This is a genomic window from Candidatus Symbiopectobacterium sp. 'North America' (assembly GCF_015762685.1).
Classification (GTDB): domain Bacteria; phylum Pseudomonadota; class Gammaproteobacteria; order Enterobacterales; family Enterobacteriaceae; genus Symbiopectobacterium.
Genome location: NZ_PEHF01000084.1, coordinates 1 through 216,812, shown reverse-complemented (window position 1 = coordinate 216,812; position 216,812 = coordinate 1). Strand labels below are relative to the sequence as shown.

The 216,812-nt window shown below is 53.7% G+C and carries 127 protein-coding genes, 4 tRNA genes and 68 pseudogenes; 128 read left to right on the top strand and 71 right to left on the bottom strand.

Annotated elements, in window-relative coordinates:
• Window positions 1–44: 44 nt before the first annotated feature.
• A pseudogene (locus tag CS369_RS18200) lies at window positions 45–206 on the bottom strand (hypothetical protein); the annotation flags it as partial.
• 110 nt (window positions 207–316) lie between these two features.
• A pseudogene (locus CS369_RS18195) lies at window positions 317–643 on the bottom strand (magnesium chelatase domain-containing protein); the annotation flags it as partial.
• Between the two features lie 588 nt (window positions 644–1,231).
• Here CS369_RS18195 and ilvG point away from each other — a divergent pair.
• The 6 genes from ilvG (at window position 1,232) to CS369_RS18160 (ending at window position 8,456) form a co-directional block, all read left to right on the top strand.
• The gene (gene ilvG, locus CS369_RS18185; RefSeq protein WP_196908166.1) at window positions 1,232–2,881 is read left to right on the top strand and encodes an acetolactate synthase 2 catalytic subunit; all 1,650 of its coding nucleotides are present in this window, start codon (window positions 1,232–1,234) and stop codon (window positions 2,879–2,881) included.
• 17 nt (window positions 2,882–2,898) lie between these two features.
• The gene (gene ilvM / locus CS369_RS18180) at window positions 2,899–3,156 is read left to right on the top strand and encodes an acetolactate synthase 2 small subunit (RefSeq protein WP_196908165.1); all 258 of its coding nucleotides are present in this window, start codon (window positions 2,899–2,901) and stop codon (window positions 3,154–3,156) included.
• A gap of 23 nt (window positions 3,157–3,179) precedes the next feature.
• Window positions 3,180–4,106 carry a branched-chain amino acid transaminase gene (locus CS369_RS18175; protein ID WP_196908164.1) on the top strand — a complete coding sequence of 309 codons (927 nt, stop codon included), beginning with the start codon at window positions 3,180–3,182 and terminating at the stop codon, window positions 4,104–4,106.
• Between the two features lie 113 nt (window positions 4,107–4,219).
• The gene (gene ilvD, locus CS369_RS18170) at window positions 4,220–6,070 is read left to right on the top strand and encodes a dihydroxy-acid dehydratase (protein WP_196908163.1); all 1,851 of its coding nucleotides are present in this window, start codon (window positions 4,220–4,222) and stop codon (window positions 6,068–6,070) included.
• A 5-nt stretch (window positions 6,071–6,075) separates the two neighbouring features.
• Window positions 6,076–7,629, top strand: coding sequence for a threonine ammonia-lyase, biosynthetic (gene ilvA / locus CS369_RS18165; RefSeq protein WP_196908162.1), 1,554 nt, complete (start codon window positions 6,076–6,078; stop codon window positions 7,627–7,629).
• A gap of 80 nt (window positions 7,630–7,709) precedes the next feature.
• On the top strand, window positions 7,710–8,456 hold the full coding sequence (locus CS369_RS18160) for a DUF2461 domain-containing protein (protein WP_196908175.1): 747 nt from the start codon (window positions 7,710–7,712) through the stop codon (window positions 8,454–8,456).
• Here CS369_RS18160 and CS369_RS18155 read toward each other — a convergent pair.
• Window positions 8,453–9,223, bottom strand: coding sequence for a lysozyme inhibitor LprI family protein (locus tag CS369_RS18155; RefSeq protein ID WP_196908161.1), 771 nt, complete (start codon window positions 9,221–9,223; stop codon window positions 8,453–8,455). The two genes, CS369_RS18160 and CS369_RS18155, sit on opposite strands and share 4 nt — an antisense overlap.
• Before the next feature lie 606 nt (window positions 9,224–9,829).
• Between CS369_RS18155 and CS369_RS18150 the strand changes: the two are divergent.
• A pseudogene (locus CS369_RS18150) lies at window positions 9,830–11,901 on the top strand (TonB-dependent siderophore receptor).
• A gap of 34 nt (window positions 11,902–11,935) precedes the next feature.
• On the opposite strand, the pseudogene ilvY reads toward CS369_RS18150, so the two are convergent.
• Window positions 11,936–12,821: pseudogene (ilvY, locus tag CS369_RS18145) on the bottom strand (HTH-type transcriptional activator IlvY).
• Between the two features lie 162 nt (window positions 12,822–12,983).
• Here ilvY and ilvC point away from each other — a divergent pair.
• Window positions 12,984–14,462 carry a ketol-acid reductoisomerase gene (gene ilvC / locus CS369_RS18140; RefSeq protein WP_196908160.1) on the top strand — a complete coding sequence of 493 codons (1,479 nt, stop codon included), beginning with the start codon at window positions 12,984–12,986 and terminating at the stop codon, window positions 14,460–14,462.
• A gap of 11 nt (window positions 14,463–14,473) precedes the next feature.
• Here ilvC and putP read toward each other — a convergent pair.
• A pseudogene (gene putP / locus CS369_RS18135) lies at window positions 14,474–15,981 on the bottom strand (sodium/proline symporter PutP).
• Window positions 15,982–16,337: 356 nt separating this feature from the next.
• Between putP and CS369_RS25320 the strand changes: the two are divergent.
• The 4 genes and pseudogenes from CS369_RS25320 to CS369_RS25305 form a co-directional block, all read left to right on the top strand.
• Window positions 16,338–16,418: pseudogene (locus CS369_RS25320) on the top strand (hypothetical protein); the annotation flags it as partial.
• Window positions 16,419–16,430: 12 nt separating this feature from the next.
• Entirely contained in the window at window positions 16,431–17,105 is a 675-nt protein-coding gene (locus tag CS369_RS25315) for a hypothetical protein (protein WP_374191081.1), read from the top strand.
• Window positions 17,084–18,218, top strand: a pseudogene (locus CS369_RS25310) (proline dehydrogenase family protein). Before CS369_RS25315 ends, CS369_RS25310 begins: the two are co-directional and overlap by 22 nt.
• Window positions 18,219–18,231: 13 nt before the next feature.
• Window positions 18,232–20,298, top strand: a pseudogene (locus CS369_RS25305) (L-glutamate gamma-semialdehyde dehydrogenase).
• 64 nt (window positions 20,299–20,362) lie between these two features.
• Here CS369_RS25305 and ppiC read toward each other — a convergent pair.
• A complete protein-coding gene (gene ppiC / locus CS369_RS18125) occupies window positions 20,363–20,644 on the bottom strand; it encodes a peptidylprolyl isomerase PpiC (RefSeq protein WP_196908159.1) in 282 nt (93 codons plus the stop codon).
• A 178-nt stretch (window positions 20,645–20,822) separates the two neighbouring features.
• Here ppiC and rep point away from each other — a divergent pair, with 178 nt between their 5' ends.
• A complete protein-coding gene (gene rep / locus CS369_RS18120; protein WP_196908158.1) occupies window positions 20,823–22,847 on the top strand; it encodes a DNA helicase Rep in 2,025 nt (674 codons plus the stop codon).
• Between the two features lie 8 nt (window positions 22,848–22,855).
• Here rep and gppA read toward each other — a convergent pair whose 3' ends face one another.
• Together gppA and rhlB are read right to left on the bottom strand one after the other, a co-directional pair.
• Window positions 22,856–24,352 (bottom strand): guanosine-5'-triphosphate,3'-diphosphate diphosphatase, encoded by a 1,497-nt coding sequence (gppA, locus tag CS369_RS18115; RefSeq protein WP_196908157.1) that lies wholly within the window; start codon window positions 24,350–24,352, stop codon window positions 22,856–22,858.
• A gap of 6 nt (window positions 24,353–24,358) precedes the next feature.
• Window positions 24,359–25,630 (bottom strand): ATP-dependent RNA helicase RhlB, encoded by a 1,272-nt coding sequence (gene rhlB, locus CS369_RS18110; protein WP_196908156.1) that lies wholly within the window; start codon window positions 25,628–25,630, stop codon window positions 24,359–24,361.
• 117 nt (window positions 25,631–25,747) lie between these two features.
• On the opposite strand from rhlB, the gene trxA reads away from it, so the two are divergent.
• The 17 genes and pseudogenes from trxA (at window position 25,748) to CS369_RS18020 (ending at window position 41,111) form a co-directional block, all read left to right on the top strand.
• Window positions 25,748–26,074: a thioredoxin TrxA gene (trxA, locus tag CS369_RS18105; protein WP_196908155.1), complete on the top strand. Its 327-nt coding sequence runs from the start codon at window positions 25,748–25,750 to the stop codon at window positions 26,072–26,074.
• A 471-nt stretch (window positions 26,075–26,545) separates the two neighbouring features.
• Window positions 26,546–27,805, top strand: coding sequence for a transcription termination factor Rho (gene rho, locus CS369_RS18100; protein WP_196908154.1), 1,260 nt, complete (start codon window positions 26,546–26,548; stop codon window positions 27,803–27,805).
• 308 nt (window positions 27,806–28,113) lie between these two features.
• On the top strand, window positions 28,114–29,196 hold the full coding sequence (wecA, locus tag CS369_RS18095; RefSeq protein WP_196908153.1) for a UDP-N-acetylglucosamine--undecaprenyl-phosphate N-acetylglucosaminephosphotransferase: 1,083 nt from the start codon (window positions 28,114–28,116) through the stop codon (window positions 29,194–29,196).
• 122 nt (window positions 29,197–29,318) lie between these two features.
• Window positions 29,319–30,234 (top strand): annotated as a pseudogene (gene wzzE, locus CS369_RS18090) (ECA polysaccharide chain length modulation protein).
• Between the two features lie 52 nt (window positions 30,235–30,286).
• Window positions 30,287–31,629, top strand: a pseudogene (gene wecC / locus CS369_RS24010) (UDP-N-acetyl-D-mannosamine dehydrogenase).
• A complete protein-coding gene (gene rffG / locus CS369_RS18075) occupies window positions 31,620–32,699 on the top strand; it encodes a dTDP-glucose 4,6-dehydratase (RefSeq protein WP_196908152.1) in 1,080 nt (359 codons plus the stop codon). Before wecC ends, rffG begins: the two are co-directional and overlap by 10 nt.
• 63 nt (window positions 32,700–32,762) lie before the next feature.
• Entirely contained in the window at window positions 32,763–33,482 is a 720-nt protein-coding gene (gene rffC / locus CS369_RS18070; RefSeq protein WP_196908151.1) for a dTDP-4-amino-4,6-dideoxy-D-galactose acyltransferase, read from the top strand.
• Window positions 33,469–34,589, top strand: a pseudogene (gene rffA, locus CS369_RS18065) (dTDP-4-amino-4,6-dideoxygalactose transaminase). Before rffC ends, rffA begins: the two are co-directional and overlap by 14 nt.
• A 1-nt stretch (window position 34,590) precedes the next feature.
• Window positions 34,591–35,745 (top strand): annotated as a pseudogene (gene wzxE, locus CS369_RS18060) (lipid III flippase WzxE).
• Window positions 35,742–36,821 carry a TDP-N-acetylfucosamine:lipid II N-acetylfucosaminyltransferase gene (locus CS369_RS18055; protein ID WP_196908150.1) on the top strand — a complete coding sequence of 360 codons (1,080 nt, stop codon included), beginning with the start codon at window positions 35,742–35,744 and terminating at the stop codon, window positions 36,819–36,821. Before wzxE ends, CS369_RS18055 begins: the two are co-directional and overlap by 4 nt.
• Window positions 36,779–38,130 (top strand): annotated as a pseudogene (gene wzyE / locus CS369_RS18050) (ECA oligosaccharide polymerase). Before CS369_RS18055 ends, wzyE begins: the two are co-directional and overlap by 43 nt.
• A gap of 9 nt (window positions 38,131–38,139) precedes the next feature.
• A pseudogene (gene wecG / locus CS369_RS18045) lies at window positions 38,140–38,869 on the top strand (lipopolysaccharide N-acetylmannosaminouronosyltransferase).
• 221 nt (window positions 38,870–39,090) lie between these two features.
• Window positions 39,091–40,482 (top strand): amino acid permease, encoded by a 1,392-nt coding sequence (locus CS369_RS18040; RefSeq protein WP_196908149.1) that lies wholly within the window; start codon window positions 39,091–39,093, stop codon window positions 40,480–40,482.
• Window positions 40,483–40,620: 138 nt separating this feature from the next.
• Window positions 40,621–40,697, top strand: a tRNA-Arg gene (locus CS369_RS18035).
• Window positions 40,698–40,794: 97 nt separating this feature from the next.
• A tRNA-His gene (locus CS369_RS18030) sits at window positions 40,795–40,870 on the top strand.
• A gap of 23 nt (window positions 40,871–40,893) precedes the next feature.
• Window positions 40,894–40,979: transfer RNA gene (locus CS369_RS18025), tRNA-Leu, on the top strand.
• Between the two features lie 55 nt (window positions 40,980–41,034).
• Window positions 41,035–41,111, top strand: a tRNA-Pro gene (locus CS369_RS18020).
• 220 nt (window positions 41,112–41,331) lie between these two features.
• Here the strand turns inward: CS369_RS18020 and CS369_RS25300 are convergent.
• Window positions 41,332–41,772: pseudogene (locus CS369_RS25300) on the bottom strand (transporter substrate-binding domain-containing protein); the annotation flags it as partial.
• 33 nt (window positions 41,773–41,805) lie between these two features.
• Window positions 41,806–42,033: a hypothetical protein gene (locus CS369_RS25295; protein WP_374191080.1), complete on the bottom strand. Its 228-nt coding sequence runs from the start codon at window positions 42,031–42,033 to the stop codon at window positions 41,806–41,808.
• A gap of 288 nt (window positions 42,034–42,321) precedes the next feature.
• Here CS369_RS25295 and CS369_RS18010 point away from each other — a divergent pair.
• The 10 genes and pseudogenes from CS369_RS18010 (at window position 42,322) to CS369_RS17965 (ending at window position 51,370) form a co-directional block, all read left to right on the top strand.
• Window positions 42,322–43,401: pseudogene (locus CS369_RS18010) on the top strand (iron-containing alcohol dehydrogenase family protein).
• Window positions 43,402–43,594: 193 nt separating this feature from the next.
• On the top strand, window positions 43,595–44,956 hold the full coding sequence (purB, locus tag CS369_RS18005) for an adenylosuccinate lyase (RefSeq protein WP_196908148.1): 1,362 nt from the start codon (window positions 43,595–43,597) through the stop codon (window positions 44,954–44,956).
• 13 nt (window positions 44,957–44,969) lie between these two features.
• Window positions 44,970–45,491 carry a GNAT family N-acetyltransferase gene (locus CS369_RS18000; RefSeq protein WP_196908147.1) on the top strand — a complete coding sequence of 174 codons (522 nt, stop codon included), beginning with the start codon at window positions 44,970–44,972 and terminating at the stop codon, window positions 45,489–45,491.
• Between the two features lie 29 nt (window positions 45,492–45,520).
• Window positions 45,521–46,330: an amino acid ABC transporter substrate-binding protein gene (locus CS369_RS17995; protein ID WP_196908174.1), complete on the top strand. Its 810-nt coding sequence runs from the start codon at window positions 45,521–45,523 to the stop codon at window positions 46,328–46,330.
• A gap of 68 nt (window positions 46,331–46,398) precedes the next feature.
• Window positions 46,399–47,069: pseudogene (locus tag CS369_RS17990) on the top strand (amino acid ABC transporter permease).
• Window positions 47,070–47,081: 12 nt separating this feature from the next.
• Window positions 47,082–47,812 (top strand): annotated as a pseudogene (locus CS369_RS24695) (amino acid ABC transporter ATP-binding protein).
• A gap of 90 nt (window positions 47,813–47,902) precedes the next feature.
• A pseudogene (locus tag CS369_RS17980) lies at window positions 47,903–49,063 on the top strand (amidohydrolase).
• A gap of 370 nt (window positions 49,064–49,433) precedes the next feature.
• A complete protein-coding gene (locus CS369_RS17975; RefSeq protein ID WP_244665084.1) occupies window positions 49,434–49,724 on the top strand; it encodes a hypothetical protein in 291 nt (96 codons plus the stop codon).
• Window positions 49,725–49,865: 141 nt separating this feature from the next.
• A complete protein-coding gene (locus CS369_RS17970; RefSeq protein WP_196908145.1) occupies window positions 49,866–50,909 on the top strand; it encodes a hypothetical protein in 1,044 nt (347 codons plus the stop codon).
• Window positions 50,876–51,370: a hypothetical protein gene (locus CS369_RS17965; protein WP_210769502.1), complete on the top strand. Its 495-nt coding sequence runs from the start codon at window positions 50,876–50,878 to the stop codon at window positions 51,368–51,370. The genes CS369_RS17970 and CS369_RS17965 overlap by 34 nt, the downstream gene beginning before the upstream one ends.
• A gap of 445 nt (window positions 51,371–51,815) precedes the next feature.
• Here CS369_RS17965 and CS369_RS17960 read toward each other — a convergent pair.
• The 5 genes and pseudogenes from CS369_RS17960 to hemC all read right to left on the bottom strand — a co-directional run bounded on the left by CS369_RS17960 (window position 51,816) and on the right by hemC (window position 57,707).
• A pseudogene (locus CS369_RS17960) lies at window positions 51,816–53,254 on the bottom strand (glycoside hydrolase family 1 protein).
• Between the two features lie 398 nt (window positions 53,255–53,652).
• The gene (hemY, locus tag CS369_RS17955) at window positions 53,653–54,834 is read right to left on the bottom strand and encodes a protoheme IX biogenesis protein HemY (RefSeq protein WP_196908143.1); all 1,182 of its coding nucleotides are present in this window, start codon (window positions 54,832–54,834) and stop codon (window positions 53,653–53,655) included.
• Window positions 54,835–54,836: 2 nt separating this feature from the next.
• Complete coding sequence (gene hemX, locus CS369_RS17950) at window positions 54,837–55,982, bottom strand: uroporphyrinogen-III C-methyltransferase (RefSeq protein ID WP_196908142.1); 1,146 nt, start codon at window positions 55,980–55,982, stop codon at window positions 54,837–54,839.
• A gap of 46 nt (window positions 55,983–56,028) precedes the next feature.
• Window positions 56,029–56,769: a uroporphyrinogen-III synthase gene (gene hemD / locus CS369_RS17945; RefSeq protein WP_196908141.1), complete on the bottom strand. Its 741-nt coding sequence runs from the start codon at window positions 56,767–56,769 to the stop codon at window positions 56,029–56,031.
• Complete coding sequence (hemC, locus tag CS369_RS17940; RefSeq protein ID WP_196908140.1) at window positions 56,766–57,707, bottom strand: hydroxymethylbilane synthase; 942 nt, start codon at window positions 57,705–57,707, stop codon at window positions 56,766–56,768. The genes hemD and hemC overlap by 4 nt, the downstream gene beginning before the upstream one ends.
• A 335-nt stretch (window positions 57,708–58,042) precedes the next feature.
• Here hemC and CS369_RS17935 point away from each other — a divergent pair, with 335 nt between their 5' ends.
• Window positions 58,043–60,598, top strand: coding sequence for a class I adenylate cyclase (locus tag CS369_RS17935; RefSeq protein ID WP_196908139.1), 2,556 nt, complete (start codon window positions 58,043–58,045; stop codon window positions 60,596–60,598).
• A 41-nt stretch (window positions 60,599–60,639) separates the two neighbouring features.
• On the opposite strand, the gene cyaY is transcribed toward CS369_RS17935, so the two are convergent.
• Window positions 60,640–60,975, bottom strand: coding sequence for an iron donor protein CyaY (gene cyaY / locus CS369_RS17930; RefSeq protein ID WP_196908138.1), 336 nt, complete (start codon window positions 60,973–60,975; stop codon window positions 60,640–60,642).
• Between the two features lie 77 nt (window positions 60,976–61,052).
• Between cyaY and CS369_RS17925 the strand changes: the two genes are divergently transcribed.
• The 9 genes and pseudogenes from CS369_RS17925 (at window position 61,053) to CS369_RS17880 (ending at window position 69,798) form a co-directional block, all read left to right on the top strand.
• Window positions 61,053–61,208, top strand: a complete 156-nt coding sequence (locus CS369_RS17925) for a lipoprotein (protein WP_307833722.1) — start codon at window positions 61,053–61,055, stop codon at window positions 61,206–61,208.
• An 81-nt stretch (window positions 61,209–61,289) separates the two neighbouring features.
• Window positions 61,290–62,114, top strand: coding sequence for a diaminopimelate epimerase (dapF, locus tag CS369_RS17920; RefSeq protein WP_196908136.1), 825 nt, complete (start codon window positions 61,290–61,292; stop codon window positions 62,112–62,114).
• A complete protein-coding gene (locus tag CS369_RS17915) occupies window positions 62,111–62,815 on the top strand; it encodes a DUF484 domain-containing protein (RefSeq protein ID WP_196908135.1) in 705 nt (234 codons plus the stop codon). The genes dapF and CS369_RS17915 overlap by 4 nt, the downstream gene beginning before the upstream one ends.
• On the top strand, window positions 62,812–63,729 hold the full coding sequence (xerC, locus tag CS369_RS17910; RefSeq protein WP_196908134.1) for a tyrosine recombinase XerC: 918 nt from the start codon (window positions 62,812–62,814) through the stop codon (window positions 63,727–63,729). The genes CS369_RS17915 and xerC overlap by 4 nt, the downstream gene beginning before the upstream one ends.
• Window positions 63,729–64,238, top strand: a pseudogene (locus tag CS369_RS17905) (HAD family hydrolase). Before xerC ends, CS369_RS17905 begins: the two are co-directional and overlap by 1 nt.
• 83 nt (window positions 64,239–64,321) lie before the next feature.
• The gene (uvrD, locus tag CS369_RS17900) at window positions 64,322–66,484 is read left to right on the top strand and encodes a DNA helicase II (protein WP_196908133.1); all 2,163 of its coding nucleotides are present in this window, start codon (window positions 64,322–64,324) and stop codon (window positions 66,482–66,484) included.
• A 48-nt stretch (window positions 66,485–66,532) separates the two neighbouring features.
• The gene (locus CS369_RS17895) at window positions 66,533–67,279 is read left to right on the top strand and encodes a cyclase family protein (RefSeq protein WP_196908132.1); all 747 of its coding nucleotides are present in this window, start codon (window positions 66,533–66,535) and stop codon (window positions 67,277–67,279) included.
• A 393-nt stretch (window positions 67,280–67,672) separates the two neighbouring features.
• Window positions 67,673–68,614, top strand: a pseudogene (gene corA / locus CS369_RS17890) (magnesium/cobalt transporter CorA).
• Between the two features lie 135 nt (window positions 68,615–68,749).
• A pseudogene (locus tag CS369_RS17880) lies at window positions 68,750–69,798 on the top strand (AbrB family transcriptional regulator).
• Here the strand turns inward: CS369_RS17880 and rarD are convergent.
• Both rarD and CS369_RS17870 read right to left on the bottom strand, forming a co-directional pair.
• Window positions 69,769–70,678, bottom strand: a pseudogene (gene rarD / locus CS369_RS17875) (EamA family transporter RarD). The pseudogenes CS369_RS17880 and rarD sit on opposite strands and share 30 nt — an antisense overlap.
• 146 nt (window positions 70,679–70,824) lie before the next feature.
• A complete protein-coding gene (locus tag CS369_RS17870; protein WP_196908131.1) occupies window positions 70,825–71,307 on the bottom strand; it encodes a thioesterase family protein in 483 nt (160 codons plus the stop codon).
• Window positions 71,308–71,513: 206 nt separating this feature from the next.
• Here CS369_RS17870 and pldA point away from each other — a divergent pair, with 206 nt between their 5' ends.
• From pldA to rhtC, 3 genes and pseudogenes are all read left to right on the top strand, one after another.
• Window positions 71,514–72,383: a phospholipase A gene (pldA, locus tag CS369_RS17865; RefSeq protein WP_196908130.1), complete on the top strand. Its 870-nt coding sequence runs from the start codon at window positions 71,514–71,516 to the stop codon at window positions 72,381–72,383.
• Window positions 72,384–72,511: 128 nt separating this feature from the next.
• Window positions 72,512–74,344: an ATP-dependent DNA helicase RecQ gene (recQ, locus tag CS369_RS17860; protein WP_196908129.1), complete on the top strand. Its 1,833-nt coding sequence runs from the start codon at window positions 72,512–72,514 to the stop codon at window positions 74,342–74,344.
• Window positions 74,345–74,385: 41 nt separating this feature from the next.
• Window positions 74,386–75,004, top strand: a pseudogene (gene rhtC, locus CS369_RS17855) (threonine export protein RhtC).
• A 62-nt stretch (window positions 75,005–75,066) separates the two neighbouring features.
• Here rhtC and CS369_RS17850 read toward each other — a convergent pair.
• A pseudogene (locus tag CS369_RS17850) lies at window positions 75,067–75,369 on the bottom strand (LysE family transporter); the annotation flags it as partial.
• Window positions 75,370–75,409: 40 nt separating this feature from the next.
• On the opposite strand from CS369_RS17850, the pseudogene pldB reads away from it, so the two are divergent.
• Window positions 75,410–76,421: pseudogene (gene pldB, locus CS369_RS17845) on the top strand (lysophospholipase L2).
• 51 nt (window positions 76,422–76,472) lie between these two features.
• Window positions 76,473–77,279 (top strand): sugar/pyridoxal phosphate phosphatase YigL, encoded by an 807-nt coding sequence (gene yigL / locus CS369_RS17840; RefSeq protein WP_196908128.1) that lies wholly within the window; start codon window positions 76,473–76,475, stop codon window positions 77,277–77,279.
• 48 nt (window positions 77,280–77,327) lie between these two features.
• Here yigL and glpT read toward each other — a convergent pair.
• Window positions 77,328–78,662, bottom strand: a pseudogene (gene glpT / locus CS369_RS17835) (glycerol-3-phosphate transporter).
• A gap of 346 nt (window positions 78,663–79,008) precedes the next feature.
• Here glpT and glpA point away from each other — a divergent pair.
• The 4 genes and pseudogenes from glpA (at window position 79,009) to CS369_RS17815 (ending at window position 83,982) form a co-directional block, all read left to right on the top strand.
• Window positions 79,009–80,595: pseudogene (glpA, locus tag CS369_RS17830) on the top strand (anaerobic glycerol-3-phosphate dehydrogenase subunit A).
• Window positions 80,585–81,787 (top strand): glycerol-3-phosphate dehydrogenase subunit GlpB, encoded by a 1,203-nt coding sequence (glpB, locus tag CS369_RS17825; RefSeq protein ID WP_374191079.1) that lies wholly within the window; start codon window positions 80,585–80,587, stop codon window positions 81,785–81,787. The pseudogene glpA and the gene glpB overlap by 11 nt, the downstream one beginning before the upstream one ends.
• 43 nt (window positions 81,788–81,830) lie before the next feature.
• Window positions 81,831–83,022, top strand: a pseudogene (glpC, locus tag CS369_RS17820) (anaerobic glycerol-3-phosphate dehydrogenase subunit GlpC).
• Between the two features lie 315 nt (window positions 83,023–83,337).
• Window positions 83,338–83,982, top strand: coding sequence for a pirin family protein (locus CS369_RS17815; RefSeq protein ID WP_244665090.1), 645 nt, complete (start codon window positions 83,338–83,340; stop codon window positions 83,980–83,982).
• Between the two features lie 43 nt (window positions 83,983–84,025).
• Here CS369_RS17815 and CS369_RS17810 read toward each other — a convergent pair whose 3' ends face one another.
• Window positions 84,026–84,613 (bottom strand): CpmJ protein, encoded by a 588-nt coding sequence (locus CS369_RS17810; protein ID WP_196908173.1) that lies wholly within the window; start codon window positions 84,611–84,613, stop codon window positions 84,026–84,028.
• Between the two features lie 55 nt (window positions 84,614–84,668).
• Entirely contained in the window at window positions 84,669–85,262 is a 594-nt protein-coding gene (locus CS369_RS17805; protein WP_196908127.1) for a YhgN family NAAT transporter, read from the bottom strand.
• 356 nt (window positions 85,263–85,618) lie between these two features.
• Here CS369_RS17805 and asd point away from each other — a divergent pair, with 356 nt between their 5' ends.
• Entirely contained in the window at window positions 85,619–86,722 is a 1,104-nt protein-coding gene (gene asd / locus CS369_RS17800) for an aspartate-semialdehyde dehydrogenase (protein WP_196908126.1), read from the top strand.
• A 103-nt stretch (window positions 86,723–86,825) separates the two neighbouring features.
• Here asd and CS369_RS17795 read toward each other — a convergent pair whose 3' ends face one another.
• From CS369_RS17795 to CS369_RS17785, 3 genes are all read right to left on the bottom strand, one after another.
• Window positions 86,826–88,316: a nucleotidyltransferase domain-containing protein gene (locus tag CS369_RS17795; protein WP_196908125.1), complete on the bottom strand. Its 1,491-nt coding sequence runs from the start codon at window positions 88,314–88,316 to the stop codon at window positions 86,826–86,828.
• A gap of 266 nt (window positions 88,317–88,582) precedes the next feature.
• Window positions 88,583–89,038: a thiamine pyrophosphate-dependent enzyme gene (locus CS369_RS17790; RefSeq protein ID WP_244665089.1), complete on the bottom strand. Its 456-nt coding sequence runs from the start codon at window positions 89,036–89,038 to the stop codon at window positions 88,583–88,585.
• A complete protein-coding gene (locus CS369_RS17785; protein WP_280514823.1) occupies window positions 88,960–90,216 on the bottom strand; it encodes a thiamine pyrophosphate-binding protein in 1,257 nt (418 codons plus the stop codon). Before CS369_RS17785 ends, CS369_RS17790 begins: the two co-directional genes overlap by 79 nt.
• A gap of 492 nt (window positions 90,217–90,708) precedes the next feature.
• On the opposite strand from CS369_RS17785, the gene nikR reads away from it, so the two are divergent.
• From nikR to CS369_RS17760, 6 genes and pseudogenes are all read left to right on the top strand, one after another.
• Window positions 90,709–91,107 (top strand): nickel-responsive transcriptional regulator NikR, encoded by a 399-nt coding sequence (nikR, locus tag CS369_RS17780; RefSeq protein WP_196908123.1) that lies wholly within the window; start codon window positions 90,709–90,711, stop codon window positions 91,105–91,107.
• A gap of 215 nt (window positions 91,108–91,322) precedes the next feature.
• Window positions 91,323–91,736: a class I SAM-dependent methyltransferase gene (locus tag CS369_RS23995; protein ID WP_244665083.1), complete on the top strand. Its 414-nt coding sequence runs from the start codon at window positions 91,323–91,325 to the stop codon at window positions 91,734–91,736.
• A 90-nt stretch (window positions 91,737–91,826) separates the two neighbouring features.
• A complete protein-coding gene (locus CS369_RS23990) occupies window positions 91,827–91,985 on the top strand; it encodes a hypothetical protein (protein ID WP_244665082.1) in 159 nt (52 codons plus the stop codon).
• A 180-nt stretch (window positions 91,986–92,165) separates the two neighbouring features.
• A pseudogene (gene nikA / locus CS369_RS17770) lies at window positions 92,166–93,698 on the top strand (nickel ABC transporter substrate-binding protein).
• Window positions 93,699–93,713: 15 nt separating this feature from the next.
• Window positions 93,714–94,634: pseudogene (locus tag CS369_RS17765) on the top strand (ABC transporter permease).
• Window positions 94,631–95,491, top strand: a complete 861-nt coding sequence (locus CS369_RS17760) for an ABC transporter permease subunit (RefSeq protein ID WP_307833721.1) — start codon at window positions 94,631–94,633, stop codon at window positions 95,489–95,491. Before CS369_RS17765 ends, CS369_RS17760 begins: the two are co-directional and overlap by 4 nt.
• 17 nt (window positions 95,492–95,508) lie before the next feature.
• Here CS369_RS17760 and CS369_RS17755 read toward each other — a convergent pair.
• A pseudogene (locus tag CS369_RS17755) lies at window positions 95,509–97,208 on the bottom strand (LytS/YhcK type 5TM receptor domain-containing protein).
• A 453-nt stretch (window positions 97,209–97,661) separates the two neighbouring features.
• On the opposite strand from CS369_RS17755, the pseudogene glgB reads away from it, so the two are divergent.
• The 5 genes and pseudogenes from glgB (at window position 97,662) to CS369_RS17730 (ending at window position 106,075) form a co-directional block, all read left to right on the top strand.
• A pseudogene (glgB, locus tag CS369_RS17750) lies at window positions 97,662–99,842 on the top strand (1,4-alpha-glucan branching enzyme).
• Window positions 99,839–101,823: pseudogene (gene glgX / locus CS369_RS17745) on the top strand (glycogen debranching protein GlgX). Before glgB ends, glgX begins: the two co-directional pseudogenes overlap by 4 nt.
• Window positions 101,824–101,826: 3 nt before the next feature.
• Window positions 101,827–103,104, top strand: a complete 1,278-nt coding sequence (gene glgC, locus CS369_RS17740; RefSeq protein ID WP_196908122.1) for a glucose-1-phosphate adenylyltransferase — start codon at window positions 101,827–101,829, stop codon at window positions 103,102–103,104.
• Between the two features lie 84 nt (window positions 103,105–103,188).
• A pseudogene (gene glgA / locus CS369_RS17735) lies at window positions 103,189–104,609 on the top strand (glycogen synthase GlgA).
• A gap of 293 nt (window positions 104,610–104,902) precedes the next feature.
• Window positions 104,903–106,075 (top strand): glycogen/starch/alpha-glucan phosphorylase, encoded by a 1,173-nt coding sequence (locus tag CS369_RS17730; protein ID WP_196908121.1) that lies wholly within the window; start codon window positions 104,903–104,905, stop codon window positions 106,073–106,075.
• A gap of 188 nt (window positions 106,076–106,263) precedes the next feature.
• Here CS369_RS17730 and CS369_RS17725 read toward each other — a convergent pair whose 3' ends face one another.
• Window positions 106,264–106,923, bottom strand: a complete 660-nt coding sequence (locus CS369_RS17725; RefSeq protein WP_196908120.1) for an epoxyqueuosine reductase QueH — start codon at window positions 106,921–106,923, stop codon at window positions 106,264–106,266.
• Between the two features lie 226 nt (window positions 106,924–107,149).
• On the opposite strand from CS369_RS17725, the pseudogene CS369_RS17720 reads away from it, so the two are divergent.
• A pseudogene (locus CS369_RS17720) lies at window positions 107,150–109,344 on the top strand (YgiQ family radical SAM protein).
• A 13-nt stretch (window positions 109,345–109,357) separates the two neighbouring features.
• Here CS369_RS17720 and CS369_RS17715 read toward each other — a convergent pair.
• The 15 genes and pseudogenes from CS369_RS17715 to ulaA form a co-directional block, all read right to left on the bottom strand.
• Window positions 109,358–109,918: an RNA polymerase sigma factor gene (locus CS369_RS17715; protein ID WP_244665081.1), complete on the bottom strand. Its 561-nt coding sequence runs from the start codon at window positions 109,916–109,918 to the stop codon at window positions 109,358–109,360.
• Window positions 109,918–110,343: a hypothetical protein gene (locus tag CS369_RS17710; RefSeq protein ID WP_196908119.1), complete on the bottom strand. Its 426-nt coding sequence runs from the start codon at window positions 110,341–110,343 to the stop codon at window positions 109,918–109,920. Before CS369_RS17710 ends, CS369_RS17715 begins: the two co-directional genes overlap by 1 nt.
• 226 nt (window positions 110,344–110,569) lie before the next feature.
• On the bottom strand, window positions 110,570–111,478 hold the full coding sequence (locus CS369_RS17705; protein WP_196908118.1) for a hypothetical protein: 909 nt from the start codon (window positions 111,476–111,478) through the stop codon (window positions 110,570–110,572).
• 10 nt (window positions 111,479–111,488) lie between these two features.
• Window positions 111,489–112,275: pseudogene (gene phsC / locus CS369_RS17700) on the bottom strand (thiosulfate reductase cytochrome B subunit).
• Window positions 112,272–112,943, bottom strand: a pseudogene (locus CS369_RS17695) (4Fe-4S dicluster domain-containing protein). Before CS369_RS17695 ends, phsC begins: the two co-directional pseudogenes overlap by 4 nt.
• Before the next feature lie 74 nt (window positions 112,944–113,017).
• A complete protein-coding gene (locus CS369_RS17690; protein WP_196908117.1) occupies window positions 113,018–113,413 on the bottom strand; it encodes a hypothetical protein in 396 nt (131 codons plus the stop codon).
• 18 nt (window positions 113,414–113,431) lie between these two features.
• Window positions 113,432–113,725 (bottom strand): hypothetical protein, encoded by a 294-nt coding sequence (locus CS369_RS17685; protein WP_196908116.1) that lies wholly within the window; start codon window positions 113,723–113,725, stop codon window positions 113,432–113,434.
• Window positions 113,726–113,741: 16 nt separating this feature from the next.
• Window positions 113,742–115,832 (bottom strand): annotated as a pseudogene (locus CS369_RS17680) (aldehyde ferredoxin oxidoreductase).
• Window positions 115,833–115,892: 60 nt separating this feature from the next.
• The gene (locus CS369_RS17675) at window positions 115,893–116,486 is read right to left on the bottom strand and encodes a ferredoxin-like protein (protein ID WP_196908115.1); all 594 of its coding nucleotides are present in this window, start codon (window positions 116,484–116,486) and stop codon (window positions 115,893–115,895) included.
• Between the two features lie 706 nt (window positions 116,487–117,192).
• Window positions 117,193–118,692, bottom strand: a pseudogene (gene glpD, locus CS369_RS17670) (glycerol-3-phosphate dehydrogenase).
• Window positions 118,693–118,925: 233 nt separating this feature from the next.
• A pseudogene (locus CS369_RS17665) lies at window positions 118,926–119,563 on the bottom strand (L-ribulose-5-phosphate 4-epimerase).
• 35 nt (window positions 119,564–119,598) lie between these two features.
• Complete coding sequence (locus CS369_RS17660) at window positions 119,599–120,459, bottom strand: L-ribulose-5-phosphate 3-epimerase (RefSeq protein WP_196908114.1); 861 nt, start codon at window positions 120,457–120,459, stop codon at window positions 119,599–119,601.
• Between the two features lie 10 nt (window positions 120,460–120,469).
• Window positions 120,470–121,363, bottom strand: coding sequence for a PTS ascorbate transporter subunit IIA (ulaC, locus tag CS369_RS24690; RefSeq protein ID WP_280514822.1), 894 nt, complete (start codon window positions 121,361–121,363; stop codon window positions 120,470–120,472).
• 9 nt (window positions 121,364–121,372) lie between these two features.
• Window positions 121,373–121,681, bottom strand: coding sequence for a PTS ascorbate transporter subunit IIB (gene ulaB / locus CS369_RS17645; RefSeq protein WP_196908113.1), 309 nt, complete (start codon window positions 121,679–121,681; stop codon window positions 121,373–121,375).
• A gap of 16 nt (window positions 121,682–121,697) precedes the next feature.
• Window positions 121,698–123,082, bottom strand: a pseudogene (gene ulaA / locus CS369_RS17640) (PTS ascorbate transporter subunit IIC).
• A gap of 411 nt (window positions 123,083–123,493) precedes the next feature.
• Between ulaA and ulaG the strand changes: the two are divergent.
• Window positions 123,494–124,558 (top strand): annotated as a pseudogene (gene ulaG / locus CS369_RS17635) (L-ascorbate 6-phosphate lactonase).
• 177 nt (window positions 124,559–124,735) lie between these two features.
• Window positions 124,736–125,491: an HTH-type transcriptional regulator UlaR gene (gene ulaR / locus CS369_RS17630; RefSeq protein ID WP_196908112.1), complete on the top strand. Its 756-nt coding sequence runs from the start codon at window positions 124,736–124,738 to the stop codon at window positions 125,489–125,491.
• Window positions 125,492–125,860: 369 nt separating this feature from the next.
• Here the strand turns inward: ulaR and agp are convergent.
• Window positions 125,861–127,103 (bottom strand): annotated as a pseudogene (gene agp / locus CS369_RS25290) (bifunctional glucose-1-phosphatase/inositol phosphatase).
• A gap of 222 nt (window positions 127,104–127,325) precedes the next feature.
• Here agp and glpE point away from each other — a divergent pair.
• The gene (glpE, locus tag CS369_RS17620) at window positions 127,326–127,658 is read left to right on the top strand and encodes a thiosulfate sulfurtransferase GlpE (RefSeq protein WP_196908111.1); all 333 of its coding nucleotides are present in this window, start codon (window positions 127,326–127,328) and stop codon (window positions 127,656–127,658) included.
• A 43-nt stretch (window positions 127,659–127,701) separates the two neighbouring features.
• Here the strand turns inward: glpE and CS369_RS17615 are convergent.
• The 3 genes and pseudogenes from CS369_RS17615 to rbsK form a co-directional block, all read right to left on the bottom strand.
• A pseudogene (locus CS369_RS17615) lies at window positions 127,702–129,001 on the bottom strand (MFS transporter).
• Window positions 129,002–129,210: 209 nt separating this feature from the next.
• Window positions 129,211–130,134 carry a dihydrodipicolinate synthase family protein gene (locus tag CS369_RS17610; RefSeq protein WP_196908110.1) on the bottom strand — a complete coding sequence of 308 codons (924 nt, stop codon included), beginning with the start codon at window positions 130,132–130,134 and terminating at the stop codon, window positions 129,211–129,213.
• Window positions 130,135–130,181: 47 nt separating this feature from the next.
• Window positions 130,182–131,393, bottom strand: coding sequence for a ribokinase (gene rbsK / locus CS369_RS17605; RefSeq protein ID WP_196908109.1), 1,212 nt, complete (start codon window positions 131,391–131,393; stop codon window positions 130,182–130,184).
• A 255-nt stretch (window positions 131,394–131,648) separates the two neighbouring features.
• Here rbsK and glpG point away from each other — a divergent pair, with 255 nt between their 5' ends.
• The 4 genes and pseudogenes from glpG to malQ all read left to right on the top strand — a co-directional run bounded on the left by glpG (window position 131,649) and on the right by malQ (window position 137,889).
• The gene (gene glpG / locus CS369_RS17600; protein WP_196908108.1) at window positions 131,649–132,476 is read left to right on the top strand and encodes a rhomboid family intramembrane serine protease GlpG; all 828 of its coding nucleotides are present in this window, start codon (window positions 131,649–131,651) and stop codon (window positions 132,474–132,476) included.
• A 94-nt stretch (window positions 132,477–132,570) separates the two neighbouring features.
• The gene (locus tag CS369_RS17595; RefSeq protein ID WP_196908107.1) at window positions 132,571–133,329 is read left to right on the top strand and encodes a DeoR/GlpR family transcriptional regulator; all 759 of its coding nucleotides are present in this window, start codon (window positions 132,571–132,573) and stop codon (window positions 133,327–133,329) included.
• Window positions 133,330–133,372: 43 nt separating this feature from the next.
• Window positions 133,373–135,781, top strand: a pseudogene (gene malP / locus CS369_RS17590) (maltodextrin phosphorylase).
• A gap of 10 nt (window positions 135,782–135,791) precedes the next feature.
• Window positions 135,792–137,889: pseudogene (malQ, locus tag CS369_RS17585) on the top strand (4-alpha-glucanotransferase).
• A 52-nt stretch (window positions 137,890–137,941) separates the two neighbouring features.
• Here malQ and nfuA read toward each other — a convergent pair.
• Window positions 137,942–138,517, bottom strand: a complete 576-nt coding sequence (gene nfuA, locus CS369_RS17580; protein ID WP_196908106.1) for a Fe-S biogenesis protein NfuA — start codon at window positions 138,515–138,517, stop codon at window positions 137,942–137,944.
• A 72-nt stretch (window positions 138,518–138,589) separates the two neighbouring features.
• Complete coding sequence (gene gntX, locus CS369_RS17575; protein ID WP_196908105.1) at window positions 138,590–139,315, bottom strand: DNA utilization protein GntX; 726 nt, start codon at window positions 139,313–139,315, stop codon at window positions 138,590–138,592.
• Between the two features lie 46 nt (window positions 139,316–139,361).
• Here gntX and bioH point away from each other — a divergent pair, with 46 nt between their 5' ends.
• The 9 genes and pseudogenes from bioH (at window position 139,362) to CS369_RS17530 (ending at window position 149,440) form a co-directional block, all read left to right on the top strand.
• Window positions 139,362–140,129 (top strand): pimeloyl-ACP methyl ester esterase BioH, encoded by a 768-nt coding sequence (bioH, locus tag CS369_RS17570; RefSeq protein ID WP_196908104.1) that lies wholly within the window; start codon window positions 139,362–139,364, stop codon window positions 140,127–140,129.
• A 177-nt stretch (window positions 140,130–140,306) separates the two neighbouring features.
• Window positions 140,307–143,417 (top strand): multidrug efflux RND transporter permease AcrD, encoded by a 3,111-nt coding sequence (gene acrD, locus CS369_RS17565; protein ID WP_196908103.1) that lies wholly within the window; start codon window positions 140,307–140,309, stop codon window positions 143,415–143,417.
• Between the two features lie 163 nt (window positions 143,418–143,580).
• On the top strand, window positions 143,581–145,209 hold the full coding sequence (locus CS369_RS17560) for an alkaline phosphatase (protein ID WP_244665078.1): 1,629 nt from the start codon (window positions 143,581–143,583) through the stop codon (window positions 145,207–145,209).
• Window positions 145,194–145,319, top strand: coding sequence for a hypothetical protein (locus CS369_RS24685; RefSeq protein WP_280514821.1), 126 nt, complete (start codon window positions 145,194–145,196; stop codon window positions 145,317–145,319). The genes CS369_RS17560 and CS369_RS24685 overlap by 16 nt, the downstream gene beginning before the upstream one ends.
• 9 nt (window positions 145,320–145,328) lie before the next feature.
• Window positions 145,329–145,817: a hypothetical protein gene (locus CS369_RS17555; RefSeq protein WP_244665077.1), complete on the top strand. Its 489-nt coding sequence runs from the start codon at window positions 145,329–145,331 to the stop codon at window positions 145,815–145,817.
• Between the two features lie 8 nt (window positions 145,818–145,825).
• Window positions 145,826–146,515 carry an ABC transporter ATP-binding protein gene (locus CS369_RS17550; protein WP_196908102.1) on the top strand — a complete coding sequence of 230 codons (690 nt, stop codon included), beginning with the start codon at window positions 145,826–145,828 and terminating at the stop codon, window positions 146,513–146,515.
• Window positions 146,512–147,777, top strand: a complete 1,266-nt coding sequence (locus CS369_RS17545; protein ID WP_196908101.1) for an FtsX-like permease family protein — start codon at window positions 146,512–146,514, stop codon at window positions 147,775–147,777. The genes CS369_RS17550 and CS369_RS17545 overlap by 4 nt, the downstream gene beginning before the upstream one ends.
• Window positions 147,778–147,969: 192 nt before the next feature.
• Window positions 147,970–148,986 (top strand): annotated as a pseudogene (locus CS369_RS23970) (omptin family outer membrane protease).
• A gap of 226 nt (window positions 148,987–149,212) precedes the next feature.
• The gene (locus CS369_RS17530; protein WP_196908099.1) at window positions 149,213–149,440 is read left to right on the top strand and encodes a YdgH/BhsA/McbA-like domain containing protein; all 228 of its coding nucleotides are present in this window, start codon (window positions 149,213–149,215) and stop codon (window positions 149,438–149,440) included.
• Between the two features lie 257 nt (window positions 149,441–149,697).
• On the opposite strand, the gene CS369_RS17525 is transcribed toward CS369_RS17530, so the two are convergent.
• A complete protein-coding gene (locus CS369_RS17525) occupies window positions 149,698–152,022 on the bottom strand; it encodes a Tex family protein (protein ID WP_196908098.1) in 2,325 nt (774 codons plus the stop codon).
• Between the two features lie 272 nt (window positions 152,023–152,294).
• On the opposite strand from CS369_RS17525, the gene CS369_RS17520 reads away from it, so the two are divergent.
• Entirely contained in the window at window positions 152,295–153,575 is a 1,281-nt protein-coding gene (locus CS369_RS17520) for a citrate synthase (RefSeq protein ID WP_196908097.1), read from the top strand.
• A 56-nt stretch (window positions 153,576–153,631) separates the two neighbouring features.
• On the opposite strand, the pseudogene CS369_RS17515 reads toward CS369_RS17520, so the two are convergent.
• Window positions 153,632–155,365 (bottom strand): annotated as a pseudogene (locus CS369_RS17515) (lysophospholipid acyltransferase family protein).
• Between the two features lie 930 nt (window positions 155,366–156,295).
• Here CS369_RS17515 and CS369_RS17510 point away from each other — a divergent pair.
• The gene (locus tag CS369_RS17510; RefSeq protein ID WP_196908096.1) at window positions 156,296–157,057 is read left to right on the top strand and encodes a CadC family transcriptional regulator; all 762 of its coding nucleotides are present in this window, start codon (window positions 156,296–156,298) and stop codon (window positions 157,055–157,057) included.
• Window positions 157,044–157,517 (top strand): FidL, encoded by a 474-nt coding sequence (locus tag CS369_RS17505; protein WP_244665076.1) that lies wholly within the window; start codon window positions 157,044–157,046, stop codon window positions 157,515–157,517. The genes CS369_RS17510 and CS369_RS17505 overlap by 14 nt, the downstream gene beginning before the upstream one ends.
• A gap of 61 nt (window positions 157,518–157,578) precedes the next feature.
• On the opposite strand, the pseudogene greB reads toward CS369_RS17505, so the two are convergent.
• A pseudogene (gene greB, locus CS369_RS17500) lies at window positions 157,579–158,060 on the bottom strand (transcription elongation factor GreB).
• 221 nt (window positions 158,061–158,281) lie between these two features.
• Here greB and ompR point away from each other — a divergent pair.
• Both ompR and envZ read left to right on the top strand, forming a co-directional pair.
• The gene (ompR, locus tag CS369_RS17495) at window positions 158,282–159,001 is read left to right on the top strand and encodes a two-component system response regulator OmpR (protein ID WP_001157747.1); all 720 of its coding nucleotides are present in this window, start codon (window positions 158,282–158,284) and stop codon (window positions 158,999–159,001) included.
• Window positions 158,998–160,371, top strand: coding sequence for a two-component system sensor histidine kinase EnvZ (gene envZ / locus CS369_RS17490; protein ID WP_196908095.1), 1,374 nt, complete (start codon window positions 158,998–159,000; stop codon window positions 160,369–160,371). Before ompR ends, envZ begins: the two co-directional genes overlap by 4 nt.
• A 55-nt stretch (window positions 160,372–160,426) precedes the next feature.
• Here envZ and pckA read toward each other — a convergent pair whose 3' ends face one another.
• The 5 genes and pseudogenes from pckA to CS369_RS17465 all read right to left on the bottom strand — a co-directional run bounded on the left by pckA (window position 160,427) and on the right by CS369_RS17465 (window position 166,533).
• A complete protein-coding gene (gene pckA, locus CS369_RS17485; RefSeq protein WP_196908094.1) occupies window positions 160,427–162,064 on the bottom strand; it encodes a phosphoenolpyruvate carboxykinase (ATP) in 1,638 nt (545 codons plus the stop codon).
• A 215-nt stretch (window positions 162,065–162,279) separates the two neighbouring features.
• Window positions 162,280–163,155 (bottom strand): annotated as a pseudogene (gene hslO / locus CS369_RS17480) (Hsp33 family molecular chaperone HslO); the annotation flags it as partial.
• A 22-nt stretch (window positions 163,156–163,177) separates the two neighbouring features.
• The gene (gene hslR, locus CS369_RS17475; RefSeq protein WP_196908092.1) at window positions 163,178–163,585 is read right to left on the bottom strand and encodes a ribosome-associated heat shock protein Hsp15; all 408 of its coding nucleotides are present in this window, start codon (window positions 163,583–163,585) and stop codon (window positions 163,178–163,180) included.
• Complete coding sequence (gene yrfG / locus CS369_RS17470) at window positions 163,582–164,310, bottom strand: GMP/IMP nucleotidase (protein WP_196908091.1); 729 nt, start codon at window positions 164,308–164,310, stop codon at window positions 163,582–163,584. The genes hslR and yrfG overlap by 4 nt, the downstream gene beginning before the upstream one ends.
• A gap of 87 nt (window positions 164,311–164,397) precedes the next feature.
• Window positions 164,398–166,533: pseudogene (locus tag CS369_RS17465) on the bottom strand (IgaA/UmoB family intracellular growth attenuator).
• Between the two features lie 441 nt (window positions 166,534–166,974).
• Here CS369_RS17465 and nudE point away from each other — a divergent pair.
• Entirely contained in the window at window positions 166,975–167,547 is a 573-nt protein-coding gene (nudE, locus tag CS369_RS17460) for an ADP compounds hydrolase NudE (protein ID WP_196908090.1), read from the top strand.
• 93 nt (window positions 167,548–167,640) lie between these two features.
• On the opposite strand, the gene mrcA is transcribed toward nudE, so the two are convergent.
• Window positions 167,641–170,190 (bottom strand): peptidoglycan glycosyltransferase/peptidoglycan DD-transpeptidase MrcA, encoded by a 2,550-nt coding sequence (mrcA, locus tag CS369_RS17455; RefSeq protein ID WP_196908088.1) that lies wholly within the window; start codon window positions 170,188–170,190, stop codon window positions 167,641–167,643.
• Between the two features lie 153 nt (window positions 170,191–170,343).
• On the opposite strand from mrcA, the gene pilM reads away from it, so the two are divergent.
• The 13 genes and pseudogenes from pilM (at window position 170,344) to CS369_RS17390 (ending at window position 181,397) form a co-directional block, all read left to right on the top strand.
• Window positions 170,344–170,943, top strand: coding sequence for a type IV pilus biogenesis protein PilM (pilM, locus tag CS369_RS17450; protein ID WP_374191082.1), 600 nt, complete (start codon window positions 170,344–170,346; stop codon window positions 170,941–170,943).
• Between the two features lie 251 nt (window positions 170,944–171,194).
• Window positions 171,195–171,788, top strand: a complete 594-nt coding sequence (locus CS369_RS17445; protein ID WP_196908083.1) for a PilN domain-containing protein — start codon at window positions 171,195–171,197, stop codon at window positions 171,786–171,788.
• Window positions 171,778–172,158 (top strand): hypothetical protein, encoded by a 381-nt coding sequence (locus CS369_RS17440; protein ID WP_196908079.1) that lies wholly within the window; start codon window positions 171,778–171,780, stop codon window positions 172,156–172,158. The genes CS369_RS17445 and CS369_RS17440 overlap by 11 nt, the downstream gene beginning before the upstream one ends.
• A gap of 160 nt (window positions 172,159–172,318) precedes the next feature.
• Window positions 172,319–172,696, top strand: a complete 378-nt coding sequence (locus CS369_RS17435) for a DNA utilization family protein (protein ID WP_196908078.1) — start codon at window positions 172,319–172,321, stop codon at window positions 172,694–172,696.
• Window positions 172,697–172,812: 116 nt separating this feature from the next.
• Window positions 172,813–173,967 (top strand): annotated as a pseudogene (gene hofQ / locus CS369_RS17430) (DNA uptake porin HofQ).
• A gap of 336 nt (window positions 173,968–174,303) precedes the next feature.
• A complete protein-coding gene (gene aroK / locus CS369_RS17425) occupies window positions 174,304–174,825 on the top strand; it encodes a shikimate kinase AroK (protein ID WP_196908077.1) in 522 nt (173 codons plus the stop codon).
• A gap of 48 nt (window positions 174,826–174,873) precedes the next feature.
• On the top strand, window positions 174,874–175,959 hold the full coding sequence (aroB, locus tag CS369_RS17420) for a 3-dehydroquinate synthase (protein WP_196908076.1): 1,086 nt from the start codon (window positions 174,874–174,876) through the stop codon (window positions 175,957–175,959).
• A gap of 178 nt (window positions 175,960–176,137) precedes the next feature.
• The gene (locus CS369_RS17415) at window positions 176,138–177,139 is read left to right on the top strand and encodes an SPOR domain-containing protein (RefSeq protein WP_196908075.1); all 1,002 of its coding nucleotides are present in this window, start codon (window positions 176,138–176,140) and stop codon (window positions 177,137–177,139) included.
• Window positions 177,140–177,219: 80 nt separating this feature from the next.
• On the top strand, window positions 177,220–178,044 hold the full coding sequence (gene dam / locus CS369_RS17410) for an adenine-specific DNA-methyltransferase (RefSeq protein WP_196908074.1): 825 nt from the start codon (window positions 177,220–177,222) through the stop codon (window positions 178,042–178,044).
• A 52-nt stretch (window positions 178,045–178,096) separates the two neighbouring features.
• Window positions 178,097–178,774, top strand: a complete 678-nt coding sequence (rpe, locus tag CS369_RS17405) for a ribulose-phosphate 3-epimerase (protein WP_196908073.1) — start codon at window positions 178,097–178,099, stop codon at window positions 178,772–178,774.
• On the top strand, window positions 178,767–179,471 hold the full coding sequence (locus CS369_RS17400) for a phosphoglycolate phosphatase (RefSeq protein WP_196908072.1): 705 nt from the start codon (window positions 178,767–178,769) through the stop codon (window positions 179,469–179,471). Before rpe ends, CS369_RS17400 begins: the two co-directional genes overlap by 8 nt.
• A complete protein-coding gene (gene trpS, locus CS369_RS17395) occupies window positions 179,468–180,472 on the top strand; it encodes a tryptophan--tRNA ligase (protein ID WP_196908071.1) in 1,005 nt (334 codons plus the stop codon). Before CS369_RS17400 ends, trpS begins: the two co-directional genes overlap by 4 nt.
• A gap of 283 nt (window positions 180,473–180,755) precedes the next feature.
• Window positions 180,756–181,397: a LysE family translocator gene (locus CS369_RS17390; RefSeq protein ID WP_196908070.1), complete on the top strand. Its 642-nt coding sequence runs from the start codon at window positions 180,756–180,758 to the stop codon at window positions 181,395–181,397.
• A gap of 88 nt (window positions 181,398–181,485) precedes the next feature.
• Here CS369_RS17390 and CS369_RS17385 read toward each other — a convergent pair.
• The 5 genes and pseudogenes from CS369_RS17385 to CS369_RS17365 all read right to left on the bottom strand — a co-directional run bounded on the left by CS369_RS17385 (window position 181,486) and on the right by CS369_RS17365 (window position 185,898).
• Window positions 181,486–182,939 (bottom strand): annotated as a pseudogene (locus CS369_RS17385) (M20 family metallopeptidase).
• 109 nt (window positions 182,940–183,048) lie between these two features.
• Window positions 183,049–183,810 (bottom strand): transporter substrate-binding domain-containing protein, encoded by a 762-nt coding sequence (locus tag CS369_RS17380; protein ID WP_244665075.1) that lies wholly within the window; start codon window positions 183,808–183,810, stop codon window positions 183,049–183,051.
• A 173-nt stretch (window positions 183,811–183,983) separates the two neighbouring features.
• On the bottom strand, window positions 183,984–184,748 hold the full coding sequence (locus tag CS369_RS17375; protein WP_196908069.1) for an ABC transporter ATP-binding protein: 765 nt from the start codon (window positions 184,746–184,748) through the stop codon (window positions 183,984–183,986).
• The gene (locus tag CS369_RS17370; RefSeq protein ID WP_244665074.1) at window positions 184,745–185,368 is read right to left on the bottom strand and encodes an ABC transporter permease; all 624 of its coding nucleotides are present in this window, start codon (window positions 185,366–185,368) and stop codon (window positions 184,745–184,747) included. The genes CS369_RS17375 and CS369_RS17370 overlap by 4 nt, the downstream gene beginning before the upstream one ends.
• Window positions 185,369–185,370: 2 nt before the next feature.
• Window positions 185,371–185,898: an ABC transporter permease subunit gene (locus tag CS369_RS17365; protein ID WP_244665086.1), complete on the bottom strand. Its 528-nt coding sequence runs from the start codon at window positions 185,896–185,898 to the stop codon at window positions 185,371–185,373.
• 735 nt (window positions 185,899–186,633) lie between these two features.
• Here CS369_RS17365 and CS369_RS17360 point away from each other — a divergent pair.
• The 7 genes and pseudogenes from CS369_RS17360 (at window position 186,634) to ppiA (ending at window position 193,182) form a co-directional block, all read left to right on the top strand.
• Complete coding sequence (locus CS369_RS17360; RefSeq protein ID WP_196908067.1) at window positions 186,634–187,788, top strand: mandelate racemase family protein; 1,155 nt, start codon at window positions 186,634–186,636, stop codon at window positions 187,786–187,788.
• Between the two features lie 106 nt (window positions 187,789–187,894).
• Window positions 187,895–189,506: pseudogene (locus CS369_RS17355) on the top strand (ABC transporter substrate-binding protein).
• 113 nt (window positions 189,507–189,619) lie between these two features.
• Window positions 189,620–190,643: pseudogene (locus tag CS369_RS17350) on the top strand (ABC transporter permease).
• Window positions 190,640–190,915: pseudogene (locus tag CS369_RS17345) on the top strand (D,D-dipeptide ABC transporter permease); the annotation flags it as partial. The pseudogenes CS369_RS17350 and CS369_RS17345, both read left to right, overlap by 4 nt.
• A gap of 3 nt (window positions 190,916–190,918) precedes the next feature.
• Complete coding sequence (locus CS369_RS17340; protein ID WP_196908065.1) at window positions 190,919–191,566, top strand: ABC transporter ATP-binding protein; 648 nt, start codon at window positions 190,919–190,921, stop codon at window positions 191,564–191,566.
• A gap of 33 nt (window positions 191,567–191,599) precedes the next feature.
• Window positions 191,600–192,375, top strand: a pseudogene (locus CS369_RS17335) (ABC transporter ATP-binding protein).
• A gap of 216 nt (window positions 192,376–192,591) precedes the next feature.
• Window positions 192,592–193,182 (top strand): peptidylprolyl isomerase A, encoded by a 591-nt coding sequence (gene ppiA / locus CS369_RS17330; RefSeq protein ID WP_196908064.1) that lies wholly within the window; start codon window positions 192,592–192,594, stop codon window positions 193,180–193,182.
• A gap of 74 nt (window positions 193,183–193,256) precedes the next feature.
• On the opposite strand, the pseudogene CS369_RS17325 reads toward ppiA, so the two are convergent.
• A pseudogene (locus CS369_RS17325) lies at window positions 193,257–194,288 on the bottom strand (pectate lyase).
• Between the two features lie 1,472 nt (window positions 194,289–195,760).
• Between CS369_RS17325 and CS369_RS25285 the strand changes: the two are divergent.
• The 3 genes and pseudogenes from CS369_RS25285 to CS369_RS17310 all read left to right on the top strand — a co-directional run bounded on the left by CS369_RS25285 (window position 195,761) and on the right by CS369_RS17310 (window position 198,492).
• Window positions 195,761–196,447 carry a lytic polysaccharide monooxygenase gene (locus CS369_RS25285; protein ID WP_374191078.1) on the top strand — a complete coding sequence of 229 codons (687 nt, stop codon included), beginning with the start codon at window positions 195,761–195,763 and terminating at the stop codon, window positions 196,445–196,447.
• A 121-nt stretch (window positions 196,448–196,568) separates the two neighbouring features.
• Window positions 196,569–197,144: an aminodeoxychorismate synthase component II gene (locus tag CS369_RS17315; protein WP_196908062.1), complete on the top strand. Its 576-nt coding sequence runs from the start codon at window positions 196,569–196,571 to the stop codon at window positions 197,142–197,144.
• 124 nt (window positions 197,145–197,268) lie between these two features.
• Window positions 197,269–198,492, top strand: a pseudogene (locus CS369_RS17310) (aspartate aminotransferase family protein).
• A 66-nt stretch (window positions 198,493–198,558) separates the two neighbouring features.
• Here the strand turns inward: CS369_RS17310 and crp are convergent.
• Complete coding sequence (crp, locus tag CS369_RS17305; protein ID WP_012764006.1) at window positions 198,559–199,191, bottom strand: cAMP-activated global transcriptional regulator CRP; 633 nt, start codon at window positions 199,189–199,191, stop codon at window positions 198,559–198,561.
• Window positions 199,192–199,507: 316 nt separating this feature from the next.
• Here crp and CS369_RS17300 point away from each other — a divergent pair, with 316 nt between their 5' ends.
• On the top strand, window positions 199,508–199,918 hold the full coding sequence (locus tag CS369_RS17300) for an OsmC family protein (RefSeq protein ID WP_196908061.1): 411 nt from the start codon (window positions 199,508–199,510) through the stop codon (window positions 199,916–199,918).
• 26 nt (window positions 199,919–199,944) lie between these two features.
• Here CS369_RS17300 and CS369_RS17295 read toward each other — a convergent pair whose 3' ends face one another.
• From CS369_RS17295 to CS369_RS17285, 3 genes and pseudogenes are all read right to left on the bottom strand, one after another.
• On the bottom strand, window positions 199,945–200,814 hold the full coding sequence (locus tag CS369_RS17295; protein WP_196908060.1) for a phosphoribulokinase: 870 nt from the start codon (window positions 200,812–200,814) through the stop codon (window positions 199,945–199,947).
• 110 nt (window positions 200,815–200,924) lie between these two features.
• Complete coding sequence (locus tag CS369_RS17290) at window positions 200,925–201,152, bottom strand: YheU family protein (RefSeq protein ID WP_196908059.1); 228 nt, start codon at window positions 201,150–201,152, stop codon at window positions 200,925–200,927.
• Window positions 201,149–202,125: pseudogene (locus CS369_RS17285) on the bottom strand (hydrolase). Before CS369_RS17285 ends, CS369_RS17290 begins: the two are co-directional and overlap by 4 nt.
• Window positions 202,126–202,288: 163 nt before the next feature.
• Here CS369_RS17285 and CS369_RS17280 point away from each other — a divergent pair.
• Window positions 202,289–202,888: pseudogene (locus tag CS369_RS17280) on the top strand (LysE family translocator).
• A 110-nt stretch (window positions 202,889–202,998) separates the two neighbouring features.
• Here CS369_RS17280 and CS369_RS17275 read toward each other — a convergent pair.
• A pseudogene (locus CS369_RS17275) lies at window positions 202,999–204,931 on the bottom strand (ABC transporter ATP-binding protein).
• Between the two features lie 133 nt (window positions 204,932–205,064).
• On the opposite strand from CS369_RS17275, the gene kefG reads away from it, so the two are divergent.
• The 8 genes and pseudogenes from kefG (at window position 205,065) to CS369_RS17245 (ending at window position 212,868) form a co-directional block, all read left to right on the top strand.
• The gene (gene kefG / locus CS369_RS17270) at window positions 205,065–205,619 is read left to right on the top strand and encodes a glutathione-regulated potassium-efflux system ancillary protein KefG (RefSeq protein WP_196908168.1); all 555 of its coding nucleotides are present in this window, start codon (window positions 205,065–205,067) and stop codon (window positions 205,617–205,619) included.
• Window positions 205,619–207,414: pseudogene (gene kefB, locus CS369_RS17265) on the top strand (glutathione-regulated potassium-efflux system protein KefB). Before kefG ends, kefB begins: the two are co-directional and overlap by 1 nt.
• Before the next feature lie 44 nt (window positions 207,415–207,458).
• Window positions 207,459–207,623 (top strand): annotated as a pseudogene (locus tag CS369_RS23965) (YheV family putative zinc ribbon protein).
• A gap of 91 nt (window positions 207,624–207,714) precedes the next feature.
• Entirely contained in the window at window positions 207,715–208,269 is a 555-nt protein-coding gene (gene slyD, locus CS369_RS17260) for a peptidylprolyl isomerase (RefSeq protein ID WP_196908058.1), read from the top strand.
• 455 nt (window positions 208,270–208,724) lie between these two features.
• Window positions 208,725–209,555, top strand: coding sequence for an MFS transporter (locus tag CS369_RS25280; protein ID WP_244665073.1), 831 nt, complete (start codon window positions 208,725–208,727; stop codon window positions 209,553–209,555).
• A gap of 33 nt (window positions 209,556–209,588) precedes the next feature.
• The gene (locus tag CS369_RS25275) at window positions 209,589–210,101 is read left to right on the top strand and encodes a hypothetical protein (protein WP_244665072.1); all 513 of its coding nucleotides are present in this window, start codon (window positions 209,589–209,591) and stop codon (window positions 210,099–210,101) included.
• Window positions 210,102–210,245: 144 nt separating this feature from the next.
• Window positions 210,246–211,101 (top strand): annotated as a pseudogene (locus tag CS369_RS17250) (fumarylacetoacetate hydrolase family protein).
• A 141-nt stretch (window positions 211,102–211,242) separates the two neighbouring features.
• Entirely contained in the window at window positions 211,243–212,868 is a 1,626-nt protein-coding gene (locus tag CS369_RS17245; protein ID WP_196908057.1) for a methyl-accepting chemotaxis protein, read from the top strand.
• Between the two features lie 46 nt (window positions 212,869–212,914).
• Here CS369_RS17245 and CS369_RS17240 read toward each other — a convergent pair whose 3' ends face one another.
• The 3 genes from CS369_RS17240 to CS369_RS17230 form a co-directional block, all read right to left on the bottom strand.
• The gene (locus tag CS369_RS17240; protein ID WP_196908056.1) at window positions 212,915–213,958 is read right to left on the bottom strand and encodes a LacI family DNA-binding transcriptional regulator; all 1,044 of its coding nucleotides are present in this window, start codon (window positions 213,956–213,958) and stop codon (window positions 212,915–212,917) included.
• A gap of 300 nt (window positions 213,959–214,258) precedes the next feature.
• Window positions 214,259–215,194: a dihydrodipicolinate synthase family protein gene (locus tag CS369_RS17235; protein ID WP_196908055.1), complete on the bottom strand. Its 936-nt coding sequence runs from the start codon at window positions 215,192–215,194 to the stop codon at window positions 214,259–214,261.
• A gap of 270 nt (window positions 215,195–215,464) precedes the next feature.
• On the bottom strand, window positions 215,465–215,683 hold the full coding sequence (locus tag CS369_RS17230) for a protein SlyX (RefSeq protein ID WP_196908054.1): 219 nt from the start codon (window positions 215,681–215,683) through the stop codon (window positions 215,465–215,467).
• Window positions 215,684–215,895: 212 nt separating this feature from the next.
• Here CS369_RS17230 and fkpA point away from each other — a divergent pair.
• Window positions 215,896–216,703, top strand: a pseudogene (gene fkpA, locus CS369_RS17225) (FKBP-type peptidyl-prolyl cis-trans isomerase).
• Window positions 216,704–216,812: the final 109 nt, after the last annotated feature.

The window sequence follows — 216,812 nt, the reverse complement described above, 5'->3', positions numbered from 1 at the left end:
CTTTATGTAAACAATCAATTATCTCCTTAGCGTGGTTTTTTACATCATTGACCTTCAAACCCCGTCATTAACGCCCCCAGCCAGATGGCATCCTCTTCGTACAAGCGGCAGTGAATATCCATTTCCGGCGGTGTCAGGCGCGCATTGATTTTCCCCGCTCGTGCCAACAGCCTCTCCCGTGCCGTCAATACGCGTGCTCGAACGTCGGCACTGAGCTCTCCCTGCCGCCCCTGTGTTTGTGCAACGTTCCGGGGGGCAGTAGCGAAACTTCAATCGACAGATCGAACCGGTCGAGAAACGGCCCGGATAATCCCTATTCACCCAGAAACTCATACTGTGATAACGCCTTGCCACAAATCTGCTCTGAGGCTGCCAGAATCGATAGTGCGATGGGCAGATCGTAGCGCCCGCCCTCCTTGGGCAAATCCGCCGGGGCGGGATTGACGGTGATCCGCTTGGCGGGAAAGGTGAACCCGGCGTTGAGCAGTGCGCTGCGCACCCGATCCCGTGCTTTCTTAACCGTGGTTTCCGGCAGGCCAACCAGCGTCAGTGCGGGCAAGCCATTGCTGATATGGGCTTCGATCGTCACGCAAGGGGCCTGAATGCCAATCATTGCGCGCGTATAGGTAACAGCCAGCGACATAAGGCTCCCTCCAGTCAATCCCGACAGCGTGCGTCATTCTGAGCCTAAGCGGCAGTATAAAAACAACGTTATCAGAAACGGCTTGCACAAAGGTGGTTACCATACAGTGCGTTTCCTCTGGAATGGGCGCTGGTTTGCAGCTTTTGTGGGAATCGATGACGTCGTCGGTGAAAGCTCGAAGAAAAAGCAAAATATGAATAATTGTTTACATATATATGATTAATTTGCATTTAACGCAGATTTTTTCATCAGCTTTCGTTACGCGTTAGAAAAAAAATATTGTCAGTGGCGCTAAGTCTGTGGTAACTCTATAGGTATTCGTTCGACAGTGATGACAGAACAAACCATTTATGAAAGCGTTCTCCCTCGTGATTAGCCTAGTCATTATTAGCGTGGTGGTGATTATTAACCCACCGTGAGGGGCGTCGCTGAGACGAAGAATGGCTTAAAAATCAAGCCGTAATTCAAAAAAACCCCGCACCGTAAGGTCGGGGTTTTTTGTTGGGCGGTAAAAACTACAGAAGGGAGTGGAGTATGTCTTACAGCATAAAATCCTGCTTCTCCCCGGCAGCGTCGGGGAAATAAACTATGAATGGGGCTCAATGGGTGGTGCAAGCGTTGCGGGCGCAAGGTGTCGATACCGTATTTGGTTATCCGGGCGGCGCGATCATGCCGGTTTACGATGCACTCTACGACGGCGGCGTTGAGCACCTGTTGTGCCGTCATGAACAAGGCGCTGCCATGGCGGCGCTCGGTTATGCCCGCGCGACCGGCAAGGTGGGCGTGTGTATCGCCACTTCAGGCCCCGGTGCCACTAACCTGATCACCGGGTTGGCGGATGCGCTGCTGGATTCCGTGCCGGTCGTGGCGATTACAGGTCAGGTGGCTTCACCGCTAATCGGTACTGATGCCTTTCAGGAAATCGACGTACTGGGCCTGTCGCTGGCCTGCACCAAACAGAGCTTCCTGGTAGATTCGCTGGAGTCGCTGCCGGAGATCATGGCAGAAGCCTTCGCCATCGCCAGCAGCGGTCGTCCCGGCCCGGTACTGGTGGATATCCCTAAAGACATTCAGTTGGCCACCAGTGAGATAGCCCCGCAGTTTACGCCAGTTGATGACAGCCAGCCGAATTTCCCCAAGCAAGCCATTGAACAAGCGCGCGCCATGCTGGCGGCGGCGAAAAAACCGATGTTATACGCCGGCGGCGGTGTGGGCATGGCGCAGGCGTTGCCTGCTCTGCGTGCGTTCATTGCTGAGACGGGCATTCCCTCCGTCGTTACGCTGAAAGGATTGGGGGCCGTTGATGCCGAGCATCCGCACTACCTCGGTATGTTGGGCATGCACGGCACCAAAGCGGCCAACCTGTCGGTACAGGCGTGTGATTTGCTGATTGCCGTCGGTGCGCGTTTTGACGATCGAGTGACGGGTAAACTGAATGCGTTTGCGCCTCATGCAGCGGTTATCCATCTGGATATCGATCCGGCAGAGCTGAGTAAATTGCGCCAGGCCAACGTGGCGCTGCCGGGGGATTTGAACACGCTGTTGCCTGCATTGGCCCAGCCGCTGGCGATTGACGCCTGGCGTCAAGAGGTGGCAGCGCTGAAAGCCGAATACCCGTGGCGTTACGATCATCCTGGTGAAGCCATCTATGCGCCCGCGCTGTTAAAAACCCTGTCTGAACGCAAACCGGCGGAAACCGTGATCACCACCGATGTCGGCCAGCACCAGATGTGGGCCGCACAGCACATGCGTTTTTCCCGTCCGGAAAATTTCATCACCTCCAGTGGATTAGGCACTATGGGCTTTGGTTTGCCAGCGGCAGTCGGCGCGCAGGTAGCCCGCCCTGAGGATACCGTGGTGTGTATTTCCGGTGACGGCTCTTTCATGATGAACGTGCAAGAGCTGGGCACCATCAAACGAAAACAGCTGCCGATAAAAATCGTGCTGCTGGATAACCAACGGTTAGGCATGGTTCGACAGTGGCAGCAGTTGTTCTTCAATGAACGTTATAGCGAAACCAACCTCTCCGATAACCCCGATTTTCTGACCCTGGCAAGCGCATTTGGTATTCCAGGGCAACGCATAACCCGAAAAGATCAGATCAATGCCGCGCTGGATGCCCTGTTGAGCAGTGATGGGCCATATTTGCTGCATGTCTCTATCGATGAACTGGAAAATGTCTGGCCGCTGGTTCCACCGGGTGCCGGGAATGAAACCATGCTGGAACGTACCGAATAATGGCAGGAGAACAGAGAATGACGCACCATCAACTTTCCATACAGGCTCGCTTTCGTCCCGAAATGCTGGAGCGCGTGCTGCGCGTGGTACGCCACCGCGGTTTCCGGGTGTGTGCCATGAACATGATGACGGCCGACAACCCCGACCACATCAATATCGAATTGACCGTTGCCAGCCAACGTCCGGTGGATTTATTGTCAACACAGTTAAGCAAGCTGCTTGATATCGCTTGTATTGAAATACAACCCCACACATCACAACAAATACGTGCCTAAAGGCATTAGAAAGGATAAAGAGAATGACGAGCAAAGCTGATTATATTTGGTTCAATGGTGAGATGGTGCCGTGGGCGGAAGCCAAAGTACACGTGATGTCCCATGCGCTGCATTACGGCACGTCGGTGTTTGAAGGGGTGCGCTGTTACGATTCCCACAAAGGCCCGGTGGTCTTCCGTCACCGTGAACATATGCGTCGCCTGCACGACTCCGCTAAAATTTACCGTATGCCGGTGCAGTACAGCGTGGATGACCTAATGGAAGCCTGCCGCGCAACGCTACGTAAAAATGACCTGAAAAGCGCCTATATTCGTCCGCTGGTGTTCGTTGGCGACGTTGGCATGGGCGTGAACCCGCCGGAAGGTTACGTCACGGATGTCATCATTGCGGCATTTCCCTGGGGCGCATATCTGGGCGAAGACGCACTGGATCAGGGGATTGATGCCATGGTGTCCTCCTGGAACCGTGTGGCAGCCAACACTATTCCGACGGCCGCAAAAGCGGGCGGTAACTACCTTTCCTCCCTGCTGGTAGGCAGCGAAGCACGTCGCCACGGTTATCAGGAAGGGATTGCGCTGGACGTCAACGGCTATGTGTCTGAAGGTGCAGGTGAAAACCTGTTTGAAGTGAAAGATGGCGTGTTGTTTACCCCGCCGTTCACCTCATCAGCGCTGCCGGGTATCACCCGTGACGCCATTATCAAACTGGCGCAGAGCCTGGGGCTGGAAGTGCGTGAGAAGGTGCTGTCGCGTGAGTCGCTCTATCTGGCTGATGAGGTATTTATGTCTGGCACTGCCGCGGAAATCACTCCGGTGCGCAGCGTGGACGGTATTCAGGTCGGCATTGGTCGTTGTAGCCCAGTCACCAAACAACTACAAAAAGCGTTCTTTGGCCTGTTTACCGGCGAAACCGAAGACAAATGGGGCTGGTTAGATCAGGTTAACCCGTAATCGTAACAAGAAAGATTAACACACCCCTTTCCCTTGCTTCACGAACCCAAGACGCCAGTCGCCGCTGAACGGGAGCAGGAAAGGGGATGAAACACACACTGGAGTAACAGAGTATGCCTAAGTACCGTTCAGCCACAACCACGCATGGCCGTAACATGGCAGGTGCGCGCGCCCTGTGGCGTGCCACCGGAATGACCGATGCCGATTTCGGCAAGCCGATCATCGCCGTGGTCAACTCGTTCACACAATTCGTTCCGGGCCACGTGCACTTGCGTGATCTGGGCAAACTGGTGGCGGAGCAAATCGAAGCCGCTGGCGGCGTGGCCAAAGAGTTCAACACCATTGCGGTGGATGATGGTATCGCGATGGGGCACGGTGGCATGCTCTATTCCCTGCCATCACGTGAGCTGATTGCCGATTCGGTCGAATACATGGTCAATGCCCACTGCGCCGATGCGATGGTGTGCATTTCCAACTGCGACAAAATCACCCCCGGAATGCTGATGGCCTCGCTGCGCCTGAGCATCCCTGTGATCTTTGTTTCTGGCGGCCCGATGGAAGCCGGGAAAACCAAGCTTTCTAACCAACTGATCAAACTGGACTTGGTGGATGCCATGATCCAGAGGGCTAACCCGAACGTCAGCGATGCGGATAGCGATCAGATCGAACGTTCTGCTTGCCCGACCTGCGGTTCCTGTTCCGGCATGTTTACCGCTAACTCGATGAACTGCCTGACGGAAGCGCTGGGCCTGTCACAGCCGGGCAATGGCTCGCTGCTGGCGACCCACGCCGATCGTAAGCAACTGTTTTTGAACGCGGGTACGCGTATCGTTGAACTGACCAAACGCTACTACGAGCAGGATGACGCCAGCGCGCTGCCGCGTAATATCGCGACCAAGGCGGCGTTTGAAAACGCCATGACGCTGGATATCGCCATGGGCGGTTCCACCAACACCGTTCTGCACTTGCTGGCCTCCGCGCAGGAAGCAGAAGTGGATTTCACCATGGACGACATCGATCGTCTGTCACGCCGTGTGCCGCAACTGTGTAAAGTGGCTCCGAGCACGCAGAAATACCACATGGAAGACGTACACCGTGCGGGTGGGGTGATCGGTATTCTGGGCGAATTGGATCGTGCCGGATTGCTGAACCGCGATGTGCGCAACGTGCTGGGCAAAAGCCTGACGGAAACGCTGAACGCTTACGACGTCATGCTGACCGATGATGACGCGGTGAAAAGCATGTACTCCGCAGGGCCAGCGGGTATTCGTACCACACAGGCGTTCTCACAGGATTGCCGCTGGGAGTCGCTGGATACCGATCGTGAACAGGGCTGTATCCGTGCGCGTGAGCACGCCTACAGTCAGGATGGCGGTCTGGCGGTGCTGTACGGCAACATCGCGGAAAAAGGCTGTATCGTAAAAACCGCCGGTGTGGATGAAGGTAGCCTGGTGTTCCGTGGTCCGGCCAAAGTGTACGAATCGCAGGATGACGCCGTGGAAGCCATTCTGGGCGGTAAGGTGGTAGCGGGTGATGTTGTGGTTATCCGTTACGAAGGGCCGAAAGGCGGGCCGGGCATGCAAGAGATGCTCTATCCGACCAGCTTCCTGAAATCCATGGGATTGGGTAAAGCCTGTGCGTTGATCACTGACGGTCGTTTCTCCGGCGGCACCTCCGGGCTTTCCATCGGCCATGCTTCGCCTGAAGCGGCCAGTGGCGGCACCATCGGGCTGGTGGAAGAGGGTGACATCATTGCCATTGATATTCCTAACCGTACCATTGAACTGGTAGTGGCGGAAGATGAACTGGCACGCCGTCACGATGCGGAACTGGCGCGCTGTGATGCAGCCTTTACGCCGAAAAACCGTCAGCGTCAGGTGTCCTTTGCCTTGCGTGCTTACGCCAGTCTAGCAACCAGCGCGGACCAAGGCGCGGTACGCGATAAGAGCAAGCTGGGAGGCTAAGTTCAATGGCAGTATCACTCCCTCTCCCCGACGCTCCGTGCGGCGCGGAGTATTTGCGTGCGGTGCTGCGCGCGCCGGTCTATGAAGTGGCACAGGTGACGCCGCTTCAGCCGATGGATAAGCTCTCGGCGCGTCTTGGCAACACCATTGTGGTGAAGCGCGAGGACCGTCAGCCGGTGCACAGTTTCAAACTGCGTGGTGCCTATGCCATATTGGCAACCCTGACCGAAGCGCAGAAAGCGCACGGTGTGGTAACGGCCTCCGCTGGTAACCACGCACAGGGCGTGGCGCTTTCGGCTAGCAAGCTCGGCATCAAGGCGCTGATCGTCATGCCGGTCGCCACGGCGGATATCAAAGTGGGTGCGGTGCGCGGTTTTGGCGGTGAAGTGTTGCTGCACGGCGCCAATTTCGATGAAGCCAAGGCCAGAGCGATTGCACTGTCGCAAGAGCAGCATATGACCTTCATTCCGCCGTTCGATCATCCAGCTGTGATCGCCGGGCAGGGAACGCTGGCGATGGAGCTGTTGCAGCAGGATGCGCATCTCGATCGCGTGTTTGTGCCAGTCGGTGGCGGTGGTCTGGCAGCCGGCGTGGCGGTGTTGATCAAACAGCTAATGCCGCAGATTAAAGTGATCGGTGTTGAGGCGGAAGATTCTGCATGCCTGCGTGCCGCATTGGATGCCGGACACCCGGTGGATTTGCCGCGCGTTGGATTGTTCGCCGAAGGCGTGGCGGTCAAGCGCATCGGCGATGAAACCTTCCGCCTGTGCCGGGAATATCTGGATGATGTCATCACCGTGGACAGCGATGCGATTTGTGCCGCACTGAAGGATATCTTTGAAGATGTGCGGGCGATAGCTGAGCCGTCTGGTGCACTGGCACTGGCGGGGATGAAGAAGTATATCCAGCAGCACGGTATTCAGGGTGAACGGCTGGCGCATATTCTGTCGGGTGCCAACGTCAACTTCCACGGCCTGCGCTACGTCTCTGAACGCTGTGAACTGGGTGAACAGCGTGAGGCATTGCTGGCGGTAACCATCCCTGAGCGCAAGGGCAGCTTTTTGACCTTTTGCCAACTGCTGGGTGGTCGTTCGGTGACCGAGTTCAACTACCGCTACGCCGATGATAAAGACGCCTGCATTTTCGTGGGGGTGCGTCTGACGCGTGGTCATGCTGAGCGGGATGAGATTATTGCAGAGCTCTCCGCGGGCGGTTACCAAGTGGTCGATCTCTCCGATGATGAAATGGCGAAGCTCCATGTGCGTTACATGGTTGGCGGACGTCCTTCCAAGCCGTTGCGGGAACAGCTTTACAGCTTCGAGTTTCCGGAGTCTCCCGGCGCGCTGCTGAAGTTCCTACACACGCTCGGCAAGCACTGGAATATCTCGCTGTTCCACTATCGCAGCCACGGCACCGATTTTGGTCGCGTGCTGGCGGCGTTCGAAGTGAGCGAGCGCGATCCGGAGTTTGAGCAACGCTTGCAGGCGCTAGGCTACGAGTGCCATGACGAAACCCAAAATCCGGCGTTTCGTTTCTTCCTGGCCGGTAACGCGGCGTAATGTCAGTGTGCCCGACGGTGGAATTTCACCGCCGGGCGCGCTATCGTGATTGCCATTCAAGGGATTAGCAATGGCAGACCATCATGACGACGTTCAACGGTTTCTCGCAGCAGGGCCTGACTTTTCTTCAACAGGTCCGACAGGAAAACAGCAAAGAGTGGTTTGACGACAACCGTACGATATATGATGAGACGCTGGTTGCCCCGTTTCGCGCGTTGGTCAATCATTTGAGCCTGACGATGCTACCGATCGACGATCAGTTTGAAATTCGTCCCGCCATTGGTAAAACCCTGTCGCGTATCCATCGTGATACCCGTTTTTCTCACGACAAATCCCGCTACCGCAGCCAGATGTGGCTGACGTTTAAACGCCCGCGTAAAGGCTGGACGGACGCGCCGGTGTACTTTTTCGAAATTGGCCCGGATTTCTGGCGTCATGGCTTGGGATACTACAGCGCCACGCGCGATACCATGGAGCTGTTTCGCCAGACACTGCGCGACAACCCGCAGACCTTTTTGGCAATGGCCGCGTGTCTGGCGCCTACGTTTACGCTGGAAGGCGAAAGCTATAAACGTCCACTGATCAAGGATCAGCCTGCGGAATTGGCGACCTGGTACAACCGTAAATCCTTCGCTGCCATGACCACGCGGCAAGATATGGACGCGCTGTTTTCTGCTGATTTGGTCACCACGCTGGCACAAGGTTTTCGCCAATTGGAGCCGCTGTATCGCTATCTGATGGGCATTGAGAGCATGAAGCGGCTGACGCCGGAACAGGATGAGGGAAGCTGGTCGAGCTTCCCGGCGTCAGCGCGTTTTGAACGTTAGGGCTTTTGCCGCATCATCACCATGTTGAACAGGTAGCTTTCACCCTGCGTATCAAACGTCGAGATGCGAATTTCGTCATCGCTCACGCAGGTAAACAGGATCTTGGTGGTGCCGCCAAAGCTGCTTTCCCGGCGGCCAATCGCCTGCGTATCACTCATCTGGCGGGCGGTAAACTCACCGTCATCCAGCCGGTTGGCGTAGCGGAACGCGACGGAAATGTTGCCGCTGATTTTCCCTTTTTCCTGCGTCATGTCCAAACCGACCGCATTATAGGGGGCTTTCTGATCGTACATTTCCTGAAAATAGCTGCCGAGGTTGTCGTATTCTTCCTTGGTGAGGTCCTGCAAATAATCCTCGTAGCTGAACGCCCCATGGAAACACCCGGTAGTTTTGATCGGAGTAATGGGCGTCGGTAACGCGTGCTGGGCCACCTGGTTGAGGTAGCGCAGCCGGTTAAGCTGCTGCTGATAGCGCTGGCGCAGGCAATCCTCATCCTGGCATTGGTTACGCGTGGTGAGCCAACTGCACTGAAACAGGTTTAATGCTTGTTCAAAGGGCTGGCTCTGTGTATAGGTGGTCAGCGCCGATCGTGCGGTCTTCCACTCCTGCGCCAGTTCATCATCCAACTGGCCGAGCAGCGGGCTTTGGCAAATCTGCTTTTCCTGTGCGCAGGTGGCATTGGCACAGTCGAACGAGACAGCCTGTGCATGAGGCACAAACGCGCAAGCCGCCAATGCCGCCACGGCAGAGAACACAGAGAGCTTCATAGGGGATCCTGTTTCATTCCTTTAGCAATTAGTGTTTGTTATACAGCCATCTGCGCTGCTCCGCCAGTCCAGTGCACCAACGTAGAGTGCCGTGACCGTTTAACACAATCTCTTCCTGTTGCCGATGTGTTAACAAGATAGCGGCATGTCCAGAATCGAAAACTGATATTCGCGACGGCGGAGTGACGTTAAGCTATTCAATAATTTTATCGGGTATTAGCCCGAGTGATGCGGTCTTATCAGGGATGTCTTGTGGTATTTCCTGCGAAAATGATTTGTCTCGCGGTTCACGTTCACCAGACATCAGGAGCAAATTCGTGACGGCAAGGCTGTAACGATAGAACATCCCCATGGTGAATCCCTTTCATTTTTAAAACGCAATGTTAAATGCAAAGTAAGAAAAATTAATGCAATTTAGACTAAGATTGCACTTGAAATAGTCTTTTTTGCATTATCAGCCACGAATATGTTGACTTATTTGTGATGCATAAAAATAGTATTGCAGTGAAGGATTAGCATACGTCTGAAAATAAAAGGAAATATTACCTCATTGGGCGGTTATTTTTCAGCTATGTCACGGTACTGAGTGTTGCATCGTCGCTATTGATGGCTGTGCAAACGTTGGCCGCCGAAACGGTAACCAGCAACGCGGATGTGATGGTGGTCATTGCACAGGACAAACAAAATACCGCGCTCCCCGCTGGTGGGATGATAGCGAAACAGAGTGCCGCCGGTACAAAAACGCAAATGCCGCTGGTAAAGACGCCACAATCAATTGCGGTGGTCACGCGCGCACAAATGGACAAGCAGCGGGTGAGATCCGTCTCCGATGCGTTTAATTACTCTGCCGGCGTGCTTCCAAATTACCGGGGCTCCTCTAACCGCAATGATGAAACCATCGTGCGCGGTTTTCGCTACGCGCCTAAATTTCTTGATGGGCTGAGCTTTGGCCTGATCGGGCAAGGTGCCGGTATTGGAAAGATCGACCCCTGGTTGTTAGAAGGCGTTGAATTGATTCGCGGCCCGGCGTCTGTCATGTATGGTCAGGTCGATCCTGGCGGTACGGTTATTATGACCAGCAAACGTCCCACGGCGGAAAAGATTCGCCACGTGCAGTTTAGTGCGGGTAACCAACGTTTTGGTGAAGCCGCGTTTGATTTCGGCGGTGTGCTAAGCGATGACAGCGCACTGTTATATCGCTTGAACGGGATAGCCAATACCCGGCAGCAATTTGTTAAAGATGCCAGACAACAACGCATCGCAATCGCCCCGGCGTTGACGTGGTTGCCCAATGCCGACACCAGTCTGACTGTACTGACCCGTTACCAATACGACCCTGAGGCAGGTTTTCGTAACTTCCTGCCCGCTTACGGCACGGTGTTTGCCACCAACGCCGGTTATATTCCTTACTCGCTGAATGTCAGCGATCCGAATTACCATCACTCAACGCGTGAGCAGAGCACTCCTTTAACAGGGCGATTTCTGTTCAACAGAATCTGCGCTACTCGCAGCTGCATGATAACTATAAATCCCTGGTTTACAGCACCGGCGGCAGCGCCACGGATACTAGGCTAACGCGTAACCAGCAACGCGAAAAAATAGATGCTGATGAATTGGGGATCGATACCCAATTGAAAGCAAGCTTCGTCACTAGCTCTGTGAACCATACCCTACTGGCTGGGTTGGATTATATCTGGCAGAAGCGTGACGCTAATTTGTGGCTCAATAGCGGAAGCCAGTACGATTTTGATTGGGCTCACCCTCACTATGGTGAGTCTTATCTGGAAAATGACAGTGACTTGCCCTTGGTACGCTGCGCGTTTAAAAAGCTCGATCAGGTAGGGCTCTATGTGCAGGATCAGGCGGTATGGCAGCAGTGGAACCTGCTACTCTCTGGGCGTCACGATTGGACAGAAATTCGTACTTACGAGAGCACGCTCAACAATGCCAAAAGGCAGTCGAATGATGATGATTTTACCGGTCGTGCGGCGCTGCTGTATGCGTTTGAGAATGGTTTTTCACCCTATATCAGCTACAGCACTTCCTTTGAGCCTAATCTGAACAGCAGCATTCCGGGGTCGGTACCCTTCAAACCCACAACCGGTGAGCAAACTGAAGTGGGGATAAAATTTCAGCCAGTGGGCCACAACACCTTGTTAACGCTATCGTTGTTTGACATCACGCAGAAAAATATCACGTCATGGAACAGCAAGCTCAAGTTCAACGAGCAAATTGGCAAAGTCGAATCACGAGGCGCTGAAGCGGAACTCCATACGCAAATCACACCCGCACTGAGCCTGATGTCGGCGTACAGTTATACGGAGGCGGAGACGAAAGAGAGCACCAATGCGAGCACGCCAGCGGAGAACAGGCCAGCGGAGACGCTACGCCATATGGCCTCCGCCTGGGGCACCTATTTTGTCCACAACGGCCCGCTGGGCGGGCTGACGGTGGGAACCGGTGTGCGTTACATCGGCAGCAGCTATGGCGATAACAAGGAAAGTTTCAGTGTGCCGCACAACATCCTGTATGACGCGATAGTGAGCTATGATTTGGGCTCAGCCTCGTCGCAGTGGAAAGGCGCGGTGTTGCAGATCAATGTCAACAACCTGACCGATAAGCATTATGTGGCCTCTTGCAGTAATAATGAAGCCTGCTTCTACGGCGTTGGACGCTAGATTATCGCGACGGTCAGCTACCGCTGGTAATCCCTCAAACACTGTCCTGCAAGATATGCCAGAACGCGGCAATCAATGGCTCATTGAGTCGCTTTTTCTGCACGCAAACGCCGAGTTCAAACGGTTCCATCGCTTGCTCCAGCAATACCGAAACGCGGTTACGCACTGGCTCTGGGCTGTTTTCCAGCACCACATCCGGGATCAGCGAGATGCCGCAGCCCAGTGCCACCATCGACACCATTGCCTCGTGCGCCGACACGGTGGCGTAAATCAGCGGATTGGCGATGTGGTGACGACGGAACCAGACATCAATACGTTTTCGCACCGGGCCGTGCTCGGGCAAAATAAACGGAATCTGTGCCCAGTCTGGATTGGGTTGCTGTACCATCGACTGCACCGGTGATGCCAGCGCTGGGGCAATCAGTACCAGGGGGATCTTGCCGATAGGCATAAAATCGATGGTGGTAGGTAAGGTTTCCGGGTGGCCCGCGATGCCGAGATCGGCTTCATTGGACTGCACTTTTTCCACCGCATCGGCGGCATCGCCAGTTGTCAGCTTGATTTCGACCAGCGGATGCTGGGCGCGGAAACGGTCGAGGATCGGCGGTAGATGGCTATAGGCGGCGGTCACGGAACAGAAAATGCGTAGCTCACCGCTCAATGAAGGCCCTCGTTGCCCAATGGCGTGGCGCAACTGCTCGTAATGCAGCAGCGTTTGCTGAGCAAATTGTTTCAATTGCTCACCAGCATCGGTCAGTTGTACCGTGCGGTTATCACGTAAAAACAGGGTTTACCCGACATCCTCTTCCAGTCGTTTGGCGTGACAAGGTTGACGGACTCAGGTGCATGGCTTTGGCGGTGCGCCCGAAATAGCGGCTGTCACACAGGTGCAGAAACAGTTTTAAATCTCGTAAATCCATGTGCGCACGGCCTCATTTTCGTCTTGCAGTTATTGCAATGTCATCTTGTTAATATATCAATTTAAGCAATACTTTTCCTGTCATATCATGAGGGCATTCAGGCTTCCCTGACAGGAAACCTCTTCTGAACACTCGCAATTAACAGATTAAACGGAGTTGTGCATGGCTAACTATTTCAACACTTTGAACCTGCGTCAGCAGTTGGCGCAATTGGGTGTATGTCGTTTCATGGGACGTGAAGAATTCGCAGACGAAGCGAACTACCTGAAAGGCAAAAAAGTGGTGATCGTCGGTTGCGGCGCGCAAGGGCTGAACCAGGGTTTGAATATGCGTGATTTCGGGCTGGATATTGCCTATGCGCTGCGTGCAGAAGCTATCGCGGAAAAACGTGCGTCATGGCGTAAAGCGACTGAAAACGGTTTTAAAGTTGGCACCTATGAAGAGCTGATCCCGCAGGCGGATCTGGTGGTGAACCTGACGCCAGACAAGCAGCACTCCGCTGTGGTTCAGGCTGTTCAACCGCTGATGAAGCAGGGTGCATCTCTGGGTTACTCTCACGGCTTCAACATCGTTGAAGTGGGTGAGCAGATCCGTAAAGACATCACCGTGGTGATGGTGGCGCCGAAATGTCCGGGCACCGAAGTACGTGAAGAGTACAAACGCGGCTTTGGCGTTCCGACGCTGATCGCGGTTCACCCGGAAAACGACCCGAAAGGTGAAGGCATGGCGATCGCCAAGGCCTGGGCTGCCGCTACCGGTGGTCACCGTGCGGGCGTACTGCAATCTTCTTTCGTTGCCGAAGTGAAATCTGACCTGATGGGCGAGCAGACCATCCTGTGCGGTATGTTGCAGGCCGGTTCTTTGCTGGGCTTTGATAAACTGGTTGCTGAAGGTACCGATCCTGCCTATGCGGAAAAACTGATTCAGTTCGGCTGGGAAACCATTACCGAAGCGCTGAAGCAAGGCGGCATCACGCTGATGATGGATCGTCTGTCTAATCCGGCAAAACTGCGTGCTTACGCGCTGTCTGAGCAGTTGAAAACGATCATGGCTCCGCAGTTCCAGAAACACATGGACGATATCATCTCCGGTGCGTTCTCCAGCGGCATGATGGAAGATTGGGCCAACGACGACATTAAACTGCTGACCTGGCGTGAAGAAACCGGTAAATCCGCGTTTGAAAATGCCCCGCAGTTCGACGGTAAAATCGCAGAGCAAGAGTATTTTGACCACGGCGTACTGATGATCGCTATGGTTAAAGCCGGTGTAGAACTGGCGTTCGAAACCATGGTAAGCGCGGGCATCATCGAAGAATCCGCTTACTACGAATCGCTGCACGAACTGCCGCTGATTGCGAACACCATTGCACGTAAGCGTCTGTATGAAATGAACGTGGTTATCTCTGACACCGCAGAATACGGTAACTACCTGTTCGCGAATGCCGCCGTGCCGTTGCTGAAACAGGCATTCATGGCTTCATTGCAAGCGGGCGACATAGGCAAGCCAGTGGCAGCCAGCAGCGTGGACAATGCGCAGCTGCGCGACGTCAATGATGCGATCCGCAACCACCCGATCGAAGCGGTTGGTCAGAAACTGCGTTGCTACATGAAAGACATGAAACGCATTGCGGTTGCAGGTTAAGAATAAACACATTACTTCGGCAATGAAAAAAGGCGCAACCGTGGTTGCGCCTTTTTTATGCGTGAAACACATGGTTCCTTAACGGCTTTGGAGGGCGCACGACCCATCAGGCTAACGATAAAGATCGCTAGGCTGGCAAAGAGAAAGCCGGGAATGATTTCATACAGATTAAACCAAGCATTCTGTTTCCAGATAATCACCGTGGCAGCCCCGATCAGCATACCTACCAGCGCGCCGTTACGCGTCATACGTGGCCACAGCAGGGAAATCAGGATCACCGGACCAAACGCGGCCCCAAAACCTGCCCAGGCGTAGCTGACAAGCCCCAACACGCGGTTTTCCGGGTTGGCGGCCAACACGATTGAAATGATGGCAATCAATAACACCATAATGCGACCGACCCAGACCAGCTCGCGCTGCGTAGCGCCGGGGCGGAAGAAGGGTCGGTACAAGTCTTCGGTAATGGCGCTGGAACAGACCAGCAGTTGACAGCTCAGGGTGCTCATTACCGCCTCCAGAATAGCGGAAAGTAACACACCAGCAATCCACGGGTTAAACAGCAGCATGGAAAGCTCAATAAATACCCGTTCAGCATTGTTGGTGACGTTGCCCGCTTGTTCCGGATGATTGCTGAAGTAGGCGATACCGAAGAAGCCCACGCTCACCGCACCCGCGAGACACAGGATTATCCAGGTCATACTGATGCGGCGTGCGCTGCGAATGGTATGGTGAGAATCAGCTGCCATAAAGCACGCCAGAATGTGCGGTTGTCCAAAGTAGCCCAGGCCCCAACCCAGCAGCGAAATGATGGCAATAACGTCCAGCCCTTTGAACATATCCAGATTGGCCGGATTTTTCGCCGCGATAACCAACAGGGACGTATCGATTCCATCCAGCGCCAGAATCACCATCACCGGTGTCAGGATCAAAGCGAAAATCATCAGCTTGGCCTGTACCGTATCCGTCCAACTGACTGCCAGATAGCCACCGATAAAGGTATAGGCGATGGTAGCGGCCGCACCGGCCCACAATGAGGTGGCGTAGCTCATGCCAAAGGTGCTTTCGAACAAGCGGGCACCCGCAACGATACCAGAAGCGCAGTAAATGGTAAAAACACCAGAATAATCAAGGTCACAATGACTCTCAGGATTTTTCTGGTGTCTTCGAAACGGTGTGTGAAATAGTCTGGCAAGGTCAGCGCGTTGTGGTTCACTTCGGTGTGAACGCGCAGATGGCCTGCAACCCAGCGCCAGTTGAGGTAAGCGCCGATAGTCAGTCCGATAGCGATCCAACTTTCAGAAATGCCGGAAATAAATATTGCGCCCGGCAACCCCATCAGCAGCCAGCCGTTCATGTCAGAAGCCCCCGCTGGAAGTGCCGTGACCACGCTGCCCATCCGGCGTCCACCCAGAATATAGTCGCCAAGGGTGGTGGTTGAGCGATAGGCGGCCAGGCCGATCAAGACCATTCCGAAGATATACACCAGAAAGGTCACCAGCATGGGTGTACTCATTGTCATTAGAATCTCCAAGTTAAAGCGCCCTGTCTATCCCCATCATGCTAGGGCATAAAGGCAAATCATATTGTTGGTATAACCTGACGGGAACGACGTCAGGTAAAGCGCAGTCTGCACGATTGCACATCCCTCGTGCAGCCTGTTTTTTCTTATAATGCAAAGCGTTAACGATTTGTTATATTTCCCTGCTACGCCAATGTTATACACTTGTTAACTGCATTGCATCTTATGGCAACTCGCGAAAACCAGGTTGCATAATCCGATAACGACGGCCAAGCTTCGAAGGCATACCTTCAACAAATCAACGTTATCCGATCCCTCACTATCGATGATTATCTTGGTTTCACTGGAGTGAAACGATAGGATTCTCCACTATAGCGGTAAAGCTTGACGATGCGACCCGCAATCGTATCGAACGTACAGCACAGCGCCTTGATCGCACATCGCATTGGTTGATTGAGCACGCCATTTTTTGTTATCTCGACGCCGTCGAGCGCGATGGTGAGGCTCCTGACATCACACCAGAGCAGGGTAAAGCATTTCAACGCGCGCCGGAGATTATGCCGCAATCTCGTCAGGAAGGAAGCTATCAGCCGTTTTTAGCTTTCACGCAAACGCTGTTACCCCGTTCACCACAGCGTGATGCTATCACGGCGGCATACCGCCGTTCCGAGGGCGAAATGGTGCCGTTACTGCTCGAGCGGGTAGAACCGATGGCATCAATGGCACCGGCAGTGCAGGCGCTGGCCTATCGGCTGGCGCAGACGCTGCGGCGTGAACAGCAGACCCATGGGCGAGCGGGACGGGTGCAAAGTTTGTTACAGGCCTTTTCCCTGTCATCGTCAGAGGGGATTGCGCTGATGTGTCTGGCGGAAGCGTTGCTGCGCATTCCCGATGCCTCAACGCGCAATGCGCTGATCCGTGACAAGATCAGCAGCGGAGACTGGCATTCCCATTTAGGGAAAGGGCAATCGCTGTTCGTCAATGCGGCGACCTGGGGACTGCTGATGACCGGAAAGCTGGTTGCGACGCACAGTGAAACGCGTCTGGCGCACACCCTGAAGCAACTGATTAACAAGGGGGCGAGCCGGTTATTCGATTGGGAATGGATCGCGTTATGCGCCTGATGGGGGAGCAGTTTTTTACTGACGAAACCATCGATGAGGCGCTGTCCAACGCGGAAGATCTGGAACGGCAGGGATTTCGCTATTCCTATGACATGCTGGGTAAAGCGGCCCTCACCGAGCAGGATGCGGAGGCTTACCTCGCGCTTATCAGCAGGCGATTCATGCGATTGGCAGGGCATCGCAGGGGCGAGGGGTGTATGAGGGACCAGGTATCTCCATCAAGCTGTCGGCGCTGCATCCACGTTATAGCCGCGCACAGTACGATCGCGTCATGGAGGTGCTTTATCCCCGTTTGTTGGAGTTGACGTTGCAGGCGATGCAGTACGACATAGGCATTAATATTGATGCGGAAGAAGCGGAACGGCTAGAGATCTCCCTCGATCTGTTGGAGCGGTTGTGTCATGAGCCTGCGCTGGCGGGGTGGAAAGGGATCGGTTTTGTGGTGCAGGCCTACCAGAAACGCTGCCCGTTTGTGATTGATTTCCTTATCGACCTGGCACAGCGTACCCAGCGACGCCTGATGGTGCGATTGGTGAAAGGTTACTACAGGGACAGCGAAATCAAACGTGCGCAAATAGACGGTCTGGAGGATTACCCCGTCTATACCCGTAAAGTCTATACCGATGTTGCCTATCTGGCCTGCGCTCGCCAACTGCTGGCGGCACCGGATGCCATTTACCCGCAGCTACCCACAATGCTCATACCCTGAGCGCGGTGTATACGCTGGCTGGTGACAGTTATTACCCTGGACAATATGAATTTCAATGCCTGCACGGTATGGGGGAGGCGCTTTATTCGCAGGTCGTCGGTCCCGAAGAACAGGGCAAGTTGGCGCGCCCCTGCCGGATCTATGCCCCCGTCGGCGCCCATGAAACCCTGCTGGCCTATTTGGTGCGACGTTTATTGGAAAATGGTGCCAACACCTCATTTGTTAACCGCATTGCGGATGCGGAGGTCCCGCTGGAGCAACTGATTGCCAGCCCGATAGCTGAAGTGCGGGCGCTGGCTTACAAAGAGGGGGGCTTCCGGCTGCCCGCATCCGCGAATTCCTCTACCCGCTCAGCTCTACGGTGCAGAACGTTGCAATGCGCAAGGCGTAAACCTGACCGATGAGCGCCGCCTGTAAATGCTCGCTGCGGCCTTAAGCGCCGACGCCGCGCAGGTACGGCATGCGGCACCGATTATGGTCGATGCATCATCGCCGCTGGCGGCTCGGCCAGTGATCAATCCGGCCCAACAGCACTATATCGTGGGGTACGTGTGTGATGCCAGCGAGGAGGATGTGCGCATTGCGTTGGGCCGTGTGGTGCAGGCCGCAGAACGGTTCTCGGCGGCGTCGCTTCCGCAGCGGATTGCCAGCCTGCAACGCGCTGCCAGCTTGCTGGAAGCGGCGTATCCGCAGTTCATCGGGTTATTGGTGCTCGAGGCGGGGAAAACCGTGCCAAATGGCATTGCTGAAATACGCGAAGCGGTGGACTTCTTGCGCTATTACGCACAGCAGTCTGCTACGGTGTCATTGGAACAAGTTTGCCCGCTGGGCGTGGTGGTTTGCATTAGTCCGTGGAACTTCCCGTTGGCCATTTTTACCGGGCAGATTGCTGCCGCACTGGCAGCGGGGAATGCGGTACTGGCAAAACCTGCGGAGCAAACGCCTCTGGTAGCCGCGTTGGCGGTGCAACTGCTGCATCAGGCTGGCATTGCGCCTGATGTGTTGCAACTGCTGCCCGGCGCTGGGGAAAGCATCGGTGCGGCGCTGGTGCGCGATGCGCGCGTCAATGGCGTGCTGTTTACCGGATCTACTGCGGTTGCCAAGAGCTTGCAGCGCACGTTGGCAGACCGGCTGGATGCGCACGGGCAACCTGCGGTACTGATCGCTGAAACCGGTGGGATGAATGCCATGATTGTCGATTCGTCCGCGCTGACGGAGCAGGTGGTCAGCGATGCTATGGCCTCCGCCTTTGACAGCGCAGGGCAACGTTGTTCAGCACTGCGTATGCTCTGTCTTCATGAGGACATTGCAGAAGCGACCTTGAACATGCTGCGTGGCGCCATGGTGCAGTTTCGCGTGGGCAATCCCGACAGTCTGGCGACGGACTGCGGCCCGGTGATCGACGATGAAGCCCGCGAACGGATCGAGCAGCATATTCACCTGATGCAGTCGGAAGGGCATTCGGTGTTTAAGGCGGCTTTCGGCGCACAGACGTGCCTGGCCTCATGGCGACAGGGCACTTTTGTATTGCCGACGCTGATTGAACTGGACCAGGTAGCCAGCTTGTAACAAGAGATCTTTGGTCCGGTGCTGCACGTGGTGCGCTATGCCCGCGAGGGGCTGGATACGTTGATTGAGGAGATCAACGCCCTGGGGTATGGGCTCACGCTTGGCGTCCATTCACGGATTGATGAAACCATTTCGCGTATCACGCAGCGGGCGCATGTGGGTAACCAATACGTCAACCGTAATATGGTGGGGGCTGTGGTCGGCGTTAAGCCATTCGGGGGCGAAGGGCTGTCCGGTACGGGGCCGAAAACGGGCGGGCCGCTCTATCTGCCACGCCTGCAGAGAACACCGCCTGGCCTACCCAGCGCGGCGAACAACGCATTGGGCGTCAATGCCACATTGGCGACGACGCCGGAACGCGCGGGGTTTGCACTACTGGTTGACTGGGCGCAACAACAGGGACGGCTGGCAGTGTTCGAGGCGGCGCAGCGCTACCGTGCCAGGGGCGCCGTCAGCGGTGTGATACGCCCGCTGGCGGGGCTTACTGGCGAACGCAATACCTATATGCTGACACCGCGCGATAATGTGTTGTGTCTGGCGCAGGAAAGCGACGATATTCTGCGCCAGTTTGCGGCGCTGCTGGCCGTGGGCAGTCACGCATTATGGCCTGACAGTGCAGCGTTACGTGAACTTGCCCGGAGTTTGCCACTGGAAGTGCAGAGCCGCATCCGTTTTACGCCGGAATGGCAACAGGAAAGTGAGCATATTGGCGCGGTTATCTGTCACGGCGAGAGCGACATGCTGCGTGAGGTTAATCAGCAGATTACGCAATGGACGGGAGCGATTATTCCTCTATTCGGCTGTGAACCCGGCAGTGACACGATCCCACTGGAGCGGTTATGGCATGAACGTGTACTCAGCGTGAATACGGCGGCAGCGGGGGGAAATGCCAGCCTGCTGATGATGACGGAGTAATCACTCCGTACGCGCCGCGCACACTGCGCGGCGCAACAACACAGAACGCCGGTTGCCAGAACGCTTAGTTGCGGTACAGCACCTTGATGATGTGATAGCCGAACTGGGTTTTTACCGGTCCAAAGGGTTTCAGCAACTCGCAGGAAAATACCGCCTTGTCAAAAGTGGGCACCATATCGCCCTGACGGAACTCACCCAGATTGCCCCCATCCCGTTTGGATGGGCAGCTAGAGTGCTTTTTAGCTAACTGCTGAAAGTCTGCCCCTTGCGCCAATTGGTCCAGTAGATCATTCGCCTGTTGTTCTGTATCGACCAGAATATGCAGTGCAGATGCCGTTTTCGCCATGGGAATACCTTTCATGTAATTAAGAAGCGTGAATTGAACAGGCCTCACGCCGACGCCGATGGCTGGCAATGTAGCACGATGCATGCCTGATGTGGATCGGTAAAGGCGAATCCGGCCATCAAGATCTGCGTGGCTTTCTGCTACAATCGGCTTCCGTTTTTATTGCGAGTTGAACGTCATGCGCCTGAATCCCAGTCAACAACATGCTGTCGAATTTGTCACCGGCCCTTGTCTGGTGCTGGCTGGCGCGGGATCAGGCAAAACGCGCGTTATCACCAACAAGATTGCTCATCTGATCCGTCAGTGCGGCTATCAGGCGCGTCATATCGCCGCGGTGACCTTTACCAACAAGGCCGCGCGTGAAATGAAAGCACGCGTGGCGCAGACCTTAGGCCGCAAGGAGACGCGTGGGTTGCTGATCGCCACCTTCCACACCCTGGGGCTGGAGGTCATTAAACGGGAATATGCCGCGTTGGGCATGCAGGCGAACTTCTCGCTGTTTGACGATCAGGATCAGGCCGCACTGCTCAATGAACTGACGGAGACCTGGTTGGAAGGGGATAAAACCCAGCTACAGCAGTTGACCTCCACCATTTCCAACTGGAAAAACGATCTGATGAACCCGGCGCAGGCGGCGGCATCGGCGCAGTCGGAGCGTGATAAGCTGTTTGCGCACTGTTATGGCCTGTATCACGACCACTTACGCGCCTGTAACGTACTGGATTTTGACGATCTGATCCTGTTGCCAACGCTGCTGTTCAAGCGCAATGAAGAGGTGCGTGAGCGCTGGCAAAACCGCTTGCGCTACCTGCTGGTGGATGAGTATCAGGACACCAACACCAGCCAGTATGAGCTGATTAAACTGCTGGTTGGTGCACGTGCGCGCTTTACCGTGGTCGGCGATGACGACCAATCCATCTACTCTTGGCGCGGTGCCCGTCCGCAAAACCTGGTGCTGCTTTCACAGGATTTCCCTCAGCTTGAAGTGATCAAGCTGGAGCAAAATTATCGTTCTTCGGGCCGTATTCTCAAAGCGGCCAATATCCTGATCGCCAATAACCCACACGTATTTGAAAAAAAACTCTTTTCGGAATTGGGTTACGGCAGTGAATTGAAGGTGATCACCGCCAACAACGAAGACCACGAGGCGGAACGGGTGGTGGGCGAACTGATTGCCCATCACTTTATCAACAAGACGCAGTACAGTGACTATGCCATCCTCTATCGTGGCAACCATCAGTCGCGACTGTTTGAAAAGATGCTGATGCAAAACCGCATTCCCTATCGCATCTCCGGCGGTACCTCCTTCTTTTCTCGTCAGGAAATCAAAGACCTGTTGGCCTATCTGCGCGTTTTGACCAACGCGGATGACGACAGCGCCTTTCTGCGCATCGTCAACACCCCTAAGCGAGAAATCGGCCCCGCGACGCTACAGAAACTGGGGGAATGGGCCAATGTGCGCAACAAAAGCCTGTTTACCGCCAGTTTTGATTTAGGGCTGGAAGCACACCTGTCTGGCCGTGGGTTGTCCTCACTACAACGTTTTACCCACTGGATGCGGGAAATTGCCCAGCAGGCTGAGCGAGAACCGATGGCGGCGGTGCGCGACCTCATTCACGGGCTGGATTATGAAAGCTGGCTGTATGAAACCTCAACCAGCCTGAAAGCGGCGGAAATGCGTATGAAAAACGTCAATCAGCTGTTTAGCTGGATGACGGAAATGCTGGCAGGCTCGGAGCTCGATGAACCGATGACGCTGACACAGGTGGTAAGGAGGTTCACCCTGCGCGATATGATGGAGCGCGGCGAAAGCGAAGAAGAGGTGGATCAGGTGCAACTGATGACCCTCCACGCCTCCAAAGGGTTGGAGTTTCCCTATGTGTATCTGGTGGGGATGGAGGAGGGACTACTGCCGCACCAGATCAGCATTGACGAAGACAATGTCGATGAAGAGCGTCGCCTGGCGTATGTCGGTATCACACGGGCGCAGCGTGAACTGATTTTTACCCTGTGTAAAGAACGTCGCCAGTATGGCGAGCTGGTGCGGCCAGAACCCAGCCGTTTCTTGCTGGAACTGCCGCAGGACGATCTGCAATGGGAAACAGCGCGCAAAGTGGTTAGCGCGCAAGAGCGGATGCAAAAGGGGCAAAGCCATCTGGCGAATCTGCGCGCGCAGCTGGCGAAGGCGCGCGATAAGGAGTAATGCCGCTGTTACGGCGCGGCTTCCTCAATCACCAATGGCCAGTGGGCATAGCCCTGCCAACGGCTTTCCTGCTCCAGCGCTTCTGCGCGCAGGGGATGGGCAGCCAGCCAGCCAGCAGGTAGCTGGATGTGCAGGGTATCGCCGTCCGCTCGCAAGATGCTGTCAGGCAAGGTGTCATCACGGCGACGGCTGGCGAAAATAATCGCCAGTCGCAACAAACGGCATAAGCGCTGCGCAGGCAGTACGGGTACGGCGTTTTGCTGATTCAATGACTGAAGATCGAGCGCACCACTCTGATTTAACACCAGAATAGCCAGCAGTTTTTTCTGTGCCGGTGTGAAACCGGGAAGATCGCTGTTGCGTATGAGATAGGCGGCGTGTTGCGGAGCATTGCGAAAATCAATGGCCAGACCGATTTCATGCAGAAAACCGGCGCTGTGCAGCAACTCGCGACATCGGTGATCCAACGGCCAATCCTGCGCCAGTTGATGCAGGAAATTGTCGGCTAATGTGCTGACGCGCTGGCCCTGTTCACCGTCTAACAGGTAGCGGCGTTGCAGATTGAGCAGCGTGCGCTGGCGAATATCCTGCTCTACGGGCAGGTGCAGCATCCCGTATACCAGGCCTTCGCGCAGTGCGCCACCGGCCAATGTCATGCTCTGAATGCCAAGCTCCTGGAAAATCGCCAACAGAATGGACAATCCGCTGGGGAATACCAGCGCCCGCTCTAACGTCAGGCCGTCAATTTCCAGCTCTTCCAGCTTATGGCACTCGATGGCATGCTCTTTCAGGGCGCGCAGCTTGTCGAGCGTAATGTGCTCGTCCATGCACGCAGCCACCATAATCTCTTGCAACGCTTGTACGGTGCCGGATGCGCCCACGCACACTTGCCACCCCTGCGCACGCAGTTGGGCGGCCACGGGGCGTATCATGTCACCGGCAGCCTGTTCAGCACGGGCAAAATTTTCCGCTGTCAGGGTGCGGTCGCTGAAATAACGCTCCAGCCAGGTCACGCATCCCATGGGCAAACTGAGTAACTGTGTGGCCTGTGCGGCGGTTCCGGTCGCCAGTTCGGTACTGCCACCGCCGATATCCACCACCAGGCGTTGTTCCGGGCCGCCAGTGGTATGGGCCACGCCCTGGTAAATCAGGCGCGCTTCCTCTTCACCGCTGATGACTTGAATTGGCAAACCCAGGATCTGCTGCGCCTGCGCCAGAAATTCATCGGCATTGGTGGCAAGCCGCAGGGTCGCCGTCGCGACAACGCGGGTTTGCGTCTGAGGGATATCCTGCAAGCATTCAGAAAACAGGCGTAAGCACTGCCAGCCGCGCTGCATGGCTTCCTGTGACAAGCAGTTATCACGATCCAGTCCCGCAGCCAAACGCACTTTACGTTTAATGCGCGCTAGCGTTTGAATGCTGCCAGCGCTTTCCCGCACCACCAGCATATGGAAGCTGTTCGAGCCTAGATCGATCGCCGCATACAGCGAGGAAGCGTTTAGCATGGATGCTTAACTCGGTCTTTTACGGTTGCCGCGCGGTGAGCTGCTACGACGTGGCGGGCCACTGCTGATGCGCGTGCGGGGCAAGCGCTTCGGCGCGGGCAGATTGGTCATCAGCGCATCGCTATCGTATTTGCTTACCGGGATTGAATGGCCGGTATATTGCTCAATAGCGGGCAGGTTTAGCGTATACTCCTCACAGGCCAGGCTGATGGAGAAACCGCTGGCACCAGCACGTCCGGTACGGCCGATGCGGTGCACATAGTCTTCGCAATCGTCCGGCAAGTCATAGTTGAATACGTGAGTGACAGACGGAATATGCAGACCGCGCGCCGCAACATCGGTGGCGACCAGAATATCCAGGTTGCCCTGCGTGAAGTCATCCAGAATGCGCAGGCGTTTTTTCTGCGCTACGTCGCCAGTCAGCAGACCCACGCGATGGCCGTCCGCAGCCAGATGACCCCAGATGTCTTCGCAGCGGTGCTTAGTGTTAGCGAAGATGATGCAACGGTCCGGCCACTCTTCTTCCAGCAACGTTTGCAGCAGGCGCATTTTCTCTTCGTTTGACGGATAGAACAGCTCTTCCTTGATGTGGTGCCCGGTTTTCTGCTCCGGCTCCACTTCAACGTACTCAGCGTTGTTCATCTGTTCAAACGCCAACTCACGCACACGGTATGACAGCGTGGCGGAGAACAGCATGTTCAGGCGCTGCGTTACCGGCGGCATGCGGCGGAACAGCCAGTGAATATCTTTGATAAAGCCCAGATCGTACATTCTGTCGGCTTCATCCAGCACCACAACCTGAATGGCACCAAGGTTAATATGATTCTGCTTGGCGTAGTCGATCAAGCGGCCTGTGGTACCGATCAGGATATCAACACCCTGCTCCAGCACTTTAAGCTGCTTATCGTAACCGTCTCCGCCGTAAGCCAGACCCAGTTTCAAGCCTGTCGATTCTGCCAGCGCCTGTGCATCCGCGTGGATTTGCACGGCCAACTCGCGAGTGGGGGCCATGATCAGCGCGCGCGGCTGGTTGGTTTGACGCTCTGCCGAAGCAGGGTGCGACAAGAGATAGTGGAAAGTAGACGCCAGAAATGCCAGCGTCTTGCCAGTTCCGGTTTGCGCCTGACCCGCGACGTCCCGACCATCGAGGGCGAGAGGTAGTGCGAGTGCCTGGATGGGCGTGCAGTTATAAAACCCTTTATTTTCAAGAGTTTTGATCACCTGCAGGTGCAGCGCGAAGTCGGAAAACTTCTGTTCAGTCAAGTGTGTTTTGCTCATAGTGTGGTAGAATATCAGCTAACTATTGCTTTACGAAAGCGTATACAGTGAAATAAAGTCAAGCTTTGTTGGTTAATGCTACACCAACTCGCTAAAGATAATCCTGCGGAGTAAAAAATGAGCGATAAAATTATTCACCTGACAGACGACAGCTTCGAAACGGACGTATTGCAGGCCGAAGGGGCAACACTGGTTGATTTTTGGGCCGAATGGTGTGGTCCCTGCAAAATGATCGCTCCCATTCTCGATGAAATCGCTGATGAATTCGAAGGTCGCATCACCGTTGCCAAGCTTAACATTGATGAAAATCCGGCTACTGCGCCGAAATACGGCATCCGTGGCATCCCGACCCTGCTGCTGTTCAAGAACGGTGAAGTGGCGGCAACGAAAGTAGGCGCGCTGTCCAAAGGACAGTTGAAAGAGTTTTTGAACACCAATCTGTAATGCCTGATAGATTTATCAACGCTATTTCATCGCACAAAGCGGTCAGTGTGGATTTCTCGTATTGACCGCTTGCCGCACGTCATGAAGCGTGCTAGATTCATCAGCACTGCATATCGTACTTGCCTATGTTTAAGCCTCACAGGCTTGAGCCTGAAAGTTTGAATCTATAGCATTACTCGCTGTCCATACCTTAACACTGCCCGTTCGTGACAACAAATCGCACAAACACGGCATAAGAATCCGTAGCGTGGTCAGGCAATCTAAAAGTATTACATTAATTGGTTTCAGGTGTCTTCGATCTCTTGCCGTCGTTTTGTATCGCGCTTGCGTGGTCAACGTGTAACACGTTCACGTATCAAGCCAAACAGAATGGTGTGATTGAGGGCGGTATATGATAGTGGCACGGTGACCCTTGCCATCCCATTCACGTTAATTGTTCGAGATTTACCCCGAGTTTAAGAACCCACCACTATGAATCTTACCGAATTAAAGAATAAGCCAGTTTCTGAGTTAATTACTCTTGGCGAAAACATGGGGCTGGAAAACCAGGCTCGTATGCGCAAGCAGGATATTATTTTCGCCATTTTGAAGCAGCACGCAAAAAGTGGCGAAGATATTTTCGGCGATGGCGTGCTAGAAATCTTGCAGGATGGTTTCGGTTTCCTCCGCTCCGCAGACAGCTCCTACCTCGCCGGCCCTGATGATATCTACGTTTCTCCCAGCCAAATCCGCCGTTTTAATCTTCGTACTGGTGACACCATTTCAGGCAAGATTCGTCCTCCCAAAGAAGGGGAACGCTATTTTGCCTTGTTGAAAGTCAACGAAGTCAATTACGACAAACCTGAAAACGCCCGCAACAAGATCCTGTTCGAAAACCTTACTCCGCTGCATGCCAACTCACGTTTGCGTATGGAACGCGGTAATGGTTCAACAGAAGACCTGACAGCACGCGTATTAGATTTGGCATCGCCGATTGGCCGTGGTCAGCGTGGTTTGATCGTGGCACCGCCGAAAGCCGGTAAAACCATGCTGCTGCAAAATATTGCGCAGAGCATCGCGTATAATCACCCTGATTGCGTGCTGATGGTGCTGCTTATCGACGAACGTCCAGAAGAAGTGACCGAGATGCAACGTCTGGTGAAAGGGGAAGTGGTGGCGTCTACCTTTGACGAGCCGGCCTCCCGCCACGTTCAGGTTGCTGAAATGGTGATTGAAAAGGCAAAGCGCCTGGTCGAGCACAAAAAAGACGTTATCATCCTGCTGGACTCCATCACCCGTCTGGCGCGTGCCTACAACACCGTGGTACCGGCGTCTGGCAAAGTGCTGACCGGTGGTGTGGATGCCAACGCCCTGCACCGTCCGAAACGCTTCTTTGGTGCTGCGCGTAACGTGGAAGAGGGCGGTAGCCTGACCATTATCGCGACCACGCTTGTAGATACCGGCTCGAAGATGGACGAAGTGATTTACGAAGAGTTTAAAGGTACAGGTAACATGGAACTGCATCTGGCGCGTAAAATCGCTGAGAAGCGTGTGTTCCCGGCTATCGACTACAACCGTTCCGGTACGCGTAAAGAAGAGCTGCTTACCACCTCCGAAGAGCTTCAAAAAATGTGGATCCTACGCAAAATCATTCACCCGATGGGCGAGATCGATGCAATGGAGTTCCTGATCAACAAGTTGGCGATGACCAAAACCAACGATGAATTCTTCGACATGATGAAGCGTTCATAAGCAGGCTGTGTTCTCGGGGAAAACGGCACGCGGGTCGTGGCGTTTTTTTTTAGGAACTTACCGACCTTTACACTACAGGGTGTTTTTCCAGAGTATTCTAGGATATCCCGGCGTCATGCTTTCCGTTATGGTACGCACTGATTTGATGGCGTCATCATAACCCCGTTGCGAGTGCTTGCTCTGTGCATGCCCGCGCGATACCGCCGGCCGCATAATGATGTTGTGGTGAACGGCCCTGTTATGGCGAACCATGCTTCGCCGTGGCAGCCTGCGGCGGCTTGTAGCCATAAACGGTAAACTTACTCGCTATGCGTCTAGAGTTATTATTGATTTTCTTGTTTTCTCTGACTTTTCTATTCTTGGCCCGTCGCGTGGCCGGGCCGTTGCGCCTTGTTGATCGTCCCAATCAGCGTAAACGTCACCAAGGTCTGATTCCGTTGGTGGGGGGTATTTCCGTTTATGCTGGCCTGTGCTTTACCTTCCTGGTCACCGACTATTACATTCCCCATTTCCGCTTTTACCTGCTGTGCGCCGGTATTTTGGTGTTTGTCGGGGCATTGGACGATCGCTTTGATATCAGTGTCAAAATCCGCGCGCTGGTTCAGGCGCTGGTGGCCATCGCCATGATGGTGTTCGCACATCTTTCATTGCGCAATCTGGGAGAGTTGTTTGGCCCGTGGGATATGGTGCTGGGGCCCTTGGGTTATCTGGTGACGCTGTTTGCCGTGTGGGCGGCCATTAACGCGTTTAACATGGTCGACGGCATCGACGGTCTGCTCGGTGGCCTTTCCGTGGTGTCGTTCGGCGCGATGGGTATCCTGCTCTACGGTTACGGTCATCACAATTTGGCACTGTGGTGCTTTGCCATGATTGCGGCCACGCTGCCGTATATCTTGCTCAACCTCGGTTTTTTTGGCCGCCGCTATAAAGTGTTTATGGGCGATGCAGGCAGCACCATGATAGGGTTCACTGCCATCTGGATCCTGATTCAATCCACGCAGGGCAAATACCATCCGATTAACCCGGTAACGGCACTGTGGCTGATCGCCATCCCGCTGATGGACATGGTTGCCATCATGTACCGTCGCTTGCGCCGAGGGATGAGCCCCTTCGCGCCGGATCGTCAGCATATCCATCACTTACTGATGCGCGCCGGGTTTACACCGCATCAGGCTTTTGTGTTGATCACCGTGGCCGCGGTGCTGTTGGCGGGTATCGGCATGGCCGGAGAGTATTTCTCTTTCATTCCTGAATGGGCCATGTTGGTGCTGTTTTTACTGGCCTTTGGGCTTTACGACTATTGCCTGAAACGGGCATGGCGCGTGGCGCGCTTTCTGAAACGCATCAAGCGTCGAACGCACCGTAACGACAATCATCGACACTCAACTTGAAACCACATCACTTTGGGGAAGTAACGAAACAAGAAAACCCTGCTAACGGAAACTCTGGCGAAGCCCATTACCGCGTGACGACTGCGGGTGCCGGTATTGAGAATGAACTGGACATTCGCGGCCTGTGCGGTGCGTTGTGGCGAGGCAAATTCTGGATTGCTGGCGTCACGCGGCTGGGCGGCTGGGCGGCTATTATCCGCAACAGCAGTTCTTACGTAATCTGGATGCCAAAGCTTTTGCATCGCTGCCGTCCGAGGCGCTGTCGGTGTCAGCCAAGGTTTACGACGAGTTTGTCATGCAGGTTGCCGCGTATGATACCCGGCGCGATTTCTGGCTACAGAGCGACTACTATAAATCGCATCAGGAAGGTGATGCCAAAGCGGATGCGGCCTTGCTGGACGAACTGATCGCCGATATCCAGTTTACCCCGCGTGACGACGGCAAAAAGACCTTCGACAGCGTGCGCCTGACCCCGGACAACGCGCCTGCCGCCAATCGCCTGTTGCGCGACTATATCGAGTTTGCCAGTCAGCGCGCCGCACTGCACCTTAACGGTGAGCTGAAAGGTGCCTGGGCAGCACGTAAGGTCTTTTTGCAGTCACAGATTCAGCGTCAGGAAGCGGTCGCGCAGGCTATTTTCGATCGCGATCTGAATAGCGTGAAGACGGCGCTAAAAATTGCGCAACAGCAGGGGATAAGCCGCAGCCAGACCGATACCCCCGCGGAAGAATTGCCGCCTTCAGAACTTTTCCTGTTGGGGCGTCCGATGTTACAGGCGCAATTAGAGTCCTTGCAGGCCAGTGGGCCGCGCTACAACATCGATTATGACCAAAATCGCGCCATGTTGGCGACATTAAGCGTTGAACCAACGCTTAATGTCGCATTGCAGACCTACCGTTATCTGCGCACGCCGTAGGAGCCGGTGAAGCGAGACAGTCCCGTCGCCTGTTCTTGATGGCGATGTGGGGCGCTATCGGTGCATTAACCGGGATGGGCATTGCATTGGTTCGCTGTAAACCTCAGCGGCGGATGGATTGACCGTTTATGCAGCCTGAAAGGGCAGCCCCTAACCTGATGAAAGAGATTCATAGTGAAAGTGTTGACTATTTTCGGCACCCGTCCAGAAGCCATCAAAATGGCCCCTCTGGTTTATGCACTGGCTCAATATGAAGCCTTTGAATCGAAAATATGCGTAACAGCCCAGCACCGGGAGATGCTGGATCAGGTGCTGCGTTTATTTGCTATTACGCCGGATTATGATTTGAACATTATGCAGCCGGGCCAGGGGCTGAGTGAAGTCACTTGCCGCATTTTGGAAGGACTGGAACCGGTATTGACGGCGTTCAAACCCGATCTGGTGCTGGTGCATGGTGATACCACCACCACGCTGGCCGCCAGCTTTGCGGCGCTGTATCAGCGTATTCCCGTCGCTCATGTGGAGGCCGGGTTGCGCACGGGCAATCTCTATTCGCCGTGGCCTGAAGAGGCCAACCGTAAGCTGACCGGCCATTTGCGACGTACCACTTTGCGCCAACCGAGCGGGCTCGTGATAACCTGCTGCGGGAAAACCTCGGCGACCGGCCCGATCTGACCTTCCCGCAGCACGCCGGGGACGATGCCGATATTCACATCGCTTACTGCCCGGAGCGGGTATTGCCTGGGCAGGTCGTGGTGGAACTTGTGAAAAATGACCGCGTGATTGGCGGCATGACGCCAGCCTGTGCCGAGCACGCCAGCGCGTTGTACAAGATTTTTCTTGAAGGTGAGTGCGTTGAAACCGACGCGCGCACGGCCGAGATGTGTAAACTGACGGAAAACAGCTTCCGTGACGTGAATATCTCCTTTGCCAACGAGCTGTCGCTGAATTGCGCTGAACAGGGTATCAATGTATGGCAATTGATTCGTCTGGCGAATCGTCATCCGCGTGTGAATATTCTTCAGCCTGGCCCCGGCGTTGGCGGTCATTGCATAGCGGTAGACCCGTGGTTTATCGTGGCGCAAAATCCGCAGCAGGCGCGTTTGATACACACGGCGCGGTTGGTGAACGACGTTAAGCCGTTGTGGGTGGTCGATCGCGTCAAAATGGCGGTAGCGGATTGTCTGGTGCAGAGCGGCAAACGCGCCAGTGACGTGACCATCGCCTGTTTTGGGCTGGCGTTTAAGCCGGGTATTGACGATTTACGCGAAAGCCCGGCGGTCGGGATTACCGAAATGATTGCACAGTGGCACAGCGGCACGACGCTGGCCGTGGAGCCCAATGTGGCTGCGTTGCCGCCACGTTTAACCGGGTTGGTCACGTTGACCGAATTGCCGACGGCGTTGCGTGAAGCGGATGTGGTGGTGATGCTGGTCGATCACCGCGCATTCCGCGCGATAGAACCTGAAAAGATAAAACAACAGTGGATTGTAGACACGAAAGGAGTATGGCGTTGAAACGTATTTTGGTGACAGGCGGCGCAGGATTTATTGGATCCGCGCTGGTGCGTTATCTGGTAACAGAAACGCAAGACAGCGTCGTGGTAATTGATAAGCTGACGTATGCCGGTAATCTGGCGTCATTGGCGCCGGTGGCGACCAGCGATCGTTTCGCGTTCGAGCAGGTTGATATCTGCGATCGTCCCGCGTTGGATCGGGTATTTGCCACGTATCGGCCGGATTTGGTGATGCATTTGGCGGCGGAAAGTCACGTTGACCGCTCGATCGATGGTCCGGCGGCGTTTATTGAAACCAATATCGTCGGTACCTATCAGATGCTGGAAGCGGCGCGCCACTACTGGAACTCACTGGATGACGAGAAAAAAGCCGCGTTCCGTTTCCACCATATTTCCACCGATGAGGTGTTTGGCGATCTGCACGGCACGGACGATCTGTTCACCGAAACCACACCGTATGCGCCCAGCAGCCCTTATTCCGCATCCAAAGCCTCCAGCGACCATCTGGTGCGTGCCTGGATGCGCACCTATGGGCTGCCGACGATCATCACCAACTGCTCCAATAACTACGGTCCTTACCACTTCCCGGAAAAATTGATTCCGCTGATGATCCTCAACGCATTATCCGCTAAGCCGCTGCCCGTGTATGGCAACGGTGCGCAGATCCGTGACTGGCTGTTTGTTGAAGATCATGCGCGTGTGCTTTACCTCGTGGTGACGACGGGTGAAATCGGGGAAACCTACAATATCGGCGGCCATAACGAGCGTAAAAACCTCGACGTGGTGCATACCCTGTGCGATCTGCTGGAAGAACTAGTACCGCAAAAACCAGCGGGTGTAACCCATTATCGCGATCTGATTACCTACGTGACTGATCGACCCGGACATGACATGCGTTATGCCATCGATGCCAGCAAAATGGCGCGGGAGCTGGATTGGAAACCACAGGAAACGTTTGAAACTGGCATGCGTAAAACGGTGTTGTGGTATCTGAACAACCAAGCCTGGTGGCGCAGTGTGCAGGATGGCTCCTATAACTATACCGGAGAACGGTTGGGGCTGGACGCATAATCGGCGCGTTTGTCGTGCCCGTGTGTCAGTAACAGCAGCGTGCAGGCCATTACAGGAGAGGCGATGACAACCACGATCCGTGCACATCTGATGCCGTTAGCGTGGGAAAGCGATTTTTTCGCCCTCCCCAGCGTGCGCCTGTCGTTCAGTGATGATGCGCCAGTGCTAACGCCCTCGGCGTTGAACGCCTATGCCGTGGTGCAGGCCAAGGTCGCTGCCAGCGAGCTGGCGACGATCGATGCGCTCTCTGCCGGAGGTTTCCAACTGGCAGAGAGCGAAGTGGATTTTTGCCTGCCCATCAGCGCTGGCGAGGCGGCACTTCCGGCCTGGCGCGTGGCGGATACTGTGGATATTGCGCCGCTGCGTGACGCCTCTGCGCGCGTTTTTTCGCAGAGCCGGTTTCGCACACCCTGGTATCGCGCGGCGGATAGCGGTCGTTTTTACGCACAGTGGGTGGAAAACGCGGTGCGTGGCACCTTTGATGATGTCTGCCTGATTGCGCACAACGCGCAGGGGGCGCCGCTTGGTTGGGTGACACTGCGCCAGGCGCAGGCAGGCCAGGCGCGCATCGGCCTTTTGGCTGCGTGGCCGGGCACTTCCGGTGGGGTGGGCATGCGACTTATGGCACTGGCAAGGCACTGGTGCCAACAGCGGCACGTGGCGCACCTGTGGGTGGCTACGCAGTTGGGTAATACGCGCGCACTGCGCTTTTATCAACGCAGTGGCGCGCAGATTCATGACACGGCGCATTGGTTTTACAGGAGACCGCATGATTCCCTTTAACGCTCCCGCGGTTGTGGGTAGCGAACTGGACTATATGCAGGCCGCCATGAGCAGCGGCAAGCTGTGTGGTGACGGCGGTTTTACGCGCCGGTGCCAACAATGGCTGGAGCACTATTCTGGCAGCAAGAAGGTGTTGTTAACCCCCTCCTGTACCGCATCATTGGAGATGGCGGCCATCCTGCTGGATATTCAGCTGGGGGATGAAGTGATCATGCCCAGCTAGACCTTCGTTTCCACCGCCAATGCCTTTGTGCTGCGTGGAGCAACCATCGTTTATGTCGATGTACGCCCGGATACGCTGAATATCGATGAAAGCAAAATTGAAGCGGCGATTACCGGCAAGACCCGTGCCATCGTGCCAGTGCACTATGCCGGTGTGGCGTGCGAAATGGACGCCATTATGGCGCTGGCGGAAAAGTACGATCTATGGGTGGTGGAGGATGCCGCGCAAGGGGGTGATGGCCCGCTACAAAGGGCGTCCGTTGGGGGCGATTGGTCACATTGGCTGCTTCAGTTTTCACGAAACCAAAAACTACACGTCCGGCGGAGAAGGCGGTGCCACACTGATCAACGACCCCGCGTTGGTTGAGCGGGCGAAAATCATCTGCGAGAAAGGCACCAACCGCAGCCAGCTCTTTCGCGGTCAGGCCGATAAATATACCTGGCGCGATATCGGCTCCAGCTACCTGATGGCAGATATTCAGGCTGCCTACCTGTGGGGGCAGTTGGAAGCCGCCGGGCGCATCAACGAACGACGTTTACGCCTGTGGCATAACTATTATGATGCCTTCCGCCCGCTGACGGAGGCCAGGCGCGTCACGCTGCCCACGCTGCCGGCACAATGCGCATCTGTTTTACCTCAAGCTACACGATATTGACGATCGCGCCGCGTTTATTCATGACATGAAGGATACGGACATACTGACGGTGTTTCACTATATTCCGCTGCATACGTCACCTGCGGGGCTGCGCTTCGGGCGTTTTTCTGGTGAAGATCGTTACACCACGCGGGAAAGCGAGCGACTGGTCCAGTTGCCGCTGTTTTATAATCTGTCAGATGTGAATCAGCGTACGGTGATCAACACCATCCTGAACTTCTTTTCCTGACATGTCATTGGCAAAAGCGTCCTTATGGACGGCGGGTTCGACGCTGGTCAAAATCGCCATTGGCCTGGTGGTTATCAAATTGCTGGCGGTGGCCTTCGGCCCGAGCGGCGTGGGGCTGGCGGGGAATTACCGCCAACTGATCACGGTGTTGGGCGTTCTGTCAGGCGCGGGAATATTTAATGGTGTGATCATGCTGGTGGCGCGCCATCAGCAGCAGCCTCAGCCGTTGCAACAGGTTTTGGGGACGTCAGCGACGCTTATTGCGCTCTTTTCATCAGCGTTAGCGCTCCTCTTTGTGCTGGCGGCCGGGCCAATAGCCACGGCGCTGTTTGGCGACGATCGTTATCGTGACGTGATCCGCCTGCTGGAGTTGCTGCAAATGGGCATTGCCTGCGCCAACTTCTTTTTGGCTATCCTGAAAGGGTACCGGGACGCACAGGGCAATGCGCTGGCGATTGTCGGGGGCAGTCTGATTGGGCTGGTGGGGTTGGCGCTGATACCGGTGTTGATTGCGCTGCCCGCCGGTGTGTTGCTGTGGCGTCGCACCCCTTTGCGTTGGCAGCACTTGCGTCCGATATGGGATCGCGCGTTCGCCACGTAGTTAGGGAAATCTACATTAATGGCGGTGATGACGGCGGTAACGGTACCCATCGCTTATATCATGATGCGTAACGTGCTCGCGGCGCATGCCGGGTGGGACGCAGTCGGCTTGTGGCAGGGCGTGAGCGCGATATCCGATGCTTACCTGCAATTTATCACCGCCGCGTTTTCGGTCTATTTGCTGCCGACGCTGGCGCGATTGCAGGAAAAACCGGCGATTGAGCGTGAGCTCGGCCGCGCGTTGCGGTTTGTTATCCCTGCGGTGGCTGCTGTTTTCCCCGCAGTTTGTGCCGATGCGCGATCTCTTCGCCTGGCAACTGATGGGCGATGTGATGAAAGTGGGGGCCTACGTCTTTGGTTATCTGGTGATTGCCAAAGCGGCGCTGCGCTTTTATCTGCTGGCGGAACTGAGCCAGTTTTTGTTGCTGAGTGGCTTCTCCCAGTGGTTGATTCCGCGCCACGGCGCATTGGGGGCCAGGCAAGCCTATATGTTGACCTATGTGGTTTACTTTTTCTGTGCTGTTGTGTTTTTCTTATTTACCGTAGGCGACCATGACGACACTGATTCACGTGCTGGGATCGGATATCCCGCATCATAACCAGACGCTGCTGCGCTTCTTCCATGACGTGATGGCAACGCAACTGCCTGCGCCCGTGGTCACGCATTTTATGGTGGTATCCGGTGATGAGGGCTTGCCGCAGGCTTTTCCTGGGTTGACGTTAACCTGTTATGCCGATAAACGTGCGCAGGCGGTGGTGACGCGGGCGCGGGCCGATCGACAGACGCGGTTCTTTTTCCACGGACAGTTCAACCCGTGGATTTGGCTGGCGCTGTTGGGTCGGCGTATCAAGCCGACCCAGGCCTATTGGCATGTGTGGGGCGCGGATCTGTATGAAGAGGCCACGCAGTGGAAGCATCGCCTGTTTTACCTGCTGCGTCGCATGGCGCAGGGACGTATCGGTCATGTCTTTGCCACACGTGGCGATCTGGATTTTTATCGGCAGCGGCATGCGGATGTGCCCGCCTCTTTGCTTTATTTCCCCACCAAAATGAACCCGGCTCTGACGGAAGAGACCGTGACCAAGCCGCTGGCTGGACCGATGACGGTGCTGGTGGATAATTCCGGCGATAAGAGCAATCGGCATATCGAAGCGCTGCGGGCCATTCATCAGCAACTGGGGCCGCAGGTGCGGGTGATTGTCCCCATGGGATATCCCGCAAACAATGAAGACTATATCAATCAGGTGGCGCAGGAAGGTGAAACGCTGTTTGGCACGAAGCAGTTCCAGTTGCTGCGTGAACAGTTAGCGTTCGATGATTATCTGAACATGTTGCGCAGTTGCGATCTCGGCGTATTTATCTTCTCGCGTCAACAAGGCATAGGTACGCTTTGCCTGCTGATTCAGTGCGGTGTGCCCTTTGTCATCATCCGGAAGAAGCCTTTCTGGCAGGATCTGGCCGAACAGCATTTACCGGTGCTGTTTTACGGCGATACGTTGACGGAAGCGGTGGTGCGTGAAGCGCAACGTCAGATCGCCAGCGTGGATCAGCGCCGCATCGCGTTCTTCCAGCCTAACTACCAGCGAGGATGGCTCGATGCCTTGACGTTGGCGGCGGAGACGAAACCATGACACAGGGTGAATTCGGCGGCTTGGTCGTGGTGTATCTGTTTTCCGTCAGTTTTATTCTTTTTTTGACCTGGCAGAAGTTTCGTCGAGTACGATTTAACTTTAACGTACTGTTCTCAATACTGTTTTTTCTGACGTTCTATTTCGGTTTTCCCTTTACCTGCCTGCTGGCGTTCAAATTCAATGTGGCAGTGGTGCCCGCGACCTATTTACTTCAGGCGCTGCTGTCGGCAACCGCGTTTTACGCCATCTATTACGTGGCTTATAAAACCCGCCTGCGGGCGCAACGCCGACCGCCCGGAGAACCCTGGCTCGTGATGAATCGCGTCGAAACGCACCTGACGTGGCTATTGCTGGCGCTGGTGGCCGTGGTGACAGTGGCTATCTTCTTTATCAACAACGGTTTTTTGCTGTTCAAACTGCGCTCCTACAGCCAGATCTTTTCCAGTGAGGTCTCGTGCGTTGCCCTGAAGCGCTTCTTCTATTTTTTTATCCCCGCCATGCTGGTGGTCTATTTCCTGCACCAAACGCGCCGTGCCTGGCTGCTGTTTCTGGTGGACACCGTCGGGTTCGGGATACTGACCTACCTGATTTTCGGCGGTACGCGGGCGAATATCATTATCGCTTTTGCCCTGTTCTTGTTTATCGGCATCCAGCGCGGTTGGATCACGCTATGGATGCTGGTCGCGGCGGGGGCAGTGGGCGTGACCGCCATGTTCTGGCTGGCGTTAAAACGCTACAGTCTGGACGTAAGCGGTGCGGAAGCGTTTTACACCTTCCTTTATCTGACAAGCGATACATTCTCGCCGTGGGAAAATTTGGCGCTGCTGTGGCAACACTACGGTGACATCGAGTTTCAGGGGCTAGCCCCCATCGTGCGTGATTTTTATGTCTTTATTCCGTCCTGGCTGTGGCCCGCTCGTCCCAATCTGGTGCTCAAAAGTGCTAACTATTTCACCTGGGAAGTGCTCAATAACAACTCCAGGTTGGCGATTTCTCCTACGTTGCTGGGATCGCTGGTGGTGATGGGCGGCGTGTTGTTTATTCCGCCCGGTGCTATCGTGGTGGGCCTCATCGTCAAGTGGTTTGATGCCCTGTATGAATCGGGTCGTCGCAGCCAGAATCGCTACAGCGCAGCGGCGATGCTTTTGTGTCGCGCGTGGTGTTTTTTATCCTGGTGTTTGGGCTGTGCGTGCTGGCGGCGAAGTTGCTTTATTGGCTGTTTGAACGCGCGGGTCTGATCCGCCAGCGTTGGTCGCGTTCGCATATGGCACCGTCTACCTTGACTCCACACACTCCGGATACACCATAAGGAACCCTCATGAAACATCCTGCTTCTGTCCCGCTTTATCGCATTCGTAATATCCCGCTGCATGGATTTGCGGATCAAGCCGCCTGTCTGGCGTATCTTTTCGCTGAGGGAGAGGTCAAAGCCGGCACGTTAGTGGCAATCAACGCCGAGAAAGTATTGGCCGCCGAGCAGGATAAGCCGCTGTGGGATTTGATTGCCGAGGCCGAATACAAGTATGCCGATGGCATCAGTATTGTGCGCGCCATCCGGCGTAAATATCCTCAGGCGCAGGTGACGCGTGTCGCCGGCGCTGATTTGTGGGAGGCGCTGATGCAAAAAGGCGGTGCGGAAGGCACCCCGGTTTTTTTGCTGGGCGGAAAACCGGCGATACTGCGCCAGACCAAAGAGAAACTGAGGGCGCAGTGGCAGGTGAATATCGTTGGCAGTCAGGATGGTTATTTCCCTCCCGAACAGCGCGATGAGGTGTTTGAACGGGTGCGAGCCAGCGGGGCGCGTATCGTTACGGTGGCGATGGGCTCCCCTCGCCAGGAGATACTGATGCGTGATTGTCGCCGTTACCATCCGCAGGCGCTTTATATGGGCGTGGGAGGCGCTTACGACGTCTTCACCGGGCACGCCTCTGGCGTGGCAGCGTATGGGGTTGGAATGGCTCTACCGGCTGTTGAGCCAACCCAGCCGCATTACGCGCCAGATTAAGCTATTAAAATTCCTCGCCTACTACTTCAGCAGTCGCCTGTAACGGCGTTCCCCTTCTGCGTAGCCATCGTTATTTATTATGATAATTGGCTCTTAAAACAAAATTGTTATTCTCATTTTGTTTTAAATGACTATTTGCTAATCAGGTAAAAATGCAGAAGAATATGCTGCCCAAAATGTGCGAACCTGCTCAATAGCGGGATGGGCACGATAAAACCCGGTATGAAACCGGGAGGAAAACACAACATTTAAGACTGAGGATCTATGGCAAACGAGGAAACGCAAGGCAAGCTCCACCGTGGGCTTGAGGCGCGACATATTGAGCTGATCGCGCTTGGCGGAACGATTGGCGTTGGGTTGTTTATGGGCGCGGCGAGCGCATTGAAGTGGGCCGGCCCCTCTGTGCTGCTCGCGTATATCGTCGCCGGGATATTCGTTTTCTTTATCATGCGCTCAATGGGCGAAATGCTCTATATGGAACCGGTCACCGGCTCCTTTGCCGTGTATGCGCATAAATACATGAGCCCGTTTTTTGGCTATCTCACCGCGTGGGGTTACTGGTTTATGTGGATGGCGGTTGGGATTTCCGAAATCACCGCCATCGGCGTTTACGTGCAGCACTGGTTCCCGGAACTGCCGCAGTGGATCCCCGCTATCGTGTGCGTGGCGCTGGTGGCGCTAGCCAACCTGGCCGCTGTGCGTTTGTACGGTGAAATCGAGTTCTGGTTTGCCATGATTAAAATCACCACCATTATTGTGATGATTGTCGTTGGCGTTGGCATTATCTTTTTTGGTATTGGCAACCACGGTCAGGCGACCGGCTTTGCCAATTTGACCGAGCACGGCGGCTTCCTGGCGGGTGGCTGGAAAGGGCTGTTGTTTGCGCTGTGTCTGGTGGTGGCCTCTTATCAGGGCGTTGAGCTGGTTGGGATCACCGCAGGTGAAGCCAAGAACCCCAAAATTACCCTGCGGCGCGCGATTAATAACATCTTGTGGCGTATTCTGATTTTCTATGTGGGTGCCATTTTTATCATCGTCACCATTTTCCCATGGAATGAAATTGGCACTGCCAGCAGCCCGTTTGTGCTGACCTTTGCCAAAATCGGGATTACCGCTGCGGCGGGTATCATCAACTTTGTGGTGCTGACCGCTGCGCTTTCTGGCTGTAACAGCGGGATGTACAGCTGTGGCCGTATGCTTTATTCACTGGCAAACAACCGTCAGCTACCGGCCTGGATAGACAAAGTCACGGCCAGCGGCGTGCCTGCGGCAGGTGTTGCCGTTTCTATTTTTTGTCTGCTGCTAGGTTCGGCGTTAAACTACATTATTCCCAACCCGGAAAAAGTGTTCGTCTATGTCTACAGCGCCAGCGTGCTGCCGGGCATGGTGCCGTGGTTTGTGGTACTGATAAGCCAAATACGTTTTCGCCAGCAGCATCAGGCACAATTAGCAGGGCATCCGTTCAAATCCGTGCAGTTTCCGTGGGTGAACTATCTGACTATGGCCTTCCTGCTGTGCGTATTGGTGGGAATGTACATCAATGAAGACACGCGGATGTCCTTATTGGTAGGGATGGCGTTTCTTGCCGCGGTTAGCGTGATTTATGCCATGCTGGAAGGGCGTAAAAAGCAGGCATTAACGGCACCAGAAGCCTGATTGATGGGTGGGGATCGTCGCTGACTGTGTGTTTTCGGTACAAAATGCGCAAAGCATAAGCAAACGCATCATTTCGATAAAAAAGCACTAGACAGGCAGAGATTAAATCCGTACTATCCCCACCCGCAACGGCGCTATGCGCCCGTAGCTCAGCTGGATAGAGCGCTGCCCTCCGGAGGCAGAGGTCTCAGGTTCGAATCCTGTCGGGCGCACCAATAACTTTTTTTACAAGAATTGTGTGCAAGAGCTGCGGTGGTACAATTCACCGTAAGGGACGTACCAGTTTTATCGTTAGTTGTAAGCAGTACATTGGTGGCTATAGCTCAGTTGGTAGAGCCCTGGATTGTGATTCCAGTTGTCGTGGGTTCGAGTCCCATTAGCCACCCCAGATTCAGATGTTCGTGAATGTATGCGAAGGTGGCGGAATTGGTAGACGCGCTAGCTTCAGGTGTTAGTGTCCTTCGGACGTGAGGGTTCAAGTCCCTCTCTTCGCACCAACGAACATTATCAACAGTCAGTGTGATACACTGATGGCGTTGGAAAAAAGTATTTCGGCGAGTAGCGCAGCTTGGTAGCGCAACTGGTTTGGGACCAGTGGGTCGGAGGTTCGAATCCTCTCTCGCCGACCACTTTCTGTGAAAAGCAGCTATTCCTCAGGAATAGCCGCTTTTTGCTTTCCGCATGCATCTTTCTGCTATATGCGTAGCCTGTTCTGTGGAAAACGCCCCCGCTGTGCGAGGGCGAAAATTGCTTATTCCGCTTTACCGCCTTCCAGCACTTTATCGCTGCCGAAATACTTCTCAACTGGCCGTTCTGACGCAGCTGTTGCAGCTTCTGATTGAATGCTGCCAGCAACTTGTCGCCTTCCGCCGTTTTGGCAAACGGGAACGTGACTTGCTCATTGAAGATGGGGTCACCCACCAGTTTCAGCGGCAGGTGACGTTTATTAATCTCTGCCAACAGGATAGGGCGGGAATTGACATAGCCTTGAAAGCGGTTGTTGATCACATCATTCATTGCCCCGTCGCGGGTTTCATAGGTGCGGATGGTTACGTCATTGTTGGGAAAGGCGTTGCGTAGGTTGGTCACATGGGTCGAGCCTAAGACGCCAGATACGGTTTTACCCTTGAGATCGTCCAGAGACTGAATGTCTTTGTTCTCAACGCTGGTGACGATTTGCGTTGCGTAAGTGAGGTAAGCGTCAGTGAAGTTGTATTTTTTCTGGCATTCGGTGGTTTTCACGAAATTATTGGCCACGGTATCCAACTTTCCGGCCTCCAACTGGCCCATCAGTCCGCTGAAATCAGCCGTAGTCCAGGTGACCTAATAACCCAGTTCGCGAGCGATGGTTTCCACAACCTCGACATCGTAGCCGGCCAGCCTGCCGTTCTCTTTATAAGAACCAGGGAAGCTTTGGCCCGTCGTGCCCACGCGCAGCACCTTACTCTGCGTTTCCGCACTCTTGTTATTATCGCAACCAGCCAGCGTCACGGCGGCAAGCAGGGTCAGCAGTGCGGCACTGACGTGGCGGGTCAATTGGATTTTCATCATGAGATTCCTGTTTCAACATTCCTGGTTTAGAACGAAATTGGGTTAACTCTTTGCAACGCGCTCATCAGTTCTGAGGGTAATGGCAGGCTAACAACAGTGGGATGCACATTGAGGGGACGTGAAGGAGCGTTGTTGGTTTGAAAACTATATCATTCAAAATAAACAGGATTTTATACCTTCACGTTATATCTTATGACCATTTGATCGGTTACAACCTGCTAACAGGCTTTTACTATTGCACTTTATAGCCTGTGCGTATGCGTTGGCACAGTGTAGATAAATCAAAGGATTACCGTTTTTGCTATCAAATCTCCCGGTGTCTATCACCACCAGTCTGGCCTGCTTTCACGTGTGGGTGAACTGATTGCGCCATTTTCTCGTCACATTGCCGTGTTGACCAGCCCACGCGCCTGGGCAGCGGTAGAACGTGCACTCTCCACCAGTTTGACGCAGTCCGACGTGCAGTTTGATGTGTATCTGTTGGAAGGGGAATGCACGCGCGAGGCGATTGCATACCATCAGCATTAAATTGCTCAACGTGGCGTTCAGGTTGTCCTCGGTGTTGGCGGTGGACGCTTGATGGACTGCGCCAAAGCGGTCGCTGACGGGCTGGAGAACGGTCAGGTGATCACTTTGCCGACCATCACTGCCACCTGCGCGGCCTGGTCACGGATCAGTATTCTGTATGATGAGCAGGGTGGGCATCAGGGAACGCAGGTATTGCAACACATGCCGGTGATGGTGTTGGTCGACAGTGACGTGATTGCCCGCAGCGATGTGCGCTATCTGAAATCCGGAATCGTCGATGCGCTGGCTAAATGGTATGAATTTCATCCCTATCTGGCGAAAAACGGAGATAATCTGGCGCTGAACCTTAAGGTTCAGGTGGCGACGCTCACCCGCGATACCTTTGTACAGTGGGGCGAACAGGCACTGAGAGATAATGCCGAACAACAAGTGACCGTGGCGCTGCAAAAGGTGATCGATGCCAATATCGCGCTGGCCGGATTGGCAAACAGCATGCGTGATGACTCCCCTTCACCCGGAGTAGCCCATGCGATTCATAATCGAATGACGCTCGTTCCTGAACTGCATGACTGGTTGCACGGAGAGAAAGTCGGCTATGGCTTGCGGGTGCAGTCGCTAGTGGCGCGCGGCGACGGTTCGGTCGATCCCGATTTGCTGGCACTGTTGCAGCGCTATGATGCCCCCGCGCGCTTGCCGGTGGCGGAAACGCGCTATGCCGAACTGGCCAATACGCTGTCTCAAACCTTTAAATTCCCCGCTGCCAGCGCCGCACTGCTGCCGTTTTCGCTGGCACCCGAGGCGATTCAAAGGGCTGTATTAACAACGCAATACAGCAAGTGATGCGGTTTTACGGGATGTGATGGATATCAATATAGCATTACGTCTGGATGTGTGGTAAACGATATATCTTCCTATATTCTGAATATAAGATAGATCCAGAAGATATATAGGAGCCGATTTGTCGCATGCTATATTCCCAACATTAGAACGACGACAAAAATCCCGCCTGACACATCCAACGAACGAGTAAGCTATGGCATCACATATCATTGATTTTCTCCTCATCGAGAACAACTTTGGCACGCCCGAAATGCGTGCTGTCTGGTCAGAACATAACCGCCTGACGAAGCAGGTTGACGTTGAAGTTGAAGTTGAATTGGCGCTGGCCGAAGGTGAATTGGGCGTTATCCCGGCCGACGCCGCACAAACCATTGCCGCGAAAGCGGATGCAAGCGCACTGAATGTGGAAAAGATCGCGCAGGATGCGGTCCGTATGAAGCACTCCCTGATGCCCACCATCACCGCGATTCAAAAGCAGTGTGGCGACGCGGGCGAATACATTCACTATGGTGTGACCACGCAAGATATCGTGGATACCGCTACGGTACTGCAATTACAGCAGGCTTTTGCCATTGTCGAACGCGACACGCAATTGATGGCGGTTGAGTTGAAACGCCTGGCGAAAAAGTATCAGCATAGGCCGATGACGGGGTGCACCCGCGGCATGCAGGCGCTGCCGACCACCTTTGGTTTTAAACTGGCGGTATGGCTGGATGAGTTTGTTCGCCATCTGGAGCGTCTGAAAGAAATCAAAGCCCGCGTACTGGTGGGTAACGTGAATGGCGCAATTGGCACCTATGCATCGTTCGGCGAACTGGGACCGCAGATTGAGCGCCTGACGCTGGATAAACTGGGGCTGGCTACGCCGAACATCGTCTGGCAGTCCGCGCGCGATCGTTTCTCCGAATATGCTTCCGTGGTGGTGCTGATCAGCGGCAAGATCGGCAACGAGCTGTATAACCTGATGCGCACGGAAATCAACGAAGTTGAAGAGCCGTTCTCAGCAGGCAAAATTGGTTCCACCACCATGCCGCACAAACGTAACCCAGCGGCATTTGAAGGGCTGGCTAGCCTGACTGCACCCATTTTCAAAAGCGCATCGCTGATTCATGAGTCCATGAAGGTGGAATATGAGCGTGACGCTATGAGCTGGCGCGCTGAGTGGATCGCTCTGCCGGAAGTGAACATTTACCTCTCCGCGCAGTTGCAGAATGCGCTGGGTATCCTGCGCGGTATGTCGGTGAATGAAAAGCAGATGCTGGCGAACTTGGAACTGCAAAACGGCCTGTTGCTCTCTGAGAAAGTGATGTTTGAAATTGGCAAACGTATGGGTAAACAAACCGCGCACCATTTGGTGTACGAGTGCTCCATGAAGGCGTTTGAACAGAGCCGTCACTTCAAAGAGGTGCTGCTGGAAGACCCGGTCCTGTCGGCGCAGGTTACCGCGCAGGAACTTGACGCATGGCTGAACCCAGTCAACTATTTGGGCTGTGCACCACAAAAGGTGGATGAAGTGATTCGTTATGCCGACAACTCTGGTCTGCTGCCAGCGTAAGTGAGCGTTAAACATGAGTACGGTTTTTCGCCAGCTCACGCTGGAAGATGACGAAGCCTTTCTGGCGTTGGCGGCCTATGAACCGATTCGCCAACTGGGCATTCACTTTGCCGCGGCTGAGGCGGATATCGATATGGTACGTCGCCATATTACGCGCCACGGTGTTTATGCGCTGGAAAAAGACGGCGTGATGGTGTCGTCTTTTAGCATCCGTTACCCTTGGGGACCGGAGCCTGGCCCGTATGGTTTGCCGCATTTGGGGTGGTTCGCCACCCACCCGGACTACAAAGGGCAGGGATTTGGCCGCCAGATGATGCAGTGGCTGAAAGAAACGGTGCTGATAGGGCAACTCAAGGCACCCGCGGTTTCTTTGGGCACGGCACAGAGCCACCCCTGGTTTATCGATATGTATAAGCATTACGGTTTTAACGAAGTCGGGCAGGCGAATCTGGGTAAAGGCCACCTGACGATTTATATGGAAAAAGTGTTAGACCAGGATGGTTATCACCAGTGGAAGAAGAAAAATTCCCAATGAGAGGCATGAACATGATAATAATAATGATAATGATAATGAAAAAACTGACTTTGTCTGCGTTAGCGCTTACCACTGCCTTTCTAATGGCGGGCTGTGACTCTCAGGACAAAAAAGCGGCGGCGGGCGGAAAAGCCAGCACGGTGCTGCGCGTAGGTTCTACCGGACAAAGCTACCCGAGCGGCTTTAAGCAAGATAACAAGTTAGTGGGTTTTGACGTTGAAGTCACTGAAACCATCGCGAAAGATCTGAATTACAAAATCGAGTGGGTTACCACCGATTTCAGCGGCCTGATGGGGCAGTTGGAAGCGAACAAACTCGATACCGTGGCTAACGTCGTGGCGATCACGCCGGCGCGTAAAGAAAAGTATAACTTTGCCGATGTGTACAGCTACTACAGCAGCCAGATTGTTACGCACAAAGATAACACCAATATCAACACGCTGGATGACCTGAAAGGTAAAACAGTGGCGGGCGTATTTAGCTATAACTACCTGAATAACCTGAAGAAAGCCTTTGCTGACGGCAGTGTGACCATCCGCACCTATGAAACCCGCGATGGCGCAATGAATGATGCGTTGTCCAAGCGCGTGGAAGGCTATGTAAACTCCCGCCCAATCCTGTTGGCTGAAATCAACAAGCGCAATCTGCCGTTCAAACTGGTTGGCGATCCGCTGGTGATCGAGGAAGTCAGCTTCCCGTTCCACAAAGATGAAAAAGGCGACAAACTGCGTGAGCAGTTCAATGCTGAGCTGGCGAAAATGCGTGCTGATGGCCGTCTGAAAGAGATTTCCGTGAAATATTTCGGTGAGGACATTATTACCGCACCGCAAGCACACTAACCGACGCGCTTTTTGTCATCTCTTTTCCACCGGTGCTTGCGCCGGTGGAAGCATTAATGGTACTGCTCATGAATATCGATTTTGCTTACCTGCTGAAGGTGTTTCCTCAGGTTTTGCTCTATTTACCGACCACGCTGCTGTTAGCCGTGGTATCCATGATTTTCGCCATGATACTGGGTCTGGTGCTAGCGCTGCTGCGGGAAAGCAAGATCACGGTATTGGTGAAGGTGATTGAGTTTTATATCTCGCTGTTTCGCGGCATTCCGTCTCTGGTTCAGTTGTTTATCTCTACTTCGGTTTGCCGCAGCTGTTCCCAGCGCTGAGCGATCTGACCGCGATGTCGGCGGCGATTATCGGCTTTAGCCTGAAAACCTCGGCGTACTTGGCGGAGATTTTCCGCGCTGCGCTGGCCTCGGTCGATTGGGGACAAACGGAAGTCGGGCTGTCGATCGGCATGAATCGTTCGCAGATTTACCGCCGTATTGTACTGCCGCAGGCGATGCTCAATGCGCTGCCTGCCACAGGTAACACCTTTATCTCGCTGATCAAAGACACCTCGGTAGCCTTTGCACTTGGCGTATCTGAACTGTTTGCTGAAGGTAAAATGATCGCCGCAGAATCGCTGCGTTTCTTTGAAACCTTCCTGGTGGTAGGGCTGATTTATTGGCTGGTCATCATTGTTTATTCCAGACTGCAAAACTGGCTGGAAAAGAAACTGAACCACTCATTACAGCGCTAAGAAGACGCCGCCATGATCAGTGTAAAAAACCTCTCAAAACGCTTTGGCGACAAAGTGGTGCTGCACAATATCAGTCTGGATATCGCACAGGGCGAAGTGGTGGCGATTATCGGCCCTTTAGGGTCGGGTAAATCCACCCTGCTGCGCTGCCTCAACCTGTTGGAAAAACCGGAGTCCGGCACGATTGAAATTGGCGATCGCGTACTGGATACACGCCGTTATAGCACCAAGGAAGCCTACGCACTGCATCAGCAAACAGCGATGGTTCCAGAACTACAACCTGTTCAAGAATAAAACCGCGCTGGAAAACATCACGGAAGCGTTGATCGTGGTGAAAAAAATGCCTAAGAAGCAGGCACAGGAGATTGGACTTCGGCTTATCGAGCAGGTTGGCCTGCTGCCGGAAGCCCATCATGTCCGGCGGGCAGCAGCAGCGCGTGGGTATCGCGCGCGCGCTGGCCGTGGACCCGAAAGCCATTCTGTTTGATGAACCTACCTCGGCGCTGGATCCGGAGCGCGTGCACGAAGTGCTGCAAGTGATTCAAAATCTCGCGAAAAACAGCACCACCATGGTTATCGTGACCCATGAGATGCAGTTTGCCAAAGAAGTTGCTGATCGGGTTATTTTCATGGCCGACGGGAATATCGTCGAGCAGGTGATCAGTTTCTCGGATAACCCGCAGACGCAGCGTTTCTTACGTCAGATGACCAAGATACCGGAACATACGGAATACGACATCTGACGATGCGGTGATAACAAGCTATTTAGATAAAATACCTTGCGCGCCGCGGGTTTATCCTGCGGCTTTAAGCACGGACAGTGTGGAGAAAACATCGTAAAAACAGTACCTCAGCATGCGCCGTTAGCGCAATTTATTCAGGCGTTCCGGCACGATCTGCACCAGAACCCTGAATTATCCAACCAGGAATTTGAAACCACCAAGAAAATCCGCGCCGCGCTGGAGAAGGAAGGCATCCGCATTCTGGATCTGCCGTTGAAAACCGGTCTGGTCGCTGAAGTCGGCGGCGTGCAGGATGGCCCGTTGGTTATAGTGCGTTCAGATATCGACGCACTGCCGATTGAAGAAGAATCCGGCGTGGAATTCACCTCTCAGCGTCAGGGCGTGATGCACGCTTGCGGGCACGACTTTCATTCATCCGCCGCGCTGTGTGCTGCCATTTTGCTTAAAGGCATCGAGTCCGAGCTAAAGGGCACTGTGCGCATTCTGTTCCAGGCGGCGGAAGAAACCGGGCTGGGCGCGCCAGAAGTGATCGCGACCGGTGCGCTGGATAATGCGGCAGCCATCTTTGGCATTCACAACGACCCAAAGCTGCCAGTTGGCGTGGTCGGTGGTAAAGATGGCGCGTTGACGGCAGGCGTGGATCGTTTTGAAATCAAGATTGCTGCTAAAGGCTACCATGCGGCCAAACCTCATGAAGGCAACGACCCCATTATCATTCTCAGCCAGTTGATTAGCGCGGTGCAGACCATTATCAGCCGCACGGTGCCAGCGGATGATACCGCCGTGGTGTCAATCACTCAGGTACACAGTGGCAGCACCTGAAACGTGATCCCGGATACCGCCTACGTGGAAGGTACGGTACGCACCTTTAGCCAGACAGCGCGCGATCTGATTGAACAGCGCTTTCGCCAGATTGTGGCAGGTATTGCCAGCACCTTTGGCGCTGAGCTCGAGTTTATCTGGCACGCCGGACCGCCGTCCGTGGTCAATACGCCGGAATGGGTGGATTTTGCCCTGCGTGTTGCCGATGAAGAAGGTTTTGAAGCGCGCCGCGTGGATGCCAGCCCGATTGGCGAGGATTTTGCCTTCTATCAGCAAAAACTGCCGGGTACATTCATGATGGTCGGTTCGGGCGGGCCTTATACACTGCATCATCCGAAATTCCGGGTTGATGACAGCGCACTGTTCCCTACCGCGCACTACCTCCATCAGTTGGCGAAACAGAGCCTGGAACAACTGTCTTCTCGCTGATGTTTTCATCCGCGCCGTGTTCACGGCGCGGATAATCTATTTATACCCGTCATACTTCACGTTGCGTTTGCTGGTGCCGTTCAATGCGTTAACGTGTTGTCTTGTAATGCAAATAATTAAGGCTATATCCCTATTTTTATTTAGACAAAGCAGCCAAATACTTTTCATTTCTTGTTCGATATTTTCCTTTTTAATACTAAACAAAAGTTAAACGATGTGTCATTGATTGTATAAATTGCTATTCAAGAAATGAACCAATAATACAATTTTATGCCAAAGGTAAGAAATCTGTATTAAAAGGAATCGAAATGAATATTAATTTACATTATTGTTTGCCACACTTCTGATTTCTGGTTGTACGACGCAATGGGTGAAAAACATCGCTAACGCTGAGGATTTCACCATCTCGAAAGGTGCCTGTGAAACGCTGAGCGAAGAAAAATTCCCTGTGAAAAATGAAGTGTCGCAGCGAACGCAATATACGTCCTACTATTTGCCGTGTGGAAAAAAGGACGACTGTAAAAATGAAAAATATATCAGCGGGCAACGACCAGAAACACAAAGTTATGTGATGGATGTTAATAGCGGTAGCCGCCAGGCCCTTTTCAATCAGTGCATAAAATTGAGGGAATGGACATCGGAAACGAAATGGTTCCCATAAGGACGATAATGTAAAAGGAAGACCATGAATAACTTGCAACGTTTTGTTTTTATAATGATGTTTTTATGCTTAAGCTCCGCGTTTGCCATGGCATCACCGCCGCCAGTACCAGAACAGGCTCCGGCGCCGAGTGATGTTGTAATGAGTGAAGGGCAAGTGAAACTTAACCAGGGGCGCCTTAATTATCGTGCCGAAGCGGGCGCATTAGCACTGAATACGGACGATCCCGACGAACCCATCGCGACCTTGTCCTACGTGGCCTACTTCAAGTCGGTAGATAAGACGGCGAAGCCGGAGAATCGGCCGATCACGTTTATCTATGACGGCGGACCGGGTTCTTCTTCCGTGTGGCTGCATATGGGCGGTTTAGGGCCAAAGCGGGTGGTCGCCAGCACGCCGGATAAACCCGTATTGCCGCCTTATCCGGTTATCGATAATGCCTATTCTCTGCTTGATGTCAGCGATCTGGTCTTTATCGATGCGCCGGGCACCAGGTTTGGTCAGTTTATCAGCCATGCGGCCAATGTTCAGGAGCGGCAGGCGCAGAAGCGTCAAAAAGAGAATGACACCTACAGTATTAATGGAGACGCACACGCGTTTGCGCAATTTATCACGCAGTTTCTGAGTCGCTATCAGCGCTGGAATGCGCCGCGTTACCTGCTTGGTGAGAGCTACGGCACGACGCGTACGGTGGCGCTGGCAAACCGGCTGAAGGTGCAGCACAACGTCGATGTTAACGGTATTATTTTGCTGTCGCAGTATTTGAGCCAGGATATTGATATCGATCGTCCCGAATCCAACCCCGGCATCGATCAGCCCTATTATCTGGCGTTGCCAACCTATGCGGCAATAGCCCATTACTATCAGCATCCGGCAAATGTCGCAGAAAATCTGGATCATTTGCTGACTGAGGTTGAACAGTTTTCCCTTGGTCCCTATGCACAGGCGTTGGCTCAGGGCAATCTCTTGCCAGAATCGCAGAAAGCAGAGCTTGCTGAGCAACTTGCTCGCTATACCGGTATACCCGCGCGGGAATGGGTTAAGGCCGATTTGCGCGTTTCAGGCCCGCTGTTTGTTAAAAAATTGCTGACAGAGCAGGGCGATACGGTCAGCCGTGCTGACGGCCGTTATCGAGGAGCCTCGCTGGATAAATGGCTGCGCGGAGCGATTACGATCCGGTTATGACTATCGGCTCCGGGTTTATTTCCGCGTATCGCGACTATCTGGCAAAAGCATTGAACGTAAATACGGTGCAAGATTATGTTTCTGACTCGAATGCCATTTACTATTGGAATATGACGCCAGAAAATCGTTCTTTCAATCTACTGACTGCATTGTCCGAAACCATGAAAATGAATCCGCGCATGAAAGTGATGGTGCTCGGGGGGATCTACGATTTGGCGACGCCTTACTTTGTCGCGCAATATCACCTCAATCACCTCTCTTTGCCTGAAAAACTGCGCGCTAATCTTCAATTTAATCGGTATGAGTCGGGGCATTTGCCTTATCTTGATGAAAAATCGCTGCAACAGTTACATCAGGATCTGCGTGACTTATTGCGGGATAGTTCAGCAGACTGTTGGAAAATGGCGACAGAAGCCCTGTTTAAACGTCTCCATTTAGAGACATTTAAACAATTGAAATAAAACATGAAAAAACAAAACCCAACGTTATGTCTCTATATGGAGACAGTTGGGTTATTCATGCTTGGTGCAAGCTGTCAGTCGAGAGGATAAATTGCGAAAGCGATGTATTTTAAATTATATATTTTTCAATAAATTAGATTGGTTTGTTTTTTTGTTTTCAATGTGGCGACGATCTGGCACGGTTCATGCTAATATGACCCCTTAGATGCTCATTCCTCCTTCTATGTTTGCTTCGGCTTCATAATCCTGGGAATGACGCAGAGCCGTTTACAGGTGCCTATCGTCCACCTCCAGATGACGTTGTGATTAGCCGTTTTACTGCATTTCACGACACCATCGGACTTTTCGGACATTACGTTGAGTGAAGCACTCTACTGTAGTCTTTTATGACCTGATCTTATTCAACGCTTGCCGTTTATTGGCAAGCGTTTTTTTTGCGCCATTTTTAGTGCGTGAGATCTTCGCCGTGGGTGGCAATGACCTTTTGATACCATGAGAAAGATTTTTTCTTGTGGCGATCTCCGCTGCCAGAGAGGGTGTCATCGAGATCAACATAAATAAAGCCATAGCGCTTGGACATTTCGCCGGTCGACATGCTGACCAGATCGATACAGCCCCAAGGGGTATAGCCCATCAGTGTCACACCGTCAGCAATGGCATCGGCCATCGCCTCAATATGCTGGCGCAGATAATTGATGCGGTAATCGTCCGCCACGTAGAGGTTGCTGTCGGGTTTATCGATCGCACCTAATCCGTTTTCGACCACAAACAGGGGCTTACCGTATCGGTCATAAAGCTGGTTCAGAGCGATGCGTAGGCCGGTTGGATCGATCTCCCATCCCCATTCGCTGGCCTCGAGAAACGGATTGTGCGTTCCTCCCAGTAAATTGCCTTCGGTATCTTCACCCTCAGCGTGGGTTTCATTCACGGTGGTCGACATGTAGTAGCTGAAACCGATGTAATCGACGGTATTATTCGCCAGCAGTTCAAGATCACCGGGTTCGATCGCTAAAGTGACGCCGAGCGAGTCCCACAATAGTTGCTCATAGTAGGGGTATCTGCCGTTGGCTTGTACATCGGCGCAATAGAAATTGAAGGACTGCGTGCGTTGCATGGCCGCCAACTGATTAACCGGGTTGCTGTCGTAGGCGTAGGTGGTGGCATAAATAATCATGCAGCCCATCTGGATGTTCGGATTGACGTCGCGGGCAATTTTGGTTGCCAGACTGCTGGCGACAAACTGGTGATGCCATGCCTGAAATTTCGCCTGTGGGTCCCGGGCCCCGTTTTGACGACGAGCCCCTGGCTCATGATCGGAAAATGCGCAGCACTGTTGATCTCATTGAAGGTCATCCAATATTTGACCTTGTGCCCGAAACGCTCGGGCACCGTGCGAGAAAAACGCTCGAAAAAACCGACCAGCGCGCGGTTTTTCCAACCGCCATAGACGGTGGCCAAATGCAGCGGCAGTTCGTAGTGAGAAATCGTGATAACCGGTTCAATGCCGTCGGCGATACAGCTATCAATTATCGCATCGTAGTGTGCCAAACCAGCTTAATTGGGCGTTTGTTCCACGCCGTTAGGGTAAATACGGGTCCAGGCAATGGAAAAACGGTAACACTTGAAGCCCATTTCAGCGAACAGCGCGATATCTTCCTTGAAACGGTGATAATGGTCGATGCCCTTGTGGTTAGGGTAAGTATAACGCGCGGTATCCAGCGAAAAATCGAAGGATTCAGACGCGACGATGGCTAAGCGTGCTTTGCCGCCTGGGAGGGTATCCACAATAGACAGTCCCTTGCCCGCTTCATCGTATGCGCCTTCTACCTGATTGGCGGCGGTGGCACCGCCCCAAAGGAATTCGGGAGGAAATCGTGTACTCATGGGCTGCTCCTTTTAGTATCCAAAATGAAACCGGTTTCATTTTATACCCGTCATACTTCAAGTTGCATGTGCGTTGGCTGCACTCGTTATTCGGCCCATCCCTGGGCCTCACCTCTTACGAGGCCGCCGCACGCGGCGTTCAAATCTGCTCCCGGCAGATTTGTCACCCGAATCACTTACCTGAGTAAGCTCATCGGGATGAATGAACCTCATCCCTGAGGTTCACCCTACGGGCCAGCGCAAGCGCTGTTCAAATTTGTTCCAGACAAATTTGTCACTCACTTGCCGCCTTCCTGCAACTCGAATTATTTAGGGTATATTGCGTAACGGTATAAAAGTGTGTCTCTTTCGCTGATGGGATAGCGCTGCCCCAGAATGTGGGGCAGCGGGGAGCGCGATTAAGACGGGGTTTGTAGTGTGAGTAACAGCCCTTCGCGACGCATCTGGGCCGCTTCCTCCGGCAGCCGCAGATGGTCAAAGGAATCGGCGCGCCAAGCGTAATCAAAGGCATCCGGGCGCAGCGCCAACGCCGCAGCAAACGCATCGCAGGCCTGCTGCCATTCCCCCTGTTTCAGCATTAACTGTCCCTGGGTACTGTGCAGTAACGCACTGTTATCGTGTTGTTTTAGCAACTGGCTCAGGAGTTTTTCCAACGAGGCCGGTTCGCCTGCGGCCAGACGTGGCATCAGCAGTACCAGACGTTCATCGTAGTGACGTTTCAAACCGTCGATCACAATCTGTTGGGCGGTGTGGTGATCGTCGCAGGCAATAAGATGCTCCGCCATCGCCACTTGCAATGGCAAATCTTGCAGCACCTTGCAGCTTTGTTCCTTCCACCACTGCTTCAGTCCTTCGCTGCCGCCTTCCGCCATCTCTTGTTCCATCAGGCCGAGCAGGGCGGATTGGCGCAATGCCTCCAACTCATCCTCAGTACGAATCTGGGTTTTGCGCATGGCAGGCAGAATATCTAACAGCGCACCGTAAGCGTGGGTGCGTTGGAACGCCAGTTCCGCTAACCGTAATACTTCAGGATGGCGCGGTGCGTATGCCAGCAAACGATCGACGCCATGGCGTGCGGCGTGATCCTCATTACGAGCCAGTTGGATGCGCACGCGGGTGATGTCTACCGGCAACTGATCGGTGTCGGCCATTTCGACCGCCCGTTCCAGATACTGTCGAGTGCGAAATTCATCACCGCGTTGCTGCGCAGCTTCGGCGGCCAGCAGATAGTTCACCACCGGTTGCTCTGCGTGATCCGCGTTACGCGTCAGCAGTTTTTCAACCTGAAGATAATCGCCCTCGGCCAGTTTGAGCAGAGCTGCTTTGGTCTGTTTTCTGGCGCGCGAGCGTTTACGACCGAGAAACCAGCCGCGGGTACGCGCGCCGATGCGAAATACGCGACGCAACAGCCACTCCAGCGCAAACAGGACGACCAACAGCAGCACCAGGATGATAACCAATCCGGTAACGCTAGTTTCGATGTTGTAGGTGTCGGTTTGCACCAGTACATAGCCCTGACGTCCTGCGAGCATCGGGCCAAGCACTACGCCAGCAATAAGGAGCAGTAACAAGAACAGCATGATCAGCCCTCGTGTTGCTGCGCAGGCGATTGCGCCAACAGATTACGCACTCGCGTTTGCATCAGTTTTTCCAGCAGCGGCTGGCTTTGGAGCGTAGTAGGAACATCCAGAGAGACAAGCTGCTGGCTTAAGCTGTCAACCTGTTCCAGAAAGGCTTTGGTGCCGGGATCGCTGGTATCAAAATAGGCTCGCACCCAGGTGGATACCGCTTCCAGAGACTGTTTGAAGGTCTCATTCTGATGACGCGGTACGGCCTGTGCGGCGGTCAGCAGGCGCGCTCGGATGTTTTCACGCAGGTAGAAATCCTGATTCGGAGCCAGCAGGGGTTCGGCATTACTGTCACGCCGGCGAATGGTAATAAAATCGGACATGAAGTTGTGCCAGCTTTTGCTCAGATTCTGTCGCCATTCGCTGAGTGTGGCCGAAAGCTCGCCGTCGGTTTCATCCATTGGCGCATCATCGTCCTGGGTGTTATCGGCCAGACGTAGATTGTCGACCTGATCGGTTAACTGATTCACCCGCAAAATAATGCCGTCGAAATCCACCTGACCGACTGACGCCAGCGCGCTGATATCATTGGCAATGGCCCGGCGCAGTTCAAGCAGACTCGGATCGTTCATGTCAGCCAGACTGCCATCGGCGCTTTTCAGCAGTGCGCCCGCGGTCAGTACATCCTTATCACTCCACAGCTTGCGCCCGGCCAGTTTGACCAGAAAATCCGCCTGCGCCAGCAGCCAGGTGCTGGTATCGTGGTTGGAAAGGGCGGCCAGTTTCTGGCTGAGTTCGCTGGATTCCCGCGTGACCCCGTTCAACTGGTTCGCGGTGCTGTCCTGCCACTGTTTTTGTTGTGCCAGCGCGGCCTGCCACGCCGTTTTATCCTGTTGATACTGTTGCTGTAGCGCCGCCAGTTCGCCCTTCATTTGTGCCATGGACGCGGCGTTTTGTTTCTCCTGTTGCTGTCCGATATAGTACACGCCCCCGCTTAACAGCAGGGCGATAGCAATGGCAACGCCACCCAGAACACGGCCATGTCCCGCACGGTCCCGGCGCGGTTCATCCGCTGACGCGGCGTCGGAGGACGAAAATGTGGCATCAGGACGTTTTGTCACCGTTTCCGGTGGGGTTGAAGGAGTATGGTGTTCCGTCATAATGGGTCATCCCATGGTCTGGTTTGTTGTACGGTTGGCCGTGCAGTCACGATAGCAGACGCACAAGCGCGTCGTTATCGGCATTGTCCGCGATAAGCACGTCACGCCAGCCAAGCTGGCGCGCCTCTAGCTCCAACCGTTCGCTAACAACGATAACCTGGCAATGGAGCAGCCAGGATTCGCGATAATAATGTGGCACCAGCGCATACAGCTGATGCAGCATATCGCCGCTGGTGATCACCAGACGATCGATACCGAGTTGCTGCCAATGTCGGCTCTGTTCCGGCCCATCATAATAGACCGGACTGCGCTGATAACATTCACAATAACTGACCTGTGCGCCGCGTTCTGCGAGCGTTGTTGCCAGCAGCTCTCTGCCGCCATTCCCTCGTAATAATAGCGCGTTTTTGCCACTAATATTTTGTAATTCTGGCAGTTGCAGCAGCATTTCGCTGGTTTCCCGCTCGGGCGGATAGGCAACGGCGCGAGAGGTGGCCTGATGCAGCGCCAGTGCGGTGGTACGTCCGATGGCGTAATAAACCGGGACGGCGGGCCAGGGTAAACCCACTTGTGTGAGTGCGGCGGCGGCATAGCGCACGGTGTGCTGCGACAGCGCGAACAACATATCGCCCTCGCGTAGCGCCGCCAGCCGTGCTGATAGGGAAGGCAATTCACTGCCGGGGGAAAAATCGATAAGCGGACTATGGCAAGCCGCGTGGCCGAGCTTGCGCAGCCGTTCCACCAGTGCCTCTCCCGCTGGTGACGGGCGGGCCACCAGAATGGTCATGATGAGCCTGCGCCCTGATAAACGGCGTGCAGAATAGCGTCTGCGCCTTTGGCTAACAGCTCTTCAGCCAGATCGATACCCATGCGTTCCGCTTCGCTGGCGGGGCCGATGCGCTCACCGCGAATCATCTTGCTGCCATCCGGTGCGCCAACCAAGGCTCTTAGCCAGAGTTGCCCCGCATTAAGTTCAGCATAGCTGCCGATCGGAACTTGGCAGCCACCGTCGAGGCGAAGATTCATGGCGCGTTCAGCAAGAACACGGCAGGCGGTCTGTTCATGGTTGAGCGGTGCCAGCAGTTCGCGCACACGGGCGTCATTTTCCCGGCATTCGATACCAATCGCGCCCTGACCGACGGCGGGCAGCGACTCTTCCGGGGTGAGTGGCGTGCGGATGCGTTCTGACAGATTCAGACGTGATAGCCCGGCAACGGCCAAAATAATGGCGTCATAGTCGCCGTTATCCAGCTTGCTCAGGCGAGTTCCAACGTTCCCGCGCAAATCGCGGATGATCAGATCCGGTCGGCGAGCGCGCAACTGGCACTGGCGGCGCAGGCTGGAGGTGCCGACGCAGCTTTCGAGCGGGAGATCGGCCACGCTGGCATACTGATTCGAAACAAAGGCATCGCGCGGATCGTCACGCTCACAAATGGTATACAGGCCAAGCCCATTGGGGAACGATACCGGCACATCCTTCATAGAGTGCACGGCGATATCCGCGCGACCTTCCAGCAAAGCGCGCTCCAGCTCTTTAACAAACAGCCCCTTGCCGCCCACTTTCGCCAGCGGCGTGTCCAGGATGATGTCGCCGCGCGTCACCATGGGAACCAGTTCAACCTGCAACGTGGGGTAGTATTGCTGCAACTGTTGTTGCACATAATGAGCTTGCCACAGTGCAAGTGGGCTTTGTCGGGTGGCAATTCTAAGGGTGTTGTCTACCATGCTTAATACCGTTTTTATCATTTAGCGCCATCGTATCACTGAGACGCTCAGGTGTCAGCGTTCCGGCGCTGAAGGTGCTGGATAGCGACGGTAAGGTGCGTGTTTTCACCATGAGGTTGGGGATCGCGGCGTAATCATGCCATAGAGCGAGGGACAATAAGAGAAAGTAAGCTAATCGTGGCTAACTTTCTTTAGTTTCTTTACGCTCAATGAGCAAGGTGTTAAATTGATCACGTTTCCAGCACTATCTTAATCAGTCACTCCTCTAATTCTATTGCTGATGAGTTTGGAACACGGGGTTTTTTCTAGGCACTGGGATAATCAGGCGGACCGTCTTGTACTTCTACATCGAGACTTTGAAGCAGAGACTGGACGCGATCAACCAACTGCGAGTTGACCGCGCTCTGGAAGCAATGAAACCCGCTTTTCAGCAGGTTTATCGCCTTCTGCCCGTATTATTGCACCACCATCATCCGCTCATGCCGGGCTACCTTGAAGGTAAGGTTCCGCACGGTGTGTGCACCTTCACGCCTGATGAAAACCAACAGCGTTACATCGACAGCATTGAACTGCGCTGGGGGGAGATCCCTGCCATCAATTCCCAAGGTGAATTGCCGATTACCGGCGTTTACTCCATGGGCAGTACCTCGTCCATCGGTCAGAGTTGCTCTTCCGATCTGGATATCTGGGTGTGCCACCAATCCTGGCTAGACCACGAAGAGCACCAGCGTTTACAGCAGAAATGTACCCTGTTGGAGCAATGGGCGGCGGCGCAAGGGGTGGATGTCAGCTTCTTCCTGATTGACGAGAACCGTTTTCGCCACAATGAAAGTGGCAGCCTGGGCGGCGAAGATTGCGGCTCGACGCAGCATATCCTGTTGCTAGACGAATTTTATCGCACTGCCGTGCGCATGGCTGGTAAACGCCTACTGTGGCATATGGTGCCGGTTGAAGAAGAAGAGCATTACGACGAATACGTCCTGTCGCTTTACGCGCAGGGTGCGCTTGCGCCCAACGAGTGGCTGGACCTGGGCGGATTGAGTTCGCTCTCTGCGGAAGAGTATTTCGGTGCCAGTCTGTGGCAGTTGTATAAAAGTATCGATTCCCCGTACAAGGCGGTATTGAAGACCCTGCTGCTCGAGGCCTATTCCTGGCAATACCCTGACACGCGTTTGCTGTCGATGGATATCAAAGCCCGGCTGCACAAATGGGAGATCGTGGCGTTTGGGCTCGACCCTTATTGTATGATGCTGGATCGGGTAACCGAATACCTCACGCAAATTGAAGACCCGACGCGCCTCGATCTGGCGCGGCGTTGTTTTTATCTCAAAGTCTGCGAAAAACTGTCGCGTGAAAAAGCCTGCGTCGGCTGGCGGCGGCAGATCCTAAGCCAACTGGTGCAAGAGTGGGACTGGAGTAGCGAACACCTTGCCATGCTGGATAATCGCGCCAACTGGAAAATCGAGCGCGTGCGTGAAGCGCACAATGAATTGCTCGATGCGATGATGCAAACCTATCGCAACCTGATCCGCTTTGCGCGGCGCAACAACCTGAGCGTGAGTGCCAGTCCGCAAGATATCGGCGTACTGACGCGTAAACTGTATGCCGCCTTTGAAGCGCTGCCGGGTAAAGTGACGCTGCTCAATCCGCAAATTTCGCCGGACCTGTCCGAAGCGGATCTGACCTTTATCTACGTTCCGGCGGGCCGCGCCAACCGCTCTGGCTGGTATCTGTACAATCAGGCACCGTCTATGGATGCTATCATCAGCCATCAGCCGCTGGAATATAACCGCTACCTGAACAAACTGGTGGCGTGGGCCTATTTTAACGGGCTGCTGACGCCGAACACGCGCTTGCACATTAAGGGCAGCGAACAGATCGACATTGCCCGCCTGCGCGAATTGGTGGATGACGTCTCCTGCCACTTCCCACTGCGTTTACCGGCACCCACGACCAAGGCGCTGTACAGCCCGTGCGAAATTCGGCATCTGGCGATTATCGTCAATCTGGAGCACGATCCGACGGCGGCATTCCGCAATCAGGTGGTGCACTTTGATTTCCGCCATCTGGACGTGTTCAGTTTCGGTGAGCAGCAGCAGTGTCTGGTGGGCAGCATTGACCTGCTGTACCGCAATTCGTGGAATGAAGTGCGAACCCTGCATTTCAACGGCGAACAGTCAGTGCTGGAAGCGTTGAAAACCATTTTGGGTAAAATGCATCAGGATGCGGCGCTGCCGGAATCGCTGGAAGTGTTCTGCTATAGCCAACACCTGCGCGGTTTGATTCGCACGCGCGTGCAGCAGTTGGTGTCCGAGTGCATTGAACTACGCCTGTCCAGCACCCGACAAGAGCCGGGCCGTTTCAAAGCGGTAAAAGTGGCAGGGCAGACATGGGGTCTGTTCTTCGAACGTCTGAGCGTATCGGTGCAGAAGCTGGAAAATGCGGTGGAGTTCTACGGCGCGATTTCCAACAACAAACTGCAAGGGTTACCCACGCAGGTGGAGACCAACCATATCCACCTTCCAGCGGTTATCGACGGCGTGGCGAGCGAAGGGATCATCCAGTTCTTCTTTGAAGATCTGCCGGAAGAGCAAGGTTTTAATATCTTTATTCTAGATGAGTCGAACCACGTTGAGGTTTATCACCACTGTGAAGGCAGCAAGGAAGAGTTGGTACGTGACGTGAGCCGTTTTTACTCCTCGTCCCATGACCGCTTTACCTACGGCTCCAGCTTTATCAATTTCAACCTGCCGCAGTTCTACCAGATTGTGCAGTTGGATGGACGGGCGCAGGTGATTCCTTTTCGCAGTACGACGCTATCTCATTTGAACATATCGCCGGGCAAAGAAAGCGCGTCGCCCGCGATCAAACAGCGACTGCACATGCTGTAACGCTCTGGTTGTCCTTGGTGGCAACAGAGCGTTTTCCCGCTTTAATCGAAAGAGACGTCCTCACCGGCCTGCGCACTGCATGCCTGCGCCAGCAGCGCAAAGAAGGATTCGCCGCTGCGATCGCAGATCCACTGTTCCTTCTGACCCTTGCCTGGCTGATACGTAAAGTGATAGCCACCGGCTTTGGTTGCCAACCATACCTGATGCAGTGGCTCCTGGCGGTTGATGACTATCTTGCTGCCGTTTTCGAAACTCAGTGTCATCACGCCGCCGTTGGTTTCGTAATCGATATCGGCATCACCGTCGAAGTCGTCCAACGCTTCTTCGATCGTCAACATTAACGCATCCGCTAATTGATGAAACTCACTGTCGTTCATTTTCGATTCCTATTGCTTTTCATGATCCACCTGCGATTATAGAGAGCATGCATAGATGATTGACAGGTCTTAATGACATGAAGCAGGTATTTCGTTCATTTTCTCTGGCGCTGATGCTGCTGGGATTGGTGGGTTGCGGGTTGAAAGGGCCGCTTTATATGCCGAACGGTGAGCCGACCAACACCCCAGACGCACAGAAGAATACGCATCAAAAGCCGTCGATGCGTCCGTAACCGGCACGGTTGCATTTTAATCACGGATAACAGGTCACGATAGCAATTACCGCGCCCGGTTACATGAGCGGAGTCAGTATAATGCAGTTCGCTAAAATGCACGGTTTGGGCAATGATTTTATGGTTGTCGATGCCGTTACACAAAATGTCTATTTTTCGCCGGAGCTGATTCGCCGTTTGTCGGATCGCCATCGTGGGGTAGGGTTTGATCAATTGCTGGTGGTCGAGCCGCCTTACGATCCTGAGCTGGATTTTCACTACCGCATTTTCAATGCGGACGGCAGCGAAGTGGCCCAGTGCGGTAACGGCGCACGCTGTTTCGCCCGTTTCGTGCGTATCAAAGGACTGACCAACAAACGCGATATTGCGGTGAGTACCCATACCGGGCGCATGGTGCTCAGCGTCACGGATGATGAGCTGGTGCGGGTGAACATGGGCGAGCCGGATTTTGAACCGCAGCGCGTGCCGTTTCGGGCCGCCAAGGCGGAGAAAACCTATATCCTGCGCGCCAACGATCATAAGGTGTTGTGCGGCGTGGTTTCCATGGGCAACCCTCACCGTGTGATTCAGGTTGACGATGTTGATACGGCCAATGTGGAAACCCTTGGCCCGGTGCTGGAAAGCCACGAGCGTTTTCCTGAGCGCGTCAACGTCGGGTTCATGCAGATTGTTGACCGTAGCCACATACGCCTGCGGGTCTACGAGCGTGGCGCGGGCGAAACGCAGGCCTGTGGCAGCTGTGCCTGTGCCGCCGTGGCGGTGGGTATTCAACAAGGGTTATTGGCGGATGAGGTTCGCGTCTCGTTACCGGGGGGCGATCTGGATATCCATTGGAAAGGGGTCGGGCATCCGCTTTATATGACCGGTCCTGCCACCCATGTCTATGATGGATTTATTCATTTATGAAGCAGGTCGAGGAACAGGCAGAACGCCAGAGCGCACTGAGTGACGAACTGATTTTGCAGTTCCTGCAACAGAACCCTGATTTCTTTATTCGCAATGCGCGGCAGGTCGAACAAATGCGCATCCCGCACCCGGTGCGGGGGACTGTCTCGCTGGTTGAATGGCAGTTAGCGCGCCAGCGGCACCACATTGAGCAGTTGGAAGAAGAGATCACCTTTCTGATGGAGCAGGCGCGTGGCAACGAAGTGTTGTTCCGTCGTCTGCTGGCGTTACAGACCGATTTGTCAGCGGCTACTGGCCTGCATGACTTGCTTGAACGCCTACAGCGCTGGGCACGCCAACAAGGGTTGGTTGGCGTGGATATTCGTCTGTTCAGTGACAAATGGCGTATCAGCGCGCCTTCGCGCTTTACCCATTTGGAGCTGTCGCGTTCGTTGTTTGAACCGCTACGCATACAACGTCTGCGTGACAGTAACCACTATCTTGGCAGCCTGAACGGGCCGGAGCTGCTGTTACTGCTACCGCAGGCGCGGCAGGTGGGTTCCGTGGCGCTGTCGCTGTTGGGAAAAAACGACTCGCTGGGCCTGGTGATTTTCAGCAGCCGCGACAGCCATCACTATCAAGACGACATGGGTACTGTGCTGTTGCAACACCTGGCCAACCTGCTGCCGGATATGCTGGCGCGTTGGGTTGAACGGGTATGAGCGACCCCGCGCTGCCTTCACCACTGTTGACCTCGGTCGCAGCGTTTTTACGTTATTTGAAAGCGGAACGCCAGCTCAGCCCGCTGACACAGGAAAATTACTGCCGTCAACTGGGTGCCATTGCCTCCATGCTGGATGAAATGGGCATCACCGACTGGCACAAGCTGGATGCGGCGGGAGTGCGCTCGGTGGCTGCGCGCAGCAAACGCGGTGGGCTGCAAGCGGCCAGTCTGGCGCTGCGTCTTTCGACACTGCGCAGTTTTCTTGATTGGCAGGTGGCGCAAGGGGTGTTAACTGCCAACCCGGCGCGCGGTATTTCTGCGCCCAAAGCGGGCCGACATCTGCCGAAAAACATAGATGTGGATGAAGTAAATCGCCTGTTAGAGATCGATCTCAACGATCCGCTTGCGGTACGCGATCGCACTATGCTGGAAGTGATGTACGGCGCGGGCTTACGTTTGGCGGAACTGGTTGGCATGGAGTGTCGTCATGTCGATTTGGACGGCGGCGAAGTGTGGGTCGTGGGTAAGGGCAGCAAAGAGCGCAAGCTGCCGCTGGGACGTACCGCCGTGCACTGGCTGCGTGAGTGGCTGGAACGCCGTGAGCTGTTTGGCCCGGAAGATGATGCCATCTTCATTACCCGGCAGGGCAAGCGTATTTCGATGCGCAACGTGCAAAAGCGTTTTGCCGAGTGGGGGATCAAGCAGGGGCTGAACAGTCACGTCCATCCGCATAAGCTACGTCACTCTTTTGCCACCCATATGATGGAATCGAGCGGTGACCTGCGCGCGGTGCAGGAACTGCTGGGGCATGCCAACCTTTCTACCACGCAAATTTATACCCATTTGGATTTTCAGCATTTGGCGACGGTGTACGATGCCGCACACCCACGTGCCAAACGAGGGAAGACATGATGCATTTTTATCGTCCACTGGCACCGATAGCTGCCATGACGTTTGATTTAGACGATACGCTGTACGATAACCGTGAAGTCATTCAGCGTACCCAACTGGAATCGATGCACTTTCTGCAAGACTTTCACCCGGCGCTAAGCGCGGTGCAGGCCAGCGATTTACAGCGTATTCGCGAAGCGCTGCGTGAGCAGGAGCCAGAGATATACAATGATATCACGGAGTGACGTCGGCGGGCGGTAGCGCAATTGTTGCTGGAGGCGGGGCCGGACGGTCGCGCCAAACCCTTTGGTGATATGTACCATCGGGCAGCGCAGGCGCTGGGCGTGGCTCCAGGGCAGATTCTGCACGTGGGTGATGACTTGACCACCGATGTGGCCGGTGCGGTGCGTAATGGCTTGCAAGCGTGCTGGATTAACCTGCATGAAGGCAACCTGATGAAGATTGACGATGCGCGGTTATTGCCGCATGTGGAAATTTCACGGTTGGCATTGCTCACAACGCTGCTATAATTCTGCTAATTTAGCTGTATAAATCACCAGTGAAGTAAGTGCCCCTGGGGTTACTGCTTGTCTGTTAACGGATAACTGTACCGATGGACGTTTCTCAACTTCTTGATGGCCTGAACAATAAACAGCGCGATGTGGTTGCCGCGCCGCGTGGAAATCTTCTTGTACTGGCGGGCGCCGGAAGCGGCAAAACGCGGGTGCTGGTGCACCGTATCGCCTGGTTGACGTCCGTTGAGCAGTGTTCGCCCTATTCCATCATGGCGGTGACGTTTACCAACAAGGCGGCGGCGGAGATGCGTCACCGTATCGAGCATTTGATCGGCACCAGTCAGGGCGGCATGTGGATCGGCACTTTCCACGGTCTGGCGCATCGCTTGCTGCGCGCGCACCATCTTGATGCCGGTTTGCCGCAGGATTTTCAGATTCTGGACAGTGAAGATCAACTGCGTCTACTCAAGCGCCTGATTCGGGCACTGAATCTGGATGATAAACAGTGGCCGGCGCGCCAGGCGATGTGGTACATCAACGGCAAGAAAGACGAAGGTCTACGCCCACAGCATATCGAAAGCTACGGCAATCCCGTTGAGCAGACCTGGCTCAAGGTCTATCAGGCCTATCAGGAAGCATGCGATCGCGCCGGACTGGTCGATTTTGCCGAACTCCTGCTGCGTGCTCACGAACTGTGGCTGAACAAACCCCATATTCTCAGTCACTACCGCGAGCGCTTCACCAATATTCTGGTGGATGAGTTTCAGGATACCAACCGTATTCAGTACGCCTGGATCCGCATGCTGGCGGGAGACAGCGCCAGCGTGATGATCGTCGGTGATGACGATCAGTCAATTTATGGCTGGCGTGGGGCGCAGGTGGAAAACATCCAGCTGTTTTTAAATGGCTTCCCCAAAGCCGAAACCATTCGTCTGGAGCAGAACTATCGCTCTACCGGCAATATTCTTACTGCGGCTAATGCGCTGATTGCGCACAACGGCGGGCGGTTGGGTAAAAACCTGTGGACGGAAGATGCGCAGGGGGACCCGATCTCCCTGTACTGCGCGTTTAACGAACTGGATGAAGCCCGTTTTGTGGTTAATCGCATCAAGGTGTGGCAGGAAAATAGCGGTGCACTCAAGGAAAACGCCATCCTCTATCGCAGCAACGCCCAATCGCGCGTGCTGGAAGAGGCCTTGCTACAACAGAACATGCCGTACCGGATTTATGGCGGTATGCGCTTCTTCGAACGTCAGGAAATCAAAGATGCGCTCGCCTATTTGCGCCTGATTGCCAACCGCAATGATGATGCCGCTTTCGAACGCGTGGTGAATACCCCAACGCGCGGTATCGGCGATCGTACCTTGGATGTGGTGCGCCAAACCGCGCGCGATCGACAGGTGACGCTGTGGCAATCCAGCCGCGTGCTGTTGCAGGAAAAAGCGTTGGCAGGGCGTGCCGCTTCTGCGTTGCAGCGCTTCCTCGAGTTGGTGGAAGCACTGGCCTATGAAACCGCCGATTTGCTGCTGCACGTGCAAACCGACCGTGCTATCAAAGATTCCGGCCTGTGGCAGATGTATAAGCAGGAAAACGGCGAGAAAGGGCAAGCGCGGGTAGAAAACCTGGAGGAACTGGTGACGGCAACGCGCCAGTTCAGCTATCAGGAGGAGGATATGGACCTGATGCCGTTGCAGGCGTTTCTCTCTCACGCGGCATTGGAAGCGGGGGAAGGGCAGGCCGATGCTTATCAGGATGCGGTGCAACTGATGACGCTGCACTCCGCTAAAGGGCTGGAGTTTCCTCAGGTGTTTATCGTTGGCATGGAAGAGGGCATGTTCCCGAGCCAGATGTCTCTGGATGAGGGCGGGCGTCTCGAGGAAGAGCGCCGTCTGGCATATGTCGGCGTGACGCGCGCCATGCAGAAGCTCACCCTGACCTATGCCGAAAGCCGGCGGTTGTACGGCAAGGAAACCTATCATCGCCCATCGCGTTTTGTTGGTGAACTGCCTGTCGAGTGCGTGGAGGAAGTGCGCTTGCGTGCCAGCGTGTCTCGTCCAGTCAATCACCAGCGCTTGGGTACGCCAGTGAGCCAAAGTGACAGCGGCTATGCGCTGGGCCAGCGGGTGCGCCACGACAAATTTGGCGAAGGGACCATCATCAATCTGGAAGGCAGCGGTGAGCATTGCCGTTTACAGGTCGCTTTCCAGGGACAAGGAATCAAGTGGCTGGTCGCCGCCTATGCGCGGTTGGAGACGGTATAACACTGGCATCAACACTGTCGCGTTTTACAGAAAAGGAGAGCAACCGGAATGACGTTAGACAAGATAATCACTGCCCTGCGTGGCAAGAAATGGGTAGACCTGACGCACAGCGTAACAGAATCTATCCCTATCTTTAGCGCGTTTCCCGGCGTGCAGCGTAACACGCTGTATACGGTTGAGCAGGATGGTTTTTTTGCCCAACAGCTCACCTTTGTAACCCAGACGGGTACGCACATTGATGCCCCTGCGCATTTTTCTCTGGGCAAACGCTGTCTGGATGGTCTTGCCAACAAGGCGTTGTTGCTGCCATTGCGCGTGATCCATAAGCAGGAGGCGGTGGCACAGGATGCCGACTACCGTCTCGGCGTGCAGGACATTGTGGATTTCGAGCAACAATACGGTCAGATCCCATCGGGTTGCTTTGTGGCGTTCGCCAGCGGTTGGAGCAAGCGCTGGCCGGATGCGCAGGCCTTTGCCAACAACGATGCCGAAGGCAATAGTCACACGCCGGGTTGGTCCATAGAGGCATTGCGCTTTTTGTTTGAACAGCGCCAGATTGCTGCCGTCGGCCATGAAACACTGGACACTGATGCCGCCGTGGATTTTCGTCGCAACAATGGGCTGATTGGCGAATTCTATGTGCTCGATCGCGATGCCTGGCAGGTCGAGGTGATGAACAATCTGGATCAGGTGCCTGCTGTCGGGGCGTATCTTCAGGTCAGCTTTCCCAATTTTGCCGGTGCGGCGGGCTTTCCGGTTCGGGCGATTGCCTATCTGCCTGACGATGAGTGCTAAACGGCATGGAGTCGGCGTGGGAAAGTCACCTTCGCCGCACGTGCTTATCGTTCGAGGCAGAATTGAACAATTCGTGCATCTTTTAACTGTCACAGTTTAAAAGTTGACAGGCTTTTTCATCTCGGCGTAGCATGCGCCCATCATTATTCCCGGAGGGCCCCGCCTTGGACAAACCCAGTCGATACTGGCTCATTAATTAATTGATTACTAAACATTTCTAAGGCTTCCCGATGTTATATCGGTAGCCCTGGTAGTTATCGGTGATGTTGTATCCCTCCGTCATCAAATTGAGTCAGCACCGTCGGTTCGAAACCTGTTGGTGCCCTGTCATCACCGTTTCTGTGCTTCAACGCGTCCGTCTTTCTCTGTTATCGCACTAGGAGCACATGGCCTATGCTGAGCGCATTTAAACTGGATAACTGCCGTTTATCCCGTCTGGAACTGGACGACACCGATGATATTGGCGCCTCCGTGTGGGTGGATTTGGTCGAGCCTGAAGATGAAGAGCGTGAGCTGGTGCAAAACCGGTTGGGACAGAGCCTGGCAACGCGCCCTGAACTGGAAGATATCGAAGCATCGGCTCGTTTCTTCGAAGACGAAGACGGCCTGCATATCCACTCCTTTTTCTTCTTCGAAGACGCGGACGATCACGCTAGAAACTCCACCGTGGCATTCACCATTAGCAACGGGCGTTTGTACACGCTGCGTGAGCGCGAGTTATCGGCCTTTCGTCTGTACCGGATGCGCGACGCTGGTAGACGGTAACGCCTATGAACTGTTGCTCGATCTGTTTGAAACCAAGATTGAACAACTGGCCGATGAAATCGAAAACATCTATAGCGATCTGGAATCGCTCAGTCGCGTGATCATGGAAGGGCGCCAGGGCGAAGAGTACGACGAAGCACTCTCTACGCTGGCAGAATTGGAAGACGTGGGTTGGAAGGTGCGCCTGTGTTTGATGGATACTCAGTGTGCGTTGAATTTTCTGGTACGTCGCGCGCGCTTGCCGAGCGGGCAACTGGAACAGGCGCGCGAGATCCTGCGCGATATCGAATCCCTGCTGCCGCACAATGAATCTCTGTTTCAGAAGGTCAACTTCCTGATGTAGGCGGCGATGGGCTTTATCAATATCGAGCAGAGCCGCATTATCAAGATCTTCTCGGTGGTTTCCGTGGTGTTTCTGCCGCCGACGCTGGTGGCGTCCAGCTATGGGATGAACTTTGAGTTTATGCCGGAACTGCACTGGTCGTTTGGTTTTACCCAGGGGCTATCGTGCTGATGATCCTGGCAGGATTGGCTCCGTATCTCTACTTCAAGCGCAAAAACTGGCTGTAACCATAGCGCTATGCTTCCCGGCGTAAGCCGGGAACGCGCTCATTTTCGGCTTCTACGATCATTTCCATAATTCATTAGCCCTCCCTTCTGTTTAGAATGAAACCTCTACAGGTATTGTCATATCAGGTTGTCGCTATGGGAAGGGTTTCGCCCTTGGCGCAGTCGGGAGTGCTGCTGGTTGCTTCTCTGCTGTTGGGGTTGGTATTGCAGTGGTTCCATGTTCCGGCCGCGTTTCTGTTAGGGCCGATGATGGTTGGTATCGTCATGGGTTTGAAAGGGGCGACGATCCGTATGCCTCCTGCGTATTTTTGGGCCGCTAATGCCATCCTTGGCTGTCTGGTGGCACAAAGACTCTCCCTCTCTATTTTGAGTCCGCTGTTGCAGGAATGGCCGTTAGTTCTGGGCATTCTGGTGGCGACCCTTGCCGCCAGCGGCTTTTCTGGCTGGTTATTGGTCAAATTCAGCGCCTTACCCGGCACCACCGGGGCCTGGGGCGCATCACCTGGCGGTGCCTCGGCCATGGTTGCTATGTCGAGCGAATTTGGTGCCGACGTGCGTCTGGTGGCGTTTATGCAATACCTGAGCGTGCTGATGGTGACGGCTGCTGCCGCCTTTGTGGCGCGTTTGAGCCTTGGTGAAACGGCAGCGCATAATACCGCCGCGCTGATCTGGTTTCCTGCTCTCGACTAGCGTTTTTTTGCCACACTCGGTGTGGCATGCTGCTCGGGCGCTGGTTGCGCCTGCCGTCCGGCGCACTGCTGGGGCCGATGATCCTCGGCGCCGCGCTGCACTCGACGGGCACGCTGACGCTGCAAACGCCGGAGTGGATACTGTCATTGGCCTATGCATTTATCGGTTGGAGTGTGGGCTTAAGCTTTACTCGCCCGATTTTTCTGCTGGCCATCCGCACCTTACCACAGATGATGGCCTCTATCGTCGGCCTGATGGTGCTGTGCGGAGGGATGGCTTACGGGGTAACGCTGTTGCTACCGGTGGATATTCTTACCGCCTATCTGGCGACCAGCCCCGGCGGGCTGGATTCCATTGCGGTCATTGCGGCGGGTAGCAACGTTGACATGGCCTTTGTGATTGCGATGCAAACCCTGAGACTGTTTTCGACGCTGCTGTTTAGCCCGGTGTTGTCACGCTACATCTCACGCCACACGGGGCTGAACGCGACGTAATTTCTGCTGGGCGATGAGGGCATCGATGATAAACAGCGCCAGCGCCGCCCAGATAAAACCAAATGCCACCATTTTGTCGCTGCCGAGCGGTTCGCCATAGAGCGTGACCGCGATGATAAACATCAGCGTCGGGCCGAGGTACTGGAAGAATCCGAGCGTAGACAGGCGCATTCTCACGGCGGCGGCGGTGAAAAACAACAGCGGCACGGTGGCCACGATGCCTGCGCTGACCAACAGCAGATTGAGCGTCGCACTGTTATTGCCAAGGTGGCTGCTTGGTGTATCGGCGATAAAAAACAAATAGATAATTGCCGCAGGAAGCAACCACAGGGTTTCTATCAGCATGCCGGTCTGGCCGTCTACGCCGAGTTTTTTTGCGCAACAGGCCATAGATCGCGAAGCTAAAGGCCAGCGCCAGAGCAATCACCGGCACCGAGCCAAACTGCCAGAGCTGAATCAACACGCCGCTGAACGCCAACAACACCGCGCACCATTGCAGGCGGCGGAAACGCTCACCGAGAAAAATCATTCCCAGCATCACATTAACCAGTGGATTGATAAAATAGCCCAGGCTGGCTTCCAGAATGTGATTGTGGTTTACCGCCCAAATGTAGAGCAGCCAGTTGCCGCCCACCAGCACGGCGGTCAGTGCCAGCATCCGCAGCATTTTGGGTGATCCCATGACGTGTTGTACCTGACGCCATTTGCGGCTGATGCTCACCAAAATCAGCATGAAGAGAAACGACCAGATAATCCGGTGCGTAAGAATTTCTGTGGCAGGCACTGCGCCAATCAGCTTGAAGTAGACAGGTGCGATGCCCCAAATGAAATAGGCACCAAGGGCGAATAACACACCCTGGCGTGATTGCTGCTCATTCATGTGGAAGGCTTACTCAACGGACTGAAGAGGGAGCACTGTACGCGAAACCGCAGTGACTTTCATCTTCACTTCCCGTTTTGGTGCTTCGTTTTGGTAAAGTCGGATTATTCAGCCTTTTATATCGTTACTGTGCGAATAATTCGGCGTTATCCGACGATATAGGTGGTGGTGGCGATATGCACCTGTGCCTCATTGTGCAACTCGGCACGCGCCACGGCGATTTTATTGCCGCCACGCAGCAGCGTGCTGGTCAGGGTAAAGTGCTCGCCGCGGCCTGGGCGCAGATAGTCCACACGCAGATCGATAGTGCCCATGCGTGCCAGTCGCTGGTGAAATTCCTGAGCGCTGATGCTGTGGTGCCGTAACAGCGCGCTGCCGACGCAGACCAGCCCGGCGGCTATCACACCGCCGTGGAGAATTTTTTGCAACGCATTGCCGACCAATCGCTCCTGACGATCAAACACCAAAATGGCATGGTCGGCTTCAAACTCACACAGTTCAAGCCCCAGTTCCCGGTTGAAGGGCATCTGATAGATAAAAATGTCGCTGACACGTTGGCGAACGCTCTCCTGAGACAGCATGGCATCAGGGGGAAGCGTGTCATCCTGCTGGACAAGCGGTAATGACATAGCGGGCGGCCCTCAGTAACGATCGGAACAGAGAATAAGGATAGTTTAACGTCAAATTTTTGTTTGTTTTATGAGGCGTTTCTGTTTCTTTTCAGAAAAGCATGAATAACTAGGAAGTGGATGATTCAATTACAGATTATGAAGCTAGAATAATAATGAGCGTGTCTATCATTTTTCCTTACTTTCATGTTGGTCGGAGATACCGTATGCGCAAAATTGCGGGCGTAGTGGCGCTCTTGTTGGCGGCAAAAGTTCAGGCAGAAGAAGCAAAAGTTCAGGTTGTACACGACAGGCCCGCAGTGCGTGGCAGCATTATTGCCAATTTGCTGCAAGACCATGATAACCCTTTTATCCTTTATCCTTACGAAAGCAACTATCTGCTTTATACCTACACCACCAACATCAATAAACAAGCGATCAGCAGTTACGACTGGGCCAAAGAAGAGCGTAAAAAAGATGAAGTGAATTTCCAGTTGAGTCTGGCCTTCCCCATCTGGCGCGGCATCATGGGTGACAATTCGCTGTTGGGAGTCTCTTATACCCAGCAATCCTGGTGGCAGATGTCGAATGCTGACGAATCCTCTCCGTTTCGTGAAACTAACTATGAACCACAGATATTTCTTGGCTGGGCGACCGATTACAGTTTGGGCGGATGGACATTGCGCGATGTGGAAGTGGGGCTGAATCACCAATCCAACGGCAAGGCAGATCCAACTTCGCGCAGTTGGGATCGCGCCTATATGCGCCTGATTGCGCAAAACGGCAACTGGAAGGTGGATCTCAAACCCTGGTTCCTGATCCCCGACCGCAAGGATGACAACCCGGATATCACCAAGTATCTGGGGTATTATCGGGTTCGTGTTGGCTACGTCTGGGGCGACAGCATTTTCAGCGTAGCAGGGCATTACAACTGGAACAGCGGTTACGGCAACGCAGAGTTGGGGTGGAGCTATCCGATAACCAGGCATGTACGCTTCTATACCAAGGTGTTTAGCGGCTACGGCGAATCGATGATCGACTACAACCATCGGCAGACGCGTTACGGTGTCGGTGTGATGTTGAACGATATCTTTTGAAGCGCGTTTTCAGAAAAAATAATTCTCGTGGTCAAAAGATTGCAGTTTTTATCACAGGCGCTGAAAATAGCGCCTGTTTGATTTTATCGGCCACGGGCTGATGTGATGCAAAGAGGATCGGGGAACGCGTGTCTACGGCGGAAGTGTTAAATAAGGAAGCGTTAGCGGCTCAAGTTCTACGCGATACGTTCGGTTATCAGCAATTCCGTCCCGGTCAGGATGCGGTCATTCAGGCTGCGGTCAACGGTCAGGATTGTCTGGTGATCATGCCGACCGGGGGCGGGAAATCGCTGTGCTACCAGATCCCCGCATTGGTGCTGGATGGCCTGACGTTGGTGGTGTCTCCGCTGATCTCTTTGATGAAAGACCAGGTAGATCAGCTTCTTGCCTACGGTGTGACTGCCGCCTGCCTGAACTCGACCCAGACCCGTGAGCAGCAGTGGGACGTGATGACCCGCTGTCGCAGCGGTGAAATCAAGCTGCTGTATATCGCGCCGGAGCGTTTAACCACGGACAGCTTCTTTGACCAGCTTGCCCAGTGGAATCCGGCACTGATTGCCATCGACGAAGCGCACTGTATCTCCCAGTGGGGGCATGATTTTCGCCCGGAATACCGCGCCCTTGGGCAAATCAAGCAGCGTTTCCCCACGCTGCCAATGGTTTCCTTGACGGCCACCGCCGACGACGCGACGCGCAGTGATATTGTGCGCCTGCTCGATCTGCACGAACCGCATATTCATCTGAGCAGCTTCGACAGGCCCAATATCCGCTACACGCTGGTGGAGAAATTTAAACCGCTCGATCAACTGTGGATGTTTGTGCAGGGCCAGCGCGGTAAAAGCGGCATCATTTATTGCAACAACCGGGCGAAGGTAGAGGATATTAGTGCGCGTCTGCAAAATCGTGGCCTCAGCGTGGCGGCCTATCATGCTGGCTTGGACAACGAACGGCGTGCGCAGGTACAGGAAGCGTTCCTACGTGACGATCTGCAAGTGGTGGTAGCCACCGTCGCCTTTGGAATGGGTATTAACAAACCCAACGTGCGCTTTGTGGTGCACTTTGATATCCCACGCACTATCGAATCCTACTATCAGGAGACCGGGCGTGCTGGGCGAGATGGCCTGCCTGCGGAAGCCGCACTGTTTTACGATCCGGCGGATATGGCGTGGTTGCGCCGCTGCCTTGAGGAAAAATCGCCGGGCCCGCAGCAAGAAATTGAACGACACAAGTTGAACTCGATGGGGGCGTTCGCGGAGGCGCAAACTTGCCGGCGTCTGGTGCTGCTTAACTATTTTGGTGAAGGGCGACATGCCCCTTGCGGTAACTGTGATATCTGCCTCTATCCACCTAAGCGTTATGATGGCCTGGTGGATGCGCAAAAGGCGCTCTCCTGCGTATACCGGGTGGGGCAGCGCTTCGGCCTGGGCTATGTGGTGGAGGTGTTGCGCGGGGCTAATAACCAGCGTATTCGCGAATGGGGACACGACAAGCTGCCGGTGTACGGCATTGGCCGTGAGCAATCGCATGAGCATTGGGTCAGCGTGCTGCGCCAACTGATTCACCTGGGGTTCCTCACGCAAAATATTGCATTACACTCAGCGGTACAACTGACCGAATCAGCCCGTCCGGTGCTGCGTGGTGAGATACCTTTGCAGTTGGCGGTGCCTCGCGTGGTTAACCTGAAGCCGAAAGCGAACCAAAAATCGTACACTGGGCTTTACGATCGCAAGCTGTTTGCCAAACTGCGCAAACTACGCAAAGCCATTGCTGATGAGGGCGATATCCCGCCTTATGTGGTGTTCAGTGATGCCACGCTGCTGGAAATGGCCGATCGCTTGCCGGTGACGGCAAGCGAATTACTGACGATTAACGGCGTCGGGCAGCGTAAACTGGAGCGATTCGGTACGCCATTTATGTCGCTGATCCGTGAGCATCTGGACGATGGCGACGATGTGCGCTGATCGGACTTGAATTTCTAGACTCTGTGGTAAAAAAGGAAAGTATCATGATGTTGTTTTTGACCGTGGCGATGGTGCAATTCGTGGCATTGATGAGCCCGGGGCCGGATTTCTTTTTTGTTTCCCAGACGGCGGCGAGTCGCTCGCGCAAAGAAGCCATGATGGGCGTTCTGGGGATTTCTCTGGGGGGTAATGGTGTGGGCGGCCATTGCGTTGATGGATTTGCACCTGTTACTGCAAAAAATGGCATGGTTGCACGATGCTATTACCATCGGCGGTGGATTGTATCTGTGCTGGATGGGATGGCACATGTTGCGCGCAGCGCGTCGCAAAGGGGAGTTGCAAACGGTTGAAACGGTAGAACTGCCTTCGAAAGGGAAAACCTTTATGCGCGGTCTGCTGACCAACCTGGCCAACCCGAAAGCGCTTATCTATTTCGGTAGCGTATTCTCTCTGTTTATGGGCGACAGCGTTGGCACCAGTGTGCGCTGGGGGCTGTTTGCGTTAATCTCACTGGAAACGCTGCTGTGGTTTAGCCTGGTGGCAATGGTATTTGCCTTGCCTGCAATGCGCCGCGGCTATCAGCGTTTGGCTAAATGGATCGATGGTCTGGCGGGGGTGCTGTTTACCGGCTTTGGGCTGCATCTGATTATTTCTCGCTAAGCGAGCATGGCGTAGCACTCCCGCTGTTTTGTCCTCGCTGCCAGTTGGCGGCGAGTGACGGATTACACCTTACGCGCCGTTGCCAGTAGCGCGCCGACCAGCATAAACAACGAGCCAAACAGCCGGTTGAGCAGGCGGATTTGGCGCGGTCCTTTCAGCCATACCGCAATGCGAGTAGCGAGCGTGGCGTAACCGATCATCACCACAATATCGACCGCCACTGTGGTCACCCCCAAAATCAGATACTGAGCAACCTGCGGCTGGTGCGGCACGATAAACTGTGGGAACAGCGCCGCCAGAAAAACGATGCTTTTCGGGTTGGTGAGGTTGACCAGAACGGCACGACGAAACAGTTGGCGGAGTGGCAGGGGGCTAGCGCGGTGCCGTGCAGCAAGGAGAAACGTGATGTCACCCGAAATTTCTGGCCTATTATTAAGAGAAAAACAGTTTTCTGCCTTTGTCACCGGGACGCTGTTGGATTTCTGGCGTCAGAGCGAAGAGGGGGAGTTTCCCGGCGTTGACGATGTGCCGATCCGCTTTGTACGCTTTACCGCTCCACAGCACACGCGTCTGGTGGTGGTGTTTCCCGGCCGCATCGAAAGCTATGTAAAGTATGGTGAAATCGCCTACGATTTGTTCCAGGCGGGTTATGATGTGCTGATCATGGATCATCGCGGCCAAGGGCGCTCCGGGCGGATGCTGGAAGACGGTAATCGTGGCCATGTGGTACGCTTTGGTGACTACGTAGACGACGTCGAGCAATTCTGGTTGCACCATGTGGATGCGGTGAAAACGGCCGATCCCTCACGTTACCAGCGCTGCTTTGCGCTCGCCCACTCAATGGGCGGCCGCGATCCTGGGGCATTTTTTGGCACGTCGGCCGGATGCATTCGATGCCGTGGTGCTATGTGCGCCCATGTGTGGCATTAAATTGCCGATGCCGGGCTGGCTGGCTTCACGCATTGTTGCCTGGGCGGAACTGCACCCGCGCATTCGCGATTATTATGCTATCGGCACCGGGCAATGGCGTCCGCTGCCCTATTTGATCAACGTGCTAACGCACAGCCGTGAGCGTTACCGTCGCAGCGTGCGCGCCTATGCCGATGAACCCGGCCTACGCGTTGGTGGCCCGACCTATCACTGGATGCGGGAATCGATGGCCGCTGGGCGCGAACTGATGGTATTGGCTGTGCACATTACCACCCCCTTGCTGCTGCTTCAGGCGCAGGAGGATATCGTGGTGGATAATCACAGTCAGGATACATTTTGTCAGGCGTTGGCTGAAGCCGGACACCCCTGCGTTGGTGTTACTCCGGTGGTGATTGCGGGGGCCCGCCATGAACTGTTATTCGAAGAAGATGGGATTCGGGCGCAGGTGTTTACCCATATTCTTAACCATTTTGCACAATATCCGTAAATGTTGCGGCCGACGCCGCGCCATTCCCCTTAGAGGTGAGATTTCACTGTTATGTATCACGTCGTTGCTTCCGATTTAGATGGCACGTTGCTGTCGCCAGACCACACGCTGTCTCCATTCGCCAAAGAGACCCTGAAACTGCTGACTGCACAGGGCATCCACTTTGTGTTTGCCACCGGGCGGCATCATCTGGATGTAGCGCAGATTCGTGACGGGCTGGGCATCAGCGCCTTTATGATCACCTCTAACGGCGCGCGCGTGCACAACACCCAGGGGGAGCTGATCTTCAGCCACAATCTGGATCCGGATATTGCACACGACCTCTACAGCATGGTGTACCGCAACCCGGAGATGCTGACGCACGTCTACCGTGACGATGAATGGTTTATAAGCCGCTCTCGTCCGGAAGAGGAACGCTTTTTTCAGGAGTCAGTATTCAAATACAAACTGTTTGAACCGGGCCTGCTCGGCACTGATGGCGTGAGTAAAGTGTTCTTCACCTGTGACAACCATGAGAAGCTGCTGCCGTTGGAAGAGGCGATCAATGCACGCTGGGGCGATCAGGTTAACGTGAGCTTTTCCACGCTGAATTGTCTGGAAGTGATGGCGGGCGGCGTATCCAAAGGCCATGCGTTGGAGCAAGTCGCCAAACTGATGGGGCATACCCTGACGTCGTGCATTGCGTTTGGCGATGGAATGAACGATTTTGAAATGCTGTCGATGGCCGGTAAAGGATGCATTATGCGCAACGCGCATCAGCGCTTGAAAGATTTACTGCCGCAACTGGAAGTCATTGGCAGCAATGCGGACGATGCGGTAGCGCACGCGTTGCGTCGTCTCTTTCTCTCTGCGGTGTGAGGGTGTTGCTGGCGGCCTTGGCCGCCAGCAGACAGAAGGCGCTTGCGATTAGGCGCGTTTCTCCATTTCCGCCTTGTGTTTCTTCTCATTGACCATGGTGATAAACAGCAGTACTACCGCCATGACGCTGCCGCCGATCATCACCATAAAGCCGCCGTCCCAACCGAAGAAGTCAACGGTGTAGCCGACGATGGCGCTGGCTGCAACGGAGCCGCCGAGGTAACCGAACAGCCCGGTAAAGCCTGCCGCTGTACCCGCCGCTTTTTTCGGTGCCAGTTCTAGCGCGTGCAGGCCGATCAGCATGACAGGGTCGTAGATCAGGAAACCGATAACAATCATGCAGGCCATATCGATGCCCGGATTGCCCGCCGGGTTCAGCCAGTAAACCACGGTGGCGATGGTGACCAGCGTCATAAAGAACACACCGGTAGCACCACGATTGCCCTTGAACACCTTGTCAGACATCCAACCGCACAACAGCGTGCCAGGGATCCCTGCATATTCATACAGGAAGTAAGCCCAGGAGGATTTATTCAGCGCGAAGTGTTTCACTTCTTTCAGGTAGGTCGGTGACCAGTCGAGAATACCGTAGCGCAGCAGGTAGACGAACACGTTGGCAATCGCGATATACCACAGCAGCTTGTTCGGGAACACATACTGCATGAAGATCTCTTTTGCCGTCAGTTCCTTCTCTGAGGTTTCGGTGTAGTCCACCGGGTAGTCATTTTTGTACTCTTCAATCGGCGGCAGACCGCAGGATTGCGGGGTGTCGCGCATCATCACGAAAGCGAACACCGCAATCAGGTTCGCGCCAAATGCTGGCATGTAGAGCGCTGCTCTCCAGTCATGGAACCAGGCCATCCCCATCAGGAAAAGCAGCGGTGGGATCCCACCACCCACGTTGTGGGCGCAGTTCCAGACAGAAACAATACCGCAGCGCTCTTTCTGCGATGGTGCGCCCGCACGGTGGCCACCCCATGCCCTGGAACCAGCCACACAGGAACAGCAGTACAAACATGATGGCGATGCTTGATGTTGCCCACGGCACAAAGCCCATAAACAGCATCACTGCCGCCGCCAGAATCAACCCTGCGGGCAAGAATACGCGCGGGTTGGAACGGTCGGAGATGGAGCCCATGATAAATTTGGAAAAACCATAGGCGATAGAAATTCCTGATAACGCAAAGCCAAGATCACCGCGAGAGAACCCCTGTTCAATCAGGTACAGCATGGCTAATGCGAAATTTTTTCTTACCAGATAGTAAGCGGCATAACCGAAAAAGATCCCAAAAAAATCTGCCAGCGCAGACGACAGTACAAAGGATCGACCCGATCGTCGCTCACTCTGGGCTGGTGCTGGGTGGGTTTAAAAATACTCAGCATAACGTTCTCCAATACGCTTAAAAGCGATAATTATTTTGTGCTAAATCGCGCGTATGGTATCGAAATGGCGCAGGGTTTCAATGTGAGCCACCGCTAAAATGTTACATTTTTATGACAGTCATTCAATTATTGTGCTTTGCTTAACAAAATGCCCCCCCGATAGGCCTCATTTTGGTATGACTTTTATCGCGAAACGGTTACATATCCGGTTTGTTATTTTCGTTTTTTGCTCGAATTTGCTCTTTATCAATCATTTCTTTTCTGTGTCTGAATACCCTTAATGAAGATCCGGAAAGGTGACACCATCATGGAAAACAGCACAGCCTAAAGCGAAACCGACGTTATCGTGATTGGCGGCGGCGCGACTGGCGCGGGAACCTTGCGTGACCTGGCACTCAGGGGACTGCGTTGCCTGCTGCTGGAGCGCTTCGACATCGCGACAGGCGCGAGTTGCTGCACAGCGGTTCGCGCTATGCGGTAACTGACAGTGAATCCGCGCGCGAATGTATTGAAGAAAACCAGATTTTACGCCGCATCGCACTGCGTGGAGCCGACCGATGGCCTGTTCCTGACCCTGCCTGAAGACGATCTGGCTTATCAGTCCCAGTTTATCGAGGCCTGTCAGCAGGCGGGTATCAATGCTCAGGCGATTGATCCGCAGGAAGCGCTGCGCCTCGAGCCTGCCGCTAACCCGCAGCTGATTGGCGCGGTGCGCGTGCCGGATGGCACCGTTGATCCGTTCCGGCTCACCACTGCCAATATGGTAGATGCCTGCGAACACGGGGCGGAAGTATTGACCTATCACGAAGTGCTGGGACTGATACGTCAGGGCAATCGTGTCACCAGCGTGCGCGTTTTCGACCATAAACAACAACGTACTCTCGATCTCTATGCGCAGGTGGTGATTAACGCCGCCGGCATCTGGGGACAGCGCATTGCCGAATATGCGAATTTGCGCGTGCGTATGTTCCCTGCCAAAGGCGCATTGCTGATTCTCGGCCACCGTATCAACAATATGGTGATCAACCGCTGCCGTAAGCCTGCCGATGCCGACATTTTGGTGCCGGGTGACACCATTTCGCTTATCGGTACCACTTCGACTCGCGTGGACTATGACCAGATAGACAACATGTCGGTCACGCCGCAAGAAGTAGAGATCCTGATGCGTGAAGGGGCGAAGCTGGCTCCGATGATGGCGCAGACGCGTATTTTGCGTGCCTATGCGGGCGTGCGTCCGCTGGTGGCCAGCGACAATGATCCGAGCGGGCGCAGCGTAAGTCGCGGCATCGTGCTGCTTGACCACGCCAGTCGCGACGGGCTGGAAGGGGGTTTGTCACCATTACTGGCGGCAAGTCGCCTGATGGCGGAGTGGGTCACCGACAAGGTGTGTGAAAAGCTGGGGCACAGTGCGCGCTGCACCACAGCGGAACGACCGCTGCCGGGCTCTGCCAGTGCGTCTACGCAACAATCTACTGCCGCAACGTCTGGCACGCGCACATTTTCTGCGCCGCTGCGTGGCTCTGCGATTTACCGCCACGGCGATCGCGCCGCGCGCGTGCTGTCTGGCGAGTATGCCGATAGCAGTCTGGTGTGCGAATGCGAAGCGGTGACGGCGGGTGAAGTCCGCTATGCCGTGGAAGCACTCAAGGTCAATAACCTGATTGACCTGCGGCGGCGTACCCGTGTCGGGATGGGAACCTGCCAAGGTGAGCTCTGCGCGTGCCGTGCAGCCGGATTACTGTGCAAGCTGGGGCAATCGACACCGCCGCAAGCGTTGGCGCAGTTAAGTCAGTTTTTAAATGAACGCTGGAAAGGCGTTCGCCCCATCGCATGGGGTAACGCGTTGCGTGAAAGCGAATTCACCAGTTGGGTATATCAGGGATTGTGTGGGCTGAGTATTGAAGATCAGCAGGAGGAACAACATGCGGTATGACGTCGTCATTATCAGTGGCGGGTTAGCCGGGCTCACCTGCGGTATTCGTTTGGCGGAGCAAGGAAAACACTGCGCCATTGTCAGCTCAGGACAAAGCGCCCTGCATTTCTCTTCGGGATCGCTGGATCTGCTGTCCTTTCTGCCGGATGGCGAGCCGGTTCATCATCCCCTTGAGTCGCTGTCAGCGCTGACAAGTCAGGCTCCGCAGCATCCCTATTCACTGATGGGTGAGGCCGCCGTGCGTCGTTGGGTGCCAGAAGCCGAAGCCTTATTGACACGCTGTGGCGCAACCATGACGGGTAGCCATCAGCAAAATCACCTGCGCTTGACGCCGCTCGGTAAATATCGCCCGTGCTGGCTGAGTCCGCCGAAAATTGTCACGCGGGAACAGGGCAAACCGCTGACATGGCTCGCTCAGCTGATTGTGGGCATTGAAGGCTTTCTGGATTTCCAAGCCTCTATCTTAGCGGATGCGCTGCAAGCGCAGGGCATTGCGGCAAAGAGTGCCGATTTGCGTCTGCCCGCATTGGATCGTCTGCGCGGTAACCCCAGCGAGTTCCGTGCGGTAAATATCGCTCGCGTGCTGGATCTGCCGGAAAACGCCAGCGCATTGCTGGCGGAATTGACGCGGCTGAGCGCTCATCACGATGCCGTCATTTTACCCGCTTGCCTGGGGCTGGATACGCCGGATGCCGTGGCGATGCTGCAAAGTGCTTTGGGCAAACCCGTCAGTTTGTTGCCGACACTTCCGCCGTCGTTACCAGGGGTTCGCTTGCATCAGGCGATGGTGCGCCGTTTCCGCCAATTGGGAGGCATGGTGATGCAGGGCGATAAAGTCGAACGTGCCGTTCTGGGGGCAACAGAAAAGGCGCTTTATACCCTTAATCACGTCGATATTCCGCTGCGGGCTCAGCAGGTGGTGCTTGCCAGCGGTAGCTTCTTTAACAACGGGCTGGTAGCAGAGTTTGATCGCGTTGTGGAGCCAGTGTTTGGGCTTGATGTGCATTATGCCGCTGAACGTAGCGACTGGAGCCGGGAACAAGTGCTGGCACCTCAGCCGTATCGCCTGTTCGGTGTGAAAACCGACGAGAAGCTGCGCCCGCGTATCAAGGGCGTCACGGTGCCCAGCGTCTATGCGATTGGCGCGGTATTGGCAGGGTTTGACCCTCTGGCGCAGGGGTATCTTTATTGAGCGCGTTGTCGGTTGCCGATACGCTGCTGCAAGGGGAGGTCGCATGAGCCTGCTCAATGACACCAGTTTTGATAATTGTATCAAGTGCACGGTGTGTACCACTTACTGCCCGGTTTCCCGGGTGAATCCTCTTTATCCGGGGCCTAAACAGGCCGGGCCGGACGGTGAACGCCTGCGTCTGAAAGATCCGGCGCTGTATGACGAGGCGCTGAAATATTGCACCAACTGCAAACGCTGCGAAGTGGCCTGCCCGTCGGATGTAAAAATTGGCGATATCATTCAGCGCGCCAAAGCACGCTATAACCCGCATCGTCCTTCACTGCGTGACACCATCCTCAGTCATACCGACCTGATGGGAACGGTATCCACGCCGTTTGCGCCATTAGTGAACGCGGGGACCGGGCTGAAACCGGTGCGCCAGTTGCTGGATAAAGCACTGAAAATTGACCATCGACGTCAGTTGCCTAAATACTCGTTCGGCACTTTCCGCCGCTGGTATCGTCAACAAACGGAAGCGCAAAAACAGTTTAGCGAGCAAATTGCGTACTTCCACGGCTGCTACGTTAACTACAACCATCCGCAGTTGGGCAAAGACTTGATCCGCATATTCAATGCGATGGGGATTGGCGTGCAACTGTTGGAAAAAGAGAAGTGCTGTGGCGTGCCGCTGATTGCTAACGGCTTCCATGCCAAGGCCAGAAAGCAGGCGCAGCAAAACGTGGGCTACCTGGAAGGTGCGGTACAGGGTAAAATCTTACCGTGGTGGCAACTTAATCAAGCTGCACGGCGACGCTGCGTGACGAATATCCGCATTTGCTGGGGTCGATAATCATGCGGTGCGCGATAGCATTACGCTGGTGACGCGTGAGCTGTATCGCCTGTTAGAGCAATGCAAAGCGCTGCCGCTACGCGTGGCTTATCACACGCCGTGCCATATGGAGAAAATGGGGTGGACTTCCTACACACTGGATTTATTGCACCGCATTCCCGGGCTGAAACTGGTGGTGCTGGAATCCCAGTGCTGCGGTATCACCGGAACTTACGGTTTTAAAAAGGAAAATTACACTACCTCGCAGGGCATTGGCGCGCCGCTGTTTCGCCAAATAGAGGAGAGTGGAGTGGATATGGTGATCACGGACTGTGAAACCTGCAAATGGCAGGTAGAGATGTCGACCAGTAAACCTTGTGAGCACCCGATCACGTTATTAGCACGCGCACTGGCGACGGAAAAATAATCCTTTACAGAATCGAATGATAATGATTATTATTGTCATGTATTCCAGAGAGACGCACGCATGTCTTTTCATGCGCTGACGACCTCGCTGTGAAGGCACGACATTGCTTCCAGTGTTTATTTAGCCAGCTCGGGTGCTGGCTTTTTTTTTGCCCATTATTCCCACCTCTTTTAAATTTTTTGAACTGAGCGATGAGTTTTTTACGCTTTCATATTCCCCACCTCCCGGTAGACTTAACATAACAACAACATTTGTGGAGGCGATATGATTTATTTACGACAGGCTGAGGCGCGTGGTCATGCGAACCACGGTTGACTGGATAGCTGGCACAGTTTCTCCTTTGCAGACTATTACGATCCCAACTTTATGGGGTTCTCTGCGTTACGCGTGATCAACGAAGACCGCATTGAAGGTGGGCAAGGGTTTGGCACCCACCCGCATAAAGATATGGAAATCCTGACCTATGTGCTGTCCGGCACGGTGGAACATCAGGACAGCATGGGAAACAAGGAGCAGATTCCGGCGGGTGAATTTCAGATCATGAGTGCGAGCACCGGGATCCGCCATTCGGAATACAATGCCAGTCAGGATGAACTGCTGCATTTGTATCAGATCTGGATCATTCCGGAAAAAGCAGGTATCACGCCGCGTTATGAGCAACGACGCTTTGATGCACCGCAGGGCCGTCAGTTGGTGCTGTCACCGGATGCACGTGAGGGGTCGCTGAAGGTGTATCAGGATATGACGCTGTCGCGTTGGGCGCTGAAAGCGCAAGAGCAGTCGGTATATCAGGTGCTGGCAGGCCGTCGCGTGTGGATTCAGGTGGTTCGGGGCAAGGTGGAAATCAACGGTCAGGCAGCAGGCGAAAGCGATGCGCTGGCAATATGGGACGAAGAAACCCTCTCGATACATGCCGCGCAGCAGAGTGAAATCTTGCTGTTCGATCTGCCGCCAGTATAACCAATAACGGTGCGTACCTGTGACGCACCGTTTTTTGCTTTTCTCAGGGAACCTCTGCGGGAAGCAGCATGCAAAGTGCCGCACTGTCGGTCAATAGCGTATCGACATCTTCATAGGATTGCGTGGTAACGACACTTTTCTCTTCATGCCAGGTATAGAGTGGCACACCGGGATCGTCGTGGCTTTCCTGCAACACGTAACGTTGCAATTTAACCGGTTGCGCATCGGTTAAATCCTCTCCCACCTTCTCTGCGGTGATTAAACGCACCCCTTGCGGATAGCGCACCAGTTGAACATCGAAAATCTTCTGCCGCGATGCGGCAATACGATAATCAAACCAGATAAACGCATCGCTGTTGGGGATGGGGACGAGTGAATAACCGTCCGGAGTTTTGATGTAAAAGCTCAAGCCTCGGTGAGGGTGTGAGGTGTTGTTTTCGAAGGTGGCAAGCACCGCGAAATCCTCTGAGGTCGGGTGTGCCAGCGCCAGATTATTCACACCCGGTTGCAACGGCACCAGACTCAAACCAGTGGGGCTCGAACCCGCTGCACTTTGACAGGCGGCTATCGTCGTACCGCTGTAAAACAGCAGGGCGGTGAGGGTGCGCCGAGTGTTGGTAAGCAAAAACATAGCGGTGATTATCCCTTTCATGCCCACGCTGGGCGAAAACCGGTCAGTAACCGTCTCATTTCATCAGGTAAGTACGGATGCCATCGAGGAACATCTGGGTCGACAGCATGACCAGAATCAGCCCCATCAGTCGCTCCAGCGCGGCAACGCCTTTCTCACCCAGCAAGCGCAAAAATAGATCGGACATCAGCAGAATGATAAATGAAATCCCCCAGGCGATGCAGAGTGCGAGCGTTAAATGCGGCAACTGATCCGGATATTGATGCGATAACAGCATCAGCGCGGCCAGAATAGACGGTCCGGCGACCAGTGGGATTGCCATCGGTACCAGAAAGGGTTCTTCCCCTGCGGGCAACCCGCTGCTGTTGCTTTCCTGCGACGGGAATATCATGCGGATAGCGATTAAAAACAGCACAATGCAGCCCGAAATAGATACGGTTTCAGTACGCAGATTGAGAAACACCAGAATACGTTCGCCAGCAAACAGAAAAATCAGCATCAGCCCAAGGGCGATCACCATCTCACGAATCAGCACCACCCGTCGGCGTTTCGGGTCCAGATGTTTTAGTACCGACATAAAAATGGGCAAATTGCCCAACGGATCCATAATTAACAGCAACAGAATAGTTGCTGAGATCATTTCGCTCATGGTGGTGGTAGACTCCTGTTATCCCTTTAATGATGGCACCGCATTAGCCTCATTGCTGAAAAAGCCGGTGTCATCGAATAAATTCACTTGCGACTTCTGGTACATTTTGTAAGGTTGATAGTCATAACTTTATGTAATATTTGCTGAGTTTGGTGATAAACCGATTTTTATTACCCCTCGCTCTGCCGTCATGATAGTCCTGCCGCCACGGTTTGCGCGCGTTTGCGTGTGGTAAACCTATTGTTCCGCAAGGCATTCATCTGACGAGAACAGGGTAACAGAGTGTGTGTCGGCCGTCAGTACTGCCTGTGTGGCAGTCCAAATTCTTTGTGTCACCCCAAGGCAGGATTGTTACCATGAAAAATGTTGGTTTTATCGGCTGGCGCGGTATGGTGGGTTCCGTTCTGATGCAGCGTATGCAGGAAGAGCGTGATTTTGACCTGATTCGTCCGGTATTCTTTTCCACGTCACAACACGGTCAGGCTGCTCCGCTGCTGGGTGGACAGCAGGGCACGTTGCAAGATGCCTACAATCTGGATGCACTGCGCGCGCTGGATATCATCATCACCTGCCAGGGCGGTGATTACACCAATGAGGTTTACCCGAAGCTGCGTGAAAGCGGCTGGCAGGGGTATTGGATCGATGCAGCCTCCTCGCTGCGTATTCGCGATGACGCCATCATCATCCTCGATCCGGTCAACCATGCTGTGATCAAACAGGGCTTGGACAACGGCATTAAAACTTTCGTTGGCGGCAACTGTACCGTCAGCCTGATGCTGATGTCGCTGGGTGTCCTGTTTGCGCACGATCTGGTGGAATGGGCCTCTGTGGCGACCTATCAGGCGGCATCCGGCGGCGGTGCGCGCCATATGAGCGAATTGCTGGTCCAAATGGGTCTGCTGCACAATGATGTGGCGAAAGAGTTGCAGGACCCTGCCTCTGCCATTCTGGATATCGAGCGCAAAGTCACCGCGCTGACGCGCAGTGGCACGCTGCCGACCGACAATTTCGGTGTGCCGTTGGCGGGCAGCTTGATCCCGTGGATCGACAAACAGTTGGATAATGGCCAGAGCCGCGAAGAGTGGAAAGGTCAGGCAGAAACCAACAAAATTCTCGGCACACAGTCCGTAATCCCGGTGGATGGTTTGTGCGTCCGCATCGGGGCACTGCGCTGCCATAGCCAGGCGTTTACGCTGAAACTGAAGAAAGATGTTCCGGTGTCTGAAATCGAACAATTGCTGGCAACCCATAACGATTGGGTGAAAGTGGTACCAAACGATCGCGAGATCTCCATGCGTGAATTGACGCCTGCCGCGGTAACCGGCACGCTTTCCACGCCTGTAGGGCGTCTGCGTAAACTGAACATGGGGCCGCAGTATCTCTCCGCCTTTACAGTGGGTGACCAACTGTTGTGGGGTGCGGCAGAACCGTTGCGCCGTATGCTGCGCATCCTGCTGTAGTCCTCTCTGGATTGAATGCCCCGCGCTGTGCGGTGTATGTTCTCTCTCACTTCCTGCCGTTGCTTTCTTTGTTCTACTGTCGCTTGCCATGCGCTCAACCTTTTTAGCGGCATGCAGCATCACTACCGTTAACCTTTTCAGTGACGTTTTTCTTGAGCATGTTTTCGATGCGTTGGGCAAAGGTATTTAGTGCCAGCCACTGTCGCGTGAGCGCCTGGCGATTTCCTGCCATAAGCTGTATGCGCAGCGCCTCTTCTTCTTGCGTCAGCTGGGAGGCATGTTCAAGCAGGGAGGAGGCGAAGCCACAGTCGGAAAAATAAGCGATTGCCTCGTTCCGGTTAGCGGGGTAATGGAGGCTTTGCCATTGTTGCAAGGGGCGAAGACAGCCGTGATCGGCCAACTTAACCATCAGGCTTAACTGGTAATGTGCGCGCTGACCATAGCATCCGCTCACCAGATAGCCGCGTGCGACCTGGCGGATGGTGTAGAGATTATTCAAAATGGCGTTCACGTTGTCTGACGGGCCGCCGGTCTGTGCAAAACAGAAGGGGCCAGCGAGGTGTCGCGTGCCGTTGAGCAAGCTATGACGGCGAAATGTGGGGTATTGTCGGATATTGTTGAGGCTATAGACGGAGAGCGAGAGTTTTTCGAAGCGGTGCTGGATGCGTCGAACCTGCTCCAACGTGGGATGGTCGACGCTGTCGAACACTGCCATAAGGTCAATATCCGAATCCGGTCTCATATCGCCGTGGGCTGGGCTGCCATAGAGATAAAGCGATAGCAGATGGTCACCGAAGGCGGCGTTGAGTGCATCGACGATCGGTGCCGTCATGGCGTTAATCGTTGCGGGCGCTGTTTCAGCGCGTTGGGCGATCACGCGCTGTGTGTCTGGGTAGCCGGCGGCAATGTGTTGGGCATAGCACTCTACGATGGCGCTCAGTCGTGCGGCGGCGGCGCGAAAGGTATTCGAGTTTTCCAACAGTGAGCGTTCAAAGGGCTGCCAATGGTTGTTGGTATAGGTTAACCAGCGTAGGTCTTCTTTATTCATTCCCGCGACTGACAGCGGGCTATGGTGACGCGTTTCCAACTGCCCTAGCAATTTGCTTAGCCCCTGCTCTGCATAGCGCATCGCCCAGCACAGTTGACGCACGCCCCAGGCATGTGTCTTTGCGGGTAAATCACGCAAATAATAGAGACGAGCAATATGGGTTGTGGCGAAAGTCGCCTGCCGCAATGTATCCGGGTAATCGGGCTCGCATGCGGAGAGTGCGCGTTCTGTCGATGCGTTACGGTAGGACCAGGGACAAGTGTGGAACGGCCAGCGACCATGAGCAGGATAGTCGGCCAATTCTCTTTCTGTAAGGTAATTCAGTGACAGTTCGGGAAATTCAGCGTGCAGATACTGTGCTGCAAATGCCATTTTTTCTCCACCGTCTTCGTGCACGATCAAATAATAATGGCCGACAGCACGTGATGAATAATCAGGCTGTCGTAAAAAGGCATCTGTCTCTGCAATGCCAGACAGGTTATCGCCAAACAGATATTTGGCAGTGGTGCAAAAATGCTGTGTACGGGCATCTGTTTTTTGATTCATGATGGCTATAGATCCATGTGTTTTATGTTATTGACTAAAAAGAAGCGTCCAGTATTTACCTCAACGATGTTTTTCATTCTCGGTAAATACATGCTCAACCCTGTTTTCAATTTCGCGTTTCAATAATAATTGATGTCAGAACGTTCTGATGGTTTGCTGCGTATTTCAGGGAAATTGGTTTTTATGGTAATTAGCTTGAATTGTTGAGTGTCATTTTTTTATAAAATAAGTTGATGTGTTCTTCAGCGATCACAATCAATGTCTGTTCATGCGATGAGCTGTAAAAAGTTGTAATCATATTTTACGGGTATCTCTATTAAATGGGGCTGGTGTGTCTGGAATGCTTTTTCGAGCGCATCAGGAAAATCAGCGATATCTAAAATTTTTGTCGCTGATACACCATTGGCGTTAGCCAGCAGGGTGAAATCGACCGGGCCGAGTTCGGTCAGATGACGTTGTGGTTCAGAGCTATTGCGATTCTGGTAATACTTGATAAGGCCAAACGCGGAATCCGACAGAACAACGATCACCACCGGTAGTGAATACCGGACAAGAGTTTCCAGTTCCTGGCTGGTGGCGTGAAATCCGCCGTCGCCGCAAAAGGCAATAACGCGCGTTTCGGGATGGCATATCTGTGCCGCCATCACTGCGGGAAGCGCAAAGCCGAAACTGCCACAGACGTTGGAACATAAAAAGTGGTTTGAGCGGTACGTGGTGGCCAGCAGTCCGGCATACTGTTTGTGCAGCCCGACGTCGCTACAGAATATACCGTCACGCCCCAGCGCAGTACACACGGCAGCCACAATGCGTGGAATATCGGTGACGGTGTCAGGCGCTTGTCAAAAAAACACTTCAATCGCTGGTGAGCCGCCAGCCATTCTTGCTGGGGCAATGCGTGGTGGGTAAGTTGGTCAAGGCTGCGTGTGATATTGCCCAGGCAGAGAATATCGGGCTGGAAAATATCTCCCATGGGGACATCTACGCTGTTTATCACCAGTGTGGGTTTATCGTGACCCCACAATGCCGGTTTCAAATCCTCACCGAAATCGTAGCCGATCAAAATCATCAAATCGACGCCTTCAAACAACGAGTGCAGCACGGAAGTGCGGTATACGCTATCCAGATATTTGTTGGCGGCAGTGAGAAACTGCGGGTGATCGTTGGGTACAGCACCTTTGGCTGCAAGGGAGCAGATAATTGGCGCATTGATCTGTTGGGCAAAGCGGCACACGCTCGCCTGTGCGTTGTCGCGGATAACCTGATTACCAATGACAATCATCGGGTGCGTTGCATTGGTAATGCACTGGGCAGCGCGGATAATATCGGCGCGTGCAGGCTTGATTCTCTTCCTCCGGATGAGTGGCTGCACGGCTTGCAAGATGTCCAGTGCTTCCCTATCCGGCACGTCGGTTTTCAGCAGATCCAGCGGGATACTGAGATAGGTGGGGCCGGGTAAGCCATCCAGCGTGCGCTGCAATGCGGTCTGGACGTGAGAAGCCAACTCTTCCGCCTTTTCGAGTTGCAGGCTGGATTTAGTGATGCTTGCCATCAACCCGACGTTATCAATACATTGGTGCGTCAGGTTAAACCTGATCTGTGGGCGTGGAATTTGCGCGGAGCAGGCGAGCATGGGCGAGCGGTCTAACATGGCGGAACACACGCCCGTAGCCATATTGGTTAACCCAGAGCCAAACGTGGCCCAACACATATGGGGCATTCCGGTGAGCCGTCCCGCGACGTCTGCCATAATGCCTGCCGCAAATTCATGTCTCGTTAAATAAAAACGAATGCCAAATGCTTTATCAAAGCTTATCGCTTCCGCTTCACTGCCAATAATGCTGAAACATTTTTTTAAACTCATGCAGGACATCGCCTTAAGAAAAAGTTCATCAAATTGCATGTTCAACTCCTGTCCGTGAGGTTCGGTCAATAATTACGGTCCTGGATGTGTTAAATATATGAAATAACCCTGTGGAATGATTTTTTATCAGATTCTGTTTTTTTATCTTTTTATTTATGAAAGTCACAGGTTGTTATCTCTGTGAATGGCAGTAAGTAAAAGCGCAACGCTTGATGATACGGAGTATAAAGCTTGTACATCAATGGAAAATAAACATCAGGTTAAAAGAAAATAATCGATGGCAACAGCAGGGTGGGGTTTCAGTCTTATTATTACTTCGATTGTCACCATACTGCTTTACCGAATCGATTGATTTTTTACATTAGACATATTCGACGTGGTGATGTTATTCAATGGATGTGTATGTTCAACGAATATGAAATTCGCACTTTTCTCTTTGCAACTGAAGAAGAAAGATATCACTTAAGTCAACATCCTATTATAATGCTTTCATTATTAGTCCCAAAATGGTTTTTTCGAAACGAGAGCAATATGCAACGACTGACCATCTCTATGGATGACGAACTGGCACAGGACTTTGATGAGCTGATGCGTCGCAAAGGGTATGCCAACCGCTCTGAGGCGTTTCGCGATATGTTGCGGCGTGAGCTCGGTGAAATGACCCTGGAACAGGATAAACAAGGCCCGTGCGTGGCGATATTGAGCTACATTTACGATCATCATGAACGTCAGCTTTCCAGTCGTCTGGCGGAGATGCAACACGATCACCACGGGTTGACCGTGTCAACCATGCACGCTCACCTCAGCCATGATGAATGCGTGGAAACCTTGATTATGCGCGGCACCACGGCCCAGGTAAAAGTGTTTGCCGAATCGGTGATGGCGCAAACGGGCGTGAGACACGGCCGACTCAACCTGATACCGTGCTGATATTCAACCGCTAAAATGGGCAGGAATTAAGCAAGATCAAGGAAGTATGATTTTTTTATAAAACTTCATACCTCGTGGTTAAACTGCCTGCGCCAATCTGCTATAAATCGCCTCACAATAATAGCCTCTTCCCCTTTGGGCTCGGTGCACCAAGCGCGCTAGTCGACATCGTGTTGCCACATTCGGCCTGAACGGCATTGAACAGGAATGACCGAGTGAGCTCGATACTTGCTGAAGATAATGACCTTGTCGTTGATGAAAATACCGCATTAAATCAGGACGTCCAGCGCTATTGGACGTACCGTGCCGCCGAATATAGCCATATAAATGCCACCGAGCTGGCGAATTCCAAGCGTGCCCGCTGGCTGAAAAAAATCATGGAATATGCCCCTGACGCCCCCTTGCTGCGTGTGTTGGATATTGGCACCGGTCCCGGTTTTTTTGCCGTGACGCTGGCGCTGGCTGGGCATCGGGTTACCGCTGTGTATATGACGGAGGCGATGCTCACCGAGGCTCGCGGCAATGCCGCGCATTACGGTGTTCACGTTGATTTTATCTCCGCAGATGTGCATGCGATGCCGCTGGCGGACAACCAGTTCGACCTGATCGTCACGCGCAATGTGACCTGAAATCTGGCCGAACCGCTGCGCGCCTACCGGGAGTGGCACCGTCTGCTGGCCCCCAGCGGTCGCCTGCTTAATTTTGATGCCAACCGGTATTTGCAACTGTTTGATGAATCCTCACGTCTCGGCTATTTGGACGATCGCGCCAATGCACGCTATCTCGGGCTGGATGACCACTACGTGAATACCGACACCAGCGCTATGGAGGCGATAGCACGCCAGCTGCCGTTCAGCCGCAAGCACCGTCCTGAGTAGGATACCCAGGCGCTGCTTCAATGCGGCTACCATAAAATTATGCTGGATACCCGTGTGGGCGACACGTTGTGGGATGAGACCGAAAAGGTTAACTACGCCTCGACGCCGATGTTTATGGTGTGTGCAGAAAAATAGGGGCGTTGTATGCGAGCAATAGCAGAATTTTTTCTGGCAGCGCTGATGTTGCTGGGCATGGCAAGTGCGACGGCGCAAACGCCCACGACGCTTAATTATGCCAGCACCAAGGACATTCGTGATATCAACCTGCATCTCTACAGCGGTGAGATGGCGGCGTAGAATATGGTCTTTGAGTCGCTGGTGGTGAACACCGACAGCGGTGTACAACCCTGGCTGGCGGACCGTTGGGTGATTTCACCGGATGGAAAAACCTACACCTTCCATCTGCGACAAGGCGTGATCTTCAGCGACGGTGAGCCGTTCAATGTTCAGGCGGTAAAACTGAACATCGATGCGGTGTTGGCTAATTATCAGCGCCACGCCTGGCTGGAACTGGTGCGGCAGATTGAGCGCGTTGAAATCATTGATGATGCTACCGTAGCGTTGCATTTGCGTCATCCCTACTATCCAACCTTGGTGGAATTGGGGCTGACGCGGCCGTTTCGTTCTATCTCGCCGAAAAACTTTATCAACGGTCAAACCAAAGAGGGCGTGAGCGGTTATGCGGGCACGGGACCCTGGCTGCTTAGCGAACAGGTAAAGAATCAATATGCGGTTTTTACTGCAAATCCGCGCTACTGGGGGAGCGCGCCAGCCTTGCAGCGCGTGGTCTGGCGGGTTATTCCTGACAGGCAAAGCATGTTGATGGCGTTCGAAAAGGGCGATATTCAGCTGATTTTTGGCGCTAATGGCGACATGCTGGACGGTGATAATTTTGCTGCACTGCAAGCGGCAGGACGCTTTAAAACGCTGCTCAGTGCGCCTATCGCTTCGCGCGCTTTGGTGTTGAACAGCAGTCGCCCTGCGTTATCTGACAGGCAGGTGCGCATCGCATTGCAATATGCGGTGGACAAACTGGCGATCGCGCAAGGCGTGATGTCCGGCAGCGAAAGCGTGGCCGACACGCTGCTGGCACGCACGGTGCCTTACGCCAATATCGCCGATTTACCGATGTATACTTTTGACAGCGCACGGGCAGCGGCGCTGCTGGATGCCGCAGGCTGGGTGCAGCCCAACGGCGCAGCGCAGCGAGAAAAGCAGGGTGTTCCGTTACTTCTGGTGTTCTCCTATAACAGCAATAATGCGGGCGAACGGCAGATTGCCGAGGTAGTGCAGAGCGATTTCAGGCAGATAGGTGTCACTGTCGATCTGTTGGGTGAGGAAAAATAGGCGTATCTGGATCGACAGAAATCTAGCGATTTTGACATTCAGTACTCGCTTTCCTGGGGCACGCCTTACGACCCGCAATCCTATGTATCGTCGTTCCGTATACCGGCGCACGCAGATTATCAGGGACAAAAGGGGCTACCGAATAAAGCGGAGATCGATACTGCCATTGGTGCTGTGCTGATAGAGCCCGATGACGTGAAACGTCAGGCGCTGTATCGCCAGATATTTTTAACGCTGGCGCAAGAAGGGGTGTATATCCCGCTGACCTACTCGCGCACCAAAGCGGTGTTTAGTCCGGCGTTACAGGGGGTGTCCTTTAATCCTTCGCAGTACAAGATCCCCTTTGAAAAGATGTACTTTCAATAGGTCTGGGCGAGCGTAATGGGGCGTTATGTGTTGCATCGGCTGCTGTTGATGGTGCCGCTGATGCTCCTGATTACCGTTGTCACGTTTTTGCTTATCCAATTATCGCCTTCCGATCCGGCGGAGGTGGCCTTACGCGTCAATATGATCGTTCCGACGCCGGAAGCTATTGCTGCGCTACGTCTGGAACTGGGGTTGGATGCGCCCTTGTGGCAGCAGCGCTGCGTGCAATTGGATTGGGGCACGTCGTTTGTGACGCGCACGGCGGTGAGCCATGAACTGGCGCAGGCGTTGCCCGCAACGCTGTGGCTAGCGGCAACGGCGCTGGCGATGATTGTGACGTTATCGCTGGCGATTGCTGCGCTGTGTGTGGTGAGCGCCGGGCGTTGGCCAGACAAACTGCTGCGCACGGGGCTGTTTTTTCTGACGGCGATGCCGAATTACTGGGTGGGGCTACTGTTGCTTTGGCTGCTGGCGGTGAAATGGCAGTGGCTGCCGGTGGGGGGCATTGATGCACCGGGGGCGGTTATCCTGCCTGCCTTAACGCTGGCATTGGGCTATCTGGGTACCTATGTACGCCTGCTGCGTGCCAATATGCTGGCACACTTACATCAACCCTATGTTGATTATGCGCGCGTGCGCGGTTTGAGTTCAGGCCGTATTCTGTGGCGTCATGTTCTGGTCAATGCTCTGTATTCGCCGTTGGTCGCGCTTGGCATGAGTATCTCGAAGCTGTTTGCTGGTACGCTGATTATTGAGAACATCTTTTCCTAGCCGGGGTTAGGGCGTCTGTGCGTTTCGGCGATTTTTCAGCGTGATTACCCGATCATTCAAGCCTATGTGTTGTTAATGGCGTTGCTGTTTGTGGTGGGCAATTTTCTCATCGATATCCTGCTGATGTGGCTCGATCCCCGTTTACGTCGCGGGGTAGCGCTATGATTCGCCGCCTGTGGTGCGGTATGGCGCGCGATCCACTGGCGTTGCTCAGTCTGGTTTTTCTATTGGCAGTGATGGCTGTGGGCCTGTTAGCTCCCTGGCTGGCACCCCACGATCCGTTGCTGGTTTCCTGGCGCGATAAATATCACGGCATCAGTCTGAATTACCCGTTGGGGGCCGATCACCTAGGCCGCTGCGTCTTGTCGCGTTTGCTGTTTGGTATCCGAAATACCCTGTTTGTCGCGCTGTTGGCGATGGCCGTTACCATGCTGACGGGCACAGTGATCGGCATGCTGGCGGGTTACCTGCTCGGGCGGATTGACGCTGCACTGATGCGTTTGTGCGACCTGATCCTCTCTTTTCCCGGTGAGGTGATGATCTTTGCGCTGGTCGGCATTTTGGGGTCAGGGCTGCAAAATATCCTGCTGGCGGTGGTGCTGGTGAAGTGGGCGTGGTATGCCCGTATGGTGCGAGGCATAGCGCTTCAGTACAGCGATAAACACTATATCCACTATGCTCGCCTGCTGGGGGGCTTCTCCCGGCTATTTGATACGGCGCCACCTGCTGCCCGTGACGGCGGCGGAACTTATCGTACTGGCAACAACGGACGCGGTGCGGTTATCCTGCTGCTCTCGGCGCTTTCCTTTCTTGGGTTGGGCGTGCAGCCCCCAACCCCGGAGTGGGGGGCGATGCTGGGGGAAGCGAAAAACGTGATGATGGTGCATCCAGAACAGATGTTGCCTGCCGGGATCGCTATCGTGCTGGTGGTTGCTGCCTGCCAGTACCTCGGGGATAGCTTACGTAATGCACTGGATGTTACCGGCGGGGAGGAAGGCCGCGCGGTGTTTCCTGATGCGTGAAATAGCCGAAAAATCCCCTACGCCGCACGCTCGATATCTGCCAGCGCCTTTTTCGGTTGAATCAGCGGAACACGCACTTCCACGCGAGTAAAAGGTATCGGCTTCGCTCTCGACGGTAATGCCGTAGCGGTTGCCGTAGCGCGCCTTGATGCGGCGGTCGACCAGATTCATGCCTAAACCATCGCCCCCTGTCGGTGGCTGATAGGTGCCTGCATTATCCTCCACCGTCAGTTCCAGCGTGTTGGCGCGGTAGCGGCCGCTGATGTGGATATGACCGCTCTCTATCATCTGCGAAATACCGTGTTTAATGGCGTTTTCCACGATGGGTTGTAACGAGAACGCAGGAAAACGCGCATCCATCAGCTCTTCCGGCAGCATAATCTCTACCGTCATGTGGTCAGCGAAACGCGCTTTCTCGATTTCCAGATAGGCGTTGACGTGTTCCATCTCATCGCGCAGGGACACTTCATCATTGCTGCGCTTCAGATTTTTGCAAAAAAGGTAGAAAGGGAGAGCACCAGCTGCCGTGCGTGGTCCGGGTTGTGCCGGATGACAGCGGAGAGCGTGTTGAGCGCGTTAAACAGGAAGTGCGGGTTGACCTGCGCGTGCAACAGCTTGATTTCAAACTGCGCCAGCAGCTGTTTTTGCTGCTCGAAACGCCCAGCCAGAATCTGTGCAGACAGCAGATGCGCAATACCTTCTTCCAGCGTGCGATTGATGCTGGAAAACAGCTTGTTCTTGGGCTCATACAGTTTGATGGTGCCGATCACCGGCTGCTCTTCACCGCGCAGCGGGATCACCAGGGTCGATCCGAGCTTGCAGTGGGCCGAGACCGAACAGGTATAGGGCACTTCATTGCCGTCGGCGTACACTACCTGATTATTGTCGATGGCACGGTGAGTATGCAGCGAGGTAATCGGTGAGCCCAACTTGTGGTGATCGTCACCCAGGCCGATAAATGCCAGCAGCTTGTCGCGATCGGTAATGGCAACGGCACCAACGCCTCGTAGAGAATGCGCGCTACGCGCATGCTGTTTTGCTGATCGAACCCTTGGCGTAGCGCCCCTTCCGCGCGCGCGGCAATTTGCAGCGCCTTGGCAGAAAACGCCGAAGTGTATTTTTCGAAAATGGCGCGCCTGTCGAGCAGGATGCGCATAAACATGGCGGAGCCTACGGTATTGGTGATCATCATCGGTAACGCAATGTCTTTGACCAGTTCAACCGCGCTGTCGAACGGGCGTGCCAATAGCAGAATGATGATCATTTGCAGCAGTTCCGCGACGAATGCCGTCAGCCCCACCACCAACGGCTGGAACAGCGTATCGATACGGTTACGTCGCAGCAGATAACGGTGCAGCAGGCCGCCGATTAACCCTTCCGTAATGGTTGACACCATGCAGGCAAGCGCCGTCATTCCCCCCATGGAGTAACGGTGCAACCCGCCGGTCAAACCGACCAGAAAGCCAACCGATGGTCCGCCCAGCACGGCACCGGTGGCGCGCGTATTGGCGATGGAATCATCAATGTGCAGGCCGAAATAGGTACCCATGATGCAAAAGATGGAAAACACCAGATAGCACACCAGCTTGTGCGGCAAACGAATGGTGACCTGCATCAGCGGGATAAACAGCGGAGTTTTACTCAGCAAATAGGCAATCACCAGATAGACACACATCTGCTGAAGTAACGAGAGAATCAAATCGATTTGGCTGACCATGAAAACAATACCTCACTGCGCATGCGAGGTGGGACATGCATCGTCAATTGTAACGCGAACGGTGGTGGATAAGCACGGACTGCGCAGAGAATTTGTACGTTTTTATGTCATTTTGGTCAGATTATCGCGCCATATTGCAAAAAGCATTGGGCGGACCGTGAAGAGAGGAAGAATAGAATTTTTAACAACTGTGTCATAACTTATTCATATAAAAAATAAAGGAAAATTTTAATTTTCGGCCCGTGCTTTTTGTTTTATTGACTAGACTTATAAATAACGGCGTATGTTTTGTTGCCTTTTTCTTTGCGTGATTACACCTCATTGGGGAATCTCGTGGATTTCCTATTAATATATTGTTTTTTTATATATTTATCCGAGGTGGTAACAATACGATATCGGACTGATATTGTGTTTGCATAATAAATTCAATCGGTTAATTAGAGGATGGATGCCATGTCGGAATTATCCGGTGCGATCAACTCGCTGATTGCTGGTCACTACGCCGATCCTTTCTCCCTGTTGGGTATGCATGAAACTGAAAGCGGGCTCGAAGTGCGCGCGCTGCTGCCTGATGCGCTGGACGTTTGGGTGCTGGATGGCGCGACCGGACGTAAAGTCGGGCAGTTGCCGCGCATTAACGATCGCGGTTTTTTCTGTGCAGCCCTGCCTCGTCGTAAACGTCCTTTTCATTACCAACTGGCCGTCACCTGGGCGCATGCAGCTTTGGTTATCGACGATCCCTATCGGTTTGGCACGCTGCTGGATGCAATGGATATCTGGCTGCTGGCGGAGGGAACTCACCTGCGCCCCTTCGAACGCCTCGGTGCGCATCTGGTGACGCTGGATGGTGTTGAAGGCACGCGGTTTGCGGTGTGGGCACCGAATGCGCGCCGGGTCTCCGTGGTGGGTGAGTTCAATTTCTGGGACGGCCGCCGTCACCCGATGCGCTTGCTGTGTGAAAACGGCATCTGGGAGATTTTTCTGCCGGCAGTGCATGCCGGGCAGCTTTACAAATATGAAGTGGACGATGTGCACGGCAATGTGCAGCTTAAAGCCGACCCTTACGCGTTTGAAGCGCAGATGCGCACGAAAACCGCCTCCTGCGTGGTCCGGTTGCCGCCCAAAGTTGAACCAAACGCACAGCGGCGACAGGCGAACAACTTCGATGCACCCATTTCAATTTACGAAGTCCATCTCGCCTCCTGGCGACATCACACCGACAATAACTTTTGGTTGAGTTATCAGGATCTGGCAACTCAGTTGGCAGAATATGCCAACGAAATGGGATTCACCCATATCGAGCTGCTGCCCATCAACGAACATCCGTTTGACGGTAGCTGGGGTTATCAGCCGCTCGGCCTGTATGCGCCGACGCGACGTTTTGGTACGCCGCAGGATTTCCGCTGTTTTGTCGACACCCTGCACGAGGCGGGCATTAACGTGCTGCTGGATTGGGTGCCGGGGCATTTCCCGACCGATGTCTATGGTTTGGCTCAGTTTGATGGCACCGCCTTGTATGAATATGCCGATCCGAAAGAGGGTTTACATCAAGATTGGAACACCCTGATTTATAACTACGGTCGCCATGAGGTGCGTAACTATCTGGCGGGTAATGCGCTGTTTTGGATGGAACATTACGGCATCGACGGTCTGCGGGTGGATGCGGTCGCCTCAATGATTTATCGCGACTACAGCCGGGCACAGGGCGAATGGGTGCCCAATTATTACGGTGGCAAAGAGAATCTCGAAGCCATCGCCTTTCTGCGTTACACCAACAATATGCTGGGACATGCGCGCCCCGATGCCATCACCGTGGCCGAAGAATCCACCGACTATCCGGGGGTAACGTTGCCGCCGGGCTGCAACGGCTTAGGTTTCCATTACAAGTGGAACATGGGCTGGATGCACGACACGCTGAGCTATATGCAGCAGGATCCGGTGCATCGCAAGTATCACCACGGCAAGATGACGTTTGGCATGCTCTACGCTTACAGCGAGAATTTTATTCTGCCGCTGTCACACGATGAGGTGGTGCACGGCAAGCGTTCACTGCTCGATCGTATGCCGGGCGATGTGTGGCAAAAATTTGCCAATCTGCGCGCTTACTACGGCTTTATGTGGGCATTTCCCGGTAAAAAACTGCTGTTTATGGGCGGCGAGTTCGCGCATGGGCGGAAGTGGAATCACGATAGCAGCCTGGACTGGCATCTGCTGGATGAACCGGAAGGATGGCACCGTGGTGTACAGCAGTTGGTGAAGGATTTGAACCACTGCTACCGCGCCCAGCCGCCGCTGTATCAACTGGATTTTCAACCGGAAGGCTTCGAATGACGGGTGGTGGATGACCGGCAAAACTCGGTGTTCGCCTTTGTGCGCCGCGACAGACAAGGCAATGAAGTGCTGGTGGTCAGCAATTTTACCCCGGTGCCACGCCAAGGTTACCGCATCGGTATCAATCAGCCGGGGCGTTGGTGCGAAATTCTCAATACCGACTCCTGGCATTATCACGGTAGCAATCTGGGTAACGGCGGTGGGCTGGAGAGCGAGGCCATCGGCAGCCACGGCCGTGCCCATTCGCTGGTATTGACGCTGCCGCCGCTCGCGACGCTCTATCTGGCGAAGGAGGTGCCATGATCGCACTGCTGCCGGGCAAGCCCGCGCCATTGGGTGCCAGCATCGATCAACAGGGCATTAATTTTGCGCTGTTTTCCGCCCATGCCGAGCGGGTAGAACTGTGTCTGTTTGATGCCCATCAGCAAGAACACCGCTTCACCCTGCCATCCCGTACGAGAGATATCTGGCACGGCTATTTGCCGCTAACAGAGCAGGAGCCCACTGCGCGTCCCGGACTACGCTATGGCTACCGCGTCTATGGCCCCTTCGCGCCGCAACAGGGTCATCGCTTTAACCCGAATAAGCTACTGCTCGATCCCTGTGCCCGTCAGTTAGATGGCTGGGTGGTTGATGACGAGAGTCTACAGGGCGGTGTTGATACGCCAGACGAGCGAGACAGCGCTCAGGTGATGCCAAAAGCCGTGGTGGTGGATGAAAGCTACGACTGGGACCATGACGCTCCGCCAGACACCCCGTGGGGCGAGAGCGTGATCTATGAGGCTCACGTGCGTAGCTTGACTCAGCTACATCCCGAGATCACCGCCGAATTACGCGGGACCTACAGCGGTGTGGCACACCCGGTCATGATCAACTACCTAAAAAATCTGGGTATCACTGCCATTGAACTGCTGCCAGTGCAGCAGCACGCCGATGAGCCACGCTTGCAGAAACTCGGGCTGCGTAACTACTGGGGTTACAACGTGCTGTTGCCGTTTGCCGTTGAAACCAGCCTGGCGGCGCGTGATGACGCGCTTAATGAATTCCGCGATATGGTCAAGGCGCTGCACCGTGCGGGTATCGAAGTGATCCTTGATGTGGTGTTTAACCATTCGGCAGAGCTGGATGTTGAAGGACCGACGCTGTCGCTGCGCGGCATCGACAACCAGAGCTATTACTGGCTGACCGAACAGGGTGAATACCACAACTGGACCGGCTGCGTCTCAATCATCCAGCCATGATTGACTGGGTGATGCAGTCCCTGATTTTCTGGCGCGAAGTCTGTCATGTGGATGGCTTCCGTTTCGATCTGGCCACCGTTTTAGGCAGAACACCGGCGTTTGACCCCGCCGCGCCATTGCTCACCGCGCTGCGTGAGGAGCCGTGTTTGCACGGCGTAAAACTGATTGCCGAACCTTGGGATATCGGCAACGGTGGCTATCAGCTCGGGCGTTTCCCCGCCCCCTTTGCCGAGTGGAGCGATCGCTACCGCGACGATATGCGGCGCTTCTGGCTGTGCGGCGATATTTCTCTGGGCGGTTTCGCCCGCCGCTTTGCCGCGTCGAGCGATATCTTTCAGCACCCTCCTCGTTTACCGCATGCGTCGGTAAACAAGCTCACCGCGCACGACGGCTTCACGCTGCGCGATCTGGTCAGCTTCAACCACAAGCACAACCACGCCAACGGGGAAGATAACCGCGACGGCACAGACAGCAATTTCAGCAACAACCACGGCACCGAAGGGTTGGAAGCGGATGAGGCCACGCTGGCACGCCGTGCCGCCAGCCAACGGGCGTTGCTGACGACATTGCTGCTGTCGCAGGGCACGCCCATGCTGCTGGCGGGGGATGAGCAGGGGCACAGCCAGCAGGGGAATAACAACGCCTACTGTCAGGATAACGACCTGACTTGGCTTAACTGGGAAACGGCGGATAACGCCATGAGTGCTTTTACCGCCGGGCTGATTCGGCTGCGACCCGCCATCCCGGCGTTACAGCAGGATGCCTGGTGGCAAGATGGAGATGGCTGTGTGCAGTGACTGAATGAACGGGCGCAGCAGCTCACACCGTCGGCCTGGGAGCAGGGAGAGCGCCGTTTACAAATCGTCCTGTCGTCTGATTGGTTACTGCTGATTAATGCGAGCGCGTCGCCGTGCGAGATGTCGCTGCCCGCAGGAGATTGGTTGGTGTCGCCACCGTTCGAGGGCTCGAAAGCGCTGCGCGGCGAGTTTTGGCAAGGGAATGCCCAATCGGTGTGTGTCTGTACACGCCGCAGGAAGGAGTAGGCCATGGTAAATAATGAGAAGCATGATCCCTTGATGCTCGCACGGCAGCTTCCACTGAAATCAGTGGCGCTGATTCTGGCAGGCGGGCGCGGCTCGCGCCTGAAAGACCTAACCGCGCTGCGCGCCAAGCCCGCCGTCCATTTTGGCGGCAAATTCCGTATCATCAATTTCGCCCTCTCGAACTGTCTGAATTCGGGGATTCGCCGCATTGGCGTGATCACCCAATATCAATCTCACACGCTGGTGCAGCACATTCAGCGTGGCTGGTCTTTCCTCAATGCTGAGATGAATGAATTTGTCGATCTGCTGCCTGCGCAACAGCGGCAGGAGACCGATCACTGGTATCGCGGTACGGCGGATGCCGTCTGTCAAAACCTCGACATCATTCGACGCTATCGTGCGGAATATGTGGTGATTCTGACGGGCGATCACATCTACAAAATGGACTATTCGCGCTTGCTCATCGATCACGTCGACAAACAGGCGCAGTGCACCGTGGCGTGCTTGCCAGTGCCGCTCAAAGAAGCGAACGCATTCGGCATCATGAGCGTGGATAAGCAGCGGCGTATTTTGAGCTTTGACGAGAAGCCGGAGCAGCCCACGCCGATGCCGGATGACCCAGAAATGGCGCTCGCCAGCATGGGGATCTATGTTTTTAATGCGGACTACCTTTATCGGTTATTGCAAGAGGACGTCAACCAGCCGGGCTCTTCACACGATTTCGGCAAAGATCTGATCCCGAAAATTGTCGCGCAGCGCGATGCCTGGGCGCATCCGTTCTCGCTCTCCTGCGTCACCTCGGGTCAGGATGATTGCCATTACTGGCGCGATGTGGGAACGCTTGAGGCCTATTGGCGGGCTAACCTCGATTTGGCCTCGGTCACGCCAGAGTTGGATATGTACGACAGAAACTGGCCAATACGTTCTGCCATGGATCAACTGCCACCGGCCAAGTTCGTACAGGACCGTTCGGGCAGCCACGGTATGACCATGAATTCGCTGGTATCCGGCGGTTGTATCGTATCGGGATCGGTGGTGACGCATTCGGTGCTGTTTCCCCGCGTGCGGGTGAACTCATTTTGCAGCATCGATTTGTCCGTGTTGCTGCCGGATGTGAACGTGGGGCGTTCGTGCCGCCTGCGACGCTGCGTCATCGACCGTGCGTGTGTTCTGCCGGAGGGGACGGTGATCGGTGAAAATGCCGCTGAAGACAGCCGCCGTTTTTACCGCTCGGAAGAGGGGATTGTGCTGGTGACACGCGCCATGCTGGCGAAGCTGTAGTTGAAGAGGATGTAGTTCAAGAGGCTGTCGTTCACGATGATGTGGTGCATGACATCACAGGTGAGGGGAGCGTGGGAGTTAAGAATGCGGGTATTACATGTATGTTCAGAGCTGTTTCCGCTGCTGAAAACCGGCGGATTAGCGGACGTTGCTGGGGCGTTGCCAGCAGCGCAAATCGAAGCCGGGCTGGATGTGCGTGTCATTCTGCCCGCTTTTCCCGATCTGAAAAAAGGTGTAGCCAACCTGCAAACAGTGTGTGAGCTGGAGACCTTTACCGGACGCATGGCGCTGCTTTATGGCCACTTCAACGGCGTAGGCATTTACCTGATCGATGTGCCGGAACTGTATGAACGTGCGGGCAGTCCATACCACGATCCAGCGCTGTATGCCTATGCGGACAATTACCTGCGTTTCGCCCTGCTGGGATGGGTAGGGTGTGAAATGGCCTGTGGGCTCGATCCCTACTGGCGGCCCGAGGTGGTACACGCTCATGACTGGCACGCGGGCTTAACCTGCGCCTATCTGGCGGCGCGCCATCGTCCGGCGAAATCGGTATTTACCGTGCACAATCTGGCGTTTCAGGGGTTGTTCCATGCCCGTCATATGGCAGATATTCAACTGCCGGGTGATTTCTTCCAGGTGTACGGCCTGGAGTTTTACGTGCAGATCTCCTACCTCAAGGCGGGGCTGTATTCGTCACCACCGTTAGCCCGACCTATTCTCACGAAATCACCTTACCTGAATTTGGCTACGGCATGGAGGGGCTGCTGCGGACGCGGGAAGAGGAGGGACGGTTGTCGGGCATTCTTAATGGTGTTGATGATGCCATCTGGAGTCCGGCGCACGATGCGCTGCTGTCTCACCCCTACGCCCGTGAAACGCTGGTCAATAAGGCGCATAACAAGCGCCAACTGCAAATCTCCATGGGATTGACCGTGGATGAGAAAATCCCGGTGTTTGCCATCGTCAGCCGCCTGACGCATCAAAAAGGATTAGATTTGGTGCTGGAGGCGGTGCCGGAGCTGTTGGAGCACGGGGCGCAATTGGTGGTAATGGGCGCAGGCGATGCTGATTTGCAGGAAGGGTTCCTGGCGGCGGCGGCAGAATATCCCGGCCAGGTTGGAGTCCAAATCGGCTATCACGAAGCGTTTTCGCACCGCATTATTGGCGGTGCTGATGTCATCATGGTGCCCAGCCGTTTTGAGCCCTGTGGGCTAACGCAGTTGTATGGGTTGAAGTACGGTACGCTGCCGCTGGTGCGTCATACCGGCGGTTTGGCGGATACCGTTGCGGATTGCTCGCTGGAAAATCTGGCTGATGGCCTTACCACCGGTTTTTCCTTCAGCGATTGCAATGTCGTCGCGCTTTCCCGAGCGATTCGCCGAGTGTTTGTGTTGTGGTCTAGTCCCACGCTGTGGCGTTATGTGCAACGTCAGGCGATGGCGATGGACTTTAGCTGGCAGGTAGCTGCGCAGACATATCGTGCACTTTACCAGCGCTTATGACCCTAAATAATTCGAGTTGCGAGAAGGCGGCAAGTGAAGGAATCTCGATAAGCTTACACAGGTAAGTGATTCGGGTGACAAATCTGCCGGGAGCAGATTTGAACGCCGCGTGCGGCGGCCTCGTAAGAGGTGAGGACCAGGGATGGGCCGAATAACGAGCGCAGCCAACGCACCTGCAACTTGAAGTATGACGGGTATAGCCGTGCGTTGCATGGTGAGGACAACATGCAGGGGCGTTAGCGATCTCGGTCAAACAACGCTTGTCGTAACACTCATGATTGGGAATAAACGTAATGAACTCTCCGTTTATCTACAACTCACCCACGCTCAGCGTGGACGCGCTAAAGCATTCCATTGCCTATAAGTTGATGTTCAGCATAGGTAAAGATCCCTCTATCGCCAACAAGCACGAATGGCTGAACGCCACGCTGCTCGCGGTACGCGACCGCATGGTGGAGCGCTGGCTGCGATCCAACCGGGCGCAGCTCTCGCAGGATGTGCGACAGGTCTACTATCTCTCGATGGAGTTCCTGCTGGGCCGAACGCTGTCGAATGCGCTGCTGGCGATGGGACTGTACGAGGATCTGAAGCAAGCTCTGGACGACATGGGGCTGGATCTGGATGAGCTGATCGAGGAAGAGAACGATCCCGGGCAGGGCAACGGTGGCCTCGGGCGTTTGGCGGCCTGCTTCCTGGATTCGCTGGCGACGATGGCGCTGCCCGGCCGTAGTTATGGCATTCGCTATGAATACGGTATGTTTGCGCAAAAGATTGTCAACGGTCAGCAGGCGGAATCGGCGTACTACATGGCGAAGCACATCATCAACCTGATCAACGATGTCGCGGCGGTGATCAACCACGATCCTGACATGCATGACAAGTTGAAGGTGGTGTTTATTCCCAACTACAGCGTCAGTCTGGCGCAGATCATCATTCCTGCGGCCGATCTGTCTGAACAGATCTCGCTGGCGGGGAGCGAAGCCTCCGGCACCAGTAACATGAAATTTGCGCTCAATGGGGCACTGACCATCGGTACTCTCGATGGGGCCAACGTGGAAATGTTGGAGCACATTGGCGAAGAGAACATGTTTATTTTTGGCAACACCACGGAACAGGTAGAGGCACTGCGCAAGAACGGCTACAACCCGCGTGAAATTTATGAGAAGGACGAGGAGCTACGCCGGGTGCTGACGCAGATTGCCACCGGGGTTTTCAGCCCGAACGATCCAAGACGCTACGGCGATCTGTTCGATTCGTTGGTGAATTTTGGTGACCATTGGCAACTGTTGGCGGATTATCGTAGCTATGTCGATACCCATGACAGAGTGGACGATCTCTATCGAACACCGGAAGAATGGACGCGCAGGAACATCCTCAATATCGCCAATATGGGTAACTTCTCATCTGACCGCACCATTCAGGAGTATGCCGACGATATCTGGGATATCAAACCGATACGGCTGTAACGGTGATGGGGGAGAACTGAAATGATGCTTCCCCCCACATTGTCCTCGGCTTCCCCCACGTCATCCTCGGCGAAAGCCGGGGATCTCTGGCAGAAAGAACGCGTTTCCCCTGTAGGAGATTCCCGCTTTCGCGGGAATGACGGAGAAAACGCGGGAATGACAGGTAGAGTGCGGGATCTCCCGAGTGATTACTCCTCAGTACCGTAATACAGTTTCCCGATTTTAATCAGCGGTCTGCCCTGCGATTTGCTGTGCAGATTGCTGTCGCGCAGGGAATAAACGCAACCGCAGTATTCTTGCTGATAAAATTGCTCCCGCTTGCTGATCTGGATCATGCGCGCAGAGCCGCCCCCTTTACGCCAGTTGTAATCCCAGTACACCATGCCCGGATAATGCGAGGCTGCCCGCTGGCCGCAGTCATTAATTTTCTGCATGTTTTTCCAGCGCGAGATGCCGAGCGAACTACTGATCACCGTAAAGCCATTTTCCGCGGCATAGAGTGCGGTGCGCTCGAAGCGCATATCAAAGCAGATGGTGCAGCGCACGCCGCGCTCCGGTTCCCACTCCATGCCTTTTGCCCGTTTGAACCAGTTATCCATGTCGTAATCGGCATCGATAAAGGGCACCCCATGCTTCTGGGCGAAGCGAATATTCTCTTCCTTGCGGATGAGATACTCCTTCTGCGGATGAATATTGGGGTTGTAGAAGAAAATGGTGTAGTGAAGCCCGGAGGCCTGAATGGCTTCCATCACTTCCCCTGAACACGGCGCGCAGCATGAATGCAGCAGGAGTTTGTCCGCCCCTTTGGGGAGCGTCAGAATCGGGCGTTTCAACGCTGTGCTGGTCATATATTCTGTGATGTGGCTGGCTATATTTACCTGAAGTGTAGCATTGCAAACGCGCAGGGTGGCTAACGGCCTCACCCGGTGCGTTTTCTTGCAATATCGGTGCGCGTTTTTTGCGCAAGGCGATTTTCATGATCTGTCTCATTTCCTATGTAAATTCCCCCCCCTTTTTCTGGGGAAATCGGTAGAATTTCCGGCCCTGATAATCCCCTGTGTTGAAGAGTTAACCGTGTCCACAAGCCTGATTGCTCCTGAACGCTATCTGTTTTCTTACCCACGCTACTGGGCCGAGTGCTACGGCAATGCGCCATTTTTGCCCATGAGCCACGCAGAGATGGATGAACTGGGCTGGGACAGCTGCGACATTGTACTGGTGACAGGAGATGCCTATGTGGACCATCCCAGCTTTGGCATGGCGATCGTTGGCAGGATGCTGGAGTCGCAGGGGTTTCGGGTTGGGATTATTGCCCAGCCGGATTGGACGCAGAAAAACGACTTTATGCGTCTGGGCAAACCGAACCTGTTTTACGGCGTGACGGCGGGCAATATGGACTCGATGATCAACCATTACACCGCCGATCGCAAAACGTGCCATGACGATGCGTATACGCCGGATAATGTTGCCGGTAAGCGCCCGGACCGAGCCACGCTGGTTTATACCTAGCGCTGCAAGGAAGCCTTTAGTGATGTGCCGGTGGTGCTGGGCGGCATTGAGGCCAGCCTGCGCCGCATTGCCCATTACGACTATTGGTCAGACAAGGTGCGCCGTTCAGTGCTGGTGGACGCCAAAGCCGATCTGCTGATCTACGGCAACGGCGAGCGGCCGCTGGTAGAGGTTGCACACCGCCTGGCGGCGGGCGAACCCATTAGTTCGATTGTGGATGTGCGCAATACTGCCGTGCTGCGTAAAACCGCGCAGCCCGGTTGGACGGGGGTGGATTCCACGCGTCTGGATAGCCCCGGTCGCATTGAACCTATCCTTAATCCCTATGGTGAAGACTTGCCCTGTGTGGCGCATACGGTAAAAGGTTCCACCAGCGGCAAGCCCATTACCGTCCAGGCGCACAAGCCGAAGCAGTGGGAAAAAACCTACGTGTTGTTACCCTCGTTCGAGAAGGTGAATAACGACAAGGTAATGTACGCGCACGCTTCGCGCATCCTGCACCACGAAACCAACCCTGGCAGTGCGCGTGCGTTGATGCAAAAACACGGCGATCGCTATGTGTGGATTAATCCACCTGCTATTCCGTTGCAAACGGATGAGATGGACGCGGTCTATGCTTTGCCGTATCAACGGGTGCCGCACCCGTCCTATGGCACATCGCGTATTCCGGCTTACGACATGATTCGCTTTTCCATCAACATCATGCGCGGCTGTTTTGGCGGATGTGCATTCTGCTCGATCACTGAGCACGAGGGGCGCATCATTCAAAGCCGTTCACAAAAGTCGATTGTGCAAGAAATTGAAGCGATCCGTGATAAAGTGCCGGGATTCACCGGTATTATCTCCGATCTGGCGGACCTACGGCCAACATTTACATGCTGCGCTACCAGTCACCCAAAGCGGAGCAAACCTGTCGCCGCGCGTCTTGCGTCTACCCAGAAATTTGTGCGCACATGGATACCAACCATGAGCCGATCATCCAGCTCTATCGCCGTGCCCGCGCCCTGAAAGGCGTCAAGAAGGTGCTGATCGCTTCTGCGGTACGCTACGATCTGGCGGTGGAAGATCCACGCTATATCAAGGAATTGGCTGAGTACCACGTGGGCGGTTACTTGAAGATTGCGCCAGAACACACGGAGCAGGGGCCATTATCGAAGATGATGAAGCCCGGCATGGGCAGCTACCACCGTTTCAAAGAGTTGTTTGACACCTATTCGCGTCAGGCGGGCAAAGAGCAGTATCTGATCCCGTATTTTATCGCCGCTCACCCCGGCACGCGCGATGAGGATATGGTCAATCTGGCGCTGTGGCTGAAAAAGAACCGCTTCCGACTGGATCAGGTGCAAAATTTCGATCCTTCACCCCTCGCCAGTTCTACCACCATGTATTACAGCGGTAAGAATCCGCTCAGCAAGGTGGATTATCACAGTGAAGAGGTGGTGGTGCCGCGTGGCGATCGCCAGCGCCGTTTGCATAAGGCGCTGCTGCGCTATCATGATCCGGCTAACTGGGCGCTGATCCGCGAGGCGTTAACCGCGATGGGCATGAAGCACCTGATCGGTAATCGCCGCGAATGTCTGGTGCCAGTGGCAACGGTGGATGAGCGCCGCAATGCCAAACCCTATAACAAAAGAAATACGGAGCAGGGTAAAACCGCGCAGCCCGCGCTCACCCGTTTCACGGGGGAAGGACGGCGGCCAGCGGTGAAGAAAAGAGTTGGAAAAGCAAGCAATAAGCAAGGGCAGACCGGCAAGCGGTGAGTGAGCGGTCGCCTCAAGCTTGTGTCACGGCCTGATAAAGCCACTGTAGCCGGACGCGCAGAAACTGTACGGCCTGATGCTTACGCGACAGCAGGGTTTCCACAGGGACGCCGGTTTCCTGCGCCAGTTGTTTGAAGCTGTAACCCAGCAACTCGTTTTTCTCAAAGGCTTCTCGTTGCAGCGCTGGCATCTCTTCCAGCGCTGCCGCCAACTCTTCCCACACCAGTTGGTACAGATAGGCATCTTCTGCGCTGTCAGGCGGGCTGAACAGAATATCGGCCAGTTCATCGCCTTCCGGCCAGCTCTCCGTTGCCATTTCCGTGAGCGATATGTCGTGCGGCTTGCGCGAGCGATCGATCAACTCGTTGCGTGCAGCGCGAAATAGCCAGGCAGAAACATGCTCTATCGGATCGAGGTAGCTGTCGGCTTTGAGCAGCCGATAGCTGATTTCCTGAAAGATATCTTCCGCTTCAGCCGCGCTGCGCGTACGTCGAGAGATAAACGCACGCAGTCGTCGTTGACAGGCTTCAAGCGCGGTGAGCAGAACGTTTTGCCTTTGCATGGCGTCAGCCATTACTCCGTTTTTCCGCTTTGGTCGGCGGGTTTGTCGCTTGGCACCGGTGCGTCATCCTGACTGTCATGACACGCCTGATGCCTACCACGACGGTGCGCGAAAGGGCCGTGATGAAAACGGTGACCGCAGTGATCTCCGTGTGGACCAAATCCCCGCTGGTGGAAAAAGGCGTCGCGCTGTTCCTGACTCATGGCTAACCAACGCTCACGCATTTCGCGCCCGTGGCGGCCAAAAAATCCGCGATAGCCGATGCCACCAAACAGTATCTTACACAGGATCAGCAGCCCCAGCGCCTGGAAAAAGCCAATGCTTTGGACGCCAAAAATGGCGGGCAGCAAGGCATTCCACAGCAGCATTACCAGTGTGGCAATCGCCACAACCGCCAGCAGCCGAATACCCAGCATTTTAAATTTACGATCGTGCATGTCATCTACTCCGTGTTGTTCTGATAGTGAAGTAGACGAATCAGGCAGAGAAATATTTGCATCAGGCGGCAAATTTTTTAAAAAAAGGGGATGGAGCCAGAAGCGGTGCGTTGAAATAGCGGCGTGATACCGCTACTGAGAGAGCATTAGCCGTTGACGCAGTCGGCGGGAGTGAGGCGTTGATTTTCTGTGTTATCCGCGAGCGGTTCTATCTTGCCGTGCTCTGTCAGACGGTAGGGGACACCAGCAACAATGCCGTTTTCTCCTTCATAGACGGTGACAAAACGCAGGCGTTTGCCGTCATGGTAGCTGAGTGCTGCACAGCCACCGACGCCCAGCGTGGACTGTTGTACGCTGCCACTAGAGCAAAACACGCTGTCGGCACCGCTGACCTGTAGCGTGACGTTATCGCCGCTGTTGGTGATGCGACTGCCCGTTCCCTGCGTGTGGATATGACTGCCATCGCCGGCATTCGCCAGGCGCGTTGAGGCGCCTTGGCTGGCGAGGTAATTGCGTCTACCGCTGCTGGTGATGTGGGTGCCACGACCGGCGCTGCTGATTTTTGTAGCATTGCCGCAGTTGGCACGCCCAACGCGTTGATGCGGCAGTTCTGCCCCGTATTGCTCATTTTGGCGGCAAAGCTGCTGCTCACCAACTGGCAGCCGTAGCCTGCGCTGGCGATGCTGCCGTTATCGCCGGATTGACCGATAAAGTTGCCGTTGCCGGTGGCGGCCAGATTGCTTTGAAAGCCGGAGCAGCCGATATTCAAAGCGTGATCGCCGCTGGCAAATTGCAAGGTACACGACAGCATTGGCGTGAAGCAGCCACTGGCGTGGCTGCGTGGGGTAATGTGCAACTGCTCTGCCTGACTGGGTGTCAGCTGCGCTGCCAGAGTTCGCGCACTGCCTATTTCCTGTTCGAGAAACGGCCGTGCGCCAAAGTTGTGCGCGTAGGCATAATCCACCAGACTTTCCAGCCAGGCGCTGCGGCCATCGCCAATCAGCGCCTCGTGAATCGCCTGATAGCTGCCGCCCGTTGGAAAACGTTGCAGGAACCAGCGATACAAGTCGCGGCTAACGTGCAGCGCACGCAACTGTTCACGTGTTATGTGCGGTTCTCCGTGGGTCGGCAGCATGGGTGCTCCGTTAGTGCCTGTGGTAGCCATCGACCATACTGCGGAAGGTCTGGGTCGGCGTGCGCCCTGTGGTGCACAGATAGAGATACCCACAGATAAAGAACACGCTGAGTACCGCCAGCATAAAATGCACCGGCAGCAGCCAGGCTTTCACCAAGACCCATCCGACGGGCAGCCACAGCGGGTTATGCAACAATACGCCTGAGAGCAGCAGTAGCGGCACCAGACTGTACATCACCCCCCAGATAAGCCACCTGCTGTAGCGGGTTGAACTTGGCACGCGGTGTGACCGGGAACGAATGGTCTTCACCTTTGATAATGCCGTAAAGATAAAAGCGCACTTGCAGAAAAGCCCGCTGGCCCAATCTCTGTCGCTCGATAACGTAGTGGTGCCCGTTGCCACCCAGCGCGTTAATTAGCACAAACGCCAGCCAGCACACCAGCAACAGATAGCCGCACAGGCTGTGCAGCGACACCAGCAGCGCAGTATCGTGCGCGCCGAGCAGTGCAAAGTGGTTGATAAAACCGCTCGCCAGCAACAGGATAAACAGCAGCGCGTTGCTCCAGTGCCACAAACGCACCGCTCGCGAGTAGAGATACACCTTCTCCTCGTGTCCGGCGGCATGCGGCGCGGCGAAGCGATAACGCAGGAAACCGTGCAGCGCCAACACGCCCAGCATGCCGACAAATGCCACGCCGGTCAGGATCAGCCAGATAGGCCAATAGTCGGGGGTGTAGAGATAAACATACTGATACAGCTGGGACTGAAATTGCTCAGCGTTAGGCATGATATTCATACGTTCACCTTCTTCACTTCATGGGGGCCCGGCCGACGATAGAGGTGCGGTTTGCCCACATTTGGCAACTGATACTCATAGTAGTCGTGTGTTTTCAGCCAGTTCTGCACCACGTCACTGTCCTCCCGTCCAAAAATCAGGGCATTTTGCGGGCAGGCACTGACACAAATGGGCGGGAATCCTTTCATCAGACGCGATTCCAGACAGAAGTCGCATTTATCCGCCACATGGGTAACGGGGTTCAGATAGCGCACCTGATACGGGCATGCGGAAATGCAGTAGCTGCAGCTGCACACAATTCACTTGGGCTATCCACCCGCACGATCCCGTTGCTGTCGTCGCGGTAGGACGCGCCCGTCGGGCAGACGGTAATGCACGGTGCATCTTCGCACTGCTGGCAAGAGTGACGGAAAAAGTGATAGGTATTACCGGACTCAGGCGGCGTCATAGCAATGTGCGCAATGCCCATGCGCGCCGGTAGGTACCTTATTGACCTTATGACAGGCAACGCTACAGATATTACAGCCGTTGCACTTCACTTCATCATGGATCATGGCATAGCGCACGGGGGCGCCTTTTTCCGCTTTACCCAATGCCGAGAAAACCGGTGCGCTGAAAAAAATCACCGACCCCATGCTGAAGACAAATTTACGGCGTGAGCATGTCATCTTCCATGCCTCCCAGAAAGTACGTTATTCATTGTGATCCACGCATACCGGGCGCGCGGGCTAGGGGTTCTCTATTATTCCACCTCAATCCATTCACAGAGCCCTTGGGCTTTGCCGACACTCATATAGCGGTCGCTGTACAAATAGATGGCACCGTTGGAGGCTTCCACCTGGTGAATATCCTGATAAGCCTCGGTGTCGGCGAGAAAGCGCAACGTGCTTGCTATCTTGTCGTCATCAAATCCATACGGGTGCAGCGCCAACATGCCGGCCTTGAACGGACGCGGATAGGTCTCGCACTCAAAGCGGACTGTCTGCGCCAACGTAGCGCAGGCGTCTTGCTCGTGCGTGAAGATCAAAATCCGCGCGTAGTTATGGCTCATGTAACGGTCGGAGTAGTAGAAACAGGTGTCCTGCTGCGCTATCTCAACGATATCGCTGCCTTGTTCTTCGGCACGAATCTGCATCAACAGGACATCCAGCTCCTCTTAGGTTAACGCGTAGGGCGGCGCTAACAGTTCGCACCGATCCACCACCGTGCCGTTGGCATAGCAGCCACGCAGGTAATCCGCCAGAACGAGGTAAGGGGCTTTGGGCTCCGCCTCTGTCGGCGCGGTTTCCTGCGCTGTCGGTACATCGCGCAGTGCGCCGCTTAACGGCAGCAACAACCTGCGTCGGCGCATATCCGGTGCATAGTTGTCTGCAACGTCCTCTGCGGCGGCAAGCGCGGCATGCGGCAATTCATCAGGAGGCGTTGTTTCGTTATCCACAACAGTTTTCATGATTGATGCCTTGTACTCAGGCCGGCAACAGGTTGTGCGCCGCCAAATCGTCTACTACCTCTTTCAGGTCAAGACGTTCCAACACGGAACGCGTCGGGCAGCCCAGTTCAGGGTCCCAGCCCATGGCGCTGTAGAACATCGTCAACGATTTCTGCACGTCCTCGCGATCCATCTTGTCTGTGCCTTCGCTGAACGCAGGCAGTTTCGGGTCCTTATCGAACACCCAGTCACAGATCTGATCGCGCTCACGGCGCATATCCATAGTGTTCATCAGCTTCACGGTGTAGGCGCGGTGTAACGTGAAGATACGCTCTGCCGCCAGATTGAGGCTGGCTTCGGTGGTATCTTCGCCGGTGACGGCAGCAAAGAATTTCGCCTCCATCGCCAGATAGCCGTGGTAGTTCCGGCTTTTGTGCGGTGATACCGTCATCGGCCACACCCAGTTACACAGCGTCACGGCATCGTGCAGGCAGCTTCTCAGCAGCGTCCACTTGGCGTAATCAATCTTGTAGCGGTTGATCGGGGTTTAGTTTTTGGTTTCGTCAAAAGCGTCAGCAGAGCCGAACAGCTCAGCGGACAGCTTGAGCGGCAGGCCGCTGCCAATGTAGTTAATGTGGGTGTGAGTCATGGCATCACGGTTGAACATGCAGTTGACGATCGTCCCCACCTGCGCCGAAGCTTCGTTGGCATGGTGCACCGGGAAGCCCATGGGCGACCACAGCTTGTTTTTGGCGTAATTCCAATATTCTGGTCCCAGATTCCAGCGCTCCGCGATGAAATACGATCCGTAGGACAAATGACTGAATTCGCCGATACGGTGGGCCAGACGATGGTAGATGTCCTTGATAAAGTTCGGATTGCCTTCTTCCATCAACTTCCAGGGAATAGATTCATACTCTTTGGTGGGCAATACGCGTTTGAACACGCCGTGGGTATGGCAGTAGGTGAAGTCCCGGTGCAATTGACCGTAGTTACACCACAATCCCATGTCGTCGAAGATGCTCAGACCAACCAGGTTTCCGACCACGTTGCCATCGCCTTTTTCAGCGATATCTTTGGGGCCGTTGGGGAAGATAGTGGTGCACACAAAGTTGGCTACGCAGGTGTTGCCGCCGGTGGTCGGTCCGCCAAACTGCTTGGCCTGCGGCACGTTAAGCTGCGACATACAGCGGATTGGGCAGGAGTGACATCCGCCCATTTTCACCGTGTATTTTTCCGCTGCTGGCCCCAGATCGAAGGTGGATTTCATGGTGCGGAAACCGACGGTGTTCTGGTTGCCCGGTGGGATTTCGCCGGTTTCAATCGGGCCGCCTTCCGCCGCCTGCCAGTACAGACCTTTGAGCGCGGTCCAGAGTGATTTCGGGTCTGAATATTCAGCCCATGCCTGCGGCGTGCTCGGGACAACGTGGTTATTGTTGGCACCGATGAGCTGCGTCATCATGTATTCGTTGAGCGCTTTGAGTTCTTCGCGATTAGCGACGTTAACGCCGTGGCTACCCCACACCGCGATGGCTTTGAGATTTTTGGAACCGAGTACGGCACCTACGCCCGCGCCACCGCTGTGGTTGCGACTATTAAGAATGCCGGAGAGCGGCACCAGATTTTCCCCCGCCGGGCCGATAGCCGCGACGCAGGTTTCTTCACTGGTGGCGCGACAAATTTCTTCGGTAGTGGCTCGCGTGCATTTTCCCCACAGGAAAGCGGCATTTTCAATTTTGACTTCATCGTTCTGAATATTAATCCAGACCGGTTTTTTCGCTTTGCCTTCAATAATAATGGCGTCGTAGCCCGCATATTTCATGTAGGCGGCAAAGAACCCCCCCATATGCGCATCAACAACCAGATGGCCCCGGGTAAAGGTCGACAGTGAGGTAATATTGACGCGCGAACTGCATCGTGCGCCGGAGCCGGTCAGCGGCCCGACGGCGAAAACAACTTTATTGCCCTCATCGAAAGGTTTTGTTCCGGCTGGCGCCTCGTCGTACATGATTTTATAGCCAAAGCCCATTCCGCCAACCATCTTTTTATATTGGCTGGAATCCTCTTTGCTGATGGTGCCGGTGCTCAAGTTGATACGTAATATATTACCTGTCCAACCGTTAATCATAATTTTTCTTCCTGCGTATGAAACGCCGCGTGAATAAGGGGATAACGCCCGTTGCCGTTATCAGACGGTAATCTCTTTCCACTCGATAATGGATAATGCCCCGATCGGGCACGCCGTCGCGCATTCACCGCACAGAATGCATTTGCCCGATTTTTTGGTCTGCGGGTTAACGGTCGCCATCATCCAGGGACAGGCGGTGATACAGGCGGCGCAGCCGATGCAGCGCTTGGTGTCCACGGCGATGCTGCCATGCTCTTCATTGAAGGAGATAGCCTTGATAGGACAGGCTTTCATGCATTCGGGATCTTTACACTGCCGACAGGTGTCAGTGGTGAAATTGAGATCGCCGTAGTAGAAATGGCGATGGATTTTGACGCGTGAGAAATAGGAACCAACGCTACCATCATTAAACGATGTGCAGGCAGTTTCGCAGCGATGGCACCCGGTGCAGCGGGCGCGATTTGTCACCAGCACGCCTTTGGGGGTGGTCGTCAGCCCGATAACGCCGCTGTCGATCTGTTCCTGTAGGCACCCCAACAGTGAAAGTAGTGCTGGCGCAATAGTGATCCCTGCCAGGCCTTTGCCTGAAATCCGCAGGAATTCGAGTCTTGTTAGTCCCAGATCCAATAAAGGACGCTCAACCTGATTAGGCATTTAATTTTCATCCTCCGCATACCCGAATACATGAGCACGGAAATCAACGCAGTACAAAACACGCAACAAGGCGGCAAGAAATAACGTGACAGTAAACACTAACTGTTGTATAAAATAGTTAATAATAATATCTCATCACAACGGCTTATTACCCGCGTCTGTTTTGCGAACTGACTTACGATGCAATGTTGAATAGGACGGAGGTCATGATTTGCTATCAGCACTAATAATAGAGTACTTGATATGCAATTTATTACTCCGTTAATCATTAATAAGAATGGGTATTTTATTGTATTTATTCTGTGAGCTATCTCTTAGAAAAATAAATAACCATTTATTTTTTGTGTGTATTGATTTTTATTTACATCCTGTAAAATATATATTTAATCCATCACTTCCCTTCTTGAGATAAATATATTCATCGATTTCAAATTCTATTAAAATAATAAATAACATTGTGTGCAATGTTTATTAGCATTCATTTATTATTTACTGTTACTGGCCCGGTTTATTTTCTTGAGATGACTCTGTTTTGACTTGCGTCCGTGAGAACGGATTAGCGCGAAGAGCGGAAAAATGATTAACCATATTTTTTGAATAGTTAATGAACGTCCTATTCCGCGAAATGTTAACGTTTCTGTCGTGTAAAAAACGAACAGGTTACCTTTCGGTAACCTGTCGTTGGAGGCGTGGTCTGGCAGGAAAATTATTGCGCGGCAACCTTGGATTGACGATAGGCACTTAGCCAGTCAGCGACGCGTTGTTTCTGCTCATCATTTAGCCACATGCCCAGCTTGGTACGACGCCAGATGGCATCTTCCACGCTAATAACCCACTCTTTGTCGGCCAGATAGCACAATTCAGCTTAGTAGAGGTCGTGTCCGAAGTTTTCGCTGAGGTCATAAATGCCTGTGGCGTTCGTCAGGATCAGTTCGCTGTGGGAACCGTAGGTGCGGGCATAGCGACGCGCCAGCGATTCCGGCAGATTGAAACGACAGCGCAGCGCAGCCGCGTATTCTTCGCGCGTACCGGCCAAATCGCCGCCGGGCAATACCGCGTTTTGCGTCCAGGCCTGACCACTGTGAGGATAGTATTTTGCCAGCTTCTCCATCGCGTGTTCTGCCAGCTTGCGGTAGGTGGTCAGCTTGCCGCCAAACACCGACAGCAGAGGCGCTTTACCATGTTCATCCGCCACTGACAGCGTGTAATCACGGGTAATGGCCTGCGGAGAATCCGACTCGTCATCGCACAGCGGGCGCACGCCAGAATAGGTCCATACAATATCGTCTCTCGTCTGCGTCTTTTTGAAGTGATCGTTGTAGACATCCAACAAGTAGGCCGTTTCTTTGTCGTCGATCTTCACCTCATGCGGATCGCCGTGGTATTCCACGTCGGTGGTGCCGATGATCGAGAACTCATCCTGCCACGGAATCACAAACACAATGCGGTTATCTTTGTTTTGCAGAATGTAGGACTGCGGTTCGTCGTGTACGCGAGGCACAACGATGTGGCTGCCTTTGATCAGACGAATGCCATAAGGGGATTTCAGCTCCAGTCCGTGATCGAAGAACTCTTTCACCCAAGGCCCCGTGGCGTTGACCAGCCCTTTCGCCTGCCAGGTATGGGTTTCCCCGGTCACGCTGTCGACGGCATCGATAATCCACAGATCGCCTTCGCGACGCGCCCTCGTCACTTTGGTGCGGGTGCGCACTTCGCCACCGCGTTTCACCACTTCCTGCGCATTCAATACCACCAGACGCGCATCGTCGACCCAGCAGTCGGAATATTCGAAACCGCGCGTTAATTCGGGTTTCAGCACCGAGTCTTTGCCGAATTTCAGGCCGTGGCTGGCGGGCAGGCTGACGCGTTTGCCCAGATTGTCATACATAAACAGCCCGATACGGATCATCCAGGCCGGGCGCAGGTGCGGCTGATGGGGCAAACGGAAGCGCATTGGGAAGATGATGTGCGGTGCCATCTTCAGCAATTTTTCACGCTCGGAGAGCGCTTCGCTCACCAAACGAAACTCGTAATGTTCCAGGTAGCGCAGGCCGCCGTGGATCAATTTTGAACTGGCAGAGGAGGTAGCGCTGGCAAGATCCTGTGCTTCCAACAGCAGCACCTACAAGCCACGGCCCGCGGCATCGGCTGCAATACCTGCTCCGTTGATGCCCCCACCGATCACGATAAGGTCTTTGGTTTCCACGCGTTCTCCTCCGTGTCCAAAAAAAGGTCAAAATGTTCGTTTTCGAGCATTATCATAATCGAAAACAAACACTACAGCCAAGGATTAACCAAATAAAAACATTTAAGCGTGATGCAGATAACATATTGTTGAAGCTTGTCACATAAAGTATAGGGGATTGGTGCGAGGAAGGGCGCGTAATTGGCAGAGAATACGGTCATTTCTCGCGTTGGCGAGAAATGACCGTTGAGGCGTTATTTTTGCCCGTAGTAGGCGTTCGGGCCGTGTTTGCGATTAAAATGCTTGTGCTGCAATGCGCTGTCGAGCGCGCGCAGATGATGGTTCAGCGTGCAGGCGAGCCAGGCCATGCGCGCCACTTCTTCCAGCACCACCGCATTGTGCACCGCTTCTTCTGCATCTTTGCCCCAGCAGAACGGCCCATGCTGGTAGGCAATCATGCCGGGTGTGTGCAGCGGATTGCGATCTCCCAGCGTCTGGGCAATGACCACACCGGTATTTTTTTCGTACTCATGCTCCACTTCTTGCGCCGTCAGCGGACGGGTGCAGGGAATGTCGCCAAAAAATAGTCGGCGTGCGTGGTGCCGAGCGCAGGGATGTCTAACCCGGCCTGTGCCCAGGCGGTGGCGTGGGTGGAGTGACCTCCCATTTGCGGGTAGCGGCGATACAGCTCCAGATGCGTGGGGGTATCCGAGGAAGGGCGATAATGCCCTTCAACCAGATTGCCCTGTAAATCGACCACCACCATATCGTCGGCCCGCATCACTTCATAGGCAACGCCGCTGGGTTTGATGACCACCAGACCGCGCTCGCGGTCGATCGCACTCACATTCCCCCAGGTGTACGTCACCAGACCGTGCTGAGGCAGGGCCATATTGGCTTCAAATACCCGTTGCTTCAGTTGCGCTATCATGCGGCTTCCTCCACGTGCAAACCGGCGCGTTCCATGCGCTGTTTCACCCAGTCGCGCGCTGCGAGCACCTCCTTGATGGGGTCGGGGGCATTCTCGCTCCACATCTCAATCAGATAAGGATCACTGTAGCCACTCTCTTTCAGAGTGGTAAAACAGCGTTCGAAATCCACGACACCAGTGCCGAAGGGCACGTTTTTGAAGACACCAGGGCGGGTATCTTTTACGTGCACAGCGACAATGTGGCCTTGGCCTGAGCGCAGCTCCATCTGCACATCATTATCCCAGACCGAGAGGTTACCGATATCGGGATAGCGCTGGAACCACGGGTTGTTCAGATAGTTGGCATAGCCCAGCGCTTTGCTGATGGAGTTCATCAGGGGGTAATCCATGATCTCCATCGCCAGTGTGACCTGTGCGCGGCTCGCCATTTCTACCGCTTGTTGCAGGCCGTCGCGAAAACGCTCACGTGTTACCTCATTGGCCTCCTGATAATAGACATCGTAACCGGCCAACTGAATCACGCGAACCCCCACATCCTGCGCCAGCGCGATCGCTTTATGCATGATGGTGAGCCCTTGGTCGCGAATGGCGTCATCCTGTGAGCCTAGTGGGAAGCGGCGGTGCGCGCTCAGGCACATGGAAGGCACCCGAATACCGGTGGCCGCGATAGCATTGACCAACGCCAGACGCTGTTCCCGATCCCAATCCAGTCGGGCCAAGCGCTCATCGGTTTCATCCACCGACATTTCGACGAAATCAAAGCCCAGTTCGCGCGCCAGTTGTAAGCGTGCCAGCCAATCTTCGCCGGGGGGCAATGCTTTTTCGTAGATGCCAAGCAGCACCGCTTTTGTCAGCATGTTACTTCCCTTAGCCCCACAGTTGGGCAATACGGCGTTTAAACTCACGGGCGGCATCGACCGGGCTGGCCGCATCGCGGATACTGCGTCCGGCGATAAAGACGTGAATCAGCATGCCCTGAAATAGCGGCAGATCGTCCAGCGCCAGACCGCCAGTGACGGTGACTTTAAAACCCATTTCGGCCAGACGCTTGATGGCGCTGATGTCGGTTTCGCTCCAGGCGACGCCAGCGGCCTGCGCATCCCGGCTGCGGTGATACACCACTTGCTGAATCCCTGCCGTGCTCCAGGCTTCCGCCTGCTCCCAGGTCCAGAAGCCGGTCAATTCGATCTGTACATCGCCGTCGAATTCGCGTGCTACCGCCAGGGCGCCTGCTGCAATGTTGATGTCCGCGCAGCAGATCACCGTGACCCAGTCGGCATTGGCTTCAAAACACATACGTGACAGGATTTTCCCCGCGTCGGCAATCTTGGCATCGGCCAATACAATCTTGTGGGGATAGAGTGCTTTCAGATCGCGCACGGCGCGCACCCCTTCATCCACACATAAAATGGTGCCAACTTCGATAATGTCCACCTCTTCGGCGGCCAGCGTGATCAGCAGATCCAACGGATCGTTATCTTCATTGTTGAACGGCAGCAGGGTTTTTAATGTCACCAGCGCGAAGCCGGTTTTTTTCACCCCTTCCTCCGGGCGGCCATGGGGCATGGCAAGACCGGGAGCTATTACAAAATAGGGGCCAAAACGCTCTACGCCATCGAGAATCGCCTGGTAGTAACGCGGCTCGACCACATCGGCCGCTACCAGCAGATCGACACCGATTTTGACCGCTTCCTGCCAGGTGGCGGCCTCCGCTTGCAGGCGGATTGACCGGTTTTCCAGCAGAGAATCGCACAGCTTCATGGAAACTCCTTACGCTTTGACATCCTGAGGGAAGTGGGCGTTGATCACCTCCATCAGCTTGGGACCAAAATCGGCGGCAGAGAGCATATTGCGCACGCCGACGACATATTTGTTGCCGCTCACGGTAATCTCATCCGCCACGTGGGTTGAAGCGATAATGATGTCTGCGCCGCTCAGCTCTGCTTTATATTCTCCGACGGCACAACTGTTGACGGTGTGTGCCACCCCTTGTTGGATCAGGAACTGATCCACCTTCATCTTCATGATCATGGAACTGCCTTGCCCACAGCCGCATACGGCCAGAATCCGAACTGTCATGGTGCTTTCTCCAGCGTCATTGCGCGGTGGTTTGCGCGAGTTGTTTTTCCGCATCTTCTTCAGCGCGCAGTGAGCGGCTGGCAAAGTACATGTAGGCCACCGCGATGAGGATCACCACGCCCATAAACCACAGGCCCAGCGTCATGCCCTGCATCAGCGGCGGTGCCAGAATTGACCAGTCCGCCATGCCCATCCAGGCCGACATTCCGGTGAGTTTTACCGCCCATACGCAGCCAAAAATCTCAATCATCCCCATCACCAGACAGATCTTGAGCACCGCGCGCCAGCCGCCAAAGTGGTTGGCAAACACGCCGATGGTGGCTTTGGAGAAGAACATCGGGATAAAGCCGGGGATGATCATGATGGGCGAACCAATCCCAATCAGAATGCCAACGGCGATCAACTGACCGATGGTGCCCCACATAAAGCCCCATACCACGGCATTGGGGGCAAAGCTGTAGATGGAGGCGCAGTCGATCGCCAGCACGGCACCGGGGATCAGACGCTGAGAGATGCCGTTAAAGGCTTCGGACAGTTCGGCAACGAACATGCGCACGCCCTGCACGATGATGAAAATAGCAACGGCGAACTGGAAACCAGTTTGCAGGATATAGACGGTCCAGTGGGTTTTGCCTGCCATCTTCTGCACCATATCGATACCGAACGACAGCAGGATTGCGCCAAAGAACACGGTCATCACGATGGCGGTGGAGACGATGTTGTCATGGAAGATATTCAGCCAGCCGGGCAGCTTCAGATCTTCGACGCTCTCTTCCTTTTTCCCCAGATAGGGGGCGAGCTTGTAGGCTAACCAGGAGGCGAACTGCTGTTGGTGGTCGATGGAGAAACCACAGCCGTCGGTCACTTCCTGCGTCGGCTTGTACATCATGTTGGAGGTGATCCCCCAATAGAGCAACACCAGCAAGGCGCTGCACAGGATGGTGGTCCACATCGGGTAACCGAGAATATAGAAGAACACCGCCAGCAAACCCGCCTGCTGAAACATGATATGGCCGGTGAGCATAATGGTGCGAATGCCGGTGATGCGGCGCAGCAGGACATACACAATGTTCAGTGTCAGCGCCAGCCGACCCAACTGTAGGCGTCGCCCATGCGTTCGATGGTGGCCATCATCGAGGAGTAGGTGTCAGAGATGGCTCTGTTGATGTGATACACCTCGGACATCTTGGCGACCAGGGGTTTGAAGGTACTAGTCAGGATGCCGGAGCCTGCCTGTAACAGCATAAAGCCAATGATCGTCTTGATGGTGCCTTTGATGATCACCGTGGCGCTTTTGCGCAACAGCAAGTAGCCGAGAAAGGTCACAATGCCCAGCAGCAAGGGGGCATTGGTCATGACCTGATTAAAGAAAATGGTGAAGATGTTGTAGAGAGTTTCCATAGAACACTCCAATCGATTTTTTATTGTTACCGTTTTACTGCTATTGCCTGCCATCACGGCTGCTTACGGGGGAGCGACGCTGTGGCTGACATAACCGGGCGTAGGTACTTCAGTAATCACTAGTAATCGCATTGAGACTTTTGTTGATTGTTTGTGATTAAACTCGCAATTCTCATGACATTTAAGATCATTCAATAATCATGTTTTATTTTTTGTATATTATTAATGGTCTTGTGTTTTTTTTGTGTTTTGCGTTATTTGATCTTGATGTGAATTTTAATGATTTTTTATCACTTCAAGTGATTGTCAGTGCGATTTAATGGTGATAGATTGGCGTAAAGTTGTCGTATTTAATCTTTTTTGTGATTACTTGTGATTTATTTAATTACCGATTAATGATGAGGTCACGCCATGAGCAAGATAGAAACCATTACCCGTGAATCCTGGATCCTGAGTACCTTCCCGGAATGGGGCACCTGGTTGAATGAAGAGATCGAACAAGAGCAGGTTGCCGCCGGCACCTTCGCCATGTGGTGGCTGGGGTGTACCGGGATTTGGTTGAAATCAGAGGGTGGGGCCAATATTTATGTCGACTTCTGGTGTGGCACCGGCAAGCAGAGTCACGGTAACCCCTTGATGAAAAACGGGCACCAGATGCAGTGCATGGCCGGGGTGAAAAAATTGCAACCTAACTTGCGCACCACGCCGTTTGTGCTGGATCCGTTCGCCATCCGCCAGGTGGATGCCATTTTGGCAACGCACGACCATAACGACCACATTGACGTCAATGTCGCCGCCGCCGTGCTGAAAAATTGCAGCCCGGAGGTTCCCTTTATTGGTCCACAGAGCTGCGTGGATCTCTGGGTGGGCTGGGGCGTGCCGCGCGAGCGTTGCATCGTGGTGAAACCGGGCTCGGTGATCCGCATTAAAGATATTTAAATCAATGTCTTATATGCGTTCGACCACACCACATTGATCACCTTGCCGATGGAACAAAAAGCGGCGGGCGTGCTACCGGATGGCATGGATCTGCGCGCGGTGAACTACCTGTTCAAAACCCCCGGTGGCAATCTGTATCACAGCGGTGATTCCCACTACTCCAACTACTACGCGAAGCATGGCAATGAGTATGACATTGACGTGGCGTTGGGCTCATACGGAGAAAACCCGCGCGGTATTACCGACAAGATGACCAGCGCGGATATGCTGCGCATGGCCGAGGCGTTGAATGCCAAGGTGGTTATTCCTTTCCACCATGATATCTGGTCGAATTTTCAGGCCGATCCGCAGGAAATTCGCGTGCTGTGGGAGATGAAAAAAGACCGCCTGCAATACGGCTTCAAACCCTTTATCTGGCAAGTCGGTGGCAAATTTACCTGGCCGTTGGATAAAGATAATCTGGAATACCACTACCCGCGCGGCTTTGACGACTGCTTCACCATAGAACCCGATCTGCCGTTCAAATCTTTCCTGTAGTTCGCGATGTAATTTGCGATCTAGTGCGCAGCGTGGCAAACACGTCGCGCTATGCCCGTCATACTTCGACTCGAATTATTGAGGGCATATGATGATTGCTGCGCATTTATGATAAATTATGATGTAAACTTTTCACGTCGACGCCATGACGCGCCACTTCTTGTTACCGGACGACCTATGACTGAATCTCAGCGCCATCATGCCATCATTGATTTTCTGCAACGTCAGGGGCAACTCACCGTCTCCGATCTGATCGTGAATTTTGACATTTCTCCCGCCACTGCGCGACGCGACATCAACAAACTCAATGAATTGGGCAAACTGCGCAAAGTGCGCAACGGCGCTGAAGCCGTTAACCTACCGCGCCCGGCCTGGACGCCGTTCAATATCTATCAGGCGCAGAATCTGGATGAGAAGATGCGTATCGCACAGGCGGCTGCCGCGCTGTGCAACCCCAGTGAAAGCGTGGTGATTAACTGTGGATCAACGGCGTTTTTGCTGGAGCGTGAGATTGTCGGGCGTGATATTCAGGTGATTACCAATTATCTGCCATTGGCGAATTTCCTGATTGAGCAAGAGCACGAAAGCGTGGTGATCATGGGCGGGCAATACAACAAGAGCCAGTCGATCACCCTGGCGCCTCAGGAAGGGGATGCGAGCCTGTATGCCGGTCACTGGATGTTCACCAGCGGCAAAGGGCTGACGCCGGAAGGGCTGTACAAAACCGATATGCTGACGGCGATGGCGGAGCAAAAGATGCTGAGCTACGTCGGCAAATTGGCGGTGGTGGTGGATAGCAGCAAAGTGGGCCAACGTGCGGGCATGCTGTTCAGCCGTGCCGATCAGATTGACGTGGTGATCACTGGGAAGCAGGCTGACGCCACTATCGTAGAGCAACTGCGAGCGCAAGGTGTTGAGGTGATACTCGTATAATAAGTCTTATACTGGGACACTGAATTATCCTTGTATTTCTGTCAGTAGCGTGAGTATTTCGTGCGCGCTTACCAACGCCAGTTTCTGCAGCCGTTGTTGCGCGCCCGACACGAGGCGCTCAATCGCCGTCGCCTCGTGGCTCCAGGCTTTTCGCGATAAATCACGCCGCTACGCGGTGCCTTCGGCGTTCGTGTCCGCTGATCGGGCCGTTCCCGACGCGTTCCAGACGCGGCGGGAACTTTCGCCGCATCCATGCGGCTCATCCGGCGGCCACGCCCGCCTCAGCGTGATTCTTTACGCGAGCAAAAGACCAAACCACATCTTCTGCATCGGCTTTTGGCGTTACCTTTAAACACACTACCAGGATCGTTACTGAGTTAGCGCCTTGGTAATTTTCTCGAAATCCTCAAATGGGCAGAAGCCTTTGTCGTTGGTCGGGCACTCGCTAAACGTTAGCGTCACATGCTGCGGGGGATTGGCGCGGTTCAGCGGTGCTGACGTAGCGAGCTGTTCAGTCGATTGGTACACGTATTCCACTTTCAACAGCGCCTTGTTACTGGCGTTATTGCGCCAGCGTTGGAACACGACCTTGCCGCCGATCGGCGTGGTTTCCAATTGGTGCGGCAGATGGTACGGTTTCACGCCCAGTGCGGAGAACAGCGATGCAACGTTTGAATCGTGACCGACCAGGAAGGTGAATTTGGGCTGCTGCTCGCCAAATGAACCTGCCAGCGCTTTGACCAGATTGGCCGAGACGGCTTTGGCAACCACCGGGGCGCTAAACACTACGCTGTTGTAGTACTCTTTGATCGACACCAAATCAGCCAGTTGCTTCTCATCTTTGATACGCCCCCAGCCGATTTTGTTAATCGGTGTGCCTTCGTAGTATTGCAAGATAAAGGCATCAGCAATCGAGGTGCCGGTTCTCAGCGGGCCAACCACACCCGGCTCTTTGCCGGCCTCAATCTTCACGTCAGTTTCCTGTGCCATCAGGTCGCACTGTTTATCCTGCTTGCAGTTAGCGGAATCCTTTCTCGGCCATCTGCTGATACACCGGTTTCAGTCGCTCATTAAGCCCTTTCACCCCACCTTCACCGGCTTTTTGATTAATGGAATCGATGGCTTGTTGTTTAAACGTGTCGCTGTCGTTGCGGATGATCGGGTTAAAGGTGGCATCCATCGTGCCCAATTTTTCTTTGTGCACCACCGACACCAGACAGCCGGGGAACGCGCCCACTGCAAAATATTGTGCGGTGGAGATGGTGCGTTGCAGACTGTTTGCATAGAACGAGACGTCTTTATCCGTCGGGCAGGTATCGGCAGCCAGCAGGCGGTTATCTACCAGCCATTCGCTAAAATAGTGGCCGAAATAGGCTTCCAGTACGCCGCCGCGCGTGGTCAGGTAACTGCTAGGGGTATCCCACTGCGGCCAGGCATCGGGCGTGACCTTGCCGAGCGCGCTGCTCGGGCTGGCTAACGGCGCGCGCAGGCCGTAACGACTAAACACCACGACCTGTTCGAGTGTGTAGCCATCCTGTGCGGCAGCTGGGAAAGTGAGCGCTGCGGGCAGTAACAGCGGGAGACAAAACAGTACTTTTCGTTGTAAAGACATAGCAATGCTCCTGGTGAGTGAATAGCATGTGTGCGCCTGACTCGCGTAACGGATGCGTGAAAACGCGATGTTTCTCATCATGGCTATTTTTTGGCATAACGAAAAATATTTTATTACAGAAATGTGACGATTGACTTACCTTACTGAAACAGTAGCATCTCTCTCATATTGGCGTGCGCTGTGCCGTCATGCCCTTTTTCTTTGTCCCGAGGTGGTATTCGTATGGAACAGTTTGAGTGTCTTAGCATTGAGCAAGCCCATGAGCGCTGGCAGAAACACGGCGTGATGGTGGATACCCGCGATGCGCAAAGTTACGCCACCGGACATGTGCCGCAGGCGGTGCACCTGACGAATGAAACGCTGTCTGATTTTGTGCGTGAAGCAGAGCTCGATCAGCCGGTGATGGTGATGTGCTATCACGGCATTAGCAGCCGTAATGCGGCACAGTATCTGTTGAGCCTGGGGTTTGAGGCGGTGTACAGCGTGGATGGCGGCTATGAAGCCTGGCAGCGCGATTTTCCGCAAGATGTGGCGTCAGCGTCGGACAACGCGTGAAGTGGAACATTCCGACGCCATGACGCGTCGGGATAGAGCAAGGTTATTCCGCAGCCTGAATCGGCTTTTTCACAAAGAAGCCGTATCTGATGGCTCCCAGCATTAACAGAAAGGCACCAAACAGGAAGACGTTGGTGAAGGTGCCCGTTGTATCAAGAATAATGCCGGTGACGATCGGCGCACTGGCCGCGCCGAGGAATCCGCCGAAGTTCTGGATAGCACTCATTGAAGCCACCTGCGATTTCGATGCGATATCCGTTGCCAACGTCCAGATAACCCCAGACGGCATTTGAGAACAGAAATAACCCAACGACAGCAGCGCGATACACAAGGTGGTGTCGTGCACGAAGGGGATCGGTGCCACGAAGCAGGCGGCCAGTACAGCACCGCACACAATCGGGATTTTACGTGCAGTAATGGTGTTGGTACCGCGACGAATCAACCGGTCGGAAATCACGCCACCCACCAACACCCCCATGATCCCGGCAAAGAACGGGATGGATGCCACCCAGCCGGTTTTCATCAGGCTGAAACCGAGCGATCTCTCCAGGTAACTCGGCAGCCAGGTCAGGTACACCCAAATGGTGAACATGATGGAGAAGTTCCCCAGAATCATGAACCAGGTGGTTTTGTGTTTGAACAGAGAGCCCCAGCTTGCTTTGGGTTGATTCGCTTGTTGCGTCTCAGCGGCTTCCGCTTCGCCGTGGATCTGCACTTCTTCTGCGGGCGTCGGGTTACGGTACAGCTTCAGCCACACCAGCAGAATCGGAATACCTGCCAAACCGATGGCGATAAACATGCCGCGCCAGCCTAGCGTCAACAACAGGATGGTCAGGATCGGCGGCGCAACGGCGTTGGCGATCTGTGAGCCCGTATTGATGATGGCAGTGGGAAGTCCACGTTCATTGCTGGAGAACCAGCGATGGGTGATCTTGATGCCTGAGGTAAAAAACGGTGATTCAGAGATGCCTAGCATCATTCGCAGACCATAGAACATCGAATAGCCGTTAACGAAACCCGCGAGGATAGTGAAGCCTGACCACAGGCCGAGTGCCCAGGAAAACATTTTTTTCGGCCCGAATTTATCGACCAGCCAGCCCGCAGGCAGATTGGCTAGCGCATAGGGCCACAGAAAGGCCGAAAGCAGCAGGCCCATTTGGGTGGAGCTAAAGCCGAACTCTTTCGAAATCGTGGTGTTGGCGATGGCTGAGGTTGGCGCGGTCGAGGTAGTTCACCACGGCGGCGATCAGCAACACCAGAATAATGCTCCAACTCAAACGGGATATTTTTTGCATTGGTGGTGCAACAGCAGCAGGTTGAGATAACGATATTGTCTCTTTCATTTTATTTATTTTCCGTGAGCAGGCTGAGAGAAATCTGCGAATAAACGATTCGCCGTGAGTCTGGCTGTAAGGACGTTGATGTAGGATGCAGGGCGTGCTGTTCCTGCGCCCAATCAGATTGGTCACACACGATCATGCTGAAAATCCGCTGGTTTTTTTATTTTTCGTCGCGGGAATCACGAGGTATTCCCGCTCGTTGTTGTTATTTTTTATTGCGCAACTTTTTTCTGATAATGCGCGGTGCCGTGACGAATCTGGTCGAGGATCACGGTCAATCCCCAGAATTTCTCCAGCACTTCATCCTTGTTGACCCGGCAGTGAATGCTGTCAAAGGTGCCGCGGCGTTGATGGTAAATCTTGGCGTTTTTCGGATAGCCCAGCGTTTCAGTGACGGCGGCCAGCGACAGGAAATCAGCCAGTTCATCTGCCAGTGCGGGGTTTTCCTGATGGTGGTGATACAGCCACACGTACAGTTCTGGGTGGAGGTTGGTGAACACGCCGCTGAAACCCCGTGAGCCCGCTTTCATCGCCGGGAAGGCAATGGGTGCATTAGCGTTGATGATATTAAGCGGGGTGTCCTGCACCAGCTTGACGCGACGGGTTACGGTGTCCAGATCGCAGCTTACGTCTTTCAACACCACAAAACGGCCGGTGTTGGCGCAATAGGTCAGCTCTTCGTCACTCAGCAGGCGGCGATACGGTGCCGGGCACTCATACAGGCTCAGCGGCAGTGAGGCTGGCAGAACCTCCAGCAGGCTGTTCAGCGTACTGAAGAAGGTGTCACTGCCGGTTTTCTGCGGATCGAGGTGGTTAGTCACCAGCACCAGTGCATCGATGCCGGTTTGCGCCATGGCAGACAGCTCTTCGATTTGTGCGCCGAGGTCGTCACTGATGTGGCCGGAGGCGATCACTGGCACACGGCCTTTCACATGGTCGACAACGAAATGGGCCACCGCCACGCGTTCTTCCAGCGTCAGGAATTGCATTTCACTGGACTGGCATACGGCAAACAGCGCATCGACCTTGTTTTCCAGATACCAGTCAATTAGGTTGGCCAGGCCGGGATAGTCTACGTCGTTCTGTTCGGTGAACGGTGTAAGCATGACAGGGACGATACCATCGATTTTTTTCATTTTTTGTTTCTCCGAATACAGACTGTGCGGGCGCGGGCCCGCAGGCATTAACGTTGTGATAAACGTGCGATAACCTGTTGATGTTCTCGCATGTTTGAGGCACCTTCCCGCTCGACCGCCAAGAAAGCAAAGGCGGATGCGTAGGTCGCGGCCTGCACCATGCTTTGTCCGTTGGCCAGTGCGGCGGCAAAGGCACCGTTAAAGGCATCCCCTGCGCCGGTGGTATCCACACCGAGTGCCGGAAAGGCCGGAATGTGTTGGAACTGGTGGCCGTCATACAGCAGCGCACCGCGCGATCCCATGGTAATGATGACGCGCTTGGCACCCATACGTGCGATTTTCAGCGCGGCTTCTTTGGTGCTGTCAAAATCCTGAATGTCGATACCCGATAGCAGTGACGCTTCCGTTTCGTTGGGCGTGATCACGTCCAGATAATTCAGATAGGGCAGTATCTCGCTGGAGTAGGGCGCCGGATTGAGGATCACTTTTTTTCCCAGCGCATGCGCCAGCTTGATGACGTTCAGGGTGGCGGAAAAGTTATTCTCCAACTGCACCAACAGCACGTCTGACGTGGTTAATTCCGGTGCGATGGCCGCCACTTCATCATCGGTGATGGTCTGATTGGCACCGGGATAAATGGCGATCATGTTCTCGCCGTTTTGCTGTGAGACATAAATGATGGCGTTTCCGGTGGGCTCTGTATCGGATTGATACAGCTTGAACGCGTGAATATCCGATGACGACAGATGGTCGTAGGCAAACTGGCTGAACTGATCGGTGCCTACCTTGGTGACAAAATAGACCTGTGAACCTGCCCGACTGGCGGCCATCGCCTGATTGGCTCCTTTACCGCCGGGGCCGAGGGCGCTGCCCTGCGCCATGATCGATTCGCCGCCTTTGGGAAAACGCGCCACCTTGGCGACGATATCGACGTTGAACGATCCTAAAATACACACCTTGCCGTTCATCTTGTTTCCTTTCTGTTTGCTGGTTTGATGCCGGATCTGCTTTTCCAGTCGCTTAAGCAGTACTTCAAAATTTTCACTGCGGGGGGCAATCAGCTCAGATTGCAAACTGCGCCGCACAATAATTGCACCGCCGTAGCAGCGCTGAACCAGATTCAAGCGCGCCAACTCGTTCAGGTCGCTGCGGATCGTCTCTTTGCTCACGGCAAATGCGGTGGCCAGATAATCAACACTGGCACGTTCGTATTTGGTTAAATAAGCCAGAATTTGATTACGTCTTTCTTCCAAGAACATGGTCACCTCGCTGCTGGATATGAGCCTAAAGGAGCGGCTATGGTTAAAAAGTGACTATTGTCATAGGATAATGGGCAAAACGGAAGCAAACGGAAGTATGTATATTATTGATATATAACCACTTTACAGCGACAGCGGTATTCGTGGCGCGGGCGTCAGGGTAAACCGACGGTTTATCAGAACAATATTTCAACCCTCTTAATAAAACGATGTGATATTTTTATGACAAATCAATTTGCTAACGGATAAACCACGATGGCAATTCGCCTAACAGCCTTATCTCAGCCACGCTTGGCACAGGCGTTTGTCGACTATATGCAAACGCAGAATATTCAACTGGAGTTACGCTTCTCTGGGCAAGAAGCGGAACTCTGGCTGGACGATGAGGCGCGGTTGGCCGAAGTACAGCAGGCGCTTGAGGTGTTCATTCATGACCCGATGCATCCGCGTTATCAAGCGGCCAGTTGGCAGGCGGGATCAACCTCTTCGCCCCTGCGCTATGCACGTTTCTCTTATTTGCAGACGTTACAGCAGCGCGCCGGACCATTGACGCTGGGTGTGATGATTACCTGCATTGTCGTTTATCTGTGGATGACAATATTCGGTAACGATCGTGCCATGGTGTGGCTCTCTTACCCAGATGCAGGACAACAAGGCCAGCTATGGCGCTGGTTCAGCCACGCTCTCCTGCATTTCTCCTTGCTGCATATTTTGTTTAACCTGATGTGGTGGTGGTATCTCGGCGGGCCGGTAGAGAAAATTTTGGGGACGCGTAAGCTACTGACCTTGGCGCTGCTCTCTGCGGTTGCCAGCGGCTGGATACAATCATTCTTCAGTGGCATCTATTTCGGTGGCCTGTCCGGTGTAGTGTACGCCTTGATGGGCTACGTCTGGCTATATGGTGAACGTGTGCCGTCGGGCCCGCTGTTCATGCAGCGCGGATTGATGGCCTTCGCATTGTTGTGGTTGATCGCCGGATATTTCGATATTTTAGATCTACGCATTGCTAATGCCGCGCACATCGTGGGTCTGGTTATTGGGTTGGTGCTGGCTTTTCGGGATACTCAGCAGAAAAAAGCATGATCGCAACCCGGTAGCATTACGGGGTAAGCGTTGCCAACAGCACAGAGAAGTCTCAACCTGAGGGTTGAGTGGAAACCTGTTTTAGGGGAACAACGTGAGGCAAACACAGCGGCACGACGCCATCATTGAACTTGTGCGTCGGCAGGGATATGTCAGTACCGAAGAGTTGGTAGAGCATTTTGCGGTCAGTCCGCAAACGATTCGCCGGGATCTTAACGATCTGGCGGAGCAGAACAAGATCCATCGCCACCACGGTGGCGCGGCACTGCCTTCCAGCTCGGTGAATACGGCTTACCACGATCGCAAGATGATGTGGTCAGATGAAAAAGCACGTATTGCACGTAAAGTCGCCAACCAAATCCCGGATGGTGCTACGCTGTTTATAGATATCGGGACAACGCCAGAAGCGGTTGCCTATGCTCTGTTGCAACATAAGGATCTGCGGGTCGTCACCAACAACCTGAACGTGGCGACGCTGTTGATGGGAAAAGAGGATTGCAGGCTGATTCTGGCAGGCGGTGAAGTGCGCACCCGGGACGGCGGCATTATGGGTGAAGCGACGCTGGATTTCATTTCTCAGTTTCGTCTGGATTTTGGCATCCTCGGCATCAGCGGCATTGACATGGATGGCTCCTTGCTGGAGTTTGACTACCATGAAGTGCGCACCAAACAGGCGATTATCGAGAATTCCCGCTGCGTCATGCTGGTCACCGACCACTCCAAATTCGGTCGCAATGCGATGGTGAATCTGGGCAACATGGACCTGATCGACTATCTTTTTACCGATCAACTACCACCACCCAGGGTAATGAAAATCATTGAACAACATAAGGTGCAGTTGGAGTTGTGCTGAGCCAGACGTGCCTTTTTCTGATTGATAACAGGGGAGAGGCACGATGGGAAAGCTGTCATTCAACCACACGCTGTTTATTTCTGCATTGCACCGCCAACGACAACACTATGGCGTGGCGGCGCTGACCTGCCTCAGCGCCCAGCAGCAGTGGCATGTCGTCAGTACAGCGCTGGCGGAACAGCTTGCCGCTCACCCGATAACCCCTCCCGATTCGCCGCCAGGCCGTCATGTCAACTACCTCTCAATGGAATTTTTACCGGGTCGCCTCACCGGCAATAACCTGATTAACCTGGGATGGCACTCTGCCGTGGCAGCGGTGCTGGCAAAGCAGGGGCTTAACCTCAGCGATGTGCTGGAAGGCGAGACTGACCCGACATTGGGTAACGGGGGGTTAGGGCGTCTGGCTTCCTGTTTTCTGGATGCGATGGCGACGGTGGGGCAACCGGCGATGGGCTATGGGCTGGATTATCAGTACGGCCTGTTCCGCCAACATTTCGAGGGCTGCCAGCAGCATGAGTATCCTGATGACTGGCAGCGCGATGCATACCCTTGGGGGCGACCGCAGCCTGAACTGAGCGTGAAGGTCGGTTTCGGTGGCGCTATCGAACGGCGCGATAGAGAGGCCGAAACATGTCAACCCGCCTTTTATTTTTGCGGTGAGGCGCGCGATGTGCCGGTGTTGGGCTATCAAAATGGCGTGGTACAGGTGTTGCGGCTCTGGCACTCTACCGCGGAAACCCCTTTTGATCTCACGGCATTCAACGCCGGGCGCTATCTGGACGCGGAGCGCGCCGGTGTGTCAGCGGCGAGTCTGACGAAAGTGCTTTATCCGAATGACAACCATGCCGCCGGTCGGCGTCTGCGCCTGATGCAGCAATATTTTCAGTGTGCCTGCGCCATCGTGGACATTGTGCGTAGACACCTTCAGGCTGGGCGGACGTTGTCAGCGCTGCCAGAGTGGGAGGTGATTCAACTCAACGACACGCACCCGACGCTGGCTATTCCGGAATTGTTGCGCGTGTCACTGGATGAACATCATCTGGGTTGGGATGAGGCGTGGGGTATCACCCAACGTATGTTTGCCTATACCAACCATACGTTGATGCCAGAAGCGCTTGAGCGTTGGCATGATGGCTTGTTCCGTCGCCTGCTGCCCCGCCATTTTGATCTTATCAACACCATTGATACGCATTTCAAAGCGCAGGTGGAACAACAGTGGAGAGCACAGGCAAAGCATATCTGGCCGCGTGTCGCCATTCGCTATCAGCATCAGGTGCGCATGACAAACCTGTGCGTGGTGGTCTGCTTTGCCGTTAACGGGGTGGCAGCACTGCATTCGCGTCTGTTCGTGAGCGATCTGTTTCCAGAATACCACCAACTTTGGCCGCAAAAATTTCATAACGTGACGAACGGCATTACGCCACGCCGCTGGCTAAAACAGTGTAATCCGGCGCTGTCGGCACTGCTGGATGAAACGGTTGGAACGGCCTGGGCCACGGATTTACCCGTCTTGCGTGAGCTCGAACCTTACGCCGATGACACTGCGTTTCGGGCGCGTTATCGCGCCATCAAGCAGCAAAATAAAGAAAATCTGACAAACTGGGTAAGCCAGAATCTGGGGATAAAACTGGACCCTCACGCCCTGTTTGACTTGCAGATCAAACGCTTGCATGAGTACAAACGCCAGCACCTGAATTTGCTCCATATTCTTTCACTTTACCGCCAATTGCGTGATAACCCGCATCTGGATATAGTTCCGCGCGTCTTTTTATTCGGGGCTAAGGCTGCACCTGGATATGTGCTGGCAAAAAATATTATCTACTCCATTAATAGCGTAGCGGAGAAGATTAATCGGGATAAGCATGTCAGAGATCGTTTGCGTATACTGTTTATTCCAGATTATCGTGTGTAGCTGGCGGAACGAATCATTCCCGCTGCCGATGTGTCAGAGCAAATCTCCACCGCCGGGAAAGAGGCCTATGGCACCGGGAACATGAAGCTGGCATTAAACGGTGCGCAGACAGTGGGGACGCTGGACGGTGCCAATATGGAAATGGCGCAGGAAGTAGGGAAAGAAAACCTGTTTATTTTCGGGCATACGGTGGATGAGGTTAAAAGCGTGCTGTCACAGGGCTACGATCCGCGTGTGGTGCTCAAGCAGGTGCCGCAGTTGACCCCATTGCTGGATGAACTGGGCAGCGGCGCGTTTAGCCACGGCGACAAAGCGGCGTTTGCGCCGTTGCTTGAAAGCCTGCTGGATAAGGGCAACCCCTATCTGTTGTTGGCCGATTTTGCGCCTTATTGCCAGGCGCAGCAGCGTGTGGATGCGCTGTATCGTGAAACGGAGGAATGGACGCGACGGTGTGTGCTAAATACCGCGCGAATGGGTTTTTTCAGTGCCGATCGGGCGATTCATGATTATCAGACGCGCATCTGGCACGCGCGCTGTTGAGGAAAGGAAGATGTCATTCAAGGTAGATAACCCGAAGTCCGCTCCTGTCGGCGTTGCCGATACCTATACTGATGCATACGGTAAAACGCACCTTGTCGATGTTGCGGTGAAAAAACAACTGCTGACCATGATGGCAACGAGCGGTTGTGAAAACGCACTACTGCCTTCGGTTCAGATTTTTCGTCAGGGCAAGGCTGTGCTGATTCCCCTCTCAGGCGACGGCGAGTTTGGTTGGACACTGATGTATGAAAACGGGGGGCAGGTTCAGGGCAACGTCACGGGCGGCAGTGAACTGCTGCTGCCGGATGCTTTACCACTGGGGTATCACGAACTGATATTGATGCGCGGTGAACAGCGCTGGACCTGCCGCGTGATTGTTGCGCCGCAGCGTGGCTATGAGCCGGAGTCCTTAACCCAGGGGAAACGTTGGTGGGGCGTTAACGTGCAGCTTTATACGCTGCGCTCGCAGGATAATTGGGGGATTGGCGATTTTGGCGATCTGCGCCAACTGGTGGAGCAAGTGGCACGGCGCGGCGGCGCCTTTATCGGCGTGAATCCACTGCATGCGCTTTATCCTGCCGACCCCGAGGCTGCCAGTCCTTACAGCCCCTCTTCCCGTCACTGGTTGAACATCATTTATATCAACGTCAACCGTATTGATGATTTTCAACAGAGCAAAGAGGCGCAAGCCTGGTGGCGACAGGATGACACCCAGCGTCAACTCGCGGCATTGCGTGCCGGACGCTGGGTTGACTACAGCGGTGTGATGGCGCAAAAACTGGCCGCACTGCGGCTGGCATACGACTTCTTCAAGACGCGTAGCGTGCTCGATCCGCGCGTCAGCGCATTTCGTCAATTTGTGGTCAACGGTGGACAAAGCCTGCAACGACAAGCCACCTTTGATGCGTTGCAAACCTGGCTCAAACGTCAGGTTGAGAATTATGGCGATTGGCAGCAGTGGCCAAAGCGTTATCACGATGTGCATGGCGACACGGTGAAAGCGTTTTGTCAGGAAAATGAGCACGAGATTACGTTTTACTGCTGGCTGCAATGGGTGGCTAGCGAGCAACTGGCTGAGTGTTTTGCGCACAGTAAACAGCTCGGGATGCCTATTGGCCTATACCGGGACATGGCCGTGGGCGTGGCGCAGGGCGGAGCGGAAACCTGGGATGAGCGTCGGCTCTACTGCCTGGAGGCCGCCATCGGTGCGCCGCCCGATCCGCTGGGGCTGTAGGGGCAAAACTGGTCGCTGCCACCGATGAACCCACACGTGATGCAGGCGCAGGGATATCAGCCGTTTATTGATGTGCTGCGCAGCAACATGGCGCACTGTGGCGCATTGCGTATCGACCACGTGATGGGGCTGCTGCGCCTGTGGTGGATTCCCAAAGCCGAGCCCGCTACGCGCGGTGCCTATGTACATTATCCGCTGGATGATTTACTGGCTGTGCTGGCGCTGGAGAGCCAACGCCAGCGCTGTCTGGTCGTGAGTGAAGATCTGGGGACGGTACCGGCCGAGATTGTGGATAAACTGCGCGACAGCGGCGTTTACTCTTACAAGGTGCTGTTTTTTCAACAGGATGAGCACAATCACTTTCGGGCTCCACTCGACTATCCGCGCCAGTCGATGGCGACGATTACCACACACGATCTGCCCACGTTGCGCGGCTTTTGGCAAAACGTCGATCTGTCATTGGGCAAAGAACTTGGCCTTTATCCCGATGAATGCACGTTGCAGCAGCAGATTGAACAGCGTGACAACGCCAAGCAGGGCTTGCTCGATGCGCTGCATCAGTATCAGCTATTACCGCAGCGCGTAGGTCGCAATGCGGCGTTAACCGCGATGGGCACGCAACTGAGCCGTGGTGTGCAGCGTTACCTGGCGGACAGCCTTGCTGGGGTTGCAACTTGAAGATTGGCTGGATATGGCGACACCGGTCAATATTCCCGGCACCACGCGCGAATACCCTAACTGGCGGCGCAAGCTGAGCAGAACGGTGACGTCAATATTCAGCGATCGTCACCTGGAACGTTTGATTCGCGATCTTGATCTACGGCGTGGTTTGGCGTTGCCGCCTCAAACGGCGCGTGGAGCCAGTGAGCGTTGATGGGTTGAGGCATACTCCCCATAGGGACGTGGGGAGTATGGCGATCAGTGGATCAATAGTATGAATGTTCGCCGTGCTGGTGCTCTGTCAAATCGCGCACGCCTTTCAGCTCAGGGAATTTCTCTAGCAGCTCTTTCTCGATCCCTTCTTTCAGCGTGTAATCGACCATTGAACAGCCGTTGCAACCGCCGCCGAATTGCAGGATAGCCAAGCCACCATCGGTGATTTCCATCAGTGTTACACGACCACCGTGCCCGGCCAATTGGGGGTTGATCTGGGATTGCAGCACATATTCCACGCGTTCCATCAACGGCGCATCGTCACCCACTTTGCGCATTTTTGCGTTAGGCACTTTCAGCGTCAGTTGAGAGCCCAACTGATCGGTAACGAAGTCGATTTCAGCATCTTCCAGGTAAGGTGCGCTCAGTTCATCCACGTAGGCGGAAAGCTTCTCGAACTTGAGTTCAGTGTCGGAGGCTTCCACCGCATCCGGCGGACAATAGGAAACGCCACACTCAGCGTTAGGCGTGCCCGGATTGATAACGAAGACGCGAATTCGTGTGCCTTCTTCTTGTTTTACCAGCAGTTTGACAAAGTGGTCTTGTGCAGAGTCGGTAATACGGATCATAGTGGGTTAACTCAATAGTTGACTACGCTTATCGGTCATAATACGCCCATCGTGGCGTTAACTCCAATTCATTCACGGTAAATGCCATTTATGGCAACAAAGGCGCTCACGCAGCGTGCGGCACAGGCACCATACCTGAATATGCGCGGCACCCTGCGCCTGTAAAACGCAGCAGATCTCTGTCACCGTATTGCCGGTGGTCACCACGTCATCCACCAGCGCCACCCGCAGCCCGGAGAGATCCTGGTCGCAGGCAAACGCATGACGCAGGTTGTAGCGCCGCTCAGATGCGCACAGGTGCTGTTGCAGAGGCGTATGACGCACACGCCTGAGCGCATGCGGATGATAGCGACAGCGCAGCCAAAGGGCCAAAGGCTGGGCCAGTAACTTGGTTTGATTGAAGCCGCGTCGCCAGCGCTGACGGCGGTGCAGCGGCACGGTGAGCAGTACATCGGGTTTCTCAACGCGTTCAGGAGCAAGGCGATATACGTTAAGCCAGCGCAGTAACATCTGTCGCACGAGCACCTGCCCGAGTTCGATGCGTCCGTGGAATTTGAACTGTTTCAATAGTGTGGTGAACGGTGGGCAGTAATCGGAGACAAACGTCAGGCTGTGCCAGCATGGTGAGCGATACAGGCAGCGGCCGCACGGCAACGTGGCATTTCCGGAGGTTAACCCACAGCGCGGGCAGCATACTGGTGGAGCAGGAAGATGGCGCTGACAATAGCAACAAATACCGTGGTGGTAATGATAAAGCGGTTGTTGGCATAGCCAGCAGTTAGCACCGATGGTTAACATAGTAGCCTCTCAACAACATATCGAACGGCTAGCAGGAAGATAATTGATGACAACGCTCTACTGGCACACCGAAGGGGAAGGGAAACGCGATCTTGTGTTGCTGCACGGATGGGGGTTGAACGCGCAGGTATGGCAGGGTATTGCGGCGCGATTGGCTCCGCATTTTCGGCTGCACTGTGTGGATCTTCCCGGTTATGGCCGTAGTGTGGGATATGGAGCGTTACCGCTTGCTGACATGGCCGGTATCGTGCTGGCACAGGCACCCGAGCAGGCTGTCTGGTTGGGATGGTCGCTGGGCGGACTGGTTGCCAGTCAGGCGGCACTCAGTGCGCCTGCGCGTGTCAGTGATTTGGTCACGGTCGCCTCCTCCCCCTGTTTCAGCGCTCACGAGGAGTGGCCCGGCATTAAACCTACGGTGTTGCAGGGTTTTCAGCAGCAGCTTAGCGAAGATTTTCAGCTCACCGTGGAACGGTTTCTGGCATTGCAAACGCTGGGCACAGGCAGCGCACGTCAGGATGCGCGTCTGCTAAAAAGTGTGGTGCTGGAGCAGCCGATGCCGAGCATTGAGGTGCTTGAGGGGGGCTTGGACATTTTGCGCCAGACCGACTTGCTCGAGGCGATGGCGTCGTTGACGTTGCCGATGCTGCGTATTTACGGGGCGCTGGATGGGCTGGTACCACGTAAAGTGGCGAGCCTGCTTGATGAACGCTGGCCCGATAGTGATTCAGTAGTGATGGCGCAGGCGGCGCATGCACCGTTTATTTCTCACCCGGATGCCTTCGCCGAAACGGTTTGCGCGTTTGCTGGTGTCTAACGCTTTGTTGAGTAAAGGCACAAAAAAATGTCTCACCAACGTTAATTTACATATTCTCCTCATTTTCTCCATGATGTTGCGTGTGGTGACAGGGTAAAGTAGTGCGTTATTTAAGATACCTATAAATAATCAACAATATGCGCCACGTATAAAATAGTCTGAAGGAGCGTTGTTTCGATGGCGAATTTTTTTATTGATCGCCCGATCTTTGCCTGGGTACTGGCCATCCTGCTGAGTTTGGGTGGCATGATGGCGATCGCCTCGTTGGCGGTTGAGCAATACCCCGATTTGGCACCGCCCAATGTGCGTATCACCGCTTCCTATCCGGGCGCTTCTGCGCAGACTATGGAAAACACCGTGACGCAGATTATCGAGCAGAGCATGACCGGGCTCGATCATCTGATGTACATGTCATCGCAAAGCAGCTCCGGTCAGACACGCATTACCTTAAGCTTTGATGCGGGCACCGATCCGGATAACGCCCGTCAGCAGGTGCAGAACCAGTTGCAATCCGCGATGCGAAAATTGCCGCAGGATGTGCAACAACAATGGGTTACCGTCAACAAGACGGAAGACACCAATATCCTGATGATCGCATTCGTCTCGACAGACGGCAGCATGGAGAAACAGGATAGCTCCGACTACGTCGCCAGTAACGTACAAGAACCGCTCAGCCGCATCAACGGTGTGGGTAGCGTCGATATTTTCGGTTCGCAGTATGCCATGCGCATCTGGCTCGATCCGTCCAAACTCAAATCCTTTTCCCTGACGGCCAGCGATGTGGTGAGCGCCATTCAATCGCAAAACAGTCAGGTGTCAGTCGGTCAGGTCGGCGGCACGCCATCTGTAGACTATCAGTCACTAAATGCCACCGTAAACGCGCGCTCGCTGTTGCAGACGCCCGAGCAATTCCGCGCCATTACCCTGCGTGTGAATCAGGATGGCTCTGCGGTGACGCTGGGCGACGTGGCGAAGATTGAACTGGGGGCAGAAAACTACGACTCGCTGAGCTACTTCAACGGTCAGCCTGCCTCCGGGCTTGGTATCAAACTGGCGTCCGGGGCTAATGAAATCGAAACCAATAAGCTGGTGCGCGCGCGCTTGGCCGAGCTGTCCCCGTTTTTCCCGCAAGGACTGGAAGTGAAAATCGCGTTTGAAACCTCACCCTTTGTAAAAGCCTCAATTGAGGATGTGGTCAAAACGCTGTTGGAAGCGGTACTGCTGGTGTTTTTGGTGATGTACCTGTTCTTGCAAAATTTCCGCGCTACGCTCATCCCCACTATCGCAGTCGCCGTGGTGCTGCTGGGGACGTTTGCCGTGCTCTATGCTTTTGGCTTTAGCCTCAACACGTTGACCATGTTCGCCATGGTGCTCGCCATCGGGCTGCTGGTGGATGATGCCATCGTGGTGGTGGAAAACGTTGAGCGCGTAATGAACGAGGAAGGGCTGAGTCCCAGAGCCGCGACGCGCAAGTCAATGCAACAGGTGCAAAGTGCATTGGTGGGCATTGCTCTGGTGCTTTCTGCGGTATTTGTACCAATGGCGTTTTTTGGCGGCACGACCGGCGCTATTTACCGCCAGTTCTCCATTACCATCATCTCTGCGATGGTGCTGTCAGTGTTGGTGGCGCTGATTTTAACCCCCGCGCTGTGCGCCACGCTGTTGAAACCGTTGGCGAAAGGCGAACACCATGGCAAACGCGGCTTCTTCGGCTGGTTTAACCGTCAGTTTAATCAGCTCTCTGAACGTTATGAGCACGGTGTTGGCAAGATAGTGGTCAAAAGTGGCCGCTGGTTTGTGCTCTACCTCGCGATTATTGGTGTTATGGCGTTCCTGTTTCGCACCTTGCCTACCTCGTTTTTGCCGCAGGAAGATCGCGGCGTCTTTATGACGCAGATCCAGCTACCGCCCGGCTCGACACAGCAGCAAACGCTGAAAGTGGTCGAGAAGGTGGAAGCTTATTACATGACGCAAGAAAAAGAGAATGTGGTGTCGGTGTTTACCGCCGTCGGTAACGGTCCCGGCGGTAACGGCCAGAACGTGGCACAGCTGTTTGTACGTCTGAAAGATTGGGATGAACGTCCCGGCGCGAAAAACAGTGCAGGTGCCATCGTTGAGCGGGCAACGCGCGCCTTCCGCCGTATCAATGAGGCAAGAGTTTTCGCCAGCACACCACCGACAATTTCCGGTTTGGGTAACGCATCCGGGTTTGATATGGAATTGCAGGATCGCGCAGGGTTGGGGCACGATGCTTTGATGGTGGCGCGTGACACGCTGCTGGCGCAGGCGGCTGGAGATGCGCGTTTGACCCGGGTTCGCCACAACGGTCTGGATGACAGTCCGCAAATGCAAATCACCATCGATCAGCGCAAAGCGGAATCGTTGGGGGTTTCCATCAGCAACATCAACAGTACGCTGAAGATTGGCTGGGGCTCCACTTACGTGAACGATTTTATCGATCGTGGACGGGTGAAAAAGGTGTATGTGCAGGCAGACGCCCCTTATCGCATGCTGCCAGACGATCTCAACAAATGGTATGTGCGTAATGACAGCGGAGGCATGGTGCCGTTCTCCGCCTTTGCGCAAACCTCGTGGATGACCGGCTCGCCGCGACTGGAACGCTATAACGGTTTCTCCGCGTTGGAGATCCTTGGCGAATCAGCGCCGGGCGTCAGCACCGGTACAGCCATGGATGTGATGGAACAACTAGTGGCTAAATTACCAGAAGGGTTTGGGCTGGAGTGGACCGGCATGTCGCTGCAAGAGCGCATGACCGGAGCACAGGCTCCGGCGCTCTATGTCATCTCTCTGCTGGTAGTGTTCCTGTGTCTGGCGGCGCTGTATGAAAGCTGGTCCGTGCCGTTCTCCGTGATGCTGGTGATGCCGCTGGGCGTGCTGGGCGCATTAATCGCAACCTGGGCGCGCGGGCTGGAAAACGATGTTTATTTTCAGGTTGGCCTGCTGACAGTGATCGGGCTCTCAGCCAAAAACTCCATATTGATTGTAGAGTTTGCCAACGATATGAACTACAAAGGCGTGGATATCGTCAAAGCCACGCTGGAAGCTTCCCGCCAACGCTTGCGTCCCATCCTGATGACGTCACTGGCCTTTGTTTTTGGTGTGTTGCCGATGGCAACCAGCACCAGTGCGGGCTCCGCCAGCCAGCACGCGGTAGGCACCGGCGTGATTGGCGGCATGGTGGCTGCCACCGTGCTGGCGATTTTCTTTGTTCCCCTGTTTTTCGTCGTAGTACGACGCCGCTTCCCATTGAGAGAGAAAACGGAGTAGTGCTTATTGGTCTCTCTTTCCTTATCCCCGAGGGAGTCACGGGGATTTTTTTCCTGCCTGCCTCGTGACGAATAAACCTCTCCATCCCTGTCAACATTCATCACACTGTAAACAAAGGTAACTAGGTTATGTCCTGATTATATTATCGCTCAAGGACATGACCATGAACGCTCGTTGGCTACTGCCGTTGCTGTTTGCTTCCACCCTGCCGGGGTTCGCGCAGGCTCAAGCGATTTACCCTATCGACCGCGCCACCATGCTGGCTGGCGGTAAGTTTGACTTTAAAGTTGAGTTTGATGCTGTACTGAAACCCGCAGATGTCCGCATTCTGATCAACGGCAAGGATTACCAGCAGGTACTGGGTAAATCCGCTACCTTTGTTGAGCGCGAAGACGGGCAGGATGTCTCTGCCGTGTGGATCCGCGATGTGTTCCTGCCGCAGGCAGGCAAGTATGAAGTAGAAGCGCAGGCTAACGGCAAAACGTCGAAAGTGACCTGGTATGTCTATCCCAGCGCGGAAAAACGTAAAGCGAAGAACGTCATTCTGTTTATCGGTGATGGCCTCTCTGTGGCGCACCGCACCGGCGCGCGCATCCTTTCCAAAGGCGTGACCGAAGGGAAAGCCGATGGTCGTCTGGCGATTGACGATCTGCAATACATGGCGTTTGCCGGTACCTCCAGTACTGACTCTATCGCGGCAGATAGCGCCAATACCATGAGCGCCTACATGACGGGGCACAAATCCGGCGTGAATGCGTTGGGTGTCTATGTGAGCCGCAGCAAGAATTCGCTGGAGCATCCGAAACAGGAAACGCTGGGCGAACTGATCACCCGTTCTTCCAAGATGTCGGTTGGCGTGGTCAGTGACGCTGAACTGGAAGATGACACGCCAGCGGCGGTGGTGTCTCACACCCGTCGTCGCGCCGATAAAGCGGAAATCGTTGAGATGTTCTACAACGTGAAGCCGACAGTCATGCTGGGCGGCGGTTCTGCCTACTTCCTGCCGAAGAGCACCGCTGGCTCTAAACGTAAGGATGACACCAACTACGTTGAGAAATTCCAGCAAGCGGGCTATACGCTGGTCACAGACGCAGACGGATTGAAGAAGAATGCTGAGCAGGCCACCAAACTGCTGGGGTTGTTCCATACCGGCAATATGGATGGTGTGCTGGATCGCCGTTTCCTGAAAAATGACGTGACCAAGAAATTCCCCAATCAGCCGGATCTGACTGATATGACGCAGGCTGCGCTGGATGTGCTGTCGAAAAACAAAGACGGCTTCTTCCTGATGGTGGAATCGGCGCTGATCGACAAAGCCTCTCACCCGTTGGATTGGGAACGCGCCTTTACCAACACCATCATGCTGGATCAGTCAGTGGCCATTGCCAAACAGTTTGCTGAGAAGAACCCGGATACGCTGATCATTGTCACCGGTGACCATACGCACGGCCTGTCGATTATCGGTACGGGGGATGATGATAAACCGGGTACCGAGATGCGTGAAAAAGTGGGCGTGTATGAAGATGCTGGCTTCCCGAACTACAAAGATGCCAACAAAGATGGCTACCCGGATGACATCAACGTCTCTAAACGTTTAGCGGTATTCTTCAACAACTACCCGGATTACTATGAAACCTTCCGTCCGAAACTGGATAATCAGTTCGTTCCTGCCATCAAGAACGAAAAAGACCAGTATGTAGCGAACAAGGCCTATGAAAGCGTGCCGTGTTCCGTGAAGGCATTCTGCCGCGCTCTTCGGACACAGGCGTTCACGCCGTGGATGACATGGTGATTCACGCCAGTGGCCCTGGCGGTGAAAAAATTCGCGGGTATATGGAAAATACCGAGTTGTTCCGCGTGATTGTTGATGCGCTGGCGCTGAAACCACAAGCCACCAAGTAACGCGCTGTAATGAAGAGCCTTACGTTACGTCCGGCGGGGGAGAGCCCGCCGTTATTCTTCTCGGTGTTGTGGCGCATGACCGGCGTCTGCGTGTTAATGCTTAGCCTGATCGGCACCACGCGTGCCGCATTGCCCACACTATCTTTCGATAAACTCTATGCCTCGTATGGCGTGCTGGGGTTGGAATTTTCCGATGAGGTAAAAAAACTCTCGGGAAAACGCGTCAAAATGCGCGACTTTATGGCCCCACAGCTCAAGGCTGAATCCCAATTCTTTGTGTTAACCAAAATGCCGATGGCACTCTGCCCGTTCTGCTCTTCCGACGCCGACTGGCCGGAGGATATCGTGGTGGTTTACCTGTCAAAACGGCAAACTTTCGTACAGAACAACACCATTATCGATGTGGAAGGCGTGCTGGAGTTTGGCTCCTGGACGGACCCGGAAACCGGGTTTGTCAGCCTGTTACGCCTGCGCGATGCCCGCTTTGATACTCCTTAGGAGCCGCTGTGGCTGATTTGCATATTGAAAATTTAACGGTCTCTTTTCCTTATATTCCCAATGCCGTGCTGGACATTGCCCAATTGCAGATTGCGGCGGGCAGTTGCGTGGCGGTAATGGGGCCATCAGGCTCGGGGAAAACCACGTTAGTCAATGCCATCACGGGCATGGATTGTGAGGGCACTGGCAGTGTGCGCTGGGGCGAGCAGGATATTCGTCAACTGTCAGAAGCCGAACGCGATCGCTGGCGTGCTCGTCATGTTGGTCTGATTATGCAAGATTTTCATTTGTTTCCCGGCCTTGATGCGCTGGAGAACGTGCTGCTGCCAGCACGTTTTCACCATTGTCATCTGCCTGCTCCATTGAAGGCGCGGGGGAAAATGTTGCTGGATCGCGTCGGTGTGAACACCGGTAATCGACCGATTGAAGTGCTGTCGCGCGTTGAGAAACAGCGTGTGGCCGTAGCGCGCGCTCTCTTGGCGACTCCGGAAATTATCGTTGCCGATGAGCCTACGGCCAGTCTGGATGCACACAACGGTGAGCAGATCGCCGATCTCCTCGTCACGTTGGCCCGGGAACAGCGCAGTACGCTGATTGCCATTACGCACGACAAACGGCTGGCCGCGTTGATGTCGCTCTGTATTCAGTTGGAAAAAGGACAGCAAGTGGCGGATGACTCTCAGGAGGTACAGGGATGATCCCATGGCGTTTGATTATCGCAGACTGGCGTCGACTGTGGCCGGGCGTGGTAGTGGTAGTGGTGGTGATACTGATTGCGTTGGCGACCGCGTTGAGTATTTCTGTGAGTTTACAGGAGTGTGCTCTGCGTATGGGCAACGCCAAGGCGGCGGACCGTTTCGATCTGGTTATCGGTGCACCGGGGAGCGAAACGCAACTGGTGCTCTCGTCAGTCTTTCTCCAGCCTTCTGCATTGACACTGATTCCGGCACAGGTGCTGGATGAGGTACAGAAAAACCCGCTGGTGGCCTGGGCGGCACCGGTGGCGTTTGGTGATTTTTATCAAGGTATGCCGATCGTGGGGACTAACGCGGCATTGGTGACGGATGTTGGGAAACGCCGATTGCTAGCTGGTCGGGTGTTTAACGATGGATTTGAAGCTGTAGTGGGCGCAGGGACCGGACTGTCGATTGGCAGCACCTTTAGCCCGGTGCACGGCCAGGTCGGGGAAGAGGGGGCCCATGCGGAAGTGCGCTATACCGTGGTCGGCGTGCTGCCCGCCGACGGCAGCGCCTGGGATAAAGCCATTCTGGTGCCGGTCAACGCGGTATGCCGTGTGCACGGCATCCATGCACCCAGTGACCATGACGATGAGCACGAGCATCATGATCATGATGATGGGCATGAGCACGCCGAGGGTGATACACATGAACACCATGATGACAGTGAAGTGCATCACCATGAGGTGGGTGTTCCTGCCATCGTAGTAAAACCCTTAAGTATTGCTGGCGCTTACCAACTGCGCTCACTCTATCGCAGCACGGCGACGCAGGCTGTATTCCCGGGAGAGGTGCTGGTGAAGCTCTATTCCATCCTCGGTGATATTCGTGCGTTGTTGATGTATATCGCGATAGGTACGCAAGGGTTGGTGGGAATGGCGGTGGCGCTGGTAGCGGTGATGCATTTACGCCAACGCCAGAAGCAAATCGGTGCATTGCGTGCTTTCGGCGCGCCGCGTACCGGTATTTTCCTGTTGATCTGGAGCGGATTGATGTCACTGGTGTTTGCCGGTGTGGCGATCGGTGTGGGGCTGGGCTATGCCGCTGCTCAGGCCGTGGCGATTATCATGAGTGAAAAGAGTGGCTTTGTCTTGCCGATTACGTTGGGCGAAGACGATCTGTGGTTCGTGCTGCTACTGCTGGCCGTGGCTGCCGTGGTGCTGACGCTTCCTTCCGTGCTCTCCTATCGACAGTCTCCTGCGGCGGCATTGCGCGGGGAATAATGGATATAACAAGGGGCCGTTTGGCCTCTTGTTATGACCTGACAATATTTTCTCTCTGCGATTACCAATGATTGACCAAGGTGATAATGCCTTGTTTTAGTAAATCATTTTCTGAATTCATTCCCTCTCATCTCACCGTTATATTCTGAATAGATGACTGACGTTAATATTTGGCACCTTCATGTTTAAAAAATGACTCAGAAAAATGTGTTATTCCTATATTTTTCTGTTTTTGTGCGAGTTTACTTTTCGATAAAAATCATTCACGCATTTATTAAGGAATTGCTCATGCAGCAACAATACGTAATTATCTACTGTGTTGCCGGGATGATGACGATATTTTCAGCTCAGGCCGAAAACACCGTTACCGCCGCAACAATAAGTGGGGCGTTGGGATGGTTAGAGGGAAAATCACACGAAAATGTTTACATGGAAAATGGAGATAAACTCAGCCAACTGGATTGGAAAATAAAGCAAACCCCGATTATGGCAATGGCGGTTAATTGGGATATATTCCCGCACATAACATTGAATGCTCGGGGTTGGACAACATTCGCTGAGCGAAGCGCAAAAATGGATGACTATGATTGGCTTTATGACGATCAAGCGCACTGGAGTGAATGGTCTTATCATCCCAATAGTCGCCTGAACCATGCGAATGCGTTTGATATGGGGGTTCAGAGCTGAGTTGTAAGCCAGCCCAATTACCGACTGGGAGGGATTGTCGGTTATCAACAGACGCGTTATAGCTGGACGACTCTGGGTGGGTTTTATCAGTATGATAACGGTGAAACGGTGGGGGCATTTGAACGGGGCAGTAATCGTGGTGGCTACAGGCAACAATTCGATGCCCCATATCTGGGGGTGACCGGGATCGTGTGCTATCAGAATTTTGAGCTGAGTGCACTTGCGAAATATAGCCCTTGGGTCAAAGCACGTGATAATGATGAGCACTATTTTCGCCAATTGACTTTTCGCGATGAAGGCAATTATGGGCGTTATTATTCCGTGTTGGTGGACATTGGTTATTATCTGACATCCTGTGTCAAGGTATTTACCGCGCTGAGTTGGAATAAATATGATGAGAGTAGAGGAGGGACGCAAATTATCGATCAGGTTTCAGGGGAGCAGGGATATATTGGCGGTCACGCGTCGGGTATTACCAATGAGTATTACATGGTGACAGCAGGCCTGACATACCGTTTTTAATCGTCACCAAGGGTTGCCCGCGTAGTTTTCGCCGTAGTGGGGTATCCTGGCCCCATCAGCTGATGACGTCAGAAAAACAGATCGAGACCGGCAATGATTTTTGTTCAAAAAAATTGACTTACCACAGAAAATCACTTAGCTATTCATTACCGAGTAGTGGCGCTATTCTTCTCTTCATCGAAAGCACGTCGCTTTCTACCTAACCACAGAGATAAGGATTAGCATCATGAAAACCATCAAAACTTTTGCAGCAGTATTGGCCCTGACTTCTCTCTCTTTCAGCACCTTCGCCGCAGAGCAGATCGGTACCGTTTCCGTAAGTGGCGCTAAAACGCTGAGCGGTTTTGAATCGCAAGTTGCCGCTAAAGCACAGGCAGCAGGTGCATCTTCTTACCGTATCGTTTCTGCTACCGGTGATAACCAACTGCGCGGCACGGCAGTTCTGTATAAATAAGTGAAGTCGAGCAAATGTTACAAGGGGAGCCAATGGCTCCCTTTTCTTATACCCGTCATACTTCAAGTTACATGTGCGTTGGCTGTGCTCGTTATTCGGCCCATCCCTGGGCCTCACCTCTTACGAGGCCGCCGCACGCGGCGTTCAAATCTGCTCTCGGCAGATTTGTCATCCGAATCAATTACTTGAGTAAGCTCATCGGGCTTTCCTCACTTGCCGCCTTCCTGTAACTCGAATTATTTAGGGTATACAAAAAGCTAACGTTTTTTAAATGCGGCGGCCAGTGCATCGCTCATGGCGCTATTGCCTGCTGAGCTCTGCGGCTGTTTTGCACGCGGTGCATGATGAGCAGGGCGAGATCCGGTGTTGCGTTGGGCTCCGCTGGCGCTACGGCGTGACGGGGTGTCACCCGGCTGTTCATCGAGACGCATGGTCAGCGCGATACGCTTACGTTGCAGATCGACCTCCAGCACCTTGACCTTCACAATATCACCGGCTTTCACCACCTTGTGCGGATCGTCGACATAGCGATCGGACAGCGACGAAATGTGCACCAAGCCATCCTGATGTACGCCAATATCCACGAAAGCGCCAAAGTTGGTGACGTTGGTGACCGCCCCTTCAAGCACCATACCCGGCAGCAGATCGTTGAGCGTTTCCACCCCTTCGGCGAACGCAGCGGTTTTAAACTCCGGTCGAGGATCGCGCCCAGGTTTTTCCAACTCTTTCACGATGTCTGTCACCGTGGGTAATCCGAAACGTGTGTCAGTGAAATCCACCGCCTTGAGTTTGCGCAGCGCGGCGGAGTCACCCATCAAATCGCGCAGTGTCTGGCGTGTGGCTTCCAGAATGCGTTCGACCACCGGGTAGGCTTCTGGGTGAACCGTCGAGGCATCCAGCGGGTTATCGCCGTGGTTGATACGCAGGAATCCGGCGCACTGTTCGAAGGCTTTTGGCCCCAGGCGACTGACCTTGAGCAACTGCTGACGGTTGTCAAAGCGTCCGTTTTCGTCACGCCAGTTGACAATATTCTGCGCCATCATTTTGCTGAGCCCAGCAACACGCGTCAGCAGCGCCACTGATGCTGTATTCAGGTTGACGCCCACGGCGTTAACGCAGTCTTCCACCACCGCATCAAGTTTTTTCGCCAGTTGCACTTGGCTCACATCGTGCTGGTATTGGCCGACACCGATGGATTTGGGATCGATCTTCACCAGCTCTGCCAGAGGGTCCTGCAAGCGACGCGCAATAGAAACCGCACCGCGCAGGGAAACATCCAGACTGGGGAATTCCAGCGCCGCCAGCTCTGATGCAGAATACACTGAAGCACCTGCCTCACTGACAATCACCTTCTGGGCATTGATTGCCGGGAACTGTTTTTGTGTATCGAGGAAGAAACGTTCTGTTTCACGTGATGCGGTGCCGTTGCCGATCGCCACGAGTTCTACCTGATGCTTAACGCATAGTGCCGCGATGATCGGGGCCGCCTTGGCAGCCTGTCCGGTATGTGGGTAAATCGTATCCGTGGCAACCAGTTTGCCAGTGGCATCTACCACAGCGACTTTCACGCCCGTGCGCAAACCCGGATCGAGCCCCATGGTGGCGCGCATTCCGGCAGGCGCGGCCATCAGCAGATCGTGCAGGTTGCGTGCAAACACATTGATGGCTTCTTCTTCGGCCTTTTCACGCACGGTGCCCATCAGCTCGGTTTGCAGATGCAACAGCACCTTGATACGCCAAGTCCAGTTGATCACCGCACGACGCCAACTGTCGGCAGGAGCGTTGTTAAGCTGCAAATTCAGGTGTGAAAGGATGATCTGTTCACCCTGGCTTTCGCGCGGCGGCTCGTCAAACTGTGGGTCGGCGTTCAGGGCGAGTTGCAGTACCCCTTCGTTGCGGCCGCGAAACATCGCCAGTGCACGGTGTGATGGCACGCTGGCGATCGGTTCTTGATGGGCAAAGTAGTCGCGGAACTTCGCGCCTTCATCTTCTTTGCCTTCAACCACGCGTGCGACCAGATGGGCATTTTTCCACAAATAGTCGCGTACCTTGGCCAGCAAGATGGCATCTTCTGCGAAACGCTCCATCAGAATGTAGCGCGCACCGTCCAGCGCGGCTTTGACATCGGCAACGTCTTTGTCTTCGGCGACATAGGCCAGTGCCGCCTCTTCAGGCACCTGGCTCGGGTCTTGCCACAGGCTGTCTGCCAGCGGTTCCAGCCCGACTTCGATGGCAATTTGTCCACGACTACGGCGTTTGGGCTTGTACGGCAGATAGAGATCTTCCAGCTCTGTCTTACTCAGGGTGCCATTAATCGCCAAAGCCAGTGGTGGTGTTAATTTTCCTTGCTCTTCGATCGATTTCAGAATGGTCTGACGCCGTTCTTCCAGTTCGCGCAAGTAACCGAGGCGGCTTTCCAACTGGCGCAGTTGGGTATCATCCAACCCGCCAGTCACTTCCTTACGGTAACGAGCGATGAACGGTACGGTGTTCCCTTCGTCCAGCAGGCGGACGGCGGCGTCAATCTGCTCCTTTCGCGCCTGCAATTCGCTGGCGATAATCTGGCTCAATGCATCATTCATAATCGGAATTCAATCATCATCAAGGGGTGAGTTAACTAATCGGGGACAGTTATACGGATTGCGTAGCAAAAATGCCAGTCGGCATTATGGCTTCTCAGAAAATTTACCTATGTCAATTTTTCAGCGAATTGTTCGAATTTAAAGCCTTTTTTCGCGTATTAAGGAAAGGTGCGGTACGGAGTGTACTCTGGCTGTGTTACGGTAATGCTGCGCAGATTCGCGTTATGGGGTGTCATGTTGGTGAAAGGCGCATTCGGACGGGAGAAAGAATAATGACAGTCAAGAAATCCATCCTGACGATGGAAGGAAAAAAGAACATTGCACTTAATGTGCGTGCGGGCGTGTTGGGCAAAGAGGCCGTAGACATTCGTCCGTTAGGTGCGCAGGGGCTGTGTAGCTACGATCTGGGGTTTAATAACACGGCCGGGTGTGAATCCGCCATCACCTATATTGACGCCGCCAATAGCGTGCTGTTGCATCGCGGGTTTCCGGTGGAGCAACTGGCTGAGAAATGTGATTTCACCGAGGTGTGTTACATCATGCTGCACGGTGATGCGCCGAATCGTGAACAGTACGATCAGTTTGTCAACAGCATCACGCGACATACCATGATTCATGAGCAGATCTCGCGTATGGTCAGTGGGTTTCGTCGTGACTCGCACCCGATGGCGCTGATGTGCGCGGTGGTCGGGGCGCTGGCGGCGTTTTATCACGACGTGCTGGATATTCACAACGAAGATCACCGCGAGCTGGCGGCGCTGCGCCTCTTATCGAAGATGCCGACGCTGGCCGCCATGAGCTACAAATTCTCCATTGAGCAACCGGGCGCCTATCCGCGCAACAGTCTCTCTTATACCGGCAGTTTCCTGCATATGCTGTTTTCCGTTCCGGCGGAAAAATATGAGGTTAACCCGGTGCTGGAACGTGCGATGAACCGGATGCTGATTTTGCACGCCGATCACGGCCAATGCCCCTCTACCACCGCAGTGAGAGCATCCGGCTCCTCCGGTGCCAACCCCTTCGCGTGCATTGCAGCTGGGCTTGCAACCATGTGGGGACCCAACCACGGCGGTGCCAATGAAGCCTGTATACGCATGCTGGAAGAGATCAATACCGTTGAACGTATTCCTGATTTTGTCCGCAGGGCCAAAGATCGCCGCGACTCGTTCCGTTTGCTGGGCTTCGGTAACTCGGTATATCACCATTTTGACCCGCGTGCGGCCGTGCTACGAAAAACATGTCATGAGGTACTCAATGAGATGGGACCGAAAGATAATCTGATGCAGGTAGCTATGGAACTGGAACATATCGCCATGACCGATCCCTATTTCCTTGAGCATCGCCTCTACACGAGTGTGGATTTCTACACGGCGGTGATCCTGAAAGCCATGAGGCTGCCGCCCTCTATGTTCCCGGTGATCTCTGCGGTAGGCCGTACTATCGGTTGGATTGCCCACTGGAAGGAACTGCACACTCAGGAACCCAAAATCTATCGCCCATGCCAGATTTATACTGGCCAACCGCGTCGGGACTACGCATCACAGTTGAAATAATGCATCAGCCATCCTCCGTGAAAACGGAGGATGGCTGTATCAAAGAAGGAAAATGGCTACGCGTGATCTTGCGCTGTCATCTGTGGCTCCGGTAAGAAGGGCGCAACATAGCGCTGGTAGCGAGAGGGTTTGAGCTGTGTCATATACACCAGCACCAGCCCATCAATTCAGTTGTTAAAATCAGGATCGATACCGAAATCGATAAACTGCACACCGCCGGTTTCGCACATCTCAGAATATTGCTTGTACAGCGTGGGAATCGCACATCCCATGTTATTGAGCATACTTTTTAGCCGCGTCAGATCTTGTTGATAGTCGGTGCCTTCAAACTGTTTTAACACATCGGGCAACGAGGCCGGATAAGGCTGACGTGAGGTAGCCATTGGCTGACTGGGGGAGAAGTACAGGCGATAAAAGGCAACCAGCAGATCCCGCGCGTGCGGTGGCAGGGTGCCGGAAAGCGAGACCGGGCCAAATAGATAGCGATATTGCGGGTAACGGGCGAGATACGCACCGATCCCCAGCCACAGATAGCCGAGCCCACGTTTTCCCCAATATTGGGGCTGAATGAAGCTGCGCCCCAATTCAATGCCCTGAGCCAGAATCGGATCCATCTCTACCCCATACTGAAACAGGCTGTGGCTATACAGGCCGTTAACGCCTTTATGGGCAATTTGCTGTGCGGCAGGCGTGAAGCGGTAGGCTCCGACAATCTCCAACTCCTTTTCATCCCATAAAATCAGATACAGGTAGTCGTCGTCATAGCTGTCCAGATCGCGTCGCTGGCCTGATCCTTCTCCAACGGCGCGGAACGCAATTTCGCGTAATCGTCCCAGTTCGCGTAGAATGGGCACATACCCTTCTTCACCGCGCCGATAAAGATAAATCACTTTTCCGTCAGGGGTGGTGCCTAAGGTTTCACACACGGCTAACGCGTGCTTTAGCGCCGCGCGATCCTCCGCCAGTGCAATGGTTTTTTCTCCCTGGAAAGCACCAGGTTTACCCAAACCCAAACGATAGACATGGCGGCGGAAACGAGCAGCAACATCGTTGGCATTCCACTCCCCCTGGCTCCAGGTGGCATAGGGAATGAGTGCACCAATGCGGATCTTGAGTTTCTGGCTGCGTTGTTGAAACATTTCCCGGACCAACAGCAGCGTTGAGAGCGGCCGGTAGAGCAAAGAAGAGAGGTAGAACAAGCTGCTGTTGCGTCCGCTGATATGAATGGGAACGACGGGCGCACGCGCTTTGCTTGCCATGCGAATAAAACCGCTATGCCAATGCCCATCGCGAATCCCTTGCAGGCTAATGCGTGACACTTCCCCTGCCGGGAACAGAATGATGGCACCCTCCTGACTGAGATGTTGTTGTATTGCGTTGATTTGTGAACGTTTAGTGCGATTGTTAACGTTATCGACGGCGAGCAGCACCCCTTTTAACGGAATAATGTAGGAGAGCACCTGGCTGGCTAAAATACGTACGTCAGGACGAACGCTCGCCACCGCACGCAGCAGCACCAGGCCATCCAATGAACCGATAGGATGGTTTGCGGCCAGCACTACTGGCCCTTGGCTAGGGATGTTTTCTAAATCCCCTTCCACCATTTCACAACTGAAATTGAAATAGTCCAGAATTTGCTCGACCAGATCCAGGCCTTTCAAATGAGGGTAACGTTAGGCGAATTGTTTCATTTCGCGCTCAAACAGCAGTGCGCGTAGAAGAGAACGTTGCCAGGACGGCGTTTGACGGTGTGGTACAAGGTCTTGCAGGATGGCATCTACGCTGAACATATTCGAGTCTCCCGTGACACTTCGAGGCCAAATTAAGTGATCGAAGTGACACATTTATGTCAACACAAAAATAATCTTGTCCCCGCCACCTTTTAATTTGCATCGGTGTGGGTTGCACTCCTGCACCTTCTTTCTACAACGAGAAGTATTTACGCAGATAGCGTACAAGCAAAGGCTTTCGGGGAGGGTGAGTCCCGCGATGACGTGCATTATGCGTAATAAGCGTATCGTATTGGCGACTAGGTCATGACAATTGCGAATTTATTCGCAATTGTCATATTCAATAGGCGATCAGAACAGCAGAATAAACCGTAGGCAAGGAGATGAGGGCCAACGATGATTTTATTCTGAGAGTAATTATCCGTACTTGTACTGTTTTTTGAATAAGTTTTTGCGTATAGTTTACCTTGGTTATTGTTCATCGCGGTATTTGCACGTTACCTCTTTTTTCAAATCGTAAAATTTGCTTTTATTGTTTATAGATTAAAGCTTTAATTAATTTTATTTTAATAGGTTTTGTGTATCGCATTACAGTGAAGAGAATGGTCCTACTTAATTTTGATGTCCACTATGTTCAACGGGTTAGTTCTTTTTTATTTTTTTGTTTATCTTCGGTTAGTATAAATTTAATCGCATTTTCTTTCAAAAAACGAGCTTGTGTTTTTTAAGTAAAATAACAATCTAAAACAGCTTTAAATAATCTTTGACAATAAACGAGCAAATTTTTATGCTACGGCTCAACTCTTTTTATGTCGTCATGTAAAGGTATGGCGTAAAGGCATTGTTTAAACCAATATTCTCATGGGCGTTAATGAGCGATCTAAGATATATGTCGCAGGATTTCCATTTCCTATGTTTCGTGTAAATAAACACATCATCAATAGGGTTAGGTTATTTTTAAAATAATACTTGCTTATCCCAGAGGGTTTTATGGCCTACTTGATTAATCAAACCATCATTTTCAATGATGGAGAGGGAACGTTATCTTGGCGCGATCGTGAAGGTGAAGCTATTTCATTGAGCGCGCCTATTGCACGCATACTCGCTACTCTGATTGATAATCCGGGGGTTACATTAAGCCGTGAATTGTTGCTACGAGAGGCACTAGAAAAGTATTCACTTTCTCCTTCTATCAGTAATTTCAATAATTATATCTCATTGCTTAAAAAGGTATTACGTAATTTTGGCTTGGCGGAGGCGATTGTCACTGTCCCGAAATCAGGTATTGTTTTTCATGTCGACAGTATTGAAGCGTACGCCAGACAACAAACTGACGTTCGCTCGGTGGGAAATACGGCAGAAACATCCATGAACGAACTGGGTCGTTGTGTAAATCCCCGATTGGTAGCGCCAGAAAAAGCATCTCCCCGGTTACAGATAGGTTATACGACCAAGATTATTTTTATCATCGGCATGATTCTGTTATTTATTTTGATTATGGTGTCATTTTCTGGTCGTTTTCCTTATCGACCTTTCGTCAGAGTCAATATGATTAATAAGTGCGATGTTTTTTCATTACAGGATGCGGTCAGCTACGAGTCGATCGCGAGTTATCAGGAACTCTGTGAGGATCATGTCTTGTTTATTTCATCAAAAACGATCCCGTTGCACAGTTCAGGAATGAAGAAGAATCGCATCATCATTGCATGTAGCAAACGTGGAAAAGGATGTACTACCTATGTTGAAAAATAATCTTGGTAATAAAATGGTATGGTTCAGCCTGTTATTATTGGTGACGGTTTTATTAGTTGGGCCCTATTATTTTAAACGTCAGTCCTTTCACAAACCGGTGATTTGTTGTGGCGAAGTGAGAGTCAGTGAGGGGAATGAAAAATATAGAATAAGGAAAGAATACGATGTCAATGTTTATTTAAGCGATAAAAATCGTGCATTAATTTTTATTGATGGTGTGTTTATTGGTGAGGATGATATTCCCCGGACCGTACAGCGCACGTTCAGTTTTGACTCCGTCTGGAATGAAAATCGTCTGTTAGTCAAGAATGTCGCACTGGATAAAAATCCGGAGGACAATGCACCCGATGACGCTTTCTCGATGATCGGAGAAAATGACATCCTGGAGTTCGAAATGCTGACGCGTGATGTCTACCTTATCAGCACAGCGTGGTCAAAATTGGCCTGCAATATCCGTTGATTTCGCCCCCGCAACCCCGTAACACCATGGTGACGGAGTGGGTAAATACGCGGCTGGGTCATCACTCGGCTGACGCATTATAGGTTATCTGGTTTACGTACCACGTTTTTTCGCCCGAAGGTGTTTTTACTTTCACCTCTTCGTCGCGTTCTTTCTTCAGCAACGCCCGCGCCATGGGGGCGTCGATTGAAATATAATCTTTACGCCCATAGATCTCATCAGGGCCTACGATGCGAAAGCGCATCTGGTCGCCTTGCTCGTTTTCTACTTCAACCCAGGCACCGAAGAACACTTTGCCTTCTTGCTGAGGGGAGTAATCGACAACACGAACGATTTCCAGACGTTTACGCAAGTAGCGCACCCGTCGGTCTATTTCGCGCAACAGCCGCTTGTTATATTGGTAGTCGCATTTTCACTGCGATCGCCTAAACTTGCCGCCCAAGCCACTTTTTCTGTAATTTCTCGACGACGTTCTTTCCAAAGATAGTTAAGCTCTTTGTAGAGCATGTCGTAACCTTCACGGGTGATAAGATCGGTTTTCATCGTTTGCTTTCATCATCGGTTATTACGAGTACGCATAGCGCGGCGTTGCTACATCCTAAGGCGATTGCACCTGTGAAATGAAGGAAATGATTGATTAATTCCTATTTTATTATGCTTTGTAACAATTTTTCCTGCAATATATACCAGAAACGACTGTCAGTAACTAATGGGTTTTTGAACAATACGGGCATCGGCAGCGATTACGCTTTTGGAAAATGAAAATGCAAGAGAACTATAAAATTCTGGTAGTAGATGATGATATGCGCCTGCGTGCACTGCTGGAGCGTTACCTGACGGAGCAAGGTTTTCAAGTACGTAGCGTAGCCAATGCTGAACAGATGGATCGTTTACTGACGCGTGAGTCCTTTCACCTGATGGTGCTGGACCTGATGTTACCCGGCGAAGATGGGCTCTCTATTTGCCGCCGCCTGCGTAGCCAAAGCAATCCGATGCCCATCATTATGGTGACGGCGAAAGGGGAAGAGGTTGACCGCATCGTTGGCCTGGAAATTGGTGCTGATGACTACATTCCTAAACCGTTTAACCCGCGCGAGCTGTTGGCGCGCATCCGTGCCGTGTTGCGCCGTCAGGCGAACGAGCTGCCGGGGGCGCCGTCACAGGAAGAGGCGGTGATCGCCTTTGGTAAGTTCAAGCTTAACCTTGGCACGCGCGAAATGTTTCGCGATGACGAGCCTATGCCGTTGACCAGTGGAGAATTTGCGGTGTTGAAAGCGTTGGTTAGCCACCCGCGTGAGCCGCTATCTCGCGATAAACTGATGAACTTGGCGCGTGGTCGTGAATACAGCGCCATGGAGCGCTCCATCGATGTGCAGATCTCGCGGCTGCGCCGTATGGTGGAGGAAGATCCGGCGCATCCGCGCTATATCCAAACCGTCTGGGGCCTGGGATACGTCTTTGTGCCGGACGGCAGTAAAGCATGAGACGATGGCGCTTTTCTCCGCGCAGTTCGTTTGCCCGGACGCTGTTGCTGATTGTTACTCTGTTGTTTGTCAGCCTAGTCACCACCTATCTGGTGGTGCTCAATTTTGCCATTTTGCCAAGTTTGCAGCAGTTCAACAAAGTTTTGGCCTACGAAGTGCGCATGCTGATGACCGACAGGCTGCAACTGGAGGATTGCTCTTCGTTGGAAGTGCCACAGGCGTTCCGGCGTGAAATCTATCGCGAGCTGGGGATTTCCCTGTATACCAACGCCGCGGCTGAGGAGAGCGGCCTACGTTGGGCGCAGCACTACAAGTTTTTGAGCCAGCAAATGGCCCAGCAGCTTGGCGGCCCGACGGATGTACGCGTTGAAGTCAGCAAGAACACCCCCGTGGTGTGGTTGAAAACCTGGCTTTCACCCGATATCTGGGTGAGGGTGCCCCTGACTGAAATCCATCAGGGCGACTTTTCTCCGCTATTCAGATACACGCTGGCGATTATGCTGCTCGTCATCGGCGGGGCATGGCTGTTTATTCGTTTGCAGAACCGACCGCTGGTGGAGTTGGAGTATGCGGCGCTGCAAGTGGGGAAGGGCATTATTCCGCCCGCGTTGCGTGAGTATGGTGCCTCCGAGGTTCGTTCGGTAACGCGCGCTTTCAACCAGATGGCATCGGGAGTCAAACTGCTGGCCGACGATCGTACGCTCTTGATGGCGGGTGTCAGCCACGATTTACGCACGCCGTTAACACGTATCCGGCTGGCGACCGAGATGATGAGCAAGGATGATGATTATCTGGCTGAGTCCATCAACAAGGATATTGAAGAGTGTAATGCCATTATCGAACAGTTTATCGACTATCTGCGTACGGGCCAGGAGATGCAGATGGAAGCGGCGGATCTGAACAGTATTCTGGGCGAGGTCGTGGCGGCGGAGAGCGGCTACGAGCGTCAGATTGACAGTGATTTCTCCGACGGTGAACTGATGGTGCGTATCAGCCCGCTCTCCATCAAACGTGCGGCGCTGAATCTGGTGGTTAATGCGACGCGCTATGGTAACGGCTGGATCAAGGTCAGCAGCGGACGAGAACTGCAACGTGTCTGGTTCCAGGTGGAAGATGATGGTCCGGGTATCGATCCTGCGCAGCTGGCACATCTGTTCCAACCGTTTGTGCGCGGTGACAGCGCGCGTACTACCAGCGGTACGGGATTAGGGCTGACAATCGTGCAGCGTATCATTGATGCGCATGACGGCGCGCTAGACGTGGGTACCAGCGAACGCGGTGGGTTGTGCGTGCGTGCTTATCTGCCCTTACCCTACGAGCGGACTAAAGAAGGGCCGTCTGCTGTTGAAAAAGAGGCGTCAGAAGGCTGAAACACGGCGGTTAACGCAGAAGAAAAAAGCGCGGGCAAGCCCGCGCTTTTGCGTTTTATGGTGTGATTTCCGCCCCAATTTCTGGTCCGGCGCTCACCAGCGCCTGGCCGGCAGGGGTGTCGGTATACTTGTCGAAGTTGGTGCAAAAACGCTGTGCCAAATCTTCGGCTTTCTCTTGCCACTTCGCCCGACTGGCATAGGTGTTGCGCGGATCCAGAATCTGAACATCGACGCCGGGCAGTGAGCGCGGAATAGCCAGATTGAAGATCGGCAACGTATGCATTTCAGCATCGTCAATGCTGCCATTGAGAATGGCATCAATGATGGCGCGGGTATCTTTAATCGAGATGCGTTTTCCCGAACCGTTCCAGCCGGTATTCACCAGATAGGCTTGTGCCCCTGCGGCTTTCATGCGTTTTACCAGCACTTCTGCATAAAGCGTAGGATGGAGCGACAGGAACGCCGCACCAAAACAGGCGGAAAACGTTGGCGTAGGCTCGGTGATACCGCGCTCTGTGCCAGCCAGTTTGGCGGTGAAGCCGGACAGGAAATGGTACTGCGTCTGGTCGGGCGTCAGGCGCGATACCGGCGGCAGAACGCCGAAAGCATCGGCCGTCAGGAAAATCACCTTGCGAGCGTGTCCCGCTTTAGAAACCGGTTTGACGATGTTGTGAATATGGTAAATGGGATAGGAGACGCGGGTGTTCTCTGTTTTGCTGCCATCGTTGAAATCCACGCTGCCATCTTCCCGTACCGTGACATTCTCTAGCAGCGCATCGCGTTTGATAGCACCGTAAATATCCGGTTCCGCTTCTTTCGACAGTTTGATGGTTTTGGCGTAGCAGCCGCCTTCAAAGTTGAACACGCCGTCATCATCCCAGCCGTGCTCATCGTCGCCAATCAACTGGCGCTTCGGATCGGTGGACAGCGTGGTTTTTCCGGTGCCGGACAGGCCAAAGAAAATGGCCATATCCCCTTTTTCACCGACGTTGGCGGAACAGTGCATGGAGGCAATGCCCTTGAGCGGCAGCAGGTAGTTCATGATCGAGAACATCCCTTTCTTCATTTCGCCACCGTACCAGGTGCCGCCGATCAGTTGGATCCGCTCTGTCAGGTTGAAGGCGACAAAATTTTCTGAGTTCAGCCCCTGCTCCTGCCATTGTGGATTGGTACATTTCGCCCCGTTCATCACGATGAAATCGGGCTCAAACTGCGTGAGCTCATCCTCTTGCGGGCGAATAAACATGTTTTTGACGAAGTGGGCCTGCCAGGCAACCTCGGTGATAAACCGCACTTTCAGACGAGTATCAGGGTTGGCTCCGCAGAAGGCATCGATGACAAACAGACGTTTGCCAGACAGTTGCTCGGTCACCAGCTGTTTCAGGTGACTCCAGACTTCTTGCGTCATGGGGTGGTTATCGTTCTTGCCTTTGCCTTGATCCGACCACCACACGTGTTCACGCGAGGTGTCATCACGAACGATATATTTATCTTTGGGCGAACGACCGGTAAAAACACCGGTGTCGACGGCGATAGCGCCCAGCTTGGTTTCTCTGCCGCGTTCATATCCCTCCAGGTCGGGAGCGACCTCTTCCTGAAAAAGTACTTCATAACTCGGATTGTATACAATCTCGCTGACATCGCGGATTCCATAAGCGGCGAGGGCTTGTGGTGCAATACCTTTGATCTGCATATCGCTACTCCTCAATAGTTATAGTCATACTGATAATCATTGTACGGAGTAAGCCTATTTTAGCTGGGATAACAATCATAAAATTAAATAATTTAAGACATGGTCTTGTTTAATTTTCGTTAAGTGAAGCGATTCTTCTACAGTGGGGGCGAAAAATGAAAACGGGCACCGAAGTGCCCGCTTAGTCAGTAGCTTGGTATTAATGATCTCTACGATCAATGCATTGTGGCGTCTGCGCTGGCGTGACGAATATCACTGATTTCGCTGGCGCTGAACAAGTAGTGAGTACCACAGTAATCGCAATGCATATCGATTTCTTGCTCCTGCTCCAACATCTCATGCAGATCGGCATCCGACAGCGTCATTAATGCATCTGCGCAACGTTCACGCGAACAGTGACAGTGACAGTGACAGTGACACGATACGGCCTGCGGCTCGTAGAGCGTCACCGATTCCTGATGGTAAAGGCGATACAACACCTCGTTCGCAGGCAAGGTAAACAGCTCTTCGTTTTTGATGGTTGTTGTCAATTGCACCAGATGATCAAAATCGTCGTGGCCGACGTGTTGGGCGGGCAGCACTTGCAGCAGCATGCCTGAGGCAAACGGGCGGCCTTCATGCTCCCCGCTGCGAATAAACAACCGGGTAGGCAACTGCTCGGATTGCAGGAAATAGTTTTCCAGACAACTGGCAACCGAATCCCCCTCCAGACCCACCACCCCTTGATAGCGCTCACCTTCCTCGGGCGTGATCGTGATCACCAGATAGCCATTACCTACCATGTCACGCAGCGTCGCGTCGGGCGCAATCTCGCCTTGCAAACGGGCAACGCCGCGCATTTGCTGCTGATTATTGCCGTTGATGACAGTGAGTTTCAGCGGGCCGTCGCCTTGAAGCTGTACGGTGATATCGCCATTGAACTTCAACGTCGCCGTCAACAGGCTGGTGGCGGCAAGCATATCACCCAGAATCAGGCGCACCGGTGCCGGGTAGTCGTGGTTTTCCAGAATCTGTTGGTAGGTATTACTGATTGTCACCAACTCGCCGCGAACGGCATGATTTTCAAACAAATAACGGTGTAGTTGGACATGGTTTCTCTCTTAGTGGTCAGTGCTACTCTGCATCGTGGTTCTTAAATTTTATCAGATCGCGCCGTTCTTTTTTATCGGGACGACGATCCGGGTGCGACATTGTCAGGGCATTCATCTTGCGAGCCAAGGCGACCTTTTCACGTTTTTCGATGCTTTGCTCGGTCTCTCGATACAGCAATTGCGCTTCAGGTGCCGAACGACGTTGTGAACTGAGGGCAGAGACCATTACGGTGCGTTCGTCGTTGCCCTGGAGCAGTTTTATTTCAGCATCCAGTTCTACCAGTTTGCTGGGCTTGGTGCGCTGCCCATTGTAATGCACCTTGCCACCGTCGATGGCTTCGCGCGCGACAGCCCGGGTTTTGTAGAATCGAGCGGCCCAGAGCCATTTGTCCAGGCGAATACTGTCATCTGACTCGGTCTTCTCTTTCATATCAACCTCTTGCTCATATACGTCTGGAGCATAAAACGCATTATCCGGACGCGCGTTGTACCATGGGCGGGCAGGAACGCCAGATAATCATTCATGGCTGGATGGCGAGCAAAGGATTTCTCCTGCTGGCCTGAGTCCGGATTGGTGACCCCCAGGCAGTAGCGCAGGCCAAACGCTTTGGCGGCATTCAGAATCGGTTCGCTGTCATCGATAAACAGCGTGCGTTCAGTATCAAATCCTACCTGCGCGTGCACCTGTTGCCACAGTTGCTGATGCTCCTTCGGATACACATACGTATGGGTGGAAAGTAATAAATCAAGGTGTCTGTCGAGCCCGGTATGCGCCATTTTGACCGCCAGACCGTGTGGATGGGCGTTGGTAAGCAATACACGCTGTTTGCCACTGGCGGCCAATGCGGTGAGAAACGGCTCGGTATCGGCGCGCAAACGGGCGCGTGCGCCTATTTCACTGGTCATCTGATAGATATCAAGACCGAGGCGTTCGCTCCAGTAATCAAAGCAGTACCAGTTCAATGTGTGTTGAACGGCGTGATACTCCCAGTCAATCACTGCTTTGGCATCCCTCAGGGAGATATCCCTTTCCACGCTCAGTCGCTGCGGCACCAGTTGCAGCCAGAAGTAGCTGTCAAAGGCCAGGTCCAGCAGGGTGCCATCCATGTCCAGGATAACGGTATCGATATCATTCCAATTGAGATCTTGCTGCATCTGTACTCCGGTAGCGGCGCTGGCATGCTCTCTGCGGTCGTCAGCAACGGAACGGGTCGTGTTTAGACGCGTCTAATCATTCATCCGTTAGGCACGGCCTTCCATCAAAATAGGTGTAGCGAGTCGGGTTGAAAAGCACGCATCGTAGTACTGTTTGATATCACGTTCGCGCTGCTGGCTTTTGCGCATTTTTACCAGCATCAGCACCAGATTGGCAACCAATACCACCGAGAGCACCAGCATCAATAACCCATTGCCGAAATAGCGCCACAGCGTGATGGCGTCAGGATCGCTGCGTAAATTGATGTGCTGCGTTCCGTTGGCATCGGTGGAGAGTTGTGTGATGACCCCTTTGGCGCTAAAGGGGGTGTGCAGCAGCATGGCGGAAAGCCGTTGCAACTCTTGCCATTGCTCTGTTGCATGATATTCATTAAACGGTTTGGGTGGCAGCGGGTAGTTTACGAGTTGGCGGCCTTCGTCGCTGCGGATAAGAAAGCCGCTGGGTGGCGAGCTGTTCAGCGAGTCGGTGGCCGCGTTAATCTCTTGGTAGAAAAAAGACTCCGTGGCGCTGACCACCAACGATTCCAGCGATTCAGCATTAACGGAGCGCAGCAGAACGTTCATCCCCTTAAGCGATCCTGATTTTGCGCGTCTGACCAAGGCATCCCAGGTTTTCACATTGCCCAGATTGACCAGCGCATTTTTCAGCCGCGTGCAATCCTCTTCACGTGTACACAGATCCTGGGTTTTCAGCACGATATCAGAGAAATTGTTGAGCAGTACCATACCTGATTTCTGAATAGCGGACGCGAGCTGCGTGCTGACTTTACCTTCATCATTGGTCACGGGATGCAACTGTGCGTTCACCACGGACAGTAGCGCCGACGCTTTTTCGATCACGTCCGATTCAGGTAGCGGTAACGACCCGGCCTTGTTCCAGTAGATGGCAGAGCAATCAAACGGGGTAAAAGCATAGGGCTTTACGTTACCCGGATAGCGGTTGCCCGCAGGCACATCGCACATGCCGGTGCTTTGAATGTCCAACTTATCGCCGATTTTCAGGTGGGCGTTTTGCAATTCGTCAACCTGTACCACTTTGATATTCTGTGCGCCGTGCAGCCAGCTCATGCTCAGGTTGAGCGGTAATTCCAACGGCAAGAAGCTGAGCAACAAGATAAGGGGCAGTAGCGCACCCGCAGAGAGAATCAGGTTTTTTCCAAAACGCTGAAGGGGGAAACGGCTGACTTCCTCGTGGAGTGAGAGAAATTCGCCTTGGCGAACGACCTGACGATTCAGATAGATGTCGACTTGGGTTTTCTGCGCCAAATCGTAGGCGATATAAGGCTGCCAATGGGGTGGATAGATAAGATCGATATTGCCCAGCGAAATATTGCCAATCTGCTCCTGGTTCGATTCGCCAAACAGGCCGAGGCACTGTGGCGTGCCATTCAGGCAATGTACCTCTTGCAGTTCACGCTCCGAGGGGGCGCGAAACAGCTGCCAGCAGCTCCAGGCCGCCAGCAGCACGGCGGCAGCGGCAAGCCAGGGCATCACCACCAACGGCGTCATCAGGCTGATAAGCAATAGCAGAAAAGCCAATGAAATCAAAAGCGATTCTCGAATGCTCGAGGCGTGATGCACGGCGTACTCTTCTCGTGTTTCCTTGCGAACGGCAACCAGCTCGGCGCGTTCATTCCCCTCTTCTCGAATCGAGGCATTACGTTCAGGTATTAACGGTGGCGGTAAAATGCTCTGATCGCTTTGCTCAACGCATTCACTCAAGGAATGTCCGTTGAGCGCAACGACCAGCGGAATTGAGCGGGTGCTAATCAGCTCAATATGGTTGTTCTCGGTGATGTACTGTTCCCAGTCAGCAGGCAGGTGTATCTCTTGCGTATCAATAAAATAACGCCATTTGTTTGCCGTGCTGGTAGTGAGGCCATAACGCGTAATGCTGTGGGTGAGCACATAGACGCGCGGATCCTGGCGAGTACGCTGTAACACAGGCAACGTGCCGGACGCTGACAGTTGCAGATTGGCGAGTGTCAAATAGCGCTCAATGGCGGCACGCTCATCGTGCGTTAATGTGCGTTCTCGCGCGTGCATGACGGCGAAGGACGGTTTTGTAAAGGGCAAATGACGACGCATACGGTATCCAGTCTAACTTCCGATGACGATAAGACAGGCAAACAATAGGGATAAAAGAATAACTATTGTGCTCATGCCATCCTCATTCCAACGCTGATAATTCGGATACTAGCAAACTTATCCCGAGAGTGATAATTCGTATGTCATTGTTAATCAGCTTGAATCACTCATTAACGCAATAAATTTTTCCTATATTTCTTCGATCTTACCAAGAGGAAATCAGAAGAAAACATGGGGAAAATCTGAATTTATTGTGATGTGTTGACTTTTATTTTTTTCGGGGAAAAACCGTAATGTTTGTTATTTGTTGCGATTGCGTAAATTGAGTCTTTTCAGAGTTGCGGTAAAATGGCTTATTAACGCACAATGTGAGCAACATCAAAAAAGAAAATTAACGTTTTTTTTGCATTCTGCGGCGTTCCCGTTACGGAAAAAGAGGTGCCGGTTCCTCACCTTTTTTTGACGGATATCAATTTTTTTGCTGTCGCAGGAATGCCTCGTAGGGCGAATATATTTATGGATAACAATCTGAAAAAACCGAAAATTCTGAACGTGGAAACGGTGGCTCCCTCGCGTCTGTTTAACGTGGAATCGGTTGATCTTGAGTTCAGCAACGGCGTGCGCCGTGTGTATGAACGGATGCGCCCCTCGGGGCGAGAAGCGGTGATGATTGTGCCGATTATCGATAATCAACTGGTGCTGGTGCGCGAATACGCCGTCGGTATCGAGCAGTATGAATTGGGGTTCCCCAAAGGGCTCATCGATCCGGGGGAAACCGTTTTTGAAGCGGCGAATCGTGAATTGATGGAAGAATCGGGATTCGGCGCACACCAGATGTCGCTGTTGGCGACGCTGACGTTGGCGCCTTCCTATTTCTCCAGCCGCATGAATATCGTGGTCGCGCGTGACCTTTATCCGCAGACGCGAGAAGGGGATGAGCCTGAGCCGCTGATTCCAGTGCGCTGGCCATTGGATAATTTGCTGGGCCTGTTGCAGGAGCCGGATTTTCGCGAAGCGCGTAACGTCAGTGCGCTGTTTTTAACGCGCGAGTGGTTGGCAGGACAGACACCTTCATCGTCCCCGGCCTAGGCCGGGGAACGCTTGCAGAAATAATCCGTTTGGTTTGTAAGCGATTCCCGCCTGCGCGGGAATGACGGTAAGGTGCTCGTCCGTGGCGAAGCGTTAAAACAGCTCTTCGCTCTGACCGTTTTCCATCAAGGTGGTGCCTGCCTCGTGGACTTCAAACTCCGTAGGTTGCGTGCCATCGATAAAATATTCCGCACGGCTGTTGCTACCGCCGCTGGAGAGTTTACCGGTGTAGCGATCGATGGTGACGGTAACGACGCCCGGCGGCGTTGTCAGCGGCTGCTCTGCCACGCCTTGCAGGGCGACTTTCATATAGTCATCCCACGCAGGTTGGGCACTCTTTGCGCCGCCCTCATAACCCGATATCTGATCTTTAATCGCACCAGAAACCGTGCTGCGGCCCAGATCGCGGCGATGGTCATCAAAGCCAATCCACACCGAGGTGACAAGGTTGGGTCCGTAGCCGGAGAACCAGGCATCTTTGGAACTGTTGGTGGTGCCGGTTTTGCCGCCGATGTCATGGCGCTGCAAATTTTTACCGGCACGCCAGCCCGTTCCCATCCAGCCGGGTTCGCCAAAGACGTTACTGTTGAGCGCACTCTTCATCAGAAACGACAACGGCGTACTGATGACATGCGGCGCATACGGCAGCGTACTTACCTGCGCTTTGGTTGGCGTGACGGCATCAATCTGTGGTTGAGGCACAGTGCCCTGCTGCTCTTGTGAAGTGGCGACGTTCTCCATGCTGTCCGTTGAGAGTACGGCTGAGCGCGGTGTTTCACCATAAACCAGCGGCAGATTGCAGGTGTCGCACACGGTTTTCGGCGTTGCGTTGAAAAGCGCGTTACCAGCGTCATTCTTGATGCGGGAAATGAAGTAAGGTTCAACCAGGTAACCCCCGTTGGCCATCACGGCATAGCCTCTGACTACCTGGAGCGGCGTGAAGGAGGCAGCCCCCAGCGCCAGCGATTCGGTACGCACAATGTTTTGCTGCGGGAAACCGAAACGCTGTAGATAATCAGCCGCATAATCAACGCCCATAGCGCGCATCGCTCGCACCATCACCACGTTTTTAGACTGACCCAGTCCTTGACGTAAGCGAATCGGACCGTCGTAGGTTGCCGGAGAGTTCTTTGGACTCCAGTCTGAGCCAGCGCCCGCATCCCAACGAGTGATCGGCACGTCGTTGAGGATAGTAGCCAGCGTCAGCCCCTTATCCATGGCGGCGGTGTAGAGGAACGGTTTGATATTGGAACCAATCTGACGCAGCGCCTGCGTGGCGCGGTTGAACTTGCTCTGATTGAAATCAAAGCCGCCCACCAGCGCTTCAATGGCACCGTTGGTCGGGTTCATGGACACCACCGCGGAGTTGACGTCCGGCGCTTGTCCCAGCCACCAGTCGTTGCCCACTTTACGCACCCACACCTGCTGGCCGGTCTGCACTACATCGGTGACGCGGCGTGGCATCGCACCTTGCAGTACGTCGGATTTAAACGGACGCGCCCATTTCATACCGGCCAGCGGTAGCACAACGCTGCTGCCATCGGCCATAAGCGCGGTGGCTTTGTCGGCATCACTTTGGGTAATAACTGCGGGGTTTAGCGGACCGTAGTTAGGCGTGTTTTTCAATTCATTGATAATGCGCGTTTGATCCCAGGCGCTTTCACCCACTTTCCACAGCACTTTTTCCGGGCCGCGATAGCCATGGCGAATATCATAGGCCATGACGTTATTGCGCAGCGCCTCTTCTGCGGCGAGCTGACGTTTCTTGGTGATGGTGGTGTAGACCTTATAGCCATCGTTATAGGCGTCTTCACCGTAGCGTTTCACCATCTCCTTACGCACCATTTCGGCCAGATATGACGCGGAGAAGGCAATCTCCGGTACGTGGTAGTCGGCCACCAGCTTCTCATTACGAGCCTGATCGTACTGGGCCTGCGTGATATAATTTTCATCGCGCATACGGGCCAGCACCACATTGCGGCGCGCCACGGCGCGATCGTAGGAGTAGAGCGGGTTAAAGGTGGACGGTGCTTTAGGTAAACCGGCGATGGTGGCCATTTGGCTCAGCGTCAGTTGGTCAACTGAGCGGCCAAAGTAGACGTGCGCGGCAGCACCCACCCCGTAGGCGCGATATCCGAGATAAATCTTGTTGAGATAAAGCTCCAGGATCTCGTCTTTGGTCAGCAACTGCTCAATGCGGATCGCCAGAAACACTTCTTTGATCTTACGGATCAGCGTGCGTTCCGGGCTCAAAAAGAAGTTACGCGCCAACTGCTGCGTGATGGTACTCGCCCCTTGCGATGCGTGCCCAGAGGTCAACGCAATAGTGGCGGCGCGCACAATCCCTACCGGATCGACACCGTGATGCTCGTAGAAGCGGCTGTCTTCGGTAGCGATAAACGCGTGGACCATTTCAGGCGGAATCTGACCCAACTTCAGCGGAATGCGGCGCTTCTCGCCGAACTGGGCAATCAGCTCACCGTCGGCGCTGAACACCTGCATCGGCGTTTGTAAACGGACATCTTTCAACGTTGCTACATCGGGCAACTGAGGCTCGATATAACGATATAGCCCATATATCGATGCGGTTCCAAGCAGAATGCAAGTCACTGCAAGGATAAATAAATACTTTACGAACTTCACCGGGAATTTTCCATTCAGTAGCGTGTGGACAGTTTCTAAACAATTGCCCGCTATTATAAAGGTAAGCCTGCACTGTGGATACGTTCTTTTATTCAGCACACGTTTTCAGCAACGCGTGTCCTTCTCAACGACGAGGGAGAGGTCGCATTGAACATGGTTTATCACCATTGGCAGGTCGGATTAGATATACAAAACGGATGTCTGCGTGCCCTGGCCGTACAGCGCCGCCGGCATGGCTGGCAACTGCGTCAGTGGTGGCAAATCCCACTGCCTGCGGACACATTAAGGGAGGGAAGTTTACAGCATTCCGACGCGTTGTGCGATGTCCTGACGCAATGGCGACGGGTGCTACCGCGCCGAATATCGCTGCGCGTTGGCTTTCCGGCCCAGCGCGTGTTGCAGCAGCTTATGGCGGCCCCTGACAGCCGTCTGCGGGAGCCGGAGCGCAGGTGGTATATTGACCATCAGGCGGCGCGCCAGTTTCCCATTGGTCGAGAATCATTGGTGCTCGACTATCGCAGTGAGCCCCAGTCACCGGGGTCGTTGCTGATCACCGTGGCCAAACGTGAGGAGGTGGCGCAGTGGCAACACTGCCTACATCGTTCCGGGCTAACGCCGGATGTGCTGGATATTGTACCTTGCGCGTTGCGCACCATGGCCCAATTGGCGGGGGTGGCTTCCGATTCCCTGTTGTTGCACCGCCTTGATACCGATCACTGGCTGTGGGTTTCGCCGTTATCCCAGCCTCTATAGTTTGGTGTTATCTCACAAGACGTGGTGACACAGTATGGCGATATCGTTACCTGTGTGAGTAATCACTACACTGGTAAGCGAGGTTAAATCACGTATTACAGTGGTGAATGCGGCGAGGATATCCCGTTCTCTGCGCACCCGCTGGCATCGTGGTCGCCGTTTGACATTTTGCATCAAGCCTATCCGCCGCTGCCGCTTAACCCGTCCCAGTTTGTGGTGGCGGGCGGTTTGGCCCTGCGGGCGGACGATTAATGCACGCCTTTCGCGTCAATCTGTTGCCATGGCGTCAACGCCGATGGGTACGAGATACTCGCCGTTGGTGGCTGCGGCTGCTGTTTTTCCTGGGGAGCTTGTTGATCGCGTTGGCGGTATGCCGTGGGGGGCTTGATCAACAACGTGGCGCGATGGAGGAAACGCTGCGCACGTTGCAACAAAAGCACTTCGCTGACAGCGAACAACTGCTCGAGGTACAACGGTTGATGGCCGCCCTGCAACAGTGGCACGCGCAGCAGCAGGCAGAAAACAAAACCCGAGTGCATAACCGGGGTTATGAACAGCTGTTAAAGCAGCTGGCACAGTGGATGCCTGATGGGCTGTGGCTTACCGCCATCACCGTGCAGGATGGCAAAGTCTATCTGACGGGCAGAAGCCATGGGTATGCCTATATCGTGCACTTCAGTTCCCGACTCGAAGCCGAAACAGCGCTGACGTCAGTACGTCTGATGCAAACACGGCAGGAAAGAATGGCGTCACCTGAGGGGGAAGTACCAGTGTTGACGTTTCACCTTCAGGCGGATTGGCACGTTGAGCGCCTTTCTTTGCAGGATGAGCCCCATGATGAGTAGTGTGCGCTCTCTGTGGCTGAGGTTTATGGCGACCTCACGATGGGTGCAGTGGTTGGTGCAAGGTCTGGTGATGGGGATGCTAGCCGCGTTGGGGTATTACACGGCGCTGCAACCGGAACGTGCCGCCGTGGAACGCTTGCGACAGCATATTGTGCACTCGAGTGAGGCGAACGCTGCGCTGGTGCTGCGTTTAGATGATTTCCCCGCACTGGCGACGTTGCAACAACAGTGGGATTCCTTGCCGGATAAACCGGTTCATCACGCGACGGTGGCGCTGACAGAGCGCTTGCTGCCGCCGCTCTCTGCATCGAATGTGGCATTAATAACATTACAACCTCCGAACATCCCCATCTACAGCCGTGTAAAATGATAGTAAGTACTTACTTTTTTGGTGCATTGATGCTCATTCAGCACATCACTGCGTCCACGCAACCGCTGCATATACACTCGCTCTCCATCGATGTCCAACACGAGGTGTTGCATCTGGAAATGCAGCTTGCTGTTCCTGACTCTGGTGAGGAGGCGCCACGATGAAAGCGACTCATGGCTGGATGCTGGTACTGGCACTGTGCTCACCGGTAGCACTCAGCGATCTTGCACGCACAGGGCGCGATACTTTTCAGCCAGCCGCCAGGCACACAGTCGATGGGGATGAAATTGTGCGATGGCGGCTGGAAGGTGTGATTGGGGATACCGCAGGGTGGTCTGGCTGGCTTTCTGCGCCAGGGGAACCTTGGCTCATGGTGAACGTGGGCGATGCGCTGGCATCCACGGGGTGGACAATTTGCGCCATCGACGAGCACGGTGTTTTGGTGGAAAAGTCGGTGGTGGATGCAACAGGACAAGCACGGCACTGGGTGCGAACGCTGCCTGTTGCACGGTCATCGCGCCATGGCGCGATACGTTGAGTTTTGTAGCGTTGCACACGGAGGGAAGCAAGATGAAAAGGCCAGGGAAGCTGAGTGCTGTGGGGGTGTTACTGTGTGCTTTGCTGGGAGGACATGCTGTATTTGCCAAGGAGCCGATGCCAACCATTTCATTAGCGTTTGACGATGCGCCAGTGCAGAAAATCGTGCAGGCGCTCGCTGAGCACCAACGGTTGAATGTGGTGGTTGCTCCTGAGGTTAACGGCGTGATGAGCCTGCGCTTGAACCACGTTCCCTGGCAGCAGGCGTTAGACATTGTTGCGCTTCAGGGCGCGCTGTCAATTGAGCGCAGGGGCAATGTGTTACTGGTGTCTTCACTCGCGACAGAAACTCGCCAGACAGTGTTGGAAAATCGCCTTTTCACCCAGCAATACGCCGATGCGCAAGAGGTTGCCGCCAGCGTGCTAGCACAGCGCAGTACGCTGTTATCGGAACAGGGTAGCGTGAGTGCTGATACGCGCACCAATACCCTCTTGGTACGCGATGTCCCGGCGATAGTGCAGCTGTTACAGACGTGGATTGACACGCTGGATAGGCCTGTTGCTCAAGTACAATTAGCCGCGCACATCGTCACCATCAGCAGCGAAAGTTTACGGGAATTAGGGGTGAGTTGGGGCATGGGCTAGCCGACGCAAGCGAGTCGAACGCTGCGCCTGAATGACTTTAACGTTAACCTGCCGGTGGAATCGCCAGCGGGTAGCGTTGGATTCAATCTGGCGCGCTTGAGTGGCAGATTGCTCGATTTAGAATTGTCAGCGCTTGAGCATGAGAACTAGGTTGAAATCATCGCCAGCCCGCGTCTTTTTACTGCACATAAGCAGATGGCCAGCATCAAGCAGGGTACGGAAATTCCCTATCAGGTATCCAGCGGCGCTAGTGGTGCGACCGCCATCCAGTCTAAAGAAGCGGTATTGGGCATGGAAGTGATACCTACGGTGCTGCGTGAGGGTAAAATTATTCTCAACCTGAAAATCAGCCAAAACATGCCAGAGCTGGTGATTAAACAGAGCGACAATGGAGAAACACTCGCGATCGATAAACAAGAAATTCAAACCCAGGTTACGGTGTCTGATGGTGAGACGATTGTGTTGGGTGGGATTTTTCAACAACAAAAAAATCGAGGGGAACGAAAAGTGCCGCTGCTGGGGGATTTACCGCTGCTGGGTTCACTGTTTCAACATCAAAGAACTGAGCGTAAGCGGCGTGAGCTGGTGATTTTTATTACTCCGACATTGGTCGCCGCTTCGTCGTAAGAGGCGTATAACGGTGTGCTCGGCGATCCACGTTTTACCCGTTTCCGCTTTCTCAGTTTGACGCTGCGCTGGATTTAGCATACAAGGTTAGCCCATTGAGCGCTGCGGTCTGTCGAAGCGGAATTATCTTACCGGAAGATACCTAATTAATACGCTTTTTGCTGTTTGGCGCGGGGCGAGACATTTTATTCGGTTGCCAAATGCCCCTGAGTATTGAGATAATTTTCTGTCTGATTCTCGAACTATCGCTCATGAGGTTTCAGTTTAGGTCCCGCCGCTGGGTTGATTGGCGGGGCGGGTTATCATTAACGAATAGTCTTAGTAACACCAAAAAACATGGCAGAGAAACGCAATATCTTTCTGGTTGGGCCTATGGGTGCCGGTAAAAGCACTATTGGCCGTCAGTTAGCTCAGCAACTCAATATGGAGTTTTTCGACTCCGATCAAGAAATTGAACGACGCACCGGTGCTGATGTGGGCTGGGTTTTTGATCTCGAAGGCGAAGAAGGTTTTCGCGAACGCGAAGAAAAAGTCATCAACGAATTGACCGAAAAACAGGGTATCGTACTGGCTACCGGAGGTGGTTCGGTAAAATCACGCGAGACGAGCAATCGCCTGTCTGCACGCGGCGTTGTGGTCTATTTGGAAACCACCATTGAAAAACAGTTGGCGCGCACGCAGCGTGACAAAAAGCGTCCTTTGCTTCAGGTAGAGGATCCGCCGCGCGAAGTGTTGGAGGCGTTAGCAAGAGAGCGTAACCCGCTGTATGAAGAAATTGCTGATGTCATCATTCGCACGGATGAGCAGAGCGCCAAGGTGGTTGCCAACCAGATTATCAGTATGTTGGATGGCAACTGAGTAACAACATCGCCCTGAGCTCCGGGGCCAAGCGAGTGAACCACACGCATGGAAAGAATTACCGTAACATTAGGGGAACGCAGCTATCCCATTACGATAGCCGCTGGGTTGTTTGCTGACCCGGCTTCTTTTATGCAGCTGACCGCGGGCGAACAGGTGATGTTGGTGACCAACCAGACGCTGGCTCCGCTCTATCTTGAGGCGGTGAGCCGTGTGCTGGAACAGGCTAGCGTGAAAGTCAAACACGTCATATTGCCAGACGGCGAGCAGTATAAATCGCTAACGGTATTGAACGACGTCTTTACCGCATTGCTGCAAAAACCCCATGGTCGGGACACAACCATCGTTGCTCTGGGTGGTGGTGTGATTGGCGATCTGGCGGGCTTTGCTGCCGCCAGCTATCAGCGTGGCGTGCGCTTTATTCAGGTACCCACAACACTGCTATCGCAGGTTGACTCATCTGTCGGCGGGAAGACGGCGGTCAATCATCCGCTCGGTAAAAACATGATTGGCGCGTTCTATCAGCCTGCTTCTGTAGTTATCGATTTGGATTGTCTTCGCACCTTACCGGCCCGGGAGTTTTCCTCCGGCCTGGCAGAGGTGATCAAATATGGGATTATTCTTGATGGCGAGTTCTTCGTTTGGTTGGAGAATAATCTTGACGCTGTCCGTGCGCTGGAACATGCTGCACTCTCTTACTGCATTCGCCGTTGCTGTGAACTGAAAGCCGAAGTGGTGGCTGCGGATGAACGCGAAAGCGGGGTACGTGCGCTGCTTAACCTGGGTCATACATATGGTCATGCTATCGAAGCTGAAATGGGGTATGGCAACTGGTTACACGGTGAAGCGGTGGCGGCGGGCATGATGATGGCCGCGCAAGCGGCGAGAAGGCTAGGCCAGTTCAGCGTGTCGGACATCGATCGTATTCGCGCATTGCTCGAGCGTGCAGGGTTGCCTATTCAGGGCCCGGATGTGATGTCACCAGAATCTTATCTTCCCCATATGATGCGTGATAAAAAAGTACAGGCGGGCGAACTGCGCCTGGTGTTACCTACCGCGATTGGACGCTCGGAAATGCGTGGCGGAGTATCACACGATATTGTGTTGGCGTCGATCGCTGATTGCCGGGCGTGAATGCGGTTTTTCGGGTATTTGCAGACATATTCACGCTGATGGTTAATGGTTAATGGTTAATGGTTAATGGTTAATGGTTAATGGTTAATGGTTAATAGAAGATAATGTCTTATAATTCAACAAGTTGCTTCGCTTACCGCGCAGCGGGTATGTGTTTTTTATAGTTGGAGGGGTTTAAATGGACGAATTTAAACCAGAAGATGCGTTAAAACCGGATACCAGCGATCGGCGGCCACAAGGTCAGCAACGCAGTCCCCGTCTTTCTGCGCCGCAATTAGCGCTCTCTCGTCAACATTTGATGATTGGTATCGGGATCGTGGTGCTGGTGTTGTTGATCATCGGTGTAGGCTCAGCCTTGCAATCTCCGTCTAAACCGGCGGAAGGCGCGCCAACTGCAGCATCGGGTAACGGTGAGAAGAGTATCGATTTATCCTCTTCTTCCTCGATGACACAGGGGACTCCCGTTCAAGGGGACGCCGCATCAGGAAACGCTACCTTGCCAGGCCAGCCGCAAACTTTGAATGCGCCGCCAGTCGCAAGTTCACCGACACAAGCACAAGTCACGCCTCCGCCTGCCGGGCAGCAACGTGTTGAGTTGCCGGGCAACATGACGGATGCGCTTTCGACGCAGCAAGAGAAGGTTAACGCTTTCTCGCAAGGAGCGACGTCAGGCTCCTCGCCGGTAACCACTCTGCCGGTTGCTCCTGCGACGGTGTCTCCTTCAGCGAAAAACCCGCCGCACGTCTCAGAGAAGACGGCGCAGGAGAAGGCTGCACATGCTAAAAACGTTCAGGATAAGGCCGCACAGAGCAAATCAGCCCTAACGCCAGCGCAAAAAGTGCCGATGACATCAGGCAAGCCGACATCCTCTGGGAACAAGGCGACGGTTTCAGGGCAGGGGGGATCGATTCAGAATGCGCACGCCAGCCATTTCACACTGCAATTGAGCAGTGCATCACGTTCAGATACGCTGAAAGCTTACGCCACACAGCACAACCTACCCAATGCCTGGGTTTATGAAACCAAGCGGGACGGTAAGCCCTGGTATGTATTGGTGAACGGTGTTTACGCTTCTTCTGCGGAAGCGAAACAGGCGGCGTCAGCGCTTCCTGCAGCCGTGCAGGCACAAAAACCATGGGTTAAGCCGATCCGTCAGGTGAAGCAGGACTTGAATAAATAACACCAATTTTAGCCCTGATGTGCTGTCTGACACAGAGTACAATCCGCGGCTCTGAAATGTAATGAGTAACTAACGACGGCATGAAGAAGAACCGCGCTTTTTTAAAATGGGCTGGTGGGAAGTATCCGCTGGTAGAAGAGATTCGCCGCTATCTACCTGAAGGAGACTGTTTAATTGAGCCGTTTGTCGGGGCCGGTTCAGTGTTTTTGAATACGGAATACGACCGTTACATCCTGGCGGACATTAACAGTGACCTCATCAACCTCTACGATATTGTTAAGACGCAAACAGACGATTTCATTCGTGACGCGCGCGAACTGTTCACCGATGAGCACAACGTGGCGGAAATATTTTATCTGTTGCGTGATGAGTTCAATCTTTGTGCGGTGCCTTATCGTCGTGCGGTACTGTTTTTGTATCTGAATCGCCATTGTTATAACGGATTGTGCCGCTATAACATGCGGGGCGAATTCAACGTGCCCTTTGGCCGTTACAAAAAACCGTATTTTCCCGAAGAGGAATTACGCTGGTTCGCCCTCAAAGCGCGCAATGCCACTTTTGCTTGTGAGCACTATCAGCAGACTTTGCTCAAAGCAACGCAAGGTGCAGTGGTCTATTGCGATCCTCCTTATGCTCCGCTTTCCGCAACGGCGAATTTTACGGCGTATCACACGAATAATTTCAACAACATCGATCAACAGAGCCTGGCGACGCTGGCGTATCGGTTGTCGGTGGAGAGTGCCATTCCCGTATTGATATCCAACCATGATACCGAGCTGACTCGAGCGTGGTATCAGGATGCAGCGCTGTATGTGGTGAGAGCGAGACGCACCATCAGTCGCAATATCATGGGGCGGAGCAAGGTTAATGAGCTGTTGGCGCTCTATGGTGCGCCACTGCGTTAATACCCGATGCGCGCATAGCGCTGGTTATCCTACAAACTGTTTGGAGATACGAATGAAGCCTTTCTTGATCGCTCCGTCCATCTTATCGGCCGACTTTGCCCGGTTAGGGGAAGACACCGCCAGTGTGCTGGCTGCCGGAGCCGATGTGGTTCACTTCGATGCCATGGATAACCACTATGTTCCCAATCTGACTATCGGGCCGCTGGTGCTTAAAGCACTGCGCAACTATGGCATTACCGCCCCTATCGATGTTCATCTGATGGTGAAACCGGTAGACCGTATTATTCCCGATTTCGCCGAAGCCGGTGCCAGCTTTATCACCTTCCATCCGGAAGCCTCCGAGCATGTCGATCGCTCGTTGCAACTGATCAAGGATCACGGCTGCAAAGCCGGGCTGGTGCTGAACCCGGCGACGCCGCTCAGTTGCCTTGATTATGTAATGGATAAGCTGGATATCATTCTGTTGATGTCGGTCAACCCTGGCTTTGGCGGGCAATCTTTTATTCCCGGCACGTTAGATAAGCTGCGTCAGGTGCGCCAACGCATCGATGAGAGCGACTATGACATTCGACTGGAAGTGGATGGCGGTGTAAAAGTCGACAACATTGCCCAGATTACGCAAGCCGGTGCGGATATGTTCGTGGCAGGCTCTGCTATTTTCGGTCACCCCGATTATCGCGCAGTCATTGATAACATGCGCAGTGAATTGAATAAGGTATCTTATGGCTGACATCAGTATGGTTCGCGGGTTGGCTTTCGATCTGGATGGTACGCTGGTCGACAGCGCGCCGGGTTTGGCGGATGCCGTTGATATGGCGCTGCAAGCGCTTAATCTTCCTGCGGCGGGTAAAGCGCGCGTTGCTACCTGGATCGGTAACGGTGCTGATGTGCTGGTGGAGCGGGCGTTGCGCTGGGCGGGAATGACGTCTACGGCGCAAGATACCCGCACGGCTCGCGAACTGTTTGATCGCTACTATGCGCAAACGGTAGGCAGCGGCAGTACGCTGTTTCCCGACGTGCACGTCACGCTTACCCAACTGCTTGACTGGGGCTACCCGCTGGCGCTGGTCACCAACAAGCCGACGCCTTTTGTCGCGCCGCTGCTGGAGACGCTGGGTATTGCCGGGTTGTTTAGCCAGATTGTCGGCGGTGATGATGTCAAAATGAAAAAGCCGCATCCTGCGCCGCTCTATCTGGTATTGACACAGCAGGGGTTACTGGCATCCGAATTATTGTTTGTCGGCGATTCGCGCAACGATATTCAGGCGGCACAAGCCGCAGGTTGCCCGGACGTGGGCATGACTTATGGCTATAACTACGGAGAAGCCATTGCGCTGAGTCAACCTGACGTGGTGCTTGAGCGCTTCTCACAACTTTTGCCCCTGGTGGGGCCACTTACGTCAAAAAATCAGGAAGCGTCAGCATGAATAAGCCCATAGTTTTTAGCGGCGCACAGCCGTCCGGTGAACTTACCATTGGTAACTACATGGGTGCATTACGTCAGTGGGTGAACATGCAGGATGATTACGATTGCATATACTGCATCGTTGACCTGCATGCCATCACCGTGCGTCAGGACCCCCAGCAGTTGCGCAAAGCAACGCTGGATACGCTGGCGCTCTATCTGGCCTGTGGTATTGATCCGCAGAAAAGCACCATCTTCGTTCAGTCTCATGTGCCAGAGCACACGCAACTGAGCTGGGTGCTAAATTGCTATTCCTACTTTGGTGAACTGAGCCGCATGACGCAGTTCAAAGACAAATCAGCGCGTTATTCCGACAACATCACTGCCGGTTTGTTTGACTATCCGGTGCTGATGGCGGCCGATATTCTCCTGTATCAAACCCATCAAGTGCCGGTGGGTGAAGATCAGAAACAGCACCTGGAATTGAGCCGCGATATTGCTCAGCGCTTCAATGCGTTCTACGGTGACGTTTTCAAAGTGCCAGAGCCGTTTATTCCCAAATCCGGCGCGCGCGTGATGTCGCTGCTGGACCCGACCAAAAAAATGTCCAAGTCGGATGACAACCGCAATAACGTGATTGGACTGCTGGAAGATCCGAAAGCCGTAGTGAGAAAAATCAAACGTGCGGTGACGGATTCCGATGAGCCACCAGTGGTGCATTATGACATTACCAACAAATCGGGTGTATCCAACCTGCTGGATATTCTGTCCGGGGTTACGGGAAAACCGATTCCTGAACTGGAAAAAGCCTTTGAAGGTCAAATGTATGGTCATTTGAAGGGCGCAGTCGCTGAAGCCGTCTCCGGCATGCTGACCGAGTTGCAGGCGCGCTATCATCATTTCAGTAACGATGAAGCTTTCTTGCAGCAGGTGATGCGTGACGGCGCTGAAAAAGCACGTCTCAAAGCCACTGCAACGCTGAAGAAAGTGTACGATGCGGTGGGTTTCGTCGCTCATCCGTAATCTGTAGGCCGGGCTGGTTTATCGGCTCGGCCGCATTATACCTCTCATTCTTCCGTCATTCCTGCGCGTGCAAAACTTCCTCTTTTGCACCTTTATTTCATGTGGCGTTATTTAACGTATCCATATCGAGTGGTTTCTATTATTTATAAACAAAGATATAAAGTAATGTTTGTTCGTCTACTCATACGTTGAATCACAGGGTTATACGTCTAAAGCGCAATATTTTATTATTAAAGCGATTTAATAATCAAAATTCACTTAATAAATAGGTGATAAATAACACATGCCTCAACTCTATCTCTATATTTTATTATCAAGCTTGACCATCGCCAGTCCTGGCCCGGGGGGGTTGCTGACAATCACCAATACGCTCAACTTTAACCTGAAGAATACTGTCGCCGGTATATTGGGCATAGCTGTGGGCATGGGGGTTATCTCGGTGGTTGCGGCAAGCAGTGTTGGTGTGCTTATCGTTTCATCCTCTTATTCTCTGATTATTGTCAAGGTGGCAGGGGCTTCGTATCTCGCCTATCTGGGTGTTAAACTGTATAAATCTGCACCTAAGTTAGTAGATAAAAATCGGATGGTGAATATCAATGAAATGCCATCTACGATCGCCCGATTCAGACAGGGCTTTTTGCTTTCACTGTTAAACGCTAAGCCGATTGTTTTCTTTATGGCACTGTTTCCTCAATTTATTAATAATAACGATCCCTATGTTTTTCAATTTCTCGTCCTTTCATTAACTTTTTGTCTACTAGTTATAGTTATTCATTGTGTTTATGGTATTTTTGCCAGCGCAATAAAAAGAGAAATCTCATCTCACCGTCTGTTTTATATACTCAATAAAGTCGGCAGAGTCATTTTTATGCTTTTCTCCGCCGGGTTGTTCATTTCATCGTTGCTGCCGTTCTGGCAGAGTTAAACACTGTCGCCAGTCATGTTTCGGGTTTGGCGATGGTTGAACCTTGTTGCCTAAGGGACGGGAAATTTGGCCCGCCCCTATGCTGACGTTATGCTTGAGGAATTGGCGGCACTACGCCGTCGGGAATCGGGTTCTCAAACGGTGTAACGCTCAGTTTCTCGGCCAATTCCGCTTTGGCTTGTGCCACCAGCGCCGGGTTCTGTAGCAAATCCACGGTTAATGACGCCATGACTTCGGCTGCATAGGAGGTGCCTTTGTGCGCCGCGGGCGCTTTGCCCTGCGCTACCAACTGCCAGGAGTGGGCCGGGGTGCCGATGGCGTAGGTGGCGGCACGAATTTGTACGGTAGGAACTACCCAGCTTACCGTGCCGACGTCGGTAGAGCCGATAAAGCTATCGTCCGGGCTGTAAAGCGGATAGATACCTTCATGCAGCGATTCGCCTGCTTTAGGTTTCACGCCAAAACGCGCGTAGGAGTTGGAAATATCTTCTGCACTCATTGCGGTTTGGAATTTGGCGGCAAAAGCGCGGTCCGCATCATCGAACTGAATCGAGCCAAGCGCCAGCAGATGTTCATGCATGCGCTGTTCCAACGGTGCGTTACCCAGCAAGTTGGCATCGCCGCTGATCACTTCCCAACTCACTTCTGTTTCGGTCATCAGCGCCGCGCCTTGTGCGATTTTCTTCACGCGTTTCACCAACTGGTGGAGTTCAGGTAACTGACGTGCCCGCACCAGATAGCGTACCGTTGCGTTGGCCTGAACCACGTTCGGTGCGTGACCACCGCTGTCAGTGATGGCGTAGTGTACGCGCGCCGATGACGGCATGTGTTCGCGCATATAGTTGACGCCAACGTTCATCAGCTCTACGGCATCGAGCGTACTGCGTCCCAGATGTGGGCTGCTGGCGGCGTGCGAAGCGCGGCCCTTGAAGTAAAAGTTTAGTTCGTTGCAGGCCAGGGAGTCTGGGCTGTTAACGCCGGTAAAGGTGGCCGGGTGCCAGCAGATAGCAATATCCACATCGTCAAACACGCCCTCTTTGACCATAAAACCTTTTACGGTTGCCCTCTTCCGCCGGGCAACCGTAAAAGCGCACGGTACCGGGCAACTGATGCTGTTGCAGGTAATCTTTTACCGCAGTGGCGGCCTGAAATGCGGCAGTGCCAAGCAAATTGTGGCCGCAGCCGTGACCATTACCACCCGCATCGATAGGGCAAGGCTCAGCGACGCCCGCTTGCTGGCTCAGGCCCGGCAACGCATCGTATTCACCCAGTAGGGCAATCACCGGTTTACCGGAACCAAATTCGCCCAGCAAGGCGGTTGGCATCCCGGCGATACCCGTTGTCAGGCGAAAGCCTTCCTGCTTGAGTACCGCTTCATGCAGTGCAGCAGAGCGGATTTCTTCATAGTTGAGTTCCGGTACATCCCAGATGCTGTCGCTAAGCGCGGTGAATTGCGGATTTTTTGCGGCAATCAGTTCGCGCAGGGCGCTAACGGTGTGTGTCTATGGCGGGCAAGATGTGTTGTTCTGATGGCGAAGTCATGAATCAGGTGCTCCTGCGGTGATGACCGTGAATGCGGTGGGAAATAAAGAAGACGTGGCGTCAATCAGACGCCACGCTCGTTGTTCACATTAGGTTCGCGAGAAGGCGATCAGAGCGGGGTGGTGTCCATGCCAAACCATTTTTCACTCAGCTTCTTGATGGTGCTGTCTGCTTTAGCCTGGTCGATAGCTTTATCAAACATGGCTTTCAGCTCAGGATCGCTTTTACGCAGGCCGATGGATGAGCCGCAGCCCAAAATGCCGCCGATAAATTGCGGGCCCGCCATCACGATTTCACCGTTTGATTTGTCAGCGGTATTTTTCATGTAAGACGCAGAACCGATAACCAAATCGACGCGACCGGCTTTCAGGTCCAGATCGTGCTCTTGCATGGTTTTGTATTCGCGTACGGTCATCATGCCTTTGAAGTATTTATCTAACAGCGTGCTGGCGATCGAGGCAGATTGAACGTCAATGATTTTGCCTTTCAGCAGTGGGCGCAATTTTTCCACTTCAGCGATGGCAGTGGCTTCATCTTTATCATTGAGGGAGAAACGGGTGCCCAGATCCGTCAGCGATGCCAGCGGGCTGGATTTCAGCACGGCAAAGGTTTGGCCCGCATGCGTGTAGGGCTGGCTGAAATCGATCACTTCACGGCGTTTCGGCGTGGCAGACATGCCGGAAATGATGGCATCAAACTTACCGGCGTTCAGCGCCGGAATGCTGCTGGCAAACGGCTGCACCATGATCTCGCATTTTACTTTCATGTTGTCACACAGCACTTTGTACAGCTCAATTTCCATGACATCCAGCGTACCGTCTGGCTTGGTGAAGTTGTACGGGTGGTATGCACCTTCAGTGGCAATGCGCACGGTGCTCCAGGTTTTACCGGCTTCTGCCGCAGCATTGAATGACGTAGAGAGTGCTCAAGCCAGACAAAGCGCATAGGCGGCGGCAGCGAGTTTGGTTTTTATCATTGAGGTATCTCCTGGTGGTTGTCTGTTGTGTTCTTAAGCCTAGCATTGTGTTGATAAACGTAGTTCTGTTACCAACTGGCAATAAACTGGCGGAAACGAGCTGACTGGCTGGCAGTAAACATCTGTTCCGGCGTGCCTTGTTCTTCGATCTCACCCTGATGCATGAACACCACGCGGTTAGAGACTTCACGCGCAAAGTCCATTTCATGGGTGACGACCAGCATGGTCATGCCTTCATCGGCTAACTGGCGCATCACGCGCAGCACTTCTCCGACCAACTCTGGGTCCAACGCTGATGTGGGTTCATCAAACAGCATCACCTTGGGTGAAATGGCCAGTGCACGTGCAATTGCGGCACGCTGTTGCTGCCCACCGGAAAGGTGGGAAGGGTAGTAATGACGTTTATCCGCCAGCCCTACTTTCTCAAGCAACTGCTCGGCATGTTCTTTGGCGTCCTGCGGGGCGCGTTTCAGTACGTCGATCGGTGCTTCGATCACGTTTTCCAGTACGGTTTTGTGCGACCACAGATTGAAGTTTTGAAACACCATGCCGAGCTGGGTACGGATACGGTCGATCTGTTTCGAGCTGGCTGGACGATTTTGCCCTTGGCGATTCACTTTCATCGCGATGGTTTTGCCGCCCACAATAATCTCGCCCTGATCGGGGATTTCAAGCAGGTTGGTACAGCGCAGCAGGGTGGATTTGCCTGAGCCGGAAGAACCCAGAATCGAGACGACCTCGCCCTGACTGGCTTCAAACGAGATCCCTTTCAGGACTTCCAGTGAGCCGAAACGCTTGTGAATGTTGCGCAGGCTGATAGCGGCGGTACTCATGATGGGTTTCCTTTCATATTCTTAACTTCAGCCAGCGACTGCGGTGCGCGCAGATACGGCGTCATACGGTGTTCGACAAAAGCCAGCAGGCGGGTGAGCACCAGATTGATCAGCAGATAAATCGCCCCCGCCACCAAAAACACTTCCAGTGCGCGGTAAGTTTCCGCAATCAAGCGTGCTGCGATGCCGGTGATTTCCATCAGCGTAATGATGGACGCAAGCGAGGTGGATTTAATCATGGAGATCAACTCGTTGCCATAGGCAGGCAGTGCCTGATGAATGGCGAGCGGAAACACGATGCGGGTAAATATTTTCCAGGATGGCATGCCACAGGCGCGTGCCGCTTCGATCTGCCCAGCGGGCACCGATTGCAAACCACCGCGAATGATTTCGCTGGCGTAAGCACCGGTGCACAGCGTCAACGACAGTAGCGCACACCAGTAAGGTTCACGCAGTATCGGCCACAGCACGCTTTCTCGCACCCAACTGAATTGTCCTAAACCGTAGTATATAAGGAACAACTGCACCAGTAGCGGTGTGCCACGGAAGAACAACACATACAGGCGTGCGACCGATTGCAGCAGCCGGTTGCCAGAAAGCTGCATCGCGGCCAGCGTCAAGGCTAAAAAGAAGTCGAGGCTTTCAGCACCAGTTGCCAGACGTTGCCGAGCGCGGGAATGGCATGGCGCAGCAGCAGCGGAATAATAATGCGGCGCAGGCGCAGCAGGGTAGGCATACCACAGGCTTTAGCGGCTTCTATCTCGCCTTTGGCTACGGCGTAGAATGCACCGCGAAACACTTCTGTTTGCTGTGCCCCTGAGGAGATGCCGACGGCAATGAACCCAGCGATATAACCGGGAAAACCGATAAAGCCGCTGTGACCAAACAGGCTTGCCAGTAGCTTCAGTGCAGAGCTACCGCCAAAGTAGAGCAGGAAAATAATCAGCAGATCGGAAATGCCGCGTGTTACGGTGGTGTAGCATTCCGCCACAAAGCGAAGTGGCCGATTGCCAGCTATTTTTGACCAGGTGCCGATGAGCGCGCCTAATAAAAAACCGCCTACTGCCAATGCCAGGGTCATTCCAGTCCCCATCAGCAGCAATCTTCCCCAGCCATTCTCACCAAAACTGATGAGCTGCCAAAATGTCATTTGTTCCACGTATTACTCCAATTTTTTTTTGCAGGCATAGCTCCGCGCGCGGCCTGAACGCTGCGGATGACCCTTGACCGGGCTCCCTCGCATTAAGCAGAGAACTTGGTAATCAAAGCAATATTTAGGCCACGTTTTTATTATTGTTGAAACGATTAATTATACATATAAATTGCTTATTAATCAGTATTTCATTTTATTGTTTTGGTGACTACTCACACTTTAGAGGGAGGTAGCAGCTGAAAACGCCGTATTGGCACCAACATGGTGCATTGAAATGCACTGTATTGGTGCGTTGTGTGATTTTGGTGCGGTATTCGTACCTGACTGTTACGTAGTTAGCCTCTCGCGCAGGCTTACCGCCTCGACGATGATCAGTCAAACTGAAGGGATTGGCTGTTGTGCAGCACACCAAAAGTAGCGGCATTATCCTCTCGTATTGTACGGGTAATCCCAACCGTTGGTGATGTTGTTCACAGGCTTATAGGCATTTGCACAAATATTTGCACCGGATTTTCTGCATTTGAAAGAAATTGCCTAATGACTCACCAGGTTGTAACACCAATAATTACAAATAATAAAACGATATTTTTATTTAATTAATACATAGTTTCTTTTTTAATCGTTGTCTCAGTCGCACTGGCTGGGTAGCGATAGTACAAATTGGGTTTGTCGCTCGCCGTCGGCCTGAATGTTGTTTTTTCTATGTTATTGAATTTTAAGATAGGTACTCGCGTGAAAATTGAATCCATTGATGTCACCGTTTTTACGTATCCCACTCGTCGCGTGTCCGACAGTGCGGGACATTCGCATCCAGGAGAAGAGAATCAGGCCAAGATGGCTCTCTTGACGCTGACCACCGACGATGGACATCAGGGCTATGCATTTACACCACCCGAAGTGGTTCGTCCCCATATTATCAACGCTTTCTTCCGCAAGGTGCTGATCGGGCAGAACCCGTTTGACAGAGAACGTCTGTGGCAAGATCTGGTGCATTGGCAGCGCGGCAGCGCCAACCAACTGACCGATCGCGCCATCTCTATCGTGGAATCTGCGCTGTGGGATCTGCAAGGTCTCTTTCTGAATATGCCAGTACACAAACTGCTGGGCGGTTTTCGTGAGAAAGTGCCAGCTTACGGCAGCACCATGTGCGGCGATAAACTGGAGGGCGGCCTTTCGACGCCGGAAGAGTACGGCCAGTTTGCCGAGAAACAGGTGGCGCGCGGCTATAAGGCGATCAAGCTGCACACCTGGATGCCGCCGGTATCCTTCGCACCCAGCCCGCAGATGGACGTTAAAGCCTGTGCTGCCGTGCGTGAAGCGGTAGGTCCAGATGTCTGCCTGATGCTGGATGGCTACCACTGGTACAGCCGCAGCGATGCGCTCTACATTGGCCGTGAATTGCAAAAACTGAACTTCACCTGGTTTGAAGAGCCGATGGAAGAACAGAGCATGGCGTCCTACAGCTGGCTGACCAAGAGCCTGGATATCGACGTTATTGAGCCTGAAAGCCTGTCAGGCAAATACTTCAGCCGCGCCGACTGGGTGAAAGAGGGGGCCTGTAACATTCTGCGCGCGGGCGTGCAGGGCGTGGGTGGCCTTTCTCCGACCATGAAGGTCGCCGCATTGGAGGAAGCCTTTGGTATGGATTGTGAAATCCACGGTAATGGTGCGCCGAATCTGAACGTGGTGGGTGCGATTAAAAACTGCCGTTGGTATGAACGCGGTCTGCTGCATCCCTTCCTGAACTATGAAGAGCCCGCCGCTTACCTCAACAGCATCATCGACCCGATGGATGACGACGGCTTTGTTCACCTGCCGCAGCGCCCGGGCCTGGGTAAAGACATCAACTTTGATTGGATTGAGGAGCATACGCTGAGTAAAGAATAACCGTAGTAATAATAATAAATAGTAGTAATAACAAAGTAGTACTGAAATAAAGAGCCCTTACAAAATATACGTTTCGTCTTCCATTCTTCACACCTGGAGAAGTCTAATGAAAGCACGAGCAATAATCCGTACCCTGCTACTGAGCTGTTTCTGTATGGCCGCAACACCGGCCTTGCTGTCTGCAAAAATGCCCGACGATCAACTGATCGTCGGGATGAACATGAACAACATGCTGTCCCTCGATCCCGCCGCTATGACCGGCAACGAGGTGGTCGGCATTATCGTCAACCTTTATGACTCTCTGGTCGAGCTCGATCCTGAAAACCTTAGCCGCGTGCTGCCTTCGCTGGCGAAAAGCTGGGAGATCAGCCCAGACAACAACCTGATCACCTTCCATTTGGTGGATAACGCCAAATTCCACTCCGGCAACCCGGTCACCGCCCATGATTTTGCCTGGTCGATGAAACGGTTGCTAACCCTCAACATGGCGCAGGCCAACACTTGGAAATCCTACGGCTTTACGGCAGAGAATGTCGAAAAGCTGATCCGCGCCAAAGATGACAAAACGGTGGAGATCGAACTGCCCAAACCGAACGATCCCAAGCTGGTGATCTATTCCCTTGCCACACTCCGCAGCGGATCGGTGTTGGACAGCAAAACCGTAATGAAGCATGAGAAAAACGGTGACTGGGGTAACGGTTGGTTGACCACCAACGAAGCCGGTTCCGGTCCGTTCAAGCTGGACGTATGGCAGGCGAAAGACGTGCTGCGCGTGAACCGTGCCGACGGTTACTGGCGCGGTGATGCTAAAATGCGCCGGGTGATCTTCCGCCATATGACCGAATCTCAGACGCTGCGTCTGATGATCGAAAAAGGTGATATTGATGTGGCGACCGGTATGTCGGTACCGGACATCAACGCCCTGAAAGCGAACCCGGATGTGAAAGTTGAAGAGGTGAAGAGAAGGCACGCTCTATTACGTTGCCATGAGCCTGAAAAACGACGAATTCGCCAAGCCGAAAGTGCGTGAAGCGGTGCGCTACCTCATCGATTACGACGGTATCAACAAGACCGTGATGCCGGGCTATGGTTTCTACCACCAGCGCCCGATTCAGGCGGGAATGGATGCCACGCTGCCTAACCCCGGTTACACGCTGGACGTACAGAAGGCGAAGGCGCTGCTGGCGGAAGCGGGTTATCCGAACGGCTTTGAAACCACGCTGCGGGTGCTGTCCGATCAACCTTTCCTCAACCTGGCGACCTCGGTGCAATCCACACTGGCGCAAGCCGGTATTCGTGCCAAGATCATTTCCGGCACCGGCAATCAGGTTTATGGCGCGATGCGCGACCGTAAATTCGACATACTGGTCGGGCGCGGTGGCAGCGGGGTCGATCCCCATCCGCACTCCAGCCTGCACTCCGTGATGTATAACCCGGATAACAGCGATGAAGCCAAACTCACCAACTTCCAGGGGTGGAGAACCTCTTTCTACGATGCACAACTGAACGAGATGATCGATCAGGCGCTGCTGGAGAAAGATCCCGCCAGGCAGAAGCAGCGCTATGCCGAGATACAGGACCGCTATGAGGCGCTTTATCCGGCCATCATTCCGGTCTCGCAAATGGTTGATTCCGTGGTGCAACGCAAAGATGTTGTAGACTTTGTGTCACATCCGTCATCGACCACCCGCTTGTATCTGGTGCACAAGCAACGCTGAAGCCTGAGTAAAGCGTGGGGGGCATTTCCTCTCACGCCTTCATCCTACGAGGTAAGTAACGGCATCAGCGGCGCTGAAGGTAGCGGAGCGGGTGCTGGACGGGGAGAAAGAACATGGTTTTCTCTGATTGGCTCAAACCGGGGGGGGTTACCCTATCGCGTAGCCAAGCGGTTGTTACAGGTTGCCTTCACGCTGTTTGGGTTGTTGATTCTGACCTTCATTATCGGTCGGGTCATGCCGATCGACCCGGTATTGGCGATCGTCGGTCAGGATGCTGACCAAAGTACCTATCAGCAGCTAGGCCTGGATAAGCCGCTGTATGTTCAATTCGGTATCTACTTCAATTCACTGCTGCACGGCGATTTGGGCAATGCGATGCTCACCGGCCGTCCGGTAGTGGATGACATTATCCGCGTATTTCCTGCCACGGTGGAACTGGCAAAGATGGCGATTATCGTCGGTGCCGGGCTGGGTGTACCGCTCGGCGTGATAGCGGCGGCGCGGCAAGCTGGCGGACTATATCGTGCGCTTTATCAGCCTGGCGGGTTACTCCACGCCGATTTTCTGGGTCGGCATGATGGGGCTGTTGGTATTTTACGCCTGGCTCAACTGGGTCGGTGGCGCAGGGCGCGTGGATATGGCGTGGGACGGCATGGTGGAAAATCGCACCGGCTTACTGCTGGTGGATTCCTTACTGGCGCGCGAATGGGCGGTGTTCTTCAGTGCCCTGAACCACCTGGTGTTGCCTGCCACCATTCTTGGCTTCCATTCGCTGGCCTATATCAGCCGTATGACGTGCAGCTTTATGCTGGCACAACTGTCGCAAGAGTACATCATTACCGCACGGGTCAAAGGGTTGTCTGAGTTTCGGGTGATTTGGGCGCATGCGTTTCGCAATATTCTGGTGCAACTGCTGACGGTAGTCGCGCTGGCGTATGGCTCACTGCTTGAGGGGGCGGTGCTGATTGAAACCGTGTTCTCCTGGCCGGGCTTTGGCTCCTATCTGACGGGCAGCCTGCTGCTGGGGGATATGAATGCGGTGATGGGCTGCGTGCTGCTGGTGGGCTGATTTTCGTCACCCTTAACCTGCTCTCCGATATCTTGTATCAAATCTTCGATCCGAGGACTCGCGCATGAGTATGTCTTCTGAACCGGTAATCGGCTCCTCGCCGGCGGCCAAAAATGGGCGAATTCGAGTGCGTGGCGCGCGTCTGTTCAATTTCCTGCGACTGCTGGCGAAAAATCCACTGACGGCCATTGGTTCGCTGATTGTGCTGTCACTAATTGTCATCGCCATTTTCGCCCCTTGGCTGGCAACGCACGATCCATTAGTACAAGACCTGGCAAATGCCCTGCAAGCGCCGGGGGCCGCTCATTGGTTTGGTACCGATGAGTTCGGGCGCGATGTGTAGATGGCCGACAGACTGCGCTTCGGCCGGACCGACTTGCTCAATATTTCTGAAGCACAGATGCGCCAGATCCGCGGTAAGCGTATTTCCATGATCATGCAGGATCCTAAGTATTCGCTGAATCCGGTGGTATGTGTTGGCGATCAGATTGCTGAAGCCTATCTGGCGCACCACAAGGTGCCAGCGCGCGTGGCGAAAGAGAAAGTCATGGCGATGCTGGATGTGGTACGGATTCGCCAGCCGGAACGCGTGTACGCACTCTATCCGCATGAAGTCTCCGGCGGTCAGGGACAGCGCATCATGATCGCCATTATGTTGATCACTGAGCCGGAAATCGTCATCGCCGACGAGCCAACCTCGGCGCTTGATGTGTCGGTGCGTTTACAGGTGCTTTCGATGCTGGATGATTTGGTGTCGGAGCGCGGATTGGGGCTGATCTTTATCAGCCACGATATCAATCTGGTGCGCAGCTTCTGCGACCGGGTGCTGGTGATGTACGCCGGACGCGTCGTGGAGTCCATCGAGGTGCGCGATCTCGATAACGCGCAGCATCCTTACACGCGTGGGCTGCTCAATGCGTTGCCGGACATCGATCATCCTCGTGTGCGTCTACCGGTCATGCAGCGCGATCCTGCCTGGCTGAGTGAATAAGGAGTGACTATGGACACACAAAATAGCGCGGCGATGATCGAGGTGAAAAACCTCAACCTCTCCTTTGGTCAGGGAACCAGCACAACCAGGTGTTGTTTGATGTCAATCTGGCGGTGCGCGGTGGCGAAATCTTTGGTTTGGTGGGGGAATCAGACTCGGGAAAAACCACGGTTCTGAAATGTCTGGCAGGGTTGTTCAACCATTGGCAGAGTGAGCTGTGCATCGATGGTCAACCGCTGGCACACCGCATCGACAGAGCACGCTGCCGTCAGGTGCAGATGGTGTTTCAGGATCCCTACGGATCGTTGCATCCACGCCATACGGTTGAGACCATATTGGAGGAGCCGTTGCTGATCCACCGCATTGAGCAGCGCGATCGGCGTATTGATGCCTTGCTGGAGAAAGTGGGGCTGGGGCCGCAGTTCCGTCGCCGCTACCCGCACCAGCTCTCCGGCGGGCAGCGCCAACGCGTTGCTATCGCGCGCGCGTTGATTCTCGAACCGCGAGTTCTGTTGCTGGATGAACCCACTTCGGCGTTGGACGTGTCGGTGCAGGCAGAAATCCTCAATCTGCTGGCAGAACTGCAACAGCAGGACAACCTGACCTACTTGATTGTGACGCACGATCTGGGGGTGATCGCTCATTTATGCCACCGCGTGGCAGTGATGCAGTATGGCCGTATTCTGGAAACGCTGGAGACGGCGGAACTGACGCGTTCGACCGAGAAAACGGCCTACACCACCATGCTGGTGGATGCCAGCCGACAATACAGCCGCGATTTGGCAGTGCGTTCGGAGCGAATGGTTTAATAGTTCGAGTAAAAGCCGTATTATTTGCTAACAAGACGGGTTATTTACCCGTCTTTTTTTACGATCGTCGCCGATACCGCACTGGTATGCTATACTTAATTGCCGTAACGTTGTGGCATACCCTTAAGTAAAAAAAAGTAAAAGGGTAGAGTTAAGGAGTGCGGGTATTTACAATCGTTACGCTTTCTTGTAGTCCCCGATCAAAAAGGAATTCTCATGTTCAAACGTACTCTGGTTGCTGCGGCCGCCCTGGTTCCACTGACAATGTTTTCATCCTCGGTAATGGTGTCGTCGGCGATCGCAGCCCCTGCCGCCACCACGCGCGTCTTGCTAACCACGTCTGAAGGCAACATCGAGTTAGCGCTAAATAACCAAAAAGCGCCAGTGTCAGTGAAAAACTTCGTCGAGTACGTTAACAGTGGCTTCTACAATGGCACTACCTTTCACCGCGTGATCCCGGGCTTTATGGTTCAAGGTGGCGGTTTTGTGGATGAAATGAAACAAAAAGCCACTAACCCACCGATCAAAAATGAAGCTGACAACGGCTTACGCAACGTGCGTGGCACCATCGCCATGGCGCGTACCGCTGAAAAAGACAGCGCTACTAGTCAGTTTTTTATTAATGTCGCGGATAACGCTTTCCTCGATCACGGTCAGCGTGATTTTGGCTACGCGGTGTTTGGTAAAGTGGTTAAAGGGATGGATGTCGCTGACAAAATCTCTCAGGTGCAAACCACTAACGTTGGGCCCTATCAGAATGTGCCAAGCAAACCGATTGTGATTAAATCGGCCAAAATACTGCCGTAAGCGTGGTCGAGAATTTCTGGAATTGCTATCAAGGCCACATAATGTGGCCTTGATGGTTTCTACGGGTAGTAACTTTAGTTACACGCAGCCGTCGTCAGTACTGCCAGACCTTTTCCCTGACCGGCGAACTGTGCCAGCTTGGCTTTTACGCACTGGGCACTGACTGGTGCATAGCTGTAAGGCAGCGATGGGAAGGTGCCAGTAGACGTTCAATCTTGAGCGTTAACATAAGTTTTGGAATCGCTGGTCCAGGTGATGTTATAAGTGGCGTTTTGAGAAGCGCTGGTGACGTTGTTATCACGCAGAACCCAGGTGCCAAAGTTGGAGCCATCATAGCGTGATGTCACGGGGTTGACGGCATTCTCGAACCAGTTACGTTCGATCAGCGCGAGCCCTTTCTGACGCACGCTTATCCTTGAGCTGGTTATGCCGGAATAAAGGTTGTTATAGGCGTGCACTTGCCCCCCACGCTGCAACGGCAAGCGGGCGTTCACATCGCTGTAAACGTTATGGTGGTAAGTCAGGTTACGGTCCGTATCGCTGCTGCTAGAACCGCTTAATCCTACTTTTTTAATACCGTGGATGTAGTTATAAGATACCGTCACGCTCGTCGATGCTTCCTTGATATCGACGGCAGATTCAAACGTGGTATCGCCATCACTCGCGCCGCCCGGCATATAGCCGAAACGCATATTACGAATCACCACATCGGAAGATTTCACTAACCAGAGACCAAAGTTGGCGGAAGAGCCGTTGGTGCCGAGTATCGTTATCCCTTTCGTGAATTCTTTGATTTCAACCCCGCGTGCGGGCTTGCTCCATTGGCTGCAAATATCGGCAACAGCCGCATTGATCAGTGCATCTTCGTTGCCGTCATAGGTGATCACCAGCGGATACGCACCGGTTTTCACTTTCTTGCCGCTGCTGTCCACGCGCGCCGCTTCAATGATATCAATGATGTCCTGCATGGAATGGGCGGTTTTTTTAACGGCACCAGAGATATCGCCGCCATCGGTGGTCGCATAGCCGCCGGTATTCGCGGCGAACGCGCTTTGTACGGTTAACGTCAGCAGTCCTGCGGTAAATGAAAGTAAGACGTGTTTCATTCCTGTCGTCTCCTGAGGGAGTTATGGTTTTGCTCCGGCATAATGATCCCTATGCCGATGGTAGGCTGTATTTTTGTTTCAATAAAAATGAAAAATAATTTTACTATTTTTCGATATCATTTAAGCAAAAAATGAGAGAAAAACAAATAAAAGGTAATTATTGAGAGCGAAATGGTTTCTTGGCATTTTAATTATTTTCACAGGTTGTTCCTATTTTAATGAAAAGAAAAAAGTTATTTATATTCATGGGGTTGTTTTTTTCTATTGCAGGTGATGAGCCACGTGTGCGGACAATGGCATTTTTTAATTGGACAACTGGCATTAAGCGCAATTCTTTTATCAGCGCCCCTGTGATTTTAATTCTAAAAATTCAATCTAAGTCACATTTTTTTGTATGTCTACTGATATAAATAATTAGTGGTGTTATTAATTTTATGGCTAAGCAATTTTTATTGCATGACGTTTTTTGATTTTTATTAACTCGCTGTTTTGTTTTAAAAAAATAAAAGTGATAACTCATTAATAAATAACTTATCTTCCTTTAGGATTTTGCTGACAGGCGGTGATTTATTTGGTGTCATTCATATAAAATAATTACTTATGGTGTATTTTATCAGTGAAGATTGTGTATTTTCATAATGCTTACAATATTGGTGACCACAAAAATATTACTTTCTTTAGAATAGGATAATATCATCATTGTGATTTTCTAATTGTATTTTTACTCAATATACTAATCATTAGTTAGCCAATCATTATCAGTGCTTAATGGTTTGGCTAATGAAGCTTTGCCTGTGCTCTTGACTCTTCTTTGCATATTTAATACCACCAGATTGCATACATAAGTTTCTTATACACGTTTTTTATCACTTTCTTTGATGAAAAAAAAGGTTTTATTGATTGTTATATCTTTAATGTTGACTATTCAACTGAATGGTTTGAATTCGAATTATATTTTCACTTAAGCAATTTTATACCTATAGTTTTGAAGTTGGTTTATTTTCTAACTTACTATTCTGTTTGTTTAAATCTTAATGGTGGCGTTAATAAAAACACATGAATCGCTATATTTCGCTATAGCGCTGAATGGTTTTTTTTATGAAAATATCGTTATTGAATGAATAATGAGAGGTGAGTTATGGATAAGAAAAATCCTCATGACCATCACGGTCCAGAAAAGCAACATTGTGACGATTACACACCGCCTGGTGAATATCACGATCCTAGAAAGGATTACGGCGATTGTTATCCGTCGCCTAATGGGTATCTTGGCCCTGTTGATGATCCTTGTTACCAGGGGCCTGTCATAACGCCGGCCCATGGTTGACTGGCTTCTCCACAAATCCGAACTGGTTTCGCGGTAAGCAGAGGTTGATTACCGAATGGATGGCCAGCAAGTGAAATGGAGGGGATGAAGAACTTTCCTCTTTACACCAACGGAAATAGTTCTGCGAACCTTATCTGGTTCCCCGGTGAAGGGGGGGCCATTTCCGGATTCAATCCACATCTTTCCAGGGGTGGCATCGCCAGTGCCTGATGATCGGATATTTAGTGGCGGCCAAACGGCGAATAATCGTGACATCGTAAACCTTACCGATGCTGAATTGGAGATGAGGCACGGGGTGAGGTGGCCAAGAACCAACGTTGAATCCGGTCAATATTTAAAAATTATTTGGAATCATACGGTTGTGCATGCCACCCGTGGTTATCGCTATTTCATTACCCGAAATGGCTGGGATCCCACGCGGAGAGCGACACGCGCAGATTTTGAAGACGCTCCCTTTGCCAGCGTTATAAATCGGACTCCGCCTCTGAATACCATGCCGACGCAAACCATCAAATTACCGACAGATAGAACGGGTCATCATATTATTCTCTCGGTATGGATGGTGTCAGACACGGGGGCTGGCTTTTATTCTGCCTTCGACGTTAACTTCGGTGGCGGTGGCGGGACGGAAAATCCGGCACCGTGGTCTCCGAATAGCGTGTTTTATCCTGTGGGCGTTTACGTTTCGCACAACGGGGGGGTTATCGCTGCCGGATCGCTCATACATCCAATAGCGGCTGGGCACCGGGAGTTGCCTTTACCCTTTGGGTTTATGTCAGGTCAATGGTTTAAATCATCGCATTTCACACTACACTTTCAAACCGGGCACTGAGGTGTCCGGTTTTTTGTTATTTATATAAAAAATTGAAAAATAGTAATAAAAAGTTATTCATTGCCTAAGCACCCACAAGCACAGTAGCCTACAGCATCTCTTTTTAGCGTAAACTTCCCCCATGCTACTACTCATCGACAACTACGACTCTTTCACCTACAACCTCTACCAGTACTTTTGTGAACTGGGCGCAGAGGTGGTGGTTAAACGCAACGACGCCCTGACGTTGGCGGACATTGAAGCTCTGGCTCCTACGCATCTGGTGATCTCCCCCGGTCCCTGTACGCCGGATGACGCGGGTATTTCTCTGGCGGCGATTCGCCATTTTGCAGGCAAACTGCCCATTCTGGGCGTGTGTCTCGGCCATCAGGCGATGGGGCAGGCATTTGGTGCGCGCGTGGTGCGGGCGCGCCAGGTGATGCACGGAAAAACCTCGGTAATACAGCACATCGGAAGCGGCGTTTTTAGCGGGTTGGCGCTGCCATTAACGGTGACGCGCTACCACTCTCTGGTGATCGATCCTGCTTCTTTGCCCGCCGAGTTTGACGTCACGGCCTGGACAGAGCGTGAAGGTGAGCGTGATGAAATCATGGGAATACGCCACCGTACCTTGCCGTTAGAAGGGGTGCAGTTTCACCCTGAGAGCATTCTGAGTGAGCAAGGGCATCAATTGTTGCAGAACTTCCTTAATACCTGAGGTTATCAGCATCGATTGCGATAAAACGGACTGTCATAACGCGCTATTTTATAACCTTGCGTATTGATTTTTTATGCATATTTTATGATTATATTTTCACTTTAAGCGGTGTGGACGGAAGCAAATGACAACAAATTCAAAGACGGTAACGCGGGCGACGCATGACAAAGTGATTCTACCCGTATACACACCGGCGCAATTTGTGCCGGTTAAAGGCAAAGGTAGCCGCATATGGGATCAGCAGGGGCGCGAGTATATCGACTTTGCCGGTGGGATTGCGGTAATGGCATTGGGTCATTGCCACCCGGCGCTGGTGGCGGCGCTAAAGCAGCAGGGCGAAACGCTGTGGTACACCAGCAATATCTTCACCAATGAGCCAGCGCTGCGTCTGGCCAGCAAACTGATAGACGCCACCTTTGCCGAGCGCGTGTTCTTTGTTAACTCTGGTGCGGAAGCCAACGAAGCGGCTTTCAAGCTGGCTCGTCACTATGCGATTAAGCGCCACAACCCGTATAAAACCAAAATTATTGCGTTCTACAATGCGTTTCACGGCCGCACCTTGTTCACTGTCTCGGTCGGTGGTCAGGCGAAATACGCCGATGGCTTCGGACCAAAACCAGCCGATATCGTGCACGTACCGTTCAACGATCTGGCCGCAGTAAAAGCGGTGATGGATGACCACACCTGCTCCGTGGTGCTGGAGCCGATTCAGGGCGAGGGGGGCATTACACCGGCCACGCCGGAATTCCTCAAAGGCGTGCGTGAGCTGTGCGATCAGCATCACGCTCTGCTGGTGTTTGATGAAGTGCAAAGCGGCATGGGGCGTTCCGGCAAGTTGTTTACCTACATGCACTATGGCGTGACGCCGGATATTCTCACTACGGCGAAAGCGTTGGACGGCGGTTTCCCCATCAGCGCCATGCTGACCACTGAAGAAGTCGCCTCTGTGATGACCGTCGGCGTACATGGCACCACCTACGGCGGTAACCCGCTGGCTTGTGCGGTGGCTGAAGCAGCATTGGACACCATCAACACCCCGCAGGTGCTTTCCGGTGTACAAGCGCGCCACGAGCGTTTCGTCTAGATTCTTCAGGCGATTAATGAAGAGCACGGTATTTTTGAGCAGATTCGCGGTATGGGCCTGCTGATTGGCGCAGAACTGAAGCCGAAATGGCACGGTCAGGCGGGCAAGTTCCTTGCCGCTGCCGCAGAGCAAGGCGTGATGTTGCTGGTCGCGGGACCTAACGTGGTGCGTTTTGTGCCGTCGCTGGTGATTGATCTGGAAGATATTGATCAGGGCATGGCGCGGTTCGCGCGGCCGGTCGAAGCCGTGGTGAAAGCCGGGTAGCGTAGGCTCGTCAAAAGCACGCTGCGCAGTGCGCAACGTGCTTTTGCCTAAACGGCGCTGGTGATATCAGCGTGTGCCGTACACCACAATAGTTTTGCCGTGTGCCGAGATCAGATTCTGATCTTCCAGCATTTTCAGAATACGGCCTACCGTTTCGCGGGAACAACCAACAATCTGACCAATTTCCTGACGCGTGATCTTGATTTGCATCCCATCCGGGTGCGTCATGGCATCAGGCTGCTTCGCCAGGTTCAACAGTGTCTGCGCGATGCGGCCCGTAACATCCAGGAAGGCCAGATTGCCCACTTTCTGGGAGGTCACCTGAAGGCGACGCGCCATCTGTGAGGAAAGACGCATCAGAATATCCGGGTTGACCTGGATCAGTTGACGGAATTTTTTATAAGAGATTTCAGCGACTTCACAGGCAGTTTTTGCCCGCACCCATGCACTGCGTTCCTGGCCCTCTTCGAACAGGCCCAGTTCCCCAATAAAATCCCCCTGGTTGAGGTAGGAGAGGATCATTTCCTTGCCTTCTTCATCCTTGATCAGCACAGCCACTGAGCCTTTCACGATGTAGTAAAGCGTTTCTGCCTTTTCACCTTGGTGAATCAGCGTGCTCTTCGATGGATACTTGTGAATATGACAATGAGAAAGGAACCATTCAAGAGTCGGGTCTGTCTGCGGTTTGCCGAGAACCATTCGCTGTTATCCTCTGTTGTAATTCACTGCGCAAATTACAGGGTTCAGAGTTCCCTGTATGGCGTATTAACGTGCTAGTAGTAAAAATTCGGTGTTGGCGGACTGACGTCAGGGAATATACTGGCCTCTGTATGGCGACGTCACGACCCGTTCTTACCGTCAGTATAAAACTGAAGGAACGGATTCTATTCCTATTTGTAACACAGCTTGACGAGCCTGTCTCGTGTTGTCTCGCTTCAGCATGATTAAGCTCTAGTTATCGGCAGTTTTTATATATAACAGTGAGTAATTTTCAAATAAATTTGAGGAGTTGTGGATGCAAGCGCGCGTAAAATGGGTCGAAGATCTGACCTTTCTCGGTGAGTCGTCATCCGGGCATCAGATCCTGATGGATGGCAATGCTGGCGATAAAGCTCCCAGTCCGATGGAGATGGTGTTGTTGATGGCGGCAGGAGGCTGTAGCGCCATTGATGTGGTGTCCATTTTGCAAAAGGGTCGCAATACTATTACCGGATGTGAAGTCAAATTATCCTCGACGCGTCGTGAAGAAGCGCCGCGCTTGTTTACCCATATCAACCTGCATTTTGTCGTCACGGGCGTGGGGTTGACGGATAAAGTGGTTGAACGGGCGGTATCGCTGTCGGCGGAGAAGTATTGTTCAGTGGCGCTAATGTTAGAAAAGGCGGTGAAGGTTACTCACAGCCACGAAATCATCGCTGTCGCATAGTTTTCTGGCGGGCTGTGTGTTTTATCTCAGCCCGCGCTACGCCCTTCTGCCAGCCGTTTTACCAACGGTGCTATGATCAGCTCCATGGCGAGTCCCATTTTTCCCCCCGGTACCACCAGCGTATTGATGTGTGAAATAAACGAGCCTTGCAGCATGGCCAGTAGGTAGGGGTAGTCAATATGCTCGACGCCCTGGAAATGGATCACCACAAAGCTCTCGTCCAGCGAAGGGATCGCCTTGGCTGCAAAGGGGTTTGAGGTATCGATAGTCGGTACGCGCTGGAAGTTGATATGAGTGCGAGAAAACTGCGGCGTGATATAGGTGATGTAATCCTCCATGGAACGCACCACTGAATCCATAACGGCTTCACGTGAGTGACCGCGTTCGTTGATATCGCGAACCAGCTTTTGAATCCATTCCAGATTGACGATGGGGACCACGCCGACCAGTAGGTCAACATGCTGGGCAACATCGTACTGGTCGGTGACCACCGCGCCGTGCAGACCCTCATAAAACAGCATATCTGTGGGATGCTGCATCGGCTCCCACGGCGTAAAAGTGCCGGGTACTTGATTGTAGGGGATCGCCTCATCGTAGGTGTGCAGGTATTTGCGCGTTTTTCCGGTACCGTTGCGGCCATATTCGATAAACGCCTGTTCAAGCAGACTGAAATCGTTGGCCTCTGGGCCAAAATAGCTGATATGGCGGCCTAAATCTTTCGCTTTGCGAATCGCCATGTCCATTTCTGGCCGGGTATAACGGTGAAAGCTATCGCCTTCCAGTGAAGCGGCTTTTATCTGCAACTGCTGGAAGATCTTCCTGAACGCGAGGCTGGTCGTGGTGGTGCCTGCTCCACTGGAGCCGGTAACGGCAATGATCGGGTGTTGTTGCGACATGCGGTTGCACTCCGTCGGATTAGGCGTTGGACTAACATGGCTCTCACTGTATAACAGACCCGGTGACGCAAGACGACCCCCCGCGCGTCAGGAAACGATGATTTATCACGTTACGGCGTATTTTCGTTTAGCTGGGTGCGCGGCATGATATTCAGCGTTTCATGCAGCTCTGACCACACCAACACCACGTCTCCCGAGGCAAGCTGTCGGCGAATATCCCTGACTTTTTCCTCCAGTGAACGCTCCTGCTCACCATAATCAGTGCCTTCACGTAACACAAAGGACTCAATAATATTTTGCAGCGTATCGCTATCAAGCTGCTGCCAGGGAATCATCATGTTGTTGCCTCTGTGGTGTCCGCCGATAGAAAGCGCGTGAACCAGGCCGGAATGCGTTGTTCAAGCCACATTTCCGGTTTCAGTAATGTACCGCCGACAAACCCGACGTGCCCGCCGTGCGCTGTCAGTTGGTATTCGATAGTGTCGGGCAGGTGGCTGATATCCGGGATCACCTCGGGTGTCATGAAAGGATCGTCCTGCGCATGGATGATCAGCGTCGGCGTACGAATGGTGGGCAGCAACGCCAGTGCACTGATGGTAGTAGTCGGCAGCATCCTGAAAACCATGAATACGGGCGGTGATCGCATCATCAAACTCACTCAATCCCTTTATACGTTGCAACTGTGCCGGGATAATCGGTAACGAACCCGGATAGCGTGCCAGCTTACGCTGGGCATTCTGCTTTAACTGTCCGACCAGATAGCGCTGATAAATACGGGAAAACCCCTGCTCGATCCTGCGGCTACAGGCGTCGAGATGAAACGGAGCGGAGACTATCGCCGCAGCGGAGAGCAACCGGGCTTATTCCCGTTTAGCCAGCAGGCAAGCCAACATATTGCCGCCCAGAGAAATGCCGATGGCAGCAATTGGTGCTTCGCCTAGCGTATCCCGCATCCAGCGCAGCAGATAGCTGCCATCATCGGTTTCGCCAGAATGGTAGATACGATTCAGACGGTTGGGGCGACCGCTACAGCCGCGAAAATGCATAATCACCGCCAGCCAGCCTTGCTCACGGCACGCTTGTAACAAACCGTGCGCATAGGGGCTGTGGAAGCTGCCTTCCAGACCGTGAAACAGCACTACGCGGGGTTGGCGGCGCTTCGCTCCAGGCCAGATCGACAAAATCGCCGTCAGGCAGATCGAGTTGTTGCCACACCGGCTGCAAACGGACACGGCGGCGAATCAAGCGCGGCAACAGAGTTTGTACATGCGGGTTATCAGCCCCGCGTAACGGGCGAAATGTTGAGGACAACATGGGAATCGAAACGACCTCGGGAAATAATTGTGCGATATTCATCACACTGCGCTAACCCTGCTTGCGCCGCTCAGCGAGCATTGCTGTGTAACAGACAGGCTAACGTTCAGTCAGGTCAATAAATCATACCGTAACGGTGGGGACAAGGGGCAGTCAAAACGTGGAACAGGGCTTATTTTTATCGATGTTGACTTTTCTCTGGGTGGCGGCGATCACACCTGGCCCGAATAACATACTGCTGACGACCTCCGGTGCCAACTTCGGCTTTATGCGATCGCTGTGGCTGATGGTGGGTATCATGCTCGGCATGCAGAGCATTTTACTGCTGGTGGCATTTGGCGTGGGCGGCATGATCCTGCTCTCTCCTTCGTTGCACCTGATACTTAAAGTGCTTGGCAGTCTCTACCTGCTGTGGCTGGCGTGGAAAATTGCGACGGCGGCCTATGAGCGGCTGGAGGCCAGTGCACCGCCGCCGCCGCTGCGACTGTATCAAGGCTGGCTGCTTCAATTTCTGAATCCCAAAGCCTGGCTAATGGCGCTGGGTTCGGTCACAAGTTTCAGTCTGGCGGGCAGCTGCTATAACCATTCGGTGCTGCTGATAAGTTTTGGCATTGTGTTGGTTAATCTGGTTTCAGGCGTTATCTGACTGGGCTTCGGCACGGCGATTGGCCGTTTATTGCGTAGCCGCAAAGCATGGGTGATTTTTAACGTCTCGATGGGGGTGTTAACAGAGGCCTGTGTTCTGTTGATCTGGCACTAGCGGAGCCTGCTCGTCATCCTCGGCGTAGGCCGAGGATCTCTTACAGCAGAAACGCGTTTTGTCTGTGGGAGATTCCCGCCTTCGCGGGAATGACTGAGGGGAGCGGCGTGCTACCTGAGAAAGCGAGAGTTGCCGCTCTCAGTTGGGGCCAACTGTTCTAGCTGCTCTTGCGCGTCCAGCCAGGCCATCTCTGCCTCTTCCTGTTCGCCTTTGAGTTTGGCCTGCTGTTGCAGGCATTCCGTCAGTTCGGTTTTGCGACTTTGGTCGTACAGTTCGCTGTCCGATAAACGCGCTTCGACTTTTGCCAACGCATCGGCGAAGTTCTCCATCTGCTGCTCGTACTGAGCAATCTTTTTACGCAACGGTTGGGTTTGAGTGCGCAGCTCCGCTTCGCGCTGCTTTTGATCTTTGCGTGCCTGTGCGTTGTTGGTTGAGGCGGGCTTATCGACGGATTCAGCAGCGCTGTTTTGGCGCTGCACGTCCGTTAGCCATTGCTGGTAATCCTCCAGATCGCCATCAAACGGCTCCACTTTGCGATCGTGTACCAGATAGAGATCGTCCGTGGTGGATCGGATCAGGTGTCGATCGTGGGAGACCACCACCAGCGCGCCTTCGAAATCGATCAACGCTTCTGTCAGTGCCTGACGCATGTCCAGATCGAGATGGTTGGTCGGTTCATCGAGCAACAGCAGGTTAGGGCGCTGCCACACGATCAATGCCAGCACCAAACGGGCTTTTTCACCGCCTGAGAAACGCTCGGTCACTTCCGTCACTTTGTCGCCTTGAAAACCGAAGCCACCGAGATAATCGCGCAGTTGCTGCTCGGTTTCCCGCTCTGCCAAACGGACCAGATGTTGCAGCGGGGATTCATCCGCACGCAGAAACTCAAGCTGATGCTGGGCGAAATAGCCGAGCTTGACGCCCTTCGCCAGCCCGATTTCGCCATGCAACGGGGCCAGCTCGCCCACTAACAACTTGATCAGCCTCGATTTACCGGCACCGTTGTGCCCTAGCAGGCCAATGCGCGAACCCGGCACCAGATTGAGCTTGATGGATTCCAGAATCAGTTTGTCACCGTAGCCTGCGCTCACCTTCTCCATGCGCAGCAACGGGTTCGGCAGCGACTCTGGCGCACGGAAACTGAAACGGAACGGATTATCGACGTGTGCCAGGGCAATAAGCTCCATGCGCTCCAGCATTTTAATCCGGCTTTGCGCCTGCTTGGCTTTGGTGGCCTGTGCGCGGAAGCGATCGATATAGTGTTGCAAGTGCGCCACGCGCTCTTGCTGATGCTCATACAACGCCTGCTGCTGCGCTAAACGCGTAGCGCGCTGGCGTTCGAACGAGGAGTAATTACCGGTGTATTCGAACAGCGTCTCCTGCTCGATGTACAGGATCTTGTTGACGATAGGATCGAGGAAGTCGCGATCGTGGGAGATCAGTACCAGCGTTCCCGGATAGCTTTTCAGCCATTTCTCCAGCCAGATCACCGCGTCCAGATCGAGGTGGTTGGTCGATTCGTCGAGCAGCAGCAGGTCGGAGCGGTAAATTAGCGCTTGGGCCAGATTAAGGCGCATACGCCATCCGCCGGAAAAATCACGTACCGGCTGCTGCAATTGGGCCTGGGTAAAGCCAAGGCCATCGAGCAGGCTGGCGGCGCACGCCGGAATACTCCAGGCTTGAATCGCATCCAGCTTGCCGTGTGCACGGGCGATGGCGTTACCATCGTTAATGTCGTTGGCGTGCTGAAGTTCAACTTCTTAACTGGCGAAATTCACGATCGCCGTCAATAACATAGTCAATGGCAGGCACATCCAGCGCGGGCGTTTCCTGATTGACCCATGCCAGTGCCCAGTTATTCGGAAACGTGGCGCTGCCGCCATCGGCACCGATCTCGCCTTTTAGCAACGAGAGTAGCGTGGACTTGCCGCAGCCGTTTTTACCGACTAATCCAACCTTCTGGCCTGGATTGATGGTGGCGGTGGCGTTATCAAGCAAAACACGCACGCCACGCCGAATTTGCAAAGCGGAGAAAACAATCATAAAGCGTCACATGTTTAGAGTATGTTAAATTATCACGGTTATCTCGGGACCGCGAACGTCCTGTTTGTCGTATCGTTATCACGCAGCATGGTAGCGGAAAACCGCGCTCATGACGACGCTTTGGAGGGGAATGATGTCGCAGCCACCGAAGATTTTGCTGCTGTATGCCCATCCGGAATCGCAAGACTCGATAGCCAACCGGGTTTTGCTACAACCGGCGCACCAGTTAGCCCATGTTACCGTACACGATCTGTACACTCACTATCCGGACTTTTTTGTTGATATTCACTACGAGCAACAGCTGCTGCGCGAACATCAGGTGATTGTGTTTCAGCATCCACTCTATACCTACAGCTGTCCGGCGCTGCTAAAGGAGTGGTTTGACCGCGTGCTGTCGCGCGGGTTTGCCAATGGTATTGGCGGTAATGCACTGGCGGGCAAATATTGGCGTTCGGTAATCACCACGGGTGAGCCGGAAGAGAGCTATCACCTGGAAGGTAATAACCGCTTCAGTATGGAAGAGGTGCTGCGTCCGTTTGAAATGACGGCGGCCATGTGTCGTATGCATTGGCTACCGCCGCTGATGGTCTATTGGGCGCGCAGATTGCCCGCCGATGTGCTGGCAAGCTATGCCGAGGCGTATAGCGAATGGCTGGCTTCCCCGTTACCCAAAATGGAGGGTGAGTGATGGAGAGCTCCCCCCTGCTGAGTGCGGGCATTCTGTTTTTGTTTGTCGCTGTACTGATGGTACCTATCGCCAGCCGATTGGGCATTGGTGCGGTATTGGGGTATTTGATTGCCGGTATCGCCATTGGTCCTTGGGGGCTGGGCTTTATCCGCGATGTTGACGCTATCCTGCATTTCTCTGAGCTTGGCGTGGTGTTCCTGATGTTTATCATCGGGCTGGAGCTGAATCCGCAAAAGTTATGGACATTACGGCGATCCATCTTCGGGATTGGTGCCGCGCAGGTTGGGTTCAGCGCGGCGGTTCTTGGCGGCTTACTCTACCTGACTGGCTTTTCTTGGCAATCGGCGCTGATTGGTGGCGTTGGGTTGGCAATGTCTTCCACCGCGATGGCGCTGCAATTGATGCGCGAGAAAGGAATGAACCGCAGCGAATCCGGCCAGTTGGGTTTCGCAGTGCTGCTGTTTCAGGACTTGGCAGTCATCCCCACTCTGGCGTTGGTGCCGGTGCTGGCCGGTGTGCAGGGCGAAGTGACCGACTGGAAAGACGTTGCCATCAAGGTCGCGGCCTTTATCGGTATGTTGATCGGTGGACGCTATCTGGTGCGTCCGCTATTCCGCTTTATCGCCGCCTCCGGCGTGCGTGAGGTGTTTACCGCCGCGGCGCTGCTGCTGGTGCTTGGCTCTGCGGTCTTTATGGATGCGCTGGGCTTCTCCATGGCGTTGGGCACCTTTATCGCAGGCGTGTTGCTGGCGGAAAGTGAGTATCGCCACGAGCTGGAAATTTCCATCGAGCCTTTTAAGGGATTGCTGCTCGGACTGTTTTTTATCTCCGTCGGCATGGCACTCGATCTGGGGGTGTTGTTTACCCACATCGACGAAGTATTGCTGGGCGTATTCCTTCTGGTCACGGTGAAGGGCATTGTGCTGTACGTGTTGGCGCGTGTGAACCGGATGCGGCGCTCTGAACGGCTTCAGTTTGCCGGGGTGCTGAGTCAGGGCGGGGAGTTTGCGTTTGTGCTGTTTTCTGCGGCAGCGGCGCACAGGATGCTACAGGGCGAACAGCTTCCGTTGCTGCTGGTCACGGTAACCCTCTCCATGATGACCACGCCGCTGCTGATGCAGGGCATAGACCGCATTCTGGTGCATCGTTATAACGCCACGGAGGAGCATGACGAAAAGCCCTATGTGCAAGATGACGAGCCGCAGGTGATTATCGTCGGGTTTGGGCGTTTTGGGCAGGTTATCGGGCGCTTGCTGATGGCAAACAAAATGCACATCACGGTATTGGAACGTGATATCAGCGCCGTCAGCCTGATGCGCAGCTATGGTTACAAAGTGTATTACGGTGATGCCACTGAAATGGAACTGCTGCGGGCGGCCGGCGCTGAACAGGCGTGCGCGATTGTAATCACCTGTAATGAGCCGGAAGATAACATGGCCATTGTGCACCTGTGCCAAAAGCATTTTCCCAATCTGGAAATTCTGGCGCGCGCGGACGTGTTGAAGCCCATGAATTATTGCAGTCTGGTGTCAAACATTTCGCGCGTGAAACCTTTTCGAGTGCGCTGGAACTGGGGCGTAAAACGTTGACGTCGGTGGGGATGCATCCTCATCAGGCTTATCGGGCACAGCAGCATTTTCGGCGCTTGGATATGCGCATGCTGCGTGAATTGATGCCGATACGTCAGGGAGATGCCGATGTGGCGCAGGTTTCACGCGTCAAGGAAGCGCGGCGGGAGCTGGAAGACATTTTCCAACGAGAAATGCAGCACGAGCGCCGTCGTCTGGATGACTGAGATGAGTACGAATAACATGCGTCGCGTGCAGCGAGGAAGGCAAGATGCAACGTAAACGGTTTATCCCGGGTGCCGTGTGTCCTCAGTGTCAGGCGTAGGATACGCTGGCCGTAGGGCAGGAAGACCAAGTAGATGTGGTCACCTGTGTCAAGTGTGGCTATCGACAGCGGCAGGGCGAGCATATCATCGGCATTTTTCATCCTGATTGATCGGTGGGGCATTTTTTATCCCAGACGGTACATGGGGATTTTTTTCAGCTACAATTTGCGCCAGTTTTGATTTCCAACGGTAGGAGATGTCATGAAAGTTGCAAAAAATCTGGTGGTCAGCCTGGCCTACCAGGTACGTACAGAAGATGGTGTATTGGTTGATGAGTCTCCGGTGAGCGCGCCGTTGGACTACCTGCACGGTCACGGTTCCCTGATTTCTGGCCTGGAAAAAGCGCTTGAAGGGCGCGAAGTGGTTGATAAGTTTGACGTTGCTGTTGGCTCTAACGACGCCTACGGCGAATATGACGAAAACCTGGTGCAACGCGTGCCAAAAGACGTCTTTATGGGAGTTGATGAGCTGCAAGTGGGCATGCGTTTCCTGGCTGACACCGATCAGGGTCAGGTACCGGTTGAAATCACCGAAGTGGAAGATGACCACGTGGTGGTTGACGGTAACCACATGCTGGCAGGCCAAAACCTGAAGTTCAATGTGGAAGTGGTCGCTATCCGTGAAGCCACGGAAGAAGAGATCGCACACGGTCACGTACACGGCGAGCACTATCACCATCATGAGCACGGTGAAGGTTGCTGTGGCGGTCATGGTCACTATCACGAACACGGTAAAGGCGGCTGCGGTTGCCATTGATTTTCGGCGTATGCCCGTGAGGCGTGTCCTCACCGTTACAAACCCGGAGCGCCAGGCGCGGCCGGTTTTTTTCGTGTTACAACCCGCGCCATTAGCACTGAACGTGTTGATTTTACCCGTCTTTCATCGTGTTATTTTCGCATCGCGCTTTCCTGCTTTCTGCCCAACTAGGGATGTTCATCAGATAACCGGTTAAAAGCCTCTGAGGGCTTATTGACACTTATCGGTGCTTTGGCGAACAATATGCGAACGTTCACGAGAACGTTATTTTAATAAAATACACCCTAGAACATCCAGGAAAGAGAACCTCTACCATGACCAACATGAATATCGAGTTACGTGGCCTGACCCCTACATCCTTCATGTGCCTTCATCGTGATGCTGAACTGCCGCGATGCAGAGCCGCTGCGCAAGCGTATCGCGGCTAACACACTATCCTTTTTGGAGAACAAACTATGTCAACGCATGACATGAGTGCCGGTGTGATCAATGCAGACGCCAGTACTGTCACCGCAAGCGGGACATCCAATGCTGAATTGGTCGCCCGTCTTGAACGGATGCCGATCACACGTCAACTGCTGACCATTCGCGTGGTGGTCGGTCTTTCTACCTTTTTTGATGCTTACACCTTACTGGCTATCGCCTTCGCCATGCCACAGCTCGCCGCGGAATGGGGGCTAAGCGCAGCATATATCAGCCTGATTATTGCTGCCAGCTATATTGGGCAACTGTTTGGTGCCGTTTTCTTCGGTTCTCTGGCCGAGAAAATCGGACGATTGGGCGTGTTGAAGATCACCATCATCCTGTTTGTGATCATAGATGCGGCCTGTATGTTTGCCTGGAGTGGGCTGTCGATGATGGTCTTCCGCTTTTTGCAAGGGGTGGGAATTGGTGCGGAAGTGCCCGTGGCGAGCTACTATATCAATGAGTTTGTTGGTGCCAAAAAGCGTGGGCGCTTCTTCCTGCTGTACGAGGTGATTTTCCCCATCGGTATGATGTTTGCAGGAATTGCAGGGTATTTTCTGGTCCCTGTTTATGGCTGGAAGGCCATGTTTATCGTCGGTCTTATTCCATCGATAATCACAGTTCCCCTGCGTTGGTTAATGCCTGAATCGCCGCGTTGGTTAGCCTCGAAAGGCCGTTTGGCCGAAGCCGATAAAGTGGTGAGTAAACTGGAGGACGAGGTGCTGCGTCGCGGGGAAACGTTACCCGAACCAGTCATTCGCACTATAGAGAAAAAAACCGTCGCCAGTGAAGGGTGGCATGAGCTGTTTACCGGCATCTAACGCAAGCACACTTTCACCATTTGGGCGCTGTGGGTGTGTGGCTATATGATCAACAACGGTCTGGTGACCTGGCTGCCTACGCTGTACAAAAGTGTATTCGGATTACCGATTCAAACGGCACTGGCTTACGGTTGGACGACATCGGCGTTTGGGGTGTTAGCTTCGATCGTTTGTGCATTGTCGATTGATAAGGTTGGGCGCAAGGCCTGGTATGCCACTGCTTTCCTGCTGGCGATTGTGCCACTGGTTACCTTGACGGTACTGGGCGCAACCAATCCGTTGCGAATTGTGGTATGTGCCACTGCGGCTTACGCCATACTGCAAACCATTACCTTCTCGCTTTACCTCTATTCTTCAGAGCTTTACCCAACGCGATTGCGTGCGATTGGTACCGGTTTGGGCAGCGTCTGGCTGCGCGCCGGCTCTGCCGTGAGGCCGATCCTGGTTGGGTTTATTGTCGGCAACTTTGGTATTCGCTATGTGTTTTATTGCTTTCGCGCTGATTGCTCTGATAGGGGCGGTCGTAACAATGCGTTATGCCATTGAAACAAAAGGTCAAGTGCTAGATGAGTTGTCACCGTAGCCGAATGCAGGCGGATAAATTCCGAATTGGCGCTCGGAATATGCGTAGCCCATGCTGCGCATATTCCAGCAAGCAGCGCGCACTGTGTTTCACCGTTGAGGTATAAAATGAAATTAGCAAGTTTTAGGGTCGGCCAGAAAGAAACCTATGGTCTAAAGGTAGAAAAGGGAATTGTCGATTTAGGCAAAGGGTTAGGCGCGCTATCCCGATTTGCGGGCATTGATTGAAGACGAGGGTATTGCGGATGCCCGACGTTTTTTGCAGGCCAAGCCTGACTATCAAGAAGATGACGTGGTATTTCTTCCGGTGATAAATAATCCGAGAAAAATTTTCTGTGTCGGAATGAACTATGCGGAGAAACGTGCCGAGTTTGGTGAAATGAATTCGGCCTCTACCTTATTTATTCGCTTTCCAGATTCTCAGGTTGGGCATAATTGCGATGTGGAAAAACCCGCCCAGTCAAACGAATTTGACTATGAAGGGGAACTGGCTGTTATCATCGGAAAACGAGGCAAGGAAATTTCAGCATCTAACGCCTTCTCCTATATTGCCGGATACAGTTGCTATATGGATGGCTCCGTACGCGACTGGCAGCATACCTGGTTTACCGCCGGAAAAAACTGGCAAAATACCGGTGCGTTTGGTCTTTGGCTGGTGACCTGCGATGATGTGCCGGAACCACAAAACCTGCATATAGAAACCCGGCTTAATGGCAACAGAGTGCAGAATGACACCACTGCCAGTATGATCCATCCCATTGAAGAGCTGATTGAATATATCAGTACCTTCAGCGAATTATCCCCCGGCGATGTCATTATTACTAGCTCCCCGGGTGGTGTGGGAAAAAAACGCACACCGCCGCTGTTTTTGCATGAAGGCGATATCGTTGAAGTTGAAATTGAACATATTGGCTGTTTGCATAACTGCATTACCACCCGAAAACGGGCTTGCAGCGCAGCGTAACGGCGCTCATTAAAAAAACAATATCACTATTAATGCTTAGCCGGATAAATACGGTGACATGCCTGTTATCCAGTTTGTCTATTTTAGCTCGCGTTCATCTTTAGCATCAGTGACGGAAGACATTATTATCAGGAGGAAAGAATGCTTCAAATCAGCATCGCAAAGAAACTCTATGGCGGTTTTTTTATCGTCTTATCATTAATAATTTTTGCTGTGTTCTTCAGTGCATTACGTTTTTCTGAGATTCGTGATTTATATACCAAGACGGCATTGGTCTCTGAGATAAACCATTATCTAGATCAGTCAAAAATTGCCCGAGTGAAACTCTTTTATACGTTGGATGAAAAGAACGCCAGCAATATGATGAAATATGTTTCCCAGATAATTGCTCAGCAGGAAAAAGCGCGCCAATTGCGTTGGCAAGAAAGCGATGTGCAGCATTTCCAACGCCTGAGCGAACAACTGACGCAATATCAACATGAATTGGAGGAGATCGCGCTCGCCGTGTCTGCGTTGCGTGGGCAGAAGCAGGTCCTTCCCGCCGGGGAGAACATACAGAATACCGCACAGTGGCAACGCCTCAAGGCGGCCGATACGCAGTCCATTAAAACGGGGTTTGCTGTTACTGATACCTTTAACCGTATCGCGAGCCAGCTTGATGAGAAAAACCAGCATGTTATCAACCGCTCAGTCGCGGAAATCGTTGTTATCGGGATTTGCGCCGTTTTGCTGGGAATGTTGATCGCCGTATCGGTGACTCGCCTGATAGCGAAATCGATACGCGGCAACCTTGAACTGGCGCAGCGCATTGCACAAGGCGATCTCTCTGTAGTGGTAGGTCAGGTTCGTCGTGACGAACTGGGGATGTTGACACATGCCATGATGGAGATGACGCGAAAACTGTGCGGACTGATGGTGGATATTCGAGACAGTGCGCATCAGGTGGCGACGGCCTCTTCCGCCATTGCCGACGGTAACCGTAATTTGTTCTCACGTACCGATCAACAGGCGGCAGCAATGGTGAAAACCGCTGCCAGCATGGAGGAGCTGACCGCGACGGTGACCAACAATGCGGATAACGCGCGGCACGCTGGACAGCTGACGCGTCAGGCATCGGGCAACGCCAACCGGGGCGGTGAGATCATTAAGCAGGTGGTGACAACGATGTCGGATATTACCGGCAGCTCGCGGAAAATCGCGGATATCACGTCGGTCATCAACAGCATTGCTTTTCAAACCAACATATTGGCACTGAATGCGGCGGTGGAAGCGGCACGGGCCGGAGAACAGGGGCGTGGTTTTGCCGTGGTCGCCAGCGAAGTGCGTAATCTGGCGCAGCGCAGTTCACAAGCGGCCAGAGAGATTGAAGCCTTGATTGCAGAGTCCGTGATGCGAGTGGATGAAGGTTCTGTGCTGGTAGAAAAAGCGGGGAGTGCCATGCATGACATTGTTACGTCAATTGGCGCAGCCGATCGCATCATGAACGATATTTCGGTGGCGTCAGACGAGCAGAGTCGCGGTATTGCGCAAATTGGTGATGCCGTGACGGACATGGATCGTACCATTCAGGAAAATGCAACGATGGTCAGTGATTCCACCTCAGCGGCTTTAGCATTGGAAGCGCAGGTCGCACGGCTTGCCTCACTGATTGCAGTATTCCGTTTGCCTGGAAACGATATATGCGAGCCAGAGACCGCACAGCGGCCAGCCCGTTTTGCGGCTTTGCCCGTTCAGGTAACGCAGGGCGGTAGGTGTTATTCAACCTGAAGCGTGCGCATGAGCGGGCTGCGTTGGCCCGCTCATGCATAAGTGATTACCTGAGCGGTGCGCTGGAACTGCGTGGAATAAGACTTGGCATCACGCGCCGAATGGTATCGACAGGTTCGGTGCTAGCCAGTAGCAATTCAACAGCAATTGAGGCAACGTGGTCGAACGGAATATGCACCGAAGTGAGCGGAACCGGCAAACGGGCGGACAGTGGAATATCGTTATAGCCGACCAGTGATAAATCCTGACCTATTGCCAGTCCCAATCGATGGGCCGCCGCCATCACGCCGAAGGCCAAATCGTCGTTGATGGCGAAAATGGCCGTGGGCCTGCGTGCTCCACTCAGCAGCGCCATCCCTTCACTTTCCCCTGACTCAATGCTGAAACCGGATTCCCGAATCCAGGCGGGATTGGGGGTGAGTCCGGCCTCGCGCATTGCACGATGGAATCCTTCCCGGCGATAGGTCGCACCGGAAGAAAAGCTGGGTCCCGCGACCATGCCGATATCGCAGTGCCCGAGATCGATCAGATGCCGGGTTGCCAGATAGCCCCCCTGCTCATCGTCACCAATGGCAGAGCGGCTGACACCGTCGGTACGCAGCGCCAGAACGTGAGCAACATTTTGCTGACGCAGTTCCGCCGGCAAATGGTCATCCAGTCGGCTGGTGGCCAGAATCAGCCCATCAACACGCCGATCGAGCAGGGAGGCTGCCGCCTGTTTTTCTTGCACCGGATCGTCGCCGCAGGTCGCAACAATCGCGAAATAACCGTAGCGTTCTGCTACGCGGCAGATGGCCTCATACAATAGCGCCATCAACATATCGCTCAGACGCGGCACCAGTACGCCGATGGTGCCCGTACCGCCACGACGCAGGCTGGAGGCCATGATGTCGCGCCGGTAACCCAATTCTTGTGCAACTTGACGTACACGTTCCGCTGCTTTGCTGCGTGACGGAGGTAAACGTTCATCCAGAACGCGGGAAACGGTGGAAACGCTCACCCCGGCTGCCGTGGCGACATCCTGTAAGGTGACGGGCTTGCTTCCTAACTTACGGCTTGAACCGTTGGGCGGAAAGGTATTAGGGTCCATGTAATCCCTTGATTTTTATTTTTAAAAAAAGGCATAGTCTGTTGCCAATGACATCCGCGCGGCGTTTACGAATTTATTATGTAATGGTTCCCAGGCTTTGGCTACACCTCGGAATTTTAAATCTGCGCCACGGCAGGATAATCAGGGATTACTATGCAAAAGCATACAATAATGCGCAACATATACGTTTGATTGCGCTAACAAGCGTGGGAAGTTAGATGCCATTTGGATCGACAATACGCCCGCCGTTCACGGTATGAAGTCGGGCGTATTCGTCATGTCAGCGTCGGTGTGGTGGTATTAGCCAACGAATGACAGTTCAGCAGCGCGAATAGCGGCTTTGATTTCCTCTTCTGCACCAGGTTCCAATGGCAGCAGCGGAGAACGCACTGTGGCGTGGTCCAGAATGCCACGCGCCACAAGCGCATGTTTCAGTGCCACGGTACCTTCCATGTGCGAACCACGGTGATACACGCTTTTGGTCACGGGCAGCAGGCGGTCATGGATCTCACGGGCTTTTTTGTAATCCTTCGCCTTGCCGGCTTTGATCATCTCTACCAGCAGTTCCGGCGCAATGTTGCCATAGCCCACCAGGAAACCGTCTACATCAAAGGCAGTCGACAGCAGATATTCGTCATGGCAGCTCAGGATTTGCAGGTCTGGACGCTCACGACGGATTACTGGGATCTCCGTGTCCCAGCGACGCATATTGCGCACGCCGTTCTTCATGGCAAACACACCGGGTTGAGCCAAAATTTCCAGCAACGTTTCCAGGTTATAGGTGCACTTGGTGGCATCGGGATACTGGAACAGGATCAGCGGTAGGCCACTTTCTTCATAGACCTGGCGGTATTTATCCTGTGGTGCCCCTTTCTGATAGCCAAAACGCAGCCAGCCGTGAGAAGGATACAGCAGGCCCGCAGAGGCCCCCGCGCTGACGGCGCGCTTGGCTTCTTCGGCTGCCACTTCGGTGCCTTCGAGCGTGATACCCGCGATGATTGGAATGGCGCCGTTCACCGATTCAGCAAAAGCTTCAATCACTTTCATCTGCTCGCTCTGAGACATAAAGGTGCCTTCCCCTGCGTGGCCCAATACGGTCAGACTTTTAACGCCATCGATGCTGGCAAGCCAGGCACCCAGTTTTTTACACGCGGCGTAATCCACGGAACCATCGCGGTTGAACGGTGTGACAGGGGCAGGGTTCAGGCCACGTAAATCGATATTAATTTTGGTCATGATGTTCTCTTTTTAGTGTCATCGGAAAAATGAAAGAACGAATAATAACACTCTCGGGAACGTTTGCATTTTTGGTTTTTCTGAAGGGACTGTCAAGAGCGATTTGCTGTAAGGATTTTTGTATAACGGTAGGATTTTTTAGTTTATATGATTTAAATCAATTGATTGTTTGTTTTTCTCTCGTGCGGAAAACCGTGTGTAATGCCTGAGATGATGTGATAAATATGATCTGGCGCAACCGTAGAGGTACGGATGCGCCAGCGTTATCGGCTAATAGTGTGGCGGTGGCGTCTCTTCGGATTGCGAGGCGAGAAGAGAAGGGGACGTTGCTTTTAATTTTTCCACTAACAGGCGCAGGTGCTCACGGATTTTCGCCATTTCCAATTCATGTTGGACCACCGTCTGATTCAACTCATCAATGGTGAGCTCCTGAAAAGCCAGCTTGCTTTCAAGTATTTCAATACGTTGCTCGAGTTGCGTATGGGGCATTACGATTCCTCTGTATTTTGTCGTATCTAGCCGAATATTCGGAACCTCCGGACATCGACGAGGTCGGAAAATGGGCCTATGAATAATTCAGGGAATTTTATCAAAGGATTGTTGTGTGTGTCGTTGTGTTGTCTCGATACCCACAGTTATAGTAGTCGCGCATTTACGATTAATGTTTCTGGAGCCTGTCGTTCCAGACCGGGAGATGATAGATGAGATCACTATTTAAAGTAACGCTGTTAGCGACGACGATGGCACTGACGCTGAATGCCAACCTGGTAATGGCAGCAGAAGCGGCCAAAGCGTCCGATGCGGCCCCAGCGGCAAAATTCAAGAGCGATGAGGATGCCGCCGCTTATTCACTGTGTGCTTCCTTGAGGCGTTACATAGATAACCCATTGAAAGAGCAAAAAACTTGGTATCACCTTAAATAAAGACCAGTTGATTGCTGGCGTTCAGGACGCGTTCGCTGACAAGAGCAAGCTGAGCGACGAAGAGATTGAGAAGACCCTGCAAGGTTTCGAAACGCGCGTGAAAACCGCAGCAGAAGCGAAAATGAAGCAGGATGCTAAAGAAAGCGCTGAAAAAGGCACTAAATTCCGTGATGCATTTGCCAAAGAAAAAGGCGTGAAGAAAACGGAATCTGGTCTGCTGTATCAGGTAGAGAAAGAGGGGACGGGCTCAGCGCCGAAAGAGAGCGATACCGTAATGGTTAACTACAAAGGTACGCTGGTTGACGGTAGCGAGTTTGATAACTCTTACAAACGTGGCGAACCGCTCTCCTTCCGTCTTGACGGTGTTATCCCAGGTTGGCCTGAAGGACTGAAGCAGGTTAAAAAAGGCGCGAAAATCAAACTGGTTATTCCGCCAGAGTTAGCTTACGGCGAAAATGGCGTTCCGGGCATTCCGGCGAACTCCACGCTGGTGTTTGAAGTGGAACTGCTGGATATCAAGGCAGACGCTGATGCCAAACCGGCCGCTAAAGCAGAAAAACCTGCTGCCGAGAAAAGCGCTAAATAACTCGCGCTAGCGTTATAGCTGATTCAGCCGTGGGGTAACCCGCGGCTAATGAGATGGTCACCCCCACCCTGTAGCGGTACGCTGACAGGGTGTTTTTCTTTCAGGAGAG

What these genes read in the sequence shown, in the direction of transcription:
- ilvG (WP_196908166.1), top strand. Translation starts at nt 1,232, where the DNA reads ATGAATGGGGCTCAATGGGTGGTGCAAGCGTTGCGGGCGCAAGGTGTC.
- ilvM (WP_196908165.1), top strand. Translation starts at nt 2,899, where the DNA reads ATGACGCACCATCAACTTTCCATACAGGCTCGCTTTCGTCCCGAAATG.
- CS369_RS18175 (WP_196908164.1), top strand. Translation starts at nt 3,180, where the DNA reads ATGACGAGCAAAGCTGATTATATTTGGTTCAATGGTGAGATGGTGCCG.
- ilvD (WP_196908163.1), top strand. Translation starts at nt 4,220, where the DNA reads ATGCCTAAGTACCGTTCAGCCACAACCACGCATGGCCGTAACATGGCA.
- ilvA (WP_196908162.1), top strand. Translation starts at nt 6,076, where the DNA reads ATGGCAGTATCACTCCCTCTCCCCGACGCTCCGTGCGGCGCGGAGTAT.
- CS369_RS18155 (WP_196908161.1), bottom strand. Translation starts at nt 9,223, where the DNA reads ATGAAGCTCTCTGTGTTCTCTGCCGTGGCGGCATTGGCGGCTTGCGCG.
- ilvC (WP_196908160.1), top strand. Translation starts at nt 12,984, where the DNA reads ATGGCTAACTATTTCAACACTTTGAACCTGCGTCAGCAGTTGGCGCAA.
- ppiC (WP_196908159.1), bottom strand. Translation starts at nt 20,644, where the DNA reads ATGGCGAAAACGGCATCTGCACTGCATATTCTGGTCGATACAGAACAA.
- rep (WP_196908158.1), top strand. Translation starts at nt 20,823, where the DNA reads ATGCGCCTGAATCCCAGTCAACAACATGCTGTCGAATTTGTCACCGGC.
- gppA (WP_196908157.1), bottom strand. Translation starts at nt 24,352, where the DNA reads ATGCTAAACGCTTCCTCGCTGTATGCGGCGATCGATCTAGGCTCGAAC.
- rhlB (WP_196908156.1), bottom strand. Translation starts at nt 25,630, where the DNA reads ATGAGCAAAACACACTTGACTGAACAGAAGTTTTCCGACTTCGCGCTG.
- trxA (WP_196908155.1), top strand. Translation starts at nt 25,748, where the DNA reads ATGAGCGATAAAATTATTCACCTGACAGACGACAGCTTCGAAACGGAC.
- rho (WP_196908154.1), top strand. Translation starts at nt 26,546, where the DNA reads ATGAATCTTACCGAATTAAAGAATAAGCCAGTTTCTGAGTTAATTACT.
- wecA (WP_196908153.1), top strand. Translation starts at nt 28,114, where the DNA reads ATGCGTCTAGAGTTATTATTGATTTTCTTGTTTTCTCTGACTTTTCTA.
- rffG (WP_196908152.1), top strand. Translation starts at nt 31,620, where the DNA reads ATGGCGTTGAAACGTATTTTGGTGACAGGCGGCGCAGGATTTATTGGA.
- rffC (WP_196908151.1), top strand. Translation starts at nt 32,763, where the DNA reads ATGACAACCACGATCCGTGCACATCTGATGCCGTTAGCGTGGGAAAGC.
- CS369_RS18055 (WP_196908150.1), top strand. Translation starts at nt 35,742, where the DNA reads ATGACGACACTGATTCACGTGCTGGGATCGGATATCCCGCATCATAAC.
- CS369_RS18040 (WP_196908149.1), top strand. Translation starts at nt 39,091, where the DNA reads ATGGCAAACGAGGAAACGCAAGGCAAGCTCCACCGTGGGCTTGAGGCG.
- CS369_RS25295 (WP_374191080.1), bottom strand. Translation starts at nt 42,033, where the DNA reads ATGATGAAAATCCAATTGACCCGCCACGTCAGTGCCGCACTGCTGACC.
- purB (WP_196908148.1), top strand. Translation starts at nt 43,595, where the DNA reads ATGGCATCACATATCATTGATTTTCTCCTCATCGAGAACAACTTTGGC.
- CS369_RS18000 (WP_196908147.1), top strand. Translation starts at nt 44,970, where the DNA reads ATGAGTACGGTTTTTCGCCAGCTCACGCTGGAAGATGACGAAGCCTTT.
- CS369_RS17995 (WP_196908174.1), top strand. Translation starts at nt 45,521, where the DNA reads ATGATAATGAAAAAACTGACTTTGTCTGCGTTAGCGCTTACCACTGCC.
- CS369_RS17970 (WP_196908145.1), top strand. Translation starts at nt 49,866, where the DNA reads ATGAGTGAAGGGCAAGTGAAACTTAACCAGGGGCGCCTTAATTATCGT.
- CS369_RS17965 (WP_210769502.1), top strand. Translation starts at nt 50,876, where the DNA reads ATGGCTGCGCGGAGCGATTACGATCCGGTTATGACTATCGGCTCCGGG.
- hemY (WP_196908143.1), bottom strand. Translation starts at nt 54,834, where the DNA reads ATGCTGTTCTTGTTACTGCTCCTTATTGCTGGCGTAGTGCTTGGCCCG.
- hemX (WP_196908142.1), bottom strand. Translation starts at nt 55,982, where the DNA reads ATGACGGAACACCATACTCCTTCAACCCCACCGGAAACGGTGACAAAA.
- hemD (WP_196908141.1), bottom strand. Translation starts at nt 56,769, where the DNA reads ATGACCATTCTGGTGGCCCGCCCGTCACCAGCGGGAGAGGCACTGGTG.
- hemC (WP_196908140.1), bottom strand. Translation starts at nt 57,707, where the DNA reads ATGGTAGACAACACCCTTAGAATTGCCACCCGACAAAGCCCACTTGCA.
- cyaY (WP_196908138.1), bottom strand. Translation starts at nt 60,975, where the DNA reads ATGAACGACAGTGAGTTTCATCAATTAGCGGATGCGTTAATGTTGACG.
- CS369_RS17925 (WP_307833722.1), top strand. Translation starts at nt 61,053, where the DNA reads ATGAAGCAGGTATTTCGTTCATTTTCTCTGGCGCTGATGCTGCTGGGA.
- dapF (WP_196908136.1), top strand. Translation starts at nt 61,290, where the DNA reads ATGCAGTTCGCTAAAATGCACGGTTTGGGCAATGATTTTATGGTTGTC.
- CS369_RS17915 (WP_196908135.1), top strand. Translation starts at nt 62,111, where the DNA reads ATGAAGCAGGTCGAGGAACAGGCAGAACGCCAGAGCGCACTGAGTGAC.
- xerC (WP_196908134.1), top strand. Translation starts at nt 62,812, where the DNA reads ATGAGCGACCCCGCGCTGCCTTCACCACTGTTGACCTCGGTCGCAGCG.
- uvrD (WP_196908133.1), top strand. Translation starts at nt 64,322, where the DNA reads ATGGACGTTTCTCAACTTCTTGATGGCCTGAACAATAAACAGCGCGAT.
- CS369_RS17895 (WP_196908132.1), top strand. Translation starts at nt 66,533, where the DNA reads ATGACGTTAGACAAGATAATCACTGCCCTGCGTGGCAAGAAATGGGTA.
- CS369_RS17870 (WP_196908131.1), bottom strand. Translation starts at nt 71,307, where the DNA reads ATGTCATTACCGCTTGTCCAGCAGGATGACACGCTTCCCCCTGATGCC.
- pldA (WP_196908130.1), top strand. Translation starts at nt 71,514, where the DNA reads ATGCGCAAAATTGCGGGCGTAGTGGCGCTCTTGTTGGCGGCAAAAGTT.
- yigL (WP_196908128.1), top strand. Translation starts at nt 76,473, where the DNA reads ATGTATCACGTCGTTGCTTCCGATTTAGATGGCACGTTGCTGTCGCCA.
- glpB (WP_374191079.1), top strand. Translation starts at nt 80,585, where the DNA reads ATGCGGTATGACGTCGTCATTATCAGTGGCGGGTTAGCCGGGCTCACC.
- CS369_RS17810 (WP_196908173.1), bottom strand. Translation starts at nt 84,613, where the DNA reads ATGTTTTTGCTTACCAACACTCGGCGCACCCTCACCGCCCTGCTGTTT.
- CS369_RS17805 (WP_196908127.1), bottom strand. Translation starts at nt 85,262, where the DNA reads ATGAGCGAAATGATCTCAGCAACTATTCTGTTGCTGTTAATTATGGAT.
- asd (WP_196908126.1), top strand. Translation starts at nt 85,619, where the DNA reads ATGAAAAATGTTGGTTTTATCGGCTGGCGCGGTATGGTGGGTTCCGTT.
- CS369_RS17795 (WP_196908125.1), bottom strand. Translation starts at nt 88,316, where the DNA reads ATGAATCAAAAAACAGATGCCCGTACACAGCATTTTTGCACCACTGCC.
- CS369_RS17785 (WP_280514823.1), bottom strand. Translation starts at nt 90,216, where the DNA reads ATGCAATTTGATGAACTTTTTCTTAAGGCGATGTCCTGCATGAGTTTA.
- nikR (WP_196908123.1), top strand. Translation starts at nt 90,709, where the DNA reads ATGCAACGACTGACCATCTCTATGGATGACGAACTGGCACAGGACTTT.
- CS369_RS17760 (WP_307833721.1), top strand. Translation starts at nt 94,631, where the DNA reads ATGATTCGCCGCCTGTGGTGCGGTATGGCGCGCGATCCACTGGCGTTG.
- glgC (WP_196908122.1), top strand. Translation starts at nt 101,827, where the DNA reads ATGGTAAATAATGAGAAGCATGATCCCTTGATGCTCGCACGGCAGCTT.
- CS369_RS17730 (WP_196908121.1), top strand. Translation starts at nt 104,903, where the DNA reads ATGAACTCTCCGTTTATCTACAACTCACCCACGCTCAGCGTGGACGCG.
- CS369_RS17725 (WP_196908120.1), bottom strand. Translation starts at nt 106,923, where the DNA reads ATGACCAGCACAGCGTTGAAACGCCCGATTCTGACGCTCCCCAAAGGG.
- CS369_RS17715 (WP_244665081.1), bottom strand. Translation starts at nt 109,918, where the DNA reads ATGGCTGACGCCATGCAAAGGCAAAACGTTCTGCTCACCGCGCTTGAA.
- CS369_RS17710 (WP_196908119.1), bottom strand. Translation starts at nt 110,343, where the DNA reads ATGCACGATCGTAAATTTAAAATGCTGGGTATTCGGCTGCTGGCGGTT.
- CS369_RS17705 (WP_196908118.1), bottom strand. Translation starts at nt 111,478, where the DNA reads ATGCTGCCGACCCACGGAGAACCGCACATAACACGTGAACAGTTGCGT.
- CS369_RS17685 (WP_196908116.1), bottom strand. Translation starts at nt 113,725, where the DNA reads ATGAAAACTGTTGTGGATAACGAAACAACGCCTCCTGATGAATTGCCG.
- CS369_RS17675 (WP_196908115.1), bottom strand. Translation starts at nt 116,486, where the DNA reads ATGCCTAATCAGGTTGAGCGTCCTTTATTGGATCTGGGACTAACAAGA.
- CS369_RS17660 (WP_196908114.1), bottom strand. Translation starts at nt 120,459, where the DNA reads ATGCTGACAAAAGCGGTGCTGCTTGGCATCTACGAAAAAGCATTGCCC.
- ulaC (WP_280514822.1), bottom strand. Translation starts at nt 121,363, where the DNA reads ATGAAGCTGTGCGATTCTCTGCTGGAAAACCGGTCAATCCGCCTGCAA.
- ulaB (WP_196908113.1), bottom strand. Translation starts at nt 121,681, where the DNA reads ATGACAGTTCGGATTCTGGCCGTATGCGGCTGTGGGCAAGGCAGTTCC.
- ulaR (WP_196908112.1), top strand. Translation starts at nt 124,736, where the DNA reads ATGACTGAATCTCAGCGCCATCATGCCATCATTGATTTTCTGCAACGT.
- glpE (WP_196908111.1), top strand. Translation starts at nt 127,326, where the DNA reads ATGGAACAGTTTGAGTGTCTTAGCATTGAGCAAGCCCATGAGCGCTGG.
- CS369_RS17610 (WP_196908110.1), bottom strand. Translation starts at nt 130,134, where the DNA reads ATGAAAAAAATCGATGGTATCGTCCCTGTCATGCTTACACCGTTCACC.
- rbsK (WP_196908109.1), bottom strand. Translation starts at nt 131,393, where the DNA reads ATGTTCTTGGAAGAAAGACGTAATCAAATTCTGGCTTATTTAACCAAA.
- glpG (WP_196908108.1), top strand. Translation starts at nt 131,649, where the DNA reads ATGGCAATTCGCCTAACAGCCTTATCTCAGCCACGCTTGGCACAGGCG.
- nfuA (WP_196908106.1), bottom strand. Translation starts at nt 138,517, where the DNA reads ATGATCCGTATTACCGACTCTGCACAAGACCACTTTGTCAAACTGCTG.
- gntX (WP_196908105.1), bottom strand. Translation starts at nt 139,315, where the DNA reads ATGTTAACCATCGGTGCTAACTGCTGGCTATGCCAACAACCGCTTTAT.
- bioH (WP_196908104.1), top strand. Translation starts at nt 139,362, where the DNA reads ATGACAACGCTCTACTGGCACACCGAAGGGGAAGGGAAACGCGATCTT.
- acrD (WP_196908103.1), top strand. Translation starts at nt 140,307, where the DNA reads ATGGCGAATTTTTTTATTGATCGCCCGATCTTTGCCTGGGTACTGGCC.
- CS369_RS17560 (WP_244665078.1), top strand. Translation starts at nt 143,581, where the DNA reads ATGAACGCTCGTTGGCTACTGCCGTTGCTGTTTGCTTCCACCCTGCCG.
- CS369_RS17555 (WP_244665077.1), top strand. Translation starts at nt 145,329, where the DNA reads ATGAAGAGCCTTACGTTACGTCCGGCGGGGGAGAGCCCGCCGTTATTC.
- CS369_RS17545 (WP_196908101.1), top strand. Translation starts at nt 146,512, where the DNA reads ATGATCCCATGGCGTTTGATTATCGCAGACTGGCGTCGACTGTGGCCG.
- CS369_RS17530 (WP_196908099.1), top strand. Translation starts at nt 149,213, where the DNA reads ATGAAAACCATCAAAACTTTTGCAGCAGTATTGGCCCTGACTTCTCTC.
- CS369_RS17525 (WP_196908098.1), bottom strand. Translation starts at nt 152,022, where the DNA reads ATGAATGATGCATTGAGCCAGATTATCGCCAGCGAATTGCAGGCGCGA.
- CS369_RS17520 (WP_196908097.1), top strand. Translation starts at nt 152,295, where the DNA reads ATGACAGTCAAGAAATCCATCCTGACGATGGAAGGAAAAAAGAACATT.
- CS369_RS17510 (WP_196908096.1), top strand. Translation starts at nt 156,296, where the DNA reads ATGGCCTACTTGATTAATCAAACCATCATTTTCAATGATGGAGAGGGA.
- CS369_RS17505 (WP_244665076.1), top strand. Translation starts at nt 157,044, where the DNA reads ATGTTGAAAAATAATCTTGGTAATAAAATGGTATGGTTCAGCCTGTTA.
- ompR (WP_001157747.1), top strand. Translation starts at nt 158,282, where the DNA reads ATGCAAGAGAACTATAAAATTCTGGTAGTAGATGATGATATGCGCCTG.
- envZ (WP_196908095.1), top strand. Translation starts at nt 158,998, where the DNA reads ATGAGACGATGGCGCTTTTCTCCGCGCAGTTCGTTTGCCCGGACGCTG.
- pckA (WP_196908094.1), bottom strand. Translation starts at nt 162,064, where the DNA reads ATGCAGATCAAAGGTATTGCACCACAAGCCCTCGCCGCTTATGGAATC.
- hslR (WP_196908092.1), bottom strand. Translation starts at nt 163,585, where the DNA reads ATGAAAGAGAAGACCGAGTCAGATGACAGTATTCGCCTGGACAAATGG.
- yrfG (WP_196908091.1), bottom strand. Translation starts at nt 164,310, where the DNA reads ATGCAGCAAGATCTCAATTGGAATGATATCGATACCGTTATCCTGGAC.
- nudE (WP_196908090.1), top strand. Translation starts at nt 166,975, where the DNA reads ATGGATAACAATCTGAAAAAACCGAAAATTCTGAACGTGGAAACGGTG.
- pilM (WP_374191082.1), top strand. Translation starts at nt 170,344, where the DNA reads ATGGTTTATCACCATTGGCAGGTCGGATTAGATATACAAAACGGATGT.
- CS369_RS17445 (WP_196908083.1), top strand. Translation starts at nt 171,195, where the DNA reads ATGCACGCCTTTCGCGTCAATCTGTTGCCATGGCGTCAACGCCGATGG.
- CS369_RS17440 (WP_196908079.1), top strand. Translation starts at nt 171,778, where the DNA reads ATGATGAGTAGTGTGCGCTCTCTGTGGCTGAGGTTTATGGCGACCTCA.
- CS369_RS17435 (WP_196908078.1), top strand. Translation starts at nt 172,319, where the DNA reads ATGAAAGCGACTCATGGCTGGATGCTGGTACTGGCACTGTGCTCACCG.
- aroK (WP_196908077.1), top strand. Translation starts at nt 174,304, where the DNA reads ATGGCAGAGAAACGCAATATCTTTCTGGTTGGGCCTATGGGTGCCGGT.
- aroB (WP_196908076.1), top strand. Translation starts at nt 174,874, where the DNA reads ATGGAAAGAATTACCGTAACATTAGGGGAACGCAGCTATCCCATTACG.
- CS369_RS17415 (WP_196908075.1), top strand. Translation starts at nt 176,138, where the DNA reads ATGGACGAATTTAAACCAGAAGATGCGTTAAAACCGGATACCAGCGAT.
- dam (WP_196908074.1), top strand. Translation starts at nt 177,220, where the DNA reads ATGAAGAAGAACCGCGCTTTTTTAAAATGGGCTGGTGGGAAGTATCCG.
- rpe (WP_196908073.1), top strand. Translation starts at nt 178,097, where the DNA reads ATGAAGCCTTTCTTGATCGCTCCGTCCATCTTATCGGCCGACTTTGCC.
- CS369_RS17400 (WP_196908072.1), top strand. Translation starts at nt 178,767, where the DNA reads ATGGCTGACATCAGTATGGTTCGCGGGTTGGCTTTCGATCTGGATGGT.
- trpS (WP_196908071.1), top strand. Translation starts at nt 179,468, where the DNA reads ATGAATAAGCCCATAGTTTTTAGCGGCGCACAGCCGTCCGGTGAACTT.
- CS369_RS17390 (WP_196908070.1), top strand. Translation starts at nt 180,756, where the DNA reads ATGCCTCAACTCTATCTCTATATTTTATTATCAAGCTTGACCATCGCC.
- CS369_RS17375 (WP_196908069.1), bottom strand. Translation starts at nt 184,748, where the DNA reads ATGAGTACCGCCGCTATCAGCCTGCGCAACATTCACAAGCGTTTCGGC.
- CS369_RS17365 (WP_244665086.1), bottom strand. Translation starts at nt 185,898, where the DNA reads ATGACATTTTGGCAGCTCATCAGTTTTGGTGAGAATGGCTGGGGAAGA.
- CS369_RS17340 (WP_196908065.1), top strand. Translation starts at nt 190,919, where the DNA reads ATGGCCGACAGACTGCGCTTCGGCCGGACCGACTTGCTCAATATTTCT.
- ppiA (WP_196908064.1), top strand. Translation starts at nt 192,592, where the DNA reads ATGTTCAAACGTACTCTGGTTGCTGCGGCCGCCCTGGTTCCACTGACA.
- CS369_RS17315 (WP_196908062.1), top strand. Translation starts at nt 196,569, where the DNA reads ATGCTACTACTCATCGACAACTACGACTCTTTCACCTACAACCTCTAC.
- crp (WP_012764006.1), bottom strand. Translation starts at nt 199,191, where the DNA reads ATGGTTCTCGGCAAACCGCAGACAGACCCGACTCTTGAATGGTTCCTT.
- CS369_RS17300 (WP_196908061.1), top strand. Translation starts at nt 199,508, where the DNA reads ATGCAAGCGCGCGTAAAATGGGTCGAAGATCTGACCTTTCTCGGTGAG.
- CS369_RS17295 (WP_196908060.1), bottom strand. Translation starts at nt 200,814, where the DNA reads ATGTCGCAACAACACCCGATCATTGCCGTTACCGGCTCCAGTGGAGCA.
- CS369_RS17290 (WP_196908059.1), bottom strand. Translation starts at nt 201,152, where the DNA reads ATGATGATTCCCTGGCAGCAGCTTGATAGCGATACGCTGCAAAATATT.
- kefG (WP_196908168.1), top strand. Translation starts at nt 205,065, where the DNA reads ATGTCGCAGCCACCGAAGATTTTGCTGCTGTATGCCCATCCGGAATCG.
- slyD (WP_196908058.1), top strand. Translation starts at nt 207,715, where the DNA reads ATGAAAGTTGCAAAAAATCTGGTGGTCAGCCTGGCCTACCAGGTACGT.
- CS369_RS25280 (WP_244665073.1), top strand. Translation starts at nt 208,725, where the DNA reads ATGTCAACGCATGACATGAGTGCCGGTGTGATCAATGCAGACGCCAGT.
- CS369_RS17245 (WP_196908057.1), top strand. Translation starts at nt 211,243, where the DNA reads ATGCTTCAAATCAGCATCGCAAAGAAACTCTATGGCGGTTTTTTTATC.
- CS369_RS17240 (WP_196908056.1), bottom strand. Translation starts at nt 213,958, where the DNA reads ATGGACCCTAATACCTTTCCGCCCAACGGTTCAAGCCGTAAGTTAGGA.
- CS369_RS17235 (WP_196908055.1), bottom strand. Translation starts at nt 215,194, where the DNA reads ATGACCAAAATTAATATCGATTTACGTGGCCTGAACCCTGCCCCTGTC.
- CS369_RS17230 (WP_196908054.1), bottom strand. Translation starts at nt 215,683, where the DNA reads ATGCCCCATACGCAACTCGAGCAACGTATTGAAATACTTGAAAGCAAG.